This is a genomic window from Arthrobacter sp. NicSoilB4 (assembly GCF_019977335.1).
In the GTDB taxonomy this organism is placed as follows: Bacteria; Actinomycetota; Actinomycetes; order Actinomycetales; family Micrococcaceae; genus Arthrobacter.
Genome location: NZ_AP024653.1, coordinates 1,087,640 through 1,318,325, shown reverse-complemented (window position 1 = coordinate 1,318,325; position 230,686 = coordinate 1,087,640). Strand labels below are relative to the sequence as shown.

General features: G+C 68.2%; 177 protein-coding genes, 4 tRNA genes, 1 pseudogene and 2 riboswitches (2 of these 184 cut by a window edge). Of the genes and pseudogenes, 60 read left to right on the top strand and 122 right to left on the bottom strand.

The annotated features are described in order from the left end of the window. The 8 genes from LDO13_RS05855 to dxr all read right to left on the bottom strand — a co-directional run. On the bottom strand, nt 1-491 hold the 5' portion of the coding sequence (locus LDO13_RS05855; RefSeq protein ID WP_224049091.1) for a proline--tRNA ligase. Its footprint begins 1,321 nt before the window's first position; 491 of the gene's 1,812 nt are visible here — the first part of the coding sequence; the start codon lies at nt 489-491; its stop codon lies off the left edge, out of view. 524 nt (nt 492-1,015) lie between these two features. Beyond that, complete coding sequence (locus LDO13_RS05850; protein ID WP_224049687.1) at nt 1,016-1,903, bottom strand: DUF4081 domain-containing GNAT family N-acetyltransferase; 888 nt, start codon at nt 1,901-1,903, stop codon at nt 1,016-1,018. After that, nucleotides 1,866-3,032, bottom strand: a complete 1,167-nt coding sequence (ispG, locus tag LDO13_RS05845) for a flavodoxin-dependent (E)-4-hydroxy-3-methylbut-2-enyl-diphosphate synthase (RefSeq protein WP_224049090.1) — start codon at nt 3,030-3,032, stop codon at nt 1,866-1,868. Before ispG ends, LDO13_RS05850 begins: the two co-directional genes overlap by 38 nt. A 38-nt stretch (nt 3,033-3,070) precedes the next feature. Next, the gene (locus tag LDO13_RS05840; RefSeq protein WP_224049089.1) at nt 3,071-3,364 is read right to left on the bottom strand and encodes a YciI family protein; all 294 of its coding nucleotides are present in this window, start codon (nt 3,362-3,364) and stop codon (nt 3,071-3,073) included. 100 nt (nt 3,365-3,464) lie between these two features. Next, entirely contained in the window at nt 3,465-3,950 is a 486-nt protein-coding gene (locus LDO13_RS05835) for a hypothetical protein (RefSeq protein ID WP_224049088.1), read from the bottom strand. Continuing rightward, the gene (locus tag LDO13_RS05830; protein WP_346347030.1) at nt 3,926-4,714 is read right to left on the bottom strand and encodes a MarR family transcriptional regulator; all 789 of its coding nucleotides are present in this window, start codon (nt 4,712-4,714) and stop codon (nt 3,926-3,928) included. Before LDO13_RS05830 ends, LDO13_RS05835 begins: the two co-directional genes overlap by 25 nt. Before the next feature lie 227 nt (nt 4,715-4,941). Beyond that, complete coding sequence (locus LDO13_RS05825; protein ID WP_224049087.1) at nt 4,942-6,273, bottom strand: site-2 protease family protein; 1,332 nt, start codon at nt 6,271-6,273, stop codon at nt 4,942-4,944. An 18-nt stretch (nt 6,274-6,291) separates the two neighbouring features. Further along, a complete protein-coding gene (gene dxr, locus LDO13_RS05820; RefSeq protein ID WP_224049086.1) occupies nt 6,292-7,476 on the bottom strand; it encodes a 1-deoxy-D-xylulose-5-phosphate reductoisomerase in 1,185 nt (394 codons plus the stop codon). 113 nt (nt 7,477-7,589) lie between these two features. Between dxr and LDO13_RS05815 the strand changes: the two genes are divergently transcribed. Further along, the gene (locus tag LDO13_RS05815; protein ID WP_224049085.1) at nt 7,590-9,059 is read left to right on the top strand and encodes a lipase maturation factor family protein; all 1,470 of its coding nucleotides are present in this window, start codon (nt 7,590-7,592) and stop codon (nt 9,057-9,059) included. Between the two features lie 102 nt (nt 9,060-9,161). On the opposite strand, the gene LDO13_RS05810 is transcribed toward LDO13_RS05815, so the two are convergent. From LDO13_RS05810 to LDO13_RS05800, 3 genes are read right to left on the bottom strand one after another with little or no spacing between them, the layout of a single operon-like run. Then, nucleotides 9,162-10,694, bottom strand: coding sequence for a tripartite tricarboxylate transporter permease (locus LDO13_RS05810; protein WP_224049084.1), 1,533 nt, complete (start codon nt 10,692-10,694; stop codon nt 9,162-9,164). Beyond that, nucleotides 10,687-11,208: a tripartite tricarboxylate transporter TctB family protein gene (locus tag LDO13_RS05805; protein WP_224049083.1), complete on the bottom strand. Its 522-nt coding sequence runs from the start codon at nt 11,206-11,208 to the stop codon at nt 10,687-10,689. The genes LDO13_RS05810 and LDO13_RS05805 overlap by 8 nt, the downstream gene beginning before the upstream one ends. A 2-nt stretch (nt 11,209-11,210) precedes the next feature. Continuing rightward, nucleotides 11,211-12,245, bottom strand: coding sequence for a tripartite tricarboxylate transporter substrate-binding protein (locus LDO13_RS05800; protein ID WP_224049082.1), 1,035 nt, complete (start codon nt 12,243-12,245; stop codon nt 11,211-11,213). Nucleotides 12,246-12,418: 173 nt separating this feature from the next. Here LDO13_RS05800 and LDO13_RS05795 point away from each other — a divergent pair, with 173 nt between their 5' ends. Together LDO13_RS05795 and LDO13_RS05790 are read left to right on the top strand one after the other, a co-directional pair. Further along, complete coding sequence (locus tag LDO13_RS05795; RefSeq protein ID WP_224049081.1) at nt 12,419-13,999, top strand: sensor histidine kinase; 1,581 nt, start codon at nt 12,419-12,421, stop codon at nt 13,997-13,999. Next, the gene (locus tag LDO13_RS05790; RefSeq protein ID WP_224049080.1) at nt 13,996-14,730 is read left to right on the top strand and encodes a response regulator; all 735 of its coding nucleotides are present in this window, start codon (nt 13,996-13,998) and stop codon (nt 14,728-14,730) included. Before LDO13_RS05795 ends, LDO13_RS05790 begins: the two co-directional genes overlap by 4 nt. Nucleotides 14,731-15,893: 1,163 nt before the next feature. Here the strand turns inward: LDO13_RS05790 and LDO13_RS05785 are convergent. The 7 genes from LDO13_RS05785 to LDO13_RS05755 all read right to left on the bottom strand — a co-directional run bounded on the left by LDO13_RS05785 (nt 15,894) and on the right by LDO13_RS05755 (nt 24,004). Beyond that, complete coding sequence (locus LDO13_RS05785) at nt 15,894-16,727, bottom strand: CoA ester lyase (protein ID WP_224049079.1); 834 nt, start codon at nt 16,725-16,727, stop codon at nt 15,894-15,896. A 4-nt stretch (nt 16,728-16,731) separates the two neighbouring features. Further along, a complete protein-coding gene (locus LDO13_RS05780) occupies nt 16,732-17,280 on the bottom strand; it encodes a MaoC family dehydratase (RefSeq protein WP_224049078.1) in 549 nt (182 codons plus the stop codon). Further along, on the bottom strand, nt 17,277-18,038 hold the full coding sequence (locus tag LDO13_RS05775) for a CoA transferase subunit B (protein WP_224049077.1): 762 nt from the start codon (nt 18,036-18,038) through the stop codon (nt 17,277-17,279). The genes LDO13_RS05780 and LDO13_RS05775 overlap by 4 nt, the downstream gene beginning before the upstream one ends. Nucleotides 18,039-18,041: 3 nt before the next feature. Beyond that, a complete protein-coding gene (locus tag LDO13_RS05770) occupies nt 18,042-18,872 on the bottom strand; it encodes a CoA transferase subunit A (protein WP_224049076.1) in 831 nt (276 codons plus the stop codon). A 39-nt stretch (nt 18,873-18,911) separates the two neighbouring features. After that, nucleotides 18,912-20,075 carry an acyl-CoA dehydrogenase family protein gene (locus LDO13_RS05765; RefSeq protein WP_224049075.1) on the bottom strand — a complete coding sequence of 388 codons (1,164 nt, stop codon included), beginning with the start codon at nt 20,073-20,075 and terminating at the stop codon, nt 18,912-18,914. Nucleotides 20,076-20,147: 72 nt separating this feature from the next. Beyond that, the gene (locus LDO13_RS05760; RefSeq protein WP_224049074.1) at nt 20,148-22,388 is read right to left on the bottom strand and encodes a biotin carboxylase N-terminal domain-containing protein; all 2,241 of its coding nucleotides are present in this window, start codon (nt 22,386-22,388) and stop codon (nt 20,148-20,150) included. A gap of 8 nt (nt 22,389-22,396) precedes the next feature. Further along, complete coding sequence (locus LDO13_RS05755) at nt 22,397-24,004, bottom strand: carboxyl transferase domain-containing protein (RefSeq protein WP_224049073.1); 1,608 nt, start codon at nt 24,002-24,004, stop codon at nt 22,397-22,399. A gap of 175 nt (nt 24,005-24,179) precedes the next feature. Between LDO13_RS05755 and LDO13_RS05750 the strand changes: the two genes are divergently transcribed. After that, the gene (locus LDO13_RS05750) at nt 24,180-24,842 is read left to right on the top strand and encodes a TetR/AcrR family transcriptional regulator (RefSeq protein ID WP_224049072.1); all 663 of its coding nucleotides are present in this window, start codon (nt 24,180-24,182) and stop codon (nt 24,840-24,842) included. A 219-nt stretch (nt 24,843-25,061) separates the two neighbouring features. Here the strand turns inward: LDO13_RS05750 and LDO13_RS05745 are convergent, their stop codons facing one another. Genes LDO13_RS05745 through pdhA form a run of 3 tightly spaced genes read right to left on the bottom strand, consistent with a single transcriptional unit; the run spans nt 25,062 to nt 28,647 of the window. Then, nucleotides 25,062-26,462 (bottom strand): dihydrolipoamide acetyltransferase family protein, encoded by a 1,401-nt coding sequence (locus tag LDO13_RS05745; protein WP_224049071.1) that lies wholly within the window; start codon nt 26,460-26,462, stop codon nt 25,062-25,064. After that, complete coding sequence (locus LDO13_RS05740) at nt 26,459-27,469, bottom strand: alpha-ketoacid dehydrogenase subunit beta (protein ID WP_224049070.1); 1,011 nt, start codon at nt 27,467-27,469, stop codon at nt 26,459-26,461. Before LDO13_RS05740 ends, LDO13_RS05745 begins: the two co-directional genes overlap by 4 nt. Continuing rightward, nucleotides 27,469-28,647 (bottom strand): pyruvate dehydrogenase (acetyl-transferring) E1 component subunit alpha, encoded by a 1,179-nt coding sequence (pdhA, locus tag LDO13_RS05735; RefSeq protein WP_224049069.1) that lies wholly within the window; start codon nt 28,645-28,647, stop codon nt 27,469-27,471. The genes LDO13_RS05740 and pdhA overlap by 1 nt, the downstream gene beginning before the upstream one ends. Before the next feature lie 195 nt (nt 28,648-28,842). Here pdhA and LDO13_RS05730 point away from each other — a divergent pair, with 195 nt between their 5' ends. Continuing rightward, on the top strand, nt 28,843-29,316 hold the full coding sequence (locus LDO13_RS05730) for an Lrp/AsnC family transcriptional regulator (protein ID WP_224049068.1): 474 nt from the start codon (nt 28,843-28,845) through the stop codon (nt 29,314-29,316). Between the two features lie 144 nt (nt 29,317-29,460). On the opposite strand, the gene LDO13_RS05725 is transcribed toward LDO13_RS05730, so the two are convergent. Beyond that, a complete protein-coding gene (locus tag LDO13_RS05725; RefSeq protein WP_224049067.1) occupies nt 29,461-31,080 on the bottom strand; it encodes a cation acetate symporter in 1,620 nt (539 codons plus the stop codon). Then, on the bottom strand, nt 31,077-31,457 hold the full coding sequence (locus LDO13_RS05720; RefSeq protein ID WP_224049066.1) for a DUF485 domain-containing protein: 381 nt from the start codon (nt 31,455-31,457) through the stop codon (nt 31,077-31,079). Before LDO13_RS05720 ends, LDO13_RS05725 begins: the two co-directional genes overlap by 4 nt. Before the next feature lie 240 nt (nt 31,458-31,697). Here LDO13_RS05720 and LDO13_RS05715 point away from each other — a divergent pair, with 240 nt between their 5' ends. Genes LDO13_RS05715 through LDO13_RS05700 form a run of 4 tightly spaced genes read left to right on the top strand, consistent with a single transcriptional unit; the run spans nt 31,698 to nt 35,525 of the window. Continuing rightward, entirely contained in the window at nt 31,698-32,915 is a 1,218-nt protein-coding gene (locus LDO13_RS05715; RefSeq protein ID WP_224049065.1) for a histidine kinase, read from the top strand. Between the two features lie 42 nt (nt 32,916-32,957). Then, on the top strand, nt 32,958-33,677 hold the full coding sequence (locus tag LDO13_RS05710; RefSeq protein WP_224049064.1) for a LytTR family DNA-binding domain-containing protein: 720 nt from the start codon (nt 32,958-32,960) through the stop codon (nt 33,675-33,677). After that, complete coding sequence (locus tag LDO13_RS05705) at nt 33,674-34,051, top strand: hypothetical protein (protein WP_224049063.1); 378 nt, start codon at nt 33,674-33,676, stop codon at nt 34,049-34,051. The genes LDO13_RS05710 and LDO13_RS05705 overlap by 4 nt, the downstream gene beginning before the upstream one ends. Nucleotides 34,052-34,058: 7 nt before the next feature. After that, nucleotides 34,059-35,525 (top strand): cation acetate symporter, encoded by a 1,467-nt coding sequence (locus LDO13_RS05700; protein ID WP_224049062.1) that lies wholly within the window; start codon nt 34,059-34,061, stop codon nt 35,523-35,525. A 6-nt stretch (nt 35,526-35,531) separates the two neighbouring features. Here the strand turns inward: LDO13_RS05700 and LDO13_RS05695 are convergent, their stop codons facing one another. The 6 genes from LDO13_RS05695 to rpsB form a co-directional block, all read right to left on the bottom strand. Beyond that, nucleotides 35,532-36,110 carry a DivIVA domain-containing protein gene (locus LDO13_RS05695; protein WP_224049061.1) on the bottom strand — a complete coding sequence of 193 codons (579 nt, stop codon included), beginning with the start codon at nt 36,108-36,110 and terminating at the stop codon, nt 35,532-35,534. Between the two features lie 90 nt (nt 36,111-36,200). Further along, a complete protein-coding gene (locus LDO13_RS05690) occupies nt 36,201-37,121 on the bottom strand; it encodes a phosphatidate cytidylyltransferase (protein WP_224049060.1) in 921 nt (306 codons plus the stop codon). Continuing rightward, on the bottom strand, nt 37,121-37,678 hold the full coding sequence (frr, locus tag LDO13_RS05685) for a ribosome recycling factor (RefSeq protein ID WP_224049059.1): 558 nt from the start codon (nt 37,676-37,678) through the stop codon (nt 37,121-37,123). The genes LDO13_RS05690 and frr overlap by 1 nt, the downstream gene beginning before the upstream one ends. Nucleotides 37,679-37,789: 111 nt before the next feature. Further along, nucleotides 37,790-38,527, bottom strand: a complete 738-nt coding sequence (gene pyrH, locus LDO13_RS05680) for a UMP kinase (protein WP_066434642.1) — start codon at nt 38,525-38,527, stop codon at nt 37,790-37,792. Nucleotides 38,528-38,718: 191 nt separating this feature from the next. Then, nucleotides 38,719-39,555, bottom strand: a complete 837-nt coding sequence (tsf, locus tag LDO13_RS05675; protein ID WP_055798576.1) for a translation elongation factor Ts — start codon at nt 39,553-39,555, stop codon at nt 38,719-38,721. Nucleotides 39,556-39,713: 158 nt separating this feature from the next. Then, on the bottom strand, nt 39,714-40,613 hold the full coding sequence (rpsB, locus tag LDO13_RS05670) for a 30S ribosomal protein S2 (RefSeq protein WP_224049058.1): 900 nt from the start codon (nt 40,611-40,613) through the stop codon (nt 39,714-39,716). A gap of 586 nt (nt 40,614-41,199) precedes the next feature. Here rpsB and LDO13_RS05665 point away from each other — a divergent pair. Continuing rightward, the gene (locus LDO13_RS05665; RefSeq protein WP_224049057.1) at nt 41,200-41,754 is read left to right on the top strand and encodes a M23 family metallopeptidase; all 555 of its coding nucleotides are present in this window, start codon (nt 41,200-41,202) and stop codon (nt 41,752-41,754) included. A gap of 49 nt (nt 41,755-41,803) precedes the next feature. Here the strand turns inward: LDO13_RS05665 and LDO13_RS05660 are convergent, their stop codons facing one another. The 6 genes from LDO13_RS05660 to LDO13_RS05635 all read right to left on the bottom strand — a co-directional run bounded on the left by LDO13_RS05660 (nt 41,804) and on the right by LDO13_RS05635 (nt 47,226). Then, on the bottom strand, nt 41,804-42,994 hold the full coding sequence (locus tag LDO13_RS05660; RefSeq protein ID WP_224049056.1) for an acyl-CoA dehydrogenase family protein: 1,191 nt from the start codon (nt 42,992-42,994) through the stop codon (nt 41,804-41,806). A 264-nt stretch (nt 42,995-43,258) separates the two neighbouring features. Further along, nucleotides 43,259-43,332, bottom strand: a tRNA-Ile gene (locus LDO13_RS05655). Nucleotides 43,333-43,409: 77 nt separating this feature from the next. Continuing rightward, nucleotides 43,410-44,606 (bottom strand): glycosyltransferase, encoded by a 1,197-nt coding sequence (locus tag LDO13_RS05650; protein ID WP_224049055.1) that lies wholly within the window; start codon nt 44,604-44,606, stop codon nt 43,410-43,412. A gap of 79 nt (nt 44,607-44,685) precedes the next feature. Further along, complete coding sequence (locus LDO13_RS05645) at nt 44,686-45,615, bottom strand: DMT family transporter (RefSeq protein ID WP_224049054.1); 930 nt, start codon at nt 45,613-45,615, stop codon at nt 44,686-44,688. Further along, nucleotides 45,615-46,250, bottom strand: a complete 636-nt coding sequence (locus LDO13_RS05640; protein WP_224049053.1) for a CDP-alcohol phosphatidyltransferase family protein — start codon at nt 46,248-46,250, stop codon at nt 45,615-45,617. Before LDO13_RS05640 ends, LDO13_RS05645 begins: the two co-directional genes overlap by 1 nt. Nucleotides 46,251-46,305: 55 nt before the next feature. After that, a complete protein-coding gene (locus LDO13_RS05635) occupies nt 46,306-47,226 on the bottom strand; it encodes a phage holin family protein (protein WP_224049052.1) in 921 nt (306 codons plus the stop codon). A gap of 184 nt (nt 47,227-47,410) precedes the next feature. On the opposite strand from LDO13_RS05635, the gene LDO13_RS05630 reads away from it, so the two are divergent. Next, nucleotides 47,411-48,634: a multidrug effflux MFS transporter gene (locus tag LDO13_RS05630; RefSeq protein ID WP_224049051.1), complete on the top strand. Its 1,224-nt coding sequence runs from the start codon at nt 47,411-47,413 to the stop codon at nt 48,632-48,634. Nucleotides 48,635-49,655: 1,021 nt separating this feature from the next. Next, a complete protein-coding gene (locus LDO13_RS05625; RefSeq protein ID WP_346347029.1) occupies nt 49,656-50,063 on the top strand; it encodes a hypothetical protein in 408 nt (135 codons plus the stop codon). A 76-nt stretch (nt 50,064-50,139) separates the two neighbouring features. On the opposite strand, the gene LDO13_RS05620 is transcribed toward LDO13_RS05625, so the two are convergent. The 7 genes from LDO13_RS05620 to LDO13_RS05590 all read right to left on the bottom strand — a co-directional run bounded on the left by LDO13_RS05620 (nt 50,140) and on the right by LDO13_RS05590 (nt 57,944). Next, nucleotides 50,140-50,212 (bottom strand) — tRNA-Asn (locus tag LDO13_RS05620). Nucleotides 50,213-50,348: 136 nt separating this feature from the next. Continuing rightward, nucleotides 50,349-50,421 (bottom strand) — tRNA-Asn (locus LDO13_RS05615). Between the two features lie 70 nt (nt 50,422-50,491). Continuing rightward, nucleotides 50,492-52,465 (bottom strand): DNA primase, encoded by a 1,974-nt coding sequence (dnaG, locus tag LDO13_RS05610; RefSeq protein WP_224049049.1) that lies wholly within the window; start codon nt 52,463-52,465, stop codon nt 50,492-50,494. 52 nt (nt 52,466-52,517) lie between these two features. After that, entirely contained in the window at nt 52,518-53,807 is a 1,290-nt protein-coding gene (locus LDO13_RS05605) for a deoxyguanosinetriphosphate triphosphohydrolase (protein WP_224049048.1), read from the bottom strand. Next, a complete protein-coding gene (gene dusB / locus LDO13_RS05600) occupies nt 53,800-54,981 on the bottom strand; it encodes a tRNA dihydrouridine synthase DusB (RefSeq protein ID WP_224049047.1) in 1,182 nt (393 codons plus the stop codon). The genes LDO13_RS05605 and dusB overlap by 8 nt, the downstream gene beginning before the upstream one ends. 64 nt (nt 54,982-55,045) lie before the next feature. Continuing rightward, entirely contained in the window at nt 55,046-56,488 is a 1,443-nt protein-coding gene (locus LDO13_RS05595) for a YibE/F family protein (RefSeq protein ID WP_224049046.1), read from the bottom strand. Nucleotides 56,489-56,570: 82 nt separating this feature from the next. Beyond that, nucleotides 56,571-57,944: an FAD-binding oxidoreductase gene (locus LDO13_RS05590; protein ID WP_224049045.1), complete on the bottom strand. Its 1,374-nt coding sequence runs from the start codon at nt 57,942-57,944 to the stop codon at nt 56,571-56,573. 328 nt (nt 57,945-58,272) lie between these two features. On the opposite strand from LDO13_RS05590, the gene LDO13_RS05585 reads away from it, so the two are divergent. From LDO13_RS05585 to LDO13_RS05570, 4 genes are all read left to right on the top strand, one after another. Then, the gene (locus tag LDO13_RS05585; RefSeq protein WP_346347028.1) at nt 58,273-59,031 is read left to right on the top strand and encodes an alpha/beta hydrolase; all 759 of its coding nucleotides are present in this window, start codon (nt 58,273-58,275) and stop codon (nt 59,029-59,031) included. Further along, entirely contained in the window at nt 59,031-59,876 is an 846-nt protein-coding gene (locus tag LDO13_RS05580) for a DUF1295 domain-containing protein (RefSeq protein ID WP_224049044.1), read from the top strand. The genes LDO13_RS05585 and LDO13_RS05580 overlap by 1 nt, the downstream gene beginning before the upstream one ends. Before the next feature lies 1 nt (nt 59,877). Beyond that, nucleotides 59,878-60,744: a lysophospholipid acyltransferase family protein gene (locus tag LDO13_RS05575; RefSeq protein WP_224049043.1), complete on the top strand. Its 867-nt coding sequence runs from the start codon at nt 59,878-59,880 to the stop codon at nt 60,742-60,744. Nucleotides 60,745-60,886: 142 nt separating this feature from the next. Next, on the top strand, nt 60,887-62,266 hold the full coding sequence (locus LDO13_RS05570; RefSeq protein WP_346347038.1) for a TIGR00366 family protein: 1,380 nt from the start codon (nt 60,887-60,889) through the stop codon (nt 62,264-62,266). Between the two features lie 73 nt (nt 62,267-62,339). Here the strand turns inward: LDO13_RS05570 and LDO13_RS05565 are convergent, their stop codons facing one another. From LDO13_RS05565 to LDO13_RS05555, 3 genes are all read right to left on the bottom strand, one after another. Continuing rightward, nucleotides 62,340-63,347, bottom strand: coding sequence for a GNAT family N-acetyltransferase (locus LDO13_RS05565; RefSeq protein WP_224049041.1), 1,008 nt, complete (start codon nt 63,345-63,347; stop codon nt 62,340-62,342). A gap of 2 nt (nt 63,348-63,349) precedes the next feature. Further along, nucleotides 63,350-64,735, bottom strand: coding sequence for a glycine--tRNA ligase (locus tag LDO13_RS05560; RefSeq protein ID WP_224049040.1), 1,386 nt, complete (start codon nt 64,733-64,735; stop codon nt 63,350-63,352). Nucleotides 64,736-64,949: 214 nt separating this feature from the next. Beyond that, nucleotides 64,950-65,918, bottom strand: coding sequence for a DMT family transporter (locus LDO13_RS05555; RefSeq protein WP_224049039.1), 969 nt, complete (start codon nt 65,916-65,918; stop codon nt 64,950-64,952). A gap of 33 nt (nt 65,919-65,951) precedes the next feature. On the opposite strand from LDO13_RS05555, the gene LDO13_RS05550 reads away from it, so the two are divergent. Then, complete coding sequence (locus LDO13_RS05550; RefSeq protein WP_056432688.1) at nt 65,952-66,188, top strand: RNA-binding S4 domain-containing protein; 237 nt, start codon at nt 65,952-65,954, stop codon at nt 66,186-66,188. A 56-nt stretch (nt 66,189-66,244) separates the two neighbouring features. Here the strand turns inward: LDO13_RS05550 and LDO13_RS05545 are convergent, their stop codons facing one another. Further along, nucleotides 66,245-66,895, bottom strand: coding sequence for a phospholipase (locus LDO13_RS05545; RefSeq protein WP_224049038.1), 651 nt, complete (start codon nt 66,893-66,895; stop codon nt 66,245-66,247). Between the two features lie 94 nt (nt 66,896-66,989). Between LDO13_RS05545 and LDO13_RS05540 the strand changes: the two genes are divergently transcribed. The 3 genes from LDO13_RS05540 (at nt 66,990) to LDO13_RS05530 (ending at nt 69,642) form a co-directional block, all read left to right on the top strand. Next, nucleotides 66,990-67,841 carry an SGNH/GDSL hydrolase family protein gene (locus LDO13_RS05540; RefSeq protein WP_224049685.1) on the top strand — a complete coding sequence of 284 codons (852 nt, stop codon included), beginning with the start codon at nt 66,990-66,992 and terminating at the stop codon, nt 67,839-67,841. Nucleotides 67,842-67,871: 30 nt separating this feature from the next. After that, entirely contained in the window at nt 67,872-68,981 is a 1,110-nt protein-coding gene (locus tag LDO13_RS05535) for a winged helix DNA-binding domain-containing protein (RefSeq protein WP_224049037.1), read from the top strand. Between the two features lie 82 nt (nt 68,982-69,063). Beyond that, on the top strand, nt 69,064-69,642 hold the full coding sequence (locus tag LDO13_RS05530) for a hypothetical protein (protein ID WP_224049036.1): 579 nt from the start codon (nt 69,064-69,066) through the stop codon (nt 69,640-69,642). Here LDO13_RS05530 and LDO13_RS05525 read toward each other — a convergent pair. The 3 genes from LDO13_RS05525 to mmsB form a co-directional block, all read right to left on the bottom strand. Continuing rightward, complete coding sequence (locus LDO13_RS05525) at nt 69,629-70,189, bottom strand: isochorismatase family protein (RefSeq protein WP_224049035.1); 561 nt, start codon at nt 70,187-70,189, stop codon at nt 69,629-69,631. The two genes, LDO13_RS05530 and LDO13_RS05525, sit on opposite strands and share 14 nt — an antisense overlap. A gap of 142 nt (nt 70,190-70,331) precedes the next feature. Next, the gene (locus LDO13_RS05520; protein ID WP_224049034.1) at nt 70,332-71,816 is read right to left on the bottom strand and encodes a CoA-acylating methylmalonate-semialdehyde dehydrogenase; all 1,485 of its coding nucleotides are present in this window, start codon (nt 71,814-71,816) and stop codon (nt 70,332-70,334) included. 48 nt (nt 71,817-71,864) lie between these two features. After that, on the bottom strand, nt 71,865-72,764 hold the full coding sequence (gene mmsB, locus LDO13_RS05515; RefSeq protein ID WP_224049033.1) for a 3-hydroxyisobutyrate dehydrogenase: 900 nt from the start codon (nt 72,762-72,764) through the stop codon (nt 71,865-71,867). A 216-nt stretch (nt 72,765-72,980) separates the two neighbouring features. Between mmsB and LDO13_RS05510 the strand changes: the two genes are divergently transcribed. Next, a complete protein-coding gene (locus tag LDO13_RS05510) occupies nt 72,981-73,880 on the top strand; it encodes a LysR family transcriptional regulator (protein ID WP_224049684.1) in 900 nt (299 codons plus the stop codon). Between the two features lie 583 nt (nt 73,881-74,463). Here the strand turns inward: LDO13_RS05510 and LDO13_RS05500 are convergent. From LDO13_RS05500 to LDO13_RS05485, 4 genes are all read right to left on the bottom strand, one after another. Further along, nucleotides 74,464-75,846 (bottom strand): MFS transporter, encoded by a 1,383-nt coding sequence (locus LDO13_RS05500; protein ID WP_224049032.1) that lies wholly within the window; start codon nt 75,844-75,846, stop codon nt 74,464-74,466. A 161-nt stretch (nt 75,847-76,007) separates the two neighbouring features. After that, nucleotides 76,008-76,547, bottom strand: coding sequence for a DinB family protein (locus LDO13_RS05495; RefSeq protein ID WP_224049031.1), 540 nt, complete (start codon nt 76,545-76,547; stop codon nt 76,008-76,010). Between the two features lie 48 nt (nt 76,548-76,595). Beyond that, a complete protein-coding gene (locus LDO13_RS05490) occupies nt 76,596-77,774 on the bottom strand; it encodes a homoserine O-acetyltransferase (RefSeq protein ID WP_224049030.1) in 1,179 nt (392 codons plus the stop codon). Nucleotides 77,775-77,785: 11 nt separating this feature from the next. Further along, nucleotides 77,786-77,901: riboswitch (SAM riboswitch) on the bottom strand. 59 nt (nt 77,902-77,960) lie between these two features. After that, nucleotides 77,961-79,277: a bifunctional o-acetylhomoserine/o-acetylserine sulfhydrylase gene (locus LDO13_RS05485; protein ID WP_224049029.1), complete on the bottom strand. Its 1,317-nt coding sequence runs from the start codon at nt 79,275-79,277 to the stop codon at nt 77,961-77,963. Between the two features lie 63 nt (nt 79,278-79,340). Then, nucleotides 79,341-79,456: riboswitch (SAM riboswitch) on the bottom strand. A gap of 204 nt (nt 79,457-79,660) precedes the next feature. On the opposite strand from LDO13_RS05485, the gene LDO13_RS05480 reads away from it, so the two are divergent. Further along, nucleotides 79,661-80,299: a VOC family protein gene (locus LDO13_RS05480; protein ID WP_224049028.1), complete on the top strand. Its 639-nt coding sequence runs from the start codon at nt 79,661-79,663 to the stop codon at nt 80,297-80,299. A 187-nt stretch (nt 80,300-80,486) separates the two neighbouring features. On the opposite strand, the gene LDO13_RS05475 is transcribed toward LDO13_RS05480, so the two are convergent. Next, nucleotides 80,487-81,251, bottom strand: coding sequence for a type II CAAX endopeptidase family protein (locus LDO13_RS05475; protein ID WP_224049027.1), 765 nt, complete (start codon nt 81,249-81,251; stop codon nt 80,487-80,489). 77 nt (nt 81,252-81,328) lie between these two features. On the opposite strand from LDO13_RS05475, the gene LDO13_RS05470 reads away from it, so the two are divergent. After that, on the top strand, nt 81,329-82,009 hold the full coding sequence (locus tag LDO13_RS05470; RefSeq protein ID WP_224049026.1) for a histidine phosphatase family protein: 681 nt from the start codon (nt 81,329-81,331) through the stop codon (nt 82,007-82,009). 74 nt (nt 82,010-82,083) lie between these two features. Here the strand turns inward: LDO13_RS05470 and hutI are convergent, their stop codons facing one another. The 4 genes from hutI to tdh form a co-directional block, all read right to left on the bottom strand. Beyond that, entirely contained in the window at nt 82,084-83,292 is a 1,209-nt protein-coding gene (hutI, locus tag LDO13_RS05465; protein WP_224049025.1) for an imidazolonepropionase, read from the bottom strand. 11 nt (nt 83,293-83,303) lie between these two features. Next, on the bottom strand, nt 83,304-84,428 hold the full coding sequence (locus tag LDO13_RS05460) for an FAD-dependent oxidoreductase (RefSeq protein WP_224049024.1): 1,125 nt from the start codon (nt 84,426-84,428) through the stop codon (nt 83,304-83,306). Between the two features lie 63 nt (nt 84,429-84,491). Then, nucleotides 84,492-85,706 carry a glycine C-acetyltransferase gene (locus tag LDO13_RS05455; protein WP_224049023.1) on the bottom strand — a complete coding sequence of 405 codons (1,215 nt, stop codon included), beginning with the start codon at nt 85,704-85,706 and terminating at the stop codon, nt 84,492-84,494. Nucleotides 85,707-85,756: 50 nt separating this feature from the next. Next, nucleotides 85,757-86,803, bottom strand: a complete 1,047-nt coding sequence (gene tdh / locus LDO13_RS05450) for an L-threonine 3-dehydrogenase (RefSeq protein WP_224049022.1) — start codon at nt 86,801-86,803, stop codon at nt 85,757-85,759. Nucleotides 86,804-86,992: 189 nt separating this feature from the next. On the opposite strand from tdh, the gene LDO13_RS05445 reads away from it, so the two are divergent. After that, a complete protein-coding gene (locus LDO13_RS05445) occupies nt 86,993-87,898 on the top strand; it encodes a LysR family transcriptional regulator (RefSeq protein WP_224049021.1) in 906 nt (301 codons plus the stop codon). Nucleotides 87,899-87,905: 7 nt separating this feature from the next. Here the strand turns inward: LDO13_RS05445 and LDO13_RS05440 are convergent, their stop codons facing one another. The 5 genes from LDO13_RS05440 to LDO13_RS05420 all read right to left on the bottom strand — a co-directional run bounded on the left by LDO13_RS05440 (nt 87,906) and on the right by LDO13_RS05420 (nt 93,944). Next, entirely contained in the window at nt 87,906-88,349 is a 444-nt protein-coding gene (locus tag LDO13_RS05440; RefSeq protein WP_224049020.1) for a hypothetical protein, read from the bottom strand. A gap of 376 nt (nt 88,350-88,725) precedes the next feature. Continuing rightward, entirely contained in the window at nt 88,726-90,231 is a 1,506-nt protein-coding gene (gene gatB, locus LDO13_RS05435) for an Asp-tRNA(Asn)/Glu-tRNA(Gln) amidotransferase subunit GatB (RefSeq protein WP_224049019.1), read from the bottom strand. Beyond that, a complete protein-coding gene (gene gatA / locus LDO13_RS05430) occupies nt 90,231-91,814 on the bottom strand; it encodes an Asp-tRNA(Asn)/Glu-tRNA(Gln) amidotransferase subunit GatA (protein ID WP_224049018.1) in 1,584 nt (527 codons plus the stop codon). Before gatA ends, gatB begins: the two co-directional genes overlap by 1 nt. A gap of 4 nt (nt 91,815-91,818) precedes the next feature. Next, a complete protein-coding gene (gene gatC, locus LDO13_RS05425) occupies nt 91,819-92,115 on the bottom strand; it encodes an Asp-tRNA(Asn)/Glu-tRNA(Gln) amidotransferase subunit GatC (RefSeq protein WP_056432749.1) in 297 nt (98 codons plus the stop codon). 356 nt (nt 92,116-92,471) lie between these two features. Beyond that, nucleotides 92,472-93,944: a CitMHS family transporter gene (locus LDO13_RS05420; protein ID WP_224049683.1), complete on the bottom strand. Its 1,473-nt coding sequence runs from the start codon at nt 93,942-93,944 to the stop codon at nt 92,472-92,474. A gap of 159 nt (nt 93,945-94,103) precedes the next feature. Between LDO13_RS05420 and LDO13_RS05415 the strand changes: the two genes are divergently transcribed. Continuing rightward, nucleotides 94,104-95,888, top strand: coding sequence for a sensor histidine kinase (locus LDO13_RS05415; protein ID WP_224049017.1), 1,785 nt, complete (start codon nt 94,104-94,106; stop codon nt 95,886-95,888). Beyond that, nucleotides 95,881-96,552, top strand: coding sequence for a response regulator (locus tag LDO13_RS05410; RefSeq protein ID WP_224049016.1), 672 nt, complete (start codon nt 95,881-95,883; stop codon nt 96,550-96,552). Before LDO13_RS05415 ends, LDO13_RS05410 begins: the two co-directional genes overlap by 8 nt. A gap of 79 nt (nt 96,553-96,631) precedes the next feature. On the opposite strand, the gene LDO13_RS05405 is transcribed toward LDO13_RS05410, so the two are convergent. The 21 genes from LDO13_RS05405 to LDO13_RS05305 all read right to left on the bottom strand — a co-directional run bounded on the left by LDO13_RS05405 (nt 96,632) and on the right by LDO13_RS05305 (nt 135,048). Continuing rightward, nucleotides 96,632-97,015 carry a RidA family protein gene (locus LDO13_RS05405; RefSeq protein WP_224049015.1) on the bottom strand — a complete coding sequence of 128 codons (384 nt, stop codon included), beginning with the start codon at nt 97,013-97,015 and terminating at the stop codon, nt 96,632-96,634. 219 nt (nt 97,016-97,234) lie between these two features. Continuing rightward, nucleotides 97,235-97,756 carry a hypothetical protein gene (locus LDO13_RS05400; RefSeq protein WP_224049014.1) on the bottom strand — a complete coding sequence of 174 codons (522 nt, stop codon included), beginning with the start codon at nt 97,754-97,756 and terminating at the stop codon, nt 97,235-97,237. 106 nt (nt 97,757-97,862) lie between these two features. Further along, nucleotides 97,863-98,366 carry a GNAT family N-acetyltransferase gene (locus tag LDO13_RS05395; protein ID WP_224049013.1) on the bottom strand — a complete coding sequence of 168 codons (504 nt, stop codon included), beginning with the start codon at nt 98,364-98,366 and terminating at the stop codon, nt 97,863-97,865. Between the two features lie 91 nt (nt 98,367-98,457). Next, on the bottom strand, nt 98,458-99,297 hold the full coding sequence (locus LDO13_RS05390) for an inositol monophosphatase family protein (protein WP_224049012.1): 840 nt from the start codon (nt 99,295-99,297) through the stop codon (nt 98,458-98,460). Further along, nucleotides 99,294-101,600 (bottom strand): NAD-dependent DNA ligase LigA, encoded by a 2,307-nt coding sequence (gene ligA, locus LDO13_RS05385; protein WP_224049011.1) that lies wholly within the window; start codon nt 101,598-101,600, stop codon nt 99,294-99,296. The genes LDO13_RS05390 and ligA overlap by 4 nt, the downstream gene beginning before the upstream one ends. A gap of 133 nt (nt 101,601-101,733) precedes the next feature. Beyond that, nucleotides 101,734-101,997 (bottom strand): hypothetical protein, encoded by a 264-nt coding sequence (locus tag LDO13_RS05380; protein WP_056432770.1) that lies wholly within the window; start codon nt 101,995-101,997, stop codon nt 101,734-101,736. 227 nt (nt 101,998-102,224) lie between these two features. Then, nucleotides 102,225-106,670, bottom strand: coding sequence for an FtsK/SpoIIIE domain-containing protein (locus LDO13_RS05375; protein WP_224049010.1), 4,446 nt, complete (start codon nt 106,668-106,670; stop codon nt 102,225-102,227). Continuing rightward, the gene (locus tag LDO13_RS05370) at nt 106,667-107,422 is read right to left on the bottom strand and encodes a hypothetical protein (protein ID WP_224049009.1); all 756 of its coding nucleotides are present in this window, start codon (nt 107,420-107,422) and stop codon (nt 106,667-106,669) included. Before LDO13_RS05370 ends, LDO13_RS05375 begins: the two co-directional genes overlap by 4 nt. 33 nt (nt 107,423-107,455) lie before the next feature. Beyond that, on the bottom strand, nt 107,456-109,108 hold the full coding sequence (locus LDO13_RS05365) for a serine/threonine-protein kinase (RefSeq protein WP_224049008.1): 1,653 nt from the start codon (nt 109,106-109,108) through the stop codon (nt 107,456-107,458). Beyond that, nucleotides 109,105-110,919, bottom strand: a complete 1,815-nt coding sequence (locus LDO13_RS05360) for an FHA domain-containing protein (RefSeq protein WP_346347027.1) — start codon at nt 110,917-110,919, stop codon at nt 109,105-109,107. Before LDO13_RS05360 ends, LDO13_RS05365 begins: the two co-directional genes overlap by 4 nt. Further along, entirely contained in the window at nt 110,903-111,919 is a 1,017-nt protein-coding gene (locus LDO13_RS05355; protein ID WP_224049007.1) for a protein phosphatase 2C domain-containing protein, read from the bottom strand. Before LDO13_RS05355 ends, LDO13_RS05360 begins: the two co-directional genes overlap by 17 nt. Next, the gene (locus LDO13_RS05350; RefSeq protein WP_224049006.1) at nt 111,916-113,409 is read right to left on the bottom strand and encodes an RDD family protein; all 1,494 of its coding nucleotides are present in this window, start codon (nt 113,407-113,409) and stop codon (nt 111,916-111,918) included. The genes LDO13_RS05355 and LDO13_RS05350 overlap by 4 nt, the downstream gene beginning before the upstream one ends. Continuing rightward, nucleotides 113,406-115,955: a transglutaminase-like domain-containing protein gene (locus LDO13_RS05345; protein ID WP_224049005.1), complete on the bottom strand. Its 2,550-nt coding sequence runs from the start codon at nt 115,953-115,955 to the stop codon at nt 113,406-113,408. The genes LDO13_RS05350 and LDO13_RS05345 overlap by 4 nt, the downstream gene beginning before the upstream one ends. Beyond that, nucleotides 115,952-117,283 (bottom strand): DUF58 domain-containing protein, encoded by a 1,332-nt coding sequence (locus tag LDO13_RS05340; RefSeq protein WP_224049004.1) that lies wholly within the window; start codon nt 117,281-117,283, stop codon nt 115,952-115,954. Before LDO13_RS05340 ends, LDO13_RS05345 begins: the two co-directional genes overlap by 4 nt. Nucleotides 117,284-117,354: 71 nt before the next feature. Then, the gene (locus tag LDO13_RS05335) at nt 117,355-118,329 is read right to left on the bottom strand and encodes a MoxR family ATPase (protein ID WP_224049003.1); all 975 of its coding nucleotides are present in this window, start codon (nt 118,327-118,329) and stop codon (nt 117,355-117,357) included. Nucleotides 118,330-118,419: 90 nt separating this feature from the next. Next, nucleotides 118,420-124,506, bottom strand: a complete 6,087-nt coding sequence (locus LDO13_RS05330; protein WP_224049681.1) for an Ig-like domain-containing protein — start codon at nt 124,504-124,506, stop codon at nt 118,420-118,422. Nucleotides 124,507-124,726: 220 nt separating this feature from the next. After that, entirely contained in the window at nt 124,727-130,900 is a 6,174-nt protein-coding gene (locus tag LDO13_RS05325) for an Ig-like domain-containing protein (RefSeq protein ID WP_224049002.1), read from the bottom strand. A gap of 155 nt (nt 130,901-131,055) precedes the next feature. After that, nucleotides 131,056-132,429, bottom strand: a complete 1,374-nt coding sequence (locus LDO13_RS05320) for an adenylate/guanylate cyclase domain-containing protein (protein WP_224049001.1) — start codon at nt 132,427-132,429, stop codon at nt 131,056-131,058. After that, nucleotides 132,419-133,042, bottom strand: coding sequence for a PH domain-containing protein (locus LDO13_RS05315; RefSeq protein WP_224049000.1), 624 nt, complete (start codon nt 133,040-133,042; stop codon nt 132,419-132,421). The genes LDO13_RS05320 and LDO13_RS05315 overlap by 11 nt, the downstream gene beginning before the upstream one ends. Further along, on the bottom strand, nt 133,035-133,955 hold the full coding sequence (locus tag LDO13_RS05310) for a biotin--[acetyl-CoA-carboxylase] ligase (protein WP_224048999.1): 921 nt from the start codon (nt 133,953-133,955) through the stop codon (nt 133,035-133,037). The genes LDO13_RS05315 and LDO13_RS05310 overlap by 8 nt, the downstream gene beginning before the upstream one ends. 187 nt (nt 133,956-134,142) lie before the next feature. Beyond that, complete coding sequence (locus LDO13_RS05305) at nt 134,143-135,048, bottom strand: NAD(P)-dependent oxidoreductase (protein ID WP_224048998.1); 906 nt, start codon at nt 135,046-135,048, stop codon at nt 134,143-134,145. Nucleotides 135,049-135,485: 437 nt separating this feature from the next. On the opposite strand from LDO13_RS05305, the gene LDO13_RS05300 reads away from it, so the two are divergent. The 4 genes from LDO13_RS05300 (at nt 135,486) to LDO13_RS05285 (ending at nt 140,829) form a co-directional block, all read left to right on the top strand. Further along, nucleotides 135,486-137,069, top strand: a complete 1,584-nt coding sequence (locus LDO13_RS05300) for an acyl-CoA carboxylase subunit beta (protein WP_224048997.1) — start codon at nt 135,486-135,488, stop codon at nt 137,067-137,069. A 5-nt stretch (nt 137,070-137,074) separates the two neighbouring features. Beyond that, entirely contained in the window at nt 137,075-137,311 is a 237-nt protein-coding gene (locus tag LDO13_RS05295; RefSeq protein WP_224049680.1) for an acyl-CoA carboxylase subunit epsilon, read from the top strand. 53 nt (nt 137,312-137,364) lie between these two features. Then, entirely contained in the window at nt 137,365-139,056 is a 1,692-nt protein-coding gene (locus LDO13_RS05290) for a DUF885 domain-containing protein (RefSeq protein ID WP_224048996.1), read from the top strand. A gap of 303 nt (nt 139,057-139,359) precedes the next feature. Next, entirely contained in the window at nt 139,360-140,829 is a 1,470-nt protein-coding gene (locus LDO13_RS05285; protein WP_224048995.1) for a dicarboxylate/amino acid:cation symporter, read from the top strand. A gap of 97 nt (nt 140,830-140,926) precedes the next feature. On the opposite strand, the gene LDO13_RS05280 is transcribed toward LDO13_RS05285, so the two are convergent. Beyond that, nucleotides 140,927-141,496 (bottom strand): hypothetical protein, encoded by a 570-nt coding sequence (locus LDO13_RS05280; RefSeq protein ID WP_224048994.1) that lies wholly within the window; start codon nt 141,494-141,496, stop codon nt 140,927-140,929. Between the two features lie 226 nt (nt 141,497-141,722). Here LDO13_RS05280 and LDO13_RS05275 point away from each other — a divergent pair, with 226 nt between their 5' ends. From LDO13_RS05275 to LDO13_RS05265, 3 genes are all read left to right on the top strand, one after another. Next, complete coding sequence (locus tag LDO13_RS05275; RefSeq protein ID WP_224048993.1) at nt 141,723-142,115, top strand: YbjQ family protein; 393 nt, start codon at nt 141,723-141,725, stop codon at nt 142,113-142,115. A gap of 87 nt (nt 142,116-142,202) precedes the next feature. Continuing rightward, nucleotides 142,203-142,880: a TetR/AcrR family transcriptional regulator gene (locus tag LDO13_RS05270; protein ID WP_224049679.1), complete on the top strand. Its 678-nt coding sequence runs from the start codon at nt 142,203-142,205 to the stop codon at nt 142,878-142,880. Nucleotide 142,881: 1 nt separating this feature from the next. Then, nucleotides 142,882-145,425 carry an MMPL family transporter gene (locus tag LDO13_RS05265; protein ID WP_224048992.1) on the top strand — a complete coding sequence of 848 codons (2,544 nt, stop codon included), beginning with the start codon at nt 142,882-142,884 and terminating at the stop codon, nt 145,423-145,425. 86 nt (nt 145,426-145,511) lie between these two features. Here LDO13_RS05265 and LDO13_RS05260 read toward each other — a convergent pair whose 3' ends face one another. After that, nucleotides 145,512-145,772, bottom strand: a complete 261-nt coding sequence (locus LDO13_RS05260; protein ID WP_224048991.1) for a PLDc N-terminal domain-containing protein — start codon at nt 145,770-145,772, stop codon at nt 145,512-145,514. Nucleotides 145,773-145,890: 118 nt separating this feature from the next. Between LDO13_RS05260 and LDO13_RS05255 the strand changes: the two genes are divergently transcribed. The 3 genes from LDO13_RS05255 (at nt 145,891) to LDO13_RS05245 (ending at nt 149,346) form a co-directional block, all read left to right on the top strand. Next, nucleotides 145,891-146,568: a nucleoside triphosphate pyrophosphatase gene (locus LDO13_RS05255; protein ID WP_224048990.1), complete on the top strand. Its 678-nt coding sequence runs from the start codon at nt 145,891-145,893 to the stop codon at nt 146,566-146,568. A gap of 157 nt (nt 146,569-146,725) precedes the next feature. Continuing rightward, nucleotides 146,726-148,546, top strand: a complete 1,821-nt coding sequence (locus tag LDO13_RS05250; protein ID WP_224049678.1) for a biotin carboxylase N-terminal domain-containing protein — start codon at nt 146,726-146,728, stop codon at nt 148,544-148,546. 68 nt (nt 148,547-148,614) lie between these two features. Next, nucleotides 148,615-149,346, top strand: coding sequence for a glutamine amidotransferase (locus LDO13_RS05245; protein ID WP_224048989.1), 732 nt, complete (start codon nt 148,615-148,617; stop codon nt 149,344-149,346). Nucleotides 149,347-149,493: 147 nt separating this feature from the next. On the opposite strand, the gene LDO13_RS05240 is transcribed toward LDO13_RS05245, so the two are convergent. Beyond that, entirely contained in the window at nt 149,494-150,906 is a 1,413-nt protein-coding gene (locus LDO13_RS05240; RefSeq protein ID WP_224048988.1) for an MFS transporter, read from the bottom strand. Between the two features lie 336 nt (nt 150,907-151,242). Between LDO13_RS05240 and LDO13_RS05235 the strand changes: the two genes are divergently transcribed. The 3 genes from LDO13_RS05235 to LDO13_RS05225 are packed head-to-tail and all read left to right on the top strand — an operon-like array spanning nt 151,243 to nt 156,414. After that, nucleotides 151,243-152,631, top strand: a complete 1,389-nt coding sequence (locus tag LDO13_RS05235) for an MFS transporter (RefSeq protein WP_224049677.1) — start codon at nt 151,243-151,245, stop codon at nt 152,629-152,631. A gap of 1 nt (nt 152,632) precedes the next feature. Next, nucleotides 152,633-154,861: a molybdopterin oxidoreductase family protein gene (locus LDO13_RS05230; protein WP_224048987.1), complete on the top strand. Its 2,229-nt coding sequence runs from the start codon at nt 152,633-152,635 to the stop codon at nt 154,859-154,861. Further along, entirely contained in the window at nt 154,858-156,414 is a 1,557-nt protein-coding gene (locus tag LDO13_RS05225) for an FAD-dependent oxidoreductase (RefSeq protein WP_224048986.1), read from the top strand. The genes LDO13_RS05230 and LDO13_RS05225 overlap by 4 nt, the downstream gene beginning before the upstream one ends. An 18-nt stretch (nt 156,415-156,432) precedes the next feature. Here LDO13_RS05225 and LDO13_RS05220 read toward each other — a convergent pair whose 3' ends face one another. Together LDO13_RS05220 and LDO13_RS05215 are read right to left on the bottom strand one after the other, a co-directional pair. Further along, nucleotides 156,433-156,876 (bottom strand): hypothetical protein, encoded by a 444-nt coding sequence (locus tag LDO13_RS05220; RefSeq protein ID WP_224048985.1) that lies wholly within the window; start codon nt 156,874-156,876, stop codon nt 156,433-156,435. Between the two features lie 162 nt (nt 156,877-157,038). Then, nucleotides 157,039-157,605, bottom strand: a complete 567-nt coding sequence (locus tag LDO13_RS05215) for a hypothetical protein (protein ID WP_224048984.1) — start codon at nt 157,603-157,605, stop codon at nt 157,039-157,041. Nucleotides 157,606-157,879: 274 nt separating this feature from the next. On the opposite strand from LDO13_RS05215, the gene LDO13_RS05210 reads away from it, so the two are divergent. Continuing rightward, nucleotides 157,880-158,164, top strand: a complete 285-nt coding sequence (locus LDO13_RS05210) for a hypothetical protein (protein ID WP_224048983.1) — start codon at nt 157,880-157,882, stop codon at nt 158,162-158,164. Between the two features lie 148 nt (nt 158,165-158,312). On the opposite strand, the gene LDO13_RS05205 is transcribed toward LDO13_RS05210, so the two are convergent. Then, nucleotides 158,313-158,729: a hypothetical protein gene (locus tag LDO13_RS05205; protein WP_224048982.1), complete on the bottom strand. Its 417-nt coding sequence runs from the start codon at nt 158,727-158,729 to the stop codon at nt 158,313-158,315. A 435-nt stretch (nt 158,730-159,164) separates the two neighbouring features. Between LDO13_RS05205 and LDO13_RS05200 the strand changes: the two genes are divergently transcribed. Together LDO13_RS05200 and LDO13_RS05195 are read left to right on the top strand one after the other, a co-directional pair. Next, the gene (locus LDO13_RS05200; RefSeq protein WP_224048981.1) at nt 159,165-159,797 is read left to right on the top strand and encodes a hypothetical protein; all 633 of its coding nucleotides are present in this window, start codon (nt 159,165-159,167) and stop codon (nt 159,795-159,797) included. Nucleotides 159,798-159,863: 66 nt separating this feature from the next. Then, nucleotides 159,864-160,556: a hypothetical protein gene (locus LDO13_RS05195; protein WP_224048980.1), complete on the top strand. Its 693-nt coding sequence runs from the start codon at nt 159,864-159,866 to the stop codon at nt 160,554-160,556. A gap of 3 nt (nt 160,557-160,559) precedes the next feature. Here the strand turns inward: LDO13_RS05195 and LDO13_RS05190 are convergent, their stop codons facing one another. From LDO13_RS05190 to LDO13_RS05180, 3 genes are all read right to left on the bottom strand, one after another. Then, nucleotides 160,560-161,105 (bottom strand): flavodoxin domain-containing protein, encoded by a 546-nt coding sequence (locus tag LDO13_RS05190; protein ID WP_224048979.1) that lies wholly within the window; start codon nt 161,103-161,105, stop codon nt 160,560-160,562. A gap of 89 nt (nt 161,106-161,194) precedes the next feature. Next, nucleotides 161,195-161,920 carry a hypothetical protein gene (locus LDO13_RS05185; protein ID WP_224048978.1) on the bottom strand — a complete coding sequence of 242 codons (726 nt, stop codon included), beginning with the start codon at nt 161,918-161,920 and terminating at the stop codon, nt 161,195-161,197. 32 nt (nt 161,921-161,952) lie between these two features. Beyond that, nucleotides 161,953-163,368, bottom strand: coding sequence for an NAD(P)H-quinone dehydrogenase (locus LDO13_RS05180; RefSeq protein ID WP_224048977.1), 1,416 nt, complete (start codon nt 163,366-163,368; stop codon nt 161,953-161,955). 118 nt (nt 163,369-163,486) lie between these two features. On the opposite strand from LDO13_RS05180, the gene LDO13_RS05175 reads away from it, so the two are divergent. Further along, nucleotides 163,487-164,305 carry a purine-nucleoside phosphorylase gene (locus tag LDO13_RS05175; protein ID WP_224048976.1) on the top strand — a complete coding sequence of 273 codons (819 nt, stop codon included), beginning with the start codon at nt 163,487-163,489 and terminating at the stop codon, nt 164,303-164,305. Between the two features lie 30 nt (nt 164,306-164,335). On the opposite strand, the gene LDO13_RS05170 is transcribed toward LDO13_RS05175, so the two are convergent. Continuing rightward, nucleotides 164,336-164,773, bottom strand: coding sequence for an Rrf2 family transcriptional regulator (locus tag LDO13_RS05170; RefSeq protein WP_263422145.1), 438 nt, complete (start codon nt 164,771-164,773; stop codon nt 164,336-164,338). A gap of 178 nt (nt 164,774-164,951) precedes the next feature. On the opposite strand from LDO13_RS05170, the gene LDO13_RS05165 reads away from it, so the two are divergent. Further along, nucleotides 164,952-166,712 carry a phospho-sugar mutase gene (locus LDO13_RS05165; protein WP_224048975.1) on the top strand — a complete coding sequence of 587 codons (1,761 nt, stop codon included), beginning with the start codon at nt 164,952-164,954 and terminating at the stop codon, nt 166,710-166,712. 16 nt (nt 166,713-166,728) lie between these two features. Here LDO13_RS05165 and nirD read toward each other — a convergent pair whose 3' ends face one another. Continuing rightward, complete coding sequence (gene nirD / locus LDO13_RS05160) at nt 166,729-167,106, bottom strand: nitrite reductase small subunit NirD (protein WP_224048974.1); 378 nt, start codon at nt 167,104-167,106, stop codon at nt 166,729-166,731. A gap of 380 nt (nt 167,107-167,486) precedes the next feature. On the opposite strand from nirD, the gene nirB reads away from it, so the two are divergent. The 6 genes from nirB to LDO13_RS05130 all read left to right on the top strand — a co-directional run bounded on the left by nirB (nt 167,487) and on the right by LDO13_RS05130 (nt 174,394). Then, on the top strand, nt 167,487-170,060 hold the full coding sequence (nirB, locus tag LDO13_RS05155) for a nitrite reductase large subunit NirB (protein WP_263422157.1): 2,574 nt from the start codon (nt 167,487-167,489) through the stop codon (nt 170,058-170,060). A 2-nt stretch (nt 170,061-170,062) separates the two neighbouring features. Beyond that, nucleotides 170,063-171,097 (top strand): uroporphyrinogen-III C-methyltransferase, encoded by a 1,035-nt coding sequence (cobA, locus tag LDO13_RS05150; RefSeq protein WP_224048972.1) that lies wholly within the window; start codon nt 170,063-170,065, stop codon nt 171,095-171,097. Between the two features lie 68 nt (nt 171,098-171,165). Next, a complete protein-coding gene (locus LDO13_RS05145; protein ID WP_224049675.1) occupies nt 171,166-172,296 on the top strand; it encodes a uroporphyrinogen-III synthase in 1,131 nt (376 codons plus the stop codon). Nucleotides 172,297-172,444: 148 nt separating this feature from the next. Beyond that, on the top strand, nt 172,445-173,314 hold the full coding sequence (locus LDO13_RS05140; protein WP_224048971.1) for an FAD-dependent oxidoreductase: 870 nt from the start codon (nt 172,445-172,447) through the stop codon (nt 173,312-173,314). Between the two features lie 75 nt (nt 173,315-173,389). Continuing rightward, nucleotides 173,390-174,100, top strand: coding sequence for a deoxyribose-phosphate aldolase (deoC, locus tag LDO13_RS05135; protein WP_224048970.1), 711 nt, complete (start codon nt 173,390-173,392; stop codon nt 174,098-174,100). 63 nt (nt 174,101-174,163) lie between these two features. Next, nucleotides 174,164-174,394, top strand: a complete 231-nt coding sequence (locus LDO13_RS05130) for a hypothetical protein (RefSeq protein ID WP_224048969.1) — start codon at nt 174,164-174,166, stop codon at nt 174,392-174,394. 98 nt (nt 174,395-174,492) lie between these two features. On the opposite strand, the gene LDO13_RS05125 is transcribed toward LDO13_RS05130, so the two are convergent. Together LDO13_RS05125 and mfd are read right to left on the bottom strand one after the other, a co-directional pair. Further along, nucleotides 174,493-175,323: a metal-dependent hydrolase gene (locus LDO13_RS05125; RefSeq protein WP_224048968.1), complete on the bottom strand. Its 831-nt coding sequence runs from the start codon at nt 175,321-175,323 to the stop codon at nt 174,493-174,495. A gap of 6 nt (nt 175,324-175,329) precedes the next feature. After that, complete coding sequence (gene mfd, locus LDO13_RS05120; RefSeq protein WP_224048967.1) at nt 175,330-179,022, bottom strand: transcription-repair coupling factor; 3,693 nt, start codon at nt 179,020-179,022, stop codon at nt 175,330-175,332. A 230-nt stretch (nt 179,023-179,252) separates the two neighbouring features. On the opposite strand from mfd, the gene LDO13_RS05115 reads away from it, so the two are divergent. From LDO13_RS05115 to LDO13_RS05105, 3 genes are read left to right on the top strand one after another with little or no spacing between them, the layout of a single operon-like run. Continuing rightward, on the top strand, nt 179,253-180,788 hold the full coding sequence (locus tag LDO13_RS05115; RefSeq protein WP_224048966.1) for an SDR family oxidoreductase: 1,536 nt from the start codon (nt 179,253-179,255) through the stop codon (nt 180,786-180,788). 48 nt (nt 180,789-180,836) lie between these two features. After that, the gene (locus tag LDO13_RS05110; protein ID WP_224048965.1) at nt 180,837-181,334 is read left to right on the top strand and encodes a DUF2505 domain-containing protein; all 498 of its coding nucleotides are present in this window, start codon (nt 180,837-180,839) and stop codon (nt 181,332-181,334) included. Nucleotides 181,335-181,337: 3 nt separating this feature from the next. After that, on the top strand, nt 181,338-181,559 hold the full coding sequence (locus tag LDO13_RS05105; RefSeq protein WP_224048964.1) for a hypothetical protein: 222 nt from the start codon (nt 181,338-181,340) through the stop codon (nt 181,557-181,559). A 77-nt stretch (nt 181,560-181,636) separates the two neighbouring features. Here the strand turns inward: LDO13_RS05105 and sufU are convergent, their stop codons facing one another. The 11 genes from sufU to LDO13_RS05050 form a co-directional block, all read right to left on the bottom strand. After that, nucleotides 181,637-182,107, bottom strand: a complete 471-nt coding sequence (sufU, locus tag LDO13_RS05100) for a Fe-S cluster assembly sulfur transfer protein SufU (protein ID WP_224048963.1) — start codon at nt 182,105-182,107, stop codon at nt 181,637-181,639. 12 nt (nt 182,108-182,119) lie between these two features. Next, entirely contained in the window at nt 182,120-183,328 is a 1,209-nt protein-coding gene (locus LDO13_RS05095; protein WP_263422156.1) for a SufS family cysteine desulfurase, read from the bottom strand. Between the two features lie 205 nt (nt 183,329-183,533). Continuing rightward, complete coding sequence (locus LDO13_RS05090) at nt 183,534-186,227, bottom strand: LuxR C-terminal-related transcriptional regulator (RefSeq protein ID WP_224048961.1); 2,694 nt, start codon at nt 186,225-186,227, stop codon at nt 183,534-183,536. Between the two features lie 62 nt (nt 186,228-186,289). Continuing rightward, on the bottom strand, nt 186,290-189,025 hold the full coding sequence (locus LDO13_RS05085; RefSeq protein ID WP_224048960.1) for a LuxR C-terminal-related transcriptional regulator: 2,736 nt from the start codon (nt 189,023-189,025) through the stop codon (nt 186,290-186,292). Between the two features lie 889 nt (nt 189,026-189,914). Continuing rightward, the gene (locus LDO13_RS05080; protein ID WP_224048959.1) at nt 189,915-192,620 is read right to left on the bottom strand and encodes a LuxR C-terminal-related transcriptional regulator; all 2,706 of its coding nucleotides are present in this window, start codon (nt 192,618-192,620) and stop codon (nt 189,915-189,917) included. Beyond that, nucleotides 192,607-195,351: a LuxR C-terminal-related transcriptional regulator gene (locus LDO13_RS05075; RefSeq protein ID WP_224048958.1), complete on the bottom strand. Its 2,745-nt coding sequence runs from the start codon at nt 195,349-195,351 to the stop codon at nt 192,607-192,609. Before LDO13_RS05075 ends, LDO13_RS05080 begins: the two co-directional genes overlap by 14 nt. 188 nt (nt 195,352-195,539) lie before the next feature. Then, nucleotides 195,540-196,127 carry an aminoacyl-tRNA hydrolase gene (gene pth / locus LDO13_RS05070; protein WP_224048957.1) on the bottom strand — a complete coding sequence of 196 codons (588 nt, stop codon included), beginning with the start codon at nt 196,125-196,127 and terminating at the stop codon, nt 195,540-195,542. Between the two features lie 139 nt (nt 196,128-196,266). Next, nucleotides 196,267-196,875, bottom strand: a complete 609-nt coding sequence (locus LDO13_RS05065; protein WP_224048956.1) for a 50S ribosomal protein L25/general stress protein Ctc — start codon at nt 196,873-196,875, stop codon at nt 196,267-196,269. A 311-nt stretch (nt 196,876-197,186) separates the two neighbouring features. Beyond that, nucleotides 197,187-198,167, bottom strand: coding sequence for a ribose-phosphate diphosphokinase (locus LDO13_RS05060; protein ID WP_056433181.1), 981 nt, complete (start codon nt 198,165-198,167; stop codon nt 197,187-197,189). Nucleotides 198,168-198,172: 5 nt separating this feature from the next. Next, nucleotides 198,173-199,663, bottom strand: a complete 1,491-nt coding sequence (gene glmU / locus LDO13_RS05055; protein ID WP_224048955.1) for a bifunctional UDP-N-acetylglucosamine diphosphorylase/glucosamine-1-phosphate N-acetyltransferase GlmU — start codon at nt 199,661-199,663, stop codon at nt 198,173-198,175. A 222-nt stretch (nt 199,664-199,885) separates the two neighbouring features. After that, nucleotides 199,886-199,957, bottom strand: a tRNA-Gln gene (locus LDO13_RS05050). A 216-nt stretch (nt 199,958-200,173) separates the two neighbouring features. On the opposite strand from LDO13_RS05050, the gene LDO13_RS05045 reads away from it, so the two are divergent. After that, nucleotides 200,174-200,773 carry a TetR/AcrR family transcriptional regulator gene (locus LDO13_RS05045; protein WP_224049674.1) on the top strand — a complete coding sequence of 200 codons (600 nt, stop codon included), beginning with the start codon at nt 200,174-200,176 and terminating at the stop codon, nt 200,771-200,773. 456 nt (nt 200,774-201,229) lie between these two features. Here the strand turns inward: LDO13_RS05045 and LDO13_RS05040 are convergent, their stop codons facing one another. From LDO13_RS05040 to LDO13_RS05020, 5 genes are all read right to left on the bottom strand, one after another. Continuing rightward, nucleotides 201,230-203,059: an ABC-F family ATP-binding cassette domain-containing protein gene (locus LDO13_RS05040; RefSeq protein ID WP_224048954.1), complete on the bottom strand. Its 1,830-nt coding sequence runs from the start codon at nt 203,057-203,059 to the stop codon at nt 201,230-201,232. A gap of 106 nt (nt 203,060-203,165) precedes the next feature. After that, nucleotides 203,166-204,128, bottom strand: coding sequence for a 4-(cytidine 5'-diphospho)-2-C-methyl-D-erythritol kinase (locus tag LDO13_RS05035; protein ID WP_224048953.1), 963 nt, complete (start codon nt 204,126-204,128; stop codon nt 203,166-203,168). A gap of 81 nt (nt 204,129-204,209) precedes the next feature. Then, on the bottom strand, nt 204,210-205,049 hold the full coding sequence (rsmA, locus tag LDO13_RS05030; protein WP_224049673.1) for a 16S rRNA (adenine(1518)-N(6)/adenine(1519)-N(6))-dimethyltransferase RsmA: 840 nt from the start codon (nt 205,047-205,049) through the stop codon (nt 204,210-204,212). Nucleotides 205,050-205,294: 245 nt separating this feature from the next. Continuing rightward, on the bottom strand, nt 205,295-206,470 hold the full coding sequence (locus LDO13_RS05025) for a resuscitation-promoting factor (protein WP_224048952.1): 1,176 nt from the start codon (nt 206,468-206,470) through the stop codon (nt 205,295-205,297). A gap of 281 nt (nt 206,471-206,751) precedes the next feature. Then, the gene (locus LDO13_RS05020) at nt 206,752-207,639 is read right to left on the bottom strand and encodes a TatD family hydrolase (protein WP_224048951.1); all 888 of its coding nucleotides are present in this window, start codon (nt 207,637-207,639) and stop codon (nt 206,752-206,754) included. 339 nt (nt 207,640-207,978) lie between these two features. On the opposite strand from LDO13_RS05020, the gene LDO13_RS05015 reads away from it, so the two are divergent. From LDO13_RS05015 to LDO13_RS05005, 3 genes are read left to right on the top strand one after another with little or no spacing between them, the layout of a single operon-like run. Further along, nucleotides 207,979-209,136 (top strand): MoxR family ATPase, encoded by a 1,158-nt coding sequence (locus LDO13_RS05015; RefSeq protein ID WP_224048950.1) that lies wholly within the window; start codon nt 207,979-207,981, stop codon nt 209,134-209,136. A gap of 12 nt (nt 209,137-209,148) precedes the next feature. After that, complete coding sequence (locus tag LDO13_RS05010) at nt 209,149-210,657, top strand: DUF58 domain-containing protein (protein ID WP_224048949.1); 1,509 nt, start codon at nt 209,149-209,151, stop codon at nt 210,655-210,657. Beyond that, on the top strand, nt 210,654-213,188 hold the full coding sequence (locus LDO13_RS05005) for a DUF3488 and transglutaminase-like domain-containing protein (protein WP_224048948.1): 2,535 nt from the start codon (nt 210,654-210,656) through the stop codon (nt 213,186-213,188). Before LDO13_RS05010 ends, LDO13_RS05005 begins: the two co-directional genes overlap by 4 nt. Nucleotides 213,189-213,215: 27 nt before the next feature. Here LDO13_RS05005 and LDO13_RS05000 read toward each other — a convergent pair whose 3' ends face one another. Together LDO13_RS05000 and rsmI are read right to left on the bottom strand one after the other, a co-directional pair. Beyond that, complete coding sequence (locus LDO13_RS05000; RefSeq protein ID WP_224048947.1) at nt 213,216-214,715, bottom strand: NAD-dependent succinate-semialdehyde dehydrogenase; 1,500 nt, start codon at nt 214,713-214,715, stop codon at nt 213,216-213,218. 193 nt (nt 214,716-214,908) lie between these two features. Further along, nucleotides 214,909-215,730: a 16S rRNA (cytidine(1402)-2'-O)-methyltransferase gene (gene rsmI / locus LDO13_RS04995; RefSeq protein WP_224049672.1), complete on the bottom strand. Its 822-nt coding sequence runs from the start codon at nt 215,728-215,730 to the stop codon at nt 214,909-214,911. Between the two features lie 270 nt (nt 215,731-216,000). Between rsmI and LDO13_RS04990 the strand changes: the two genes are divergently transcribed. Together LDO13_RS04990 and LDO13_RS04985 are read left to right on the top strand one after the other, a co-directional pair. Continuing rightward, on the top strand, nt 216,001-217,713 hold the full coding sequence (locus LDO13_RS04990) for a phospholipid carrier-dependent glycosyltransferase (protein ID WP_224048946.1): 1,713 nt from the start codon (nt 216,001-216,003) through the stop codon (nt 217,711-217,713). Between the two features lie 58 nt (nt 217,714-217,771). After that, nucleotides 217,772-219,601: an AMP-dependent synthetase/ligase gene (locus LDO13_RS04985; RefSeq protein WP_224048945.1), complete on the top strand. Its 1,830-nt coding sequence runs from the start codon at nt 217,772-217,774 to the stop codon at nt 219,599-219,601. A gap of 428 nt (nt 219,602-220,029) precedes the next feature. On the opposite strand, the pseudogene LDO13_RS04980 reads toward LDO13_RS04985, so the two are convergent. The 5 genes and pseudogenes from LDO13_RS04980 to LDO13_RS04960 form a co-directional block, all read right to left on the bottom strand. Then, nucleotides 220,030-221,139, bottom strand: a pseudogene (locus LDO13_RS04980) (TIGR01906 family membrane protein); the annotation flags it as partial. A gap of 202 nt (nt 221,140-221,341) precedes the next feature. Further along, nucleotides 221,342-222,604 carry an Ig-like domain-containing protein gene (locus LDO13_RS04975; RefSeq protein ID WP_224048944.1) on the bottom strand — a complete coding sequence of 421 codons (1,263 nt, stop codon included), beginning with the start codon at nt 222,602-222,604 and terminating at the stop codon, nt 221,342-221,344. 237 nt (nt 222,605-222,841) lie between these two features. Further along, entirely contained in the window at nt 222,842-224,329 is a 1,488-nt protein-coding gene (gene ahcY, locus LDO13_RS04970) for an adenosylhomocysteinase (RefSeq protein ID WP_224048943.1), read from the bottom strand. Between the two features lie 114 nt (nt 224,330-224,443). Beyond that, a complete protein-coding gene (locus tag LDO13_RS04965) occupies nt 224,444-224,674 on the bottom strand; it encodes a hypothetical protein (protein WP_224048942.1) in 231 nt (76 codons plus the stop codon). Between the two features lie 80 nt (nt 224,675-224,754). Then, complete coding sequence (locus LDO13_RS04960; RefSeq protein ID WP_224048941.1) at nt 224,755-225,147, bottom strand: DUF3499 domain-containing protein; 393 nt, start codon at nt 225,145-225,147, stop codon at nt 224,755-224,757. Between the two features lie 106 nt (nt 225,148-225,253). On the opposite strand from LDO13_RS04960, the gene LDO13_RS04955 reads away from it, so the two are divergent. Further along, entirely contained in the window at nt 225,254-225,790 is a 537-nt protein-coding gene (locus LDO13_RS04955; protein WP_224048940.1) for a metallopeptidase family protein, read from the top strand. An 11-nt stretch (nt 225,791-225,801) separates the two neighbouring features. Here the strand turns inward: LDO13_RS04955 and LDO13_RS04950 are convergent, their stop codons facing one another. Continuing rightward, nucleotides 225,802-227,553: a DUF5719 family protein gene (locus LDO13_RS04950; RefSeq protein ID WP_224048939.1), complete on the bottom strand. Its 1,752-nt coding sequence runs from the start codon at nt 227,551-227,553 to the stop codon at nt 225,802-225,804. After that, nucleotides 227,540-230,686, bottom strand: partial view of a glycosyltransferase family 2 protein gene (locus tag LDO13_RS04945; protein WP_224048938.1) — the 3' portion only. Its footprint extends 183 nt past the window's final position; the window shows 3,147 of its 3,330 coding nt (coding positions 184-3,330); its start codon lies off the right edge, out of view; it ends in the stop codon at nt 227,540-227,542. The genes LDO13_RS04950 and LDO13_RS04945 overlap by 14 nt, the downstream gene beginning before the upstream one ends.

The following is a 230,686-nucleotide window of genomic DNA, read 5'->3' as shown; positions in this document are numbered from 1 at the left end:
GAGTAGGAGTCCTTCATGATGAATTCGCGGCCGCGCAGCAGGCCTGCCCGGGGACGTGCCTCGTCGCGGTACTTGTTCTGGATCTGGTAGATGCTCAGCGGCAGGTCCTTGTACGAGGAGTACAGGTCCTTGACCAGCAGGGTGAACATTTCCTCGTGCGTGGGCGCCAGCAGGTAGTCGTTACCCTTGCGGTCCTTGAGACGGAAGATGCCCTCGCCGTACTCGGTCCAGCGGTTGGTGGCTTCGTAGGGCTCCTTCGGCAGCAGCGCCGGGAAGTGCACCTCCTGGGCGCCGATGGCGGACATTTCCTCGCGGATGACCGTCTCCACCTTGCGCAGCACACTCAGCCCCAGCGGCAGCCAGGTGTAGATGCCCGGGGCGGCGCGCCTGATGTACCCGGCGCGGACCAGGAGCCTGTGGCTGGCCACCTCGGCGTCGGCGGGATCTTCACGCAGGGTGCGCAGGAACAGCTTGGAGAGTCGAAGGACCACTGGGTATCTATCCGTTTCTGGGAAGGTGCGGGGCAAAGCAGCAAAGCTGTGAATACAAGTTGTGAATACCGGCTGTGACAAAAGGCTGTGAACCAGGCGAACCGGCGTGACCGGAACAAGAGTCCACGTACTAATCTACCGTCAGCCCGGACGCAGAAGAGCCACGCCATAAACGACGGAAGCCCCTGGCCGTCTCCGGCTGGTCATCCTGTCATGACGTGGCTCTGCGGCCCCCATTACCGCCAAATCTCTGGCTGTGGACCCCTGGTGTTGCCCTAAGGGCGTCTGCTACCCCGGCTGGTACTCCCGGGGAAACACGTGCCCATGCGACACGGCTAGCTCGAACTTATGTGACACGGGGCACGAAAACAAGAGTCGGCATCCGGATATTTTTCTCATCGGCCAGTGTTACTGCTGGGGCGGGAGAATACTTCTGTCAATTGTTCGTGACCGGACAGCTGGAAGTGCCCCGGAGCCAGACGAGCACCGGAGTCAAAAAGCCCCAGGGTCAGATAGCACTGCGGTCAAAAAAGAACCGTGGCGAAGGTGCCTACCTGGCGAAAGCCCACCCGTTCGTAGGTGGCGCGCGCCCGGGCGTTGAAATTGTTCACGTAAAGGCTGGTCACCGGTGCCCGGGTCTGGGCGAGCACGACGACGGCGGCCATGTAGCCGGCGCTGAGGCCCTGGCCGCGAAGGGCCGGGTTCATCCAGACCCCCTGGACCTGCGTCACGTCCGGGGTGACCGCGCCGAGTTCGGCCTTGAACACCACGTCGCCGGCGGCGTCCAGATGGACCAGGGAATTCCCCTCGCGGATAAGGCCCTTGACCCGGCGGCTGTAGTACTCCCGGCCTCCGAGGTACGGCGAATAGCCCACTTCCTCTTCGAACATCGCGGCACACGCGGGAAGGATTTTGTCGAAATCCGCCAGCTGGCCAAAGCCCAGCCGCGGATTCGGCGCCACGGCGGGCGGCCCGGAAATCGTCATCAGCGGCTGGTCTTCGCGGATCTCATGGGCCGCCTGGCCGAACTGTTCCAGTCCGGCATACAGGGCCAGGACCGAGTCGGCGGGGCCGAAGATCGAGGCGTACCGGCGGCCCGAGCTGTGCGCCGCCAACGCCACCATGCCGGCAAGTTCCGGGTCCAGCTGCACCGGCACTAGGTTGGCGCCCGCCCAGCAGGCCCCCAGGAGGATGCCGCCGTCGAACACACCCAGGATGCTGGCGCCGCCGGCGGTGGGGGCCGCCGAACCGGCGGTCTTCAGATGGGACAGGATAAAGACATTGGCGACGGCGTCCTGCCGGGCCAGGTCCACAAGCTGGGAAGTGTCCGGTCCCCCCAGGGTCCGGACGGCGACGCCGGGAGCGGCGCCGTCCTTACGAGACGCTAACCACGGGGCTACCCTTGACAGCATCTTCGCCATCGGCCTCCCCCATCTCTTCGGCGATACGCATGGCCTCTTCGATCAGTGTCTCAACAATCTGGCTCTCGGGGACAGTCTTGATGACCTCGCCCTTCACGAAGATCTGGCCCTTGCCGTTGCCCGAGGCGACGCCCAGGTCGGCTTCGCGTGCCTCGCCCGGTCCGTTGACGACGCAGCCCATGACGGCCACACGCAGCGGGATCTCCATGCCTTCCAGCCCGGCTGTGACCTGCTCGGCGAGTGTGTAGACGTCCACCTGGGCGCGGCCGCAGGACGGGCAGGAAACGATCTCAAGCTTGCGCGGGCGCAGGTTCAGCGACTGCAGGATCTGGTTGCCGACCTTGATTTCCTCCACCGGCGGAGCGGAAAGGGACACGCGGATGGTGTCACCGATGCCGCGGGAGAGCAACGCGCCGAAGGCCGTGGCCGACTTGATGGTGCCCTGGAAGGCGGGGCCGGCCTCGGTGACGCCGAGGTGCAGCGGCCAGTCGCCCTGCTCGGCGAGCATCTCGTACGCGGCGACCATAATGACCGGGTCATTGTGCTTGACCGAGATCTTGAAGTCGTTGAAGCCGTGCTCTTCGAACAGCGAGGCTTCCCAGACGGCGGATTCCACGAGGGCTTCCGGGGTGGCCTTGCCGTACTTCTTCAGGATTCCGGGCTCCAGCGAGCCGGCGTTGATGCCGATCCGGATCGAGGTGCCATGGTCCTTCGCCGCGCGGGCGATTTCCTTGACCTGGTCATCGAACTTGCGGATGTTGCCGGGGTTCACCCGGACTGCCGCGCAGCCTGCCTCGATGGCGGCGAAGACGTACTTCGGCTGGAAGTGGATGTCCGCGATCACGGGGATCTGGGACTTCCGGGCGATGATCGGCAGCGCCTCGGCGTCGTCCGCGGAAGGGCAGGCGACGCGGACGATGTCACAGCCGGACGCCGTGAGCTCGGCGATCTGCTGCAGCGTGGCGTTGATGTCCGTGGTGGGTGTGGTGGTCATCGACTGAACACTGATCGGCGAATCGGAGCCGACGCCGACCGAGCCCACCTTGATCTGGCGGGTCTTGCGGCGCGGCGCAAGGACGGGGGGCGGTGCTGACGGCATTCCCAGGCTGACCGAGGTCACATGGACTCCTTGTATCGAGGTAGGTCTGGCGGTGTCGGTCAGGCGGCGTGGCCGGCGAGGAGGCCGGTCAGCGGGGCCCAGACCGTCGTGCGGGTGCCGGAGATGGCGCCTGCGGTGGCGAACGGATCCTGCTTGAGGACGTCGTTCAGGGCCTGCTCGTCGGCGGCCTTCAGGATGAGCAGGGCACCGGCGCCGTCACCGTAAGGGCCGCTGGCGAGCAGCGTTCCCTCCTGGGCAAGTCCTGCGGTCCATTCGCGGTGCGCGGGGCGGGTGGCGTCGCGGACCTCTGAGGATTCGGCGTCGTATACGTACTCAACAGCAAAAACAGTCATACGGATACACTATCGCCCCGGCGGCCAGGTACCCATCCGGCACCGACGAACTCCGGCCGGGGCATCCGCGCGGGCAGGTGGCTTCGGTGGCCGGGTGGAGTCAGCCCAGGAAGAACACTTTCGCCAGGGCCGCGACGCCGGCCGCCCACAGCAGGGACGTGAGGGTTCCGATGATGAACCGCTCCGCGGCAACCGGGGTCTCCTTCAGCTCGGCAAACCGGCCCAGGCCCTTGATGGCAATCACGTAGGCGATGGCGACGGGTTCGCCGGCGAGGATAGCCAGGCAGACGGCCAGCCGCTCCAGGACACCGATGATCGCGCCGCCGCGCAGGATCCGGACGCTGTTCACCGAGGCGGCCGCGGAGCCTGCTGCCAGGGCCACGGTGCCGGCGGAGGGTGTGGTTGCGGCGGGGCCAGCGGGGTCGACGGTGACGTCCGCTGCAGGATCGTTGGCCGGGTCAGTCTGGCCGGTGCCGGCGTCGGCACGGTCATCGATGGTCCGGGCGAGCCGGAAGACCAGGGCGGTGACGGGCCAGCCGACGAAGCCGGCCATGAGCAGGGTCAGGGTGATCCAGAGGGCGTCCACCGGTCTCCTTCTGTACTGTCCCGCGGGCGGGAATCCGGTTGCCGGGCCACGCCCATGTCCCGGGCCCGGCCCGCAGGCTGCTCGCCGGCGTCGCCGTTGCCGGTGATGACTCCATGGGCGAAGGACAGCAGCATTTCCGCCGCCGGCCTCGCCGCCCATTCTTCCTGCCAACCCGAGCGCAGCAGCGCACGGCTCACCGATTGTTCGGTGATTCCCAGTTCCTGGGCAGCGATTTTCTGCGTGCCGTGCGTGCCGGAGTGGCCCTGCTGCACCGAGCGCAGCACATCCACGACCTTCCATTGGGCGGCGGTCCGGTCCTGGACGAGCCGTCCGATCAGCCGCAGCACCGCCTCGGCATTGGCGCAGGCGCGGGCACCGGCTGATCTTGCGGGCGAGGGAGCAGCCTCTCCCCTGCGCAGCCCTCCGGAGACGACGGAGACCGGCACATGCGCTGACCCGGACTTTGCGTTCTCGACGGCCACGCGCGCCGCCACGAAGGCCGGCCCGGATCCTTCCCTCGCACTGGCAGGCAGCGGCAGGTCCACGGCGCCCACTCCGATTCCCACGTACCAGCGGCCGCTCCGCAGGGCGTGCAGGGCAATCTCCACGACTTCGTCCGGCCGCTCCACGACACCCTGGACCTCGTCGCCCACTGAGCGCTCGAAGCGTCCGGCCGTCGACAGGCCGGCCAACTCCGCCAGAAGCCCGGGAACACGGTCTACGTCGGCGCTGCTGCCGCGCTGGTCGATGGTCATCACGTACATAGCCCCACCTTAAGGGGCTGATCTTAGAGAATCAATCATTTTCAACTGATTCCTAAAAATAAGTCAAAATAGGCTGATCGATGTAAATCACCGTAATCCGGTTAGTCCTCCCGGGTCGACTCACGGCCCAGCCCTCCGAGATCGCCGGAAAGCTGCCAAAATCGCCGTGCAGTGTCGGCGAGCTGGCGGCTTCCGGCGATCTCGCGGTTTCGACCTGCGCCGCCGCGTCAGCCGAAGAGGTTGACCGGTTTGACGATGTCCGCGTAGATCAGCAGTGCGCCCATGCCCATCAGCAGCACCGCCACCACATAGGTGACCGGGAGCAGCTTGGCGATGTCGAAGGCGCCGGGGTCCGGGCGGCCGAAGAGCATGGCAATCCTGCGGCGCGCCCCTTCGTAAAGCGCGCCGGCAACATGGCCGCCGTCGAGCGGCAGCAGCGGAATGAGGTTGAAGACGGCCAGGGCGAAGTTAAGCCCGGCCAGGAGCCCCACCAGGGTGGCCACCCGGGACTGCATCGGGACCTGCTCCATCGCGGCGACCTCGCCCGCCACGCGCCCCACGCCGACCACGCTGATAGGTCCGTTGGGGTCGCGGGGCTCCTCGCTGAACGCTGCCTGGGCCACACCGGCAACACGGGCCGGCAGGTTCAGGACGACGCCGGTGATCTGCTTGATGTTCTCGCCCGCCATCGGCAGGACGGTCGACGCCGGCTGCGGCACGAGGGCGGTCTGCGCGCCGATGCCCAGGAAGCCGACGTCCTGGTACTGCAGGGTGCCGTCGGCGCTCTTGGCCTGCCGGCCGTCGTCGCCCACCACGGGACGCGCGGAGAGGACCGGGGTGACGGTGGTGGTGACCGGGACGCCGTCGCGCTCCACCGTGATGCTGACCTGCTTGTCCGCGGAGGCGCGGATCCAGCCGGTGAGCTGGTCCCAGCTGGTGACGGCCTTGCCGTCGAAGGAGGTGATGACGTCGTTGGGCAACAGCCCCGCGGAGGCGGCGGGCGTGAGCTTGCAGTCGGCGGAGTCCGGGTCAACGGTTTCGCCGGCCTTGACCTGGCATTTGGAGACGTCGGCGATGGTGGTGGTCTGGGTGGCAATGCCGAAGCCCATCAGCAGCACAGCCGTCAGAGCGAGGCCGATCAGCATGTTCATGGCCGGGCCGCCGAGCATCACAACGACCTTTTTCCAGACCGGCAGTTTATAGAAGACGCGGTCCGCGTCGGCGGGACCGACTTCCTCGTGCGCCAGTGAGCGGGCGTCCGAGGCGAGGGACTGGAACATGCCGGTGCTGGAGGGGCGCACGGTGCCGTCGTCCTTATTCGGCGGATACATGCCGATCATGGAGACGAAGCCGCCCAGCGGAATGGCCTTGAAGCCGTATTCGGTTTCGCCCTTTTTGCGGGACCAGAGCGTTGGCCCGAACCCGATCATGTACTTCGTGACGCGGACCTTGAAGAGCTTGGCGGGCAGCAGGTGGCCCACCTCGTGGAGGGCGATGGACACGGCGATGCCGATCGCCACAAAGACGACACCGAGGATAAAGAGGAGGACGGGGCTCATGCTTCGATCTGCTGCTTCCTAGACGCTTCTGAGGGCTAAACGTTCGTGGGTGCGGGCACGTGCCCATCTTTCAGCATCCAGCACGGACTCCACCGTCAGCCCGGAGGAACCTGTGTGTTCGCTGAGTACCGCTTCGATCGTATCGACGATGTCGGTGAACCGGATCCGCCCTTCGTGGAAAGCCATCACGGCTTCCTCGTTCGCGGCGTTGAAGACGGCCGGGTAGGTACTCCCCTGCCTGGCGGCATCCTTGGCGAGCCCGACGGCGGGGAACGCTTTGGTGTCGAGCGGCTCGAAAGTCCAGCTGGTGGCCTGGGTCCAGTCGCACGGCCGGGCCGAGCCGGGGACGCGATCCGGCCAGCCGAGGCCCAGGGCGATGGGCAGGCGCATATCGGGCGGGGATGCCTGGGCGATGGTGGAGCCGTCGATGAACTGGACCATCGAGTGGACCACGGACTGGGGGTGGACCACGACGTCGATCTTCTCCAGCGGGATGTCGAAGAGCAGGTGCGCCTCGATCACTTCGAGTCCCTTGTTGACCAAGCTGGCGGAGTTGGTGGTGACCATCAGGCCCATGTCCCAGGTGGGGTGGGCCAGGGCGTCCTGCGGGGACACATCGTGCAGTTGGTCGCGGGTCCTGCCGCGGAAAGGGCCGCCGGACGCCGTGAGGATCAGCCGGTCCACCTCCGCCGCCGAGCCGGAGCGCAGGCACTGGGCGATGGCAGAATGCTCCGAATCGACCGGGACGATCTGGCCTTCGCGGGCCGCCGCCTTGACCAGCGCGCCGCCGACAATCAGGGACTCCTTGTTGGCCAGTGCCAGGGTTGCCCCGGACTTGAGCGCCGCCAGGGTGGGGGCGAGCCCGATCGAGCCGGTGATGCCGTTGAGGACGACGTCGGCCTCGATTTCAGCGATCCGGGTGGAGGCGTCCGGGCCGGTGATGATCTCGGGGCGGTAGCCTGTCACGCCGGCCGCACCGGCGGCGTCGTCGATCAGGACCTGGAGGGCCTTCGCGTCGCCGGACGCGGTGCCTACGGCCCGGGCCTGGGTGTGGACGGCCTGCCGGGCCAGGAGTTCGAGGTTGCCGCCGCCCGCGCTGAGCGCGACGACGTCGAAAAGGTGCGGGGCGCCGTCGACGACGTCAATCGCCTGCGTGCCGATGGAACCGGTGGACCCGAGGAGGACGATCTTGCGCGGCTGCATGGTTCCAGTATCCCGCACCGCGTTCGGTGCTCGGGTTCCCATCGAGGCCGGGGTGGCGCCGTCCGGTGGCGCCGTCCGTTGACGCCCCCGACCGCAGGCGTAACGTGGGGATCGTGGAGTGGACGGCCTGGTTTGACGCGCCGGAGTACGAGTTCGCCCGGCAGGTGCTGCAGCGCGGCATCGCCGCCATTTATTTTGTGGCCTTCCTGTCCTCGTTCAACCAGTTTCCGGCCCTTCTCGGCGAGCGCGGCCTGTTGCCGGTCCCAGATTACCTGGCACGCTCCCGCCGGCTGCGCAGGCCCACCCTGTTCAGTTGGCGCTACTCGGACCGGCTGCTGGGGGCCGTCTGTGGGGCCGGCATGGCGATTGCCGCCACGATCGTCCTGGGCCTGCCTCAGCTGGGCCCGCCGTGGGTTCCGATGCTGGCGTTCCTGGCCCTGTGGCTGCTGTACATGTCGATCGTCAATGTGGGCCAGACGTTCTATGGCTTCGGCTGGGAGATGCTGTTGCTGGAGGCCGGGTTCATTGTGGCCTTCCTCGGCTCCGACCAGGCTCCCCCGCCGCGGACCATCCTGATCCTGCTGGCCTGGCTGGTGTTCCGGCTCGAGTTTGGTGCCGGCATGATCAAGATCCGCGGCGGCCGGGAGTGGCGCGACCTCACCGCCCTGTACTACCACCACGAGACCCAGCCGATGCCGGGTCCGCTCAGCCGGCAGGCGCATTTGCTGCCCAAGGCGTGGCACAGGCTGGAGGTCCTCGGCAACCATTTCGCCCAGCTGGTGGTGCCGTTCTTCCTCTTTGCCCCGCAGCCGCTGGCCAGTGCGGCGGCGGGAATCATTATTTTCACCCAGCTCTGGCTGGTGGCGAGCGGGAACTTCGCCTGGCTCAACTGGATGGCGATCCTGCTCGCCTTCGCCGCGGTCAGCGACCCCGTGGCGCATGCCGTGGTCCCGGCAATCCCGCTCGACTGGCACGCGGCGGCCGGCACGGGTGCGGGTTCCGGGACCCAGGCGCCGGTCGCGTGGCTGGTGGTGGTTCTGGTCGCCACAGTGCTCCTGGTGGTGCTCAGCTACCGCCCGGTCCAGAACCTGGTCTCCCACTACCAACTGATGAACGCGGCCTTCAACCGCTGGCAACTGGGGAACACCTATGGCGCCTTTGGCACGGTCACCAAGCAGCGGATCGAAATCGCGGTGGAGGGAACGCTCGACGCCGAGCCCGACGACACTGCGGACTGGCGGGAATACGGCTTCCGCGGCAAGCCCGGCGACGTCCGCCGCATCCCGCGCCAGTGGGCGCCGTACCACCTGCGCCTCGACTGGCTGATGTGGTTCCTGCCGCTGCGCACCGTGCACGAGGAGTGGTTCTACGCCTTCCTGGCCAGGCTGCTGGAGGCCGACCGCCGCACCCTGCGGCTGTTGCGGCATGACCCGTTCGACGGCGCCCGGCCACACTGGGTGCGGGCCCGCAGCTACCTGTACCGCTTTGCCACCCGGAAGGAGTTCCGTGCCACCGGCGAGCGCTGGGTCCGGATCCCGCTCTACGAGTCCATCCCGCCGCTGTCCCTGCCGCCGGAGGACTGAGTTCCGTGCACAGAAGGCCGGGCACAGAGCCGCCGGACGCAGAAGGCCGGAATGGTGGTCACCATTCCGGCCTTCTGCGGCGAATCGGGAGGAGCCTGCCGTCTAGACCGACAACTCGTCCTTCACCGGCGCTGCCTCCAGGGAAGCCTGCCGGCGGCGGAGCCACCAGGAGCCGACGAAGATCAGCGCCATGGAGACATAGACCACCACCGCGAACGGCGATGAGAACAGGGCCGCGGGATCGTTCTGGGACAGCTGCAGCGAGCGCCGCAGCTGCACTTCGAACATCGGCCCGAGGATCATCGCCACCACCATGGGCGCCACGGGATAGCCGTAGCGGCGCATGAAGTAGCCCAGGATGCCCACCACCAGCAGGATGCCGACGTCGGCCGCGGCGAAGTTCACCGAGAAGGCGCCCAGGGCCGCGAAGACCAGGATGCCTGCGTACAGGTAGGGCCGCGGGATCTGCAGGATCTTCACCCAGAGCCCGACCAGCGGCAGGTTGAGCACCAGCAGCATCAGGTTGCCGACATACAGCGAGGCGATCAGGGTCCACACGAGAGCGCCCTGGTTCTCGAACAGGAGCGGCCCGGGCTGGATCTGGTAGCGCTGGAACGCGGTGAGCATCATGGCCGCTGTCGCCGTCGTCGGGATTCCGAGCGTCAGCAGCGGGACCAGGACGCCGGCGGCAGCGGCGTTGTTCGCCGCTTCCGGACCCGCGACGCCTTCGATGGCCCCCTTGCCGAACTGTGCCTTGTTCGCGCCCTTGGCCAGTTTCCGTTCCGCGGCGTAAGACAGGAAGGTGGAGACGTCCGCGCCGCCTGCGGGCACCGTGCCGATCGGGAATCCGATGAAGGTGCCCCGCAGCCAGGGCTTCCAGGACCGTTTCCAGTCCTCCCTGGACAGCCAGGCGTTTTTGCCCTTGCTGACCGGGATGACCTCGACCGGCCCGTGCCGCAGCTTGGAGGCCACGTACAGGGCCTCGCCGAGGGCGAAGAGGCCCACAGCCACCAGGACCATGTCGATGCCGTCAACGAGCGTGGGGTTGTCGAAGGTGAACCGCTGCTGCGCGGTGCTGTCGTCGATGCCGATCATCCCGATGAACAGCCCCAGCGCCAGTGACGCGAGGCCGCGCAGCACGGAGGCGCCCAGCAGGGCGCCGACGGTGAGGAACGCCACCACCATAAGTGCCACGTAGTCCACGGGCCCCAGGCCCACGGCCAGTTCCGCGACGACGGGCGCCAGGAAGGACAGCAGCACGGTCGCGATGGTGCCGGCGACGAACGAGCCGATCGCCGCCGTCGCCAGTGCCGCGGCGCCCCGGCCTGCCTTGGCCATCTTGTTGCCCTCGAGCGCCGTGACGATCGAGGACGATTCGCCGGGCGTGTTGAGCAGGATGGACGTGGTGGAGCCGCCGTACATGCCGCCGTAGTAGATGCCGGCGAACACGATCAGGGCGGCCGCGGGATCCAGCGCGTAGGTGATGGGCATCAGGAGCGCGACGGTCATCGCCGGACCGATGCCGGGCAGCACGCCGACGGCGGTGCCGACGAAGACGCCGCCCAGGGCGTACAGCAGGTAGACCGGCTGAAGCGCCGTCGAGAAGCCCTCCAGGAGCAACATGAAGCTATCCATGGAAGAACGGCACCCCCTCAAGCAGCGGCCCCGGCGGCAGGGAGACGCCCAGCAGTCCGCCGAAGACGTACTGCAGCACGAGCGCCAGCACCACGGAAATTATGACCGCCTTCCAGAGCGGTTTGGCCTCAAGCGACCACGCCGCCCCGCTGAACAGCACGGCCGCGGCAACGGGCCAACCGGCCGGTTCGATCAGGAAGATGTGGAGGACCACGAAGCCCACGAGTTTCGCCAGGGCGATCCAGTCGGTCTTGGCGGTGGCGTCGAGGTCTTCGCTTTCCTCGGCCTGGCCTACCTTGCCGCGGAACACCTGGGCGACGATGCCCGTGCCGACGATCACCAGCATGGTGCACACGATGTAGGGGAAGGCCCGCGGGCCGATGCCGGTCTCCGACGGCGGGATCGGAATGGATCCCGCCGCCAGGAGGCCGGCCGCGCCCACGCTCACGAACACCAGGGCGAAGAGGATCTCCCCCGTGGGCCGCTTCGCGGGCGTGCTGACTTGGACGGACATTGTTACTTGACCAGGCCGATCTCAGTGAGAGTGGTCTTGACCTTGGCGATGTCCTCGGTGAGGAAGGTCTTGAAGCCGTCACCGGCGAGGAAGGCGTCGTCCCAGTTGTTCTTGGCCAGGGTGGCCTTCCAGGCCTCCGTGCCGTGCAGCTTGGTGACAACCTCGGTCAGCTTCGCCTTCTGCGCGTCATCGATGGACCCCGGCGCCACCACACCGCGCCAGTTGGTCAGTACGACGTCGATGCCCTGGTCTTTCAGCGGCTTGACGCCCGGCAGGGCCGGCACCTCGGACGTGCCGGAGACGGCGAGCGCCCGGACCTTGCCGGCTTTGACCTGCTCGGCGTACTCCCCAACGCCGGAGATGCCGGCCTGGACCTTGTTGCCGAGCAGGGCAGCGATCGATTCGCCGCCGCCGGAATAGCCGATGTAGTTGAGCTTGTCCGATGCGACGCCCTGGGACTTGAGGATCTGGCCGGCCAGGATGTGGTCCGCGCCGCCGGCCGAACCGCCGGTGATCGCCACGCCCTTGCCGTTGGCCTTGATGTCGTCCACGAGGTCCTGAACGGACTGGTACTTGGACGACGCGGGGACCACCAGGACCAGGGGCTCCTCGGTCAGGCGCGCAATCGGGGTGGTGTCTTCCAGCCGGGTCTTGGCGGCGTTGGTTTCCACGGCGCCCACCATGACGTAGCCCATCACCATAAGGGTGTTGGCGTCCTTTTCGGTGGCAAGCTTGGCCAGGCCGTTCGTGCCGCCGCCGCCGCCGATGTTGCTGACCTGGGCGGAGGTGACGAGTTTGTTGGACTGCAGGTCCTGCTGCATCGCACGGCCCGTCTGGTCCCAGCCGCCGCCCGGGTTGGCCGGAACAATGATGCTGAGCTTCTTGATGGGGTCGGCTGCCGCACCGCTCTGGCCTGCCGCCGCGCCGCTGGCACCGCCGGCACAGGCCGACAGGGCGAGGACGACGCCGGCCGCCCCGGCAGCGAGCGCAGCACGGCGGGTGAAGCTGGGCAGCGTGAAATTGTAGTGGGAGGTCATGGTTTCTCCTTGTTGAAATGTGACGCACGTCATCGGAATCACTTCCCAGAGACTAGGAGCGGCCCGGCGCGGGGGCCAGAATTTGGCCATAGAGGTAGTAGTGGTCATATTGGTCACGGCCCGGAGCCCGGGTTTGGGACGTGGGGGCCGGCGCCGGATGGGAAACTTGTGACATGGTTCACAGGATTCCCTTACGCTTCCAGCTGGTGGCGCTGCAGCTCGCCATTGTGCTGGCCGTCCTGACGGCAGTGGGGGCCGTGACCATCCGGATGCAGGAACAGCAGCTCAGGGACGCCTACAAGGGCAGGCTGATCGGCGTCGCCGAAAGTGTGGCCCGGCTGCCCTCGGTGGTGCATGCTTTCGGGACCCCGCAGCCGGCCCAGATCATCCAGCCCATCGCCGAGGTCATCCGGCAGGCATCGAACGTCACCTACGTGGTGGTGACGGACCGGAACGGCGTCCGGCAGTCCCATCCGAACCCGGCGGAAATCGGCAGGCCCGTTTCCACCGATCCGTCAGTACCGCTGTCCGGCGAGATCTACGTCGGCACCCAGACAGGAACCCTGGGTGAATCCTGGCGGGTCAAGGTTCCCATCTTTGACGGCGGCGGCACCGTGATCGGCTCGGCCTCGGTCGGCGTGCTCGAAACCACCCTGGCCGAGGACCTCTACGAGGACCTTCCGCAGCTGTTCGGCTGGCTCCTCGGGGCGGCGCTGCTCGGATCGCTGGGGGCGATGTACATCTCCAAGCTCGTGTGGCGCCGGATCTACAAGCTGGAGCCGGAGGAGATCGCTGCGCTCCTCGAGACCCGCGACGCGATGCTGCACGGCCTGGGCGAGGGACTGGTCGCCGTCGACGCCGACGGTAACGTGGCGCTGGTCAACGACGAGGCCCGCCGGCTGCTGGGCCTAGGCGGGGAGATCGCCGGAAAGCCAGCCAGCGAATGCCTGGAACCCGGGATCCGCCGGATGCTGACGGCCGGATCAGCCACAGAGGAGCTGGTGCTCTCCGGGGAGCGGATCCTGCTGGGCAAGGTCAACGCGGCGACGGTGGACGGCCGGGAGGTCGGCAAGGTCCTTATTCTCCGCGACCGCACCGAGCTCCATACGATCCTCCGCGACCGCGACGGCGCCCTGGACGTGACGCAGGCACTCCGGGCCCAGGCGCACGAATTCGCCAACAAGCTGCACGTCATCTCGGGCCTCCTGGAGCTGGGCGAGCAGGACAAGGCCGTCCAGTACCTGGGCCGGAGCCACAGCGACGCCGCCTTCGTCAGCCGCCCGCTCGCCGCAGGAATCACCGATCACGATGTCCGGGCGCTGCTGATTGCCAAGTCCACGGTCTGCGCCGAGCGCGGCGTCGAGCTCCTTGTCAGTCCGGATTCGGTGTGCACGCCGGACGGGACCGGGGACGTCATTACGGCCCTGGGGAACCTGGTCGATAACGCCGTGGACGCCGCCGGCTACGACAGCACCGTGGCTGTCCGGCTGGAGGAGTCTCCCGACGGCGAGCGCACCATCACGGTCGAGGACGACGGCCCCGGCGTGCCAGAGGCCGAGCGTGCGGCCGTCTTCGAGGCCGGCGTCACCACCAAACCCGCCGAAGGGATCAACAGCCGCGGCTTTGGGCTGGCGCTGGTCCAGCGGGTGGCCCTGCGCCGGGGCGGCGGGGCCGCGGTGTCGCAATCCGCGCTGGGCGGCGCCTGCTTTACGGTGGTACTCAGGACAAGAGAGGCGGAACTACAAAAACAATGAGCCCCATTCGCACCCTCATCATTGACGATGACGTGGCAGTCGCCGGGATCCACCACGGGTTCCTGCTGGCCCGCGGCGGCTTCGACGTCGTCAGCCTGGCCCACACAGGACAGCAGGGGCTCGATCTGGCGGCGGAGCTGCGGCCGGAACTGGTCCTGCTGGACATCCACCTCCCGGACATGTCCGGCCTGGACGTGCTCCAGCAACTCCGCGGCCGCCAGCAGGCCCTGGACGTCCTGGTGATCACGGCGTCGAGGGAGCTGGAGACGGTCCGGGGCGCCATGGCCGGCGGGGTGCTGCACTATCTGGTGAAGCCCTTCACCTCCCAGGCGCTCAATGAACGGCTCGACGAGTATCTGCTCCTTCGCCGGGAGCTTGCCGCGGGCGGGACTGCCGGCCCGCTGGACCAGGACAGCATCGACCGCCTCGTTGCGCCGACCCGCCGGGCCACCGCCGCGGACACCATGGCGGGGCCGGCCGGCGAGCGGCTGGCCGAGCCGTTGGCGAGGCTGCCGAAGGGGTTGTCCAGGCCCACACTGGACGCCGTAATCGACGCGCTCAAGTCCAGCCCGGAGGATGTCTCGGCGGCCGGGATGGCCGTCCAGCTCGGCTTGTCGCGGGTCAGCGCCCGGCGCTACCTCGAGTATCTGGTCATCCACGGCTTCGCCCGGCTCACCCCCCGCTACGGTGCTGCGGGGCGGCCGGAGAACAGGTACTTGTGGAAGCGCTGAGCATGCCCAGACTTTGCGGTGGACTCCGCTGAGCATGTCCACCTTTCACAGCGGACACCACGGAGCATGCCCACTAGATGCGCAGGGCTGCACTGAGCACGCCAAATCGTCACGTTTGAATCCCTCGCGGACCCCGGCTCCGAGCAATCAGGCACCCATCTGACGCAAATGGCCGCTAAACGACCCGCCATAGCGGCCATTCGTGGCGAATCGACGACGAGGTGCAGACCTCTTGGCCCCACCGCTACTACCCCACGGAGCAAGCCAGGACACCCCGCGGCACGTGCTGAGCACCAGGTGCACGCATCTGACGCAAATGGCCGCTAAACGACCTGCCATAGCGGCCATACGTGGCGAATCGACGAAGTGCAGACCTCTTGGCCCCACCATTACTACCCCGCGGAGCAGGCCGGGACGCCCAATGGCACATGCTGCGCACCAGCGTGCACCCATCTGACGCAAATGGCCGCTAAACGACCTGCCATAGCGGCCATATTTGGCGAATCGACGAAGTGCAGACCTCTTGGCCCCACCATTACTACCCCGCGGAGCAGGCCGGGACGCCCAATGGCACATGCTGTGCACCGAGGTGCACCCATCTGGCGCAAATGGCCGCTAAACGACCCGCAATAGCGGCCATACGTGGCGAAACGACGAGGTCCGGACGCCAAGACTGCGCCCTTGCCACCCCACGGAGCAAGCCAAGCCACCCAAGGGCACGTGCTGAGCACCAGGAACACCCATCTGACGCAAATGGCCGCTAAACGACCTGCCATAGCGGCCATACGTGGCGAATCGACGAAGTGCAGACCTCTTGGCCACACCGCTACTACCCCACGGAGCAAGCCAGGACACCCCGCGGCACGTGCTGAGCACCAGGTGCACGCATCTGACGCAAATGGCCGCTAAACGACCTGCCATAGCGGCCATACGTGGCGAATCGACGAGACACCCACCGCGGAACACGATCACCGGCCCGCGGAGAAACCAAGGGCGCCGGTCAATGGCACGTGCAGCGCACGAAAGTGCACCCATCTGACGCAAACGGCCGCTAAACGACCCGCCATAGCGGCCATTCGTGGCGAATCGACGAGGTTCGAACCCCGGCGCCCGGGCCGCAGCCACACTCCGAGCCGGCAAGACGTAAGCCGTAGCCTCAGAAGCTAGCGCCCGGCGCGGCGGAGCGTGGATTCGGCGTGCTTGAGGATGGGCCCGTCGATCATCTTGCCGTTGAACTGGAAGACACCAGAGCCTGCATCGGCGGCTGCGGCCAGCAGTTCGGCGGCTGCCGTGACCTCAGCCTCGGACGGCGCGTAGGCCCCGCGGACCACGGCCACCTGGTTCGGGTGGATGCACGCCTTCGAGCCAAAGCCCGAGGCTACGGCGTCGCGGGCTTCGACGGCGAGGCCGTCAAGGTCCGGGATGTTGACGTAGACCGAGTCGACGGCTTCCTTGCCGAACGCGCGGGCGGCCAGCAGCACGGTGGAGCGGGCGTGCAGCGCGACCGCACGGTAGGCGCCGTCGTCGGTCCTGCTGGAGGTGCCGCCGAGCGAGGCGAGCAGGTCCTCGGCGCCCCACATCAGCCCGACCACGTTGGGTTCGGCAGCGATGGCGGCGGCGTTCATGACCCCCAGCGCCGTCTCGCAGAGCGCAATCACGCTGTAGCCCTCAAGTTCTTTGAGCTGGGCGGCACTCTCGGCCTTGGCCAGCATGATGTGCCGGTAGGGCGTGTGCTTGAGGCAGTGCAGGTCCTTCTCGAACTCCTCCGTGCCGGCAGGGTTGATCCGGACGATCGTGCGGCTCGGGTCCAGCTCGGGGACGTCCCCCGTGGCGCCAAGCTGGGCGAGGATCGCGCCGCGGGCCCGCTGCTTGTCCGCCGGCGCGACGGCGTCCTCGAGGTCCACGATCACGGCGTCGGAGCGCTCGGCCGCCTTTTGGTAGCGCTCGGGGCGGTCGGCGGGGCAGAACAGCAGGGCGGGGCCCATCAGGAAACTCATGGATCTATTCTGCCCTTTTGTGCGCGTTCCGGGCTTCGGAATGCGCATCCCGTGTCCACATCAGGCAGCTGCGGGTGGCTAGGGCCACGACCTCGCCGTGCTGGTTCCGGCCGGTGTGCTTCATGGTCACAATCCCCTGGCCGGGGCGGGAGGACGACAGCCGCTTCCCGGTCACCACGGTCTCCGTGTACAGGGTGTCGCCGTGGTACATCGGGTGCGGGAAGGACACGTCCGTGAGCCCCAGCTGCGCGATGATGGTGCCCTGGGTCAGCTGCGGCACGGACTGCCCCACCACAGTGGCCAGCGTGAACATGGAGTTCATCAGGCGCTGGCCGAACGGCTGCTCCGCGCTCCAGGCGGCATCGAGGTGCAGGGCCTGCGTATTCATGGTCATGGTGGTGAAGATGACGTTGTCCGCTTCGGTGACGGTCCGGCCGGGCCGGTGCGCGTAGACCACGTCCTCCTCGAGCTCGTCGAAGTACAGTCCGCGCTGTTCAACGACGCGGGGTTCAATGGCGCGGGGTTCGGCCGCGTGCTGGGAATTCGTTGTCATACCGTCAGTTCCTGGTCTTCCTCGAAGAGTTCGGCTCCGGTGGCCGCGGCCACGTCCTCGGCCGTCACGTTGGGGGCGAGTTCACGCAGGACCAGCCGGGACGTGCCCCCTTCCGTCACGACGTCGATCACCGCCAGGTCCGTGATGATGCGGTCGACGCAGCCTTTGCCGGTCAGGGGCAGCGAGCACTTTTCCACGATCTTGGGCCGGCCGTTGCGGTCCACGTGCTCCATCATCACGATCACCTTCTTGGCGCCGAACACCAGGTCCATGGCGCCGCCCATGCCTTTGACCATCTTGCCCGGGATCATCCAGTTGGCCAGGTCACCGTTCCGGGCCACTTCCATCGCGCCGAGCACGGCGACATCCACGTGACCGCCGCGGATCATCCCAAAAGAGGCGGCGGAGTCGAAGAACGCGGCGCCCTTGTTGACCGTGACGGTTTCCTTGCCGGCATTGATCAGGTCCGGATCCACCGCGTCCTCGGCCGGGTAGGGTCCGACGCCGAGGATTCCGTTCTCGGAGTGCAGCACCACCTCGACGCCGGCGGGGATGTAGTTGGGAATCAGTGTGGGCATGCCGATGCCAAGGTTGACGTACTGCCCGTTCTGCAGCTCCCGCGCCACCCTCGCGGCCAGTTCGTTGCGCGTCCACCCCTTGCCCTCCACACCGGCGGGATGCCCGACGGCGGGGGGCCGGTATTCGTGGCGGACCGCTTCGGGACGGGGCGGTGCGCCCGGCAGGCTGTTGGATTCCATGGCCTAGGCTCCTGACTGGTCTGTTGCGGCGGCGGGGTCGGAAGCGTCAGTGGCGGCTGGTGTGCTGCCGGAGGCCGACGCTGCGGCCAGCGCCACCGTGCGCTTCTCGATCCGTTTCTCGGCGCCGGGTGCAAGCACCACGCGCTGGACGAAGATGCCGGGAATGTGGACGTGTTCGGGGTCCAGCTCCCCCGGCTCCACGAGTTCCTCCACCTCGGCGATCGTGATCTTCCCGGCCATGGCGCAGAGCGGGTTGAAGTTCATTGCGGTGGCGTGGAAGACGAGGTTGCCGTGGCGGTCGCCCTTCCAGGCGTGGACGAGGCCAAAGTCGGGGGTCAGCGATTCCTCCAGGACATAGTCGGCGCCATTGAAACTGCGCACCTCCTTCGCCGCTGAGGCGATCGCAATGTTGCCCTCGGCGTCGTACTTCTGCGGCAGGCCGCCGTCGGACACCTGCGTGCCGACGCCGGCAGGGGTGTAGAACGCCGGGATTCCCGCCCCGCCGGCACGCAGCTTCTCGGCCAGCGTGCCCTGCGGGGTGAGGACCACCTCGAGCTCGCCGGCGAGGTACTGCCGGGCGAACTCCTTGTTCTCCCCCACGTAGGAGCTGATGGTGCGGCGGATCCGGCCGTCCTTCAGCAGGATCCCGAGCCCCCAGTCGTCGACGCCGCAGTTGTTGCTGACGGTCTCCAGGTCCCTCGCGCCGCTCGCGTGCAGCGCATCGATCAGGGCCACCGGGATGCCGCAGAGTCCAAAGCCTCCGACGGCGAGCGAGGCGCCGTCGTGGATGTCCGCGACGGCCTCGGCGGCGCTGGCAACAACCTTGTTAATCATCGTTGTTCCTTCTCTCGACGGTTGCGGCCAGCGGGCCGGTCAGAGCCCCAGTTCGCGGGCGATCAGCATCAGCTGGACCTCCGTGGTGCCCTCGCCGACCTCAAGGATCTTGGAGTCGCGGTAGTGGCGCGCCACGGTGAATTCGTTGATGAAGCCATAGCCGCCGAACACCTGGGTGGCGTCCCGCGCGTTGTCCATGGCTGCCTCGCCTGCGACCATCTTAGCGATGGCAGCCTGGGTCTTGAACGGCTTGCCGGCGAGCATCCGGGCGGCCGCGTCGTAGTAGGCCAGCCGGGCGGTGTGGGCGCGGGCTTCCATCCGGGCGATCTTGAACGCGATGGCCTGGTACTTGCCGATGTTCTGGCCGAACGCGCTGCGCTCCTTGGCGTATTTCACCGACTGGTCCACGCAGCCCTGGGCCGCGCCGACTGCCAGCGCCGCGATCGCGATCCGGCCCTCGTCCAGGATGGAGAGGAAGTTGGCGTAGCCGCGGCCCCGGGTGCCCAGCAGGTTTTCCTCGGGGACGTGGACGTTGTCCAGCGTCAGCGGGTGCGTGTCCGAAGCGTTCCAGCCGACCTTGTTATAGGCCTTCTCCGCCTTGAAGCCGGGAGTGTTCGTGGGCACCAGGATGGTGGAGATTTCCTTCTTGATGCTGCCGTCCGGGCGTTCCTCCTGGCCGGTGACCGCGGTGACGGTGACGAGGCGGGTGATGTCGGTGCCGGAGTTAGTGATGAACTCCTTGTTGCCGTTGATGACCCATTCGCCGCCACCGAGCTTTGCGGTGGTCTTGGTGCCGCCGGCGTCGGAGCCTGCTTCCGGCTCGGTCAGGCCGAAGCCGGCGAGGGCTTTGCCGGAGGCGAGCAGAGGCAGCCACTCCTGCTTCTGGGCCTCATTGCCGAAGCGGTGGATCGGCATGGCGCCGAGGGAGACGCCGGCCTCGAGGGTGATGGCGACGGACTGGTCCACGCGGCCGAGCTGTTCCAGCGCGAGGGCCAGGGCGAAGTAGTCGCCGCCCATGCCGCCAAACTCCTCCGGGAACGGCAGTCCGAACAGGCCCATGTCAGCCATCTGCGAGACGATCTCGTAGGGGAAGCTGTGTTCCTCGTCGTGCTTGGCGGAGACCGGGGCCACCACTTCGTCGGCGAATTCGCGGACGGTGTTGCTGAGGTCCTGGTAGTCCTCGGTGAGTTCAAAATCCGGCATGGTGACTCCTTCGTCTGTGGTGCTGTCTGTGGTGCTGTCTGAGAACTGTGGTCTTGTAGCGAAGCTGTGAGGCTAGTCCGCGGCACCCATGGCGATGACGGACTCCTCGATGGTGTCCTCGGCCTTGGAGGGCTCGGTCGGGTGAACGGGGTGGATTGTGGCCAGGACCTGGTCTGCCTTCACGAGGTCGCCGGTGCCGGCGCTGATGTGGACGGTTCCGTCCAGCGGCGCCACGAGCTGGTGTTCCATCTTCATGGCTTCCACCGCGAGCAGGACCTGCCCAGCCGTGACGGCGTCCCCGTTGTTCACGGAGACGGACACCACCGTGCCCGGCATCGGTGAACGCACCGCCGGGTCCGCGGCACCCTCCTCGCGTTCGACGGCGGCCAGCACCCGGGCCAGCCGGGTCTCGCGGGTGAGCACCTCGAGGCGGCAGGACCAGCCCTCGTTGCCGAGGAAGATTTCCGACAGGACGCGGGGATCGGGAGCCATCCAGCTCTGGGCCGGAGGACCGGTGCGAACGGGGGCAAGTGCATAACTGCTGGTCTCGCCCTCGAGGGTGAGCACCGGGCGATCCCGCGCGGTGAACTGCAGGAAGGCCGTGAGCTGCGGGCCTCCGTTCACGCTCACCCTGACCTGTTCACCCGCGACCGGGCCGCTGACCTCCACTGTGGCAACGCCGCCATCGGAGGTGCCCAGGCTGATCCGCCGCGCTGCCGGGGAAGTGATCCGCCAGCCGTCGCGGCGCCGCCAGGGGTTGTCGTCACGGTCCTCCCGCGTGGATTCCTCCGCCATGGCCATGGCGTACAAGGCCGCGACCACGAGTTCGGCATCCCCCACGCGCCGGAAGCTGAAATCCGGCATCTTGCGTTCGATCAGGCCAGTGTCGAGCCGGCCCGCGCGGACGTCTCCGTCGTTGATCAGCAGCCGCAGGTACTCGACGTTGGTGTCGATCCCGAGCGCGGTGTACCCGGCGAGCGCCTCGTCGAGGGTGTCGATGGCCGCGGTGCGATCCTCCCCCCACGCGATGACCTTGGAGATCATCGGGTCGTAGCTCGAAGAGATCTCGAGGCCGTCCAGCAGGGCCGAGTCCACCCGGACCCGGCCCCGGGTTGTTTCGACCTCGTTGCGGGCCGGGGCGCTGGGCCGCTGGGCGGGTCCGGGGATCTCGTCCAGAAGGAGGACATGTCCGGTGGACGGCAGGAAGTTCTTCTCCGGGATCTCCGCGTAGACCCGTGCCTCAACGGAGTGCCCCGTGAGGACGACGTCCTCCTGCTGCACGGTGAGTTCGTCGCCGGCGGCGATCCGTACCTGCCATTCGACGAGGTCGACTCCGGTGACCATTTCGGTGACGGGGTGCTCGACCTGCAGGCGCGTGTTCATCTCCATAAAGAAGAACTCGTCCGGCGCGTTATCGGAGACCAGGAATTCCACGGTGCCGGCACCGCTGTAGTTGACGCTGCGCGCCGCGTTGCAGGCGGCCTCGCCCAGGCGGGCCCGGATCTCGGCGCCGTCGGGCAGGGATTCCAGCAGCGGGGACGGGGCTTCCTCGATGACTTTCTGGTGCCGGCGCTGCAGCGAGCACTCGCGCTCCCCCAGGTGGATGACGTTGCCGTGGTTGTCCGCGAGGACCTGGACCTCGATGTGCCGCGGGGTCAGGACGAGCCGCTCCAGGAACAGGGTGTCGTCGCCGAAGGCGCTGGCCGCGACCCGGCGGGCGGTGGCGAGCGTCGCCTCCAGCTCCTCGGGGCGTTCGACAATGTGCATGCCCTTGCCGCCGCCGCCGGCGGAAGGCTTGATCAGCAGCGGGAAGCCGACGCCGGCCGCGGCCTCGATCAGCTGCGCGTCCGTCATGCCGGGTTTGGCGATGCCCGGGACCACCGGGACGCCGTAGCTGGTGACGTGGTTCTTGGAGCGGATCTTGTCGCCCATGACGTTGAGGGATTCGACGCCGGGCCCGATAAATGTGATCCCGGTCTTTTCCAGCGCGCGGGCGAAGTCCACGTTCTCGCTGAGGAATCCGTAGCCGGGGTGCACGGCTTCGGCGCCGGTGTCGCGGCAGGCCTGGAGGATGGCCTCGATCTTGAGGTAGCTCTCGGCCGCGGCGGCGGGGCCGATCCGCACGGCGACGTCGGCTTCCCGCATGTGCCGGGCTCCGGCGTCGGCGTCGGAATAGACCGCCACCGAACGGATGCCCAGCGCCCGCAGGGTGCGGATCACACGGCACGCGATCTCGCCGCGGTTGGCGACGAGGACGGTGCCGAAGAGGGGCTTCGTGGGGGTGGAGGTATCGGGTGTGGAAGTAACAGTCACAGCGGGGCTCACATCCGGAAAAGGCCGAAGGAGGTCTCCGGCAGCGGGGTGCGGGAGACGACGTCGAGCGCCAGTCCCAGGACGGTGCGGGTGTCCGCGGGGTCGATCACGCCGTCGTCCCAGAGGCGGGCGGTGGAGTAGTAGGGGCTGCCCTGGTCCTCGTACTGCTGTTTGATCGGGGCCTTGAACGCTTCCTCGTCCGCGGCGGACCATTCCTCGCCGCGGGCCTCGTACTGGTCCCGTTTGACGGTGGCGAGCACGCTGGAGGCCTGGTTGCCGCCCATCACCGAGATCCGGGACGCCGGCCACATCCAGAGGAACCGCGGCGAGTAGGCCCGCCCGCACATGGAGTAGTTGCCGGCTCCGAAGGACCCGCCGATCACGACGGTCAGCTTGGGAACCCGGGCGGTGGCGACGGCGGTGACCATCTTGGCGCCGTTTTTGGCGATGCCGCCCTGCTCGTAGTCCTTGCCGACCATAAAGCCGGAGAGGTTCTGCAGGAAGATCAGCGGGATGCCGCGCTGGTCGCAGAGCTCGATGAAGTGGGCTCCCTTGAGAGAGGATTCGCTGAAGAGCACGCCGTTGTTGGCTACGATCCCGACGGGGTGGCCGTGCAGCTTCGCGAAGCCGGTCACCAGGGTGGTGCCGTAGTTCTTCTTGAACTCGTGGAAGCGGCTGCCGTCCACCAGCCGGGCAATGACCTCGCGGACGTCGTACTGCGCGTTGACGTCCGTGGGGACCGTGCCATAGAGCTCCGCCGGATCCGCCACAGGTTCGACGGCGGTGTCGATGTCCCAGGCGGGGGAGGCCGGCTTCGGCAGGGTGGAGACGATGTCGCGGACGATCTGAAGGGCGTGCTCGTCGTTCTCGGCCAGGTGGTCGGTGACGCCGGAGATCTTGGAATGCACGTCGCCGCCGCCGAGTTCCTCGGCCGTGACGATCTCGCCGATGGCGGCCTTCACCAGCGGCGGGCCGCCCAGGAAGATGGTGCCCTGGTTGCGGACAATCACGGTCTCGTCGCTCATCGCGGGGACGTACGCGCCGCCCGCGGTGCACGAGCCCATCACCGAGGCGATCTGCGGGATCCGGGCCGCGGACATCTTGGCCTGGTTGAAGAAGATCCGGCCGAAGTGTTCCTTGTCCGGGAAGACCTCGTCCTGCTTGGGCAGGAAGGCGCCGCCCGAGTCCACGAGGTAGATGCAGGGCAGCCGGTTCTCCAGGGCGATTTCCTGGGCACGGAGGTGCTTCTTCACCGTCATCGGGTAATAGGTTCCGCCCTTGACGGTGGCGTCATTGGAGATGACCAGGACCTGGCGGCCGTGGACCAGGCCTATCCCTGCAATCACGCCGGCGCCGGGGGAATCGTCGTTGTACATGCCGTTGGCGGCCAGCGGCGCGATCTCCAGGAACGGGCTGCCGTCATCCAGCAGCTGGTCGATGCGTTCGCGCGGCAGGAGTTTGCCGCGCGCCACATGGCGTTCCCGCGACTTTTCCGGCCCGCCCAGGGCTGCCGTTGCGAGGCGTTCCTTCAGCTCGCGGGCCAGCCCCAGCTGGGCCTCGCGGTTCGCGGCGAAGGCGGCGCTCGTGGCGTCCACCTGGCTGGCGATTGTCTCCATTGACTGCTTCCGTTCTGGGCCTTCATGCCGGGGACCTGTAGCGCGCCCGTTCCGGCCACTTCGGTTAGTACCGCATAACTGAGATTTAGGTTAGTCTCTATTAACTGTGATGTCCAACACTGGACAGTACTGTCAGGTGGAAATTACTGTCAGGTGGAAATTTGAAACGAGGGACGTGCCGGTGACCGAGTCCAGCCAGACAACCCAGGCCCCTCCGGCCCTTCCCGCTTCCACACAGCGCAGCCAGGCCAAGGAGAACCGCCGGCAGGCCCTCCTGTCCGCGGCCGCCGAACTGTTCGCCGTCGACGGCTTCAACCGCGTCTCGCTGGAGGACCTGGGCGCCGCGGCAGGCGTCAGCGGCCCGGCGGTGTACCGGCACTTTTCCGGCAAGCAGGCCGTCCTCGGGGCGCTGCTGCTCAGCGTCAGCCAGGACCTGCTCGACGGCGGCCGGCGCGTGATTGCCGATTCCGACGGCGCCGCCGTTGCGCTCCACCGGCTGGTGGAGTTCCACGTGGACTTCGCGCTCAGCAACCCCGACGTCATCCGGGTGCAGGACCAGGACTTCAGCAACCTCGCGGACGAGGACCAGGCCGAGGTCCGCACGCTGCAGAGAAACTATGTGGAGCTCTGGGTCGAGGTGCTGGCCGGCCTGCACCCCGAGACCGAGGCAGCTGAACTCCGGATGCGCGCCCAAGCCACGTTCGGCCTGATCAACTCGACCCCGCACTCGGTCCGCAGCCACGGGCGCCGGATTGCGGTCAAGCGGGCCCGGCCGTTGCTGCAGAGCATGGCGCTGGCGGCGCTGATGGCCCCGGCCGTTCCCGCCCCGCTCGGCTGACCGCCCCCTGCCAGCGCCACCTGCCTGCGCGGGATCCCCCTGCCCCGCGGCTCACGCCGTGCCGCGCTCCGGGGGCACTTCGGCGCGGCCACGCCGACATCCATGGTCCCGACGTCGAACATTCCGCCCAAAGTGCCCCCGCACGGAGAAGGGCGGCCGCAAACAAAGCTGCCGGCCGCCCCCGGTTAGGGGGCAGCCGGCAGCTGTGAGTCCGGAGTGCTAGACCATGGCGAGGGCCATGCCCGGGTCGGACAGCATGGCGCCGAGGTCCTGCAGGAAGCGTGAGCCCTGCTCGCCGTCGACCAGGCGGTGGTCGAAGGACAGGCTGAGCGTCATGACCTGGCGCAGTGCCACCTCGTCCCGGTACTCCCACGGCATCTTGCGCACGGCGCCGAGGGCCAGGATGGCGGCCTCGCCCGGGTTCAGGATGGGTGTGCCCGCATCGATGCCGAAGACGCCGATGTTGGTGATCGAGATGGTGCCCCCGGAAAGCTCGGACGGGGAGGTCTTGCCGGCGCGCGCCGTGTCCGTCAGCCCGGTCAGCGCCGTGGACAGCTCTAGCAGGGACATCCGGTCGGCGTCCTTGATGTTCGGAACGGTGAGGCCGCGTGGGGTGGCGGCCGCGATGCCCAGGTTCACGTAGTTGTACTGGACGATCTCCTGCTTGGCCTCATCCCAGCGCGTGTTGAGCGTCGGGTGGTTGCGCAGGGCGATGAGCACGGCCTTGGACACGATGGTCAGCGGCGTCAGCTTGTAGCCGGCAAACGCGCGGCTGGCCTTGAGCTTCGCCAGCAGTTCCATGGTCGGGGTGACATCGACGGTCAGGAATTCCGTGACGTGCGGCGCGGTGAAGGCGCTGGAGACCATGGCGGCGGCGGTGAACTTCCGTACGCCCTTGATCGGCGTCCGGGTTTCCCGCTCGCCCTGCGCCGGGGCCTGGGCCTGGACGGACACGCCGGCCAGGTCCCGGGGTGCCACCGGCAGGTCTCCCCCGCCGACGAAGTTGCGGACGTCGTCGCGGGTGATGAGCCCAAACTCCCCCGTGCCGGTGACGGCCGCGAGGTCGACGCCGAGATCCTTGGCCAGCTTGCGCACCGGCGGCGTGGACCGCGGGCGTTCCGCGGACTGGGTCGGGGCGGGCGGCGCCTCGACCTGCGCGACCACCGGCGCGGGCGCGGCGGCCGGGGCAGGCGTGGCCGGCTCGACGACCGGAACGTGCGCGGCGGCAGGAGCCGACGGCGCAGCGAAGCTGCGGGCGCGGCGGGCGGGCCGGCCGGAATTCTCCAGGACGGCTCCGTAGCCAACAAGGTTTGGTTCGCGCTTGGCGGGCGCGTCAACGCCATCGCCGCCGGCGGCAGCGCCGTCGTCGCCCTCTACCTCGAAGGAAACGATCGGCTTGCCGACCTCCACAACGGTGCCGGGCTGTTCGTGCAGGGCCGCGACCACACCGGCGAAAGGCGAGGGAAGCTCGACGACGGCCTTGGCCGTTTCCACCTCAGCGATGATCTGGTTGAGCGTGACGGTGTCCCCCACCGCGACCTTCCAAGCGACGATTTCCGATTCGGTGAGGCCCTCACCGAGATCCGGCAGCCTGAATTCCTTGATCATGGTGGCGCTCATCCTTCCAGTCCGCTCAGGGAGTTGGGGCGGCCCAGTGCACGGTCGACGCCGTCCAGGATCCGATCCAGACCCGGGAGGTGGTGCATTTCAAGCTTTGAGTACGGGTACGGGACGTCGAAGCCCGTGACCCGGACCGGGGCGGCCTCAAGGTGGTAGAAGCACCGTTCGGTAATGCTGGCGGCGACCTCGGCGCCGATGCCGCCGGTCTGGGAGGCTTCGTGCGTGATGACGAGCCGGCCGGTCTTCCGGACCGAGGCTTCCAGCGTCGCGAAGTCCAACGGTGCGAGTGAGCGCAGGTCGATGACCTCGACCGACACGCCCTCGTCGGCGGCGGCGAGTGCGGCGTCCTTGGCGGTCTTGACGAGCGGGCCGTAGGCCACGAGCGTCACGTCCGTGCCTTCGGTGACGACGCGGGCCTTCTCCAGGGACAGGGCGGCGCCGAGGTCAAGGGTCTCGTCCACCTCGCCCTTGTCGTGGTAGCGGCGCTTGGGTTCGAAGTACAGCACCGGATCATCCGAGGCGATGGCCTGCTGGATCATCGTGTACGCGTCCTGCGGGTTGGAGACGCTGACGACGCGCAGTCCGGACGTGTGGGTGAAGTAGGCCTCCGGCGACTCGGAGTGGTGTTCCGGGGAGCCGATGCCGCCGCCGAACGGCACGCGGATGGTGATGGGCATCTTGACGGCGCCCTGGGTGCGGTAATGCATCTTGGCGACTTGGCTGACGATCTGGTCGAACGCCGGGTAGATGAAGCCGTCAAACTGGATCTCCACCACCGGACGGTAGCCGCGGTACGCGAGTCCGACGGCGGTGCCCATGATGCCGGACTCGGCCAGCGGGGTGTCCACGACGCGGTGCTTGCCGAAGTCCTTCTGCAGGCCGTCGGTGACGCGGAAGACGCCGCCGAGGGCGCCGATGTCCTCGCCCATGAGGATCACCTTGGGATCGTTCTCGAGGGACTTGCGCAGGCCCGAATTGATGGCTCGGGCGAAGGTCATCTTCGTCATCAGCGTGCACCTTCTTCAGAAGCGGCTTCTGCGGGATCGCCGAAGGAAGCCAGGTAACGGGAATAGTGGTCCTGCTGGCGGTCCAGCGAGGAATTGGGCGTGCTGTAGACGTGCTTGAAGATGTCCATCGGCGCCGGCTCGGGCATGTTAATGGTGCCCGCCCGCAGTGCCTTCGCGACGGCGTCCGCCTTGGCGGCGACTGCGGTTTCGAGGTCCTCGGTGAGGAGCCCCTTGCGTTCCAGCAGCGACTTCAGCCGGGCGATCGGGTCCTTGGCGGCCCAGTCCTCGAGCTCGTTGGCGTCGCGGTACCGGGTGGGGTCATCCGCCGTCGTGTGCGGGCCCATGCGGTAGGTGACGGCCTCGATGAAGGTGGGGCCGCCGCCGCGTCGTGCGCGGTCGATGGCGATGCGGGTCGCGGCCATCACGGCCAGGACGTCGTTGCCGTCCACCCGCATGCTGGGGATGCCGAAGCCTGCGGCGCGGTCCGCGATCTGGATGTGCGATTGCAGCCGGACGGGCTCGGAGATGGCCCAGTGGTTGTTCTGGCAGAAGAAGACCACAGGAGACTGGAAGCTGGCGGCGAACACTAGGGCCTCGTTGACATCGCCCTCGCTCGTGGCGCCGTCGCCGAAATAGGCCACGGCGACCGAGTCGGCGCCGTCGTTCTGGATGCCCATCGCGTAGCCGGTGGCGTGCAGGGTCTGGGCGCCGATGATGATCTGCTGCGTGGCGACGTTGACCGTGTAGGGGTCCCAGCCGGCCAGGGCGTTGCCCCGCCAGGCTTTGACGATGTCCTCGGGGTTTACTCCCCGGCAGTAGGCGACGCCGTTGTCACGGTAGCTGGGGAAAACGAAATCGTCGTCACGGAGGGCCCGTGCCGAGCCGATCTGGGAGGCTTCCTGGCCCAGCAGCGGCGGCCAGAGGGCAAGTTCGCCCTGACGCTGCAGGGCGGTGGCCTCGGCGTCGATCCGGCGGATGACCACCATGTCCTCGTAGAGCGCACCGAGCTGCTCGTCACTGACGTCCTGGACCCAGGGATCGAACTCCGGATGGCTTACGCGTTCACCCCCGGGGGTGATGAGTTGGACGAGGTCCCCGCCCGTCCGCCTGTTTGATTCTGCACTGTTCCCGGGGCCCCCGGCGGAAATGCCGCCCTTGCCCGCGTCGTCGGTAAACACAGTTGTCCGCACCTTCTGACGTCGTCTGACCGTTACTCGCAGGACTCGTGATCCTGGCGCGCACCGGCCGCCCGGGCGCCGTTGCCCCGGATAGTTGTGACCCTACTCACAATGCCCATTGGGTACAACCGCCTGCGGATAAATTGAGCATTCTGCACTGCCGGGGGCCGTTGCACCGTGCTAATCTTGCGCATTATGCAACCCTTGGATGGCACCGACACGCGCCTGCTTTCGGCCATGGCACGCGACCCCAGGCGGACCGTCGTGGCGCTGGCCCAGAAGCTCGGATTGTCGCGGAATACCGTGCAGGCCCGGATGGCCCAGCTGGAGAAGAAACACGTCTTCCTGTCCTTTGAGCGCCGCATCAACCCGGCATCGCTGGGCTACCCGCTGATGGCGTTCATCTCGGTGCATGTCCAGCAGCAGAAACTCGGCCAGCTCGCCGTGGAACTGGCTGGCATTCCGGAGATTCTGGAGGGCTACGGCCTGACAGGCTCGGCGGATCTCCTGTTGCGGGTGGTAGCGCTCGACGCCGAGGACCTGTTCCGGATCAACGGCAAGATCCTGTCCTGCGACGGCGTGGACCGGACGGACACCGCCCTGGCCATGAGCGAGATGATCCCGTTCCGGATGCAGCCCCTGCTGGAGCGCGGCTCCGCCGACGTCTGACGGTTCCGCCGGCGCGCCCGCAGGGTTCACGGCGGCACCGGGAGTGGCTGCGGAACTCCGGAGCCGGGACCACACGGCAGGAGCCCCCGTGCGGGTTGCACGGGGGCTCCTGTGGTGTGAGCGGGCGGGGGTCCGCCGATGCCCTTAGTGGTTGGTGGCCTTTTCGGCGCCCACACCGGTAAGGGAACGGACTTCCATTTCGGCCTGCTTGGTGGTGTCTTCCAGCTTCTTGTCCAGTACCGTGCCCAGCCAGCCCAGGAAGAACGCGAGCGGGATGGAGACGATGCCGGGGTTGCTCAGCGGGAAGATCGCGAAGTTGGCGCCCGGGATCATGGACGTCTTGGCGCCCGAGACCACCGGCGACAGCGCAATCAGGATGATCGCCGAGCCCAGTCCGCCGTACATGCTCCAGATGGCGCCCTGGGTGGTGAAGCGGCGCCAGAACAGCGAGTACAGGATGGTGGGGAGGTTGGCCGAGGCCGCCACGGCAAAGGCCAGCGCCACGAGGAACGCGACGTTCTGTCCGTTGGCGAAGATGCCGCCGATGATCGCCAGGATGCCGATCACAACAACGGTCTTCCGCGCCACCTTGACCTCGGTGTCGGGGTCGGCCTTGCCCTTGGCCAGGACGTTGGCGTAGATGTCGTGGGCGAACGAGGCAGCTGCGGTGATGGTGAGGCCCGCGACAACCGCCAGGATGGTCGCGAAGGCCACGGCCGAGATGAAACCGAGCAGCAGCGGTCCGCCGAGGTGGAACGCGAGCAGCGGCGCGGCCGAGTTGACGCCGCCCGGGGCGGCCTTGATGGTGTCGGCGCCCACCAGTGCCGCGGCACCGTAGCCGAGCACCAGTGTGAACAGGTAGAACAGGCCGATCAGCCAGATGGACCAGACCACGGACTTGCGGGCTTCCTTGGCGGTCGGGACCGTGTAGAAGCGCATCAGCACGTGCGGCAGGGCGGCGGTGCCCAGGACCAGGGCCAGGCCAAGGGACATGAAGTCGAGCTTGGAGGTCTCGGACTTGCCGTATTGCAGTCCCGGGTTGAGGATGGCCGGGTTGCCCGCGGTTTCGACGGCGCCACCGAGCAGGGAGGAGAGGTTGAAGCCGTAGATTGCCAGGACCCAGAAGGTCATGACCGCGGCGCCGGCAATCAGCAGGATGGCCTTGATGATCTGGACCCAGGTGGTGCCCTTCATGCCGCCGATCAGGACGTACATGATCATCAGGGCGCCGACGACGATGATCACCAGCGCCTGCCCGCCCCAGTCGCTGATGCCCAGCAGCAGGGAGATCAGGCTGCCGGCGCCGGCCATCTGGGCCAGCAGGTAGAAGAAGCAAACCGCAAGGGTGGAGATGGCGGCGGCAATGCGCACGGGGCGCTGCTTGAGCCGGAAGGAGAGCACATCGGCCATGGTGAACTTGCCCGTGTTGCGCAGGAGCTCAGCGACGAGCAGCAGGGCGACGAGCCAGGCGACGAGGAAGCCGATCGAATACATAAAGCCGTCGTAGCCGTTGATGGCAATGGCCCCGGTGATGCCCAGGAACGAGGCGGCGGACAAGTAGTCGCCGGCGATGGCGGTGCCGTTCTGCGAACCGGTGAACGAACGTCCGGCCGCGTAGTAGTCGGCGGCCGTCTTGTTGTTGCGGCTGGCGCGGAACACAATCACCATGGTGACCGCCACGAACAGGGCGAAGATGCCCATGTTCAGCAGGGTGGTGTCTTTGAGGGCGGCGACGTTGACCGCGGGAACCATCAATGTTGTCATTTTGCCGATCCGCTCACTGGATTACCGTGCTTGTCGAACTCGTGGCCTTCGATTTCCTGACGGATTTCGGCGGCGATGGGGTCCAGCCTCCGGTTCGAGTAGCTGACGTACCAGCCGGTGATGGCGAACGTGGTCACGAACTGAAGCAGGCCCAGGATCAGGCCGATGTTGATGTTGCCCCAGACCTTGGTGGACATGAACTCCACCGCGTAGTCGGCCAGCAGGACATAAGCGAAGTACCAGAGCAGGAATGCAATGGCCATCGGAAAGACAAAGCTGCGGTGACGTTTGCGCAATTCCTGGAACCGCGGCGTCGACTGGACTTCCTTGAAGTCCACGGCCGCCGTAGCGTCCGTTTCTTGGGCTTCGTTACCCATCGTTCCTCCTCATTGAGACTGGCGAGTCCACACCGGCTGCCCTGGCCTGCTCCGAACAGCCCTCCGGCCAATGTGACTGCAATCACTGTCTCCTGTGATGCGGCTTACATTCCAGATCCGCCGTGCCCTGCGTCGCTCAACGGTCCCGATGCTGCGCTCAGCGGCGCCTGAAACCGTGCCTGAAAGGCAGTCGGACGCACCTGCGGCCCCGTCCGGCAGGTGCCGCGATACGCTGGGCCCATGCCCGACTCTCCCCTGTTCACCGCCGCCGCCATCGCCGTGATCGCGGCGGCGATCGCCGTCGTCGTCGCTGTGGGACTGAAGGTGCTCCGCTCCTTCCGGGAGCTTGGCACCGACGCGGAGCGGGCCACCTACAAGACGCTGCACGCGGCCTCCCGCGCCGGCCAGCACCTGCGGACCGGGCTCAATCCGGCCGGTGCCGCCAAGGCGAGCCGGCAGCTGCGCAGCCTGCTGGGCTGCGACGCCCTGGCGATCACCGACGCCTCCGGGGTGCTCGCCTGGGACGGTGCCGGCGAGGAACTCAAACCGCTGCTGATGGAGCTGTCGGCGGGAGTGCTCGACGGCGGCCACACCGCCGTGATCCCGGCCGGCGAGGTGCAGGAACTCGCGCAGGGCAAAGGCGCCGTCGCGACGCGCCCGGACGTGGAACGCGCCGCGGTGATCGCCCCGATCAAGACCGGGACCCGGGTGGTGGGCGTGGTGGCCGCCTTCGCACCGGCGGCCGGCGCCGGGCTGGTCCGGGCCACCAGCGAGGTGGCCGACTGGGTGGCGACGCAGGTGGAACTGGCCGAACTGGATGCTTCGCGCACGCTGCTGATGGAAGCCGAAGTGCGGGCGCTCCGGGCGCAGATCAGCCCGCACTTCATCTACAACTCCCTGAACGCGATCGCCTCGTTCATCAACACGGATCCGGTCCGGGCGCGCGAGCTGGTGGTGGAGTTCGCCGACTTCACCCGCTATTCCTTCCGCCGGCACGGCGACTTCACCACCCTCGCGGAGGAGCTGCGCTGCATCGACCGCTACCTGCTGCTGGAACGGGCACGGTTCGGGGACCGCGTGCAGGTGAGCCTGCGGATCGCCCCCGAGGTGCTCAGCACCGTGATCCCGTTCCTGAGCCTGCAGCCACTCGTGGAAAACGCGGTCCGGCACGGGCTGGAGGCCAAGGAGGGGCCGGGCCACATCTCCATCACGGCCAACGACTCCGGCGCCTTCGCGGAGGTGACCATCGAGGACGACGGCGTGGGCATGGATCCGGAGCAGCTGCGGGCAGTCCTCGCCGGGCACGGTGAGGGCGACCATGTGGGGCTCCGCAACGTCGATGCCCGGCTGCGGCAGGTGTACGGCGACGACAACGGGCTCGTGATCGAAACTGCGCCCGGCGAAGGCACCCTGATCACGATGCGCGTCCCCAAGTCGCAGCCCCGGCACGACGCCTGAGCCTGCGGCCGGCTGACGCGCCCGCGGCAGTAGTCTTGATCCATGATTAACGTCCTCGTCGCCGATGACGAGCTGCCCGCTGTCGAGGAACTGGCCTTCCTGCTTGGCAAGGACGACCGGATCGGCATGATCCACCGCGCGTCCTCCGGGGCCGAGGCGCTGCGCGCCCTCGAAGCGGAGAACGTCGACGCCGTTTTCCTCGACATCCACATGCCGGCGGTCTCCGGCCTGGACATCGCGCGCGTCATCTCGCGCAGCACCAAACCGCCCGCCGTCGTCTTCGTCACCGCCGACGAGGACTGCGCCCTGGAAGCCTTTGAACTGGCCGCCGTGGACTATCTGCTGAAACCCGTCCGGGCCGAGCGGCTGGCCAAGTCCGTCGGCCGGATCTGCGAGCTGCTCAAGGACGGCGCGCCGCCGCCTGAGATGATCACCGTTGACCTCGGCGGCACCACGAAAATGATCCGCCGCGAGGACGTCACCTACGTCCAGGCCCAGGGCGACTACGCCAGGCTGCACACCGCCGACGCCAGCTACCTCATCCGTGTCCCGCTGGCCGACCTCGAGCAGCAGTGGGCGGACGCCGGCTTTATCCGGATCCACCGTTCCTACCTCATCGCGCTGACCCACGTCAGCCACATGAAGCTTGCCGCCGCCCGGCCCAGTGTCACCGTGGCAGGGGCCGAACTGCCCATCAGCCGGCGGCACCTGCCGTCCGTCCGGGAGAAGCTTGAGGCGACCCGGATCCGGCCGCAGGCATGACCCGCGTCCGCGTCACCGCGCCCCGCAGTTTGCAGGCAGGCAGCAGCGCGCTGCCGGCCATCCGGTCGGCCGCCGACTCGCGCGAGGCAGCCGAGGAGTCCGACGCCGGGCAGGTGTTCGTCCGCTCACTGATCCGCTCCCAGCTGCGGCTCGGGGTGGTGGTGGCCGCCGGATTCCTGCTGATCCTGACCGCATTCCCGCTCATGCTGGGACTGGTCCCCGGCCTCGCCGAATCAACGATCATGGGCCTCCCCTTCGACTGGGTGCTGCTGGGCGCCGGAATCTATCCCGTGGTCGGCCTCAGCGCCTGGCTGTATATCCGGACGGCGTCCCGGAACGAGTCCCGCTACCGGGATCTCGTCGGGGACAAGTGATGCGCCCGTGAACCCGGCCGTCGGCATTGTGGCGTTCGCCGCCGTCTCGCTGGCCACGGCCGGCATCGGTTTCTACGGCCTGCGGATCTCGCGCACCACCGGCGACTTCTACGTGGCTTCCCGCACGGTCCGGCCCTGGTGGAACGCCTCGGCGATCGGCGGCGAGTATCTTTCGGCGGCGAGCTTCCTCGGCGTCGCCGGGCTCATCCTGCTCTCCGGCACGGACGCCTTGTGGTTTCCGGTGGGCTACACCGCCGGCTACCTGATGCTGCTGCTCTTCGTCGCCGCCCCGCTCCGCCGTTCCGGCGCCTATACGATCCCCGACTTCACCGAGGCGCGGCTCGATTCGAGGGTGGTCCGCAGCGTCACGAGCGTCGTCGTCGTGATGGTCGGCTGGCTCTACATTGTCCCGCAGCTCCACGGCGCGGCGCTGGCCATCCGGATCACTACCGGGCTGCCGGCATGGGTGGGAATGGTGGCGGTGGTCGCCGTCGTCTGCTTCACCGTGGTGGCGGGCGGCATGCGGTCCATCACGTTCGTCCAGGCGTTCCAGTACTGGCTGAAACTGACGGCGCTGGCCGTGCCCGTCCTGTTCATCTTCTTCGTGCTGGCGGATTCCGGAACCCCCGTCGCGGCAGAGGCGTCCGTGAACCCGACGGGCGCCGCACCGGCGGGGATGTACCAGAACATCTCCCTGCTGGTGGCGCTGCTGTTCGGGACGCTGGGGTTGCCGCATGTGCTGGTGCGTTTCTACACGAATCCGGACGGGCAGTCGGCCCGCCGGACCACACTGATTGTCCTCGGCCTGCTGTCGGTGTTCTACCTGTTCCCGACGGCGTACGGGCTGATCGGCCGGGTCTTCGCGCCCCACTTGGCGCAGAGCGGGCAGGCGGATGCGCTGGTGCTGCTGCTTCCCGGTGAGCTGGTGGGCGGGTTGGCCGGGGACCTGCTGTCCGCGCTGGTGGTGGCCGGGGCGTTCGCCGCATTCCTGTCGACGACCTCCGGGCTGGTGGTCTCGCTCGCCGGTGTGATCAGCCAGGACCTCTTCGGCGGCAGCGTCCAGGGCTTCCGTCGGGCGGCCGTGATCTCTGCGGTGGTCCCGCTGGGCATCGCGTCCATGACGGGTTCGCTCGCGCTGGCCGGCAGCGTGGGGATGGTGTTCGCGTTCACCGCGTCGACGATCTGCCCCGTGCTCCTGCTGGGCATCTGGTGGCGCGGGCTGACCGACGCCGGGGCGATCGCCGGCATGGTGACGGGAGCCGTGCTGTGCGGCGGAGCGATGGTCGCCGGAGCCGTGCTGGGTGCCGGCGGAACCCCGGCCTGGCTGGCGCAGCCCGCGGCCTGGACAGTTCCGGCGGCGTTTGCCGTGATGGTCCTGGTCTCCCGGGCCACCCGGGACCGGGTGCCACGGACCATCACCCGGCTCATGACCCGGCTGCATACTCCGGAACGGCCGCTGGTCACCGAGCGCTAGGCGCGATCAGTCGATGGCTGCCATGAGCTCGACGACGCGGTCCAGGAATGCGTCCACCTGGTTTTCCTCGTAGCCGTCCTTGCCGACGGCGGGACGGAAGACCGCGCGGCGGATGTTGTCCACGCTCAGCGGCTTGTCCTCTTCGAGGTAGCCGATCAGGTCGTGGCAGAGATCGTCCACGTCCGTGGTGTTGTAACTGCGCGCTTTGGCCTTGGCCGGGCGCCGGAAGCGCTGGCCGTCGGGGCGGTGCAGCCGTCCGCGGAGCAGTCCGGCGAGCCGGCCGATCTCGCGGAGCCAGGCTTCCTCGCCGCGTTCGGCGACGAGTTCGTCGCGTTCCCGCAGGGCGAGGGCATCCTCCAGCCGGTCCAGTGCCGCATCCACGTCGGCCGCGACATAGCCGCCCTTGACTGGGTCGAAGGAGACTGACCTGACGTCCGCGCTCTTGACCGGCCGGGCGGAGGAGCGCGGCGATTCGAACGACACCCGGGCGCGCTGCATGAACTGGTCGACCTGCTTGGCGTTGTAGCCATACTGGCTCCGCTGCACGCGGTCAAAGGAAGCAGGAATCTGCCGTTGAATGTCCACTGTAACTTTTGTTTCCTTCAATGCTCTTCGGCCGGACTGTCCGGTTTGCCCGGCACCATTCTAGGGGCCGGAGGGGGTTGCCGGGATGCCTTAGGCGCCGGCAAAGATCGAGTAAAGGATGAAGGCCACCGGGGATGCGAAGACGATGGAGTCCAGCCGGTCCATGACCCCGCCGTGGCCGGGCAGGATGCTGCTCATATCCTTGATCCCCAGTTCACGCTTCACCATGGATTCTGAGAGGTCTCCGGCGGTGGCCGCGGCGACCATGCCCACGGCCAGGGCCACGCCGACCCACCACGGCTTGTCCAGCAGGAAGACGGCGGCAATCACCCCGACCGCGGTGGCACCGGCGATGGAGCCGGCGAAGCCCTCCCAGCTCTTCTTGGGGCTGATCTTCGGCGCCATCGGGTGCTTGCCGAGCGAGGCGCCGACGAGGTACCCGAACGTGTCGTTGGCGACCACCAGCAGCAGGAGGGTGGCGATCTGCCACGCCCCGGAGGGAATAACGCCGTCGGGCCACAGCCCCACCGGTGTCTCCCCCGCGAACGTGTGCAGGGGCAACACGGCAAAGCTGATCAGGAACGGGATCCAGGCCAGGGTGAAGACACCGGCGAAGATGCTGCGCGCGGAACCGGCGGCGCCCTCCAGGGAACGCCAGATCAGGACCGCCACGCTGCTGAGCATCATCGCGAACAGGAGGCTTTCGGGGCCGCCGAAGTAGGCAGCCGCCGGCATCGCAACGGTGCCGGTCATCACCGGAATGATCGGCAGCCTGGTCCCCGAGGCTTCCAGGGCCCGGAAGACTTCCCAGACGCCAAAGACCGCGAAGGTGGTGACGATGAGCACGAATCCCAGCGGCAGGAACAACAGCCCGCCCAGGACAACGATGAGCATGCCGAGGCCCACTGCTATGGCGGCCGGAAGGTTCCTGCCGGCCTTGGGCGTGGGGTTCCTCCGTTGCCTCCCCCGCACCCGGACTTCCGCTCCGGGGTCCCCCTGTTCCTGCGTCATTAGACCTCGAGCAGCTCGGCTTCCTTGCGCTTGAGCATCTCGTCGATCCCGTCGACGTGGGCCTTGGTCAGGGCGTCCAGTTCCTTTTCGCCCCGGCTGCCCTCGTCCTCGCCGGCTTCGCCGTCTTTAACCAGCTTGTCCAGGGTTTCCTTGGCCTTGCGGCGGATGTTGCGGATGGACACCTTGGCGTCCTCGCCCTTGGACTTGACGATCTTGACGTATTCCTTGCGGCGCTCGGCCGTCAGGTCCGGGATGGTGATCCGGATGACGTTGCCGTCGTTGGAGGGGTTCGCGCCCACCTCGGAGTCGCTGAGGGCACGTTCGATGTCGCGCAGGACGGTCTTGTCGAACGGCGTGATGAGGATGGTGCGGGCGTCCGGGATGGCGAAGGAGGCCAGCTGCTGCAGCGGCGTGGGTGAGCCGTAGTAGTCCACCAGGACCTTGTTGTAGAGGCCCGGGTTGGCACGGCCGGTACGGATCGAGGCGAAGTCTTCCTTGGCTACTTCAACCGCCTTGTCCATCTTGTCCCCGGCTTCGAGCAAGGTTTCTTCGATCACGATCTCTCCTCAGAAATTGGTGCACCCGCCGTTGGCGGGGTGCTGTTGTGTTCCGGCTTCCAGCCGCGTGCTGCGGGGTGCGGAAATGTCCTGAAAACATCCTAGCCGTTGCTAGGGGGTGACGACGGTGCCCAGGTCCTCGCCGCGGATGGCGCGGGTGACGTTGCCCTCGCCTTCCATGCCGAACACCACCATGGTGAGGTTGTTGTCCTTGCACATGGTCATGGCCGTCTGGTCCATTACGCGGATGTCGCGGCGCAGGGCGTCATCGTAGCTGAGGCGGTGCAGCTTCTCGGCGGTGGGGTCCTTCTTCGGATCCGCGGTGTAGACGCCGTCGACGCCGCTCTTGGCCATCAGGACGACGTCGGCGTGGACCTCCATGGCGCGCTGGGCGGCCACGGTGTCGGTGGAGAAGTACGGCAGTCCGGCGCCGGCGCCGAAGATGACGACGCGGCCCTTTTCCATGTGGCGGATGGCGCGGCGCGGAATGTACGCCTCGGCGACCTGGCCCATGGTGATGGCGCTCTGCACACGGGTTTCGACGCCGGCCTGTTCCAGGAAGTCCTGGAGGGCCAGGCAGTTCATGACAGTGCCGAGCATGCCCATGTAGTCGGCGCGGGAACGGTCCATGCCGCTCTGCGACAGTTCGGCTCCGCGGAAGAAGTTTCCGCCGCCGACGACGATCGCGACTTCGACGTCGGGAACTGCCGCGGCGATCTGCTTGGCCACGCCGCGGACGGTGTCGGGGTCGACGCCCAGCTTTCCGCCGCCGAAGACCTCGCCGGAAAGCTTCAACAGGACTCGGCGCCGGCTCTTCTTTGGCTGGGCTGAAGTGGTGACGGTTTCCATGGTGCCTTCCCGTTGGTGAACTCTGAGCTAGGTTATCGTGCCGGGGACCAAAGGCCTCATTCGGCCCGGTCCCGGCGCTGCCCGGATCTTCCCCGGACTTCCCGGAGGGTGTCCCGGGTGCATGCAAAAGGGGTGGCCACCGCAGTGACCACCCCCTCAGCGTGTCTGACTAATGTCTGACTGGTGTCTGGCTAGGAACCGACGCGGAAACGCGTGAATGCGGTGCCCTTGACGCCGGCCTCTTCGAGGACCTGGGCGACAGACTTCTTGGCATCCTTGGCGAATGCCTGGTCGAGGAGAACCTCGCCCTTGTAGAAGCCCGTAACGCGGCCTTCCACAATCTTGGTCATGGCTGCTTCAGGCTTTCCTTCGGCCTTGGCAGTTTCCTCGGCGATGCGGCGCTCGGACTCGACGAGCTCGGCCGGAACATCCTCGCGGGAGAGGTAGTTCGGGGACATCGCGGCGACGTGGACGGCGACGTCGTGGGCTGCGGTGGCAGCTGCTTCGCCCTCGCCGTCAACAGCGAACAGGACGCCGACCTGGGCCGGGAGATCCTTGGAGGTCTTGTGCAGGTAGGCGTCGACCGTTGCGCCCTCGATGCGGGAGATGCGGCGGACAACAACCTTTTCGCCCAGAACCGCGCCCTCTTCGACGACGACCTCGGACAGCGGCTTGCCGTCGACCTCGGTGGCCAGCAGGGTTTCGAGATCGGCTGCGCCGGACTCGACAGCAACTGCCAGGACCTTGTCGGCGAGCTGGATGAACTTGTCAGCCTTCGCGACGAAGTCGGTCTCGCAGTTGACTTCAATCATCACGCCAACGCCGCCGTCGACCTTGGCAGCAACCAGGCCTTCTGCGGTGGAGCGGCCTTCGCGCTTGGTAGCGCCCTTGAGGCCCTTGATGCGGATGATTTCGATGGCCTTCTCGGCGTCACCGTTGGCTTCGTCAAGAGCCTTCTTGACATCCATCATGCCGGCGCCCGTGCGCTCGCGCAGAGCCTTGATATCAGCGGCAGTGTAGTTCGCCATGTGAACCCCTCTGTCTAGAAATTTTGTGTGGTGTACGGACTGACAGGACGGCAGCTCACCAGTGTGAGCGGCCATCCTGTCAGTTCCCCTTACGCGGAAAGCGTGCGGGGAGATCCGGATTTATTTGTCAGCAGAGCAGAGCAGACTGTTGGGTCTGACTACTTGGCTTCGCCGGCGGCGTCGTCGGCAGCCGGAGCTTCCTCGGCAGCGGCGGGTGCTTCTTCAGCAGCCGGAGCAGCTTCAGCAGCCGGAGCGGCTTCTGCGGCCGGAGCGGCAGCGGCCTCTTCGGTCTTGCTGCCTTCGAGGAGCTCGCGCTCCCACTCGGCCAGCGGCTCTTCCGGAGCTTCCGTGGTGCCGGTGGCGCGCTGGTTGCGGGCGATGAGGCCCTCAGCAACGGCGTCAGCAACAACGCGGGTCAGCAGGTTGACGGAGCGGATGGCGTCGTCGTTACCCGGGATCGGGAAGTCGACTTCGTCCGGATCGCAGTTGGTGTCCAGGATGGCAACAACCGGGATGTTCAGCTTCTTGGCTTCGTCGACCGCAAGGTGTTCCTTCTTGGTGTCAACGATCCACAGGGCGGAAGGCGCCTTGGTCAGGTTGCGGATACCACCGAGGTTGGTTTCCAGCTTGGTGAGCTCGCGGCGAAGGAGCAGCAGTTCCTTCTTGGTGTAAGCAGAACCGGCGACGTCGTCGAAGTCGATCTCTTCGAGTTCCTTCATGCGCTGGATGCGCTTGGAGACCGTCTGGAAGTTGGTCAGCATACCGCCGAGCCAACGCTGGTTGACGTACGGCTGGCCAACGCGGGTGGCCTGCTCGGCGATGGATTCCTGCGCCTGCTTCTTGGTGCCGACGAAGAGAACGGTGCCGCCGTGTGCAACGGTGGCCTTCACGAACTCGTAGGCACGGTCGATGTAGGACAGCGACTGCTGCAGGTCAATGATGTAGATGCCGTTGCGCTCCGTGAAGATGAAGCGCTTCATCTTCGGGTTCCAACGGCGGGTCTGGTGTCCAAAGTGGACGCCGCTGTCAAGCAGCTGGCGCATAGTTACGACGGGCATGCCGACGCTCCTTCCGGCAGGTCATTCATGAGACAGCCCACGGGCTGTCTTACCCTGCCAATAGTTGACGGTTGATTAGCAACACCCAGGCGGGCGGTGCTCCTGGCATCCACTGCACAACTCAACCGGGCCAGGGCCCGGACCGAGAGAAGCGCAGTCCTCCGCACCCTGAAGAGTTGAAGCTTCGAATGTGGAGGGCTGGATACGCGTAGTCAGCTGCCGCTCCCCCGCACCCCTGAATGAGGCGTGCCGGCTTTGATAATTACGTTGCTTATACAAAGACAGTACGTACACAAAGAGAATGATCAAGCGTGAGGGCACAGCAAACTGCTCCACCAAGTGTACTACAGGGCACGTACGGGAATGGACCGTTTCCGGGGGCTGCAGGCGGGGCCGCAGCGCTCTGGCCGGAGCCGGTTCAGGGACGATCGCGGGTGACGTTCGGCGTGACGTTCGGGGTCAAGTGGCAGGGCTTGCAGGATGGCCGGGCGGCGTGGAGGCACGGGGGCGCACGTCAACCCCGGGTCTGTCCACATAGCCCGGAGGGACGCTTACGATGATCCGTCCGCGGCCGCAGGCTGGGTGGATGAAGACTCCGGCGACCAGGGCCGCCATGGCGGCCGCCCTGCTCTTGGCACTCTCCCCCACTGCCGCGCCCGGGGGCCCGGGCGCGGCAGTTGCTTCCAGCGCCATTTCCGGCCCAACCGTGGAGGCCGGCGGGTGGAGTTGGCCGCTGAGCCCCAGACCTGCCGTCCTGCGGGCCTTTGATCCGCCGGCAGAACCGTGGCTCAGCGGCCACCGGGGTGTTGATCTTCAGGCAGCGGACGACGGCGCCCGGGTCACCTCACCGGCAGCAGGGACCGTCACCTTTGCCGGCGTCGTGGTGGATCGTCCCGTCATCACCGTGGACCACGGAAACGGATTGCGAAGCAGCTTCGAGGCGGTGCGCAGCGATCTCAAGCCGGGCACCGCCGTCGCCGAGGGAGAGGTCCTGGGGTGGATTCTGCCCGGCCACTGCACGCCGGCGCCGTGCGTCCACTGGGGCGTTCGCCGCGGCGATGAATACCTCAATCCCCTGGCCTTCGTGACGGACCTGAGGCCCTCCATCCTGCTCCCGCCCCTGGATCCGGCGCCCGGATAGAACGGAGGAAGAGGAAGAGAAGTGAAGGTGAAGGGCCGGGCGCTGCCGGCTAAACGATCGCGGAGATGCCCGTGATTGCCCGGCCGGTGACGAGGGTGTTAATCTCGTGCGTGCCTTCGTAGGAGTAGATGGCCTCGGCATCCGAGAAGATCTTGGCCATCTCAAAGTCGGTCACGATGCCGTTGCCGCCGAGGATGCTTCGGCCCAGGGCAACGCTTTCGCGCATCCGGGCCGTGGTGAAGGCCTTAGCCAGGGCGGACTGCTCGTCCTTGGCCTGGCCAAGGTCCTCCAGCTGGGAGAGCCTCACCATCATGCCCATCGAGCTGACGGCATTGCCGAGGATCTGCACGAGCTGGTCCTGCACGAGCTGGAAGGATGCGATCGGGCGTCCAAACTGGCTGCGTTCGACGGCGTAGCGGCGGGCGACGTCAAAAGCGGCGAGCTGCTGGCCGACCGCCTGCCAGGCGACGGCCAGCCGGGTGACCTTGAGGACTTTGTTCGTGTCGCGGAAGCTGTTGGCGTTCGCGAGCTTGAAGAAGTCCGGCACAACGACGTTGTCGAGGGTGATGTCGGCGTTCTGCACGGTGCGGAGCGAGATCTTGTTCTCGATCTTAGTGGCGCTGTAGCCCTCGGTCTTGGTGTCGACGAGGAAGCCCTTGACCTGGTTGTCAGCGAGATCCCGAGCGTAGATGACTACCCAGTCGGAGAACGTGGCGTTGCCGATCCAGCGCTTGGCCCCGTTGAGGATCCAGCTGCCTCCCTCGCGGCGGGCCGTCGTTCGGGTGCCGCCGGCGACGTCGGACCCGCCAAGGGGTTCGGTGAGGCCAAAGGCGCCGATTTTCTTGAGCGAGTAGATCTCGGGCAGCCACGCCTCCTGCTGTTCCTGCGAAGCGAGCGCTTCGATGGAGCCGGTGAAGAGTCCGTCGTGGACGCCCATGAAGGTGGCGATGGATGTGTCGGCCCTGGTCACTTCTGCGTGCATGATGCCCGCGAAGACATTGGAATAGCCCTGCCTCCGGACCGGGCTGACCAGATCGACCTCGGCGAGCTTGGGAATCAGGTCCATCGGGAACTCGCCGCGGTTCCAGCAGTCGACGGCAATCGGCTTGACCTCGCGGGCCAGGAAGTCGCGGACCTCCGCGAGCCGGTCCTGTTCCTTGCCGCTGAGCAGCTGCTCGAAGGCGTAGAAGTCGCCATCGGCGTAAGGGAGGTTGTTGATGTCGACGGCAGCTTTGGACATGGTGTTCCTTCACGTGTGATCAGCAGCGACCAGGATGACGCGCGCTTCGCGCCAACGGGATGTTACTCACCAGTAACATACCGCAATCCGGAGGGGCGCTGCAAGTGACGGAAGCCATACGGGAGGCCGCAATCCTGTGGGTTTCCCGGCGGGATAAGGGTCACCACGCCGGTGCCGGGAAAGAAGGAGGGAGCCGCGGCCGACGTCGAAACGTCGGCCACGGCTCCCGTAGATGCGGATCCCAGGCAGGGTTCCGCGAAAATGTAGGGCTACTCGGACTTGAACCGAGGACCTTAGGATTATGAGTCCCGCGCTCTAACCAGCTGAGCTATAGCCCCATGGGCCCGGAAACCGGCCCGGCCAGGGCCGGATGGTTTCCGGGCGAAAATCACTCTAGCAATTGTAGTGGCCCGGGTCAGACCACGAGGTCGTCGTAGCTCGCGCCCCGGTAGAGATCCTCGAAGGACTGCAGGGTGCGCTCGATGCTGTGGTTCTCCACCATCCCTCTGCTTGCCTTGCCCATCGCCGCCAGCTCAGCCGCGGGGAGCGACAGGACGCGGACCATCTTGGCCGCGAGGTCGTCGCTGTCGTTGGGTGTGAAGAGGTATCCGTTTTCGCCGTCGCGCACCAGGTGCGGCAGGGCCATGGCGTTCGCCAGCAGCACGGGCGTGGAGGCGGACATCGCTTCCAGCGTCACGAGTGACTGCAGTTCAGCCGTGCCGGGCATGCAGAACAGGTCCGCGGCGATGTACGCGCGGCGGAGTTCGGCGTCGGTCGCCAGTCCCAGGAACTTGACCCGGTCCTGGAGCCCGAGTCGCTCAACCTGGGCCTCGAGGGCCGGCCGCACCTCACCGCCGCCGACGATTTCAAGATGGACGTCCAGCTCCTTGGGCGTCTTGGCAACGGCGTCGATCAGCACGTCAACGTGCTTCTCCTCGGCGAGCCGGCCGGCAAACAGCACGTTGGGGCTGCCGTGGCGCGCCACTTCCTCACCGGGCTTGAGTTCGTACGCCGCGGAGTCGATGCCGTTGGAGAGCGGCAGCACCTGGCGAAGGAACGCGTGCTGGTGCATCGCTTTCGCCGCCAGCGGCGTCGGCGTCGTAACGACGTCGGCCTGGCCCATGACCTTGCCCATGTCCTTCCAGGAAATGCGGCCCACGATGTCCTTGAACCACTGCGGGAATGGAAGGAAGGGATTCAGGTTCTCGGGCATGAAGTGGTTGGTCGCCACGATCCGGATGCCGCGCTTGACGGCCTCATAGAGCACGTGCTCGCCGATCATGTAGTGACTCTGGATGTGCACGACGTCAGGCTGGATCCGGTCGAACAGGAGGCTGATTTCCTTCTTGATCTCCCAAGGGAACGTGATCCGGAAGTACTCGTGCGTCGGAACTGAGTGGGAGCGGATCCGGTGGACTGTGCCTTCGTCGCTGAACTCGGTGTAGCTCTTGCCCTTGTCCGGGCGGCAGGCCAGGACGTGCACATCGTGTCCGCGCGCCGTCATGCCCTTCGCCAGGCGGTAGCCGAACATCGCAGCGCCGTTGACGTGGGGCGGGTAGGTGTCCGCGGCAATCAGAATGGTCAGCGGGTGCTGATGGTCAGGCATGGTCACGTGGAGAACTCCTGGTGGTCACGGTGCGGTCAGCTGGGTCTGGAGTGGCCGGCTGGCCGTCGGCGCAGGCGTACCGGGCCTACTGCTGAAGTCTGGTCTTGTCGTGGGCCGCGCGCCCCGCAGCCTTCCGCGCGTCCTTCTTGCGCTTGGTGACTTCGGGGTGGTGCCTGGACAAGGCGATCACTCCCACGATAGCAAGCAAACCGGCCGCGCCCATCGCAATTGCCGTCACGGCATGGACATCCGGGCGCAGTTCGCCGAGGATCGTGATGCCGATCCCGATGCCCACGATCGGGTCGATCACCGTCAGCCCGGCGATCACCAGGTCCGGAGGACCACCGGAGTAGGCGTTCTGGACGAACCACGAGCCAAGGACGCCGGCGGCCACAATCGCGACCACGGAATACCACGGCACGTTCAGGACGCCGAGGCCGTTGGGATCCAGCAGGTGCTTGCCAATGATCCGGGTCAGGACAGCGACAAAGCCGAACAGGATGCCCGCGCCAAGGATATAAATGAAGGCGCTCATCCGGTGCCGGAACACCAGGGCGAGCGTCCCGAACAGCCCGACAGCGAGGGCCAGCAGCAGCACCACCGTCAGCTCGTCGGAGGCGCTGACCTGATGGTTCTCCTGAGTCACGTTGACCGCCAGGATCACGAACAAGGCCGAGCCCGTAACACAGGCAGTAATGGCCACTACCGTGGCCCGGTTGATGCTCAGCCCCTGGTCCTTGGCATTGACGATCGTGGTGATGACGAGGGCGATCGCTCCGATCGGCTGGACCACGGTCAGCGGCGCCATCACCAGGGCCACCGAATTCAGCGCCATGCCCACACAAAGGAGGAGCAGACCGAACACCCAGCGGGGATTGCGGAGCAATCGGAGCATGCCATGGTTGCTGAGCGCCAGTCCCCCGGTGTCCGCCTTGACTGCACTGCCCTGGCGCTGGGCGCCGAACGCGAGGCAGAACGCGCCAAGGACGGCCAGCAATACGGCGAACCACATCATCAGCGGGTGCCGCCGTCGACGTCGGACTTGTTGCCCTTTAGCTTTTTGCCCTTGCGGACGATGGCCCAGAAGTAGTTGTACGCGGCAATCCAATGCCCTACGAGCCCCAGTCCCAGGAAGATCCAGGCGGCAACGAAATACGCATCGGCGCCCGGGACCGGAAGTGCCGAGAGGACCAGCAGGGGTGTGCCGACCAGCAGCAGCGCCGTCCGGATCTTGCCGATTCTGCTGACAGGCAGGTCGGGGTGGCCGTGGAAATAGTAGAGCGACAGGCCGAGCAGGATGGCGTCCGGGATGAGCAGCGCGGCGAGGTACCACCACTCGACCACTCCGGCGATCACGAGCGTGACGGCGACCGCGATCAGCGACAGCCGGTCGGCGATGGGGTCCATGACGCGGCCCAGGTTGGACATTTGGTTGAACCGGCGGGCGACGTAGCCGTCCACCCAGTCGGTGCTGCCCATGATCGCCAGGACCAAGGCGGCGTAACCGTATTCCTGAACCCCAAGGACGAGCCAGACGAAAAGCGGGACGCCGAGGAACCTCACGACGGTCAGGACGTTGGGGATGGTGAAGATCCTGTCGTGGTGTATCTGTGCCTGACCAGGCCGGGCACCAGCGCCAATAAACTTCATCCAGTCCCCCTTTCCGTGGCCGGCAACGATTGGGCGTTGCAGTTCAGCGGGCTGCCTAGCCCTTGAGGAGTTTGCGCAACAGGAACACGAGTGCCGCGGCCGAGGCGGTGAGCGCGACGAGCGGCTTCCATCGCTCACTCAGCTGGCCGCCCACTCCGGCATTGTCGGCAGCCGCACTGTCGGTGGCGGCCCTGTCCATGGCGCCGGCCGACGCCGCCGGACGTTTTGCGGCGCGTGCTGCGGCGGACCGGAAACCGGCGACCTTGCCGCTGACCTGTTCCTTGCCGCCGTGCAGCTTCACCTGGGCGGCCGCCAGAAGCGCCTGGGCCTGGGTCTTGACGTCGAGTTCCTCGTTGAGTTCATCGCGGACCGAGGTGAGGTGGGTGCGGCGTTCGTCCAGCCGGCGTCGCAGTTCCGCTTCGGTGGGCGGCGGACCGAAGTCCGGCTCGGCGGCCTTCTTGGCTTCCTTCTCAGCCTTGGCCTTGGCCTCGGCCTCCGCTTTGGCGGCCTTGGCTGCCTTGTACTGCTCGGAATTCGGGTCCAGCACGGCGGGATCGAAGGCGGAGCCCTCCTTGGCGATGCCCAGGTCGTACTTGAGGCCACGGATGGTGTCCTCCGGAACCAGCGGCATGGCCTTCTTGAACTTGCCGACCCCCACCAGGCCCGCGATCGCTGCGATCAGCAGGAAGACACCGCAGACCAGCAGGGCCGCGAGCCACGCGGGCATGATCGTGGCGAGGCCCATGATGGCGGCAACGATGAGGCCAACGACCAGGAAGGCGACAAAGAGCAGGGCGACGGCGAGGATCGCGGCGGCAACGCCGACCTCGATGCCCTTGCGTTTGAGCTCGACCTTGGCGAGGGCAATCTCGTCGCTGAGCTGCCGCGGGGCCAGCTTGAAGATCAGTTTGAGGGTTTTGGGCAGCGTGGAGATGCGCAGCCCCCCGCTTGTGCCGCCGCTGTGACGTCCGCTCATCGGTCCCGCCTAACTGGTTACATCCGTGATTCCGCGTTCGCGGCCTTGCCGGTCTGCGCAGCTTCACGCACACCCCGGTGTCAAAACTACCATTCAGGCTCCGGGCAGGGGCGCGGCGGCGGGCTGTGGCGCGCCCCCTGCCGCACGCCTGATCGGCTGGGTGCGGGCCCTAGGATTGACCTCTGTGACTACACCCACCAATCCCGGCGATTCGCTGAGCCGCCGCCGCAAGCTCCTCTACATTCTGATGCTTGGCGCCCTCACCGCTCTGGGACCGTTCACGGTGGACCTGTACCTTCCGGCCTTCCCCGCCCTGGAGGAGAGCCTGGGCGTCTCCGAGGCGGCCGTGCAGCTGACGCTGACCGGCACGACGATCGGCTTTGCCTTGGGCCAGCTCGTGGTGGGTCCGCTGAGCGACAAGTTCGGACGGCGGATGCCGCTGATCCTTGCCACCGCGGTGCACATCATGGCCTCCCTTGGGGCGGCCCTGTCGACCGACATCACGGCTCTGGGCATCTTCCGGGTGCTGATGGGTATCGGCGCCGCGGGAGGCGGTGTGGTGGCCATGGCGATGGTGCGGGACCTGTTCAGTGGATTCGCGATGGTGCGGATGTTCTCGCGGATGGCCCTCGTTAACGGGCTGGCACCGATCCTCGCGCCGGTGATCGGTTCGCAGTTGCTGCTGTTCATGCCGTGGCCCGGGATCTTCTTCTTCCTTGCCGCCTACGGGACGTGCGTCCTGATTGCTGCGGTGTTCGTGGTGCGCGAGACGCTGCCCCGCGAACTCCGTGGAAAGTCCGGCATGACCGCCCGCCAGCGTTACGGCGTCCTCTTCGCGGACCGGATCTTCGTTGGGCTGCTGCTGGTGGGCGGAATGAACTTTGCCGGGCTGTTCACCTACCTGTCCGCGTCGCCGTTCCTTTTCCAGGACGTCTACGGTTTCAGCCCGCAGCAGTACGGCCTGCTCTTCGGCGTGAACTCGCTGGGCATCGTTGCAGGCGTGCAAACCAGCTCGAGGCTCATCCGGAAGGTCCCGCCGCAGTGGATCCTGGCGTGCTCCACGGCGTGGATGTTCCTGATGGCCGTGTTGATCGTGATCTTCGACCAACTGGGCTTTGGACTGTGGGGCGTGATGGTGCCGCTGTGGTTCTACATCCTCGGCGCCGGCTTCACGTTCCCCTGCGTCCAGGTGCTGGCGCTGGCCAAGCACGGCGCACAGGCCGGCACCGCGGCCTCCCTGCTGGGCGCCGCGACCTTCTTGATGGCAGGCCTCATCTCGCCGGTGGTGGGCTGGCTCGGCGTCAGTTCCGCCACTCCGATGGGCGCCGTCCAGGCCGCGTGCATCTTCCTGGCCGCGGCCGCCCTCTGGCTGGTGGTCAGGCCCCGCACCGTCCCGCCGATCCAGTAGCCCGGCACCCCCGGCCCGGGGGCCGCGGTGCATGTCCGCGACGCAGCGGCACCTGGTCCACACCCTGTAGCCCGCACCCACCCGCCGCGGGACATGTCCAGTCATAGCGCTCACGGATCGGCATATGGGGATTGTGTCCACTCGCCAACCCCAGCGCGGGGCATGTCCGCCTGCACGCCAAGGAGTGCGTAGCGCGGCAACACCGATCCGCAGACCCGGCCCAGGCGCTCCTGCGCGGATATGGGGCGGCAACACCGATCCGGAAACATGGTCCAGGCTGCGCTCCTGCCCAGTCATGGAGCGGCAACACCGAGCCACAGTCCCGTCCAAGCGCTCCTGCCCAGTTACACGCCCTGCGACCCCTCCGGGCGCGACTTAACTCCGGACTCTCGCGGGCGGATCCACGGGCGCCCAGCAGTAACTGGGAAGGAGCGTCAGGCCACGGGACCTCGGCGGGGGCTCATCTCCTTTTAGCTGGACCAGGCAGCCGGCAGCCCAACTCGCCAGGGGACATGTCCAGTCTTAGCGCTCACGGATGGGCACATGGGGACTGTGCCCACTCGCCAACCCCAGCGCGGGGCATGTCCGCCGCCCGCCGGGGAGTGCGCCGTGCGGGGACGCGAGCCGCAGACCCGGTCCAGGCACCCCTGCCACGGGGAGCGGCAACACCGAGCCGCAGACCTAGCCCTGGCGCTCCTGCCCAGTTACACGCCCTGCGAGTCCCCCGGACGTGCCGGAACCCCGGAATCTCGCGGGCGGTTCCACGGGCGCCCCACAGTAACTGGGAAGGAGCGTCAGGCCATGGGACCCCGGGGGGAATGTCCCCCTTTCGGCTTGTCCAGGCAGCGTGCAGCACACCTCCCATGGAGGGACATGTCCAGTCGCCGCGGCCAGGAGTGGGCACGTAGGCACTATGTCCATGCGCCAGCCTCAGCGCGGGGCATGTCCCCTCGGGGCGTGGCCTGCGGCAGGTGCCTACCGGCCCTGTTCCCGCCCCACCCCGGGCGATAAAGTTGTAGATGTGCCCCACTGGCAGGATCCTCCGCCCCTACCCGCCACGTGGCAGCGGTGCGACTCCGGCATTCTGCCACTGTGGTGGGATCGCTTGTGCAGTCAGACCAGCCAGCAGTCGGCGGCCCTCTTCGCGGCCGGGCTGTTCACCGAAGACCGCCGGCGCCCGATCGCCCAGTGGTACAACCCGGCCTACGATTCGGCCCTGCTGGTCGCCCCCGAGACCTCCCCCGAGTGGCCGGTGCAACGCTTCGGCATCTTCTACGCCCCGCCCGGCGGCGGCTTCACCCAGATCCACTCCGCCCCGCACGAATGGCACCCGCGCGAGCCCCGCAAGTCCCCCACCGAGTTCGAAGCCTTCCAGGGTGCCGTGGCGGAGGCCGAACGCTTTCTGCAGGTGGAGATGTACTTCGTCTGAGGACGAACCGAGACGCCGTAAGAGGGCACAAAAAAGGTCCCGCAGCCGGTTATTCACCAGCTGCGGGACCTGTCCGCTCCTCCTGCTGGACTTGAACCAGCAACCCTTCGATTAACAGTCGAATGCTCTGCCAATTGAGCTAAGGAGGAATGAAGCAGGTATGACATTAGCAAAGGTTTTGCCGCTTAGGAAATCGGCTGCGTTTCCTCCCCACCGACGCCCCGAGATACCCCCTCCGGGTATAAAAAAGTCCCCGTCCCGGTAACCCGGAACGGGGACTGCGCGCTCCTCCTGCTGGACTTGAACCAGCAACCCTTCGATTAACAGTCGAATGCTCTGCCAATTGAGCTAAGGAGGAATGAAGCGGATATAAGCCTAGCAAACACCCGGCCGGGAAGTGAAATTGAGCGGACCAACGGGCCGGACAGTCAGGCCTCCGAGCGCAGGGACCTCCGCTGCATCTCCAGCTGCATCAGTTCCCGGTTCAGCCGCTGGAACTCCTCCGGGTCGGAGGAAGCGTCCAGCCGCTGCAGCTGTCCCATCTTTTCAGCCTTGACCCTGGTGATCTGCAGTTCGAACAGGCGCGCCAGGATGTCCCGGCAGTAGCGCAGGACGCCGTCGGCGGTGCTCGCCGGCAGCGGCACGACGGCCAGCTCGGACACGAGCGGGCGCAGCGGCTCGGGAACCTCCTGCAGTAACTGCTCAACCCAGCGCACGGGGTCCCCCGTGAGCGCCAGGCCGCTGGCCCGGATGGCCTCGTGGATGGCCAGGTACGCCGGCGTCGAGAACCTCGCCTCGGAGAACCGCTGCCAGGTCTCACCCTCCAGCATCCCGGGCTGCTGCAGGGCAACCTCCAGCGCCTGCCGTTCCATCGCGGCCACGGGGTCCCGCGGGTCGGGCCGGTTGAAGGACGGCAGGACCGGCGACGGCGGCAAGGGCGCAACTCCGGGCGCGGATCCCCCGCCGGAAGGCGCGCCGTATCGTGCACCATATCCCGAGTCCTGCCCGCGGCCCGGGCTGGTGCCCTGCGCCTGGTACTGGCCGGAACCTGCACCAGCCGACGGCGGCTGGGCCGCTCGCTTGGCGGCTGCGCCCACGGCGCGGCTGACTTCCTCGACCGGCATGCCCAGCCAGCCGGACAGTTCCCTGGCGTAGGCGGGACGGATGCCGGCGTCGCGGATCTGGGCGACAACCGGGGCGGATTCCCGCAGGGCGGCGATGCGTCCCTCGACGGTGTCCAGGTTGTGCCGTTTCAGGGCGGCCCGGATGGCGAATTCGAACAAGGGACGGCGGGTGCCGATCAGGTCGCGGACGGCGGCGTCGCCCTTGGACTGACGCAGCTCGCAGGGGTCCGCACCGTTGGGCTCCACGGCAACGTACGTCTGCGCGACGAAGCGCTGGTCCTCCTCGAAGGCCCGCAGGGCCGCCTTCTGGCCGGCTGCGTCGCCGTCGAAGGTGAAAATGACCTCACCGCCGCTGCCGTCGTCCGAGAGCAGGCGGCGGGCAATCTTGATGTGCTCGGTGCCGAACGCCGTGCCGCAGGTGGCGACCGCCGTCGGGATCCCGGCGAGGTGGCAGGCCATCACGTCGGTGTAGCCCTCCACAACGACGAGCTGGCGGTCCTTGGCAATGTTGCGCTTCGCGAGGTCGATCCCGTAGAGGACCTGGGACTTCTTGTAGAGCGCGGTCTCCGGAGTGTTGAGGTACTTGGGGCCCTGGTCGTCCTCATAGAGCTTGCGGGCGCCGAAGCCGATCGTGTCCCCCGCGATGTCCCGGATGGGCCAGATCAGCCGGCCCCGGAAGCGGTCGTAGATCCCCCGGCCGCCTTCGGAGAACATGCCGGTGAGCTTGAGTTCGGGATCGGTGTAGCCCTTGCCGCGCAGGTGCTTGAGCAGGGAATCCCAGCCCTGCGGGGCGTAGCCGACGCCGAACTGGTCGGCCGCGGCGCGGTCGAAGCCGCGTTCGTGCAGGAAGTTGCGGCCCTCGGTGGCCCCCGGGGTCAGCAGCTGGGCGCGGAAGAACTCATCCGCGACCTTGTGGGCATCGAGCAGGCGCTGCCGCCGGCCGACGTCCTCACGGTTCGGGCCGGTACCGCCGTCCTCGTACCGGAGCTCGAAGCCGATCCGGGCGGCCAGTTTTTCGACGGCCTCGTGGAACGACGTGTGGTCAAGTTTCTGCACGAAGGAGATGACATCGCCGTCCTCGCCGCAGCCGAAGCAGTGGTACCTGCCCACCTGGGGTCGGACGGTGAACGAGGGCGAGCGCTCGTCGTGGAACGGGCACAGGCCTTTGTAGGAGCCCAGCCCGGCGCCCTTGAGCGTCACGTAGCCGTCGACGACTTCCTTGATGTCCGTGCGCTGGCGTACTTCGTCGATGTCTTCACGTTTGATCAGGCCGGCCACAGTGCCATCCTAGTACCCCGGTACGACGCCGAAGGGCCGGTTATGGCGCCTGTCACCACAGCGACGGCAGGCTGCCCACGAGCCGCTCGTACATGGCCAGCGCGGAACCGTCGGTCAGCGACGCGACCTGGTCGATCACGACACGCAAGCGCGCGCCGTCGTCCGCCGCGTCGCGCCAGTCGGCCGCGAACATCGGCTCCAGGTGGCGGTCGCCGGTGGCGCTCAGGGCCGTGACAAGGGCGTGCAGGACCTCGCGCTGGCGTTCGTAGATGGGCTGCCGGTGTTCGGTGGTCATCACGAACGTGGTGGCCAGGCCCTTCATCACGGCGATTTCCATCACGGTCTCGTCCGGAACGATCAGCTCCGCGTTGTAGCGGGTCAGGTTCTCCGGGCCGTAGACGGCGCGGGTGGACGCGAGCGCACTCTGGCAGAACCGGCCGATCAGCTGGCTGGTCATGTCCTTGAGTGCCGCCATCGATTTGCGACTGCCGTCGGCCTCGCGCACCCAGACGCTCGTGGCCTCCAGCCGGGCGAGGGCCGCATCAATCGCGGCGGGGTCGTTGTGCGGCAGGTACCACTGCTTGGCGTACCCGACCACCCGGGCACGGTGGTCCGGGTTGTCCATCCAGCGGAGCTGGAAGTGCCCGGCGACGATCGCGTCCTCGACGTCGTGCACAGAATAGGAGATGTCGTCGGCGAGGTCCATGACCTGAGCTTCCAGGCAGGAACGGCGCTCCGGGGCGTCCTCGCGGATCCAGTCGAAGATCGGCAGATCGTCCTCGTAGGCGCCGAATTTGCTGGTCCGCTCACCATGGATGACGGGCGCGTTCGCGGCGGACCACGGGTACTTCGCGGCGGCGTCGAGGCTCGCGCGGGTCAGGTTCAGGCCGGCCGGGCGCCCGTCCGGGGCCACAACCTTGGGCTCCAGCCGGGTGAGCAGCCGCAGCGTCTGGGCGTTGCCTTCGAAGCCGCCGATCGCGTGGGCGACCTCGTTCAGGGCCGATTCGCCGTTGTGGCCGAACGGCGGGTGGCCGAGATCGTGGCTGAGGCACGCGGTGTCCACAACATCCGGGTCGCAGCCAAGGGCGCGGCCCAGTTCGCGGCCCACCTGGGCCACCTCGAGGCTGTGGGTGAGGCGGGTCCGGACGAAGTCGTCGGTGTCCGGGGCCACAACCTGGGTTTTTGCCCCGAGCCGGCGCAGGGCCGAGGAGTGCAGCACGCGGGCGCGGTCGCGTTCGAAGTCGGAGCGGTACGTGGACTTGGCCGGTTCCTCCACCCAGCGGGCGGAGTCGCGGGCCACGTAGCCGTCCAGCACGGGTGCGGTGGTCCTGGTTTCAGCCACCGGAAACGTCCAGTTCCGCGTGGCAGATCTCGCGCGACTGCTCGGCGTCCATGTTGCGGTCCAGCAGCCAGTCCTTGGGAAGTGCGGGTTTCTTCGGCGAGCCCGCGCGGCCGCGGGGGCCCTCGGCGTCGACGCCGGGGTACGGCGAGTCGAGGTCCAGCTGGTCCAGCGTGCCGCGGAGCACCTCGAGGCTGGTCACCATCGCCAGTTTGGTCCGCAGTTCGCTGCCGACCACGTAGCCCTTGAAGTACCAGGCCATGTGCTTGCGGATCTCCCGGAGCGCCTTGCCTTCGTCGTTGCCGAAGGTCTCCACCATCAGCTCGGCATGGCGGTACACACCTTCGGCCACCTGACCCAGGCTCGGCTTGTGGCGCTCGTCGCTGCCTTCGAAGGCGGCCATGAGGTCCCCGAACAGCCAGGGGCGGCCCTGGCAGCCGCGGCCCACGACAACACCGTCGACGCCGGTCTCGCGGACCATGCGGATGGCGTCCTCGGCGGACCAGATGTCGCCGTTGCCGAGGACCGGGATGTCCGGCAGCGCCTCACGCAGCCGGGCGATCGCGGACCAGTCGGCCTGGCCGGAGTAGAACTGTGCGGCGGTGCGGCCGTGGAGGGCGACGGCGGCGACGCCGGAATCGCGGGCGATCCTGCCGGCGTCGAGGTACGTGAGGTGGTCCTCGTCAATGCCCTTGCGCATCTTGATGGTCAGCGGGACGTTGCCCTTGGAGGCCTCCTTGACCGCGGTCTGCACAATCGACGTGAACAGATCGATCTTCCAGGGCAAGGCGGACCCACCGCCGCGCCGGGTCACCTTGGGCACCGGGCAGCCGAAGTTGAGGTCGATGTGGTCCGCGCGGTCTTCCTCGACGAGCATCCGGACAGCCTGGCCGACGGTGACGGGGTCAACGCCGTAGAGCTGGACGGACCGGACTTTCTCGTCGTCGTCGTGGGAAATAATGCGCAAGGACTCCGGAGTGCGCTCCACGAGGGCACGGGACGTGACCATCTCTGCGACGTACAGGCCGCCGCCGTATTCACGGCAGAGCCTGCGGAACGCGGAGTTGGTGATGCCCGCCATGGGAGCCAGGATCACGGGGGTGTCCACCGTGAGGGGACCCAGCTTCAGGGGCGGGAGTTCCAGCTTGGGGGCGGGAGGGGTAGCTACAACAGTCACCCGTTCATTGTCTCAAATCCGGGCAAATCGGCCGGATTCGCACCGGCTATGTGGAAATCCGGTGTCAGTCGCGCGGGGCGGCGCGGCGTCCGCGGCGCCCGGCCGGCGCCGTTTCGAAGGCTTCGGCGGGCACGACGTCGTCGTCCTCCAGCCAGCGGCCCGAACCGTTCTCCGGCCTCCGGCCGGCGCCGTCCTCCGGCCAGCCGGCGGCGCCCGTGCTCCCGGAGTACCGCCGGCCGCCCGCCGGTACTTCCAGTGCCTTGACCCCGGTCGCCTTCACGACGAGTACGGCGATCAGCGTGGTGACCGGGATCGCCAGGACCAGCCCGACCGAGCCGACAAGGGTGCGGATCACTTCCTCCGAGAGCTCGGCGCTGGTCAACGCATCCCCGAGCGGCCGCTCGTAGAGCATCACGAGGATCAGCACCGGCAGGGCCGCGCCGGCATAGGCGAAGGCGATGGTGTACACGGTGGACGCGATGTGGTCCCGGCCGATCCGCATGGCGGAGGTGAACAGCTGCCGGGCGGAAGTCTCCGGGGCCAGTTCCCAGAGTTCCCACACCGCGGAGGACTGCGTGATGGTGACGTCGTTGAGCACGCCCAGGCCGGAGATGATGAGACCGCAGAGGATGATGCCGGAAATCGAGATGTTGTCCGAGATGTTCGTGAGCGTGGCGGCGTCGTGGCTGCCGACGCCGGCGAGGTTGGCCGCGTCGGTGGCCCAGGCCGCCAGCAGCGCGGTAATGGCAAGGCCGAACATCGTGCCCAGCAGCGCCGTCGAGGTCCGGGCGGAGAACCCGTGGGCGAAGTACAGCACCCCGATCATGATCACCGTGGACCCCACCAGCGCCAGCAGCAGCGGAGGCTTGCCCTCCACCAGTCCGGGCAGCATAAAGGACACCAGTACGCCGTACGCCCCCACAAGCCCGATCAGGGCGCGCAGTCCGCGCCAGCGGGCCACGGCGATCACCACGACGGCGTAGAGCACGGCAAGGAAGATGATCGGCAGGGTCCGGACGAAGTCCACGAAGACATAGGCGGGCGTGCCTTGGGCTTCGGCGCCTTGGACCTTGGAGAGGTTCAGGTAGCGGATATTGTCGCCGGCCTTCACTCCGTGGGACTTGGCGATGTCGGGGTTGATGACGACCTTGACGGGGTTCCCGCCCTTGTCCGGGTCCGTGAACGCAAAAGTGCACTGCGATCCCTGTTGCGCGGCAGCGTCCGTCCCGGCCTGTCCCTGCTGGAGCGCGTCCATGCAGCTGCCGGTGGTAACGCGCTGGATCTTGCCCGTATCGAACGTAACGCCCGGCGCGGCCGCGTAGGGGCTCGCCAGTGTGATGCCCTCTTTGCTGCCCGAGGGCCACAGCAGCGCCATCGCCACGAGCGTGAGCAGCGTCAGCGGGATCAGGATGGCGGCCAGGATGAGGTTGGCTCGCTTCCGTGCCGCGAGCGCCCGGGGCGTCGGGTCCGTGTGCCCTTGCGGTGCGTGTGAATGACCGGCGCCCATCAGCAGTTCAACCTCATGCCGAAGACTTTACGGGGTTCCGCGGCTCCGGCCGGACGCATGACATGCCGGAAACCCCGCAAGGCTACGCCGGCAGGATGTTCTGGTTCACGTGGAAGAGATTCTGCGGATCGTACTTGGCCTTGACCTCCCTCAACCGCTTGTAGTTCGGCCCGTAGTTCTCCGCGACTTTGCCCAGGTCGTCGCCGTCCATGAAGTTGATGTAACCCGCCGTCTCCGAGTACGGCTGCAGCGCGGCCGCGTACTCCCGGACCCAGGCGATGTTCGCTTCGGTGTCCCCTGGGTCCTCCCAGTGGCACGCTATGACCGGAGAGAACCTGGCGTTCCTGTTGGGGAACGCCGTGTCCGTGGCTCCCACCCGGTGCACGGCCCCGTCGATCGGGTAGATATGCACGGCGGTCTGCACCGTGGGCACCCGGCGGCCGAACTCAAGATGGGCGTTGATGGCTCCGTCGTTGAGCTCGGACAGGAAAGCCGCTTTCCAGTAGGCCAGGAGCCCCTTGGGATACATCCCGTCGAAGGCCGAGTTCAGGGCCGGATAGGGCATCGGCCCCACCATGGACCCTGCGAGCGGCGCGGCGTCGAGGAACGGTTGCCAGCGGGCCGGCCCTTCGGCCGGATCGCCCGTCCACATGCCGACCACAATGCAGACGGGCTTCCCGTGCCATTCCTCCGGAAGGAACGGGACGGGCGGCCCCTGGTGGAAGGCGAGGAACGCGCCGAACTCTTCAGGCGCTGCCGCCATGTGGTCACGATAAAATTTCGCAACCGTTTCGGCGTGCTCTGCGGGGTAGATGATGATGCCGGCGTGGACCATGTCCACTGGATGCAGCCGGAATTCCAGCGAGGTCACGACGCCGAAGTTTCCCCCGCCGCCGCGCAGCGCCCAGAAGAGATCCTCGTTCTCGGCTTCACTGGCCGTCAGGAACTTTCCCTCGGCGGTGACGACGTCGGCCGAGAGTAGGTTGTCGCAGCTGAGTCCGTACTTGCGGTCAAGGTAGCCGATGCCACCGCCGAGGGTCAGCCCCGAAACCCCGGTCGAGCCGACGATGCCGCCTGTGGTCGCGAGCCCGAAGGCATGTGTGGCGTGGTTGAAGTCCGCCCACGTTGCTCCGGCCTCGGTCCTGGCCGTTTTGCCCGCCGGATCCACCCGGACCCCGCGGGTGTGGGCAAAGTCGATGACCAGGGCGTCATCCGCCGTGCCAAAACCCGGCCCGCTGTGCCCGCCGCCGCGGACAGCCACGGCCAGGCCGTTGTCCCGGGCGAAGCTGACGCCCGCAATCACGTCTGCCACCTGGGACACACGGACCACTGCTGCCGGCCTTTTGTCGATCATGCCGTTCTGCACTGCCCGCGCCTCGTCATAGTCCGCATCGCCGGACGTGATGACCTGCCCGCGGACTTGCTCGCGCAGGCTATCGAAGTTGGTTGCATTCATTTTTGTACCGTCGATTTCGTCGTGATTTCCGACCCGGACGGTGGTTGTGCTCCCAGCCGGCATGACGCCCGGAGGCTTACGAGCACAAGGCTTACTCCTCCGCCCGGGACCCGTCAAGGGGTCCGGACAGGCACCCGGTCAGTCCGCGGCGCGGAACACTGGCACGGGCGGGGCGCCCGCCCCATCTTTCCCGGACTCTGCTCCGAATGTCCTGTGGACATGTCCCCCGCGAACCGAGGGGGAAGTGCCCGTCCCTTAGGGGAAGGCTTGAACCGCGGGCACTGCGCCCTATGGTTGGAATTGACGGATGAGATGTGGAGGACACAGCGTGGCCAGACGCAAGATGGACGACCGTGAACCTGCGGCTGCGGGAGCCGGGACGGCTGCCAGGGCCGTGTTGAATATTGCCGCGGCCACCGGGGAGACCCGGGCTGTGGCCCTGGTCCTGCACGGCGGCCGCTCGGAGAGCTACGAATCCGTCCGCGGCCGGCATCTCAGTCCTGCCCGGATGCTGCCCTTCGCCCGGGCCCTCCAGCGTGGCGGCGGAAGCGACGGTTTGGCCGTCTGGACGCTCCGGAACCGTTACCGGGGCTGGAACGGGGCTGAGATGTCCCCCGTGCAGGATGCCCGCTGGGCCCTCTCCCACATCAGCCGCGAGCATCCGGGGGTCCCCGTCTATCTCCTCGGCCATTCGATGGGCGGCCTGACCGCACTTTGCGTCGCCGACCACCCGCAGGTGGAAGCCGTCGTCGCCCTCGCGCCCTGGCTCAACGGCGAGACCCCGGTAGACCGCGTGGCCGGCCGCCGCATCCTGATTGTCCATGGCACCGACGACCGCTGGACCAGCCCCGCGAAGTCGCTCGCTTACGCACGCCGGGCCGACGGCGTCGCGGAGTCCGTGGATTACGTCGCCCTCAAGGGGGCGGGACATTTTATGTTCCGCCGGGTGGGTCTGTGGAACTCGCTCGCGAACGGCTTCATCCTGGATGCATTCACCGGCAGTTCAGGCCGAAGCGCCGATGACGGCGCCGGCGCATTCCGCAGCCTGCTTCCCGCCGCCGGCGCCAGCCTCCCGGTGGTGCTGTGATGCCGGACTTTCCGCTGAACGCCTTCCTGGCCAGCCTCCCGTGGGTGGCGGCGGGCCTCGTGCTGCTGCTGGCCGTCACCTACGCCATCGCGGTCCGCCAGAGCCGCCACTCCGTCATCGACACCGTCTGGGGCCTGGGCTTCGTGGTGGTGGCCGTCATCTCCTGGTTCCTCTCCGCCGGACACGGCGACGGCGGCCGGCGCCTGCTGCTGCTGGCGCTCGTGGCGGTCTGGGGCATCCGCCTCGGCCTCCACATCGGGCTCCGGGCCCGCGGCGGCCACGAGGATCCACGCTACGTGGACTTGCTCTCCTCCGCCCCCGGGTCCCGCAACGCCTACGCGCTGCGCAAGGTCTACCTGCCCCAGGGCGTGATCCTGTTCTTCGTCTCGCTCACGGTCCAGGTGGGGATGTTCAGCACCGGAAGCCTCGGCTGGCTGGCGTGGCTGGGCGTCGTGTCCTGGGTGGTCGGCTTCGTCTTCGAGACGGTCGGCGACTGGCAGCTGGCACAGTTCAAGTCCGACCCCTCGAGGCGCGGCACCGTGCTCGACACCGGGCTCTGGCGCTACACCCGCCACCCGAACTACTTCGGCGACGCCGCCGTCTGGACCGGAATCTTCCTCGTCGCCGCTGATTCCTGGCCGGGGGTCCTGACAGTCCTCTCCCCCGTGCTGATGGTCTGGCTGCTCGCCGGCAAGTCCGGCAAGCCGCTGACCGAAAAGGCCATGTCCGCCCGCCCAGGCTACAAGGAGTACGTCGAATCCACCTCGGGGTTCCTGCCGCTGCCGCCCCGCAAGCCCCGCAGCGGCGGACACCAGCCGGGCGCACACCGGCAGCGCGGAGGCTAGCATGCCCTGGCGCCCGCCGCCCAGCGACCGCTTCTACCGGGTCATTGTCCGCACCGGCCTGGCGCTCCGCGGGCTGTTCCGGATCAGGGTCATCGTCACCGGGCGGGAGCACCTCCCGCCGCCGAAGCCCGGCAGCGGGCCGCGGAGCGGACCAGGCAGCGATGCCCCGCACGGGACATCCCGCGGCCCGTCCCGTCGGGTCGTCCCGGGCGCCGGCGCCGTCGTCGCGATCACGCACTTCGGCTACCTCGACTTCGCGTTCGCCGAACTGCTGCTGTGGTGGCACGCCAGGGCCCAGATGCGTTTCCTGGTCACCCAGGGCGCGGCTGACCACTGGTTTGCCGGGCCCGCCATCAGCGCCGCCGGGCACGTCGTGGTCGGCTATGAGAGCGGAACACACGCCTATGACGCCGCCGTGCAGAAGCTCCGCGCGGGCGAGTACATCGCGATCCTGCCGGAAGCCGGGGTCAGCCGCAGCTTCCGGGTGCGCGAATGCAAGACCGGCGCCGTGCGGATGGCCGCCGAGGCCGGGGTGCCGGTCATCCCGGTCTCCGTCTGGGGCGCCCACCGGCTGATGACCCGCCGCCACGGCTTCTCCCCGGCCCGCGCCTGGCGCGCCCCGGTGCGGATCCACGTGGGCGTACCGGTGACCGTTGACCCGTCCCGGGATGCCGCGGCCGCCACCGAGGCGCTGCGCGAAACCCTCCAGTTGGGGATCGACGCCTGCATCGCGGACTTCCCGCTGAAACCGGCCCCGGGTGCCTGGTGGATGCCGGCGGAACTGGGCGGCGGGGCGCCCAGCGAGGAGGAACGGCAGCGGCTGGACGAGGCCGAAGGCCCGCGGCGCGCAGGCGGCCGGCGCCGATAAGCCCGGTTACCGCGATCGTCTTGACTAAACTCCATCGGGTACAAAATCGCACTCAATGGAGAGGTACTCCTCTGTGGCAAACACAGTCCTGACGAAAAGCGGAATCGGCGAAGAACGCGGTCTCGCCCGAATAGCCCAACGGATGGCGGCGTGGACCGAGAAGTGGTTCCCCGATGCCTACATCTTCGCCCTGGCCGGCGTCATCATCATCGCCCTGGCCGCCCTGGCCATAGGCGCCTCGCCCCAGTCAATCGCCGATTCCTTCGGCAACGGGTTCTGGGACCTGACCGCCTTCACGCTGCAGATGGCCATGGTGGTCCTCACCGGCTACGTCGTGGCGACCTCCCCGCCCGTGGCGAAGCTGATCAACCGGCTGGCCCTCGTTCCCGCAACCGCCCGCACCGCCGTGAGCTTCGTGGCGCTGATGTCGATGTCGGTGTCCTTCCTCAACTGGGGCCTCAGCCTGATCTTCGGCGGCCTCCTAGCCCGGGCCATTGCCCGCCGCAAGGACCTGACCGTGGACTACCGGGCCCTGGGTGCCGCAGCCTTCATGGGCCTCGGCGCCGTCTGGGCGCTCGGCCTGTCCTCCTCCGCGGCGCAGCTTCAGGCCACCGCGGCCTCGCTGCCGCCGGCCCTGCTGAAGATCACCGGCATCCTGGACTTCGGCACCACCATCTTCACCTGGCAGTCACTGCTCACCCTGGCCATCCTGATGGCGCTCACCACGGTGATCGCGCACTTCTCGGCACCCCAGGGCGGCGCCATCCGCACCGCGGCGGACCTCGGCGTCGACCTCGACGACGAACCCAGCGAACCGGAGCCGCGCTCCCGCCCGGGCGAATGGCTCGAATACAGCATGATCCTGCCGATCCTGGCCGGCCTCCTGACGCTCGGCTGGCTGGTCTCGCAGTTCCTGACCAAGCCCTTCCTGACCGTCGTGAGCAGCCTCAACGGCTACCTGCTGGTCTTCCTGATCCTTGGCCTGGTGCTGCACGGCACCCCGCGGAACTTCCTGCAGGCCGTCACCAAGGCCGTGCCGGCCACCGCCGGCATCCTGGTCCAGTTCCCGCTCTACGCCGCGATGGCCGCGATCCTGACCAAGGCCACCGGCCACGGCGGCATGACCGTCTCCGCGCACCTGGCCGAGTTCTTCACCGAAATTGGCAGCGGCGGCGGCTTCGCCGTCGTCATCGCGCTCTACACGGCCCTGCTGGGCCTGCTGGTCCCTTCCGGCGGCGGCAAGTGGCTCGTGGAAGCGCCGTATGTGATGCAGTCCGCCACCGATGTGCAGATGAACCTCGGCTGGACCGTTCAGATCTACAACATCGCCGAGGCCCTGCCGAACCTGATCAACCCGTTCTTTATGCTGCCCTTGCTGGCGGTGCTGAGGCTGCGGGCCCGCGACCTGGTGGGCTTCACGTTCCTGCAGTTCGTGTTCCACCTGCCGGTGGTGCTGCTGCTCGTCTGGCTGCTGGGGATGACGTTCGACTTCGTTCCGCCGGTGGTGCCGCCGGCCAAGTAGCCTTCAACGCAACTGACCCGCAGCTGTGGCCGTTAATCACGGCCACAGCTGCGGGTCAGGTGGGTTAAGGGACCTACGCCGGGTCGGAGACGATCAAGGTTTCCGCGCCGGCCAGCCGGGCCTTGCCGGTCTCCAGCAGGGGTTCGACAACGGCGCGCAGCGCCTCCATCGAATCGTCCAGTTCCAGCACTACGGGGTGCTGGAACGCAATCAGCGCGAGCAGGTCCCGGACAGCGGCCTGGGCCTCCTCTGCGGCGAGTTCCGGTTCGTGGCCCAGGAACACGTCCGTGGGCTGACCGGACGCGGCCGCGCCCTCCCCTGCCGGGTGGTCCCCGGCGGGGGCCAACTCGGCGTAGCTGATGACGAAGGCCTCGAGCCGGCCCTTCCTGCTGGCCGGCACGCCCTGGCCGAAGGCGCTGGCCTTCGGGGCCCGGAGCACGATGGCGCCGTGCGCCCCGCTGAGTTCATCCAGGAACAACCGCTGGACGGTGGCAATGCTGAGCTCTCCCGGGCTGTCCCAGCCGTGCACGGCCGTGTAATAGCGGCCCACGACGTCGCTGAGCTCCACGGAGCCGGTGGCCAGGTCCTCGACCTGCTCGGCGGCGGCAGCCTCGGAACCGTCGCCGAAGACGGGCAGCCTGAGCGCCCCCGGCTCCACAACGACCAGCCGGGAACGCTGGATCGGGGCAAGCCCCGCCGCCTCGGCGAAGGCCGCGCCGGGAGTGCCCGGCTCCACCTTGGTCCGGAGCCGGGAGACGCCCGACGGCGACTGGCCGGCTTCGTGCCGGAGCATGGTCAGCAGGGTGGAGCCGACGCCGGTGCGCCGGTGGTGCCGGTCGACCTCGATGTAGGCCCAGAGCCGTTCAGGGTGCAGCGAGGCCTCGTGCACCACGGCCGCCGCGACCGGGATGGCCACGCCGTCGACGACGTCCTCGGCGACGATGCAGCGCCGCCACGGCGCGTTGCCCGAGGGTGCCAGGGTGCCGCGGAACTGCCGGGCCTGTTCGGTTTCGGGCCCGCCCCAGATTTCGAGCAGCGCGAGATCGTCGCCGTCGCGCCATTCACGGTATTGGATCGCCATGGTCAGGCGCCGATCAGCCGTGCGGCCAGGTAGCCCTCCACCTTGTCCAGGGAGACGCGTTCCTGGCTCATGGTGTCGCGTTCGCGGATGGTGACGGCCTGGTCGTCGAGGGTCTCGAAGTCCACGGTGATGCAGAACGGGGTGCCGATTTCGTCCTGGCGGCGGTAGCGGCGGCCGATCGCGCCGGCGTCGTCGAACTCGATGTTCCAGCTCTTGCGAAGCTGGGCGGCAAGGTCCTTGGCCTTCGGGGACAGGTCCTCGTTGCGGCTCAGCGGCAGCACGGCCGCCTTCACCGGGGCCAGGCGCGGATCGAGCTTGAGCACGGTGCGGATGTCGACGCCGCCCTTGGCGTTGGGTGCCTCGTCCTCGGTGTACGCGTCGATCATGAAGGCCATGAAGGAACGGGTGAGGCCGGCCGCGGGTTCAATCACGTACGGCGTGTAGCGCTCGTTGGTGGCCTGGTTGAAGTAGCTCAGGTCCTGGCCGGAGGCCTTGGCGTGCGTGGACAGGTCGAAGTCCGTGCGGTTGGCGATGCCCTCGAGCTCGCCCCACTCGGAGCCGTGGAACCCGAAGCGGTATTCGATGTCCGTGGTGCCCTTGGAGTAGTGGCTGAGCTTTTCCAGCGGGTGCTCGAAGAAGCGCAGGTTGTCTTCCCTGATGCCGAGGGACGTGTACCAGGACATGCGCTCTTTCATCCAGTACTGGTGCCACTGCTCGTCGGTGCCGGGCTCGACGAAGAATTCCATCTCCATCTGCTCGAACTCGCGGGTGCGGAAAATGAAGTTGCCCGGGGTGATCTCGTTGCGGAAGGACTTGCCGATCTGGCCGATGCCGAACGGGGGCTTCTTGCGGGAGGTGGTGAGGACGTTGGAAAAGTTGACGAAGATGCCCTGCGCCGTTTCGGGGCGCAGGTAGTGCAGGCCCTCTTCGCTGGCCACCGGGCCAAGGTAGGTCTTGAGCAGCCCGGAGAATTCCTGGGGTTCGGTCCATTCGCCGCGGGTGCCGCAGTTGGCGCAGGCGATGTCCTTGAGGCCGTTCTCGGCCGGGCGGCCCTTCTTCTCCTCGTATTCTTCTTCGAGGTGGTCGGCGCGGTAGCGCTTGTGGCAGGAGAGGCACTCCACCAACGGGTCGGAGAACACGTCGACGTGGCCGGACGCCTCCCAGACCTGGCGGGGCAGGATGACCGAGGAGTCCAGGCCGACCACGTCTTCGCGGCCGCGGACCACGGACTGCCACCACTGGCGCTTGATGTTTTCCTTGAGCTCGGCGCCGAGGGGCCCGTAGTCCCAGGCAGACCGCGAGCCTCCATAGATCTCACCGGCCTGGAATACGAAACCCCGGCGCTTGGCGAGGGAAATGATCTGGTCGAGGACGGTTTTTGCTGCCATGGGAACTCCACTTTCTACAGGGCCGCTGGGTGCGGTCCGCGGTCTCAGCCCCGGAATCCCGGCTGGTTGCCGGACGGGGCACTACAAACACAAAACTTATGTACAGAACTGCACACAACAACCACGCGCCTGTGTTGACGGGCTGAATGATGGCGGTGCAGGAAGCTGCGCCTCCTAGCCTACCGGCCTGCCGGCTCCGGGTGCCGCCTCCGCGTCACCGCTTCAGGGCGCCCCTGGGCCACGGCAGGCTTGCAAGCACGATTGCGGCGAGGGTCAGCAGGGTCCCGAGCACCGTGGGCAGCGCCACCACGGTGCCGGGCGCCGGGAAGACCAGGTCCAGTCCCAGGGAGCCCAGCAGCTGCCCCGCGATCATGCCGAGTCCCGTCACCAGCACGCCCAGGCTGCGGACCAGCAGGGCTCCGACGCCGATAAAGATGCAGCCCAGCGGCCCGCCAAGGTAGTACCACCACTCCCCCGGCAGCGCGTTGCCCGGTCCGGTGACGGCGGTCTTGACCAGCCAGGCCGCCCACAGCATGACCGACCCGGCGATGAAATTCATCAGGGTCGCGGCAATGGGGGTGCCGTAGTGCATGGCGGCGGTGCCGTTCATGGCCTGCTGGAAGCTCATGAGGAAGCCTGCCAGCACGGGAAGCAGCACCGGGACCAGCAGCTCCCCCGGGCCGGGACCCGTGCCGGAGAAGCGGGGCGAAACGGCCCAGGCGACCGCTGCGACGGTCAGGATGCTGCCGATCACCCGGATCCCGGTGATGGACCTCTTGCCGGCCGGGCCGATCCCCATCCGGTCCACGAGGAGCCCGCTCAGGGTCTGCCCGGTCACCGTGGCGACTGTGAACAGTGCGACGCCCAGCAGGCCCACTGTGAAGGACTGCGCGAACACGAAGAACCCGCCGATGCAGCCGGCCAGGACATAGTAGGGCGGGAATTTGCGTTCCCGTACGGCCGGCAGGATCCGGGCCAGCCCTGCCCGCCCTTTCGGCAGCGCGAGCGAAATCACGGTCATCAGTGCCAGCCCCGTGGTGAAACTCACGACGGCGGCGGCGATCCCGTCCGCGAGCGCCGCCCCGAGGGCGCCGTTGATCCTGCCCTGGACAGGCATGAGCAGCCCCGCCGCCACCGCGAGGGGCAGCCCTGCGAGGAAGGGAAGCCGGGGAGTGTGGGTCATTGCTGTCACCTTACGTCAGGCATCATTGCTTGTATGAGCAACCCGGAAATCGAAGAGATCCCCATCCGCGACGACATGATCCGGCTCGGTCAGCTGCTGAAGCTGGCGAGCCTGGTCGAGGACGGGGTGGAGGCGGCAGAGCTGATCAAGGCCGGGCTCGTCAAGGTCAACGGTGAGATCGACGAACGCCGGGGCCGCCAGCTCCACCACGGCGACACCGTCACCGTGAACGGCCGCACCGTGCGGATCAGCACCCCCGCCGGGGCCTAGCCCCCGCGGGGAAGCGGACACGGGACGCCGGGCGGGGGCCGCCCGGCGTCGGGGGGCTACTTGGCCAGCACTCCGTGGGTGAGGAACTCGGAGACGTGCCCGATTTCCTGCTGGTTGATGCCGTGCCACATCCCGGTGTAGAGCACCTTGGTGAGCTTCACGTGCTTGCGCACCCAGCCCATGGTGAACTCGATCTTGTCCGGCGTGATCACCGGATCCTGCTGGTCACGGCCCCAGAACACCGGCACCGTCCCGTCCAGTTCGGCGTCGCGGAAGCTGGGGTCCCCGCCGGCGTCGACCGCAAACCCCGACAGCCCGACGACGGCGGCGTAGTCCGCGGGCCGCCGCCGCAGCAGGGTGGTGGCGAGCGCCATGCCCATCGAAAAGCCCAGCAGCGTCACGGACGGGTGGTCCGGCCGCACGGAGTCCAGCCAGTCCTCCACGTACGAGGCGGCATCCTTGACCGCCTCCAGGGAGTAATCGATCGACGCGGTCAGCGGGAACCAGGTGTAGCCGGCGCCGGACACCATCGGAGCCCGCACCGAGGCCACCACGAATTCCTGCGGCAGCAGGTCCGCCAGGCTCAGGAGGTCCTCTTCGTTGGCACCGTAGCCGTGCAGCAGGACCAGGAGCGGCTTGCCGGCACGCTCCTCCGCTGGCTTGGACCAGAGGACAACGGGGGCGGGGAAGGCAGCGGCGGAAGTCATGGGTCCATTCTTGCAGTTACCCGAAGGTAACAACCTACGGTGGCGTAGCTTTGCAGGAACAGTGCACGATATGAAGGTGAGCGAAACCGAAGCCATGGAGAACTCTCCAGACAACGCCGTTACCCACCCCTGGACCCGCTATGTGGCCATGGGGGATTCCTTCACGGAAGGCATCGGTGATCCCGAACCGGCGAGTCCGGGCGGCCACCGGGGCTGGGCGGACCGCGTGGCCGAGGAGCTCAGCCGCGGCCACGAGGGTTTTGCCTACGCCAACCTTGCCGTCCGGGGCCGGCTCCTGCAGCAGATCGTTGACCAGCAGCTGGCGCACTGCCTGTCCCTCCGGCCCGATCTTGTGACGCTTTCCGCTGGCGGGAACGACCTGATCCGTCCCGGCGGGGACCCCGATGCCCTGGCCGAGAAGCTGGACTCGGTGGTGCAGATCCTCAGCCTGGCCGGCGCCACTGTGGTCCTCTTCAACGGCCCCGACACCGGTTCGACCGTGCTGGGCCGGGTGCGCAGCAAGGTGGCCATCTACAACGAGAACCTCCGCACCATCGCGGCCCGCCACGACGCCATCATCGCGGACATGTGGTCCCTGCGGCAGCTGAACGATCCGCAGATGTGGGACGCGGACCGCCTGCACTTCTCGCCGCTGGGCCACCACACCATCGCGGCCATGGTCCTGGATTCCCTGAACGTCGAACACACCCTGGAGCCGCTCTCCCCCAAACCCCTGCCGCAACAAAGCTGGCGGCAGGCACGGTCCGGGGACCTGGTCTGGGCCCGCGAGTACTTCGTGCCGTGGGTGGTCCGCAGGCTCCGGCACCGGTCTTCCGGCGACGGCGTCACGGCCAAGCGTCCCCTCCCCGGGCCTGTCTTCGGTCCGGGCATGCCGCTCGGCTCGGGCGAAGGCCCTCCAGGGGCCGAAGAACCCGTCCGTTCCTGACCTCCAAAGCGCAGCGGCCGGACTGGTGTGATGGACCCCGACGACGTCGTGCGGCTGCGGCTGCGCCATCAGCGGCTGCGCGAGCCCTACGCCTCCACGACGGAGGACGCGCTGAAGCACCTGCTGGCGGTGCAGTCCCAGGAGTTCGCCTACGCCCGCTGGACCCTCGCCCAGCGCAGTCCCGGAGGCACCGCCGCCGCAGTGGAGCGGGCGGTGTCCGACGGAACCATCCTGCGCACCCACATTCTGAGGCCCACGTGGCACTTTGTGCACCGGGACGATCTGCGCTGGCTGCTGGCGCTCTCCGGGCCCCGCATTCATCAGGGCAACGCGGGGATGTACCGCCGGACTGGGCTCGATGCCGTGGAGGGCGCGAAGACCAACCGGGTGCTGGCCTCAGCCGTGGCCGGCGGCGCCCACCAGAGTCGGGAGCAACTCGCGGAAGCACTGCGGACTGCGGGCCTGGCCGCCGAGGGACTCGGGCTCGCCTACCGGATCATGTACGCCGAGGCCAGCGGCGTGCTGGTCAGCGGGATCCCGGTGCGGAGCGCGGGAGGCGCGTTGAAGCAGAGCTATGCCCTTTTCGACGAGCGGGTTCCCGCCGACCCGGCAACCCTGATGGAGAGGCCGGCCGCACTGGCCGAACTGGTCCGGCGGTACTTCGCCAGCCGCGGCCCCGCGACGGACAGGGACTGCGCGGACTGGTCCGGGCTGACCCTGGCCGATGTCCGGGCCGGGCTGCAGCTCGTGCGGGACAGCACTCCCGGGACGCTGGAAACAGTGCGGATCGACGGCGTCGACTTCCATCTTGCGACGGAGCCGGCCGTCCCGGTGGCCGTCAGTGGCCCGCCCCGGATCGATCTGATCCAGTGCTACGACGAATACGTCATGGGTTACTCGGCGTCGCGGCACTATTTGGGCGGTGAGGCGCCTTTCGCTCCGGCGGCGGGCGAACCGGCCCATCTGGTCCTGCGCGACGGCCGGCTGGCCGGCGTGTGGCGGCACCGCTTCGTCGGAGGCCGCTGCGAACTCGATATCCGGCTGCGGACCCGGACGGATCCCGAAACGGAATCCGGCATCAACCAGGCGGTGGCGTCCTACGGCCGCTTCCTGGGGCTCGCGGCCATCCGGGTCGGATGACGAAGCCGCGCTGGGCAGCCGGGCACCGCGGCCCCGGGACGGACGTTAAGCTGGACGTACACTTCCTGAGAGGCCCGGTACCGTGAACAATCTGTTCTTTTGGATCATCATTTTGTCATTCCTGATCCCGATGGCGATGCGCTACTACAAGAAGTCCATGCGTGGCCGGAACCAGAACCAGGACATGCCCGGCGGCCCGGACCAGTTCGGGCAGTTCCCCGGCGGCCAATCCGGATACGGTCCCGGCCCCTATCCGGGGCCGCAGAACAAGCAGCCGCGCGACGGCATGACGCAACGGGACTACTTCGGGGCCTTCGGCGAACTCGGCGCGCCGCAGCGGCCCATGCCGCCGGCAAACCAGCAGTACCCCGGACAGCCCTACCCAAACCAGCAGTACCCCGCCCAGCACCCCGTCCCCTATGAGGACAGCCCGGACTACCCCGGCAACCAGCCCCGGCCCATCCCGCAGCAGGACGCCCAGCAGTTCGGCGCCCCGCAGGCCAGCACTCCCCCGGCCTCCGGCCCTTCGGCGCCCCCGCCGCCGTCGGCGCCGCAGGGTTTCCGGGCGCGCAAGCTCGCCGAGCTGGACCAGAAGTACAGCAACGGCGAGCTCGCCATGGAGGACTACATGGCCCAGCGCGCGGAGATCATGAAGGGCTAGCGAAGTCGACGTCGGCCGCGTTGACCGTTCCGGCAGTCCTCCCGGGCGCCCTGTGGTACTGCCAGTACAAATTGGTGTGCGCCACCACCAGCTCCGGCGGCGGCGCGCCAAATTCGCTCAGGTCCTCGGTGGTGTGGGCGTCCGCGACCAGCGTGACATCGTAGCCACGGGTGATACCGCCGTGGAGGGTCGAACGGATGCACTCGTCGGTCTGCGCTCCGGCCAGGAAGAAGCGGCCGATGCCGCGACCGGCAAGCACGGACTCCAAGTCAGTCGCCTCGAACGCGTCGCTGTATTCCTTCGGCACGAGCGGCTCCGACTCACGCCGTACGAGCTCCGGCACATACGACCACGCGTCGCTGCCCCGCGGGAGCTCCTCGCCGCTGTGCTGGACCCAGACGACGTCGACGCCGGCGCCGCGTGCCTTCTCCACCAGGGCGGCAATGGTCGCGATGACGTCGTCGCGGCGGTAAGCATCCGCGACGACGCCAAGCTGCATGTCGACGACGAGCAACGCTGTATTTGGGCGGTTGGCGAGCGTGGTCACTATGCCTCCTGCGTCCTGGACGTTCCTGCCCGTTCACTCTAATCCCAAGAACCCAAGCAACGCGGGGTCACTTCCCGCCCATCATCCAGTCGTGAATGGGCGCGAAGTGACCCCGCGTTGCTGTTGTCGGGGAGGGCTGCGTTTAGTCGACCTGGGGGAAGCCGAGGTCGATCACCGAGGTGGACGGATCCGGCCAGCGGGTGGTGACTACCTTGCCGCGGGTGTAGAAGCGGATGCTCTCCGGGCCGTACATGTGGGTGTCGCCGAAGAGCGAGTTCTTCCAGCCGCCGAAGGAGAAGGTGCCCACCGGAACCGGGATCGGCACGTTGACGCCCACCATGCCGGCCTCGACGTCGAACTCGAACTGCCGCGCGGCGCCGCCGTCGCGGGTGAAGATCGCCGTGCCGTTGCCGAATTCGTTGTCGTTGACGAGCTGGACGGCGTCGGCGTAGCTCTCGACGCGGACCACGGACAAGACCGGGCCGAAGATCTCGTCGTCGTAGACCTTCATGCCGGGCTTGACGTGGTCAATCAGGCTGACGCCGATGAAGAAGCCCTTGGAGTCGAACTGCTGGTCCCGGCCGTCCACCAACACGGTGGCGCCTTCCTCGGCCGCCCCGGCGACGTAGGAGGCAACCTTGTCGCGGTGCTCGGCGGTGATCAGCGGGCCCATCTGCGATGCCGGGTCCGTGCCGGGGCCGATCTTGAGCGTGGCCATCCGGGTGGTGATCGCCTCGACGAGCTCGTCGGCGATGTTCCCGACGGCGACCAGCACACTGACCGCCATGCAGCGTTCGCCGGCGGAACCGTAGGCGGCCGAGACGGCGGCGTCGGCGGCCATGTTCAGGTCCGCGTCGGGCAGGACCACCATGTGGTTCTTGGCACCGCCCAGGGCCTGCACGCGCTTGCCGTGGTCGGCGGCGCGCTTGTAGATGGACTGGGCGATCGGCGTCGAGCCGACGAAGCTGACGGCCTTGACGTCGGGGTGTTCGAGCAGGACGTCGACGGCTTCCTTGTCGCCGTGCACCACGTTGAGCACACCGGCGGGCAGTCCGGCCTCGGCAAAGGCCTGCGCGATGAAGTTGGCGGAGGAGGGGTCCTTCTCGCTGGGCTTGAGGAGCACGGTGTTGCCGCAGGCCAGGGCGCTGCCGATCATCCACAGCGGCACCATGGCCGGGAAGTTGAACGGGGTGATGCAGGCGACGACGCCGACCGGCTGGCGCACCGAGTGGACGTCGACGCCGCCGGCCACCTGCTCGGAGCGCTCGCCCTTGAGCGCGTGGGACAGCCCGGTGGCGAACTCGATGTTCTCCAGGCCGCGGGTGATCTCGCCCTCGGCGTCGGAGAGGACCTTGCCGTGTTCGCTGGTCAGGAGGGCGGCCAGTTCGGGCCGGCGCTGCATGAGCAGTTCACGGACCTTGAAGAAGATGGTGGTGCGCTTGGCCAGGCTGGTGGCACGCCAGCCGGGCAGGGCGGCACGTGCGGCCTGGATGGCCTCCTCGACGCGGGCGGCGGAGGCCAGCGCAACCTCTTTCTCCTGCTCGCCGGTGGCGGGATTGAAGACGGGGCCGTAGCGCTCGGCGTCGGAAACCAGGGCGCCGTTGATGAAGTGCGGAATGCGTTCCATGGGGTGGGTCTCTTTCTAAGGAATGTGGGGGCTAGTTGGCGGCGTCGCCTAGTTGGGATCGAATGTGCCGTCGACCAGTTTGACGATTGCGGAGCAGTCGGTGCCGGACTGGCCGGCGTCGATCAGGCGCTGGAAGAGCTGCTGGACGTGCTCGCCGATTTCCAGCGGCGTGCCGGTGTCCCGGGCCGCACTGATGGCGAGTCCGATGTCCTTGTTGGCCAGCTCGGTGGTGAAGGTCGGGGCGAAGTCGTTGTTGGAGGCTGCGGTGGGGACCACGCCGGCCACCGGGTACCACGTGCGCAGCGCCCAGCTGTCGCCGGAGGAGACGGACGCGATGTCCCAGAAGACCTGCTTGTCCAGCCCGAGCCGGTCGGCCAGGACAGCGCCTTCGGCCGTGGAGGCCAGGTTGATGAAGAGCATGAGGTTGTTGCAGATCTTGGCGGCCTGGCCGGTGGTGGCCCCGCCCGTCGGGATGATGTTGCCGGCCATCGGCCTGATGTATTCGGTGGCCTCGGCCACGGCGCCGGCTTCGCCGCCGATCATGAAGGTCAGGGTGGCGGCCTTCGCGCCGCTCATGCCGCCGGACACCGGGGCGTCGACGAAGCGGAAGCCGGCGGCAGCGGCGGCGTCGTGCAGGGCCTGGGCGGAGGCGATGTCGATCGTGGAGGAATCCACCAGCAGCGTGCGTGTGTCCGCGTGGGCCAGGACGCCGTCCTCGCCGAGGTAGACGGCGCGGGCGTGCTCGCCCTTGGGAAGCATGGTGAAGACGACGTCGGCGCCGTCGACGGCGTCGGCGATGCTCCCGGCGGGCTTCACGCCGCCCGCCTCCGCGGCGGCCACGGCCTCGGCGTTGAGGTCGAAGCCGCGGACGTCGTGGCCGGCCTTGGCGAGGTTTACCGACATGGACCCGCCCATGTTCCCCAGTCCGATCCAAGCGATTACTGCCATGGCATAAGCTCCTTTGCTTTGCGTGTTCCCGCGCGTCGTTGCCGCAAGTCGTTGCTGTAAGTCTTCGCTGGCGCTGCTGTGCGCAGCGCGCGGTCCGGCTGTCACCGGGTGTTCCGTGTCCAGCATCACAAACTGTTACAGTGCAATCAAGGGGAAAAACTACAGATGGTATGTGCATGGATGCACATACCTGGATCCAGAGGAGTTCCGGTGGACTTGAGGCGGCTTCCGAGCCCGGACGATCTGCTGATCCTGCTGACCGTCGCCCGGCTGGGCAGGTTCAATGCGGTGGCTGAGACCCTCGGCACCACGCACACCACCATCTCCCGCCGGATCCTGGCCCTGGACAGGCAGCTGGGCGGGCGCACCCTGGAGCGGAGCCCGCACGGCTGGGAACTGACCGACCTTGGCAGCGAGGCGGTGGCCGCCGCCGAGGCGATCGAGGGCACGCTCGGGGCGCTCACCAACCGGATCGCGCAGTCCGAAGACGTCCTCTCCGGGCTGGTCCGGATCAGCACGCCGGACGGCTTCGGCGCCGGGTTCGTTGCGCCCGCCCTTGTGCGGCTGCAGCGGGAACACCCGCTGCTCAACGTCGAAATGCTCAGCGCCACCCGCAAAGTCAGCCAGAACCGGTCCGGCGTGGACCTCGAGGTGGTGGTGGGCAACCTGGATGTCAGCAATGCGCAGACCATCTTCCTGTCCAACTATTTCCTCCGGCTCTATGCGAGCCCGCAGTACGCCCGGGACCGCGGCCTGCCGGAGACGCTCGACGACGTCCGGCAGCACGGGTTTGTCTCGTACGTGGAGTCGGCGCTGCAGGTCGCAGAACTGGGCCACCGTTCCACCCAGCTTCCCGTCCCGCGGTCCAGCTTCCAGGCCACCAGCATCTTTGCCCAGCTGGAGGCCGTCCGTCGGGGCGCCGGGATCGGCCTGCTGCCCAACTTCCTGGTGGTGGGCGACCCCACGTTCCTGCCCGTGCTGCCGGACGACTTCCAGCGGCAGCTCCCCATCTGGGCGGTGGCACGGGCGGAGTCCCTGCGTTCGGCGCCGGTGCAGGCCGTGCTGGAGGCGGTCCGGACCGAGATTTCCGCGCGCCAGGATGTCCTGGCAGGCTGAGACGTCCTGGCAGGCTGGGCAGTCGCGGGACCCCGATCCGCAGATTCAGGAGTCGGCGAGTCCGTCGTAGGTGGACCAGAAGTCGGCCAGCGAGAGGGGTTGACCCAGGAGCAGCGCTTCAAGGTAAACCCGCCACCTGGAGTCAGCACAATCCTCACCTGCGAGAGTGGTTCGTCCGGGAACTCCCACGTCATGCCAAGAATCTGCGCCGCTTCACACTCCCGGATGCGGCTGGTGCAGGAATAGCCTGCGGCATGCTCAATCGTGATGGCGTTGCCGACGAGGAACTTCCCAGAGATCAGTTTCCCCAGCCAGCGCGGCAAAGCCTCAGGGCTGGTGAGCCCCCACCAGACGCACTCCGCAGGCACGGCCATGGACCAGTTGTGGCTCACCCGCTGGTTCGCAGCGTCGAGCGAACTGTTGATTTGTGGCATAACCGGAGCCTAGCGCAGCGCTGGATCACTGCCGCGGGAGCGGCCGGCAGCCGGGGGGGGGTTACGTCTGCAACGGCAACAGCCCGGGTCCCGCGGTGCGGGGCCCAGGCTGTTGCCGTTTATTCGTTGTTGCTGTCGGTACTGCTTGCCTACTTCTTGGAGGCGGCGAGCAGGTCCGCGGTGCCCTGGGCATCGGCGGCGTCGACGTCGTGCAGGGAGATGCCGCGCGTTTCCTTCAGGAAGTACACCGCCACCATCGTGACCACACAGGCGCCGAGCAGGTAGATGGCCACCGGAACGGAGGACTTGAACTGGCTCAGCAGGGCGACGGCGATGATCGGGGCCATCGAACCGGCCACGATCGACGTGACCTGGTAGCCCAGCGAGACTCCGGAGTAACGCATCCGGGTCGGGAACATCTCGGCCATGATGGCCGGCTGGCCGGCGTACATGAGCGAGTGGAACAGCAGGCCGATGGTGATTGCCGCGAGGATGATGATGTCGTTCTTGGTGTCCATCATCGGGAAGGCGAAGAAGCCCCACGTGCCGCCAAGGACGGCGCCGGCCATGTAGACCGGTTTGCGGCCGAGGTTGTCGGAGAGCTTGCCGACGAACGGGATCACGGCGAAGTGGATTGCGTGCGCCACGAGCAGCAGGAGCAGGATCCGCGAAGTGTCCGTCTGGACGATGACCTTCAGGTAGGTGATGGAGAACGTGACCACGAGGTAGTAGAGGATGTTCTCCGCGAAGCGCAGGCCCATCGCCGTGAACACGCCACGGGGGTAGCGGCGGAACACTTCGCCGACGCCGTAGCCCTTCTTCTCGACGGCGACTTCCTTCTGGGCCTCCAGGAAGATGGGGGCGTCAGTGACCTTGGTGCGGATGTAGTAGCCAACCAGCACGATCACAGCGGAGAGCCAGAAGGCAACGCGCCAGCCCCAGCTGAGGAAGTCGGCGGAGGACAGGGTGGCGGACAGCGTGAACAGCACACCGGTGGCGAGCAGGTTGCCCAGCGGAACGGCTGACTGCGGCCATGCGGACCAGAAACCGCGGGACTTGCTGGGGCTGTGCTCGGCCACGAGGAGGACAGCGCCGCCCCATTCGCCGCCGACGGCGAAGCCCTGGGCGAAGCGCAGGAAGACCAGGAGGGCCGGAGCCCAGTAGCCGATCTGCTGGAAGGTGGGGAGGCAGCCCATCAGGAAGGTGGAGACACCCACCAGGATGATGCTGAGCTGGAGCAGCTGCTTGCGGCCGAACTTGTCGCCGAAGTGGCCGAAGACGATGCCGCCGATCGGGCGGGCGATGAAGCCGACAGCGTAGGTCAGGAACGCGGCGATAATGCCGTCCAGCTCCGTGCCCGAATTGGGGAAGAAGATCTTGCCGAAGACGAGGGTCGCCGCGGAGGCATAGAGGAAGAACTCATACCACTCGACCACGGTGCCGGCCATGGAGGCCGTTACTACTTTTTTGAGGCCGGACGATTTGACGTCTTCCTCTTCCGGCCGCCTGGCGGCAGCGTTATGCGTACTCATTTCGACTCCTTTGGCGTCTCCGTCGACACCCTATGGACCTCTGGGCAATGGATACCTGTGATTTGTGACACGGGCATCATTCTCAACGAGTATGGACGCTCCGGCCCTGGGTCTCAACGGCCATTAGTGCAGAGCGCATCTGCAAAAATGCACAGTTGGCTTCATTCTCCGGTGCTTCCGTCCACGGATTCGCGCAGGAAATCGGCATGGCCGTTGTGCCGGGCGTATTCCTCGATCATGTGGCACACGATCCAGCGCAGGCTGGGCGCCCCGCCGTCGGGCCACGCACGCGTGGCCACCGAGTCCATCCCGCCGTCGGCGAGAGAAACGGCTACGAGCGAGCGCGAGCGCACGACGGCGTCCTGCCAGCGGGCGCGGAGGTCGCCGGCGGAGTCCCCCGCCGCCGAGTGAAACTCCCAGTCGGGTTCCGCTTTCCAGTCCACCGCGTTCCAGGGCGGCTGCCGGTCCTGCCCGTGCAACGTGTAGGAGAACCAGCTGTCCTCCACATACGCCATGTGCTTCAGGAGCCCGCCAAGGGTCAGGGTGGAGGCTGCGGCTTTCGCGCCCAGGGCCGCTGCATCGAGGCCGGCGCACTTCCACTCGAGGGTGGCCCGCTGGTAGTCGAGGAAACCCAGGAGCGTGGCGGCCTCGCCGGCGGCGACGGGAGGTTCCGGACGGCCCTGTTCATCGATGGTGGTCATGCGCCGTGAGCCTACCGGCGGATAGGCCGCAGAGGAAGCCCGGCCGGTTCAGCCGAAGAAGTACTGCCGGAGCTGGCTGTTGAGCTGGCCGATCTCGGTCAGGAAGCCGTCGTGCCCGATCGGCGCCTCGATGGTGTGCACGGCCACCTCGCCCGGCAGGGCGGCGGCGAGCGCACGGGTCTGGGCCGGGAAGTACAGCCGGTCCGAGTCGACTGCCGCCACCAGGAATTCGGCCGTTGCCGAGGCCAGGGCCTCCGTGAGGGCGCCGCGGCCGCGGCTGATGTCATGGCTCATCAGCGCTTCGGTGATGGCGATGTAGCTGTTGGCATCGAACCGGCGGACCAGCTTGTTGCCCTGGTGGTCAAGGTAGCTCTCCACCTGGTAACGCCCGCGGCCGGCCAGCGAGCCGGCTTCCAGCGGGGCCTCCGGTTCCTGGGCATTCCGGCCAAAGCGCCCATCCAGCTCCGCGGCCGAGCGGTAGGTGATGTGCGCTATCCGCCGGGCCAGCGCCAGGCCCGCTTCGGGCTGCGGGCCACCGTAGTAGTCGCCGCCGTTGTAGTTGGGGTCCTGCCGGATGGCCAGGGTCTGGGCCTGGGCGAAGGCAATCTGTTCCGCGGTGCTGCTGGCGCCCACCGAAAACACGCCGCAGCGCCTTACCCGGTCCGGGTAGCTGACGGCCCATTCCAGTGCCCGGGCGCCGCCCAGTGAACCGCCCAGCACGGCGTACCAGCTGCGGATGCCCAGGGCGTCCGCCAGCCTGGCCTCGGCCGCCGTCGTATCCCGGAGGGTGACCAGCGGGAACCGGGACCCCCAGGGCCGGCCGTCCGGCGCCGGCGTCGAGGGTCCCGTCGAGCCGTAGCAGCCGCCCAGGATGTTGATCGAGACGACGAAGTACTTGTCCGTGTCCACGGGTGCCCCGGGGCCGGCGAGCTGCTCCCACCAGCCCGGTTCCTCGCCGGCGCCGCGCGTGACGTGGGTGTCCCCCGTCAGGGCGTGTTCGATCAGTACCGCGTTGGAGCCGTCCGGGTTAAGGGTCCCCCAGGTCTCGTAGGCGAGGGTGACGTCCGGCAGCTTGGCGCCGGATTCAAGTTCCAGGTCGCCGACCCGGAGGTACTGGACCGTTCCATCCGGGACGGCGCCTTCAGGCACAGCAGAGTCAGCCGCGGGGGCGTCCGGGTGGGATGTCGTGCTTACGGGTGCACCCTGGCGGGTGGCGGCAATCGTCATGTGAGGACCTAACTTCGCGCTTGCCCACCGTCAGCTGACCGGCAGGCCAGGTCTTCACCCGGGGCACCCCGCCGCGGAAGGAGGGTTGCCGGCCAGCAAGCCGGGGCTGTCACTGGCACTCATGACCTGCACTGAGTTTACGAAATGCGGTGGCGTTGTGGCGAAGATTGTGACGCCCGTGTGACCTCAGGCGTCCTTGGCCGCCCGGAAGCCGGCCTCGAGGTCCGCGAGGATGTCGTCGATGTGCTCCAGGCCCACGGACAGCCGCACCAGGCCGGGGTTGACGCCGGCAACGGTCTGCTGTTCCGGGGAGAGCTGGCTGTGGGTGGTCGACGCCGGGTGGATGACCAGCGAGCGCACGTCGCCGATGTTCGCCACGTGGGAGTGCAGTTCGAGGGCATCGACAAAACGCTTCCCGGCCTCCGCTCCCCCGGCGATGTTGAAGGCCACGACGGCGCCCGTCCCCCGGGGACCGTACTTGCGGCCGCGCTCGTACCAGGGGCTCGACGGCAGCCCGGCATAGGCGACCGATTCGACGTCGTCCCTGGCTTCGAGCCATTCGGCGACCTTGGTGGCGTTGGCAACATGCCGCTCCACGCGCAGGCTCAGGGTCTCGATGCCCTGGGCGATGAGGAAGGCGTTGAACGGAGATACCGCCGAGCCGAGGTCGCGCAGCAACTGGACGCGCGCCTTGAGGATGTAGGAGAGGTTGGCGCCGAGGGCGCCGTCCTTGCCGAGGTCCCGGGCGTAGACCAGGCCGTTGTAGGTGGGGTCGGGAGTGTTGAAACCGGGGTAGCGCTCCGGATCCTTGCCGAAGTCGAAGTTGCCGGAATCCACGATCACGCCAGCGATCGCTGCTCCGTGGCCGCCAAGGTACTTGGTGGCGGAGTGCACCACGATGTCCGCACCCCACTCGATCGGCCGGATGAGGTATGGCGTGGAGAGGGTGTTGTCCACGATCAGCGGGACCCCGGCCTCGTGGGCCACCTGCGAGATGCCCTCGATGTCCAGGACGTCCTGGCGCGGGTTGGAGACCACTTCGCCAAAGAAGAGCTTGGTGTTGGGCTGCACGGCCTCGCGCCAGTGCGCCAGGTTGTCCGGGTCCTCCACGAAGGTCACGGAGATGCCGAACTTCTTCAGGGTGTGCGCCAGGAGGTTGTAGGTGCCGCCGTAGAGGCTGGGGCTGGCCACCACATGGTCGCCGGCCTCGGCGACGTTCAGGATCGCGAAGGTCTCCGCTGCCTGGCCCGAGCTCAGCAGCAGTGCCGCGAGCCCGCCTTCCAGGCTGGCCACGCGTTGTTCCACGGCGTCCTGGGTGGGGTTGCCGATCCGGGTGTAGATGGGAGCCAGTTCGGCCAGGGCGAAGCGGTTGGCGGCGCTTTCGGCGCTGGGGAAGACGAACGACGTCGTCTGGTAGATCGGGAGCGACCGGGCACCGGTGGCGCTGTCCGGCTCCTGGCCGGCGTGGATCTGGCGGGTTTCGAAGGACCAGGCATTGGACATCGGAGACTCCTCAACGGGACTGGGCACAGACTGCACCGGAGCTCTGGGCCCGGGGCAACTCTGGCGCCGCGCTTGCCGTCCGGCGGGTGCCGGACAGCCAGGTCTTCACCCGGGGCACCCCACCGCGATACGAGGGTTGCCGGCCAGCAAGCCGGGGCTGTGTGCTGGCACTCATGACCTGACCCCAGTCTAGGAACCGGTTCCGGGCTCTGGATAGCTTTGTGACGAAGATGAAGCCGGGCGGCCGATTCGCCCGGGCGGACCCCCTGGTTCCCCGCAATGACGCGGGAAAGCGCACTGCGGCGACTCCCCGAAAATGACATCCCATCTCGGTTAGGCACCCCTAAGCTGAGAGCCGCATCACAAAGTGCCAAGATGAGGTCATGCGCATGGATCACGTCTCTTACGCCTGTGAACAAGATGGCCTCGCTGCCACCACCGAACGAATTGCGTCTGCCCTCGGCGTCGAAGCCGTGAAGGGCGGAGTACACCCCCGATTCGGGACCCGCAACATGATCATCCCGCTCGCGGGACACAAGTACCTGGAGGTCGTGGAGGTCCTGAACCACCCGGCTTCCGACAAGGCCCCCTTCGGCCAGGCCGTCCGCGCCCGCTCCGAAGCAGGCGGCGGCTGGATGGGCTGGTGCGTCGAGGTTGACGACCTGGCCCCGTTCGAGGAGCGGCTCGGCCGCGCCGCCGTCAACGGCAACCGTAAGTTCCCGGACGGCCGCGAACTGGTCTGGAAGCAGATCGGCATCCTCGGGCTCATCGCCGATCCCCAGGTCCCGTACATGCTCAAGTGGGAGGGCGATCCGGAACTCCACCCATCGAAGGCCTACGAGAGCCAGGTCAAGATGTCCGCCCTCACGATTGCCGGCTCCGCCGAGCGCGTCACCGAATGGCTGGGTGTTCCGGTGGAAAAGCCGCTGGAAGACGTCGCCGTGAACTGGATCGCTCCCCGCGGAACACCCGGCATCCTGTCCGTCACGTTCGAGACGGCTTCCGGAGCCGTCACGATCTGACGCTTCACCGCCCCACACTTCGGCCGCTATCAGCGGGTGCCAATGATGCCACCCACCGATGGCGGCCGAAATACTTTAACGGCATACCGGCGGTCCGGCCGGCTCTGTAGAGCAACGCGGGGTCACTTCACGCCCGTCCGGAGCCTCCGGATGGGCGCCAAATGACCCCGCGTTGCCTGGTGCCTGCTCAGCCCAGGCCGATGGCCTTGCCGAAGAGGCTGAAGCCGACGAACGCCACGATGTCCAGCACCGCATGCGCGATCACCAGCGGCATCAGCCGGCGGGTTTTGGTGTAGACCACGGCGAAGATGACGCCCATGATGGCATTGCCGATGAACGGGCCAAACCCCTGGTACAGGTGGTAGCTGCCCCGCAGCATGGCGCTGGCAAAGATCGCCGCCGGCATGGCCCAGCCGAGCTTCCCGAGCCGGTCCAGCAGGTAGCCCACCACGATCACCTCCTCCACGATCCCGTGCCGGATCGCTGAGAGGACCAGCACCGGCACCGTCCACCAGTAGGCGTCCAGCGCGCTGGGGATGATCGCCGTCGTGATGCCGAGCGCCCGGCCGGCGGCGTAGAGGCCCAGCGACGGGATGCCGATCAGTGCCGCCAGGCCGAAGCCCTGCAGCAGGTCCTTGCCGGGCCGGTCGAAATTGAGGCCCAGCCGCTGGAAGGCCGTGACGCCGTGGCCAGACGGCCGGTGTTCCGTCAGGAAGTAGATCACCAGGACCACGGGCACCAGGGCGAAGATGATGTCCAGCAGCTGGTAGGTGAGGTCGAAATACTCGCGGCTGCTTTGCGAGCGGTTCAGCGTGGAAGTCCCCTCCGCGAGGGGCGCCCTGGTCATCTTGTCCAGCAGCTGTACCACCGAATATACGGCCGACTGCCCCAGGGACAACCCCAGGACAATCCACATTTCAATCCGCAGCCGGCGGCGGGAGGGAACCAACATGTTTCCATCTTGCCCGCAGTTGCCGGTAGTTGCCTGAATCCGGGCCGCCGCGCGGCCGGGCCCTATGCTTGGGGTTTATGAGTGCGCCCGGGAAAATCATCATGATCCGGCATGGCCAGTCCGCCGCCAACGCCGACACCTCTATCTACAACAGGGTGCCCGATTACCGGATTCCGCTGACCGAACTCGGCGTGGAACAGGCCCGGGCAGCCGGCGAACAGGTCCGGCGGCTGCTGGACGGCCGGCAGGCCTGCGTGTACGTCTCCCCCTACCTGCGGGCCTACCAGACCCTGGAGGCACTCAACCTCGGTCCGCTGGTCGAGCGGGTGATCGAGGAGCCGCGGCTGCGGGAGCAGGACTGGGCCAACTTCCAGATCGCCGGCGAGATCGAGGACCAGAAGGAACTCCGGAACGCCTACGGCCACTTCTTCTACCGCTTCCGGGAGGGCGAGTCCGGCTCCGATGTCTACGACCGGATCTCCTCCTTCATGGAGACCCTGTACCGGCACTGGTCGAAACCCAGCTACGCCCCGAACGCGCTGTTTGTCACCCACGGGCTCACCATGCGGCTGTTCTGCATGCGCTGGTTCCACTGGTCGGTGGAGTACTTCGAGTCCCTCAACAATCCGGACAATGCCGAGGTGCGGACCCTGCTGCGGACCGAGCTGGGCAAGTATGAGCTGGACAAGCCCTTCAGCCAGTGGGTGGAGCGCCGCGTCGACGAGACAGTCCTCGACGCCCCGCCGATGTTTTTCTGACTAACGAAACTGACTCGCAGCAGGGGCCGTTTTGAGCGTCCAAAACGGCCCCTGCTGCGAGTCAGTTGGGTGGGTCAGCGGGCACGGACCCCCGCGCGCCAGACGGCGTGGGTGAGCGGAATGCCGGGCCGGTAGGCCAGGTGCGTGGCCGAGGGCGCGTTGAGCAGGTGCAGGTCCGCGCGGTGGCCGACGGCGATCGAGCCCACGGCGCGTTCGCCGTCGGCGTCGTTCCCGGACTCCCGGCCGAGGGCCAGCGCGCCGCCGTAGGTCGCGGCGCGCACGGCCTCGTGGACGCTCAGGCGCATCTGGAGCACAGCGGTGGTGACGCAGAACGCAATCGAGCTGGTGTAGGAGGTCCCCGGGTTGCAGTTGGAGGCCAGCGCGAGCTGCACGCCGGCGTCGAGCAGCTCCCGGCCCGGTGCCAGCGGCTGGCGGGTGGACAGGTCGCAGGCCGGCAGGCACGTTGCCACCGTGCCGCGCCCGGTTCCTGATTCGGCGTTCCAGCCGGTCCAGCTGGCCGCGAGGGCGTCGACGTCGGCCGCGGACAGGTAGTTCACGTGGTCCACGCTCGCGGCCCCGAATTCGACGGCGAGCCGGACGCCGGGGCCTTCGCCGAGCTGGTTGCCGTGCACGCGCAGGCCGAGCCCGGCGTCCCGGCAGGCCTGGAGCACGCGCCGGGACTGGTCCTCGGTGAAGGCTCCCCGCTCGCAGAAGACGTCGGCCCAGCGCGCGAACGGCCGGACGGCGGCGAGCATGGGGCCGCAGACCAGGTCCGTGTACTCCTCGGCGTCCATCCCGGCGGGCACGAGGTGCGCGCCGAGGTAGGTGACCTCGTCCGCCACGGTGGAGGCGATCCGGGCGCTGCGGGCCTCGTTTTCGACGTCCAGGCCGTACCCGGTCTTGGTTTCGAGGTAGGTGGTGCCCTGCGAGACGGCCTCGGCCACCCGGCCCATGGCGAGCCGGGTGAGGTCGAAGTCGCTGGTGCTCCGGGTGGCGCCGGTGGTCACGGCGATCCCGCCGGCGCTGTAGCTCTCCCCCGCCATCCGGGCCTCGAATTCGGCGGTCCGGTCGCCGGCGAAGATCAGGTGGGTGTGTGAGTCGACCCAGCCCGGCAGCAGGGCCCGGCCACCGGCGTCGACGGCGTCGTCGGCGGCCGGCGCGTCGGACGCGGGGCCGAGCCAGGAAATCCGTTCGCCCTCGATGACCATTGCCGCATTCTTCAGGACGCGGCGCTCCGCGTCCTGGGTCATCAGCTCGGCAATGTTCGTAATGAGGGTGCTCATGAGTCCATTCTTCAGCGCCGGATGGACCAGCGTGTCGCCGCCAGCGCTTCCGCTGTCCGGGATGCCGGACCCGCTGCTGTACTGCCGCCTGCGGCAGAGCCGGCGCCCTGGCCTGCGAGGATGAGTTCCGCGGCCAGTTCGGCGATGCCGGAGGACGTCTGGAAGCCGTAGCCGCCCTGGCCGGCAAGCCAGAAGAATCCGGGGGCCTCGGCGTCGAACCCCACCACCGGGATACCGTCGGCCGCTTCCGTCCGCAGTCCCGTCCAGGCCCGGCTGACGCCGCGGATGCCGAGGGTGGTGAGGGTGTTGAGCCGGGCGGTCAGCGCCTCGACGTCGCCCGGGTGCGGCTGCGCGTCCTCGGGCCCGCTCGGTTCGTGTTCCGAGGGCGAGATGAGGACCTGTTCGCCGTCGCGCCGGAAGTAGAAGCTTTCATCCGCGGCGGCCACCATGGGGCAGCCCTGCGGGAGCGGGTGTTCGACGTCGACAATCGCCGCGGTGCGGCGGTAGGGCTGGAGTCCGAGCTTCTCGACGCCGCTGAGCACCGCGAATTCGTCCGCCCAGGCGCCGGCGGCATTGACCACGACAGCGGCCTGGATGCCCTCCTGCCCGGCGCCGAGTTCCCAGCCGGAGCCGAGCCGCTGCGCCGAGTGGACCCTCGCGCCGGTGATGATGTCCACGCCGCCCTCAACCGCCCACTCCCGGTGGTCTTCCAGCAGCAAGGACGCGTTGCAGGCGAAGGATCCGGAGTCGAGGCCGGCAGCGGAGAAGGATTCCGGTTTGAGCGCAGGGCAGAGTTTCAGGGCTTCTGCATGGCTGATCCGGTGCATGAAGCCGCTGGACTGCTGCTGGACGGCTTCCTCGTCGCCGATCAGCATGAACCGGCGCGGCGAGAGCACGGGTTCAGGCCGTGTGCCCTCCCGGATGCCGATGAGTTCCAGCGTGCGCATGGTCAGTTCCTGGACCACCGGCGGCCCGTAGCTGGGAATCAGCTGCCGGGCCGACCGGGCGGACGTGTGGTACCCCAGCGACTGCTCGGCTTCGACCAAGGCCACGCTGCATTTGCCGGCGAGGGCGGAGGCCAGGGACAGGCCGGCAATTCCGCCGCCCACGATCACGACATCGTATTTAGCTGACATGCCTCCATCCTTGCACCCGACAGGAGGTCACGTCAGCACTTTCGCACCGCGGCCGGCAGGGCGCTACGAGGCTGCGGCCACCGACTCGCGGCTGCGCACGAAGGCCTGCACGCAGGACTCGACGTCGTCGGCGCTGTGCGCGGCGGAGAGCTGGACGCGGATCCGCGCGGCGCCCTTGGGGACCACCGGGTAGCTGAACGCCGTCACGAAGACGCCGTTGTGCAGCATGGAGTCGGCCACCTTGGCGGCCATCACGGCGTCGCCGAACATCACCGGGACGATCGCGTGCTCGCCCGGGAGCAGCTCGAAGCCCTCCTCGGACATGCGGCTCCGGAAGAGTTCGGCGTTGGCGAAGAGCTTGCTGCGCAGCTCGCCGGAGTTCTCCACGAGGTCCAGGGCCTTCAGCGTGGCCGCAACGATGGCCGGGGCCAGCGAGTTGGAGAACAGGTACGGGCGGGCCTTCTGCCGGAGCATGGCGATGACTTCGCGGCGGCCGGAGACGTAGCCGCCGGACGCGCCACCGAGGGCCTTGCCGAAGGTGCCGGTGTAGATGTCCACGCGGTCCGAGACGCCGGCGTGCTCCGGGGTGCCCGCGCCGCTGGAGCCCATGAAGCCGACGGCGTGGGAATCGTCCACCATGACCATGGCGTCGTACTTTTCCGCGAGGTCGCAGATCGCCTCCAGCGGGGCGAGGAAGCCGTCCATCGAGAAGACGCCGTCCGTGACGATGATCTTGCGGCGGGCCGGGTTCTCCTGCGTGGTGGCCTCGATCAGCTTGGCTTCGAGGTCCGCCATGTCCTGGTTGGCGTAGCGGAAGCGCTGGGCCTTGCAGAGCCGGATGCCGTCGATGATCGAGGCGTGGTTGAGCGCGTCGGAGATGACGGCGTCTTCCGGGCCGAAGAGCGATTCGAACACGCCGCCGTTGGCGTCGAAGCAGCTGGAGAAGAGGATGGTGTCCTCGGTGCCGAGGAACTTGGACACGCGTTCCTCGAGGGCCAGGTGCAGATCCTGGGTGCCGCAGATGAAGCGGACACTGGCCATGCCGAAGCCGCGCTCGTCCATCGCGGCCTTGGCGGCGGCGATGATCTCCGGGTGGTCCGCGAGGCCCAGGTAGTTGTTGGCACAGAAGTTCAGCACGTCCGCGCTGGACTCGCCGATCTGGCCGGCCTTGATGTGGTTCGCCTGGGGCGAGTCAATGTGCCGCTCGGTCTTGAACAGGCCGGCGCTGCGGATCTCGTCCAGTTCGTGCTGCAGCTGGTCCTTGATGGCTGAATACATGGGTTGTGCTCCTCAGCTGGTGGGGGTCGGTGGGCCGAAACGGGGGCGGGTTAGAAGCAGGTCCAGTCGAGGACCACCTTGCCACCGACACCGGCCCGGGCAATCTCGAAGCCCTTCTCCCAGTCGGTGGCAGGAAGGGTGTCCGTCACGACGGCGGAGATGTTGGCGTGCAGTACCGGGTTGGAGGACAGCATGGCGCTCATGGCATACCAGGTCTCGAACATTTCGCGGCCGTAGATGCCTTTCATGGTCAGCATGTGCGTGACCACCTTGCCCCAGTTGATGTCGATGGACTGGCTGGGCAGGCCCAGCATCGCGATCCGGCCGCCGTGGTTCATGTTGTCGATCATCTCAGGCAGCGCCGTGGGGTGTCCCGACATTTCCATGCCGATGTCGAAGCCTTCGCGCATGCCCAGTTCGCGCTGGGCGTCCTTGACCCGCATCTTCGAGACATCGATCGCGAGGTCGACGCCGAGCTTGCGGGCGAGTTCCAGCCGCGGGGCTGATACGTCCGTGATGGCGATCTTGCGGGCGCCGGCGTGGCGGGCGACGGCGATCGCCATCAGGCCGATGGGCCCGGCGCCGGTGATCAGCACGTCCTCGCCGACGAGGGGGAAGCTGAGCGCGGTGTGGACGGCGTTGCCGAAGGGGTCGAAGATGGCGCCGAGTTCTGGGGTGACCGAGGCGTCGGTGTGGACCCAGACGTTGGTCTCGGGGATCACGACGAACTCGGCGAAGGCGCCGTCGCGCTGGACGCCGACGCTGACGGTGTTGATGCACATCTGCCTGCGGCCGGCGCGGCAGTTGCGGCAGATGCCGCAGACGATGTGGCCCTCGCCGGAGACGCGGTCGCCGATTTTGACGTCCAGGACGTCCTCGCCGATCTCGACGACCTCGCCGTAGAACTCGTGGCCGGCGATCAGCGGGGCGTTGATGATGCCCTGCGCCCAGGCGTCCCAGGACTGGATGTGCAGGTCGGTACCGCAGATGCCGGTGGTCATGACGCGGATCTTGACGTCGCCGGGGCCGGTTTCAGGCTCCGGGCGGTCGACGAGTTCGAATCCTGCGTGGGCGCCGGACTTGTAGAGAGCCTTCATGGGCCTTCCTAACTGTGTTCATCGTCAGTGTGTTCATCGTCGAGACTGCGTTCACAAGCACGTTGTGGTGCGCCGCCGCGGCAGCTCCTGTGGGTCAACTCACCCCATTAGAGCCGCTGGAAAGCGTTAGCACAACCGCATTTTTCTCAATCGACGATTTAGTTATCACTTGCGCATAGACTGGACGGCATGGAAATCCACCAGCTTGAGATGCTCCGTGAACTGGGTGCCCTCGGCAGCGTCAAGGCGGTCGCCGAAACCCTGCTGGTCACGCCGTCCGCGGTGTCGCAGCAGCTGACTGCGCTGCAGAAATCGGTGGAGGTGCCGCTGACGCGCAAGGAGGGCCGCAACCTGGTCCTGACCGAGGCCGGCCAGGTGCTCGCCGATGCCGGGGCCGCCGTCGTCAGTGCCATGGCCGACGCCCGGACGGCGATCGGGGCGTACCACGGGTCCCCGGTGGCGCCGGTGACGCTGAGCGGCTTCCACAGCGCGGGGCAGGCGCTGTTCGCGCCGCTCGCCAGGCTGCTGGACGGCCCCGGGCAGCCGCGGATCCTGCTCAGCGACGAGGACGTGGCGCAGCAGGACTTCCCGGCGCTCACGGCCCGGTATGACCTGGTGCTGGCGCACAGGATGGACCACAGCCCGCGCTGGCCCGAGGAACGCGTCGCGGTCTTTCCGCTAGCGCACGAGCCGCTGGACGTCGCGCTGCCGGCAGGGCACCGGCTGGCCGGCCAGCGGGCGGTGACGGCGGACGACGTCGTCGGCGAACCCTGGGTGACCAGCCGCACCGGGTACTCCCCCGCGGACGTGCTCTCCGCCGTCGCTGCCGTCTCCAGCCGGGAACTGAACATCGTGCACCGGATCAACGACTACTCGACGGTGGCAGCGCTCGTGGCGACCGGGAGCGTGATCGGCCTGCTCCCCCGGTACACGGCGCGGCCGGTGCTGAACCCGGACATTGTGCTGCGGCCGCTCGAAGGCATCAGCACCCGGCGGCGGATCGACGTCCTGGCCCGTCCGGAGAACCTGAAACGCACGTCGGTCATGATGGTCTGCGAAGCGCTGCAGACCATCATGACCGAACTGGTCACCTGATCCGGCCCTAGGGGGCCTGCCCCGCGGCCTTGTCCTTCCAGTGCCCGTTTCCAAGTTGCTTGCCCAATCCGTTGCCCAGCCCCCTGCCCAATCCGTTGCCCGGCCCCTGAGCGCCCGGGGCTCCGGCAACAATCTGCCCGGCGGTGATGCCGGACCCGTCCTTGACGTCTGCGATCCGCACCTGTTCCCCGGTCGTGAGGTCCGCCGCGGTAGCTGCGGTGGGCTTGAGCCGCTTTCCCGTGCTGTCTCTCGGCATGGTGCCGTCAGCGGCGGGAGGGGGCAGTTTCGCGACTTTTGTTCCGGCATTGATGGCGTAGGTCTGGCTGAAGCCGTCCTCGCTCTTGACTGTGATCGAGGCACTGCTAACGGCCTCGATAGTGCCCTGCTGCGTCAGCCGAGTCTCGAATCCGCCGTCGCCGTTTTTGACCACGCTTTCGGCATGCAGTGGCACGGCACGGTTTTTCTTGTGGGCCTGCCCCTCTGCGGGCGAACTGCCGGGTGGCTGGGCCGCCGAAGTCGTGGGGCTGGTTAGCGGCGTCGCGGACTGCGCGGTACCCGCCCAAACCGCAGCCGCCCCGGCCCCGCTGAGGGCGGCGACGATTCCGCCTGCCAATACAACACTTCGCCATCCGGTGCGCTGTTGAACCGCCATCGGTTCGCCTTCCCCCTGCGCCCGGCCTGACACCGGAACCTTGGGCACCAGCATAGGGCCGGAATGGCGGCCTGAACATGCCCCTCCGTTAACCCGACAAGCCCGCAGTTGTTGCCGTTCTGATCGAACAGAACGACAACAACTGCGAGCTTGATGGGTGGTGCCCGGCTAGGGCCTAACCTTCGACGCCGAGGCGTTCCAGGATCAGCTCCTTGACCCGGCCGGCGTCGGCCTGGCCGCGGGTGGCCTTCATAACGCCTCCGACGATCGCGCCGATCGCCTGAAGCTTGCCGGCGCGGATCTTGTCCGCGACGCCGGGCTGCGCGGCGAGTGCCGCGTCGATGGCTTCCAGGAGGGGACCGTCGTCGGAGACCACGGCGAGGCCGCGCTTCTCCACGATCTCCGCCGGAGTGCCTTCGCCGGCGAGGACGCCGTCGAGGACCTCGGTGGCCATCTTGTTGTTGATCTTGCCGCCTTCGACCATCTTGTTCAGTTCCACGATGGTGGCCGGTTCGACGCCGAGCTGGCCGGGATCGACGTCGGCGTTCTTGGCGCGTCCGACGATCTCGCCCATCCACCATTTGCGGGCCACGGTGGCGGTGGCGCCGGCGGCGATGGTTTCCTCGATCTCATCCATCACGCCGGCGTTGACGACGTCGCGGAACTCCAGGTCGGAGTAGCCCCAGTCGGCCTGCAGGCGCTTGCGGCGGGCGGCCGGCGGCTCAGGCAGCGTGGCCCGGAGCTCCTCTACCCACTCGCGGGAAGCGGTGATCGGCACCAGGTCCGGTTCCGGGAAGTAGCGGTAGTCGTCGGCGTCGGACTTGGGCCGGCCAGAGGTGGTGGACCGGGTGTCCTCGTGCCAGTGGCGGGTTTCCTGGATGACCGGCTCGCCGGATTCCAGGACGGCGGCGTGCCGCCGGATCTCGTAGTGGACGGCGTGCTCGACGGCACGCAGCGAGTTGACGTTCTTCGTCTCGGAGCGGATGCCGAAGCGTTCGCGGCCGTGCGGGCGAAGCGAGACATTGGCGTCGCAGCGCACGTTGCCGCGTTCCATCTTCGCGTCCGAAACGCCGAGGTTCTTGACGATCTCGCGGACCGCGGCCACGTAGGCCTTCGCGAGCTCCGGCGCGCGGCTGCCGGCGCCCTCGATCGGCTTGGTGACGATCTCGACCAGCGGCACGCCGGAGCGGTTGTAGTCCACGAGGGAATAGTCCGCGCCCTGGATGCGGCCGGCGGCGCCGCCCATGTGGGTCAGCTTGCCGGCGTCCTCCTCCATGTGGGCGCGTTCGATTTCGACCCGGAACACGGTGCCGTCGGAGAGCTCGATGTCGAGGTACCCGTCGTACGCGATGGGCTCGTCGTACTGGGAGGTCTGGAAGTTCTTCGGGGTGTCCGGGTAGAAGTAGTTCTTCCGGGCGAAGCGGCAGGTCTCGGCGATCTTGCAGTTCAGCGCCAGGCCGATCTTGATCGAGGACTCGATCGCGGTCTTGTTCACCACGGGCAGCACGCCGGGCATGCCGAGGTCCACCTCGTTGACGTTGGTGTTGGGCTCGTCGCCGAACACGTTCGGGGCGGAGGAGAACATCTTTGTCTTGGTGTTGAGCTCCACGTGGACCTCGAAGCCGAGGACGGGGTCGTACTTCTCCATCGCCTCTTCGAAGCTGAGGGTTGCGTCAGTCATTAGTGGGAACCTCCGTGGCTCGAAGCGGCAGCATCAGTAAGGGCGGAGCCCGTCAGCGAAGGGCCCGTCAGCGACGGGGCCTTGTCGAGCAGCGGCCCGCCCCACTGCGCCTCGAGCAGGGATTCGAGCACCGCGCCGACCCGGTACAGCCGCGCGTCCTGGCGGGCCGGGGCGAGCAGCTGGACGCCGACCGGCAGCCCGTCCTCGTCGGCCAGGCCGCCGGGCAGGGACAGCCCCGGGACGCCGGCCATGTTGGCGGGGATGGTGGCGACGTCGTTGAGGTACATCGCCAGGGGGTCGTTGAGCTTCTCGCCGAGCTTGAACGCCGTGGTCGGCGCCGTCGGGGAGATCAGCACGTCGGCCTTGGCGAACGCGGCGTCGAAGTCGCGCTGGATGAGCGTGCGCACCTTCTGGGCCGAGCCGTAGTAGGCGTCGTAGTAGCCGGCGCTCAGGGCGTAGGTGCCCAGGATGATGCGGCGCTTGACCTCGTCGCCGAAGCCGGCGGCGCGGGTGGCGCCCATGACCCGTTCAATGGTCATCGGGCCGTCCTCGGGCAGGACCCGCAGGCCGAACCGGACGCCGTCGAACTTGGCCAGGTTGGAGGAGGCCTCGGAGGGCATGATCAGGTAGTAGGCACCCAGGGCGTACTTGAAGTTGGGGCAGGAAACCTCGACGATTTCGGCCCCGGCGCCCTTGAGCAGCTCGAGGGATTCGTTGAAGCGGTTCTCGACGCCGGCCTGGTAGCCCTCGCCGTGGAGTTCCTTGATGATGCCGATCTTCATGCCGTGCACGTTGCCGACCGATGCTGCGGCCACGAGGTCCTCCAGCGGGTCCGGCAGCGACGTGGAGTCGTGGGGGTCGTGCCCGCCGATGACCTGGTGCAGCAGGGCGGAATCCAGCACGGTGCGGGAGACGGGGCCGATCTGGTCCAGCGAGGAGGCCATGGCGATCGCGCCATAGCGGGACACGCCGCCGTAGGTGGGCTTCACGCCGACGGTGCCGGTGACGGCGCCGGGCTGGCGGATCGAGCCGCCGGTGTCGGTGCCGAGGGCAAGCGGGGCTTCGAAGGCCGCCACGGCGGCAGCGGAGCCGCCGCCGGAGCCGCCGGGGATGCGGTCCAGGTCCCAAGGGTTGTGGGTGGGGCCGAAGGCGGAGTGCTCGGTGGAGGAGCCCATCGCGAATTCGTCCAGGTTGGTCTTGCCCAGGATCGGCATCTTGGCGGCGCGGAGGCGCTTGACCACGGTGGCGTCGTAGGGGCTGTGCCAGCCTTCGAGGATCTTCGAGCCGGCCGTGGTGGGCTGGCCGACGGTGACGATCAGGTCCTTGACCGCGATCGGGACGCCGGCGAGGGCGTGCAGCTCTTCGGCGGCGGCACCGCCGGCTGCGCGGATCGCGTCCACCTCGGCGGCGACGGCGAGCGCCTCTTCGGTGTTGACGTGCAGGAAGGCGTTGACCTTGCCGTCGACGGCGGCGATGCGGTCCAGGTGCGCCTGGGTGACCTCGACGGCGGTGACTTCGCGGGCGGCGAGCTTGCCGGCGAGCGCTGCGGCGGAGGAGCGGATCAGTTCGTTGTTTTCAGTCATGTTCTTAGCCCTCATCCAGGATTGCCGGGACCTTGAAGCGGCCTTCGTACGCATCGGGAGCGCCGGAGAGTGCCTGCTCGGCCGTGAAAGTGTGGCCCACAACGTCCTCGCGGAACACATTCGTCAGCGGAATCGGGTGGGACGTGGCCGGGACGTCATCACCGGCGGCTTCACTGACGGACTTCACTGAATCGACGATGACGGCGAGTTCGCCGGCCATCCGGTCCAGCTCTTCTGCACTCATCTCGATGTGCGCGAGACGCGCGAGATGCGCGACGTCGTCGCGGTTGATCGCAGCCATGGATCTCCCCTGCAAGTTCGGATTATTTTCCGTCCCAGTCTACGTGTCTGTACGCCCTGCCGCCGTCGGACGGCTGCCGCCTTACGGCGCCTCGCCTTCCGGAGCCAGGCCGGACGATCCTCCGCGTGCTCGCTCGTACACGCCGCCGCTCCCTCCCCTCGCAAGCTCGGGCAGGGAACCCGACGGCGGGGCACTCGCTTAGACGCACGCTTCCGGATGCCCGGCCTGTCGCCGATGTGCCTCCGCCACCTGTTGCTGTCCCGGCCTTCAGGGCGGTTAGACAAGAAAGCAGAGTGCGGAAAATCTTCCGCACTCTGCTTTCTTGTTGTGTCTACTTGTGGTGCTCGATGGTGTGGTTAGCCGATGCCGATGGCTCCGGTGAGGACTCCTACTCCGAGCATGACCAGGGAGATGACGGCGGTGCGCCAGAGGACCTTTTTGTGGTGGTCGCCCAGGTCCACCTTGGCGAGGGAGACCAGGAGCAGGATCGCGGGGACCAGGGGGCTCTGCAGGTGGAAGGGCTGGCCGGTGATGGAGGCGCGGGCCATGTCCACTGCGCTGACGCCGTAGTGCCCGGCGGTCTCGCTGAGCACCGGGAGGACGCCGAAGTAGAAGGCATCGTTGCTCATGAAGAACGTCATCGGAATGCTGAGGACGCCGGTGATGACGGCCATGAAGGGGCCCATGTCGGAGGGGATGATGGCGACGAGCCATTCGGACATGGCCTTGACCATGCCCGTGCCGTTGAGGACGCCGGTGAGGACGGCGGCGGCCATGACCATGCTGACGACGGCGACGATCGACGGTGCGTGGGCGATCAGCTGGGCGCCCTGGTCCTTGACCTTGGGGAAGTTGACCAGCAGCGCGACGGCGGAGCCCACCATAAAGACGAACGGCAGCGGAATGATGTTGGCGACGAGCGTGACCATGACCGCAACCGTCAGCCCGAGGTTGAACCAGAACAGCTTGGGGCGCAGCGTGGCGCGGTTGGGGTCCAGCGCGGTGTCCGCCATGGCGGAATCGCGGTCGTCGACGAGGTCCTCGGTGCGCTCCAGGACTGCTACGGATGAACTACCCGTGGAGGGGCGTCCGGCGGCAACTCCCCCGGCAGGGGTGGATGCCGTGCGGCCAAACCCGAAGCGGCCGGTGCCGCTGCCGCCGTCGGCCGAGCCGCCGTCGAACGTGTTGTCTGTGCCCCAGATTTCCGGAGCCGTGGCGCGGAGCCGGTTGCGTTCCTGCAGGCCCAGGAGCCAGGAGAAGACGAAGACCACAACGAGGCCGGCAATCAGCGAGGGGATCATCGGAACGAAGACATCGTTGACGTCGAGCTTCAGCGCGGTTGCGGCACGGGCGGTGGGGCCGCCCCACGGCAGGATGTTCATGGTGCCGTTGGCGAGGCCCGCCACGCAGGTCAGCACCACGGGGCTCATCTTGAGCCGCAGGTAGACGGGCAGCATGGCCGCGGTGGTGAGGATGAAGGTGGTGGAGCCGTCGCCGTCGAGGGACACGGCCGCTGCCAGGATGGCCGTGCCGAGGACCACCTTGGCGGGGTCGTTGCCCAGCTTACGCAGGATGAACCGGACCAGGGGGTCAAAGAGCCCGACGTCGATCATCAGGCCGAAGTAGATGATGGCGAACATCAGCAGGGCCGCGGTGGACGTCATCGACTTCATGGAGTCCATGACCATGGGGCCGATGCCCAGCCCGGCTCCGGCGAAGAGTCCGAAGACTGTGGGGACGATGATGAGCGCCAGCACGGGCGTCAGCTTCTTGGTCATGATCAGCACCATGAATACCGCGATCATGGCGAATCCTAGTAATACCAGCACGGCCGGCTCCTTCTTCATTGAATCGCACCACCCCGGTGTGATGCGTACTACAGACGTTAGAGTGGCGCGCGTCACGGCTGGGCCTTTGCCTCATTTGATTGGCATACTGCTTGTTGGACGCATTTTGCGCATTGTGCTCACACCCGAAGGAGGACCGCCGTGGCACGGTTGACCCGGCAGCGCTTAGCCCGCCGGACTCCCCTGCGTTTCTCCACCCAGACCCTGCTGCTCCAGCTCGGCGTCGTGGCGCTGGTGGTGCTCCTGACGAGTGCCGTCCACGTCTGGCTCACCTACGATCGGCTGGGCCGCGAGGCGGAGAACCAGGCCCTGACGCTGGCCCGCACCGTGGCCTCGGACCCGCAGGTGCGGGCGGAAGTCCAGCAGATCAGCGCCCTGCCCGGCACTCCCCCGGCCGCCGAACTGGTGAACGGGCCGCTGATGGCCGCCGCCGAGGGCGCCCGCACCCGCACCGGCGCCCTGTTCGTGGTCATCACCGACGAGACCGGGCTGCGCCTGGCCCACCCCGACGCCGAACGGCTGGGCGAGCGGGTCAGCACCGACCCGTCCGAGGCCCTGGCGGGCAAGGAAGTCACCACCCGGAACACCGGAACCCTCGGCCCCTCCGCCGGGGCCAAGGTCCCGGTGTTCGCCCCGGATTCGGGCACCGTGGTGGGCGAGGTCAGCGTGGGCTACTCCACCGAAACCATCGGACAGAGCCTGGCCCGGGACGTCGTTCCGATCGTCCTGACCGCCGCCGGCGCGCTGCTGGTGGGCGTTTCCGCCTCCTTCCTGCTCCGGCGCCGGCTCCAGCGGCTGACCCTTGGCCTGGAGCCGGAGGAAATCAGCACCCTGGTCCACGACCAGGTGGCGGTCCTGCAGGGTGTCGACGACGGCGTGATCGGCATCGCCGCGGACGGCAGGATCAGCGTGTTCAACGCTGCCGCGCAGCGGCTGCTGGGCCAGCCCGACCTCACCGGAACACCGTGGGCGGACGCCGCGGTGCCGGCGCAGCTGATCGCCCTGACCCGGGCCGACGCCGCGGAAGGCGACGCCGTGGAACTCCTCGCCGGAGGCCGCGTGCTCGTGGCCAGCGCCCGCAAGGCCCTGCACGGACGCGAGGACCTGGGCTGGGTGGTCATGCTGCGGGACCGGACCGAACTCCAGCAGCTGACCCGCCAGCTCGACGCCGTGGGGACCATGTCCACCGCACTCCGGGCCCAGCGGCACGAGTTCGCCAACCAGCTCCACACGATCGCCGGCTTCATGAGCATCGGCCAGCACCAGCAGGCCCGCGACTATCTTGCCCGGCTGGCAGCCACCGGGCCGCTGAAGTTCCCCGTGGACCAGGCCGAGCTGCTCCAGGACCCGTACCTGCAGGCCTTCCTCGGTGCCAAGGGCGTGGAAGCGGACGAACGCGGCGTGACCCTGCGGCTGGGCCCGGAAACCCTGGTCCGAGGCCAGGTCACCGAGCCGCAGGAGGTCACGACGGTCCTCGGCAACCTGATCGACAATGCCGTGAACGCCGCCGTCGCGGGCTCTGCGCCGGACCGCTGGGTGGAGGTGGAGGTGCTCGACGGGCCCGGCACCGGTGCCGGCGGCGGCACGCTGCATATCGTCGTCGGGGATTCCGGCGACGGGCTGCCGGCCGCTGGGGCGGGCAGTGGCGCCGATGCGGTGTTCGAGGAAGGATTCACCACCTCGGAACGCCCGGTCCGGGCGGGCGCCGGCCACGGCCTGGGGCTGGCACTGGCGCGCCAGCTGGCGCGCCGCCGCGGCGGGGACGTGCGGGTGCTGGATCCGGGCTCCCCCGGCGGCCCCGGCGCGGTGTTTATGGCGACGCTGCCCGGGACCACGGTGCCCCCTGCGGCAGCGCCGCAAGGGACTGCGCCCAACACGGCGGCGCCCAGTGAAACGAAGCCCAATGAAAGGGACATCGATGTCTGAGGACTTCCGGGTGTTGATTGTCGATGACGATTTCCACGTCGCCAAGCTGCATGCGGCCTATGTGGACTCGGTGGCCGGCTTCCTCGCGCTGCCCCCGGCCGGATCGGCGTCGCAGGCGCTGCAGGCCATCCACAGCCTGCGCCCGGACCTGGTGCTGCTGGATGTCTACCTGCCGGACGCCTCGGGCCTGGACCTGCTGCACCAGCTGGACGTGGACACGATGATCCTCAGCGCCGCCGCGGACACGGCCTCGCTCCGGCTCGCGTTCCGGCGCGGCGCGCTGGGCTACCTGCTCAAGCCGTTCACGGCCGAATCGCTGTCCCAGCTGCTGCGCTCCTATGCGCGCTATCGGCGGATCCTGGCCCAGCCGGGGAACGTCACCCAGGAGACGGTGGAGCGGGCGAAGCGCGCGCTCATCCCGGGGGATGTCATTGCCTCGGCCAAGCCCCGGTCCGCCACCGAGGCCGCCGTGCTGGAATCGCTGGAACCGGGCGAGCAGTATTCCGCGGCCGAGGTGGCCACCCGGGTGGGCGTTTCCCGGGCCACCGCCCAGCGGTACCTTTCGGCGCTGGCAGACGACGGCGCCGTCGACATCCAGCTGCGCTACGGCACCACCGGGCGGCCCGAGCACCGCTACGGTCTGCCGCCGGCAGCAGGCGGCTAAGCCCGCCTACAAGCAACGCGGGGTCACTTACGGCCCATCCGGAGCCCCGGGACGGACCGTAAGTGACCCCGCGTTGGTGTTAGCTGGCGCTCTTCTGCGCGACGAGTTCGATCTCGACCAGCATCTTGGGGTCCAGGAACGGGAGCACGTGGACCAGGGCCAGGGTGGGGCGGATCTCGCCGAAGACTTCGCCGTGGGCGCGTCCGGCTTCCTCCCACTGGCTGATGTCCGTCAGGTACAGCTTGGACTGCACCACGTCCGCGTAGCCGAAACCGGCGTCGGCGAGGACGCTGCCGAGCTTGTCCAGGATGAAGCGGGTCTGGGTGTAGAAGTCCTCGCCCACGATCCCGTCCTCGCCGCTGGCGGCGGTGGCGGAGATGTAGAGGGTGTTGTCCACCTGGACCGCCCGGGAGTAGCCGACCTTCTGTTCCCAGACGGAACCGGTGCCGAATGTCTTGCGCATGGAAGTGCCTTTCGCAGTGGGGCGTGGAGTCGGCACCACTTTAGGGCGGCAAAAGCCAGGGCCGGTAAACCGGTGGAAATCTGTCGTTCTTGCCGGGCTTACTGCGTTCCGGGGGCACATTGGCGCGGACACGCCGTCAATTACAGCGCCGGCATCGAGAATCACGCCCAATGTGCCCCCGGACGGAGACGGCACGTCAGAGAATGAGGGTTTCGACGGTCAGCTGCCGATGTCCCGGTTCTTGCGGAAGGCATTGCTGCGGGCGTGCTCCTGGACTCGGCCGAGGGCCTCGATTTGGGACCGGGCGTCATCGCCAAGGGCGGCGAACGTGGCCGGGTCGAGTCCGAGTTCGGGGGCCAGCTCCTCCAGGGTCTGCCAGCCGCCGAGCTTGGCCAGGACCGCGGCGCGCATCAGCTCGGCCTCCAGCACCATGGTCATCGGCGACCGGCGGACGATCCGGCCGTTGAGCTTGAGCCGCCCGGCGTGCTCGGCCAGCCAAGCCGCGGCCTGGCGGTGCGGCCGCTGGCGGACGCCCAGATCGTGGATGAGACCAAGGAGCATGTCCCGTTCCTTGGTGATTTCCGCGCTGACCCGGGAGAGTTCCGCGGACACCGGCGTGTCGGCGAAGGCCTCGGCCATGCGCTGGACCCGGGAGACGCCGGCGGTGGCGCCGGTCAGGTGGTCGGAGAGGTACAAGCCGAGGAGTTTACCGTCGATTGAGGCGGGGATGCGCGGTGCCATGGATCCTCCAGAATGCCGTTGCCAGGAGCGCTTCGATTGACCAAGACCCTACACGGTCACGGTATGTGCCGGCGGCTCCTGCCCTCAGGGCGGCCGGGACCGCGGGTTACAACTGCTGGCGGTAAACCAGCAGTTTGATCTCCGTGTCCGGCACTACCCAGTCGCGTTCCGGGGCCCGCTTGAAGCCGGTCTTCTGGTAGAGGCCGTGGGCGCTTTCCCAGGTCAGGCCCGTGGTCAATGCCACGGCATTGATCCCGGGCAGCGACCGGGCATGGTCCAGGATGGCCTCGACCATGGCTTTGCCGGCGCCGCTTCGCTGCACGTCCGGGTCCACCACCAGCATCCGGAACTCCAGCTCGTCGCCCTGGGCGATGTCCGCGTAGGGTTCGCCGGCCACGGCCAGGGTCACGGAACCGACGATCCGGCCCCCGCGTTCGGCCACCCAGATGGTGGCCTTCGCTGCCCGGCGGGCCACGTCCTGGATCTGCCGCATGTACGGGTGGTCGGCGCTCTCAAAGTAGCCCGCGGCCAGGTAGGCGTCCCGGGTGATGCGCGCGATGGCGTCGTAGTCGGCCGGAACTGCGGGGCGGATGAGGATCTGAGGATGCACCTGTCTATGCTACGGGCGGGCGCGGCGGTCCGGTCCCGGATCGGGCGTTTCCGTGACTGAACTATCAGAACGGCCCCGCCGGCGGGCGGACCTAGAGCGGGAACTTGCCGGAGAGCTCCAGGGTTCCGGCGCAGGTCCAGGCCGCGAGGCGTTCGTCGTCGGAGGGGCCGCCGGCCAGCGGGCTGGTCAGCCGCGGACGGCGGACCCAGCAGCCGGCTTCCTCTGCGATCAGGGCGCCCGCGGCGAAGTCGTGTTCGTTGAGGCCCCGTTCACCGTAGGCGTCATGGGTTCCGTCCGCCACGAGGCAGAGGTCCAGGGCCGCGGAGCCGAGGCGGCGGACGTCGGCGAAACCGTCCATGAGGCTGCGCAGCCCCGCGGCCTGTTCCGCCCGGACGTCCGGGTCGTAACTGAAGCCGGTGGCCAGGATCTGCCCGGTGCGCCCCGCGGCGGGTCCGAACAGCTGCGTCAGCCGGCCGTCTTCCTCGAGCCAGGCCCCGTGCCCGCGCAGGGCGTAGTACGTCCGGCCCAGGGCCGGGGCGTCGACGACGCCGGCCAGCCAGACGCCGTCGGGGTCCGCCACGGCCACGGAGGTGCCGTAGTAGACGATGTTGCGGATGAAGTTGGTGGTGCCGTCCAGTGGGTCGATGGACCAGCGGTAGCCGCTGGGCGACGCCGGGAGCACGGTGCCGCCTTCCTCGCCGGTGATGGTGTCGTCCGGCCGCGCCCCGGTGATGACGTCCCGGACGGCGGTTTCCGCGGCGAGGTCGAAAGCGGTGACCCAGTCCCCGGAGTCACCCTTGTTGCTGACGTCCAGCGTGGCCGCGGTCCGGCCGGCCAGAACCGCCGCACCGGCCGCCGCGGCCGCCCGGGCGAGTTCCAGCAGCGCGGCCGGCAGGGAGCCGGCGGACCCGCCTGGTGCGTCGGCGCTCATTCGGCCACAACTTCCTGGTGGTCCTCTTCGGCATCCTCACGCGCGCCGTCGCCGGCGTCCGGGTCGCCGGCGGCCGCCGACTCCCCCGGTTCGGCGCCGCCGCCGGCACCACCGTCGGCACTGTCCGCCGGGCCGTTTGCCAGCAGCGCGCGGAAGCCGTCCTCGTCCAGGACCGGCACGCCGAGCTGTTCGGCCTTGTCCAGCTTGGTGCCGGCATTCTCGCCGGCCACCACGTAGCTGGTGTTCTTCGAGACCGAGCCGGCGGCCTTGCCGCCGCGGATCAGGATGGCTTCTTTGGCCTCATCCCGGCTGAAGCCCTCGAGGCTGCCGGTCACCACGATGGTCAGTCCTTCCAGGGTCCGGGGCGTGGATTCGTCGCGCTCGTCCGCCATCCGGACGCCGTCGGCCGCCCAGGTGTCCACGATCTCGCGGTGCCAGTCCTCGGTGAACCATTCGGTCAGGGCCGCCGCGATCACCGGGCCGACGCCGTCGACGTGGGCGAGGTCCTCTTCGGATGCCTGCCGGATGGCGTCCATGCTGCCGAACGCGGTCGCGAGGGCGCGGGAGGCCCGCGGGCCGACGTGCCGGATGGACAGCGCCACGAGCACGCGCCACAGCGGCTGGGTCTTGGCCTTCTCCAGTTCGCGGAACAGCTTGTCGGTGGTGGCCGTGGGCTTGGACGGCGTTTTGGCGGTGCCCTTGCTGAAGAAGTACGGCACCAGCTCGAACTCGCCGGTGGCCACGCCCTTGGACCGCTTTTCGCGCCGGATGCGGACGTCGGCGAGGTCGGCGGGGGTCAGCCTGAACAGATTCGCCTCGGTGGTCAGCGGCGCCGTTGCCGGTTCGGCCGGCTGGGTCAGGGCGATGGCGGCTTCCCAGCCGAGGGCCTCGATGTCGAAGGCGCCGCGGCCGGCCAGGTGGAACACGCGTTCGCGCAGCTGCGCCGGGCAGGACCGGGAGTTGGGGCAGCGGATGTCCACGTCCCCTTCCTTGGCCGGCGCCAGGGGCGTGCCGCAGGCAGGGCATTCCGTGGGCATCACGAAGTCGCGGACCGGCGGATCCTGCTGGTCCCGGAGGGCCAGGACGGGCCCGACGATTTCCGGGATGACGTCCCCGGCCTTGCGGAGCACCACGATGTCGCCGATCTTGACGCCCTTGGCAATGACCACTTCCTGGTTGTGCAGGGTGGCCATCTCCACGGTGGAGCCGGCCACCTTGACCGGTTCCATCACGCCGTACGGGGTGACGCGGCCGGTGCGGCCCACGTTGACCGCGATGTCCAGCAGTTTGGTGTGGACCTCCTCTGGCGGGTACTTGTAGGCGACGGCCCAGCGGGGCACGCGGGAGGTGTAGCCGAGGGCCCGCTGCGTGGCGAAGTCGTCGACCTTGACCACGATGCCGTCGATCTCGTGGGTGAGGCTGTGCCGCTTGTCGCCGTAGTTCCGGATGAAAGCCAGCACGTCCTTGAGCCCGGGCAGCACCTCGAAGTACGGGCTGGTGGGCAGCCCCCAGGCGGCGAGCTGCCGGTAGGTGTCCGACTGGCTGACGGTGCTAAGCCCTTCGCGGGCGCCGATGCCGTGCACGTACATCCGCAGCGGGCGCTTCGCGGTTTCCGCCGGGTCCTTCTGGCGCAGCGAGCCGGCGGCGGCGTTGCGGGGGTTGGCCAGCGGCGCTTTGCCGGCCTCGATCAGGGCCTCGTTGAATTCAGCGAACGCCTTGGAGGGAATGAACACCTCGCCCCGGATTTCCATTTCGGCCGGGAAGCCTTCGCCGCTGAGCTGCTGCGGGATTTCCTTGATGGTGAGGACGTTGTGCGTGATGTCCTCGCCCGTGAAGCCGTCGCCGCGGGTGGCCGCCCGGACCAGCACGCCGTCGCGGTAGAGCAGGTTCACGGCCAGGCCGTCGATCTTGAGTTCGGTGAGCCAGGCCGGAGTCCCGTTCCCGAGCTTGGTGATGTTGGCTTCGGCTTTGGCGACCCAGGCCTCGAGTTCCTCGAGGGAAAAGACGTCCTCCAGGCTGTACATACGCTGCAGGTGTTCGACGGCGGCAAAGGCGGCGGACACTTCGCCGCCCACCTCCTGGGTCGGGGAATCGTTGGCCACCAGCTCCGGATGCATGGCCTCGATCGTTTCCAGCCGCCGGTAGAGCTCGTCGAACTCGGCGTCGGAGATGATGGGGGCGTCCTCCTGGTAGTACGCGAAGCGGTGCTTGCGGACCTCCTCGACGAGGACCTCGTATTCCTCGCGCACGGCCTCGGAGGGCGTTTGTGTTTCGGCTTCTGCTGCAGTGTTCCCTGTGCTCACAGACCTATCCTGCCCTAGATCGCCGTCATTGTCCGGTCAGGATTCCCGGGCGCCGGGCTGCCCAAAAAGCGGGGCTTAAGCACGCAGGGCCCGGACGCTGCTGCGTCCGGGCCCTCCACGAAAGAACGTTGGCCTAGCGGGAAGCGCTTTCCTGTTCGGTGGCGTTGCGGCTGGCCTGCTTGCCGGCCTCCTGCAGCGCCTGGGAGACCTTCGCCAGGGCGGCAACGTGCTGGCCGTTCCACTCGCTGCGGAACTTGTCGGCGTCCGGGCCCTTCCAGTCGGTGCCCTCGAGCACCTTGGTCAGCAGCGACTTCTGCTTGTCGATCTCTGACGAACCGGCCTGCAGCTTGGTCCCGAGAGTCTTGAGCTGAGCAATGTCAGCACCCCAAATAGCCATGCGTTATCTCCTAGATTCACAGAAACGGATCCGAATTCTGTCGGCGTCCCCCAAAGGCCCCCGGCTGTTCCGGAAGTCCATTGCCTAAAAGCTACCCTGCCCACAGAAAACGTGTCGATGGGCAGACCTCCCCATCCCCGCACCGTCGAACCCAACTAGCTCGCAGCAGGGGCCGTTTTGGGCGCCCAAAACGGCCCCTGCTGCGAGCTAGTTGGGAGGGGACAGGGTCAGTTCCGGTTCTCGGGCGGCAGCGCGACCTGGAGTTTGCGGACCTTGCCGCGGCCCACGATGTAGCCGCGGCCCGGGACGAAGTCCGTGCTGATCCGGCCCAGCGAGGTGCTGAGCAGGCTGTCGCCGTCGATGTCGCCGGGGTTGAGCAGCAGGCCGCGGCGGCCGGACTTGAACGGCTGGGCGAGCGACCAGGCCGAGGACCAGGTGGAGGTCTCGGATTCGCCGACCACCCACTGTTCGGCTTTGACCGACGCCGTGACGAGCCGTTCGATACCGGATTCCGCTCCCGTGTCGGTGAAGTCGGTCAGCCCCTCGATGAAGATCGCCAGCTTGCCCGGCGTGCCGGTGGAGTAGTCCACCAGCTCATCGATGGCTTCCTCGACGTCGTCGATGCCCACCACGGAGCGGTCCCACAGTTTCAGCGACGCGGCGGCGGAACGCCGGGCGCCGACATAGATCAGTTCGACGCCGGGGTTGGAGCGGCGCAGCGCGTAGGCAAGGGTCACCAGGGCCACGGTGCGGCCGGAACCGGGAGGCCCGGCCAGCAGCAGCGGGCCCTTGGCCAGGATTTCTGCCGGCTGGAGCGTCTCGTCGTCGACGCCGATCACCGGCAGGTCCGGGCTGCCGGCGGGCAGGATCTCGAGGTCCACCTGGTCCGGCAGGCGTTCGATCTGCGGGGCGCGCTCCACGCCCTGGCGCAGCATCGCCTCGCTGAGCTTGTGCACCTCGCGGGCCTGCACGGCCAGGTTTGAGTTGCCGCCGAGCACCGCGAGCTGCACTTCGAGGTTGCCCAAGAGTCCGCGGCCCGGGGGCGAGGCCTGGCCGAGGACATCCTTGGGCACGTCCATGGACAGGTAGTCGTCCTCCGAGGAGAGGCGCAGCACCAGCCGGCGCTGGATCGAGGCCAGCAGCGACGCCGGCACCGAGTTGGGCCTGTCACCGCTGACCACGAGGTGGATGCCCAGCGGCCGGCCGTCGGTGGCGAGCTGCAGGAAGATGTCCCACAGCGCCGAGAGCTTGCTGTATTCGTAGGCCTCGCGGAAGGAGGACATGCCGTCCACCAGCACGAAGATCCGCTTCTCGTCCGGCAGGTTCGCCAGCTTCCGGTATTCGACGATGGTGGACGCGCGGACTTCCGAATAGCGGGCCGCGCGGTCGTCGGCGAGGTCCCGGAGCCAGCGCAGCAGCCTGCCGACGCGTTCGACGTCGTCGCCGTTGATGATCTCGCCGACGTGCGGCAGCTCATCGAGCATTTTCAGCCCCGAGGAGCCGCAGTCGATGCCGTAGACGTTGACCGGCCCGCCGCGCGGGGTGACGGCGGCCGCGATCGCGATGCCGCGCAGGGCCGCGGACTTGCCGGAGCCGCCGGTGCCGTAGATGGCCATGTTGCCGTCCTGGTCCGGCTCGTAGAAGACGGTGGGCTGGTCCTGGTGCGCGGGGTCGTCCGCCACGCCCAGGAGCAGCCGCTCGTCGGTGCGGGGGTTCGGCAGCTTGGAGAAGTCGTAGGTGGTGGCGAGTTCGTCCAGCCAGGGTTTGCGCGGCGGCTCAATGGAGAGCACGTCGGCGGCCTTGATGATGTTGGCCGTCATCCGGGCAATGTCGTTGAGACCGGCAGCTTCTTCCTTGACCGGGTTCTCGGGCGCCGGGGCGGCCCAGGCCGGTCCGGAGCCGAAGGCCATCTCGACGATGTCGATCTGCGGCCGCTGCGGCTTCTCCGTGGTCCAGCCGCCGGCGTAGCCGGTCTGGAAGCCCTGGATCCGGCCGGGGCCGGTTTTGGCGGCGCCGCGGCCGGGAATGGAGGGGTCGAAGTATGCCGCCGTGGGCACGCCGAGGATGTCGATCGCGTCGTCCTCGTCGGCCATCCGCAGCGCCACGCGCAGGTTGGTGTTGGCGCGCAGGCTTTCCTTGATGACGCCGGCCGGGCGCTGGGTGGCAAGGATCAGGTGCAGGCCCAGGGACCGGCCGCGGGCGGCGACGTCCACCACGCCGTCGACGAACTCCGGCACCTCGGTGGCGAGGGCCGCGAACTCGTCCACGATGATGATCAGGTACGGCGGCGCATCCGGGTCCGCCTCGCGCTGGAGTTCCAGCAGGTCTTTGGCTTTCTTCCGGTTCAGCAGCCGTTCCCGGTGGTGCAGCTCGGCCCGCAGCGAGGTCAGCGCGCGGCGGACGAGGTGCGGGGAGAGATCCGTGACCAGGCCGACGGTGTGCGGCAGGTGCAGGCAGTCGGCGAACGCGGCGCCGCCCTTGTAGTCCACGAAGAGGAAGCTCACCCGGTCCGGGCTGTAGGCCGCGGCCATGCCCATCACCCAGGACTGCAGGAACTCGGACTTGCCGGCGCCCGTGGTCCCGCCGACGAGGGCGTGCGGGCCCTCGTTCTTGAGGTCGAGGTAGAGCGGTTCGATGCCTTTGGAACCCACCAGGGCCCGGAGGGTGCCGTTGTCCTTCCGGTTGGGCACGGCGGAGGCCCGGACCGAGTTGTTTTCGGTCCAGCGTTCGGCCACGGCCGCCGGGTTGTCCAGGAAGTCCTTGCCGATCAGGGTCGCGTAGGAGACGGCGCGCGGCAGGTCGGAGTCATCCTCCAGCGGCTTGCCGACGTCGACCACCGGCGTGAGCATCCGGGCCAGCTGGGCGGCGAGCCCGGCGTCGAGACTTTCGCAGCTCACCGGAAAGGTGTGCCGGCCGAGCCGGACCTGGCCGGTGGTGGTGCCGTGGTCGCCGTCGACCGCCATGAAGTCCCGGCACGCGGCCGGAAGCTGCTGCACCGAGGACGCCACCCACATCACGTGCACACCGGAGTCGGGGCCCCGCTCGAGGACCCGGGTGAGCCGGCCGCGGTCCACCGGGGCGTCATCCTCGACGACCACCAGGACGGTGGGCAGCAGCGGTGCCGAAAGATCCGCGCTGAGCGGGTCGACGCCGGGCCGCAGGGCCGGGCGCGGAGTCTGCGACGCGGCCTCGCGCTGGTCGATCAGGTCTTCCAGCCGGGAGAGCAGGGCGGAGCCGCCCGCGGGACCGGCGGCGAGATGGTCGCCGCTGAGCGGGCTGTGGCCGGAGCCGACGTGCGGGAGCCACTGCAGCCATTCCCAGCGTTCCTTCGACTGCGCCGAGGTGATGGCGGCCAGGACCACTTCGGCCGGCGAGTGCAGCCCGACCAGCTGCAGCACCATGCCGCGCGCCACATCGTCCACGAGGCCGCGGGACCCGGCGAGGCCGAAGGAGCCGGCGGAGCGCAGCTGCGAGACGACGGGCACGCCCTCGATGTCCCGGAACTGCGCCATGCACTCCTGGATTTCCGCCATGTATTCGGCTTCGGTGTCGTTGCTGTTGGGCTCCTCGAACTCGATCCGCGAGGGTGCGGTGCCCAGGCCGAAGCGCAGCCCCAGGAACCCGGTGTGCTCGGGCCGGTGGGTCCAGAGCAGCGGGCCGAGCTTGTAGATCGAGTCCACCGTGTCACTGACCGAGGGCGCTTCCTGCAGCCGGACCGACCGTTCCACATTCTGCAGCCGGGTGATGTCCGTCCGGAAGGCGGCCATGGACTCGCGGAACTGCTTGAGCTGTTCCTTGCGTTCCCGCTTGGCCTGCAGCTTCTGGTCCACGTAGTGGCCGACGATGAACAGCGGCATCATCAGCATAAAAACGACGGAGAGCACGTTCTGGGTGACGGCGAACAGGATGCCGCCCATCATCAGCGGCGCGAGCAGCATGATGTACGGGAAGGCATGGTGCTCCTGGCGCTTGGGCCCGGCGGGGAGCATCCGTTTCTGCTGCCCGAAGCGCGGCACCACGCGCGGCGAGCGGTTGAAGTCGATCAGCGGGGAGGTCGGCGCGGAACTGTGCCCGGTGCCCAGAGACACCACCGAGACGGTCGTGTCGCCCAGGGCCACGGTGTCCGAGGAGTTCAGCGTGGCGCGGGTGACCGGCAGGCCGTCCATCAGCAGCCCGTTGGCCGAGTTCGTGTCCACGATCTCGACAGTCTCGCCGACGGTGATGCGGGCGTGCCGCTTGGACGTGAGCGGGTCTGCGAGCCTGATGTCGGCGTCGCGGCCCCGGCCGATGTAGCTGGTGCCCGATGGCAGCGAGAATTCGCGTCCGACGTCGGGCCCGGACAGCACGCGCAGCGTCGCCGCCGCCGGCCCCCGGTTCGCACCCGGTGTTCCGAACTGCTCGCTGAGCTGCGTCAGCGAGACGATGGAGCCCGGCCGGAGCCCGGATTCAAGCAGGTTGTCCTTGCGGTCCAGGACGCCGCCCTTCATGCCGCCGGCGGCGAAGGCCTCCTCGATGCTGAGGGAAAGGTTCGACGGCGGCGGGGTCCCCCGCCGTGCCGGGTCGGCGGCCCAGAGCTGGGTGGCGATGTCCGCCACGGTGGCGAGCCCGTCCACGGTGACGGCCAGGTCCTTGGCCTCGGCCGGATCGCGGCGCAGCGTCAGTCGGATTCTCATGCTTCGCCGATCTTTTCGGTGCCGGGTTGGTCAGTGCTGCCCTTGGCCGTGCCGGCCTTGCCGGGAGTGCGCTGGTCGAGCAGGTACAGGTCCGCCGGTGTGACGAGGTGCGAGGTGACGGCGTGTTCCACGAGCCGCGCGCGGCGGTTGGTGGCGAGTTTTCCGCCGCCGCCCCGGAGCCCGGCGACCCCCACCTTGTCCAGTTTGTCGCACACGTTGTCGAGCTTTCGGTTGAAGCGGGTCAGTGCCCAGCCCAGGGTCCTGGCGGCGTCGGCGGAGGACGGGATGGCGCTGAAGCCGGTCCCTTCGCGGCGCAGCACGGGTTCGGCGAGGGCCACAATCAGGGCCTTCTGCGAGTCGGTGAACAGCACCGGGCCGATCGTGGTGTCGCCGCCGCTGTCCTCCTCGCGCGATTCCTGCCGGAACGCGGGGGTGCGGAGATGCACGGCGAACTCGTAGGTGGTGGGTCCGGCGGTGAAGATGACGTTGGTGTGGCTGAAGACCAGCGGAATCCGGGCCCCGGGCGAGAGCCACGCCTGCATCCCGCCGGAGGCATCGGCGATGGTCGCGGAGAGCATGCTGCCGATGTTGCTCAGCCACCAGATGCCGTCGTAGCGCGCGATCTGCAGGAACTGCCGGTGCAGGTACGGGTTGTCGTCCACCTCGAGGTCGCCCTCGCGGCCGATGCTGAAGATGTCCTCGTCCGAGGGCTCATGCCACTCGCCGCAGAAATCTATTGCCAGATCCCCCATGTGCCGTGCCTTTCTGGAAACTCGTTGGTGATGCTACTTCGGGACGCAGGCGATGGAGTCCGGGCCCAGCGGCGAGGAGGCCCCGTCGCTGCGGACGATCATCACCTGGATGCAGCTGGGTTCGGCCGGGTTCGCCGCCATTTCGGCTGCCGGCCCGGCGGTGGCCTGGTACTGCCCGTCGCCCTTGAGCGTGTGGACCCGCCACTTGTAGCTGTCCCCCGGTTTCGGCTGCGGGTTGGTCCAGGTGAAACTGACCTTCCCGGCCGGCCCGGCCACCCCGGCCAGCCCGGTGACGTCCGGGACGGTGCCGTTGTCCAGGGCATCCGCGGGCGGCTTGCTGACCTGGTCCGTCGCTTTCGGCGCCGGCTCCGGACGGGTGGTGCCCGCCACGATCCCCAGGACGACGGCGGCCACCAGGACGGTGCCGCCGACGACCGAGAGCAGCAGGTTCCTGCGGCCGTGGTCGGCCAAGTGCTCCCCGGCGCCGTCGTCCGCGCTGCCGGCTCCGTCCCTGGAGTCCCTGTCCCTGGCTGCGGCGCTGGAGCGGTTGACCGTGGCGGCGAGATCGTCGTCGGCGGCAGGACCGGCCGCAGTCCCGGGTCCGGGCGTGTCAAAGCCGGGCACCGCCGGCGGCCGCTGGATGGTTGCGTTGTTGTACGTCGTGGCGTTGTCGGCCGTGGTGCCGGTGTCCCCGGCGGGGAACCTTGCCGGGAACGTGGGGGCGTTGCCGGTGGCGTCCGGATCGATGGAGGCGACGCTGCGGACGCGGGTTTCCTCAAAGCCGTCGTCCGGGTGGTTTTCCTCGGCGCGCGGCTCCTCCAGGACTTCAAAGGGGGTCACGGAGAGGTTCAGTTCGGCCTGGATCCGCTGCAGGGCCAGGGCAAAGGCGTGCGCCGAGGAGTAGCGGGAGGAGGCGGACTTGGCCATCGCCGTCGAGAGCGCCAGTTCCAAGGATTCCGGCACGTCGGCGCGGCCCAGTCCGGGCACCGGCAGGTTGGTGATGCGCGAGATCAGCTCGCGCTGGGAGTTGTCCGCTCCCGGCAGCACAAACGGGGACCGGCCGGCCAGCAGCGTGTAGAGCGTGGCGCCGAGCGCCCAGACGTCCACCAGGACGCCGTCGACCTGGCGGCCGGTGAACTGTTCCGGCGGGGACCACGGGATGGACATGCCCGCGTCCTCGTCGGCGTCCCCGGCGAGGGTGCCGGAAATGCCGAAGTCGGTCAGGGCCGGCCGGTTGTAGTCCGTCACCAGGATGTTGGCGGGCTTGATATCCCGGTGTGCGATCCCGGCCCGGTGGGCGGTCTCGATGGCGGATGCCACCTGGATGCCGACGGCGAGGACCTCGTCCACGCTGAAGCGCTGCCGACGGTACCGGACGTCCAGGCTGGGCCGGGAGCAGTACTCCATGGCGAGGTAGGAATGCCCGGCGTCGGTGATCTCGGCTTCGAAGATGGTCACGATGTACGGATGCGAGGACAGCTGCGCCATCAGGTTCGCTTCGGACTCGAAGCGGCGGCGGGCGCCTTCGGTCTTGAGGTCCGAGAGCAGCACCTTGACGGCCACCTTGCGGCGGGGCCTGTCCTGCTCGTAGAGGTACACGTCGGAGAATCCGCCGGACCCGAGCAGGCTGATGTAGGTGAAGCCCGGGATGATCGGCGGCGGGGCTACGGGCCGTTTTGAGCTCACGGGATCTCCTCAAAGCGCAGCGAGATGCCGTCGCCGACTTCGGCGATGTCGCCGTCGAGCAGGATGGCCATCTCGCCCTGGGCCAGCCGTCGCGGGGGCTGGCCCTCACGGACAAGGACGGTGCCGTTCGTCGCCTTGAGGTCGCACAGCATGACGTGCCAGCCTTCGAGCCGGACCTCCACGTGTGAACGTGAGATGTCTCCGCTGGGACTCGCCACCTGGATGAGTTTGGGCATCACGGCGCCCTGGACGCGCGACACCGAGGGCTGGCGTCCCACAACGAGTGACTGGTCGAGGTCGATCAGCTCCCCGGTGGACAGGCGCATCCGGCCCAGCCGCGGGCGCCGGACCTGCACGCCGTCGCCCGGCAGCTGGTCCCCGCAGCGGCCACACTGGGAATAGGTGGAAGGGTTTGCGTGGCCCTGCGGGCAGACGCGGGCCAGCACCAGGGGTGCGGTGGACGGTCCTGTGTCCGGTCCTGTGGACGAGCGCTGGGCGCCTGCGGGCCGGGGCCCGGCCCCGGCCAGGTCGCCCTTCACGATCGTCTGGCCGTCGTGGTCCGCATCGGCGTCGGGCTGCGCGGCTGACAATTGCTCGACGGGCGCCTGCGGGGCCGTGGGCGGCAGCGATGCGGCCGGCGCGGGCGACGGCGCCGACGGCAGGGACGGCCGGGCTGCTGACGACGACGGCCGGTCGCCGCCGGTGTGCCAGGGCACCGAATCGATCAGTGCGGTGGGGGCCGCCGGGCGCGGTGCCGCGGGAGGTTCCGGCGCGGCACCGGGAGCTGCGTCGGTCATTGCTCCGGCTACTGTTTCGCCGCCCGTTGGCACTTCCGCTGCAGCGGCCCCGGGTGCCGGTTCGGCGCTGGCGGACTCGACTGTATCCGACTCGATTCTGCCGGAATCGACAGCGGGGTCGGCATCGGCGTCGGGGTCCTCGCGGACGGCGGCGTCTTCGATGTTGCGCATCACCGTCTGTTCCCAGAGGTGGTCGTAGTTGCTGGTCAGCTCCTGTTCGGCCGGTTCGGGGAGCGGTTCCGGCTCGGGTGATGGTTCCCGCTCAGGTTCCGGTTCGAGTTCTCCGTGCAGCGTTCCGTCGTGCTCGGCGTCATCGCCGGGGAACTCCAGTACTGTCTCGGCGGAGGCGCCGTGGTCGCTCAGTCCGGCCGCAATGTCGGCTTCGGCCGCCGCCAGAACTTCGTCCTTCAGCGCTGCCTCGGCGTCCGGGGTGAGATCCACGGCAACGGGGCCGCCGGCGGCGAGGTCAGCCGCAACGGCTGCAGCCGAGGCTGGGACCGCCGGGGCGTCCCTCTGTCCGGCAGCGCCGGTGAAGTCCATCCTCAGGCCCTGCAGCAGGACTACACCGTCGGCCAGCGGCAGGTTCGGCAGCAGGTCTGACCCGGCGCCGGATGTCCCAGCGGCTGCGGCACCGGGGACCGTCAGGCTGAATCCGCCGGCCGTCGCGAGCCGCCGTTCGGTCCAGGTGGTTACATCGCGGCCGCTCAGTTCCACGGGCCCGGCAGGCAGGTCCACGGTGAGGTCGATCTCGCCGCGCAGGAACACCTGGATGGAGCCGTTGCTGGCCACGATCGCGAACCATGGCAGCCGGGCGAGCGAACCGCCCGAGGCCGACGTCACTGCGTCGAGCACCTCGTGCACTTCGGGGCCGCCGGCGAGGAGCTCCCACAGCGAGTCAACCAGGGCCGGCGCACTGTCCGGGCGCAGCAGCACCACGGTTCCGGAGCGCACAACGCCGAGCCAGCTGCCGGGCGTGTAGCGCGCTGCGGCGGCGGGGTTACTGCTTGCCATCATCCGGGTCCTTGCCATGTTTTTCAGCTGCCGCTTCTCCAGCGGCAGGTTCTTCGGCTGCCTGCTCCAGTTCCCCGTTGGGGGCGAGGTCCAGGGCATCAGTCCGGGGCAGGGTGTCCTCGTCCTCCGCCGCGGCGGCGCTGCGCGGCGCAGTCTGGGCGGAGCCGTCGTAATCGCTGGTCACGTTGGTGGCGTCCAGCACGATGCAGGTGACGTTGTCCCGGCCGCCGCTGCGCAGGGCCGCCTGGATGAGTTCATCCACGGCCGCCTGCGGGTCCGACTGGGAGCGCAGGATGTTGGCGATGTGCTGGTCGTCGAGTTCGCCGTTGAGGCCGTCGGAACAGACCAGGATCCGGTCACCCTCCTCGATGGGCAGCAACCAGTAGTCGGCCTCCGTCTCGTCGCCGGTGCCCAGGGCGCGGGTGACAACATGCCGGCGCGGGTGCACTGCGGCCTGGGCCTGGGTGATCTGCCCGCCATCCACCAGTTCCTGTACTTCGGAGTGGTCCACGCTGACCTGGCTGAGCTTGCCCTGGCTGAGCCGGTAGGTCCGGGAGTCGCCGATATTGAGGACCAGCCAGTACGGGACGCCCATCTGCTCCACCACCACAACGCCGGAGAGCGTGGTCCCGGCGCGGGAGCCCGTGGCCTCGCGGATGCCCTCGTCAGCCATCAGCAGATATTCCTGCACGACGCCGGCGGTGGCGTCCCGCCCTCCGCTCGCCAGCTGCGGAATCCCGGCGAGCGTGCGTACGCAGATGCCGCTGGCGATCTCGCCTGCCTCATGCCCGCCCATGCCGTCGGCGACAGCGAAGACGGGATCGGAGGCAATGAAGGAATCCTCGTTCATTTCACGGCGGAGGCCGCGGTCGGTGCCGTAGCCGCAGGTGAGCCGCAGGCTGGAGGAACCGCTGGAGGAACTGCCTGAAGGGCTGCCGAGCGTCGGCACGGGGGCAGTGTCGGAGTTGGCTGGGGAGGGCTCGGCGGCCGGCTGGGAGTTCATGCCTGTCCTAGGTAGAAGGAGCGGTCACCGAAGTGCACGGTGGAACCTGGGCGGACGTGGGTGGGCTCCCCCGCCGCGAGGGCGGTACGGATACCGTCCGGGGTGGTCACAGCGCTGCCGTTGGTGGAGTTGCGGTCGGTCACCCACACTCCCCCGTTTCCGGCGAGCAGATGGAGGTGGGTCTTGGAAATCGAACGGCCCGGGTCGGTGACCGGGATCAGCTGCACGGAGTCCTCACCCGGGTGCCCGGCAGGGTTCCGGCCGATCAGCACGGTGCGGTCCAGTTCGATGTCGCGGCCGTCGTCGATCCGGATCCGGAGCATCGCCACAGTGACCGGGGCATGGCTGTCGCCGCGGACCTGCGTACGGTCGTGGTCGTCATCGGGATGCGGGCCCGGCTGGAGCGTCGCGGATCCGGCGGGCGGCGCGAATGACGCCGTCTGCCGAACCGGCTCCTGGACCAGCGGCTGCCGCACAACGGCCGGCTGCTGCACGGAATCGGGACGCTGCACGGCGTCGGGCCGCGGCAGTGCGGCAGGTTGCCGATTGGCGGCAGGGGCGGGCTGGACGGCGGCGGGTGGCTGCCACTGGTTGGGGTTCGGCGCGGCCGGAACCCCCGCTGCGGCGGCGGCCAGCGGCGAGGCGACTTGCTGGACCGGAGGGAGGTCCAGCGGCGCGAAGCTGTAAGGGCCCTCGACGCCGCCGGTGGTGACCGGGTTGCGTCCGGCCTTCACATCGAACACGAGGGTCTTGGCGGCCGTATCGTGCCAGCCGCGGAGCTGTCCGTTGCGGTCCCAGGCACTGGACAGCACCACGACGACAGCCCAGGCCGCCCCCAGGAACAGCAGCGGTCCAATCACCAGCAGGGCAACGCCGAACCATTGGAACAGCACCACGGCAGCGGCGGCGATCACGGCCAGCAGCACTCCGGCGCCGGTGATGAGGCCGCGCAGGAACACCGCTCCCCCGCCCGGAGCGAAGCCGTCAGCGTCCGTGCTGCGGATGCCCATCAGGCGGTTGCCCAGGGTCGCACCGGTCCGGCCTTCGAGCGTGGCCAGAACCATCAGGTAGACCAGCGTGATGCCCGCACCGATCCCGCCGAACAGCACCAGGGATGAGGTGTCGTACACGATGAAGCCGCCGCTTTGGCTCCGGGTGATACCGGCGAATCCGATCGCCAACAGGATGGTCAGGGCGGTGACTGGCGGGAGCCAGTCCAGCACGGCCGCTCCCAACCGCTTTCCGGCAGTTGCCGGAACCACCTCAAGCTTGCTCGGCATGGAAGGACCTCCCCCTTGTCCGCGGCCCGGAGCCGGGCCCGGCGTTACGGGGATACTACCGGGGATCAGCTGGGCGTGTGGAAGGTCCCGCACGTTGCGGGCGTTCCGCGCGGAACGGTTGCTCAGCGGCGTGCCGCAGGAGGTGCAGAAAGCCGCCCCCGGACGGAGTGGCTGCTGGCAGCGCGGGCAGCGCTCGGCGTCGTCGGTCATGGCTCGTTGCGGTTCTTCCTGGCGGTCTGGCTGGACTCGGTCGCGGCACCGGCAGCACCATCACGGTGGGCTGCGGCGGCCGGATCGGATTCCACTGTACCTGCGCGCAATTCTGATCCGGCTCGAGCGGCGCGCCTGATGCCGGGCAGCCTGGGCTTGAGGCCCCGGAGTGTGAGCGCGGTACGGCCGTCGGCGAGCAGGGAGCGCGGCGAAAAGCGGGCACGCTGCCGCCCCCAGAACCCGAGCGTCCCGGTCAGCTCCTTCAGCGAGCCGTCCACGATGTCCCAGTACTCCCGCACCTGCTCCTCGCTCGGCTGGCCGGCGCCGAAGATCGCGGCGTCGGCCCGGTTGGCGAGCAGCGTGGTAGACCCGCCGGCGGCCGGGAAGGCGTCCGCGAGCACGACGGCGGACTCCCGCCGGGTGGCACGGGCGTCCACACCGGCGCCCAGGTCCGTAGCGAAGCTGACGATTTCGCTCCAGCCGCCGCCGACGCGCTGCGCCGGTGGGCCTTCGCTGAAACGGGCCTTCCGGCGCCGGGACTTGAGCAGCGCGATCAGCAGCAGCGGCAGCGCCAGGATGCCGGTCGGGATCAGCGCAATGCCGATCGCCGCGAGGAGCGGGCCCCAGAACAGCCAGGGGTTGTTCTTCTTATCGTCGGCATCGAGGGCATCCGGCGAGGAGTCCGGCGGCAGGTCCGCCGGCTCCTGCGGCGGGGGCGGCGGCTGCAGCACCTGCGGCTTGGGCTTGGATTTGTTCTCCGGGTCCGGCGGGATGGGCACGTTGTCCTTCGGCGGGGTGGGATCGAACGACACCCAGCCCACCCGGTCGAAGGCGACTTCCACCCACGCGTGGACATCCTTGCCGGTGATCTTCACTTCGCCAGCACCGTTTTCCGGGCTCTTGGGATCCGGGTAGAACCCCATCACCACGCGGGAGGGGATGCCGAGGTGGCGCAGCATGAGCGACATCGCGACGGCGTACTGTTCGTCGTCGCCGAGCATCTGTTTGGCGGTGAGCAGGCTGCGGATGCGGTTGGCCCCGTGGCCGGAGACGCTGGGCAGCTGGCCGTCGGCGATCAGGCCGTTGCTGAAGGCGCCTTTCTTCTGGAAGTGCGCCTCGATCTGGCGCACCCGGTCGATGGCGGTGGGGGCGTCGGCAGCGAGGTCGTTCGCCTGGGACCCGACAACCGGCGGCACCTCGGCGGGAGCCGGCAGGGACAGCTTGGCGAAGTCGTACTGGGTCAGCTGCCCGTGTTCCAGCGTGGCGGGGTCGGCAACCTGGACCTGGTAGGCGTCGCCCTTGGCGAGGCCCCTGGTGGTCACGGCCGTGTCCGTCCCGGCGTTGAAGTACAGCCCTGAGGCGGCACCCGAGCCGTCCCTGTCAAAGCTGATCCCGGTGGTTTTACGGCCGCCGGGCAGGAAGTAGCCCTGGTAGTCCTCGATGGTGATGCCCAGGGTGTAGTTGTTGCTGGGCACAATCCCGGTGGAGTCGGCCAGGGTGTTGAGGGACTTGGCGTCGCCCACCTTGCTGAAGCTGCCGGAACCGTTCGGGTCCATGTTGTAGTTGGTGCCGTTGAAGGAATCCAGCGCGGCGAGCCGCACCCGGGCGTCCTTGGGCAGGCCTTTCACGACGAAGAGGTTGTCGTCCTTTTTATCCTTGACGAAGTTCCGGAAGCTCGCCAGCGGCGTCACATAGTCCTTGGGATCGAACGGCGGGACGATCGTGTTGCGCAGCACGCGGCGGTCGTCGCTGGCAGTGACCAGGGGGGAGGCGATGGCGGTGATCCCGACGGCGACGGCGATCACTGCGGCGGCGGTTCCCAGCCGGCGCAGCTTGGCCGCGCGGGCGGTGGCTTCGTCCGTCTCCAGCCGGTTGACCGAGATCTTCCGGGTGTTGCTGCGGCGGAGGGCATCGCGGCGGAAAGTGGCCCACGCGATGGCGACCACGGTGAGTGAGATGCCGCGTTCCACCGTGAGGAACCCCGCGTTCGTGCTGAAGGCGATGCCGGTGACGAACAGCACCAGCACTGGCAGCAGCGGCCAGTACGGGCTCTTGAGCCGCCAGATCAGCAGCCCGGCAGCCAGCGCGGTGAGGAGCGAGCTCAGGAACGGCACAATCAGTGTGCCGCCGGCGGTGCCCACCGGCACCCCGACGGTGAGCATGTCCTTCCAGGCGAACACGACGCCGAGCAGGAGGGTGCGCAGCGAGTCGAGGGTGGGCAGCACCCCGGCGAAGGAGGCTTCCGGAACGGCCAGGGCGGTGCCGAAGACGAGATACACGCCGAGCGTCAGCGCTGCGGTGATCAGCAGCCCCAGCCGGAAGTGCACCGAGGCCGCCGCGAGGGCCAGGCCCAGCAGGATGCCGCCGAAGCCCGCGATCAGGTAGTACGGATCGCCGCCGAAGCTGAGGCCGAAGCCAAGGACGCCGAGTCCAAGCAGCACGGTGAGGGCACCGGCGTCGAGCGCGAGGTGCCACAGCGGCTGGCCGTCGGCAAAGCCGGAACGCTTGGCTGCGTTGTAGCGGGGGCGGAGCGGTGGGGTGCTCATGCTGCCGCCTTCCTCAGCACGATGGCCAGGTCAGAGAGGTCGCCGAGGGTCAGGACGGTCAGGTCGCCAATGTTGGCCCGGGCCGGGGCGGCGCCGAGCTGGAGCCGGACGGCGAGGCTGCGGACGCCCAGCGGCACCGAAGCCGAGGCGGAGCGCAGCTGGGTGGGGGTGATGTTGCTGCCCACCACCAGGAACACCACGGAGGCGTTGGGGACGGTGTCCGCCAGGCTCCGGGCAAGGTCGACGGCGCTCTTGCGCTGGGGTGCGCCGACGATCCGCGTCATGTCATCGAGCAGGTTGCGCCCGGTTTCGCAACGCAGCGGACCTTTTTGGGTCAGCACGTCGAGGTCCCGCTGTTCGCGGATGGCCTGCCGTCCAATCGAGGCGGCCGCGGAGATGGCCAGCTCGAACTCCTCGTCGGAGGCGTATTCGTCCGTGTTGATGGACAGTGAGATGGCGAGGTGCGCGCGCCGGGTTTCCTCGAACTGGCGGACCATGAGTTTGTTGGTGCGGGCGGTGGTCTTCCAGTGGATGTGCCTGCGGTCATCTCCCGGCACGTAGTCGCGCAGGGCGTGGAAGGACACGTCGGCGCTGGACAGGTCCGTGGTGGGCATGCCCTCGAGGTCGCGGATGAATCCGGCGGCCGAGCCGGCCAGCACCGTGGTTTTCGGGTGCACGAACAGGTCTTCGGGTTCGGTCCAGAGCACCTGGCGGCGCAGCAGGTGCAGCGGGTCGGCGCGGACGGAGCGCACCGGGCCCACCACGATCACGGCGCGGCGCGCGGTGGGAATGGTGAACAGGTCCTCGTGGACCTGCTGGGGTTTCATCCGGGGCAGGTGGAACACGGCGGTTGCCGCTCCGACCGGGAGCTCCAGGTCCGCCGGCAGCAGCGGCCGGGCGGATGTGTTGGAGACGGCGATGCTGCCGACGGCGCTGTCCCCCACCGCGACCCGGGTCCGGGCCAGGTCCAGGACGACGCCGTAGGAGGAGCGCCCCAGGATGAAGCCGACGGCGAGCACGAACAGGACGAACGCGGCGATAGCGGCCGCCTTGGCTTCCTGCCAGCCGAAGGCCTGGCCGACGGTCCACAGCACGACCGAGGCTGCCAGCACGGACCAGCCCAGGACGCTCACGACGGACAGGACCGGCCACACGTAGCGAAGCCAGAGCCCGCGGAGGGCGCGCCAGGCCGGGGCGAGGGCAAGGCCCGCCGTGCTTCCGGCTTCGGTCCAGAGGGACGCCGGATGCAGCCGGGTGGGCCTGCCGTCCCGGTGGAAGGGCCGTTGCAGGCGTTCAGCAAGCCGGGTCAGCGGAGTGCTGGAGGACATATGGGTGCCTTTGTTCGTGCTGGGTGGGTGCCGGTGGTGGGGCAGCGATGCTGCCGGTACTGCCGGTGCCCTTAGGACACGGAGGCGCGCTGCTGCGGTGCGGCCACCTCGGCCAGCACCCGCTTCAGGACGGCCTCCGCGGTGGCACCGGAGAACTCGGCTTCCGGGTCCATCACCAGGCGGTGGGTCCAGACGACGGCGGCCAGGTCCTTGACGTCGTCCGGGAGCACGAAGTTGCGTCCCTGGCCGGCGGCCCAGACCTTGGCGGCACGGACCATGGCCAGGGCCCCCCGGACTGACACGCCGAGGCGCGTTTCCGGTGCGGTGCGGGTCTCCTCGCAGAGCCGGGAGATGTATTCCAGCACGGCGGTGTCCACGTGGGTGGTGGCCGCAAGGTCGGCCATGTCCGCGATCGCCTGGGTGGTGATGACGGCGGTGATTTCCTTGGAGCGGTCCTTGAGGTTGGCGCCGCCGAGCAACTTGACCGTGGAGGCGTGGTCCGGGTAGCCGATGGAGGTCTTGATCAGGAAACGGTCCAGCTGGGCCTCGGGCAGCCGGTAGGTGCCGGCCTGCTCGATCGGGTTCTGGGTGGCCATCACCATAAACGGGCGGCCGGCCTCGTAGGTGGTGCCGTCCACCGTGACGCGGGATTCCTCCATGACCTCCAGCAGCGCCGACTGGGTCTTGGGCGAGGCCCGGTTGATTTCGTCGGCGAGGACGATGTTGTTGAAGATCGGGCCCTTGTGGAATTCGAACTTCTGCGTCTTCTGGTCGTAGATGGTCACGCCGGTGACGTCGGAGGGCAGCAGGTCCGGGGTGAACTGGATGCGGTTGTTGGAGCCCTGGACCGTGGCCGCGAGGGCGCGCGCCAGCGAGGTCTTGCCGGTGCCCGGCGCGTCCTCGAAGAGGACATGCCCTTCGGCCAGCATCGCCATAAAGGTCAGGCGGATGACGTGGGACTTGCCCAGCACGGCCTGGCCGACGTTCTCGACAAGTTTTTCGAAAGTGCCGGCAAACCATTCGGCCTGTTCGGTGGTCATGGTCATGGGTGAATCCTCTTCCAGGTTCGGGTGAAACGTCTGGGCCGTTGCCCGCTTCGTCCAGCGATTAGTTTATTGGTCTTGGTCGTGCCGGTATCACCGCTTGGGCATGCCGGCCGGCGGTCCTGAGAACTCGCGGTTGGTCGTGTCACCCCTGACGTAGTTCCCGCTGGCCGGGCCGCTGGTCAGGTGGTACCAGACGCCGGTGGGGTTGTTGCTGGTCTTGGACCAGATCACGTAGTAGTCGGATTTTGTCGGGACGTTGGCCTCGAGCCAGACGCTCCTGCAGTCGACGCCGCCCGGGTCGAAGCTGCTGCTGGAGCTGTTGGGTTCCGTGCAGCTGCGCACCGGCGTAGCTTCGATGTCCCACGACGTCGGTGCCGGGGGCGGCGGCTCCGCGCCGCTGCGGGAGTTGTCGCTGCCGATCCGGCCGGGCTGGTTGGCGCTGATGGCGCGCACCCGAAGGGTGTGGGTCTCGCTGTAGCCCACGGTCTTGGAGAAGGACCGCTGCTGAGTGTCAGTCCAACCGCCGCCGTCCAGGCTGTACTCATAGCCCGTCACCGCACGCCCGTTGCCGCTTGGCTCGGTCCACGTCCAGGAAACGGTCCTGTCTCCCACCCCGCCGCTGCCGCTGCCGGTGACATTGGGCGCGAGGGCGAGCCCGTAAGGGTTCACCGAATTGGACGCCGGGCTGGCGTCGCCGGGACTGGTGCTGCGCGAAGAAACAGCCCACACCGTCACGGCGGTGGGGGTGCCGTTGGCTGCCGACACCACTCCCCCTCCGGCGGGGATATTCCCGGTACCGCCGCCCGAGGTGAGCCGGTACTTGTAAGTGATCTCGGTGGCGCTGGAGCCATTGCGCTGGGCTGGCGTCAACTGCGGGAACCTCACGTCGATCTTCCCGCCGTCGCCGCCGGTGTCAGACAGGGTTGCCGTGGGCTGCCCCACCATGTCCGGTTTGCCCACCGCCCGTACGGGTGCGGACTGCGCGCTGGTCCCCGACGTGCCGGCCTTGTTGGTGGCGGCCACGGTAAAGGTGTATCCGGCTTCGGAGTTGTCCACCGTGACGTTCTGCGAGGTACCAGCCACCTGCTGGCTCGTCACCGGAGCTCCGCCGCGCAGCGTGGTGAGCGTGTAGGACGAGATGGCGTCGCCGTTGTTGTTGGGTGCCGTCCAGCTGACCTTCAGCTGGCTCTGGCCGCCCACCGAGCCGGCCGCCGTGGCGTTCGGCGCCGCCGGGGTGACGGGCACACCGGCGGGCGTCTCGGCGGCCGAGTAGGCGCTCCATTCGGAGGGTTCCTTGGCGTCGTTCCGGGCCAGGACACGCACCTTGTACGCCACGCCGTTCTTGAGGCCCTTCCAGACGTAGCTCACCGAGGTGAGGTTCTGGATCTGGCCGTTTTGCCCGGCCGGGGCCGGGGAAATCTCCAGGTCGTAGGACTTGACCGGTGAGCCCTTGGATGCCGGAGCCACCCAGCTCACGGTCAGTTGCTTGTCGCCAAACTTCAGCGCCGGAGCGGCCGGGGTGTCCGGCTTGACGTCCGGGCGCACCTCGGCCGAAGCGGGGGACCGCTCGGATTCGCCCAAGGTGTTGCTGGCGGTGACCTGGAAGTGGTACTTGGTGTTGTTGGCCAGCCCGGTGAGGGTGCAGGAGTTGGCCGGGCAGTCCTGCCGGTAGCCGCCCTCGCCATAGACCGTGTACTTGGTGATCGCCGAGCCGCGGTCCGCCGGCGCGGTCCAGTTCAGCAGCGCAGTGCCGTCCCCCACGCTCGCGGCCTGCGGGGTGGTGGGCGCCAGGGGCTTGTCCTTGACGGTGAGCCGGATTCGCGCCGTGGCATGACGGGAAGGATCTCCGGTCTTGTCGGCCACGGTGTAGGACACCACCATGGTTCCGGAGAAGCCCTGGGCCGGCGTGACGGTCACCGAGTCCCCGTTCAACTCCGTGGTGCCCTGGCCGGTCTCGGTCACGGCGGACACGATCTTCAGGGCCGTGTCCGGGAACGGGTTGGCGTCGTTGTCCAGCACCCGCACTGTGACGGGTTTGCCGGCCGCGGCGTTGGGCTCCATGTCGTCGTTGGCCACGGGCTTGGGCCGGTTGGAGGCGGTGACGGTCAGCTGGTAGGTGGCGGTGGCTTCGAGCCCGCGGGGGTCCTTGGCCTTGACCTGGACCGCGCCGCCCGCGCCGGCGTCGGTGCCGTCCTTGGCCGAGGCCTTCAGGGTCTTCCCGTCAATGCTGGCGTCGAAACCTGCCGGGACGGCGCCCACCAGCTCGTACTTCATGTTGTCCACGTCGCCGTCGTCCGGGTCTGTGGTCAGCCTGGAAAGGTCGGTCGTGGTGGTGTCCGATTTGGGCACGTCAACCTGGCTGCCCAGCAGCACCGGCGGGTTGTTCCGGTTGGGGTCGGGAAGCACCTTGGTGCGGATGCTGAGGGTTGCCTTCAGCCCGGCGGGATCGTCCGGGCCGGAGCCGTCGGTGACCTCGAAGCTCAGTGAGCCGGGGCCCACGTAGTCCTGGCCGGCCGTGTACTTCAGCGCGGTGCCGTTGTTGGCCACGGGATCGGAGCCGTCGGCGCCGATCAGCTTGATCCGGTCCGTCTGGGTCAGGCGCGGCGAGCGTCCCTCTCGGACCTTGACCCATTCCTTGAGGTCCACAGTGACGGACTGCCCGGCGACGAGTTCGATGACCTCATCCTTGGCCAGGGTGGGGACCTGCTGCCCTACCCCCGGGACCCAGATGATGGCGGTGGATTTCTGGCCGTCCACGTCTTCCACGGTGTACGGGATGAGCTGGGGCTGCTCCGTCAGTTCCACCACCATGTTGCCCTCGGTGCCGGGCCGGGCGGTGGTGGCGTCGGTGGCGATCTTGAGGTTTTCGCCGACGCCGTCGGGGTCCTCATCGTTCTTGAGGACCGGGACGTCGACGGCGGTCTTGCCGAGCGTCTGGGCGGAGGTCACCCTGTCGTCCCGGGCGATCGGGGCCTGCAGCGGCACGTCCTTTTGCACCTTGACGGCGATGGCGGCCTGCGCCGTGGCGCCACGGTCGTCCGCCACGGCGTAGCGCACGTTGACGGTGCCCTCCTCGCCGGGTGCCAGCAGGATGATGCGGGAACTCTGCTTGCTGACGGTGGCCTGCAGCGCCGGGTCGGCCTCGATGCCGTCGCTGACAATCCGGATCGGGTCGCCGTCGGGGTCGGTGTCGTTGCCGGTGGCGTCGACTCCGATCTGGCGGCCCGGCCGGACCTTGACCTCGTCGTCGACGGGGGTGGGCTTTTGGTTGGTGTCACCGCGCGGGGCGATGCCGACGGTGACGGTGCCGGTGTTGGAGGCGCCCTGCCGGTCCACCACTTTGTAGCGGAACGTGTCCGTGCCGGCCCCGTCGCCGGCTGCCGTGAAGTCGATGAAGTTGCTGCCGACGGTGGCGGTGCCCATCGCCGGGGTGCTGTCGATGCCGGTCAGCTGGACGGAGTCGCCGTCGGGGTCGATCCCGTCGAGTTCCACCGGAATCCGGACGGTCCCGGCCGCCACCACGCGGGCTGTGAGGTTCGTGGGCTGCGGGCGGGAGTTCTCCGCGCCCTCCAGCGGCAGCACGTGGATGGTGACAGCCGCGGCGCTCTTCTGGCCTTGCGGGTCCACGGCGTTGTAGATGGCCCGGACTGTTTTGGGCTCGGCGCCGGCGATGAAGCGGAGCGTGTTTTCGGAGACGAAGCTTTTCCCGTCGGTTTCGGGGACGGGCTGCGGCAGGACGGGGTCCAGGGTGAGCTTCTCGCCCTGCGGGTGGGTGTCGTTGGCCAGCACCGGGATGGTGACGACGTCGTTGACCCGGACGTTCACCTCGTCGGGTTTGGGCTGCGGGGCCTCGACGACGGCGGGCGCCGGGACGGGGACCACGGAGACACTGCCGGTGGCCGACTGGGTGCCGTTGGACATGGTGTAGCGGAACGTAAACGGATCTTTCGTGCCGACGACGTCGGTGATCCGCAGGACGCTGTGGTCGATCACGCTGACCGAGGCGGTCGCGTTCTCCGGCAGCTGGACGGACTGCAGCACCAGCACGCCTCCGGACGGGTCCGAGTCGTTGGCCAGCGGATCCAGGAGCACGCTTCCGCCGACGGGCATCAGGGCGACGTCGTGCACGGCGACCGGGTTGCCGGCGTCTTTGCCGGATTCGACGTCCACCCGGATCAGGCCCTGGCTGCTCTGCGGGCCGTTGCTGGCGATGTATGTCAGGTAGATGGGACCGGGGGTGATGCTGCGGAAGGTGAAGGTCCCGCCGTCGGTCACGGGGCCAAGTTCCGCCGTGCCGGCCGCTTCGACCTGGGCGAGGCGCAGGGCGCCGCCGTTGGGGTCGACGTCGTTCTTGAGCGGCGCAATCACGAGGTCCTGGCCGACGACGGCGGTGACGTGGTCGGCGTTGACCACCGGCTGCAGGGCGCCGGGCGGCTGGACGTTCACGGTGACTTTGCCGGTGGTGGTGGCGCGGCCGTCCCAGACGGTCACGGTGACGGCCTTCTTGCCGGGGGCCGCGCCGGAGTCCTGGTACGTGAGCAGGCCGTCGCGGCGGACCTTGACCTGGTCCTGTTCGTTGTCGGCTTTGGCGTCCATCAGGACGAGGTCGTCGCCGTCGGGGTCGGTCCAGTCGGTGAGGATGTTCTGGCTGACGGTCTTGCCCTGCTCCACGAGCATGGTGGTGGGGTCGCCGCGTTTGAACAGCGGCGGTTTGTTCTCGTCCGGGCCGACGACGTTGAGGGTGATGCTTCCCGCGGCGGACAGGCCGCGGCCGTCTGCGGCGTTGTAGGCGAAGGTTTCGGTGCCGGGCTTCGCTTCCGGGGGGACGCTGATCTGGAAGGCAGTGCCGCCGTAGATGTTCTCGAGGCTGCCGGAGGCGGGGCCGTTGTCGCCGACGGAGGCCGTGAGGACGTCACCGTCGGGGTCCGAGTCGTTGTCGAGCACGGACAGGATGGTGGTGCGGCCCGGGCGGACGCCGACGGCGTCGGGCTTGGTTTCCGGGGGCCGGTTGGGTTTCGTGCGGTCCGGCAGGATGTTGATGGTGTTGTTGTCCGCCGATTCCTGGTCCTGGTCATTGGACTGGTTTTTGGGCGGGACCACGTCGTCCCAGTTGTTGACCAGCTGCATGTTCTGGTTCACCAGCCACACATTCCCGGAATTCACATCATTGAGGACCACCAGGTCCCGGTTCACCCGGAACACATACGACGGCGACGCACTGGCCTTCGGCACATCCACGCTCTTGTCACCGGCATCATCGGCGCACTCCCGGACATACTTGTTCGCCCCCGACCACGCCGCATGCACACACCCGCCCAACTGCACCGGAGCCGCCGGCACCCCCTGCCCGCCAAACGTCACCGTCCTCGCCGTCGAACCATCCAACGGCTGCATCAACAGCGCCTTCGGCGTCGCGACCGCCACCGCACCCGCGCCCGGACCCGAGAGCTGCAGCTTCGCATCCCGCGCCTCCGCCAACGCCAACTCACGCCCGCCCGGCAGGAACAACTTTCCCCGGCCCGCATCCAACACCACCGGCGCATCCCCCACCACCGCCAGCTGCAGATCCCCCGCACCCTTCAAACCATCCCAGATGCTCGACGCCACGTCCGTCACCGCACCCTCGGCATCCACCGCAGTGACCGTGACCTGCCCGGACTTCGGATCCGCACTGTAAATCCGGTCATCAGCACCCACCGCCGACACCGTCCCGGCCGACCCGGCCAGCACCGGCTCCGAATTCTCCGCATCAAAACCGCCCACCGTCGACGGCGACAACGCCCACACCGAACCCTTCGCCGCATCCGTCACCGCAATGACCTTCGACCCGAAACTCACCTCCGCGGAACCCGGCAGCTTCTTATCCCCACCCAAACGCATCTGCGCCGCCGACACCTGGTTCAACGTCGACCCCGCGGCATCATCCACCAACACCGTCCCGGCATCCTGCAACACATCAAACGTCGTCGACGCCGGCGTCACCGCCCCATCCAGGACCCGCGAGGGGTAGTTAAGCCGGCCCACAGCATTCTTGGATTTCGAGACCACCCACACGCCGCCGTCATTCAACTCCACCTCAGTGGTCTTAAACCCCGGATAGATGATGGCAGCGGTGACCAGCACACCGGCCGCGGCCGTGATGGCGGTGCCGGCGATGAGCTTGTTGCGCCGTTTGATGGAGCCCGAACCCGGTCGGCGCTTTGTTGAACCTGGCTTCTTGAACCCCAGCGTGGCGAGCAGACGTGTCACAGCTTCAGATTTCCTTCAGGATGGGCGTCGTGTTTCCGATGGCGGACCCGAGACAAGGCCCTCATTTCCCGCGACAGCCTACCGAACTGTCCGGAAGGGCGCGATGGGCAGGACTGCCCACCGGCCGGCGCCCCGGTGGCCGGCGCGGCTATGGTGTCGCTCCTACCGGGAAGGTGCAGTTCGGCACGCCGCTCTGCGCCGGCGGGCCAATCGACGTGTGGGTGGAATTGATCCACCGTGTCTGGTTCGGCGAGCCGCGCATGATGTAGTACCACTGCCCGTCACCGCCGTACGTGGTGCCGTGGGGCTTCCAGCACATGATGTCGAAGGTGTCGAAGTGGGACATCCACGGCCGGTCGTAGCCGCCCTTGCCGTCGCAGGTGTGGGCAACCGGATCGTAGGACGTGGGTCCGGGAAGGTCGGTGCAGCTGCGGTCCATCCCGCTGTTGAGCCGGGTGGTCCAGCGGGTCTTCTCGGCCCCGGACTGGGCGGAGGCCGAGGCGATCGGGCCGCCGGTTCCGAGGGAGTTGACGGTCTGGACCCGGATCTGGTGTGGTTCGCTGAAGCCGCCGGTGTTGATGGTCCGGCTCCCCGAGGCCGGGACGCGTTCCCAGCCGCCGTTGTCGATGCTGATCTGGGTGTAGTCGACGTCGTTCGTCGCCGTCGACGGCGAGCTCCAGCTGAAACTGAGGTTCCGCTGGTTCTCTGCGCCGTTCTGACCTGACGCCGAGGGCGTTCCGGGAGAGCCGTACGGCGTGGCGGTGGCCCCGGTGCTGGCGTCGGAGCTCGGCGCGACGCTCGAGTTGGCCGTCACCGTAATCGTGGCGGCCTGGCCATTGGGGAATCCGCCCACCTTCTGTCCGGGGCTGATGGCACCGGTCTTGCCGCTGGGGCTCGCGTAGTACGTGTAGCTGACCTCGCCGGGCTGGGAACCGTTCCGCCCGGCGGCGTCCAGTTCCCTGAAGTTGATGACCACAGCCCGGCCGGCGCCGCCGGTGTCCGCCGGCGTGGCGCTGACGCCGGAGACCTGGCCAAGCTTGCCGGTGGCGCGGCGGGGTGCCGAGGGCGCGCTGACCGCGCCCTTGCCCGCCTTGTTCTCGGCCTGGACCGTGAAGGTGTAGCCGGTTTCGGAGTTGTTCGCGGTGAAGTTGGCGGTCCGCACCGTCCCGGCGATCATCTGGGTCTGGGTGGTGCCGCCGCCGCCGCTCATCGTCACGTAGTAGTTCTTAATGGCGTCGCCATTGGTGTTGGGCTCGGTCCAGTTCACCTTCAGCTGGTTGGAGGTCCCCACGGAAGACGCCACCGACGTCGTCGGAGCCGCCGGCGCGGCCGGGACGCCCGCCGGGTTGTCCTCGGCCGAGTAGAGGCCCCACTCGGACGGGCCGAGTTCGTTGACGGCCTGGGCGCGTACCTTGTAGCGGACGCCGTTGGTCAGCCCGGGCCAGGTGTAGCTCAGGCCGGCCACACCGTTCTTCACCGCGATGCCGTTCGCGGGCGGCGGAGAGATCTCCAGGTTGTAGTTCTTGACGGCCGAGCCTTCGGTCCTGGCCGCGGGCCAGGTGATGACCATGTTCTTGTCGCCGGCCTTGACCGTGGGGGCCTCCGGCGGCGAGGGCTTCTCATCCGGCCGGATTTCGTTCGAGGCCGGGGACGCTGTGGACTCCCCCACCTCGTTGGTGGCGGTTACGGTGAACACGTACTTGACGTCGTTGGTCAGCCCGCTGAGCGTGCAGGTGGTGGTGGCGCAGTCCTGGCTGAATCCGTTGGCGCGCACCGTGTATTTGCTGATGGTGGCGCCGTTGTCCGACGGCGGAGTCCACTTGAGCACCGCGGTCCGGCTGCGCACGTCCGTGGCGGACGGCGCCGAGGGGGCGTCAGGCTTGTCGCGGACCGTGATCCGGACCCGGCCGTCGGTCTGCCGGGAGATGTCGTCGGTCTTGTCCATCACGGTGTAGCGGAGCACCATCACGCCCTTGAAGCCCGCGGCCGGAGTGACGGTGATCGAATCGCCGGCGACGGCGGGCTGTCCGGCGGCGGACCCGGTTTCCACCGTGGCGGTGACAATCCTCAGCGGGGTCTCACTGAAGGGGTTGAAGTCGTTGGCGAGCACGTTGATGGTCTCGGTCTTGCCGGCGTTGGCCTTTTCGATCACGTCCTCGTTCGCGACCGGCAGCGGGCGGTTGGAGGCCACGACGGTGGCGGTGACGCTGGCCTTGACCGGTTCGGAGCGGCCGTCGGTGACCTTGAGCGGGATGCTGCCCTTCCAGCCGGCGGCCTTGGCGGAGTCGGCGGTGACCTTCAGGGTCCCGCCGTCCAGGGTGGCCGTGAAGCCCTCGGGCAGGGTGCCGTCGAGTTCGAACTTGAGCTTCTCCTGGTCGCCGGCGTCCACGTCCTTGGCCAGGTTGCCCAGGTCCAGGCTGGCGGATTCGGCCTTGGGCACGTCCAGGGTGGCTCCGCTGAAGCTCGGCGGGCGGTTCGCGTTCGGGTCGGGAATGACCTTGGTGATGATGCTGAGGGTGGACTTGAGGCCCTGCGGATCGTCGGGGCCGGTGCCGTCGGTCACCTCGAAGGTGACGGAGCCGGGGCCCACGTAGTCCTGCAGCGCGGCGTAGCGCAGCGCGCTGCCGTTTCCGGCCACCACGTTCTGCGCGTCGGCGCCCTGCACGCGGACGTTGTCCACCTGGGTGATCCGCGGGGTGCGGCCCTCCCTGACCCGGACGTATTCGTTCAGGTCAAGGGTGACCTCCTTGCCGGCCATGACTTCGACGACGTCGGTCCTGGCGAGCGTGGGGTGCTGTTCGCCCTGGCCCGGGACCCAGATGACCGCCGTCGCGCTTTGTCCGTCGACGTCCGTCACGGTGTACGGGACCAGCTGGTCCTTGGGCGCGAGGGCCACCCGGACACTGCCGTCGCCCGCGCGGGCGTTCGGGTTGCCGTCGGGCAGGCTGATCTTGAGGTCGGCGGCGACGCCGTCCGGATCGGAATCGTTCTTCAGGACAGGGACGTCGACGGCGGACTTGCCCAGTGTCTCGGCGGGGGTGACCACGTCGTCCTTGGCCACGGGGAGCTTCAGCGCGGCGTCCGGGCTGATCCGGACCCGGATGACTGCGCTCCCCTGGGCTTTCTTGTCGTCCTGGATCTTGTAGCTGACGCTCTCGTTGCCGGCAGTGCCCGGAGCGGTAAGAAGCACTTTGCCGCCCTCGGCTGCTTCGACGCCGAGCTCTGGGCGGGCCTCGAAGCCGTTGCCGACCAGGCTGATGGGGTCGCCGTCCGGGTCCGAGTCGTTCGCGAGGGCCTCGACCGCGATTTTCCGGCCGGGCCGGACGTCCACCGCGTCGTCAATGGCGATGGGTTTCTGGTTGTTGGCTTCCTGCGGGGCGATGCCGACGATCACAGTGCCGGTGTTTTCGGCGCCGATCCGGTCCCGGACGCGGTAGGTGAAGGTGTCCGTGCCGGCGCCGTTGCCGGCCGCGGTGAATTCGAGGTAGCCGTCCTTGACCACGGCCGTGCCCATGGCGGGGGCCTTGTCCACGCCGGTCAGCTGCACTGAGTCGCCGTCGGTGTCCACGCCGTCGAGCGGCACGGGAATGCGCACTGTCATGCCGGCCACCACCCGGGCGGTGAGGTTTTTGGGTTCGGGGCGGGTGTTGCGTTCGTCGTCGCGTGCCCGGATCCGGATGCCGACCTGCTGGGAATCCGATTGTCCGGAGGCGTTGGTGACCTTGTAGATCGCGTAGACGGTCTTCGCCACATCGCCGGCGATGAAGCGCAGCGCCCCACCGGAGGTGAAGATCCGGCCGTCGGCGGCATCCGGCTGCTGGGCGAGCACCGGTTCCAGGGTGAGCTTGCCGCCGTTGGGGTCGGTGTCGTTTTCGAGCACCGGGATGGTGACGACGTCGCCGGCACGCACGGTGGCCTCATCCGGTTTTGCCTGTGGCGCCTGCAGCTTGGAGGGGGCGGGGACCACCAGGACGGCGATCTCCCCGCTAGCGGAGGATTTGCCGTTGGAGATGGTGTATTTGACGCTGAGCTGGCCCTGGGCGCGGACGTCGGTGATCCGGACGACGGAGTGGTCCAGCACGGCCGCGCTCACCGGCAGTCCGTCCGCCGCGGTCACAGACTGCACCACCAGCACGCCGCCGGAGGGATCGGAATCGTTGCCGAGGACGTCCACCAGGACGCTGCCGCCGCTGGGCAGCAGGGCCGTGTCGCGGACCGCCACCGGCGCGCCGTCGCCGTCGCCGGGGACGACGTCGACGCGCACCAACTGCTGTGCGCTGGCCGGCCCGTTGGTGACGAGGTAGGACACGTAGTGGGCGCCCTGGGCGGTGGAGTTGAACGTGAACGTCTGCTGGTCCGCGCCCATCGTGGCGGTGGAGTTGCCGTCCGGGGTGACCTGGGCGAGGCGGAGGGCGCCGCCCTGGGGGTCGGAGTCGTTCTTGAGCGGGGCGATCACCGTGTCCACCCCGGCGACGGCGACGAGGTGGTCGGCGTTGGCGATCGGGGGCAGGGCGCCGGGGGCGCGGACGTCGACGGTGACCTTGCCTTCGCTGGTGGAGCGGCCGTCCGAGACCGTGACGGTGACCGTCTTGCGGCCCGGTTCGGAGCCGGCGTCCTGGAAGCTGAGCAGGCCGTCGGGCCGGACTTTGACCTGGTCACGGGGGTCGCTGCCGGCAGCGCCGACGACGAACAAGTCGTCGCCGTCGGGGTCGATCCAGTCGGTGAGGATGTTCTGGCTGACGATCTTGCCTGCCTGGACCACGAGGGTGGTGTTGCGGTTGGGCTTCTGCCGCGGGGCAGCGTTCTCCCCCGGCGGGACGATGTTGAGCGTGACGTCGGCGGTGGCGGAGAGGCCGCGGCCGTCGTCTGCCGTGTATTTAAAGGTTTCCGAGCCGGTCTTGTCGGCCCCGACGCTGACCTGGAAGCCGGTGGCGCCGTAGATCGGAGCGAGCAGCCCCGAGGTGAGCGGGTCCGGGCTGCGGACGGTGAGGATGTCGCCGTCGGGGTCGGTGTCGTTGTCCAGCACGGGCAGGATGGTGGTCTTGCCGGCGCGCACGCCGAAGGTATCGGGTTTCGCTGCGGGCGCGCTGTTGGGTTTGGTGCGGTCCGGGAGCACTGTCTGCTGGACTTCGTCAGCGGAGTCCTTGTCGGCGTCGTCGGAGGTCTGCTGCGGCGGGATGACGTCGTCCCAGTTGTTGACCAGCTGCATGTTCTGGTTCACCAGCCACACATTCCCGGAATTCACATCATTGAGGACCACCAGGTCCCGGTTCACCCGGAACACATACGACGGCGACGCACTGGCCTTCGGCACATCCACGCTCTTGTCACCGGCATCATCGGCGCACTCCCGGACATACTTGTTCGCCCCCGACCACGCCGCATGCACACACCCGCCCAACTGCACCGGAGCCGCCGGCACCCCCTGCCCGCCAAACGTCACCGTCCTCGCCGTCGAACCATCCAACGGCTGCATCAACAGCGCCTTCGGCGTCGCGACCGCCACCGCACCCGCGCCCGGACCCGAGAGCTGCAGCTTCGCATCCCGCGCCTCCGCCAACGCCAACTCACGCCCGCCCGGCAGGAACAACTTCCCCCGGCCCGCATCCAACACCACCGGCGCATCCCCCACCACCGCCAGCTGCAGATCCCCCGCACCCTTCAAACCATCCCAGATGCTCGACGCCACGTCCGTCACCGCACCCTCGGCATCCACCGCAGTGACCGTGACCTGCCCGGACTTCGGATCCGCACTGTAAATCCGGTCATCAGCACCCACCGCCGACACCGTCCCGGCCGACCCGGCCAGCACCGGCTCCGAATTCTCCGCATCAAAACCGCCCACCGTCGACGGCGACAACGCCCACACCGAACCCTTCGCCGCATCCGTCACCGCAATGACCTTCGACCCGAAACTCACCTCCGCGGAACCCGGCAGCTTCTTATCCCCACCCAAACGCATCTGCGCCGCCGACACCTGGTTCAACGTCGACCCCGCGGCATCATCCACCAACACCGTCCCGGCATCCTGCAACACATCAAACGTCGTCGACGCCGGCGTCACCGCCCCATCCAGGACCCGCGAGGGGTAGTTCAACCGGCCCACAGCATTCTTGGACTTCGAGACCACCCACACCCCGCCGTCATTCAACTCCACCTCAGTGGTCTTAAACCCCGGATAGATGATGGCAGCGGTGACGAGGACGGCGGAGGCAACAGCGAGGCCGGTCCCGGCCAGGAAACGGCGGCGGCGGGCACTGACAGGGCGTGACGACTCCGGCCTGCGGGATTTTGACCGCAGTGCTGACAGGAAGGTCTTCATGTGTGCTGTGTCCCCCAGAAGGTCACGGCCGCCATGCAGGGGGCATCGCCCGTGGTGGTGCCGGATACTTCGACTATTGCATATTAGCCATCGATTAGAGAAACCTGGCGGCGTCAAATCCGGCAGGAACAGCATAGGCCCAGCTCAGGGTGCGGTTAGTCCAGAACCAGCCCGCGTCCGCTGCCGCGTTGGAGCTCCACCGGGTGGATTTCGCCGAAGCCGCGGACGTCCTCGGCCTGCCGCGGCAGCAGGACAAACCGTTCGTCCTGTTCCAGCGCGGCCGCGGTCATGGAGTCCACCAGGACCGTTCCCGGGTCCGCCAGCGCGGTGAGCCGCGCCGCCAGGTTGACGGTGGGGCCGTAGATGTCGCCGAGCCTGGAGAGGATGCGGCCCCACACCATGGCCACGCGCGCCTGCGGGAGGATTTCGTCGTCGGTGAAGGCCTGGCACAGGGCGAGGGAGATTTCGGCGCCGGCCGCGGGGGTCTCGGCGATGTAGAGGACTTCGTCGCCGACCGTCTTCACCAGGCGCCCGCCGCCCACCGAGATGATCTCGGCGCACTTGTTCTCGAATCGCTGGACCAGCTGGGCGAGGGTCTTTTCGTTCATCCGGCGGGACAGGCTGGTGTAGGAGACCAGGTCCGCGAAGCCGACGGCGCGTGCGAGCGGCAGCGGGGCGTCGTCCTCGTCGCCTTCGCGGCCTTCCTCGCTGGACGCCAGCCCGGCCTCGGCGCGCACGGCAAGGCGCTGGACACCGGCGTTGAGCTGGCGGCGCCAGGAGTAGAGCAGCATTTCCTCGAGCGCGTCCACGAGGGACGGCAGTTCGCCGACCAGGCGTTTGCGGGCCACGGCGTCGGTGACGCCCTGGTTCTGGACCATGTCCTCCACGAGGGCTTCGACCTGCCAGACCACCATGCGGTCCGTCATCTGGCCGATGGCGCGGGTGACGGAAATGGCAGCTTCCTCGGTGAGCTTGCCGGCGCGGACCAGGTCAACGATGGTGTTCAGCGCGGCCTGGTCGCGTTCGGTGAAGGCAACGTCCTCGTCATCGATGTTGGGAAAGCCGAGGGCCCGCCAGAGCTTCCGGGCGGAGAGCAGAGACAGTCCGGCGCCGGATGCGACTTCACGACGGCGGAGCTTGCGTTCCCCGCCGAGCAACCGCTGTTCGAGGGCTTTCAGGGCGATGCGTTCGGCGGACATGGTGCCGGTGGGCGGAGCGGCGGCGGGAGCTGGCTGTCCCGGGCTGTCGTCGGCCCCGGTGTCGGCCTCGGCGTCGGCGTCAGATGCATCGGAGTCGGAGTCGACCGAATCGGCGTCGTCGGGTTCCGCCACAGGCTGATCCGGCGCTGTTTCATCCGGCGCTGTCTCGTCCGGCACGGCGGAGGTCCCGGCCGGGCCGTCGTCCGGGGTCTCGGTTAGTGAGTCGAGGACGGCTGCTTCGAGGCTGGCGGCCTCAACGAAGGCATCCGAAACGTGCGACGGTTCGTCGGCCAGCAGTCCGGTCTCCCGGTGCACGTTCTCAGCGCTCATCTCTTCCACCTTCTCTCACATCCAATGGCCAGGGCTCTATCTGCCAGGGGCTGGCGTTGTTGTACGGCACACCCTCGACGCCCGGGATCCCGTCCCGCGGGAGTTCGTTGATGGCGTCGAGGATGAAGTTCCGGAACGTCGCGACTTCCGGAACGTCGGGGAGCACCGCGCTGTTGGGGTGCCCGGTATCCAAGGATATATTCCCGGATCGCAATACGCGTTGGAGCAACGACTGATGGATCACCACGTTACGAACGGTGGCCAGATACACCTGCTGATCGCGCCGCCGCAGCATGCCGTAACGGGCAATCAGCCGCTGGCTGGTCAGTGTGTACGTCGTGGCGTGCCAGGTCATTACCCGCGGCAGGCAGTAGCCCAGCAGCACCCAGGCCGCCAGTGCAATGCACGCCCCGATCAGCCATGGAGTCCACTCCTTGGCCTGCGGGGCGATGATCGGGGCCAGCTTGAGAGGCCCGCCCTTCACGATCCAGGCGCTGGCGTAGGCGGCGAGCGCCGGGGCCAGGATGAACAGCAGCGCCGGAACGGTCAGGGTCCGGGGCTGCGGCCGGGTCACCACAATCACTTGTTCGCCCGGGAGGAGCCCTTTACGCATAGCCGCTTTCATGGCCCGCGTTCTGGCCGGGAGGCGTCCAGGGGCGGAGGTGCACCACATCGCCGGCCGTCACCACGTGCTCGTGCCCTCCGGAGTCCACCACCAGGAGCGACCCGTAGTCATCCAGGCGGGTGGCGTGGCCGATGATCTCGTGGTCCCCCGGAAGCTGGGCACGGACCTGCTTGCCGAGCGTCGTCAGCAGGTGCTCGACGCGCTTGTGCAGCGAGGGGCCGCCGGCCATCCCGGCGGTGGGATCGCCGTCGGCGTTGCAGAAGCTGCGGTAAAGCGTTGCGAACCGGGACAGGTAGCTCTTGAGCAGCTCGGTCCGGTCCACCGACGTCGGGTGTTCCAGCAGGACGGAGGTGGCGGTGGGCACCGGGAGCTCGGCCTCGGTGAGGGTGACGTTCAGTCCGGTCCCCAGCACCACCGGCGGCACGGCGCCGCCGTGCATCGGGCCCAGCTGGGCCAGGATGCCGGCGATCTTCCGGCCCCGCACCAGGACGTCGTTGGGCCATTTGAGTTCCGCGGGGATCCCGGCAGTCTCCAGCAGCGCCTCGCGCAGGGCAAGTGCCGCGAGCAGCGACAGCCATGAGTAGCTCTGGGTGGGCAGCGGGCGCCCTTCCGCGTTGACCGGCCGCAGCACCAGCGACACGGAGACTGCACTGCCGGCGGGTGCGTCCCAGTGGCGGTCCAGGCGGCCGCGGGCAGCGCTCTGGTATTCGGCAGTGAGTACGGTGAGATCCGGATACGCGGGCGGATCCTCGGTGACACCGCGCAGCAGGTCCGCGTTGGTGGAGCCCGTGGACTCCACAACGGTGAGCCGCGGAATGCCGTTGGCTGAAAGGAACGCCTCATCGCTGAGGGCGTTCACATCGAGGGGCGGACGGTCCGGGGCTTCCTGCGCGGCTTCCATGCTTTGAATCCTACCGAGTTACGCCGCCGTCGGCTCCGGCCCTGGCCGCAGGATGTTCCCCGGCATTGGCGGCTCCCGGCCGGCGTGTCCGGCCGAACCGCGGCGGCAGGCCGGGGTCGCGCCTCAATGGTGGGGAGTTTCGGCGGCCCGTCCCGGCGCCGCCGCCGGCACGGAATCAACAGGAAACTCAGAGGAAGATGTCAGGGATCAGCCGGTCTTCCGGGGCGCCCAGGCTGTACGGGGTGAAATCCGTGACGCCGGTCGCGGCGAGGACCTGCTCGTCGGTGTAGAAGTTGCCGCTCCGGCTGCCGGCTGCCGGAATCGTGTTGCCGTTGGTCAGGACCGCATGGGCCGCGTCGGCCATGATTTCGGGGCCGCGGGCGCCCTGGACGATCTTTTCGCCGCCCGGCATGTTGCGGATGGCGGCGGTGTTGATCAGGGTGCAGGGCCACAGCGAGTTCACGCTGATGCCGTCCGCCTTCAGTTCCTCCGCCAGGCCCAGGGTGGTCAGGCTCATGCCATACTTCGCCATGGTGTACGCCAGGTGCATTCCGGCCCACTTCGGGTCCAGGTTCAGCGGCGGGGAGAGCGTCAGGATCTGTCCGGCGCCGGACTCGCGCAGGGCGGGCAGGGCAAGTTTGGAGAGCAGGAAGGTGCCGCGGACGTTGATGTCCTGCATCAGGTCGTAGCGCTTCATGTCGACGTCGTCGGTCTTGGACAGGTCGATCGCGGAGGCGTTGTTGATCACGATGTCGATCCCGCCGAAGCGTTCCACGGCGGCCGCGACCGCGCCGGCGACGTCGGCGTCGTTGCGCACATCCCCGACCAGCGGCAGGGCCTGCCCGCCGGCTGCCTCGATCTGCTCGGCGGCCGAGTAGACCGTGCCTTCCAGCTTGGCGTGCGGCTGGCCGGTTTTGGCCATCAGGACGATGTTGGCGCCGTCGCGGGCCGCACGGGTGGCGATGGCCAGGCCGATGCCGCGGCTTCCCCCGGAGATGAGGATGGTCCGGCCCTGGAGGGAACCGGCGGCCTGATAGGGCCCTGGCTGCTGGGATTGCGGGGCGGTGCCCGAAGCATCATTGCTCGAAGTCATGAGGACACTCTAGCCGATGTTACCCGCCAGTAACATAGTTGGTCGAGGGCGGATCCCGACGCTCCTGCCCAGTTACTCACCCGCCGGGTGCGGAATTGCCACCTGCATCCGCGGAAATCCGCGGGCGGAGTCCGGCGGAGTCCGGTGCCGCCCGTGGCCACTGGGCAGGAACGCGCCGGGCAGGATACCCCGGCGCCTCCCGCAGGCTGCCGGGCGGGAGGCGGCGGGAGGCGGCGGGAGGCGGCGGGAGGCGGCGGGAGGCGGCGGCCAGCGAACCTCAGGCCGAAAATTGTAGGTTTTCTACAGCGGCGCGGGCGAATACCGTCACTAGACTTGCCAACACGGCCATGTTTTTGTGTGGAATCCACTTAAGCGCCACTGCACAGGCCAGAGAGAACGTACACAGCCGTAACGAACTACAGAGCCGGAGACACTTGATGAGCCACGATCTGACCACGACCGCGGGAAAGATTGCCGACTTCCGCGACCGCCAGGCCCGTGCCGAGCAGCCCTCCGGCCCGGAAGCAATCGAGAAGCAGCACGCGCGCGGCAAGAACACCGCCCGCGAGCGCATCGACCTGCTGCTGGACGCCGGCTCCTTCGTCGAGTTCGACGCCCTCGCCGTGCACCGCTCCACCGCCTTCGGCATGGAGAAGAAGAAGCCCCTGGGCGACGGGCTGGTCTCCGGCTACGGCACGGTGGACGGCCGCCCCGTCGCCGTCTACAGCCAGGACTTCTCCGTCTATGGCGGCTCGCTGAGCCAGGTCAACGGCGAGAAGATCGTCAAGGTCCAGGAATTCGCGCTGCGCAACGGCTGCCCCGTGGTCGGCATCCTCGACGGCGGCGGTGCCCGCATCCAGGAAGGCGTGGCCTCGCTGGCCATGTTCGCGGACATCTTCCGCAACAACGTGCACGCCTCCGGAGTCGTCCCGCAGATCTCCCTGATCATGGGCCCGTCCGCAGGCGGCGCGGCCTACTCCCCCGCGCTGACCGACTATGTGGTCATGGTGGACAAGACCTCCCACATGTTCATCACCGGCCCGGACGTGATCAAGACCGTCACGGGTGAAGACGTGGACATGGAAACCCTCGGCGGCGCCCGCCAGCACAACGCCAACACCGGCACCTCCACGTACCTCGCCTCCGACGAGGCCGATGCCATCGAGTTCGTCCGCGAACTGCTGGACTTCCTGCCGTCCAACAACCTCGCCGAGGCCCCCGTGCTGGAGCACTCCCAGGAGCTGGAGCTCGACGACGACGACCTCGCCCTGGATGCCCTCATCCCGGACTCGGCCAACCAGCCCTACGACATGCGCAAGGTCATCGAGCAGATCGTGGACGACGCGCACTTCCTCGAGATGCAGTCCCTCTACGCGCCGAACGTCATCATCGGCTACGGCCGGGTGGAGGGCCACACCGTGGGCATCGTGGCCAACCAGCCGATGCAGTTCGCCGGCACCCTGGACATCGCCGCCTCGGAAAAGGCCGCCCGCTTCGTCCGGCACTGCGACGCGTTCAACGTCCCGATCATCACGCTGGTGGACGTCCCGGGCTTCCTGCCGGGCAAGGACCAGGAGTTCCAGGGCATCATCCGCCGCGGCGCGAAGCTCCTCTATGCGTACGCCGAGGCCACCGTGCCCAAGCTGACCGTCATCACCCGCAAGGCCTATGGCGGGGCGTACATCGTGATGGGCTCCAAGAAGCTCGGCGCGGACCTCAACCTGGCCTGGCCCACCGCGCAGATCGGCGTCATGGGCGCCCAGGGCGCGGTCAACATCCTGTACCGCCGCGAGCTCGCCGCCGTGGCGCAGGACGGCGGCGACGTCGAGGCCAAGCGCGCCGAGGTCATCCGGCAGTACGAGGAGGAGCTGCTCAACCCGTACCAGGCAGCCCAGCTCGGCTACGTGGATGCCGTTATTGCCCCGTCCGAGACCCGGGTGCAGATCATCAAGGGCCTGCGTGCCCTGCGGGACAAACGCGCCAGCCTGCCTGCCAAGAAGCACGGGAACATCCCGCTGTGACCGGAATCGAGCCCGTGGACCCGGCCGGGGCGGCAGCAGCCCCGGCGGAGAGCCTGCTTTCCGTCACCAAGGGCGATCCGACGCCGGAAGAGCTTGCGGCGCTGACCGCCGTCGTGCTGTCCCTGGGCAGCGGCGAAGCCGAGGCGCCGGCCAAGCCGAGCGCCCGGCAGTGGATCCGCCGCCAGCAGCTGCAGCTGGGGCCGAAGCCGGGTCCCGGCTCGTGGAAACGCAGCCGAGGCTAAGAAAAGTTCAGCAACCCTTTCATAACAGCGGCGGCCGGGCTAGTCTCTTTCGGGTGACTATCGAAACCACTGAACACACATCCGCAGCGCGCCCGCAGACCGCCATCGATGCCGTCGCCGACGCCTTCACGGACACCCTGATCCGGCTTAACCCGAGCTTCGCCACCGAACTCGGCCTGCCCGGCCACGAAACCGAATACCAGGACTTCTCCCCTGCAGGACACGAGGAATTCGCCGCCGCCGCGCGCGAGGCCCTCGCCGCCCTCGACGGGCTGGAGCCGGTGGACGACGTCGACGCCGTCACCCTGGATGCCATGCGCGAACGCCTGGGCCTCCAGCTGGAACTGCACGAATCCGGCTGGGGCCTCGGCGAGCTGAACAACATTGCCTCCCCCGCCCAGGAAATCCGGGCGATCTTCGACCTCATGCCGACGGACACCGCCGGGCAGTGGGACCACATCGCGGGACGTGCGCACAACGTCCCCGCCGCGCTGGACGGGTACATCGAGTCGCTGCGCGCCGCCAAGGAGGACGGCAAGGTGGCCGCCGCGCGGCAGGTGAAGATCGTGATCGAACAGACCACCAAGCACGCCGCGGACGACGGCTTCTTCGCGAAGCTGGCCGGCAACGCCAAGACCGCGGAAGGCCCGCTGCCCGAGGACGTAAAGTCCAGGCTCGACGCCGGTGCCGCCGCCGCGCGCGTGGCCTACTCCCGGCTGGCCGGCTTCTTGGAGTCCGAGCTGCTGCCCGTGGCCCCGGAGAAAGACGCCGTCGGCCGCGAGCGCTACTCCTTGGCCTCCCGCTCCTTCCTCGGCGCCACGGTGGACCTGGAGGAGACGTACGCCTGGGGCGTGCAGGAGCTCGACCGCCTGATCGCCGAACAGGAGCGGGTGGCAGAGGAGATCCGCCCCGGCGCAACGATCGAGGAAGCCAAGGAGATCCTGAACAACGACCCCGCACGGCAGCTCAAGGGCACCGACGCCCTCCAGGCCTGGATGCAGGAGCTCTCCGACAAGGCCGTGGCCGACCTCGCGGGCGTGCATTTCGACATCCCGGAGGTCATGAAGACGCTGGAGTGCAAGATTGCCCCGACCGACGAAGGCGGCATCTACTACACCGGGCCCTCGGATGACTACAGCCGCCCGGGCCGCATGTGGTGGTCCGTGCCGCCGGGCGAGGACACCTTCACCACCTGGGCCGAGACCACCACCGTCTACCACGAGGGCGTTCCCGGCCACCACCTGCAGGTCGCGACGGCCACGTACCGCCGCGAACTGCTCAACAAGTGGCGCCGGAACGTCTGCTGGACGTCCGGGCACGGCGAAGGCTGGGCGCTCTACGCCGAGAAGCTCATGCAGGAACTTGGGTACCTCAAGGACCCGGGCGACCACATGGGCATGCTCGACATGCAGCGCATGCGTGCGGCCCGCGTGGTGTTCGACATTGGCGTGCACCTGGAGTTGGAGGTGCCCGAGCGTTGGGGGTCGGGCACCTGGACTCCGGAGAAGGGGTACGGGTTCCTGAAGCAGAACCTGGCCATCAGCGAGGGGCAGCTCAACTTCGAGTTCACCCGCTACCTCGGCTGGCCGGGCCAGGCGCCGTCGTACAAGGTGGGCCAGCGGCTCTGGGAGCAGATCCGCGCCGAGCTCGAATCCCGGCCGGGCTTCGAGCTCAAGGCCTTCCACACAAAGGCGTTGAACATCGGTTCGGTGGGCCTCGACACCCTCAAGCGCGCGCTGGAGTAGGGCCGGGACCCGGGAGCAGCCATCCTCGGCGTGCTCGCTCGTACACCCCACCGTCCCCCTAACCTCGCAAGCTCGGTCAGGGAACCCGGACGGTGGGGCACTTGCTTAGACGCACGCTGCCGGATGCCTGCCTCCCGGGCCCTGCGGGGAGACAATCGCCACACCGGGGCCGGGAATAACTTCACAAACGGGTGGGATTCCCCCGTTGTTCCGGGAATCCGGCCGCCGGAGCCCTGAGCGGGCCGCGTAATATTTCTCAACATCCGTTCGTCGTGATAGGCGGTGCGGTCCTAGCGTGATCCGGTGACCACTCAGACAAGCACCCCCGCCCCCGCCGGGAAGACCGGCTTCCAGCTGCCCAAATGGGCCGGCTCGTTCGGCTTCCAGATCATCGCCGCCCTGATCGTGGGCCTGGGCCTTGGCCTGCTGGCCAAGTACACGGGCAGCACCAAGGCGAACCCCAACGCCCTCGGCGCCACCCTGCAGACCATCGGCTCGAGCTACGTCTCGCTGCTGCAGACCGCCGTCGTGCCCCTCATCTTCACCGCCGTTGTCAGCTCCATCTCCAACCTGCGCGCCGTCTCCAACGCCGCCCGGCTGGCGTGGAACACGCTGCTCTGGTTCGCCATCACCGCGCTGATCTCCGTGCTGATCGGCATCGGCCTGGGCGTCTTGCTGCAGCCCGGGGCAAACACGGGTATCACCGGCCAGGGCGAGGCGCCGTCGAAGGTCGGCAGCTGGTGGGCGTTCCTGACGGGCCTGTTCCCGAAGAACTTCCTGGGCCTCGGCGCCAGCACCACCGTGACCGAGGGCGTCGCCACCACCTCGGTGAGCTTTAATGTCCTGCAGATCCTGGTGATCGCGGTCGCCGTCGGCATTGCGGCGCTGAAGGTGGGCAAGGCGGCCGAGCCGTTCCTGAACCTCAACGCCTCCGCCCTCGCCGTGATCCAGAAGGTCCTCTGGTGGATCATCCGGATCGCCCCGATCGGCACCGTCGGCCTGATCGGCAACGCCGTGGCGATCTACGGCTGGGACACCATCGGTTCCCTCGGCAAGTTCACGTTTGCCATCTACGTGGGCCTGGCCCTCGTGCTGTTCGTGGTCTACCCGGTCCTGGTCCGCACGCATGGACTGTCCGTCAAGCAGTACTTCTCCGGCGTCTGGCCGGCAGTGCAGCTTGCCTTTGTGTCCCGCTCCTCGGTGGGCACCCTCCCGCTGACCCAGCGCGTGACCGAACGCAGCCTGGGCGTCCCCCGCGCCTACGCCTCCTTCGCCGTGCCGCTGGGCTCCACCACCAAGATGGACGGCTGCGCCGCGATCTACCCGGCCATCTCGGCGATCTTCGTGGCCCAGTTCTTCGGCATCCAGCTCGACTTCACCCAGTACCTGCTGATCGCCCTCGTCTCCGTGCTGGGCTCCGCCGCGACCGCGGGCACCACCGGCGCCGTCGTGATGCTGACCCTGACGCTCTCCACGCTGGGACTGCCGCTGGCCGGCGTCGGGCTCCTGCTGGCGATCGACCCGATCCTGGACATGGGCCGCACCGCCGTCAACGTGGCCGGGCAGGCACTGGTTCCGACCATCGTGGCCAAGCGCCAGGGCATCCTGGACGAGTCGCTGTACAACGCACCGCGCAACGGTGACCCGTTCAGCGACGAAGCCGACGGCTCAGTCGACAACACGGTCGACGGCGCCGCCGTCGTCGACCCCTCCGCTGCCGCTGCTCCCGCAGCGTCGCCGGAAGGCCGCGAGTTGGCCGACGCCAAGGCGTAACCGCCCGCCCCAGCCACCACTCCAAGAAGTCCCCGGGAATCTCCCGGGGACTTCTTTTTGCGTCAAGCCGCGTCAGGGACGGCTACCGGGCGGGGTCCTAGTGCCCGCCGCCCCCGATCACGCCCTTCTCGACAGCCTTGGTGACAGCGTCCGCCTCGGCCTGTGTCAGCGTGCCGTCGGTGACGGCCTTGTCCAGCCTGGTCTTCAGCGCCGCAGCGCGGTCAGCCTGGGCCGCGGTCCGAAGCTCCTCGAGGGCCGCGGTGACCTTGGATTCCTCGATCCCCAGCGATTCCGCCAGCGACTTGGCCAAGGCTGCGTCCCGCGCGGCGCGGTCCGGCTTGGTGCCTTCGGCCGGCGGTGTGGTCGGCTTGTTGGCTTCGCGGAAGGCCTGCAGGGCCTCGGTCACCTTGGCCTCATCCACGCCGAGCTTGGCGGCCAGTTCGGCGGCCTGGGCGGCTCCGCGGTCCCCGCCCCGGCCGTGCCCGTGGCCATCGCGCATGCCCTGGCCGTCGGTGGTTCCGGGCGTTGCCTCTGCCGAGGTGCTGGAGCTGGGGGTGGGGGTGGGAGTAGTGGTGGCGGCGGAGGCCATCCCGGTGACTCCAAGGCCGGCGCCGAGGGCCAAAGCCCCGGCCGAAATGGCGAGCGTCATTCTCTTCGTGCGTGACATGTGCTGTCTCCTGGTTCGGCCGTGTGGCCACGGCTGGTAGCGGTGTTTGTCTCGTTCAAGACGTAGCTCAAGTCTGCGCAGGCCGGTTCTGCAGGAGCTGTTCGGAACCTTTCATCTTGCTGTGAAGGTTCGGGGGCGTCCCGGGGCTGGGATTTGGGCGGACTTTCCCCGGATTTGTTCGCAGGTTTGCGGGGCCGGACGGCCCGGGACTGGGTACGCTCAGGTCATGCTGATCGTAACCTCCAATGACATCCCCGGCCACAGGATCGACGCCGTTTTCGGCGAGGTGATGGGTCTGACCGTCCGCGCCCGGGATATCGGCGGCCAGGTGATGGCAAGCTTCCGCTCGATCGGCGGCGGGGAACTGCCGGAGATGACGCGAATGGTCTCAGAGAGCAGGCAGGAGGTCATGGCCCGGATGGTCCAGGAGGCGGAGCAGCGCGGGGCCAACGCCATCGTGGCCATGCGCTTCGACAACTCGCAGCTGGCGGCCACATGGACCGAGGTGTGCGCCTACGGCACCGCAGTCTTCGCCATCCCCATCCCGGAGGGTGAACCCGGCGCCACCGGGCAGTCCATCTACCTCACAAAATCAGCGGGCGGGAAAAAGTTGCCCTGAGTGCAAATATGCACGTAGTGTAATAGCGTGCCCGCTTCCCCGTCCTCCCGCGCAGCCGCGCCCCCGGAACCGCCCGAACCACCGCCGGTGCCGTCGCGCCGCGAACTGAACAAAGCGGCCACGCGCCAGGCCATCACCGACGCCGCCCTGGCGCTGCTTAAGTCCCAGGGCCCCGGTAACTTCACGGTCGAGGACATCGCCGACGCCGCCGGCATCTCCCGCCGCACGTTCTTCAACTACTTCAGCAGCACCGAGGCGGCCATTGCCGCCGTCACCTTCGGCTTCCTGGACAAAGCGCTCCAGCAGTTCCGGCTGCGCCCGGCCGGGGAACCCTTCCTGGAATCGGCCCGGGCAGCCCTCGTGGAACTCGCAGACCCGATGACAGTGGCCCCGCTGGCCGAGCTGTACAGCCTGGGCCAGGCCAATCCGCAGCTCAGCCGGTCCGAGCTGGAAGCCTGGGACCACTGCACAGCGCAGATCATCACCGCGGCCCGCGAGCGTTCCGGCGGGGCCGCCGGCGTCGAACTCGACGAACTGTACCTCCGCGCCCTGGCCGGCTCCGTCATCTCCTGCGGCAAAGCCGCCATGGACGTCTGGTTCGCCCGGTGCGGCGGATCCCTCACCCCGGACTCCCTGTCCAGCCTGCGCCAGCTCCTGATCGATTCCATGAGCCTGCTGGGCTCCGGGTTCGCCCGCCCCGACAGCGCCACCCAGGCCACCCAGGCCGATACCTCCACCGCCACCCCTTCCCCAGATCGGCACTGACATGGCCCTATTGCTCTACCGTCTCGGCAAGTTCTCCTACCGCCACCGCTGGCTCGTCGTCTCGCTGTGGCTCGCAGTGATGGTGGCCGTGGGCGGCGCGGCAGCCGCCTTCCACGGCACGCTGTCCAACAACTTCCAGATCCCGGGAACCGAAACCCAGCAGATGGCAGACAAGCTCAAGAAGGAGCTGCCCTCTTCGTCGGGTGGCTCCGCGAGCGTTGTCTTCGAAGCCAACGGCGCCCAGTTCAGCCAGGCGGGCAAGGACGCCGTGTCCGCAGCGCTCAACGAGCTCAAGACCCTTCCGGACGTCCAGGGCACAGTGGACCCGTTCGCCACCCAGGCGCAGCTCGACAAGGCCGCCGCGGACCTCGCGGCCGGCAAGGCGCAGTCCGCTGCCGGCAAGGCCCGGCTGGAGACGTCCGCCACCGAGCTGGCCGCCGGAAAGGCCCAGCTCGAAGCCGCAGAACAGCAGATGGCCGCGGCCGGCATGCCGGCCGTGGCCATCGAGGCACGGCTCGGCCAGCAGAAGGCTGCCCTCGCCGAAGGTCAGGCAAAGCTCGACGCCGGCACGGCGGAACTGGCGGCCGGCGAGGCCAAGCTGGCCCTGGGCGCACGCCAACTGGAGGCCTCCGAGGGCCTCCGCTTCGTCTCCGAGGACGGCAAGGCCGCGATTGCACAGGTCCAGTTCAAGACCTCGATCAACGGGCTCAACCCCGAGGTCCGCCAGCAGGTCCAGGACATCGTCGGCGAGGTCTCCGCTGCCGACGTGACCGCACTGCCCAGCAAGGAAATCAGCGAGGACATCTCCGAGCTCTTCGGCACGGCCGAGATCATCGGCATCGCCGTGGCGGCCCTGGTGCTCATCATCATGCTCGGCACCCTGATCGCCGCCGGCCTTCCGCTGCTGATGGCACTTGTCGGCGTCGCCGTCGGCGTCGGTGCCACGTTCGCCCTGAGCGGCGCCGTGAACATGAGCTCCATTTCCCCGATGCTCGCGCTGATGCTTGGCCTGGCGGTCGGGATCGACTACTCCCTGTTCATCGTCAACCGGCACCGCAGCCAGCTCCTCGCCGGGATGGAGGCCGAGGAGTCCGTGGCGCTGGCCACCGGAACCTCCGGCAACGCCGTGCTCTTCGCCGGCCTGACCGTTATCATCGCCCTGGCGGCCCTCGTCGTCCCGGGGCTTCCGTTCCTGGCCGTCATGGGCCTCTCGGCCGCCGGGACCGTGGCCGTCGCCGTCGTCGTCGCCCTGACCCTGACGCCTGCCGTTCTCTCCCTCGTGGGGCGGAAGCTGATCTCCAAGCGGGCCTGGGCCAAGGCGGACAAGCACAATGCCGCGCCGGGCCACGAAACCGAGGACCGCGCCAGGGACGAATACCGCAGCAGCCACGGCTGGGGCGGCATCGTCACCAACCACCCGTGGCTGGCCCTGCTGGCCGGCGTCGTACTGCTGGGTGTCGTGGCGCTGCCCGCCAGCCAGCTGAGGCTTGCCCTGCCGGACGCCAGTTCCGAGCCGGTCGCCTCGCAGGCTTTCAAGGCCTACGACGTCACCAAGCGGAGCTTCGGCGAGGGCATGACCGGCCCGATCATCGTGGTGGGCGACTTCCCCGCAGGGCTCAGCGAAGCCGAGGCGCAGGCCAAGCAGTTCGACGTCGCCGACATCCTGCGCGGGACGGACAATGTCAGCGCCGCCGTGCCGCTGGCCCTGAGCGAGGACCGCCGCACCGCGGTGTTCCAGGTCATCCCCACCGAGGGCCCGGCCAGCGCGAGCACCGTCCGGGTGGTCTCCGAGCTCCGCGCCGAAAAAGGCCAGATCAAGGACTCCACCGGCGTCAGCATCGGACTGACCGGACAGACCGCCGGCAACGTCGACGTGTCCACCAAACTCGGTGATGCCCTGCCGCCATACCTGGCCATTGTGGTGGGGCTCTCGCTGATCCTGCTGCTGCTCGTGTTCCGCTCCATCTGGGTGCCGCTGCTCGCCACCGGCGGATTCCTGCTCTCGCTCGCCGCCGCCTTCGGCGCCGTCGTCGCGGTCTACCAGTGGGGCTGGCTCGGGCCCGTGTTCGGCGTCGAGAACCCGGGCGCCGTGCTCAGCTTTCTGCCGATCATCCTGATCGGCGTGCTGTTCGGCCTGGCCATGGACTACCAGGTGTTCATCGCGTCCGGCATGCGCGAGTCCTACATGCACGGCGAATCAGCCAAGCATGCGGTCCGCTCCGGCTTCAGCCACGCCGCCGCCGTGGTCACGGCGGCCGCGATCATCATGGTCAGCGTGTTCTCGGGCTTCATCTTCTCGCACCTGAACATGGTCCGCCCGCTGGGCTTCGCCATGGCCTTCGGTGTGCTGATCGACGCCTTCGTGGTCCGCATGACGATCGTCCCGGCCGTGATGTACCTGCTGGGCGAAAAGGCCTGGTGGCTGCCGCGCTGGCTGGACCGCATCCTGCCGGACGTCGACGTGGAGGGCGCCAAGCTCCGCCAGCCGGCCACAACGGCGGCGGACGTCGCCGAGCCCGAGCCCGAGGAAGTCGCCGCGCGCTGACCGGCACGGCCCAAAGCAACGCGGGGTCACTTTACCGCCCATTAATCTCCTCCGGATGGGCCGTAAGTGACCCCGCGTTGCTCTATCTAATCCTTCGGCATGGACGCGGTTCCGCTCGGGGACGGCCCCTTGCGTCCAATCAGGAACCACAGCACCGGCCCCAGCACCGGCAGCGCAAGAACGATGAGGGCCCAGACTACGGTGCCGCCGGACGTATAGGCCCTGTTCCGGGCGATGCTGATCAGCGCACCAACGAACAATACGACGCCGGCAATGAGGAAGACCCCCAGAATGCTCCAGTCCGGCACCAACGGTTCAGCCGTCTCGGTCGCCCTGGTCAGCATCATCTTTCCCCCAAAATTGTGCGGTTTAACGGATGCTGTAGACCCTACCGCCAGCAGTCCTGCACCTGGCAGGACCCCGCCGCCCGGCTGGCGGTGGAACGCCGTGAACTAGGCTGGAGCGGTGACCCGCCTCATTCTTGCCTCCCAGTCCCCCGCCCGCACCAAGCTGCTCACCGACGCCGGCATCCGGCACGAGGTCCTCGTCTCGGATGTGGACGAGGAGGCCGTCCAGGCCCGCTACGGCGTGACGGACCCGCACGACACCGCCCTGCTCCTGGCCCGGGCCAAGGCCGAGGCCGTCGCCTCACTGCCCGCGGCCGAAGGCGCCCTGGTGATCGGCTGCGATTCCGTCTTTGAGTTCGACGGCGAGGCACACGGGAAGCCGTACACGGCCGACGTCGCCAGGGAGCGCATGCTCCGGATGAGCGGCAGCAAGGGGGTGCTGCACACCGGCCACTGGCTGGTTGACTGCCGGGACACCGAGGAGTCCGAGGAGTCCGGTGGCGCCGGCTCCGGTGCCACCCTCGGGCACGTCACCTCCGCCGAGGTCCACTTCATGGAGATGGCCCCCGAAGAGATCGAGGCCTACATCGCCACCGGCGAGCCGCTGCAGTGCGCCGGCTCCTTCACGATCGACGGCTACGGCGGGGCCTTCATCCGCAAGGTCGACGGCGACCCGCACGCCGTCGTCGGGCTGTCCATTTCCACCCTCCGCGGGCTGCTGGGCCAGGCGCAGGTGGGCATTACCGAACTGTGGACCACGGGGGCCGCCGATCCCGCGCTGCTCCGGGCTGAGTGAGCTAATTCGCAGGCCTTTGTTGCAACCCTACAAAGGTTGGGCGCTTTACGCGCGGAATCCGCAAGTAATATCGGCGGAACCCACAAAACCGCGCTAGGCTCCCTGAAGGAAAGAAGGAGACGCCTTGTCAGCAAATTCGGAGCAGTCCGCAAATCCCGTGCAGCGATCAGCCAATGAGGGCACCGCCGCAGTCACCCATCCGCTGAGCAAGGTGCTGATCGCCAACCGCGGCGAAATTGCGGTACGCATCATCCGCGCCGCGCGCGATGAAGGCATCGCCTCCGTGGCGGTCTACGCGGATCCGGACCGCGACGCCCTGCACGTGAAGCTCGCCGACGAGGCCTACGCCCTGGGCGGCAACACCGCCGCCGAGTCCTACCTCGTAATGGACAAGCTGATCGAGGTGGCCCGCCGCTCCGGCGCCGACGCCATCCACCCCGGTTACGGTTTCCTGGCCGAGAACGCCGAGTTCGCCGCCAAGGTGATCGACGCCGGCATCACCTGGATCGGGCCCTCCCCCGCCGCGATTTCCGCACTGGGCGACAAGGTCCAGGCCCGCCACATCGCCGAAAAGGTCGGAGCCCCGCAGGTCCCCGGTACGGCCGACCCGGTGGAGTCCGCCGAGGAAATCCTCGAGTTCGTGGACAAGTTCGGCCTGCCGGTCGCCATCAAGGCGGCCTTCGGCGGCGGCGGCCGCGGCATCAAGGTGGCCCGCACCCGCGAGGAAATCCCCGAACTGTTCGAATCCGCCGTGCGCGAGGCCGTCGCAGCGTTCGGCCGCGGCGAGTGCTTCATCGAACGCTTCCTGGACGCCCCCCGGCACGTCGAGACCCAGTGCCTCGCCGACGCCCACGGCAACGTCGTGGTGGTGTCCACCCGCGACTGCTCGCTCCAGCGCCGCAACCAGAAGCTCGTCGAAGAGGCACCGGCCCCGTTCCTCACCGAGGAGCAGAACCGCCGGCTCTACGAATCCTCCAAGGCCATCCTCAAGGAAGCCGGCTACCTCGGCGCCGGCACCTGCGAATTCCTCGTGGGCCAGGACGGCACCATCTCCTTCCTCGAGGTCAACACCCGCCTCCAGGTGGAGCACTGCGTTTCCGAGGAAGTCACCGGAATCGACCTCGTCCGCGAGCAGTTCCGGCTGGCCCGCGGCGAGGAACTCGGCTACGGGGACCCCGAGGTCCGCGGCCACTCCATCGAATTCCGCATCACCGGCGAGGACCCGGGCCGCAACTTCATGCCGGCGCCGGGCACCATCACCCGCCTGTTGAACCCCACCGGCCCCGGCGTGCGGATCGACTCCGGTGTGGAGCAGGGCGACGTCATCAGCGGCAACTTCGACTCGATGCTCTCCAAGCTGATCGTCACCGGCGCCACCCGCGCCCAGGCCCTGCAGCGCTCCAGGCGCGCCCTCGAGGAAATGGTGGTCGAGGGTATCCCCACCGTCATCCCGTTCGACCTCGCCGTCGTCACCAACCCCGACTTCGCTCCTGCCGAGGGCCCGTTCAAGGTCCACACCCGCTGGATCGAGACGGCCTTCGTCAACGATATCCCCGCCTGGACGCCGACCGGCGCCGATGCTGAATCGCCCGACGCCGGCGAACGCCAGCGCGTCGTCGTCGAGGTCGGCGGCAAGCGCCTTGAGGTCGTCCTCCCGGCGTCGCTGGGTACCGGTGGCGGCTCTGGCGGCGCCAAGCCGGCGAAGGCCAAGAAGCGTTCGCGCAGCGGCGGCGCCGTGGCGGCGGCGAGCGGCAACGCCCTGACGTCCCCCATGCAGGGCACCATCGTGAAGGTGGCCGTCGGTGAGGGTGACCTGGTCGCCGAAGGCGACCTCGTCGTTGTGCTCGAAGCCATGAAGATGGAGCAGCCGCTCACCGCGCACCGTGCCGGCATCGTGATCGGGCTGACCGCCGCCGCCGGCGAGACCGTCTCCGCCGGGGCCATCATCGCCGTCATTGAGGACGCTGCCGCCGAGTAGCTGCCCAAACGGCGGGACGCGGGGCGCGCCTCTGGCGCCCCTGAGTCCCGCCCGTGCAGACTTGGTCTGTGAAACCATTCCTGCTCCTCGCCTCCCGCGCCGAGGACGCCGCCGCCGAGGACGAATACGGGGCCTACCTCCGCTACGGCGGGCTGGAACCCTCGCAGCTGCGGCGCATTCGGATGGAAGCCGGTCCGCTGCCGGAGCTGGAGCTCTCCGACTACTCCGGCGTGATTGTGGGCGGGAGCCCGTTCACGTCCAGCGACCCGGCAGGGCAGAAGAGCGACGTCCAGCACCGGGTGGAGCGTGAGCTCGCGGCCCTGCTCGATCCGATCGTGGCCCAGGACTTCCCCTTCCTCGGCGCCTGCTACGGGGTCGGGACCTTGGGCCGGCACCAGGGTGCCGTGATCGACCGGACCTACGGCGAGGGCCTGGGCGGCGTGACCATCAAGCTGACAGCCGAGGGTCTGGCGGATCCCCTGCTGCGGGGTCTGCCGGAGAGCTTCACAGCCTTCACCGGCCACAAGGAAGCCTGCTCCGCCCTCCCCTCCCATGCGGTGCTGCTGGCCAGCTCGGCCGCCTGCCCCGTGCACATGTTCCGGATCAAGAACAACCTGTACGCCACCCAGTTCCACCCCGAGCTGGATGCGGAAGGGCTTGTCACCAGGATCGACATCTACCGCCACGCCGGCTACTTCCCGCCCGAATCGGCCGAAATGCTGATGGACGACGCCCGGACGTTTACCGCGACGGAGCCGATGAAGATCCTGCGGAACTTCGTGGAGCGCTACGCGCGCTAGCCCGGGCCAGCCTCCCGGCGACGCTCCTGCCCAGTTACTGTCCCGAAACCTCAGGCCGACACGGAAATGCCCGGCGTGTTCCGCGAACACGCCGGGCATTTCTGTCAGTAACCGGGCAGGAGCGTCAGCCCCGCCAGGGAACGGGCGTCAGGCCACGTTGTTGGTGTACTCCAGGTCGCGGGTTTCCTTGCTGACGAACAGCGCGATCAGCGTCAGCACCGCCATTGACGCGAGGTAGACACCGACAAGCATGGGGCTGCCCTTGCCGATTTCCCAGAGCCAGACGGCGATGAACGGGGCAACCGCCGCGCCGAGGATGCTGGAGAAGTTGTAGCTGATGGCCGAGCCGGTGTACCGGACGTTCGTCGGGAACAGCTCCGGCAGCAGCGCACCCATGGGCCCGAAGGTCAGCCCCATCAGGGAGAAACCGAGGATCAGCAGGGCCATCGTGCCGACGAACCCGGCGCTGAACAGCGGGACGAAGAGCAGGCCGAAGGCGATGATGCCGAGGGTCACGGCGATCAGCATCTTGCGGCGGCCGTACTTCTCGGCCAGCGGCCCGGAGACCAGGGTGAAGATACCGAAGAACACGACGCCGGCAATCAGCATCCAGAGGAAGTCGTTGCGGGTGTAGCCCAGGCCGGGGACGAACGCGGCGGCTGCGGCCTCGGTCATCGGCTTTCCGGCCTTCTCCGCTGCGGCCTTGGCGGCGTCCAGGCTGGAGGCCCGGGTGCCGTAGGTCAGCGTGAAGGTGGTCATCAGGTAGAACAGCACGTACGTGGCGAGCATGATGAACGTGCCCAGGATCAGCTGGCGCCAGCTGGTCTTGAAGACCCGCGCCAGCGGCAGCTTGGCAACCTCATTGGATTCGATGACCTTGGTGAAGGCCGGGGTCTCGATCAGCTTGAGCCGGACGTAGAGGCCGATGATGACCATGACCGCGCTCAGCAGGAACGGCACCCGCCAGCCCCATGCCATGAAGGCCTCCGGCGACAGGGCGTAGCTGAACACCAGGAAGATCACGTTGGCGATGATGAAGCCGATCGGCGCACCCAACTGCGGGAACGTGCCGTAGATGGCGCGCTTGTTGGCCGGAGCGTTCTCCGTGGCCAGCAGGGCCGCGCCGCTCCATTCGCCGCCGAGGGCCAGGCCCTGGGCAAAGCGCATAACGACCAGCAGCGCCGGGGCCCAGAACTCCCAGCCCGGGACGAGCGCCGTCGGGAGGCAGCCGATGAGGAAGGTGGCGATACCCATGGTCAGCAGCGACGCCACCAGGGTGCCCTTGCGGCCGAACTTGTCCCCGAAGTGACCGAAGATGATCGACCCGAGCGGGCGGGCGATGAACGCAACGCCAAACACTGCGAAAGAGCTCAGCAGCTGGGTGGTTTCGTTCTGTCCGGGGAAGAACAGACGGGGGAAAACGAGCACAGCGGCGGTGGCGTACACGTAGAAGTCATAGAACTCAACGGTGGTGCCGACCAGGCTGGCAACGATAACGCGGCCGCGCGAGTTCACCTGTTTGGCGGACCCATGCTCCGTGGATGTAGCAGTGGATGACATGTAGTAGCGCTTTCATGAAGACCGGACTGGTGCTGCTTAACGCCGCCCGGATAAGGATACGTATGCTTACATAATAGTTCCGGGCGTCCAGTCAATGGACAAATGTTCCACTATTTGGACATTGAGAGTTGTCTCACGTGGTGGTCCTCACACTATGCCCCCTTTCGGCCCCTCACCCCGTCACAAACGCGCCGATAGGCAAACGTCACAGCACGTTAACAAAGGGCGTCGGTCCCGGAAACGCGGCTTCCCTACCTTGGAAGGACAACACCCCCCAAGGAGGTCCCCGTGACTGCTGAACGCACCGCAGATGCCCCAACCGGCATTGCCCCCGGTATTTCCCCCGCCGCAAACGCCGGCACCACCCTCGGCGGTCCCGCCCTTGAATACCGCCCCGGCCGCTGGATCGCCAACTGGGATGCCGAGAACAAGGACCAGTGGGAGACCCAGGGCCGCACCATCGCCCGCCGCAACCTGAACTGGTCCATCTTCGCCGAGTTCCTGGGCTTCGTGGTCTGGCAGCTGTGGTCGATCGTGGTGGTCCAGCTTCCAGCGGCCGGCTTCACCTTCACCACTTCGGAAATCTTCTGGCTGATCTCCATGCCCAGCCTGGTGGGCGCCACCCTCCGCATCCCGTACACGTTTATGGTCCCCCGCTTCGGCGGCCGCAACTGGACCATCGTCTCGGCCCTGCTGCTGCTCATCCCCTCGATCGGGCTGGCCATGTGCGTCTCCAACCCGGAGACCCCCTTCGGCGTCATGCTGTTCGTGGCGGCCCTGGCCGGCTTCGGCGGCGGCAACTTCGCCAGCTCCATGGCCAACATCACCTTCTTCTACCCCGCCCGCGAAAAGGGCTGGGCGCTGGGCCTGAACGCCGCCGGCGGAAACCTCGGTGCCGCCGTCGCGCAGCTCGCCGTCCCGATTGCCATCACGCTGCTGGCCGCCGGCACCGTTAATCTGCCCATGGCCGGCTGGATGTGGGTCCCGCTCATCCTGGTCGCTGCCTTCGGCGCCTGGAAGTACATGGACAACCTCACCAGCGCCAAGGGCGACGTCGCGGGTTCGCTCGCCGCGCTCAAGGAACCGCACCTGTGGATCATGGCGCTGCTGTACATCGGCACCTTCGGCTCGTTCATCGGCTTCGCCGGTGTCTTCCCGAAGCTCATCAAGGACTACTTCCCGGCGTTCTCCTCCATCGGAGTCGGCACCGTGGCCCTGTCCCTGGCGTTCCTGGGCCCGCTGGTCGGCTCGCTGGCCCGCCCCTACGGCGGACGCATGGCGGACCGCATGGGCGGCGCCCGGATGACCGTCGCCGCGTTCGCCGCGATGGCCGTCATCACCCTGACGATGATCTGGACCCTGCCGCTGAAGAACTTCTGGCTGTTCCTGGGCCTGTTCCTGCTGCTCTTCACCGCCAGCGGCTTCGGAAACGGCGCAACCTACCGGATGATCCCCATCATCTTCGCCACCTCCAGCCGGGCCGCCAAGTCGGGCGCCAGCACTGTGACCACCCAGCGGCTCGCGTCCTCGGCCCTCGGCCTGATCTCGGCCATCGGAGCCTACGGCGGGTTCGTCATCCCGCAGGTCCTCAACGCCTCCAACACCGCCAGCGGCTCGTACACGCCGGCGTTCTACGGCTTCGTCGGAGCCTACGTCCTGATGCTGGCCGTCTGCTGGTTCTGCTACATCCGCAACGCCAACCGAAACGCGATGGGACACGTCTAACATGACCAACGGCGCCGCCACGCACTGCCCCTACTGCGCCCTGCAGTGCGCCATGACGCTCACCACCCCAGCGGCTCTGACCCCGGCTTCGCGGCCGGGGTCAGACCCCGTGCCGGGGCAGCCGCCTGCCGAAGCACCCCTCCTCGACGTGTCCGGCCGTGACTTCCCCACCAACCGCGGCGGGCTCTGCCGCAAGGGCTGGACGTCGGCGTCACTGCTGAACCACCCCGGCCGCGTCACCGCGCCGCTGCTCAAGGGAGCCGACGGCGTCCACCGCCCCATCGGCTGGGACGAAGCCCTGGCGCTCGTCACCACGGCGGTGAAGGACACCCGCGCCCGGTACGGGGCAGACGCCGTCGGAGTCTTCGGCGGCGGCGGGCTGACCAATGAGAAGGCCTACCAGCTGGGCAAGTTCGCCCGGCTGGCACTGGGCACTTCGCGGATCGACTACAACGGCCGGTTCTGCATGTCCTCGGCCGCCGCGGCCGGGATGCGCGCGTTCGGGCTGGACCGCGGCCTGCCTTTCCCGCTGGCGGACCTCGATTCCGCCAGCACCATCCTGATGCTCGGCTCCAACGTCGCCGAGACCATGCCGCCGTTCGTCCAGCACCTGCAGGGCGCCCGCGACGCCGGCGGCCTGATTGTGGTGGATCCGCGCCGCTCTGCCACCGCGGCCTTTACGTCCGACGGCGGTGGCCTGCACCTGCAGCCGCTGCCCGGCACCGACCTCGCCCTGCTGCTGGGCATCTCCCACGTGGTGATCCACGAGGGCCTGGCCGACGCCGGCTACATTGCGGCCCGCACCGCCGGGTACGACGCCGTGGTCCGCAGCATCGCCTCTTACTGGCCCGAACGCGTGCAGTCCCTGACCGGCGTCCCGGCCGACCTGGTCCGCGACACCGCCCGCCGGCTGGCCGAGGGATCCCGCCAGGGCGGCAGCTACATCCTCACGGGCCGCGGCGTGGAACAGCACGTCGACGGCACGGACACCGCCACCGCCGCCATCAACCTTGCCCTGCTGCTGGGCCTCCCCGGCTCTGCCCGCAGCGGCTACGGCACGCTCACCGGCCAGGGCAACGGCCAGGGCGGCCGGGAACACGGCCAGAAAGCGGACCAGCTCCCCGGCTACCGCAAGATCACCGATCCCGCCGCCCGCGCCCACATGGCCGCCGTGTGGGGCGTGCCGGAGACGCTGATCCCCGGCCCCGGCCTCCCCGCCGTCCAGCTACTGAAGTCCCTCGGACAGCCCGACGGCGTCCGCTGCCTCTTCGTGCACGGCGCCAATGTGGCGGTTTCCGCGCCGGATGCCAACGCTGTGATCGCCGGCCTCCGCAGCCTGGACTTCCTGGTGGTCTGCGATTTCTTCCTCTCCGAGACCGCCGCCGAAGCGGACCTGGTCCTGCCGGTCACCCAGTGGGCCGAGGAGGAAGGCACCCTGACCAACCTTGAGGGCCGGGTGCTCCGGCGCCGCCGCGCCCTCGCTCCCCCGCCCGGGGTACGCAGCGAGTTGTGGATCATGACCCGGCTGGCCCAGGCCCTGGAGGCGCCGTCCACCTTCAGCGAGAATCCGGAGACCGTCTTCGAGGAACTCCGGCTTGCCTCCGAGGGCGGCCTGGCCGACTACTCCGGGATCGACTACGCCATGCTGGACCGCGGCGAGGCGGCCTACTGGCCCTACCCCGCCGGCAGCACCGGGACGCCGCGGCTGTTCCTCGACGCCTTTGCCCACGCGGACGGGCGGGCCGTGTTCACCCCGGTGACGCCGCGCCGTCGTGCTTCCGCTTCCGCCGGCCCTGCGGACGCTGCGGACCGGGCCGGCAAGCCGATGACCCTGATCACCGGGCGGCTGATGGAGCACTACCAGTCCGGGGCGCAGACGCGGCGGGTCGCCGCCCTGGCCGAGGCCCAGCCGGAAGCGAGGCTGCAGATCCATCCGGCGGCCGCCGCCGCGCAGGGCATCGCCGAGGGTGATTTTGTCTCGATTTCCAACGGGCGCGGCGAGGTGTCCTGCCGCGCCGAGCTGAGCACGGACATCCGGCCCGAAACGGTGTTCCTGCCGTTCCACTTCCCGGAACTGGAGAGCGCCAACCGCCTCACCGAGGCGGCCACGGATCCGATCTCCGGGATGCCGGAGTTCAAGTTCAGCCACGTCTGGGTCCGGCCCGGTGCCGGCAATCCCCGCGCCAATGAACTGCCGGCCAGTGAACTGCAGAAGGAAGGTGCGTCATGACTGAGCGCATTGTTGTTGTGGGCTTCGGGCCGGTGGCCGCGCGGCTGGTCGATGAGCTGCTGCCGGCGGTCCGTGGCGGACTGGCGCACCTGACGGTGGTCGGCGAGGAGGCAGAGGCAGCGTACAACCGCGTGCTCGTGGCCGATCTCGGCGTCGGCCGGACCACGGCCTCCGCGCTGGCACTCTCCGATGCCGCCGCGCTGATTGCCGACGGCGTCGACGTCCGGCTGGGCGTCCGGGTCCGTCGGGTGGACCGCGCACGGCAGCAGCTGGTCCTCAGCGACGGCACGTCCCCCGGCTACGACCGGCTGGTCTTCGCCACGGGCTCGCGACCGGTCATCCCCAACCTCACCGGGCTCAACCCGGACCCGGCCGCGCCCGTGCTCCCGGCCGGCGTGACCGCGCTCCGGGACCTGCGCGACGCCTCGGTGCTGCAGGCGGCGGTGGCCGGCGGCAAACGCGTGGTGGTCCTGGGCGGCGGCGTGCTGGGCCTGGAAACAGCCCTCGCCGCGGCCGAGGAAGGCGCCACGGTCACCGTGGTGCACAACGGTCCCCATCCCCTGGGCCGCAACATCGACCGCGGCGGCGGCGCGGTGCTGGCCGCTTCGCTGCGGAACTGCGGGGTGCGGATGGCGGGCAACGCCCGCTCCACCGGCGTGGAACACAACGCGCCCGACGGCGGCTTCTCGGCGCTGCTGCTCGATGACGGCTCCGCGATCGACGGCGACCTGCTGGTGCTCTCGTGCGGCGTCCGGCCGCGGACCGAACTGGCCGAAGGCTGTGGCCTCTCCACCGGCGCCGGGATCCTGGTGGATCACAAGCTGCGGGCGCACCACGAGCCGCACATCTTTGCGATCGGCGACTGCGCCGAGGTCCGCTGCCCGGATCCCGAATGCGTCGAGTGCCGCACCGCCCGGGGTCCGTCCGGGCTGGTGGGCCCGGGCTGGCGGCAGGCGGAATGGCTCGCGGAATACCTGACGCTGCTGGCGGCCGAGTCTCCGGAGGCCGGGCTGCTGCCGCCCCTGGCGGCGGAACTCCCGGGCGTGATTGTGCTGAAGGCCCGGGGCATGAACATGGCCGTGGCCGGCGATGTTTCCGCAGATCCGTGGGACGAGGAAGTACTGACCGCTGGTGCCGTGAATGGCCGGGCCAGGCTGCAGATCGCCCAGTGGGCCGATCCCGAGCACGGCCGCTACGTCAAGATGACCACCCGCGCCGGGGTGCTGGAGGGCTTGGTGGCGGTCGGTATGCCGCGCACCGCGGCGGAGCTGGTGCAGCTCTTCGAGCGCGGCGCGGAGTTGCCGGCGGACCGGTCCCTGTTGTTGCGCCTCGACGGACCGGACCAGGTTGCGGCCCCCGGCGGCGGGAACCCGGAGCGAACCGTGTGCCGGTGCGCCGGGGTGAGCGGGACCAAGATCGCCGCTGCCGTGACCGACGGCTGCGGGACGGTGGCCGAGGTCTCAGGCGCCACCCGCGCCGGGACGGGCTGCGGCGGCTGCCATGACGACATCAAGGGGCTCATCGAAAAACACTTTCAGGGGGCGGTTGCCTGACACCGGTTCGACGGGGTCCTAGCCCCAGTCGCCTCTGCCGCCGTCTCCTCCTGCGCCGAATCCCGCGGCCCACCGGTGGAATCCGCTTTCGCTGTAGGGGCCGAGGCGCCCGATCCTGGGGGCCATGGCGCCGAACAGCAGCACTCCGGCGGCTTCCGGGTCGCCGCCGGATGCGGCAAAGAGTGCCCGACGCCGGTGGCCGACGATCCAGATGGTTCCAAGGAACAGGGAGAAGGACAGCCCCATTCCGCCAGCAAATGCGGCCGTCGTCGCGGGCTCGGAGCCATCCACGGTGAAGCCGTTGAACAGCATCACGCCGAACAGCAGTCCCAACGGGATGGCAAAGAACAGCCGGCGCACCAGCGCCCAGCGGAGACGGGAAACGGGAACCGGGAGTTTCGTTGCGGCTGTCGTTCCGGCGGGCGGAACGGCCCCGGCGGCGCGGTGATCTGAAAAGTGCACGTTTCTTCCCCCAAGAAGTGAGACGGCAGTGAGTCTGATCGAATCCTAGGCGACTTCGGCCGCGTCGAAGGCCTTTCCGTGCTGCCGGGTTTTCCGGGCCCGGCCGAGACTCCGACGCAAAAGGCCCCGGAGCCGTTGGGCTCCGGGGCCTTGCAGGTCCGGCTATTTGTTCTTGTTGGCCTTGCCGGGGTTCTCGGCCTTCGGGGCCGGAGCCGCCTTGACGGACGCCGCTGCGCCGTAGGACGGCGTTGCGGGAGTGGCCGCATGGGCGCTGCGGTGTTCTGCCGCATTGGCCTGGCCGGCGGCGCGCTTGGCGGCGGCGTTCTCGTGTGCCCAGGCGGAGTTGCCCGGCGCCACGGGAGCAACCGGGGCCGGATCCGCCGGTGCAGGTTCCTCAGGAGCCGGCTCGACCGGTGCCGGGTCCTCCGGCGCAGGCTCAACGGGTGCGGGCTCCTCCGGTGCAGGTTCGACCGGTGCCGGCTCCTCCGGCGCGGGCTCAATCGGAGCCGGCTCTTCCGGCGCAGGCTCAACGGGTGCAGGCTCCACGGGTGCAGGCTCGATCGGATCGACCGTCTCGGCCGGGGCCTCGGACACCACGGAGACGGGCTCGCTGGCTTCCACAGTGGCGGCCATTGCTGCACCGCCGCCGCCGACCGCGACGACTGAGGCTACGGCTACAGCCTTGGTGGTGGTGCCCAGGGCACCGATAAGGGAGAAAATTCCTGCCATGAGAGGCCTTTCGGGAAAGGGGGGACGTGCGTCTATCCGGAGGCCGTCCTAGACAGCCAGCCGGGCGCTACGTTACGGGAGGGACATGCCCTGCGCGGGGCCGGTGGGTCGATCCTGCGGAATTGCTGATCAGAAACTGCCCCGGAGGACGCAAGGACCCGGGCCCAATCGATCCGGGGGCGGTAGGCCATACGTGCGGCGTGGTCCCCGGCACCAGCGCGGTCTATGGTCGATGCACCCTTTTTTGCACCCCCGTGCCCTCACAATGGAGGCCATGGATGACGATGAATTGAATACAGCGCTGAGAGCCTACAGCGAAGCCTGGCGCCGGTACGTTTCCAGCCCCGCAAGCCTTGGTGTCGAGCCGGTACTCCCCGCAAGGGCGCGAGCGGCCGTCAATAAACTGCGCGCTGAAGCGGTTCGCGTGCCCGACCCGGGTGGACCGCTGAGCAACTATAGCGACGCGCTGACTGCTTGGGCGGCGGCCAACCATCCCAGAATCGATTCGAACGAAGTGTCTAGACACATCGTGGACAAACTAATCTTCGATCACCGGTAAGCCACGTTTTCCTCGAACGCCCCAGTTTGCTGCAAAATGTTGCGCTGTTTGACGTGGCCAACGTACCCAGCACGATCGAATACGCCTCTAGGGCTATTCCGACGCGTCGCCTGGAAGCGGGACTGCGGCCCGGCAGGGCAGACCCGCTCTAGCCGAGGTTCCCCAACCGGGTCCTCAACCGGGCGAAGACGTCCTCCGACGTGGCCGGCGCCTGAAGCTCCGCCCACTCCTCGGCTTCCCTGAAATCGCGGTCCCATGCGGCCTTGTCCTGGGCTACGGCCCACTTGCGGGTCCCGTCCCACTTCCGCCAGATCTCCGGCGTGTCGGGGGCCTTGGGCTTCGCCTGCGGCGTCGCCCGTACCTCTACGGGCTTTGGCGCCGGCTTTGGCTCCAGCAGCGCCCTCTTCCTCTCGGCGACCACGGCACGCCTGATCAGGATGATAAGCGCCGCCAGGACGAGCGCGGCCACGATGTACTGCCAAAAAGCGACCACCAGCAGGACGATTACGATCACGACGCCGCCCATCCCGGGGCCCCCTGAATAGGTCTTTCTCGATGAAGCCACTGGCCCCTCCGACTCAACGATGTGTTATGGAGCCAGTGTCTCACCTTCACCCCGTCGCCCGGTAGGGCCCTAGCCTCTGATCGACTGAACGAACTCGTAGTCCAGATCGTCCGCACGCCGTCTTGCCCGTGACGAGCAGGAACTGCGCCGGTGTGCCGGTCCGTCCAACTAGCCAAGGGAGCACTTGCGGTGCTCCTCATGAAGACGGCCTTAGACCAACTAACATCGGCAGAAGACACCGTTGAGGATTGTGCTGTGGCGAACGTCAACGGCTGAGGTGATACCGGCTGGCGCCGGGGCGGGCAGCGATCGGCAGCCCGGACATGTGCGCAATAAGAATCTCCCCACCGGCCGGGCGGGTCCTTCTCCCCTTGCCACCTCCCCGTGACCGGCGTGTACTGAACCTAGGTTCCGTTCATCCGCAGGAGGCACCCCATGAACGTTCCCATCATCCTGGCCCTTGGCGCGATCGTTGTGGTCGCCGTCGTTATGCTTTTGACGCGGGAAAAAGCCCCGCAGCAGCGGGCCGCTGCGCTGCAGCGCGCCGGGGCCGCCGTTATGGCCGTGTTCACGGTGCTCGGGGGCACCTTTATCGTCGGCTATGCACTGCAGGATCCGGGTGGCACTACCGGGTTGCTCATCACCGCCGCGTGGGTGGTGCCGATGCTGATCCTCGCCGTCGCTGCCTGGTTCTGGCCGGCCCCCACCGCTCCCCTGCTGCTCGCCCTCACGGCGTCCTTCATCGCGGCGTGCGTGTGGCTCGCTTTTGACCCCGCCGCCCTGCGCGCCTTCATCAGCGAGAACGGACCGGTGATCGCCGTCAGCGTCGTCGCCCTGTCCTTCCCGGCCGCCGTGCTCGGGCTGAAACGCGCCGCGCTGGCCGGCTGGATGCTGGTGGCCCTGGGCGCGCTGCCCCTCCTGATCACGGTCATTGGAAGGTCGGGTCCGGTCGCGTCCCTCGCCGCGGCAAGCGTGGTTCCCCTGATCGCGGGAATCAGCTACCTGGTCTCCGCCCGGATGGCGAGTGGAAGGACCTCCCCGGGGCATGGACGCGCAGCGGCGGCATAGGAACGCCCGGACATCTGCGCGTCACAGGAATCGGGTCCGGAGCGGATGGCGGGTAGCATCGGGCCCATGAGCGCCGACGACGACGACATCACCGAAGAGCTGTTGGCCGACGCCGGAAAGCTGACCGGGCTGAGCCTCGAGCTGCTGGGCCTCGACCCGCACCCGGATGACATGACTCCGGAGCAGCGGCTGCAGTTCGACACGGAAGACCTCGACGAAATGGCGGCCGTTTCCCCGGAAGACCGTCAAAAAGCGGTAAGCCAGACGCGCCTCCTGGCAGGTCTTCTCTGGAACTCGTCGAGCATCCTCATCGACCAGCTCTTCCGTGATCTGGGGACGCTGGGCGACCTCGAAGAGGTCACCGAATCCGACGTCGCCGGGACCTCGGTTCTGTCCTCGCTGCCGCCGCAGTTCGCCGCCAGCTACGACGCAAAATTCACCCAAAAGTTCATCGTGGTCGCCTCCGACGTGACGGCATCCCTGGCCCGGGGCTGGACTGCCCCCGGCTGCCTCGCGGCCGAACTCGCCGTCCGCTGCCTGCTCGACCAGGCGGAAATCACCGAGGAAATCTACGAACTGGACCTCCCGGAGGACTGGCGGGCCCAGGTTGAGGAAGTCCTGCTCGAGGACGCGGACAGCCAGGCGCTGTACTCGGACAACCTCGACGTCCTTGAGGACGACGCCGACCGGCTCGGCTTCGAGCACTGGTTCAAACCCCTCGCGCCCGGCGACACGGTGCCGCCGTACGCCTGTTTCTGAGCCCTACGCCCGACCCGATGGGGCCGCCAGCCGCGCCAGGAATCCCTCGGTGAAACGCTGGACGCCGTCCCATTCGGTGTAGACGTAGTCCCGGGTGGTGTCGGTGTCCGGCGAGCCCTTGTCGCTGGCGATCTTCTTCATGACGTGCTTCTTGATGAAGCCGTAGTGCGTGTACAGCAGGGCACCGGCGAACAGCCCGACATGCGCCGGCCGCCACCCCGTCTCCTCCTCGAACTTCGCCACATACCCCTCGGCGCTCTCCTCGTCGCCGTGGGCGGCCAGGCTGACCGACACCAGGGCGGACTGGAGGCGCTCGAGTTCTGCACGGTTCTTCTTTACGAAGTCCTTGACGTGCCCCTCGTGTTTGCCCATGTGCACGGACGCCGCGACGATGACGCCGTCGTAGCCCGGCGGAAGGGTGTCCCCGGAGCGTTTGAGGTCCGCCGTGTCCGCCTGGTGTCCGTGAGCCCGGATCAGCTCGGCAATGTAGTCCGCGATCTGGGCTGTCTGCCCTTCAACGGTGCCGTATGGAATGTAGATGTTGGCCATAGTCCAGTGTGTCCGTGCGACGAGCCGAGGAAGTAGGGCCGAACGTCACCGTCGTCTCGAAAGCGCACCGCGCCCTGACCTGCCGCGGCTCAGTGCCCCTCGGCGAGGTGTGTGGCGGGGTCGAAGGGCTCGAATACTGACGAGCCGATCATGAAGATGCCGCGCTGCGGGATCCAGAAGTCCCCGAGCCTGTCCTGGACGGGCAGCGCCGAGGCCTGCCCCAGGCTGTGCCAGTGCAGGTTCGCTGTGCTCTCGCGGACAAACCACATCCGCCGCGGGCGCGCACCAAAGGTCTGGCCGTTGGGCACCCTGCCCGTCAGCCCGATGTGCCCGGCACCCAGCACCGGGCCGGCGGCAGCCCCCATGGCGCGCAGGAACGTCCGGTTGCGCCACAGCCGTTCCGGGACCGACCCTGCCACGGCCGACATGAGCCGGGTGACCGGCGTTGCGGCCAGTGTCACGTCCCAGCTCAGGTCCACCCCGTCCCCGACCTCCACGGTTAAGGAGTAGTCGTCCCGCCAACGGATGGAGATCCCGCCCGTCGACGCCGATCCGAGCGCGCTGCCGAAGTAGCGGGGACAGGAGGACCCGGGGGCGGTGGTGCTGTGCATCGTCCAGACGCCGGCAGGGTCGCGGATCCAGACCGAGGTGTAGCCCGGCCCCACGGAGGAGGCTGGAAAATGCCGCAGGGCCAGGATGTGGCCAGAGCTGAACGGCACGCCCATCACGCCGTAGCCGGCAAACCGTTCTTCCGGGCCGGAAGGCAGCGCAGGGTTCCGTTCCACCGACTCAACCAGGGTGCGGGGACTCTGCATGGCTCCGGCCTCCGTTGTGCTGCCTATGTTTGCTACATGTGGACGTGCAGGCGCCGGGCAGCCTCGGAGATCGAACCGCTCAGCGACGGGTAAACGGTGAAGGTACTGGCGACGTCGTCGACGTGCAGCTTCTGGGTGACCGCCAGGGAGATCGCGAAGATCAGCTCGGAGGCGTTCGGACCCACCACCACGCCGCCGATCACGGTGCCGGAGCCCTTGCGGGCGAAGATCTTGATAAAGCCGTCCCGGTGGTTGCGCATTTTGGCGCGGGCGTTGCTGCGCAGCGAGAGCTTCACGACGTCGGCCTGGTACTTGCCGGAATCGATCTCGGCCTCGGAGACGCCTACGTTCGCGATCTCGGGCGAGGTGAAGATGTTGGACGCGACCTGGTGCAGCTTCAGCGGGGTGACACTGTCGCCCAGGAAGTGGGCGATCGCGATCCGGCCCTGCATGGCGGCCACGGATGCGAGCGCCAGCACCCCGGTGCAGTCGCCGGCGGCGTAGATGTTCGGCGCGGTGGTGCGGGAGACGCCGTCGACCTTAATGTGCCCGCTCTCGGTGAGCGCCACGCCGGCCTCCTCGAGGCCGATCCCGGCGGTGTTGGGGATGGAGCCGACGGCGACCAGGCAGTGGCTCCCGGTGACCTGGGAGCCGTCGCCGAGCGTGACGATGACGCCGTCGTCGGTGCGCTCCACGGTCTCGGCGCGGGCACGGGAGAGAACCTTGACGCCGCGGCGTTCGAAGACGCCCTCGAGGACCTCGGCGGCGTCGGTGTCCGAGCCGGGCAGCACCCGGTCGCGGCTGGAAATCAGGGTGACCTTGGAACCGAGGCCGTTGTAGGCGGAGGCGAATTCCGCGCCGGTCACGCCGGAGCCGACGACGATCAGGTCCTCGGGGAGCTCGTCCATGTCGTAGATCTGCGCCCAGTTGAGGATCCGGACGCCGTCCGGGCGGGCGGTGGGCAGCTCGCGCGGGTGGGCGCCGACAGCCAGCAGGATCGCGTCCGCCTCGATGATTTCGATGCCGTCCGCCGTGAGGACCTCAATGGTGTGGTTGTCCAGCATCCTGCCGGAGCCGAGCAGGATCCGTACGTCCTGGTTCTCCAGGCCCTTCTGGATGTCGGCGGACTGCTGCCGGGCCAGCCGCAGCAGGCGGTCGTTGATGTGCTTGAGGTCCGCGCGCATCGTCGGTGTGCAGTCGCCGCCGTCGAGGTCGAACTTGACGCCGAGCTCGCCGGCCTCGCCGACGCGGGTCATCAGGTCCGCCGTCGCGATCAGGGTCTTGGACGGCACGACGTCGGTCAGTACCGCGGAGCCGCCGAGCCCCGCCCGTTCGATGATGGTGACCTTCGCGCCCAGTGAGGCGGCGACCATGGCGGCTTCGTAGCCGCCGGGCCCTCCGCCCAGGATTGCGATGCGGGGTGAGCTGAAATCGGGATGCGTAGTCACAATCGTCCATTGTCCACCATCCGGACCGGCACCACCAAGAATCCGGGCCCGCACCACAGCCGACCCCGCACGCACGCCGTTGCTGGGCAGCACGCCGCCGGCAGGATAACTTGTACCGGTGAGTACAACAGAATTCCTGAACACTGATCCCTTCGACGCCGCCCGCGCCGCTGCCGACTACATCGCCGAGGAGACAGGCGTCGACGCGCACGACGTCGCCCTGGTGCTCGGCTCGGGCTGGGGCGACGCCGCCGAACTGATCGGCGAGACCACGGCGACCCTCTCCGCGGATGAAGTCCCCGGCTTCTCCTCCCCCTCGGTGGTGGGCCACGTCGGCACCATCCGCTCCGTGCTGACCAAGGAGGGCAAACGCGCCCTGGTCCTTGGCGCACGCACCCACTACTACGAGGGCAAGGGGGTCCGCGCCGTCGTCCACGGCGTGCGCACCGCCGCGGCGGCCGGCTGCAAGACCCTGGTCCTGACCAACGGCTGCGGCGGCCTCAACGAGGATTGGACGCCCGGCACCCCCGTGCTGATCAGCGACCACATCAACCTCACCGCCACCTCACCGCTCGAAGGCGCCACCTTCGTGGACCTCACCGACCTGTACTCCTCGCGGATCCGCGGCCTGGCCCGCGAAGTTGATCCCTCGCTGGACGAAGGTGTCTACGCGCAGTTCACTGGCCCGCACTACGAAACCCCTGCCGAGGTGCAGTACGCCAAGCGGATCGGCGCGGACCTGGTGGGCATGTCCACCGCGCTCGAGGCCATCGCCGGCCGCCACGCGGGCATGGAGGTCTTCGGCATTTCGCTCGTGACCAACCTCGCCGCCGGCATCAGCCCGGTGCCGCTGAGCCATGAGGAAGTCCTCGAAGCCGGCCAGGCCGCGGGCGCGCGCATTTCCAGGCTGCTCGCGGAGATCATCGCTAAGCTCTAGGGCCTTTGCCGTGAAAACCTGGCTCCGGCCTTAGCTCCCCGGCGGCGCGAGATAGCGCACGGCTTTCTCCTTGTCCTGCGGGAAGCGCCGTTCCATCGAGTCCGCGATCCCGGCAATGGTCTGCCGGGCCAGTGCCTGCCGCCAGGCGAGTTCCGCCTGGCGCATGGTCTGGGAGATCAGGCAGGTCCGGACGAAGTTCACCTGCGAGTCGGCATCCGGGACGTTGCCCTGGATGCCTTCGCAGCGGAACACGGGGTCGGGGCCCTCAAGGGCCAGGACAATATCAAGAACCGTCACATTTTCCGGCCTGCGCGCCAGATGGAACCCGCCGCGCGGGCCGGAGACGGAGCCGAGGATCCCGGCGCGGACCAGAGCCTGGAGCTGTTTGTTGAGATATGCCCCAGGGAGCTTGTAGTACTCCGCCAGCCGGGCACTGTTGACTGCCTCTCCGGCCGGTGTCCACGCCATATTGACGCAACTGTGCACGGCCCACTCCACCCCACGGCCCATCTTCATATTCCAGACGCTACGTGTCCGGAAAAATCGCTGTCAAGGGCTGGCGTGCAGACGGCTGTGATCTATCTGTAAGGCGCGCACTCGCTTGTCGGGGGAGGCATCCGCGGCGAATGGCGCTAGTTTGGTTCCTATGACGTCTTCTGATGCCGAACTCACCCGCCTGCTGAGCGAAGCCCGCACCTGGGCCGCCCAGGACCCGGATCCCGCCACCGCTGCCGCCCTGACCGAACTGGTCCGGCTCGCCGGAGACGGCACCGCCGCGGCCCGCCAGGAGCTCGCCGACAGCTTCAGCGGGACCCTGCAGTTCGGCACGGCAGGCCTGCGGGCACCCCTCGGCCCCGGCCCGAACCGGATGAACCGTGTGGTGGTGCGCCGCGCCGCCGCCGGGTTCACAGCCTTCCTGACTGACGCCGTCGCGCAGGCCGCCCCCCGCACCCGGCCGCGCGCCGTCGTCGGCTACGACGCCCGCTACAACTCCGACATCTTCGCGGAAGAGACCGCGGCGATCCTCACCGCCGCCGGCGTCGAGACGTTCCTGATGCCGTCCGCCCTGCCCACCCCGCTGCTCGCCTATGCCGTGCGGGCGCTGGAGTGCGACGGCGGCGTCATGGTCACGGCCAGCCACAACCCGCCGCAGGACAACGGCTACAAGGTCTACCTGGGCCGGCATGCCGTCGAGGAGAGCGGACGCGGGGCGCAGATCGTGGCGCCGTACGACGCCCTGATCGCCGCGAGGATCGACGCGGTCGGTGAGCTCTCCGGCATCGCCCTGGCCACTGCGGGGTGGACTGTCCTGGACCCGTCCATCGCTGCCGACTACGAGGCGGCCGTCGCGGCGCTGGCCGCACCGGAGCATTTCCCGGCCCGCGACCTCAAGATCGTCCTGACCCCCATGCACGGTGTGGGCGGCGAGACCGCCGTTGCGGTGCTGCACGCGGCCGGTTTTGCCGACGTCACCCTGGTGAGCGAGCAGGCCGAACCGGACCCCGACTTCCCCACGGTGAATTTCCCGAACCCCGAGGAACCCGGCGCTCTGGACCTGGCCCTCGAAACCGCCGCCCGGGTGGACGCGGACATCGTGATCGCCAATGACCCCGACGCCGACCGCGCCGCGGTTGCCGCGAAGGATCCGGACACCGGCGCCTGGCGCATGCTGCGCGGCGACGAGGTGGGTGCCCTGCTCGGTGCGCACGTCGTGGCGCGACTGGCCGCCGGCGGAGGCCGCGGCAGTGGCGGCGGGGAAACCGCCGCAGGAGTGTTCGCGAATTCGATCGTGTCCTCGCGGCTGCTCGCGCGGATCGCGGCGGCTGCGGGCTACACCCATGAGGAAACCCTCACCGGCTTCAAGTGGATTGCCCGTGTTCCCGGGCTGCTGTACGGCTATGAGGAGGCGCTGGGCTACTGCGTCGCGCCCTCCCTGGTCCGCGACAAGGACGGGATCTCCGCGGCCGTGCTGATCGCGGAGTTGGCGGCAGCGGCGAAAGCCGACGGCAAGTCCATCTTCGACACCCTCGACGAGCTGTACCTCGTGCACGGACTGCACGCGAGCGACCAGCTGAGCATCCGGGTCGCGGACTTGGGCCTGCTGGACGCCATGATGAACCGGCTGCGCGTCAGCCCGCCGGAATCCTTTGGCGGCTCCGCCGTTGAAACCGCCACTGACCTCGCCGAGGGCAGCGCACAGCTCCCGCCCACCGACGGCCTGCTGTACCTCACGAAGGACCTCAGCCGCATCATCATCCGCCCCAGCGGGACCGAGCCCAAGCTCAAGTGCTACCTGGAGGTCATCCGCAACGTCGAGTCGGCCGCCGAACTGCCCGCGGCGCGGCTTGAGGCACGCGCGGCGCTCGACGGCGTCCTGGCGGACGTCCGCGAGGCGCTGGGGCTGTAACTCCCGGGTTCAGCTACTAGAGCTCGACCTCAATGTACCCGCCCACAATCCGGGTACCGAAGGTTTGGAGCCGGAGTTCCGGAGTGCCCAGGCACTCCCCCGTGCCCAGGTCATAGACCTCTTTGTGCAGCGGCGAGGCGACCGTCGGGCGCTGGCCGCGGGACCCGGTGATGCCGCGGGCCATCACGTGCGCCCCGGTGGCCGGGTCCTCCTGGGCGACGGCGTAAACCTCACCGGACACCGTGCGGAACAAGGCCACCTGGCGGCCGGCGATCAGCGCGGCCTCGCCCCAGGCCGGTTCCAGGTCCTCCACGGCGCACACGCGGTGCCAGCCGGTCCCATAGCTGGGGTGTTCAACAAAGCTCCGTGCTGCGCTCTCAAGTACGGCAGTCATTTCGGCCCCTTTCTGATCCATCTCTAGCGGGCTCAGGCGCTCCTGCGGCCACATATCCAAGCTAGGCCCGGGGTGTTTCGTCGGCATGCAGTGAATGTGTCCGGCGGGTAAAAGAGACCTCACACGGCCGGAAATGCGTTCGTGATGCAGAAGTTAAGATCACGAAACAAAAGGGAAACTGAAGCGAAACTGCGCCTGCCTAGTCTGGAGGGACACTTCGATTGAGAAGGTCGCAGAGCACCGACTGCGGCCCATGCGAAAGGCCCACAGTGACCGGACAGACTTCAAGCCCCCAGAACCAGGGCGCAGAGCGCGCACCTTCACGGCGCCGCATCGTGGTTGCCGGAGGCGGCCCTGCGGCCCACCGTTTCGCCGATGCCATGCACGCCCGGGGCCTGGACGGCTGGCACGTCACCGTCCTCACCGAGGAAGCCCACCTCCCCTACGACCGCGTCGCATTGAGCAAAGCCCTCACCGACTCCGACGTCGACCTCACCCTCGGCACCGCCTCAATGTGGGACCACGCGGCGCTCTCGCTGCAGACCGGCGAGCGCGTCACCGGCATCGACACCGCGGGCAAGACTGTCACCACCGCCGCCGGCACCCTCTACCCGTATGACGAACTTGTGGTCGCCACGGGCTCCGACGCCGCCCGCCTGCCGATCCCGGGATCCGAGCTCACCCATGTGTACCGCACGCTGGAAGATGTCTGGGCCATCAACAAGGCGATCACGGAACTGACGGAGAAGCTGGGCCGCAAGGTCACCGCCGTCACCATCGGCGGCGGGCTGCTGGGACTTGAATCCGCGGCCGGCACCGAGCAGCTCGGCGCCACCCCTGTTGTCATCAACGGCTCCCCCTGGCTCATGAACACCCAGCTGGACGAGGGCGCCGGGCAGGCCCTCGGCCGTCTCATCGAGGCCAAGGGCTTCACCGTCCACGGCGGCGTGTTCCCCTCCGAGGTCCTCTCCGACGACGACGGCCAGGTCACCGGGGTGCTGATGGCCGACGGCCGCATCATCGATGCCGACCTGGTGATCGTCGCTATCGGCGTGAAGCCCCGCGACGAGCTGTTCCGCGCCGCGGATGGCCCGGATGGGCAAAAGGGAGTGCAGCAGTTCCAGCTCGGCCCGCGCGGCGGCGTCGTCATCTCCGACGACTGCTCCACGGAGGTTCCCGGCATCTGGGCGATCGGCGAGGTCGCCAACTTCGGCGGCATGTGCCTGGGCCTGGTGGCCCCCGCCAACACCATGGCGGAGATCGTCGCGGACCGGCTGCACGGCGGCGACGCGACCTTCCCGGGCTTCGACACCGCCACCAAACTCAAGCTCTCCGGCGTCGACGTCGCCAGCTTCGGAGACGCCTTCGCCCGGACCGAGCACGCACTGGAAATCGTCTACGCCGACCCGGCCCGCGGCGTCTACCAGAAGATCGTCACCACGGACGACGCCAAAACCCTCCTCGGCGGCATCTTCGTCGGCGACGCGACCCCGTACACGTCCCTGCGCCCCATGCTGGGCCGCGAACTCGCCGCCGAACCCGGCGCCTACCTCACCGCTGCCGGGGGCGGCGAGGCCCCGGAAACGGAACTGCCGGACGATGCCATCCTGTGCTCCTGCAACAACGTGGCCGCCGGATCTATCCGCGACGCCGTCAACGGCTGCGGCGCCTGCGACGGAAACGCCCCGGTCCAGGAGCTCGGCGAGCTCAAGGGCTGCACGCGCGCCGGAACCAGCTGCGGATCCTGCGTGCCGATGCTCAAGAAGCTGCTGGAAACCGAGCTGACCAAGTCCGGCGTCGAGGTCTCCAAGGCGCTCTGCGAGCACATCGAGCTGTCCCGCCAGGAACTTTTCGAAACCATCCGCGTCCTGGAACTGGCCTCCTTCGAGGAGGTCATGGCCAAGTACGGCACCGGTTCCGGCTGCGACATCTGCAAGCCGACCATCGCCAACATCCTGGCCAGCCAGAACAGCGCCTACGTCCTGGACGCCGGCCGCGGCACCCTGCAGGACACCAACGACCGCGCCCTGGCCAACATGCAAAAGGATGGCACCTACTCGGTGGTCCCCCGCATCGCCGGCGGTGAGATCACCCCGAAGAAGCTCGGCGTCATCGCCGCCGTCGCCGAGCAGTACGGCCTCTACACCAAGATCACCGGCGGCCAGCGGATCGACATGTTCGGCGCCCGGCTGGAGCAGCTCCCGGAAATCTGGAAACTGCTGGTGGACGCCGGATTCGAATCCGGCCAGGCCTACGGCAAGAGCCTGCGCACGGTGAAGTCCTGCGTCGGCTCCACGTGGTGCCGCTTCGGCGTCCAGGATTCGGTGGCCATGGCCATCCAGCTGGAACTGCGCTACCGCGGCCTCCGCAGCCCGCACAAACTGAAGATGGGTGTCTCCGGCTGTGCCCGCGAATGCGCCGAGGCCCGCGGCAAGGATGTCGGCGTGATCGCCACCGCGGACGGTTGGAACCTGTACGTCGGCGGCAACGGCGGCGCCACCCCGGCGCATGCCCAGCTGCTGGCCAAGGACCTCGACGACGAGACGCTGCTCAAGTACATCGACCGCTACTTCATGTACTACATCCGCACGGCCGACCGCCTGCAGCGCACCGCGCGGTGGCAGGAGGAGCTCGACGGCGGCATCAAACACGTCGAGGACGTGGTGGTGCACGATACCCTCGGCATCGCCGCGGACCTCGAGGCCGCCATGGCCAAGCATGTGGACACGTACGTCGACGAATGGGCCGACACGCTGAAGGATCCTGAGCGCCTGCGCCGGTTCCGCTCCTTCGTCAACGCCCCGGACCAGAAGGACGACTCCATCTCCTTCGTCCCGGACGAGCGCGGCCAGATGCGCCCCGCCACGGCGGAAGAGAAAGGGAAGGTCCTGATCGGTTCTTCCATCCCGGTCCGCGCCGCCACCCCGGAACTGCTCGACAAGAACGAGGTATAGCCATGCAGCTCAGCATTGATCTCACCGGACGCGAAGTCCTCGTCACCGGCTCGGACGCCGCCTCCCGCCAGGCGGTCCGCCGCTACCGGGCCGCCGGCGCCGTCGTCTCCCGGCTGAGCAGCCCCGGCGGTTCCCGCCACGACGGTCCCCTGCCGGAGCGCCCCTTCCTGGTCGCCGCCGTCGACGACGGCCAGCCCGGCTGGGACGCGCTGCTGGAGCGCTGCCGCGAAACCGGCATTCCGGTCGCTGTGGAACCCGCCGCCGGCCCTGCCGGCCACGTCACACTGGTCGGCGGCGGTCCGGGGACCACCGAACTGCTGACCGTCGCCGCGGTCAAGGCCCTGCGGGACGCCGACGTCGTCTTCTACGACCGGCTCGCCCCGTACCAGGAACTGCCGGCCATGAGCACGGCCGAGCTGGTGGACGTGGGCAAGCGCCCCGGCCACCACCCGGTCAGCCAGTCCGGCATCGAGGAGCTGATGGTCGAAGCCGCTTTGGCAGGCAAGAACGTGGTGCGGCTAAAGGGCGGCGACCCGTACGTCTTCGGCCGCGGCGGCGAGGAAGTGGCCTCCTGCGTGCAGGCCGGCGTTCCGGTCCGGGTGATCTCCGGCGTCACCAGCGCCATCTCCGTCCCCGCCGCAGCCGGGATCCCGGTCACGCACCGCGAGGTCAGCCACATGTTCACCGTGGTCTCCGGCCACGCCCCGCTGACCGAGAAGGAACACATGCACCTGGCCGGGCTGGGCGGAACGATCGTGGTGCTGATGGGCATCGGCACCCTGCACCAGCTCGCCGCCGGCCTGCGCCGTGCCGGGATGCGCGCGGACATGCCGATGGCCGTCGTCGAGCGCGGCTACCGCCCCGGCCAGCGGACCACCATCGCCGAACTGGGCACCATCACGACGGCGGCCGCCGAGTGCAGCAACCCGGCCGTGCTGGTGATCGGCGACGTCGTCCGCGTGGCCGAGGCCAACCGGGGCTGCGCCGAGGCGGAAGCCGACCTCGACCGCCTGGCCGCTTCCCTGATGGGGGCGTGAGAACGGTGAGCGCGCTCAACGCCGCCGCCCCGGCCGGGCTGCCCGGCACCGGCACCGTGCCGGGAAGTGTGGTGGAGACTGTCGCCGAGACCGTTGCCGAGACCGCGGAGCTGCCGCTGGAGGGCTTCCGGATTGGCGTCACCTCGCACCGCCGCTCCCAGGACCTGATCGAGGCCCTGGAACGGCGCGGCGCCGAGGTGCTGCATGCGCCGGCGCTGAAGATCGCCCCCGTGCAGGAGGACCTGAGCCTGATCGAGGACACGCGCGCCATCATCGAGGCACGGCCGGACCTTTGCATCGCCACCACGGCCTACGGCATGCGGCGCTGGTGCGAGGCGGCGGACACCTTCGGGATCGGCGAGCAGCTGCTGGAAACCCTCGGCGCCACCCGGATGTTCGTCCGTGGGCCCAAGGCCCGCGGTGCCGTCCGCGCGGCGGGACTGGCCGACGTCGGGATCAGCAGCGACGAAACCACCGCCACCCTGGTGGACATGCTCCTCGCCGAGGGGGTGCGCGGCAAGACCGTCGCCGTGCAACTGCACGGCTACACCGATGTCCGCCAGCTCGAACGGCTCCGGATGTCCGGGGCCACGGTCCTGACCGTCACCCCGTACCGCTGGGTCAAGCCCGACGGCGCGGACCGGCTGCCGCGGCTGATCGAGGCCGCCTGCAGCGGGAACCTGGACGTGCTGACGTTCACGAGCGCCCCTGCAGTGGACGCGATGTGGAGCACCGCGCACGAGATGGGACTGTACAAGCAGCTGGTGGACAGCCTCAAGACCACCGTGGCCACCGCCGTCGTCGGCCCCATCACGGCGCAGCCGCTTATCGACGCCGGCCTGCAGCCGCTCGTCCCGGACCGGTTCCGGATGGGTGCCCTGATCCGGCTCGTCGTGGAGCATCTCGCCCTGAACCACGTCCGCCGCCTGGACACAGCCTCGGGCCGGGTGGAACTCCGCGGCCGTTCGCTGCGGATCGACGGCGGCGCCGTGGAACTGGCTCCCGCCCCCTTGCTGCTGCTGCGGGCGCTGCTGGGCGCCGGCGGCGCCGTACTGTCCCGCGAGTCACTGTCCGAGCTGCTCGAACTCCGTGGTTCGGTCCACGCCCTCGACATGACCGTCAGCAGGCTGCGCTCGGCCCTGCCGGACGGCCGGCTCGTGGAAACCGTGGTGAAGCGCGGCTACCGGATCCGGGTGTGACCCACGCCATTACTGGCGGGTAAACATTGGCGAACGGGCGGCGAAAATCCTGCAACACCGGGGAAACACGCCGGAAAGATCGCCCGCCTACGCTGGGGTCATCAAGCAGTCAGGCCACACCAACGGCCACCAGCGAAAGGGCCTCACCATGTCCGCCATCTCCACCGCTTCCGCCGATTCCGCCGAGTCCCAGGCCCGGCCCCGGATCGTCATCGCCGGGGCCGGCCCGGCCGCACAGGCACTGGTCCGTCAGCTCACGCAAACCCCTTTCGCCGGCGCCATCACAGTGCTCAGCAACCGGGATGACGCGCCCGACGAGCTCCTGGAACTCGCTGCCCTCGAGCAGGTCTCCGTCCGCTTCGGCCAGCCTGCCAGCTACATCGACCCGGACAGCCGCTATGTGACCACGTCGGACGGCCTGGAGTTCAGCTACGACCAGCTGGTCATCGCGACCGGGTCCTCCCCCGCCGGCGCCCCACTGGCAGGGGAAGGCCGGTGCCTGAACTATGCGACCATCGACGACGCCGCCCGGCTGGGCGAGGCGGTCAAGGATGTCACCCGGGTCCTCGGCCGTCGTCCGCTGGGCATCCTCGTCGGCACCGGAACGTCCGCCGGCCAGGCCGAGGCCGTGCTGCGCGCCCGCGGTGTCCGTCCGATCCGAACGACGCAGCGGCCAGCCGCCGTCGTTCCCACCCTCGCTGGCTCCCCCCTCGCGGCCGCCGGCGTTGTCTTCGAGGACGGTTCCAGCATGGCCGGGGACCTCGTGGTCCTGGCCGAGGAACCCCTGGCCCGGGACGCCCTCGCGGTCAGCGCGGGGCTGAAGACAGCGCGCCAGGGCGGAATCGTCATCGACCGGAACTTCCGCACCTCGGTCCCGGGCATCTGGGCCATCGGCGATGCCGCGGTGTTCGACGGCGTCCGGCTGGGACTGCTCGTGGCCGCCTCTTCCGCGGCCTCCGTCTGCGCTTCCCAGCTGCTCCAGGCCGGCCTGGCCGAAACCCTCGCGGACGCTGCCTGACCCCTGGGCCCGTGCCCTCCGGCGGCGGGCCCGTTGTGGCAAGATGGACACCTGAGAAGCCACGAAGGGACCCCCATGAGCAACGAAGCCGCCGCCACTGCCGCAGGCACCACCCCCGCAAACATTGCCTCCTTTATTGACCACACCTTGCTCAAGCCGGAAGCCAGCGAGGCCGAGGTTCTCAAGGTGTGCGCCGAGGCCGCCGAGTACGGGTTCAAGTCCGTGTGCGTGAACCCGGTCTGGGTCAAGACGGTCAAGAAAGCACTCAAGGGCTCCGGGGTGCTGACGTGCTCCGTCGTCGGCTTCCCGCTGGGCGCCACTCCGAGCGACGTCAAGGCCTTCGAGGCCCGCGGCGCCGTGCTGGACGGCGCGGAGGAAGTCGACATGGTGATCAACATCGCCGCAGCCCGCGCCAACGACAAGGGCGCCTTGGTCGATGACATCACGGCTGTCGCAGACGCCGTCCACGAAGGCGGCGCCATCCTGAAAGTCATCATCGAAACGGCACTGCTGGATGACGCCCAGAAGGTACTGGCCTGCGAGGCCGCGGTGGAGGCGGGCGCAGATTTCGTCAAGACCTCCACGGGCTTCAACGGCGGCGGTGCCACGGCCGACGACGTCGCGCTGATGCGCCGCACCGTGGGCCCGGACCTGGGCGTCAAAGCCTCGGGCGGCGTGCGTTCGCTGGCCGACGCACAGGCTATGATTGCTGCAGGTGCAACACGTATTGGCGCCAGCTCCGGCATCGCGATCGTCAAGGGTGAACAGGGTTCCTCCGCGTACTGACTGCAATCCGATAACAGCCGCAGCCGCCACAGTTTTGAGCCCCACGGGGCCGAGGAGGAACGAATGTCCAGCAAGACCACCACCGCCACGACGCCGCAGAACGAGAACAGCCTCGGCTCCAGCATCATCCTGTTCGCCCTGATGATGGTCCTCTTCCTGGCGTCCATCTACTCGCTGGGCTTCCTGACGCTGGGCAACCCGTGGCCGATGGCCGTCTGCCTCGTGCTGTTCGCCCTGGCCTTCTGGATTCCGCAGACCATCACCGGCCGCTCGGATTCCGCAGGCGAATTCTAAGCGCCACTGCCTTAAAGAGCTGAAGCCCCGGATTTCCGGGGCTTCAGCCATTTAACCGCGGATGCCGGCTGCCGAGCCCTCTCCGTCACGGCCGCGCCCTATGTGGCGGCGAGCAGGCCGAACAGGCTGTTGACCAGCCCCGTCCCGAAGGCGACGGCGGCCGGCCAGTGCACCTTGGCCAGCGCCAGCGCGGCGCCGAACATGCCGATCATGGCGTAGGCGCTGACCGGGATCAGCACGAACCATTCCCGCCGCGACCCTGCGCGGCCCAGCAGCGGGATCGAGAACGCCCCGTTGGCTTTCCAGACATTCCTGAGCAGCGGCAGTTTCCGCAGGAGCTTCGGCGGCTTGATCACGACCGGCCAGAGCAGCGGAACTCCCCCGGTGGTGATCATGTCCCCGACGATGTGGACCAGCACGCCGGTCAGCATCGAGACGGGCAGCCACGTCCATTGGTGCGGCGCGAACCAGGTCACCAGCCCGGCCATGGCGAGGGCAAAGATCCAGTTGCTGATCCAGCCGTACTTCGGGAAGAGTTTCAGGGCCTTGGCGGCAATGTTGATCATGAACATGCACAGCAGCCCGGCGCCGACCGACAGCAGCCCCCACTCGGTCTGCAGCTGGAACTGCCCCGCCAGCGCCGCGAGCAGCACAAAGAACGCGGCACCAAGCAGGGAATGCGTACCCTGCCGGTGCCCGCCGGAGGCGTTTTCGATCCCGACGGCGATCACGTTCGACAGCGGCGGCAACGAGTGCGCCACGGTGCTGGAGCGGTGGTCCCAGTCGCAGACCAGCGCCGTTCCCGCCGTCGCCATCCCGCCGATCACGATCCCGGTGGCGTCCAGCGGGTACCAGCCCAGCGAGTACGGCCCGGTCGAGGCAACAGCCACCCACGCCGCGGCTCCCGACGCGGCGTGGTGTCCTCCCATCACCCTTTAGCCCGCTGTCGGTGAGACAGGCACAGCGGCGTCGGAGAAGATGTTGCGGATGACGCCGTTGGCCCATTCGAGGATCTCGGCATCCTGCAGGTCCCGGCCGCCGATCCGGGCGGTCTTGGGCTTCGGGATGAGCACCGCGTCCAGGGCGGGCTTGGACTGCGCGCCGGGGTACATCCGGGTGAGCCGCATGAGCTTGGACTCCGGCAGCTGCGCCGGGGAGAACTTGATGAAGTTGCCCTGCAGGGCGACGTCGCTGAGCCCGGCTTCGCGGGCGCCCACCCGGAAGCGGGCGACGTCGATCAGGTTCTTCGCGGGCAGCGGCAGTTCGCCGTAGCGGTCCACGAGTTCGGCAAGTACCTCGTCGATGGCCTCGTAGGTGATGGAGGCGGCGAGCTTGCGGTACGCCTCGAGGCGCAGCCGCTCGCCGGGCACGTAGTCGTGCGGCAAGTGGGCGTTGACCGGCAGCTCGATCTTCATCTCGGCGGCCTTCTCTTCTGTCTCGCCCCGGAAGTCGGCCACTGCCTCGCCGACCAGGCGGATGTAAAGGTCGAAGCCCACGCCCTGGATGTGGCCGGACTGCTCCCCGCCCAGCAGGTTTCCTGCGCCGCGGATCTCCAGGTCCTTCATCGCCAGCTGCATGCCGGCGCCGAGCTCGTTGTGGGTGGCCACGGCCTTGAGCCGTTCCAGCGCCACCTCGCCCAGCGGTTTTTCGGAGGGGTACAGGAAGTAGGCGTAGGCGCGTTCGCGGCCGCGGCCCACCCGCCCGCGCAGCTGGTGCAGCTGGGAGAGCCCGTACTTGTCCGCCCCGTCCACGATCAGCGTGTTGGCGTTGGAGATGTCCAGACCCGTCTCGATGATGGTGGTGCAGACGAGCACGTCGAAGCGCTTTTCCCAGAAGTCCACGATGATTTGTTCGAGCCGGCTCTCGGACATCTGCCCGTGCGCCACTTCCACCCGGGCCTCCGGGACGAGCTCACGGATCTTCGCGGCGGTGCGGTCGATGGTCGAGACCCGGTTGTGCACGAAGAACACCTGTCCTTCGCGCATGAGCTCGCGGCGGATCGCGGCGGAAGTCTGTTTGTCCGAGTACGGGCCGACGTAGGTCAGCACCGGATGCCGCTCCTCCGGCGGGGTGGCCAGGGTGGAGGTCTCCCGGATGCCGGTCAGAGACATCTCCAGGGTCCGGGGAATCGGGGTGGCGCTCATGGCCAGGACGTCGACGTTGGTGCGCATCTTCTTGAGCGCTTCCTTGTGTTCGACGCCGAAGCGCTGCTCCTCGTCCACGATCACGAGGCCGAGGTCCTTGAATGCGAAGTCCTTGGACAGCAGCCGGTGGGTGCCGATCACCACGTCCACGGAACCGGCCTTGACCCCTTCGGCTGTCTCCTTGGCCTCCTTGGTGGCCTGGAAGCGGGACAGCGGCTTAACCACCAGCGGGAAGCCGGAGAACCGTTCGGTGAAGGTTTCGTAGTGCTGCTGGGCGAGCAGGGTGGTCGGCACCAGCACGGCGACCTGCTTGCCGTCCTGCACGGCTTTGAAGGCCGCCCGGACCGCGATCTCGGTCTTGCCGTAGCCCACGTCGCCGGAGATCAGCCGGTCCATCGGGATCTCCCGCTCCATGTCGGCCTTGACCTCATTGATGGTGGTCAGCTGGTCAGGGGTCTCCACATACGGGAACGCTTCCTCGAGCTCGCGCTGCCAAGGCGTGTCGGGGCCGAAGGCGTAGCCCCGGGAGGCCATCCGGGCCGAGTAGAGCCGGATCAGCTCGCCGGCGATTTCCTTGACCGCCTTGCGGGCCTTGGACTTGGTGCTCGCCCAGTCCGCGCCGCCCATCTTGCTCAGCGCCGGGGTGTCCCCGCCGACGTAGCGGGTGACCTGGTCCAGCTGGTCGGTGGGGACAAAGAGCCGGTCCCCGGGGGCGCCGCGCTTGGACGGCGCGTATTCCAGCACGAGGTATTCGCGTACCCCGTCGCCCCCTCCGGCGACCCTTCGCTGGATCAGTTCCACGAACCGGCCGATGCCGTGCTGTTCGTGCACCACGGAGTCGCCGGCCACGAGCTGCAGCGGGTCCACGGCGTTCCGCCGCTTGGACGGCATCCGGCGCATGTCCTTCGTGGACCCGGCGGAGGTGCGGCCCAGCAGGTCGGCCTCGGTCAGGAGCGCAAGTTTGAGCGGTTCCAGGACAAAACCGCGTCCGACGGCGGCCGTGGTCACCTCGATCAGCCCGGCCTGGGGTTCGTCGTCGAGGGAGTCGACCCGGGCGCACGGGATGTCGTTGTCGTGGAAGAGCTCGGCGAGGCGCTGGGCCGGGCCGGGACCTTCGGTGACGACGACGATCCGCCACTGTTCGCGCACGTGGGAGCCGATGAAGTCCATCATTTCGGCGACGTCGCCCTGGTAGCCGCGGGGTTCACGGGCGTGCAGGTTGAGGACGTCGACGTCGGGCAGCAGTTCCTCGTCGGTGGCCAGCGACGTGATGGACCACCAGGAGACCTCGTGCTCCAGGGCTGCGGAGCGGGTCTCCGTGAGCGAGCGGAAGCTGGCGGAGTGCAGGGCAGCAGACGCCGCCGAGCTCAGGTCCAGCGGGGCCGTGCCGCCGTCGGACGCCGTGGACCAGGCGGCCTCGAGGAATTCCTCGTTGGTGGCGGCGAGGTCGTGGGCACGGGTCCGGACCTTCTCGGGTTCGATCACGACCGCCATCGACCCGGCCGGGAACTGGTCCAGGAACGGCACCATGGCGTCCACGAGCACGGGGGCCAGGGACTCCATGCCTTCCACGGTGATGCCGCCGGCGATCTTTTCCAGCATGTCCGCGGCGGCGGGCAGCTGTGATTTCAGCGTGGCGGCGCGGGACATGACGGAGGGTGTGATCAGGATTTCGCGGCACGGCGGGGCGTGCAGTTCGGTGGGGTGGTGCACGCCGGGGGCGGTCAGCGAGCGCTGGTCCGCGACGGCGAACCAGCGCATCTGTTCCACCTCATCACCAAAGAACTCGACCCGGATGGGGTGGTCCTCGGTGGGCGGGAAGACATCGAGCATCCCGCCGCGGACGGCGAATTCGCCGCGCCGGGTGACCATGTCCACGCGGGCGTAGGCGGCGTCGGCGAGGCTCCTCACGACGCTGCTGAAGGGGGCGTCCTGGCCGACCTTCAGCGTGACAGGAACCAGCTCGCCCAGGCCCGCCACGATCGGCTGCACGACGGCCCGGACCGGGGCCACAACGACACGCAGGGCGCCGCCGGCGGACATTTCGGGGTGCGCGAGGCGGCGCAGCACGGACAGCCGCCGGCCGACAGTGTCCGAGCGTGGTGAAAGCCGTTCGTGCGGGAGCGTTTCCCAGCTGGGGAACTCGGCGACGGCGTCGGCCGGCAGGAAAGCGCGCAGCGCCTCCGTCAGGTCCTCGGCTTCACGGCCGGTGGCGGTGATGGCCAGGACCACGGGCGCCGAAGCACTGCCGCTGGCTCCCACGGTGTTGGCAGCTGCGTTGTCCGCTGTGTTTTCTGCTAGCGCAGACAGCCCGTCCGCCATCTCCGCGAGCAGCGCCGAGCGCAGCCCCGCGGGTGCGCTGATCTGGTAGTCCTCGCTGCGGGCTGCGAAACCGCGGGCGGCTTCGGCGCGGACGCGGGCGTAGTTCCGGTCTTCGGCAAGGACACGGCGCAAACCGGTGAGAGAGGGGCCGTTGAGGCTCATGGGCTGAAGCTCCTGAAGGGATCACGGGGATGCAGGCAACACGAATAGCCGGAATTCGCGAGAATCCCGGGCACTCCAAGCCTACCGCGCAGCCCGGACACGGGTCCGCACGGGATCGTTTGCGGGCACTCCGGCCGCGGGCCCGCCAGCCCCGGGGCTAGGCTGGCAGGATACGCGGCCGTCCGAACGGCCTGGCGCTCCGAATGCCTCATAGACGATAAGGAGTCACCATGACCGGCACCCCAGAATCCCCGCACACCACACGCCGCCAGAGGGTCAGGCCGAAGACTGTGCTCGTCACCGGTGCAACCGGTTACATCGGCGGCCGGCTGGTCCCCCGGCTGCTGGAGGCAGGACACACCGTCAAGGTCCTGGTCCGGACGCCGGCCAAGATCGCCGGCGTGCCGTGGCTCGAGGATGTCGAGGTCGTCCAGAGCAGCCTCGACGACGGCGACGCGCTGCGCGCGGCCCTGGACGGCGTCGACGTTCTCTACTATCTGGTCCATTCCATGGCGGCCGGATCGGGCTTCGAGTCCAAGGAAAAGGCGATGGCCGGGACCGCGGCGCGGGCCGCAGCCGACGCCGGCGTGGACAGGATCGTGTACCTGGGCGGCCTGCACCCCGCCAATGCCGAACTCTCCACCCACATGAGGTCCCGCGAAGCCGTGGGCAGGGTCTTCCTCGATAGCCCGGTCGACGCCATCGTTTTCCAGGCCGGCGTCGTGATCGGCTCCGGTTCGGCGTCGTTCGAGATGATCCGGCACCTGTCCGAGACGCTGCCCCTGATGCCCGCCCCCAGCTGGGTGCGCAACAAGATCGAGGCAATTGCGGTCCGGGACGTGCTGCATTACCTCGTCGGGGCCGCGGCGCTCGAAGGCCCGATCAACCGCACCTTCGACATCGGCTGCCGCCAGGTCCTCAGCTACGCGGGCATGATGCAGGAATACGCCGCGGAGGCCGGCCTCCCGCACCGGGTGGTCCTGGCGCTCCCCGTTCCCGCGCCCAAGCTCGCGGGCATGTGGGTCGCGTTGACCACCCCGATTCCGCTGTCCATGTCCCTGCCGCTCGTGGAGTCCCTCCAGCACGATGCCGTGTCCCGGGAACACGACATCGACGCGTACATCCCGCCGCCGGAAGGGGGACTCACCCCTTACCGGAGGGCAGTGGCCCTCGCCCTGGGCAAGGAGCGCGACGGCCAGGTGGAAACCACGTGGTCCAGTGCGGGCGCCGACGCCGATCCGCTTCCGTCGGATCCCGAGTGGGCCGGGCACCGGGTGTTCCTCGACGAACGCAGCTACTCCAGCGACGTGGACCCCAAGCACGTCTGGACCATCATCGAAGGGATCGGCGGGCAGAACGGCTGGTATTCCATGCCGCTGGCCTGGCGCGTCCGCGGCCTGCTGGACAAGGTCACCGGCGGGGCCGGCCTGCTGCGCGGCCGGCGGCACCCGCACCTGCTGGCCGAAGGCGAAGTCGTGGACTGGTGGCGGGCGGAGCGGATCGACCGCGGCCGTCTACTCCGGCTGCGCGCCGAAATGCGGGCGCCGGGCCGGGCCTGGCTGGAGCTGTCGGTGGAGCCGGAGGGGACCGGCAGCCGGTACCGCCAGCGGGCGATCTTCTTCCCAAAGGGTCTCAGCGGGCGCCTCTACTGGCTGGCGGTGCTGCCGTTCCACAGCCTGATCTTCCCTGCCATGTCGCGGAATATCACGGCCGCGGCGAAGGCCCTCCAGGACCAGGAATCGGAGCCGGCCGGGCATACCGCGTAGGATGTTTGGAGCCCGAAACGACCAGTTCCACCCATGGAGGACCCCCCAATGGCATTGAGTGCATCCACCACCCTTCCGCACAGCGTTGACCGCGTCACCGCAGTTTTCGTGAACGAGGACTTCCTGCGCCACACGAGTGAACTCGTCGGTGGCACCCTGGAATCCTTCGCCGTCGACGGCGACACCGCCGGCGCCTTCAGCACCACCACCGTGCGGACCATCCCGACCACCCGGATGCCGGAGATTGCGCGGAAGTTCGTCGGCGAGAGCCTCAAGGTGACGCAGCTGGAGAAGTGGGACGCCCCAGCAGCGGACGGCTCGCGGCTGAGCAACATCACCCTGAAGGTCTCCGGCGCGCCGCTGGACGTCAACGCCGTCCAGCGCCTCGTCTCCGACGGCGGCAGCACCCGGATCGAACTTGAGGGCAACGTCACGTCCTCCGTGCCGTTCCTGGGCGGCAAGATTGCCGAGGCGGCCGAGCCGATGGTGGGCAAGGCCCTGAACATCCAGTCCACGCAGGCGCAGGCCTGGCTCGAAAGCCACTAGCACATGGAGCTGCCGGCAATCCTGGCCGTCGTCCTGATAGTGGCCGGCGTCTGGTCCCTGGCGGTCTGGCCGCAGTTCCTGCGCCGGGTCAGGAATGATCCGAGGTCCCGCGACGCGAACGGCAAAGCCACCCGCTTCCTCACCGTCCATGTCGTCCTGGTCAGCATCTCCATGCTGCTTGGGGCGGCGACGGCGGCCATCGGGATTGCGGGACTGTTGGCCTAGCCGGGATCAGACCCGGACGCATGCCTTCCGCCGCACCGGCCGGAGCCCGAACAGGGCTCCGGCCGGTTCCGGTTTGGCTAGGGTGTTGGGGAGCCGGGTGCCAGCGCCTGGGCGAGGGCGTCTTCGGCGGCCACCCAGGAAATCATGGCGCACTTAACCCGGGCGGCGTATTTCGAAACGCCTTCAAAGGCTGATGCGTCACCGAGGATTTCGGGATCAGCGGCGAGCTTCCCCCGGGACCTCAGGACTTCGCGGAAATTGTCGATCACCTCGGTGAGATTGCCGACGTCCATCCCCTCGGCCAGGTCGGCAAGCACCGAGGCGGAAGCCATGGAAATCGAACAACCTTCCCCGTCCCAGCGCAACTGGGAGACCTTTCCCCCGGAAACTGCCACCCGGACCGTGATCTCATCCCCGCAGACAGGATTAAGCTGGTGGGACTGCCCGGACGATGCCCCTGCCGGTACCGGCGTCTCCGCCAGTCCGCTGCCGGTACGAAGTTTGGCGTGTTCCAGAATGATCTGCTGGTACAGCTGTTCAAGGCTCATGCGCTAAAGTCCTCAGGCTCCAAAGTAGGCTCGGACCTCGGCGACTGCCGCAAGGAACGCGTCCACCTCGGACGTTGTGTTGTACAGGTAGGTGCTGGCCCGGGTACTGGCGGTCAGGCCCAGGCGGCGGTGCAGCGGCTGCGCGCAGTGGTGGCCAACCCGGACTGCGATGCCTTTGCTGTCCAGGAACTGTCCGACGTCGTGTGCGTGCACGCCTGCAACGTCGAAGGACGCCAGTCCGATCCGTTCCTGTCCCGGGGCCGGGCCGAGGACCCGCACGCCGGGAATGGACGCCAGTCCTTCGACCAAGCGCTGCCCGAGCAACGATTCCCAGGCGTGGACACGGTCCATCCCCGTCTCGGTGAGGTAGTTCGCCGCGGCCGCGAGTGCGATGGCCTGGGAGACTTTCTGGGTGCCGGCTTCGAACCGCTGCGGCGCAGGCAGGAACGCTGCCCGCTCCATGGTCACCGTGGTGATCATCGATCCGCCGGTGAGGAACGGCGGCAGCGCGTTCAACAATTCGGACCGGCCATACAACACGCCGATGCCGGTGGGCCCCAGCATCTTGTGTCCGGAGAGGACCGCGAAGTCGACGCCGAGGTCCTGTACGTCCAGCGGAAGGTGCGGCGCGGACTGGCAGGCGTCCAGCACCGTTAGGGCCCCTGCCTCGCGGGCCATCGCCACAAGCTTTTTGACCGGGTTGATCGTGCCCAGCACATTGGAGGCGTGGCTGAAGGCGAGGACCCTGGTGGCCGGGCCGATGATGCCGTCGGCAGCTTCGAGGTCCAGCACGCCTGCGTCGTCGACGGGGATGAAGCGAAGGGTCGCGCCCGTCCGCTCAGCCAGCTGCTGCCACGGTATGAGGTTTGCGTGGTGCTCCATCTCGGTGACCACAATCTCGTCCCCGGAGCCCAGGGCGAACCGTGCCGCCGGCGCAGACGCGCCAGGCAGGGACGAGTTCAGGAACGCGTAACTGAGCAGGTTCAGGCCCTCGGTGGCGTTGGAGGTCCAGATGATCTCATCGGCCGCCGCGCCCAGGAAGGCAGCAAGGGTTTCACGGGCGTTCTCGAAGGAGTCCGTAGCCTCGACCGCCAGCAGGTGGGCACCGCGGTGGACGGCGGCGTTTCGCTGCTCGTAAAACTCCTGCTCGGCTTCAATGACGCTGAGCGGGTTCTGCGAGGTCGCCCCGGAGTCCAGGTAGATCAGGGGGTGCCCGCCCATGGACCGCGAGAGGACAGGGAAGTCATTGCGGATCCGCTGCACCTCTTCGTCGGTAAGTGCAGGCGTGAGCAGGGCCTGGGACTCTGACGTGGGCACGAAAGCCACGCTGGCCTCCTCGGATCGGGTCAAGTGGACTACTATCCATCATCCCACGGAACGGCACCACGGATTCTGCAGCCGGCACACAGGGTCACCGCAGAGGACTTCAGGGCCGGTGGGAATCGCCCCCGGTGTCGATGAGATCGACCCGCCGGCTGACGCCCAGTTTGGCGAAGACACGGTAGAGGTGCCCTTCCACGGTCCGCTGGGACACACAGAGCTGGCTGGCGATCTCTGCATTCGTGGCCCCGCCGGACACCAGGTCCAGGATTTCGGTTTCCCTGGCAGTGAGCTCCGCATCCTGCTCGGGACGGACGAGGTCAATATGGGCCGCCATCCCGGCAGCGGTCATCCGGTTCTGGATCTTGCGCTGGACGGACAGCAGTTTTCGCTTGTCTGTGGTTTCGGCCAGGCAACGTTCCGCTTGCTGAGCGGCTTCGAGGGCAAGCAGCACATAGCCGCCACGCAGCGCTTTGTCGCTGATCCGGACCAGTTCGGTGTCGTCGGCATTCAGCACGGCGAGCGCATAGTCGTGCAGCATTCCGGCCTCCCGCCCCTCCACCGCGAGGCTGCTGACTGCCAGTCCGTCCGCGGCCTGGGTGTCACCGCGGCGCACGGCGAGGCGCCTGATGTCGGTCTCAATGCCCCGCAACCCTTGGCGTTTGGCCTCCGATGCGAGGCCCGCGAGCCTCTTGCTGACGTCGCCGGCCCCGCCGGGCGCTCCTCCGGCGGCCGTTGAGTATGCCTCGGCGAGCAGCGGAACGGCACCCGGCCCGCGGTACCGGGAGAGCCGGAACGCAGTCGCATGTTCCTCCGCCTCACGGGTATGGCCCACGATGGAGGCTGCGTATGCCGCCACGGAATGCGCAAACGGCAGCAGTTCCCAGGGATCGGCGATCGTGAGTTCCTCGACGCCGAGAATGAGTTCGGCACTGCCCTCGGGCATGCGTCCCTGGCGGACGCGGGCGAGCCCCCTCATCAAGTGCAGGATGCCGCCGCTGAGCAGCAGCCTCGAAGGGTAGCTGGCCTCGTACTCATCGAGGGCTGCGGCGAGCGCCTCCCACTCCCCCGCCCAGTTCAAGCTCAGGCTGTAGCGCACCAGGAGGTCTTCGTACACGAGCGGCATGGCCATCCCGGCGCTTTGCGCCCCCCGCCAGGCATCCCTGGCGAGCCCCACACCCTCCACCATCCTGCCCTTGGCACAGAGCAGCTCGGCGAGCAGCGATTCAGCCGGGATCTTGATTTCGGGCCGCTCGCTGGCGGCCACGACCAGTTGGCTGAGCCCGCCCTCACGGTCCTCCTGGCCACTCGGCAGCTGGCTGGCGGCCAACCCGGCCGCCACGGCAATCGGAGCCATATCCAACCACGATGGCCCCACCGCTGCATCACGCTGGAAAGCCCCCCGGCTGCCGCGCAACTGGCCGGCGTCGGGTGTTCCGGGCGGAGCACCGGCACGGGCCGGGGCAGCGCCGGTCAACGGCGACTTTGCCCGCCCCCGCAGGCGGGCGGACAAGAGCGCCGCCAGATAGCGGGAGGATTCGTTGGGAATGTGTTCCACGAGCTGGAGAAATTTGGCGGACTGCTCGCCGTCGCCCAGCAAGTACCGCGCATAGGCCATGTGCAACCGGGCCTCGGGGATCACCGCGACATCGGAAACTGCCTCCGCGGTCCTCAGGGCGGTCTGCGCATCGAGCGCGACGTTGGCGGAGCAGGCCGCCTTGAGGAGCTGCTCCGCCGGAACGGCAGCCCCGCAGTCCAGTGCCCACCGGATCCGGTTCAGGAAGGCTTCCGGTTGCACAGAGGCTCCCGGCGGCAGTGACACGAAGCTGGCACGCAATCCGGCGCTTCTGCCCGCCGGGACCCAGCGGCGGATGATCTCGCCGATCAGAGGACTCGCGGGTCGGACCGTCCGGTCGGCGCCCCGTGAGACGTTGATGATGCCGGCTCTCTCCAGCGCATCCACAGCCTTCGGGCCGCCGAATCCCAGCAGCTGGCCGAGCGACAGCGGACCCGCGAGTGCCACAATGGCGGCCGCTGTCCTTTCCTCGGGCGACATCGACCGCAGTTCGTGGCCGATCAGGTCAGCGACCGGGATATCGGACAAACCGGGACGAAAGAGAAGGAACCAGACTCCATGCCGCAGTCCCAGCGCACCGGTGTTCCGCGCGTGTTCAATCAGGGACAGCAGCATGAACGGGTTTCCGGCGGAAGCCTCTGCCAGCATCGCCGTGGCCCAGGGCGAGACATCGGCGCGGAGCACTTGCTCGCAAAGCTGGTGCACCTCGGCCCTGGTGAGAGGCTCCAGGTCGAACTTCGCGACGATCCCGTCATCCCAGAGGGCCAGGAATTCTTCGGGGATCAGCAGCCCCGGCCGGCAGGTGGCGAGGACGTTGGCAGCACCGGTGGCCACGGCCTGCGCAACCAGCTGCGTCGTTCCGCGGTCCAGGCACTGGGCGTCGTCGATCACGAAGAGCGGTTTGCTGGACTCCGACTTGATGCTGTCGGTGACGGCCTTGACGACGGCGGAGAACGAGTCCAGATCGTGTGCGGGCAGCTGGCCGAGGTAGGGCGCCAGGGCGCCGAAAGGGACAGCCGACAGCGCCGGCGTTGCTGCGAGTCGGATCACGGCGGTGTGCGGCCGGAGTTCCCGGATGACTGCCCTGGAAACTGCGGTCTTCCCCGTTCCCGGGTTTCCGACAATCAGGGCGCCGGACGTACCGCCGTCGCGCAGGCATCTGAGAATGTCCTTGACGACGCCGGACCGGCCAACCAGTGTGGCGGACTCAGTCAGGCTTTCCACCAGCGGCCCTCCCTGCGGTGTGGCGGTTCCCGGCCCGCCCGGAGGATGGGGGGCCGGGTTGGTCAGCCGAGTCGGGCGTGTTCCACTGGTCCCGAGATGACATCTTTGAGTTCCGACCTGCTCGCGACATGCAGTTTCGCGTACACCTGATACAGATGTCCCTCAACCGTGCGGACAGAAACGTGCATCTCGTCGGCAATCTTCCGGTTGGAGGTACCCGCGGCTGCCCTCACAGCCACCTCGGATTCCCGGGCTGTAAGCGTCGACGTGAGCAGGGAAAGCACACCGTTTCTCGGGTTGCCGAAGCGGTCCTCGAGGGACTGCTGCGTGCGCTGGGCCATCCGCAGGGAGATTCGGTTCCCCGCGTCGTTGGCGCAACTGACAGCTTTCCTGGTCACATCCCTGGCGAAGATTGCATGGCCGGCTGCATCGGCGTCCTTGGAGGTCGCCAGCAACTCCTCGCTGTCGGATTCCTTCAACCCTTCCGCGAGCCGGGAGCACAGGCCGGCGAAGTGCCCGGTGACCTGTTCGGCTAGGCCGCTGAGTTTCTGGCTTGCCTGACGGTCCCCCAGCCGGGCCACGGCCGAGAGGAACTGGAGCCCGGTCGCAAACGCGGAAGCTTCGGTGTCACTGTCCGCCTCCAGCTTCAGCGCGCGCAGGGCCTCGGTCTTCTGGCCGATTTCCGCTTTGGCGGACAGCTCGAAGAACCGCGTGATCCGGTTCACCAGCCACGACGCCCGTGGCTGCGGCTCCTCGACGTCCACCAACAGGGCCCCGGCTTTTTCCTCATCCCCCTGAAGTGCGTAGGCATAGGCACAGGCTGCGGTTGCGAGTCCGGCGACAGCATCCTGATCCTGCACCCTCAATTGCCAGACCCCGCTCTGCAGGCGCTGAACCGCCCCGGACAGATGACCGCGGTGGAGGTCGACGATCCCCTGTCCGATCTCGAACATACCGCCCAGCCTGGCCTGCTCGTCCCAGGCTTCCGATGTGCCGGCAATGAACTCTGCGGCCTCCCGGAACTTTGCCGACAACAGAAGAAGCAGCAGAAACCGTCCCCTGATGTCGCGGATCGAGCTGTCGGACAGATCCAGGAAGCCGGCGGCAAGGATGACCTGCCGGCCCAGCGCCACAGCTCCGAGGACGTCCCCGGTGACTGCTTTCGCCTCGCACAACAGGCTGGCCGCCATGATCTTGGCTTCGCTGCCCAGGTCTGTGGAATCCACATCCCGGAACATTTGCAGGACATCGTCGTACCGGCCTTCGAAGGCGGCCAGTCCGACATAGGCCAGGCGTACCCGCTCGGCCACCGACCCCGGCCCCGTCCCGGCGTCTCCGGACACCGTCAGGCGCAGCTCGATCTCCTGCAGCCGGGCCAGCGCACTTGCCGCCGCGGCGGGGTTGCGCCTGTCCAGCTCAGCCCACAGGAGGTGCAGCGAGGCCCATTCATCCAGGGCCAGACCGTCACCGGCCCGTTGTTCGACGTCAGTCAGAATGCGGCGGGCTGCTTCGTCATTGTGCATCGAGATAAATGCCCGGGCAGATTCGACGGCCACGTCCGCCAGCTTTTCCCGACCGGCAATTTCCCGGGCAAACCGCAGGGCGGACTGCGGATCGGATGCCTTGTTCGCGAGGCGTGCAGCGGCCAGGGCCAGATGGGGATCCACTTCTTCTCCGCAGTCCAATGCCCATGCCACAGCGGTGGATCCGGTGTATTCGTCGAGGTCCAGGTCCTGCAGCACGGCACCCAGCCGGCGGCGAAGCTCGGCACTGCGCCCGGGCGGCACCACGCTGGAGACGATGCCCGCAATGACCGGGTTGGCGATGCTCACCATGGGTGGGTGGTCATGGCTGACGCGGATCAGGGCGCGTTCCTGGAGGGTGTCGATATCCTGCGCCTTCGACACGTTCATCAGGGTCTGCAGGGGAAGCGCTCCGGCGAGCGACAAGAGCTCAAATACGTCGCGCTGGCCCGGGCTGAGCCGGTTCAGGCGGGCTTTGAGCACATCCCGGATCTCACCGGCCAAGGCAACCGGCCTGTCCCCAAGAACCCAGGAATCCTCGTGCCGGACAATGATTCCCAACTTGATCTGCTCCCTGGCCAATGAGTGCAGGAAGAGGGCGTTGCCGCCGCTGGCGTTCCAGAGGGCGCGTGCCGCGGTGTGGGAGAAATGTCCGCCGTACTCCTGCGCGAGGCTGTCCTCCGTCTCGCTGAAATCGAAGGGGCCAAGATCCACGCGGCGCAGCAGGTCATCTTTCCAGAGGCCCATGATGTCGCTGCCCAGATTGGGGAGGTCAACGCAAGCTGCGAGCAGCAGGACGTGCCCGCCGGCGCAGAGCTGGGCCACCATCATCGTGGAGAGCTCATCAAGGTCATGGGCGTTGTCGACAAAGAGCACGACGCTGCGGCCCTGGGCTCGGGTGTGGAGCAACTGCGTCAAGCCGCGCAACACCATCAGCGGGTGCTCAAGGTGGGAGGCATCGAGTTCGTTGAGAAGCACGCTCAGGGCGCCGTATGGGAGCTTGGAGGAAATGGAACTGCCCCGGACCTGGACCACCAGGAAATCGTCACCGAGCTGTTCCAGTGCCCGCTGGGCGATGAAGGACTTTCCAGCCCCGTGTTCCCCGACTATTACCGCCCCGCAGCCGGTTCCCGAGGTCAGCGCGGATACTACGTCCGCGACGGTCTTGTGCCGTGTGTAATGCTTCTGGTGCCACCCTTTCCCCGGGCGTTGGGCGGCTGAAATCACATCTGTTCTGCCGCTGCCCGCAGGCAGGCCGGCTTCTTGCTGAAACATGAGAGAGACCTTCGCAATCAAAGTATTGACTACTGATAGGTCCAACTTATTGACGTGGCGAAATTTCGGGATGCGTATGTGCTACTCGATTCCCAGCCCGGTGCTGGGACCTGGGCTACGCAGGTGTACTCATAATTTGCCGGCCGTCGGGGCTCCAAAACCAAGTAGTCGGAACCGCGCCGCTGGCCCGATGGCAGAACGCAACTTCACGCAGGCGTATTGCTGCAGGTCAGGGGCCGGCAGCCGGCCGTTTCCCCGGATTTTGCTACGAGACTTTTTGCTGCGAATCGGCGTTAACACAGTCTTGGCACGGCCGCCCGGCCTGCGGGCGGCCGAGCCAGGACTGGGACCGATAAAAGTTTAGGGAGCCGACGGCGGCTGGGGGGAGGAACCTCGGTCTCAGAAGGTTCCGACGCCGTCGGCTCCGTCAAAGGGGTTCACGCACTCGGCGGAACCATTTGGGGAGACCATTGGAAAAAACTAATGTCTATTGCACCAGAGCGGACGATCGTTCCCGACGCAGGCGATCCTGGCAGCTTCATCGGAGGGCCTGGGCCGCTTCCGCAATGATGGCTCCACGTTCAAAGTCCTTAGTCGGGTGCTTCCGTCGGGTGGTTCCTGGTGCTGACTACAATCTAGCGAACGGGACGGCACCGGCGCACCGGTAGTCCGTACTCGAATTAGCGACGGGTTCCGAACGAACCGCAATTGATGGTACTTGCCACAACAGCCGGCTCCCGACTCTTGCGGGGTCCGGCTACGTGCTCCCGATACGCGCGTAGCCCGGAGCCTACTTGCCGGCGTCCCGGAGCTACGCACGCCGGAGCCGGCGCTGGGGGTGATGCCTCCACGGTGCGGGCAATGGCGGACCGGAAGACAGCCCGGACAGCTAGGAAGGGGACACTCCCGGCAGCTGGTCCCGGCCCTTGACGTTGAGCTTTGCATAGCTGCGGTACAGGTGGCCTTCGACCGTCCGGATGGATACCTGCAACTCGGCGGCAATCTGACGGTCGCTGAGGCCGCGCACCGCCAGGGCCACGATGTCTCGCTCACGACGCGTCAGCAGGCCAAGGGCGTCGGCTTCGGCTTCCTGTTCCTGGCCTGCAACACTGTCTGCCCGGTCCAGGCACCGCTTCCGCTGGGACATTGCCATGCGCTCCCGCAGCGTGTCGCCGGCCGCCCGGTAGCCGTTCGCAGCGGAATCATAAGCAAGGGCGGCGAAGCCCCACAGCTCGGCGTCTTCGCAGCTCTTGCCCGCCTCAAGATGGTCCGTGGCCACATCCGTGCTGATCGCAGCCGCGTAGTGACAGATCGCGGCGGCCCGGGGGCCCTCCAACTCCGGCTGTAGTTCAAGCAGCCGGGACGCTGCATCCCGGTCCCCCAAGGCGAGGCAGAAGGCAAGCGAGTCGAACTCCAGGCCCGGCGTGGAACCGTCGCCTTGAGGCCGGCCCAACGCCCGGAGTTCTTCAAGCGCTCCCGGGTAATTGCCGAGGCGGGCCTTTCCGTACGTGACGGCCATTTGCGAGAGCATGCGCAAGTACCGTGACACCGCCGGTGCCGCGGCCTCGTAGTCGGCGAGGAAGACCGCTGCCTTGTCCTTGGCCCCGACGTCGGCGGCGGCGGCAAAGGCCATCGAGGAGGTCAGGGCGAAGAGCTGCTGCGGATCCGCGAGCCGCAGTGACTCCAGCGCTGCGCCAAGGGCGTTCAGTGCCTGCGCGGCCTTGCCCTGGTACAGCAGGATGATGCCGTGTGCGGCGTGGACTCCCCCGCCGAAAGAGATTCGGTTCGGTCCGGGGCCGGCGGCTACTCCAGCCAGGAGGGTTTCGGCCGCTTTCCAGTCGCCGCCGTGGATCACCGCCGCTGCCGCCCGCGCCACGAGGAACTCCGCTAGGAAGTACAGTTCGTCGTGTCCGGATCCGGCTGATTCCAGTGCCTCGGACACCTTGGCAAACGCCTGGACGGCTTTCCCCTGCACGAGAAGCCGTTCCGATTCCAGGGCAAGCCTGAATGCCGCCTCAAGGGTGTTGGCCGGCGGGCCGGCCAACACTCCGGTCTCCGGGTCCGCACTTTCCGGATACTCGCCGGCCAGCGCGAATACCATCGCATGCATGGTGGCGTACCGCTCCCTTGTGGCCGAGAGGATTCCCTCGGCGTCCTCCGGATTCTCCCTGGCCAGCCGCTCGCCCGCCTCGAGGAGGGCTCCGGCGCGGTCCATGATGTCGGCGGGGCTGTGGCCCAGCGCGGCCTGCACGGCGGCCCACATCAGGGTTCCCGTGAGCAGGACGGCCACGCTCAGCCCCTTGGCGAAGTCGGCTTCGAGGCTATCCCGTGCGGCCGCATAGTCGGAGGTGTTGAAGAAAGTCCGTGCCGTCACCGACCGTGCCGCCACCTGAAGCTCAGGGTCCTTGACCAGTGCGGCTGCCTTGCGGGCCAAATCGTCCTCGTAGAGCCGGCTGGCCAATACGGCTGCCCGCAGAAGCTGCCTGTCGTCGACCTCAACGCCGCATTCCATCGACCAGCTCACCTGGCGGAGCAGGCCTTCTGCCGACGTGGGCTCGCTGTCCATGAGCCGCAGGAGGCTCTGCCGGAGCTGGAGGCTGCGTGCCGGGGAAATGAGGTTGCGGAGCGTGTCGCCATAGATCGAATGCCACAGCCGCAGTTGCGGGTGCGGTGCCGGCGTGACCCGGATCAGCTCGTGTTCGATGAGGACGGCAACCGGGTCCTCGCCCACGGTGGATTCGATCAGCTCGCGGGACACCGGCTCTGCCAGGGCCACGAGGTTCAGGGCCTGGCGCTCTTCCGGCGAGCGCCGAAGCAGCTGCCGGCGCACGACGTCGGTCAAGCGGTCCCCGTGGCTGTTAAGGGGGCGCGCGAGCAGCCAGACCCCGTTGCGTTGCAGCAGCGTGCCGTCGTTCTTCGCATCGTCGATCAGCCCGCTGAGCAGCAGCGGGTTGCCCTCGGAGGCTTCCCAGAGGATTTCGGTGACGTTCGGCAGGACCTGGGATCCCAGCGCCCGTTCCAGGATGTCGGCCGTCTGCCCCTGGGTCAGGGGGCGGAGGTCGATGCGTTCGGCGATACCTTCAAACCACAGCTGCAGCAGTGGTTCCGGCAAGCCCGGGCGGGTCGCCGACGCGACGAGCAGCTTCGCCCACCCGGCAGCGGCCAGTTCCACCAGGATCCCCGCGGTCGCTTCGTCAAGGTCATGGGCGTCGTCCACGACCAGCAGCAGGGGCTTCTGGGAGGCGCGGCGCTCCTCCTCCAGCCGTGACCAGAAGGTCCTGAGCACCGCCAGTTGGGAGGTAGCCTCCTGTACGGGCAGCCCCACAATGAAAGGACCCAGCACGCCGTACGGGACGTTCGTCAGGGAGGGGCTGCCATGGATGCGGACGGGCGTCATCGTTGACTGCAGTTCGGTCACGACGGCGTCCAGGAGCGTGGATTTGCCGATGCCGCTGTCCCCGAGCAGCAGGACTGCAACGTGGGTGCTCCCCTGGAGTGCCTCGACTGCCGAGTCCAGGTCCTCCGCCCGCCCGGTCAGGGGGTTGGATCGTACCGCCTCCCTTGGGACGGTTGCACGGTTCCTAGATGAGTCCAAGCAGATCACTTCGCGAAGAAACGCCGAGCTTGGTGAACACCTGGTACAGGTGTCCCTCCACTGTTCTCACCGAGATGCCGATGGCCAGGGCAATGTCCTTGTTGGAGACCCCGTTGCCTGCGAGGGTGGCGATCTGGCGCTCCCGGTCTGTGAGCAGCGGACCCTTGTTCCTTGGCATGATGGGAAGGGCCGGCACGGAGTCCGCGAGGCTTTCAAGGATGGCGTGGGCGGCGCTTGCCTTCCCGCTCAGACCCGCAGCCTTAGCGAAGTCGAAGGCGAGCGCGGCGCATCTGGCTTGGACGGCGTCGAGTTCCATTGCGGCGGCCTGGCCCGCGGCCTCCAGCATGATGGCGGCGTCCTTCTTGCGGCTGCCCACGGCGATGATCCGGGACAACTCCGCGAGTGGTCCCTGCCGCAGGGCCGCGATCTCTTCCATGAACTGGAAGTCCTTGGTGGTGCCGTTGACCGTCGCGCCAAGCATAAAGATGCCGGCCAGGGTGTACCGGCCGCACCGGTAGTGTTCCTCGGCCGAGCGCACCAGCCGGTCCTTCGCCTCCGGATCGCCCAGCCAGCGCGAAGCCATGTCCATGCAGAACTCAGCGGAACTTCGGATCGCGAAGCGGGCGGCACCGTCCGCTGACCGCGCCCGGTCCAGGTAAACGGTGGCCTGCACGGAATTCCCGGTCTGGGCGTAGGCGAAGGCCGTGGCCGCGTAGGCCTGCCGCAACGAGTGCAGGCTGGCCCGGACTTCGAGCTGCGCTATCGCGGCCAGGAGCGGGTCGAGGGCCATGTAGCCGCGGCCCGCGTAGACGTAGGCGAGTCCGACGGCCAGATCAGTGGGCGCGCTGCCGGAATGCAGCCCGTGGCCGGCCCGGCCGCTGGCGTCCTTGAGCATGTCGATGCTCTGGCGCCAGTGTCCGGAGAGCAGAAGCACGTTGAAGGACCTCCACGCGAAGTTCTCGCGGATCCGCGGGACGTTGGACCACTCCCCGAGCTGGCCGCCGATCTCGCGCAGCAGCTTGCGGGCCTCGACTTCCTTGCCCGTCATGCAGAGGGCTTCCATCAAGATGATTGCCGACCTCAGCCGGTGCACCGGGTTGATGTCGTCGACCGCCGACGACGCAGCCGCTCTGAGCCTGTCCATCATGGGCTCATAGTCACCGACGAAGGAGAGGTAGTTGAATTCGCTGAGGTCAAGGGACAGACCGGCCCGGGTCAGCTCCTGCGTTGTCGCTGCCGGCTGGTTCTCACCGATTTCGTGGAGCCGCAGCCGGCCCTGCCGGATCAGTTCGGGCACCTGTCCGGTCCGGTCCTCGAGCCATGACATGCAGTCCACCTTGGCGGCTACCAGCTCAGCGAAAGCCTCCGCGCCGAGGGCGCTGATCTGGGCCTCCGAGACATCGTCAAGGGCCGACATGGCCTGCAGCGGCAGCCCCAGTTGAAGGTAGGCGGCGGATTTCTGCAGCTGCCCCTCCGGCCATTCGGGGTCCTCCGGGCTCAGGCTGCCGGCGCATTTGAGCGCAAACTTCGGGTCGAAGAGTTTCACGGCGGCGCCGGCCGCGGCCACGGCGTGGGCGGGTGCCAGGGGCGCGTCGCAGTCATGGGTCCACGCCGCGTAGGCCAGCAGGTCTTCCACGGTCAGCTCATTCAGCTCATCCTGCTGGTGCCCCGGGACCTTGTCCCGCAGCTCCAGCCTGCGCTCCACACTGAGCCAGTTGCGGACGATGTCGCCCAGATAACGGTCCCCCAGCGTCACGAGGTGCCGGCCCGTCCGGTCGACGACTATCTGGCCGGCGTCTTCCATGTCTGCGATGACTCCGGGACTGTACATCCGCGCGAGCCTGGCCAGGGGCAGGGTCCGGGCGCAGGAGAGCACCTCGATAAGCTCCCGGGCCACAGGTGTTTCGCGGGCATACCGGGCCCGCACGATATCTTCCAGTGCCGTGCGCCCGTCAAGGACCACCTCATCCACCAAGGTCCAGACAGATCCGGAGAGCACAAGGTTGCCCCGTTCGATCTGCTCGGAGACCACCGCCTGCAGCAGTGTCGGGCTGCCGCCAACAAGCTGGTGCAGCTGGCTCGCCAGTGCGCTGGAAACTCTGTGTCCGAGCGCTGCCTTGAGAACCTCCAGGGTTTCGACTTCGGTGAGGTTGGCGAGCCGCACCTCGGCCAGCTGGCCGGAAGTGATGAGCCAGTAGAAGTCCGGCGGAAGGTCCGTTGTGCGCTGGGCGGTAGCGACGAGCCGCGCCGTCCGGGTCTGCAGCAGATTGAGCAGCACGCCGGTGCTCAGTTCGTCCAGGGCTCCCGCGTTGTCCAGAAGGATGACGCACTTTCGTCCGGCGGCGTCGTCACGGATCAGGGAAGTGATGCCGTGCAGGATGGCCGTCGGCGAGCCAAGGGAACTTTGGGGCAGGCGGGCGAGCGTGAACGCGAGGCAGCCATACGGGGTTGCCGAGCCCGGTCCTGAGCTGCGGAGCTGAAGCGTGTAGACGTCAGGACCGAAGCCTGCGATCGCGGTGCGTCCTACCTGGGTTTTGCCCACACCGCGGTCACCGGTGATCACCACACCCATCCGGTCCTCGGCGAGCAGGGCATTGCGAACCCGGTCGGCGTCGGCATTGCGCGCCAGACCCGACCACCTGTGCCGGTCCAACGGACCGGCTGCAGGTTCCTCCACGGCGGGTGCCAATGTAGTGGAAACATTCCCCCAGCCCAGCGATTCCCTCGACATCTAGATTCCTTCGTACCGCTTTGCGGACAGCAAACCTGAGACCGTCCGCCTAGAAGTAGCGTATCCCTATCCCCCGATATGAGAGTAGAGCGATCATAACGGCATTTCGGAAACCTTGGAAGCAATTCGGGTGTAGACGACGCCGCGTTTCGCCCGGCGCCGCAGCGAAGGTTCCCCGCGCGTACCGGCTAGGGCGTCTTCGCGGGGTGGAACTGCTGCTGGGCCGCCACGAGGCCGTCACGGACCAGGGCTTCCACGGCGTCTGCCGCAGCACCGATCAGGAACGGCAGTTCCTTCTTCTCGGCGCCGGAAAAGTCCCTGAGGACAAAGTCTGCGGTGTCCATCCTGCCCGGCGGACGGCCGACGCCGACCCGGACCCGCAGGTAGTCCTTGGTGGCGAGGGCTTTGGAGATGTCCCGCAGCCCGTTATGGCCCCCTTCGCCCCCGCCGAGCTTCAGCTTCACCGTGTCAAAGGGAATGTCGATCTCGTCGTGCACGGCGATGACGTGGCCTGGTTCGATGCCGTAGAAAGCCGCCAGCGCCGCGACCGGGCCGCCGGAGACGTTCATGTAACTCAGCGGCTTGGCCAGCACCACCCGCGGGCCTCCGATGCCGAGCCGGCCCTCCAGGACCTGGGCCCGGGACTTGTGGGACTTGAAGCCGCTCCCGATCCGGGCAGCGAGTTCATCGAGGACCATCTGCCCGATGTTGTGCCGGTTGTGGGCGTACTCCGCTCCCGGGTTGCCAAGGCCTGCGATCAGCCAGGTGTCAGTCATGGGTCAATCCTAGGGTGGTCAGGTTCGGTGGCAGGAGCTCGGCCCGCGCCGGGCCGGTCTGCGCCCGGCACCGGGGGTTAAGACGGCTGTGGCCGGGCCCCGCAGGGGTCCGGCCACAGCAGAAATCGGGCTGCCGGAATTACTCGGCTGCTGCGGTTTCCTCGGCAGCGGGGGCCGCTTCCCCAGCGGTCTCTTCGCCCTCTTCGACGATTTCGACGGCCTCGGAGATGTTGACAACGAGCGCCTCGGGGTCAGCCAGCAGGGTGGAGCCCTTCGGGAGGACCAGGTCGGAGGCGTGGATGTGCTCGCCGGCGGTGCGGCCTTCGATGCTGACCTCGATGGCGGTCGGCAGGTGGGTAGCCTCGGCCTCAAGGGAAACAGTGGTCATTTCCAGGTTGTGGACATTGCCCGGAGCCAGTTCGCCACTGAGGTGGACGGGGATGTCAACGGTGACCTTCTCGCCGGTGCGGACGGTCAGCAGGTCGAGGTGCTCGATGATCTGCTTGATCGGGTTGCGCTGGATGTCCTTGACGAGGGCCAGGTGCTGCTCGCCGTTGATGTCCAGGGTCAGCAGGGCGTTGGCGGTGCGGACAGCCAGGGTGGTGGCCTTCGCCGGCAGGGTGATGTGGATCGGCTCGGCGCCGTGGCCGTAGATGACAGCCGGGATCAGGTTGGCCATGCGGGCGCGGCGGGCGAAGCCTTTGCCGAATTCGGTGCGGACTTCTGCTGCGAGCTTCTGCTCAGACATGGATATCTCCTCGTTGGATTTCAAGCTGTGGGACTAAAGGTGTTCAGCAAGGGCGGAGGTCTGTTTGCGACCTTCAACGCCGGGTGGCCGTATGGCCGCCCTTCCGAAGGGAGATTCAGACCCAGTCGATAACGGAGACCAGCAGTCCGGTTTCCGATGATTTCCGCTTGAAAGCGGAAAAACGGAAAACCGGCGCTCTCCCTCGCCAAGGTTTCGGTTCAAGGTTACCAGTGCGGGGCCGCAATTCTGAAAACGGTCCCGCACCGGCGGATGCTGAGCAGGCTCAAGCCTGCTCACCGCTCAATCGAGGGCTACGCGTTGCCGTCGAACAGGCTGGTGACCGAGCCGTCGTCGAACACTTCGCGGATGGCGCGGGCGATCAGCGGCGCGATGGACAGTACGGTGAGCTGCGGGAAGCGCTTGCTGGCGTCGATCGGCAGGGTGTTGGTGACCACCACTTCGCGGGCGCCGGACTCTGAGAGGCGCTGGGCCGCAGGATCGGAGAAGACGGCGTGGGTTGCCGCGATGATGACATCCTTGGCGCCGGCGTTCTTAAGCACCTGGACCGCGCCGGAAATCGTTCCGCCGGTGTCGATCATGTCGTCGATCAGCACACAGGTGCGGCCTTCGATCTGGCCCACGACGGTCTTGGAGACTGCCTGGTTCGGGACGGTGAGGTCGCGGCTCTTGTGGACGAAGGCCAGCGGCGCCCCGCCAAGGCGCTCGGCCCACTGCTCGGCAACGCGGACACGGCCGGTGTCCGGGGAAACCACTGTGATGTCGTCGGCGCCGACGCGGGTGCGGATGTAGTCCGCGAGCAGCGGGATGGCCATGAGGTGGTCCACGGGCCCGTCGAAGAAGCCCTGGATCTGCGAGGTGTGCAGGTCAACGCTCATGATCCGGTCCGCGCCGGCGGTTTTGTACAGGTCCGCGACGAGGCGCGCGGAGATTGGCTCGCGGCCGCGGCCCTTCTTGTCCTGCCGGGCGTACGGGTAGAACGGCGAGACCACGGTGATGCGCTTGGCCGAGGCCCGTTTGAGCGAATCGATCATGATGAGCTGTTCCATCAGCCAGTTGTTCAGCGGGGCGGGGTGCGCCTGGATGACGAAGGCGTCGGTGCCGCGCACGCTCTCCCCTGCCCGGACGTAGATCTCGCCGTTGGCGAAGTCGTAGGCATCCAGGGGCAGGAGCTCGGTACCGAGTTCCTTGGCGATTTCCCTCGCCAGCTCAGGATGCGCGCGCCCAGCGGCAAGCACCAGCTTCTTCTCGCCGCGTGCCGTAATTTCGCTCATTATTGCTAGCCCTCTTCTGTAGATGCCGGAGTACTGGAGGAAGTCGTGGTGGCGCCGGACGCCTCGGCCAGGGACGCGGAGATCGAGCCCGGGCGGTTCGCCAGGACCCAGCCCTCGGCGTTCTGTTGCTTGGCCAGGGACAGGACCAGGGCGCCGGGCGGCACGTCGCGGCGGATGACTGCCCCGGCGCCGCTGTAGGCGCCATCGCCGACCCGGACGGGAGCTACGAAGACGGTGTTGGAGCCGGTGCGCACGCCGGAGCCGATGACCGTGCGGTGCTTCTTCTCGCCGTCGTAGTTGGCGGTGATGTTGCCGCAGCCGATGTTGGTGTCTTCGCCGATCTCGGCGTCTCCGGCATAGCCCAGATGGGACAGCTTGGAACCGCGGCCAATGGTGACGTTTTTGGTCTCGTAGAACGCGCCGATCTTGCCGGTCTCGCCGAGGACCGTGCCGGGGCGCAGGTAGGTGAACGGGCCGACGCTCGCCTTGGCGCCGATCGTGGAGCCGGAACCGTGGGTGCGGATCACTTTGGCGCCCTCCCCCACCTGGACGTCGGTGAGGGTCGAGTCGGGCCCGACGACGGCGTCGCGCGCCACCGTGGTGGTGCCGTGCAGCTGGGTGTTGGGCAGCAGCCGCACGTCCTCGTCGAGGGTGACAGTGGCGTCGATCCAGGTGGTGGACGGGTCGACGACGGTGACACCGGCACGCATCCAGGCCTCGACGGTGCGCCGGTTGAGTTCGGCACCGAGGGCGGAGAGCTGGACCCGGTCATTTGCGCCTTCGACCTGCCAGCGGTCTTCGGTGACGACGGCGGCGACGCGGCCCCCGGCGGCACGGGCCAGGCCCAGCACGTCGGTGAGGTACTTTTCGCCCTGGGCGTTGTCGGTGGTGACGTGGGCCAGCGCGTCGCGCAGCACGGCGGCGTCGAAGGCGTAGATGCCGGAGTTGATCTCCCGGATTTCGCGTTCGGCGTCCGTGGCGTCCTTGTGCTCCCGGATGCCGGTGACCGTTCCGTCCGCGGCGCGGAGAATGCGGCCGTAACCGGTCGCGTCATCCAAGACGGCGGTGAGGACGGTGACGGCGTTGCCCGCGGCCTCGTGGCTGGCGACGAGTTCGCCGAGCAGCTGGCCAGTGAGCAGCGGCACGTCGCCGTAGGTGACAACAACCGTTCCGCTGAGCTGCGCCTGGGGGTGGAGCGCGTCGAGCGCCTCGAGGGCGGCTTCGACGGCCCGGCCGGTGCCCGGCACTTCGTCCTGATCGACAATCAGGGCGGCAGGATCGACAGCGGCGATGTGGGCGGCCACGAGGTCGCGTTCATGCCGGACGACGAGGGCCAGCTCCTGCGGCCGGATGGCGCGGGCCGCGTGCAGCGCGTGGCCGACGAGGGAGCGTCCGCCGATCTCGTGGAGGATCTTGGGGGTACGGGACTTCATCCGGGTACCGGCACCTGCAGCTAGGACGATTACGGCGGCTGGGCCGGTATTCTCGGGGCTCACGTACGGGCTCTCCTTGCTCAGTGGCTTAGCTCATGCCGCTGCTCGGTGGATCTGGGTGGCCGGCGGATGAGGCTTGGTGGTGCACCACGGTTGCCGGATTCGCGCGGCCCGGGCGGACCGGAGTCCGGTCGCGGCGCCACATTCATCCTACTGGACTCACACCGGACCGCGCCCGCCGGGTGCCGTTAGCGGCCCCGCGACGCGAACAGGGACGCGCAACAGTTCCGCCCATAGGACTCGAACCTATACTCCACGGCTCCAAAGGCCGGGGTGCTGCCATTACACCAGGGCGGACCATGCCAAGGCGCTGAGCCTGTGGCACGAGAATCAATTCTGCCATACTGCGTTGCCGCCCAGTGTTGCCGTGGCGTGCGGGGCGCGGCTGCGCCGCTCCCGGTGGATGATCTGGGGCATGATGGAGCTGTGAGCAACAGCGCAGGGGTATCCGGAGGGGCGGAGGGCCGCAGCGGCAGGCCTGTCCGGTCCGCCGACTACGTACCCCGGATCCGGATGACGGGTCCCCAGCGCCGCAGCCAGCTGATCGGAATCGGGCGCGGACTGTTTGCCCTCCGCGGGCTGGACGGCACCACCATCGAGGAGATTGCCGCCGCCGCCGGCGTCTCCAAACCGGTGATCTATGAGCACTTCGGTTCCAAGGAAGGCCTGTACACCCAGGTCGTCGAATATGAGTTCCGGATCCTGCTGGGCTCCATCACCGACGCGCTGTCCGAGGAAGCCAAACCCCGCGTCCTGGTCGAGCGGGCCGCCCTGGCGCTGCTGAGCTACATCGAGGACCGCACCGAAGGTTTCCGCATCCTCATGCGCGACGCCCCGCCGACCCAGCCCGAGGGGGCGTTCTCCACCCTGCTCTCGCACGTCACGGCGCGCGTGGAGTACATCCTGGCCGACGAGTTCGCCCGCCGCGGCTTTACGTCGGCCGACGGGGCCATGTACGCGCAGATGCTGGTGGGAATGGTGGCCATGACGGGCCAGTGGTGGCAGGACAGCCGGACCCCGGACAAACGCGAAGTAGCCGCGCACCTGGTGAACCTCGCCTGGAACGGCCTCACCGGCCTGCAAAAAGACCCCGGACTCCGCAGCGACGACTGAACCGGGCCGCACGTCCCCATCTGGTCACCTTCGCGGCGCAGGAGTCCTTTGCCGTCGCTTAGCGCGTAAGTCCCTTCCCAACACTCGCAAGCTCGCGTCGGGGCCCGCGGGACAACGCTTACGGCGCAAAAGGGCCCCTGCGGTCGCTGGGCGACCTTCGGAGCCCGACGCGCCGCGATGCGCGACTGCGCGAAGACCTCCCGCACCGCTATTGCCGAGAGGTCCGTTCGGGGGACGCCAACAAGCGCAATTGCCGAAGGTTCCGTTTGCGAACTGTGCCACAACTATGAGGTGACGGTGCTCGCCGGAGGCGGTCCTTCCGAAAGGAGCGCATCGCGGCGCATCGGGACGCGGAGGTCGCCCAGCGACCGGAGCGTCCCCTTTGCGTCGTGTCTAAGCGACGAGGAAGGGCCGGCTCCGGCACCCAAGCCGGCCAACCGGCGAAGACTGGACAGCCTATTCGCCGAGGACTTCCAGGGCTCCCAGCCATTCGAGTTCAAGGGCTTCGCGTTCGACGGCGAGGTCCTTGAGCTGCTTGTTGAGCCCGGCGAGCCGGCCGACGGCGGAGGGGTCGGCGGCCGCTGCGGTCATCTGGGCGTGGATCTTGTCTTCCTGCTGCTTGAGCTTGCCCAGCTGGCGGTCGATCCGGTTCTTGGCCTTGCGGGCGTCCCGCTTCTCGGCTTCGGAGGGGCCGGCGACGGCGGGGGCGGAACTGCCACTGGCGGACGTGACGGGGTTGCCGCCGCCGGTGATCGTGGAGCCAGCCATCGCCGCTTCGCGCAGTTCCAGGTACTGGTCCACGCCGCGTGGCAGGGCCCGGATCTTGCCGTCGCCCAGGAGCGCCATCTGGTGGTCCGTGACGCGTTCGAGCAGGTAGCGGTCGTGGCTGACGACCACCAGTGTGCCGGGCCAGCCGTCGAGCACGTCCTCGACGGCGGCCAGGGTGTCGGTGTCGAGGTCGTTGGTGGGCTCGTCGAGCATCAGCACGTTGGGCTCCCCCACGAGCAGGCGCAGGAGCTGGAGGCGCCGGCGTTCGCCACCGGAGAGGTCCTTGACCGGGGTCCACTGCTTCTCGTTGGTGAAGCCGAGCTGCTCCACGAGCTGGCCGGCGGTGAATTCCTTGCCGCCGACGTTGAACGAGCGCTTTTCCCGCTCGATCACTTCGATCACGCGCAGGTCCGAGACGTCGTCGAGCTCCTTGACCTCCTGGGTCAGGACCGCGGTGACCACGGTCTTGCCGCGCTTCACTTTTCCGGAACTGGGCTGGATTTCGCCGTTGAGGAGCTTGAGCAGGGTGGTTTTGCCGGCGCCGTTGACGCCCACGAGGCCCAGCCGCTCGCCGGGTGCAAGCCGCAGGGTGATGTTGTCGAACAGCTTCTGCCCGGCGTCGCCGCCGAGGAAGTCCAGGGAGACGTTTTCGAGGTCCAGGACGTCCTTGCCAAGCCGGGCGGTGGCCATCTTGCTCAGTGCGGTCGAGTCGCGCGGCTCCGGGACATCGGCGATCAGGGCGTTGGCGGCCTCGATCCGGAACTTGGGCTTGGCTGTGCGGGCGGGGGCGCCGCGGCGCAGCCACGCGAGCTCCTTCTTCACGAGTTGCTGGCGCTTGCCTTCCACCACGGAGGCGGAGCGGTCCCGCTCGGCGCGGGCCAGCACGTAGGCGGCGTAGCCGCCGTCGAACGGGTCCATGATGCCGTCGTGGATTTCCCACGTCTTGTTGCAGACTTCGTCGAGGAACCAGCGGTCGTGGGTGACCACGAGGAAGGCGCCCTGGTTCGCCCGCCAGCGGGTCTTCAGGTGCCGGGACAGCCACGCGACGCCTTCGACGTCGAGGTGGTTGGTGGGCTCGTCGAGCATGATGACGTCGTGGTCCTCGATCAGCAGCTTGGCCAGCGCCACCCGCCGCTTCTGCCCGCCGGAGAGCGCGTGGACGTTGGCGTGCCAGTCGACGTCGGACACCAGGCCGCCCATGACCTCCCGGATCTGGGGGTTGCGGGCCCATTCGTAGTCGGCCTGGTCACCGACGATCGCGGCACCGACGGTAAGGTCGCCGTCGAGCACGTCGCTCTGGTCCAGATAGCCGATGTTGACCTCGCTGCGCTTGGTCACTCTGCCGGAGTCCGGCGTGGAGCGCATCGCCAGCAGCCGCATGAGGGTCGACTTACCGTCGCCGTTGCGGCCCACCATCCCGATCCGGTCGCCCTCTTCAAGGCCGAGGGTGATGCCATCGAGGACGGTACGGGTTGCATACGAGACCGTGAGGTTCTCGCCGCCGAGCAGGTGTGCCACTGGGAACTGCTTTCCTAGAGAAAAATGACAAGCGAAATATTGAGCAAAAGTTGGTCAGGCCGGATCGGCCCGAGGCAAATACGTCGTGCGGATGACGACAAACGTATTAAAGGAGCGTATCGGAGATGATGCGTGCCCCGTGAACCGGACCGTGCACCGCCATGGCGTCTAGGCCGTGGTGCCGGAGGTCGTCGGCCAGCCCCTCAGCCGCCCCGGGGCTGTGTGCCAGCAGCGCGACCGTCGGTCCGGAACCGGAGACAATTCCAGCGATCGCCCCCAGGGATTCACCGAGCCCGAGGGTGTCCCGGAGGCCGGGCGCCAGCTCGATGGAGGCGCGCTGGAGATCGTTGACCAGCACCCGGCTCAGGGCGTCGGCGTCGCCGCTGCGGAGGGCCTGGAGGATCATCGGGTCCACGCCGGTGGGCTCGTCGGCCAGCGTCCCTTCGGCCGCTCGCAGCCTGTCCAGGGTCCGGTAGACCTCCGGGGTTGGCAGGCCGAAGTCAGCGGTCACCAGGACCCAGTCGGTCTGGGCCTTGACGAGGGCAGGCGAGAGCTCGTCGCCCAGGCCCAGCCCGACGGCCGTTCCGCCGAGCAGGGAGAACGGCACGTCGGCGCCCAGTTCCGCGGCCAGGTGGGCGAGTTCGTCGCGGGAAAGCCCGCTGTTCCAGAGCGCGTCACAGGCGAGCAACGTGGCTGCCGCGTCGGCTGAGCCGCCTCCCATGCCGCCGGCGACGGGGACCCGCTTCGTAATTTCGAGGTGCACACCGGTGGAGTGCTCGGAGACGTCGGTCATGATGGCGGCGGCCTTGTAGGCCAGGTTGCGCTCGTCAAGGGGAATGTCGACGCCGTCGAGGTCAAGGGTGCTTGCCGGGCTGATGCCGACCGTTATTTCGCCCGTGTCCGTGCTCGTGGCGGCGACCTCTTCGTAGAGGGAGACGGCGAGGTAGACGCTGGCCACCGAGTGATAGCCGTCCGGCCGCAGGGGGCCCACATCCAGTGAGACGTTAACTTTGCCGGGAGCCTTGACCCGGACAGTCCTCGCGGCAAAGCGCCCTCTCACTGCGTTCATGGCTCCACGCTATGGCATGGCGGGGTCAGGCTCCAAGCACAGCCCCCGGCCGGGTTTACCGTCCGGGGATCGCCGCCATGCTCACTGAACGGGAAGTTCGCGTGCTTCTGCGATCCGCGAAAACCCCGCAATGTCGATCACTTCGCCCCGCGCGGTGGGATCGACGCCAGCGGCCCGAAGGCAGCGCTCGGCCTCCGCCGCGCTGCCGGCCCAACCGGCCAGTGCGGCGCGAAGGGTCTTGCGGCGCTGGGCGAAGGCGGCGTCGATGACGGCGAACACCTGCTCCCGGGTGGCGGTGGTGACGGGTGGTTCCCGGCGGGTGAACGCCACGAGGCCCGAGTGGATCTTGGGCGCGGGCCAGAAAACGTTCATGCCGATGACGCCGGCCTTGCGCATGCTGCTGTACCAGGCCGCCTTGACCGAGGGCACGCCGTAGGTTTTGGACCCGGGCCCGGCCGCGAGCCTGTCTGCCACCTCGTCCTGGACCATGACCAGGCCGTGGCGGAGGCTCGGGAAGTGCTGCAGCAGGTGCAGGACCACCGGGACGGCGACGTTGTACGGGAGATTCGCCACGAGCGCCGTCGGCTCCACGGGGAGTTCGGTGACGCGCATGGCGTCGGCGAGGACAAGGTGGAAATTCCCGGCGGCCTCCGGCCGCCACTGGGCGACGGTGGCGGGGAGCTTGCCGGCCAGGACCGGATCGATTTCGACGGCTACGACGGAACGGGCGGCGTCCAGCAGGCCCAGGGTGAGCGACCCCAGCCCCGGCCCCACCTCCAGGACGGTCTCGTCCGGGTGGATGTCGGCGGCAGCGACGATCCTGCGGATCGTGTTGCCGTCAATGACAAAGTTCTGGCCGAGGGTCTTGGTGGGCCGGACCCCGATCTCCTCGGCCAGCCGGCGGATGTCCGAGGCCCCCATCAGCGGTGCGGGTGCGCTTGCTGGCGTGCCGCCGGGGGCAGTGATCGGCGTACTGCCTGGCGCGGAGGGGGTCGGTTCAGTCACCTAGGTATCCTATCCCGTTGACCGGCCCGGGCATGGCGAAGGCCGGGCCCGGAAGAACCGGACCCGGCCTGTGCCGGGCGTCCGCAGCCGTGGTCAACTGCTGCGGACACCGTCGAGCGTCAATCCCCCTCAGGCGGAGCCCGGGGGTCTGGTGTGGCGCCTTAGCGTGAGGCTGCCCAACCGCAGCCCCACGGCTGCAGGCCGCGCTGCGCGTAGACCCGGTTGGCGATGTCGATCTGCTGGGCCTTGGTGGCCCCGGCAGCGTTCGGCGCGTACGCGCCGCCACCGGAACCGAGCCAGGTCCGGACGTCGAACTGAAGACCGCCGTAGTAGCCGTTGCCGGAGTTGATGGACCAGTTGCCGCCGGACTCGCACTGCGCGATCTTGTCCCACATGGCTTCGTTCATCATGGCGGGGGCTGCGGCGCCGGTGTTCGTGGCGGCCTCGGCCGCGGGCTTGGGTTTGGTGCCGACAGTGACTTTCTCGGTAACCGGCTGGGTGCTGACGGACTGGGCAACCAGGGTGCGGGAGGCTTCGCGTCCGTCAACGAGGACCAGCTTGAAACTCTTGTTCATACTCCCGGCCACTCCGCGCTGGGTCACCTTCTTTTCGCCCTTGATCATCGCGGCGTCTTCCGTGGTGAGGGTTTCGAACGGGACGGCCTCGGTCGCGTCTGCCGTCTTGCTGAGGTCGACGCGGGAAACTTTGATCACCATGTCATTGACAACCGGTGCATTGCCCGGCTGCGAGACGCGGTCGCTGGCGCCCAGCGTGATGCCGGCGTCGGCGAGCAGCTGGGAGACGTCGGCGGCCGTCGTTGTGGTCTTGGCGGCCTTGCCGTCAGCGACGATGCTCACGGTCTTCGGCGTCGAGATGGAAACGAAGGAACCGGACACGGCGAGCTGCGCGTCCTTCGGCACGGACAGTTCAGAGGTGCTGGCGACGCCGAGTTCCGTCACGAGGCCCTCGACCGTGGGCGAGGTGGTGTTGATGGTCCGTTCCGCACCGTCCAGGCTGACCTTGACGGCCTTGGCGAGGTTGACGTTGATGACGGAACCGTCCTGGACATGGGAGTCCGTTGCGGGCGTGACCCTGTCGGAGGCCTGGAGTTCAAGGTTGGCACCCTTTACCACCTGGCCGACAGTGCCGCCGAATGTCTGGACGGAACTCACTTTGCCGTCAACGTTGAGGGTGACTGTCTTGTTGTTGCCTACGAAGGCGACAAGTCCCAGCACGAGCGCCACGAGAACGACGAGCTGGGTGCCGACCTTGACCAAGCTGAACTTGCCATCCGATGTAAAGAACTTGACCACGATTGCCCGTATCTTTTGGACCATCCGGGCACGGGGAAAAGCGCACAGATTCATCCGCCGCGAACAGCCCTGGGGCGGCACCGCAGGGGTGCGTTGTGTCCGCGGCAGCTGTGTGCACTGCCACACTCACAAACGAGAGCGCGCCCATGGTTCGTTGGCCACGATGCGCGCCCTGCAGGAGTGAAATTATCCGAAGGCCTTCCCCGACCCCGGCTAATAGTTGTCCACTGTAACCGGAGCGTTATAAAGCAACCAACAAATTGGGCATACCGGGTATCTATGTTTCGGTGTTTACTTTCGTCACATCAGTCCCAGGAACCGTAGGCCTGCACGGTATTTCCGGCGATCCGCGCACACAGTTCCGAGAGTTCCCATCCAGTCAATTCGGCCATGGCCCGGACCGTGTAGGGAACCATGTAGCTCGCGTTCGGCCGGCCCCGGTGAGGGTGCGGCGTGAGGAACGGTGCGTCGGTTTCAACAAGGATCCGCTCCGGCTCCGCGATGGCCAGGGCGGCGCGCAGGTTGGCAGCGTTCTTGAACGTCAGCGTTCCGGCGAAAGACATGTACCAGCCCTCGCTGTTGCAGATCCGGGCCAGCTCGTCCCCGCCGGAAAAACAGTGGAACACCACCCGCTCCGGGGCGCCTTCCTCCCGCAGAACCTGGACGACGTCGTCGTGGGCGTCACGGTCGTGGATTTGCAGCGTCAGCCCGAGTCGCTTGGCAATATCGATGTGCCGGCGGAAGGAATAGCGCTGGTGGGCCAGCCCCTCCCCCTCCGTGCGGAAGAAATCCAGCCCGGTCTCGCCGATGGCCCGGATTCGCGGGTGTGCCGCGAGGGCCTCGATCTCGGCCAGGGCCTCGTCCAGTTCTCCCCGGGCGGCGTACTCCGGGGCGTCATTGGGGTGCAGGGCGACGGCGCCCAGGAGCCGCGAATCCAGCTCCACGGCCTGCACCGTAAACCTGGACGATTCAAGGTCGCATCCCACCTGCACGGCGCCCCGGACCCCGACGGCCTCGGCGGCATCCAGTGAATCGCCGATGCTGACCTTCAGGCCATCCGTCGGGAAATCCAGATGCGTGTGGTTGTCAATGACCGGAACCGGAAGGGGTTCAGGCGCCGGCGGGTATCCCGGCCTGCCGGTGCCGTCACTGCCGGGCGCACGGAACGGGACGGGAGTCAGGGGATTGCTCATGTTTCTACCCTATCGGCGGTCCTTCGGCCGGATGAACCCGGCCCGCACGGGGAGTTAACCTGCCCGCGCTAATTCCCGCGCCGTTTCCCGCGCCAATTCCCTGGTGGGGGCCGGCAGATATTTCACCGGAACTCTCTGTCAGGCCCGGCAGTTGTGTTAGTACTCTGTTATAAAGACTGGCTATTGCAACGGACAAAAAACATTGGTCAGAGAACAGACGGCTAGGAAACAGACGGCTAGGAAACAGACGGTCAGGAACACAGGCAACCACCCGACGAGTGGCCCGGCATGCTCCATGCCGATCCGTCCCGGGAAACCACCAGGGCTGAAAGGCTACCGATGGACTACCCCCGCATCTCCCTAGACGAAGCCCTCCCCGAGGGCCCGGGCATCAGGGAAGACCCTGCCGTGACTGGACGCCCAGGTGCCCGGCGACCTGCCCAGCCCCCTGTAGCCATGGATGCGGAGGCTTTCAGCTCCGCCAGCGAGCGCATCCTGACCGCAATCAACACCGTGATCGATGGCAAGGCGGAAGCGGCCAAACTGGCCCTGACAGTGTTGCTGGCCCAGGGCCATCTTCTCCTTGAAGACGTCCCGGGCGTCGGCAAGACCCTGCTGGCGAAGACGCTGGCGCGCACGATCGACTGTTCAGTGAGCCGCATCCAGTTCACCCCCGATCTGCTCCCGTCCGATGTCACGGGCGTGTCCATCTACAACCAAGCCTCCCGGTCCTTCGAGTTCCGGCCCGGGGCGGTGTTCGCGAACATCGTCATCGGAGACGAAATCAACCGCGCCTCGGCCAAGACGCAGTCTGCCCTGCTGGAATGCATGGAGGAGCACCAGGTCACCGTTGACGGCAAGTCCTACAAGCTCGACGAGCCCTTTATGGTGGTGGCCACGCAGAACCCGATCGAAATGGAAGGAACCTACCCGCTCCCGGAGGCGCAGCGGGACCGCTTCATGGCACGGATCTCCATGGGTTACCCGGACAAGGAGGCCGAGATGGAAATGCTGGAAACCCACCAGTCGACGTCCCCGCTGACAAAGGTCACCGCCGTCGTCACTGCCGGCGAGGTCGCGTCCATGATCGCCACGGTGCGGCAGGTCTACGTCTCCCAGTCGATCAAGGAATACACCGTGTCCCTGGGCCGCGCGACGAGGGAGAGCGGGATGCTCCGGCTTGGCGCCAGCCCCCGGTCCATGCTCCAGCTGCTGCGTGCGGCCAAGGCCACCGCGGCTCTGGAGGGCCGGGACTTTGTGCTGCCGGACGACGTCGTCAGCGTCGCCGAATCCGTCCTCGCCCACCGGATCATTTTGGACCGTAAGGCCGCGAGCTCCGGCGAAACGGCCCAGAGCGTCATCCGTGCCGTCCTGGCGAAGCTCCCGGTCAGCCCGGAAATGGCTGCGGCCGGGCCCGCGTCCGCCGGCCGCGGCGCCCGCGGCAAGGCTGACTCCGTGGCTGACGCCCCGGCTGCCACGTTGCCGAACCGCCGCTAGGGTGGCCCTGCCGTGGCACTGATTGACCGGTTCCCGAGGCACATCTTCACGACCCGCGGCTGGGGCCTGCTGGGTGCGGGCGCGGTTTTCCTGCTCGCGGCCCAGGTGATGGGGCGCCGTGACCTGCTGGCGCTGGCCATCCTGCTGTTCGTCCTGCCGGTGCTCTCGCTGGCCGGAACCCGGGTGCTCAAGCCGAACTTCCAGGTCTTCCGGGAGTTCAGCCCCGCCAGCGTCGAAACGGCGGCCACGACGACGGTCCGGCTGGCCGTCGCCCGGACCGGAATCGGCTCCGGCCACGCCCTCATGGAGGAGCGCCTGCCCGCCCGGTTCGGGGAGTCCCCGGTATTCCGGTTCCCGGCGAGGTCGGCCGCGGGCGGGACCAGCCGGTACGAATACCATTTGCGTTCCGGCAAACGCGGCCAGTTCGTGATCGGGCCGGTCACCGCCGAGTTCAGCGACCCCTTCGGGCTGTCCCTGCACCGCCACGCCATCGACGACGGCGACATCCTCACCGTGACGCCCGCCGCCGTCGAACTTCCCGTCACCGGGCTGGCCGGCGCCCGAGGGCACGACGGCGTCACCGCCACGCGCGTCCGGGCCAACCCGAGCGACGACGACGTCATGACCCGGGAATACCGGCATGGGGATCCGATGCGCCGCGTGCATTGGGCAGCGACGGCACGGCACGGGGAGCTGATGGTCCGCCAGGAGGAGTCCGTCACGACTCCGGAGGCGACCATCATCCTGGACCAGCGGCTCACGGCCTTCACCCGCGGCGCGTTCTCTGCCGGCTCGAATGCACGTGCCCTCCACCCGTTCGCCGCCGGACCGCGCGCGACGGATCACCGCGGAACCGAGCAGCATGGCGCCGGAGTCCCGGACGGCCACGAGCTGATCACCAGCGACACGTTCGAGTGGGCCGTGACGGCCGCGATGTCCGTCGGCGCCCATCTGGCCGAGCGGAACTACGCTCTGCGTTTCCTCGACGCCGCCGGCGAGCCCGCGTTCCAGCACTCGCCCTCAGCCCCCGAGCCGGAGGCGGAAGAGTATATCGGCGCGTCCGGGCTGCAGTCCGTCGCCGAGAGCCTGGCAGCGATCCAGCTGACCGGGCACCACCACCGCAGGGACGCCCGGGATTCAGGCTCCCCGTTGGCGCGCGGACGCCACCCCTTGGGGGCGGAGGCCGGTCCGCAGCCGTTCGACGACCGGCTTATGGACAAGCTTGCCGCCCACCGGATGCGGGGGCCGGTGCTGGCGATCCTGGGCAACCTCACGCCGGCCGAGGCCCGCGCGTTGTCCCCGGCCGCCGGCTTTGCCGCGAACGCGTTTGCACTGGTCATCACGGAGCGTGGCCGGGAACTCGACGCTGTGCTCGAAACCCTCCGGCTCGGCGGCTGGCGGGCGGTCGCTGTGACCCCCTCGACATCCTTGCCCGAGGCGTGGACGGCCTTCGACCAGGGCGGGGCCGAGGCGATGGCAGCGGCTACCGATGTGCGGCGCGGATCGGGGGTCCGGCAATGACACTGGCACCAGAACGCAGCGCGGGCGTGCACTCCGGCCAGTCCGGGGCATCAGCGGGCGGCCCGCTGGGGCCGGGTTCCTTCCCGGGGACCAGACGGACCCGGACGAAGGTCGGCGCGCAGCCCTGGCTCATGGCCCTCGCCGTGGCAGTCGCCGTCGGTGGTGCGGCGCTGAGCCTGAACGGCGTGCTGCGGGGATGGGCCTGGTATTCCCCCGTCCTCTCGACGGTCCTCACGGTGGCCTTCACCATGGCCGGCCTCCGCGCGCTCCGGTGGCGCAGCGTGTTCGTGATGGCCGGTGCCCTGGCGGCGCTCACGCTGATCCTGACGTTCACCTTCTTCCGCCCGCACAGCATCCTTGGCTTCGTTCCCTCCGGCGCCACCATGACCCAGCTCGGGCGGCACTTGCGCCGGGCCAGTGAGACCGTGCTCGGCGAAAGCGCGCCGGTGGCCCCGAATGCCGGGATCGTCCTGCTGGTCTGCGCCGCCCTCGGGCTGCTGGTCATCCTGATCGATGCCCTCGCGTATCCCCTGGCCCTGCCGGCGACGAGCGGCCTCGGGATCCTCGCCATCCTGATCGTTCCCGCGATGATCAAGCCGCAGAGCGTCGGCGCGTTGGGCTTCGCCGCCGCTGCCGCCGGCTACCTCCTGATCCTCGGCTGCAGCCACTGGTTCGCGCCCGACCCACGGACCGGCGCCGACACCGCGCGGAACCCGGGCCAGTTCCGGCGCGGGGCCCTGACAGGCGCCGTGGCGCTGACGGTCACCCTGCTGCTCCAGCTGGCGATCCCGGGGTTCGACCAGGGGACGTTTCCGCAAGGCTCGCGGCTGAATCCCTTCGGCAGCGCCACGGGGCTCAACCCGATGATCAGCCTCGGCAACAGCCTGCGCAGCCCCACGGGCGACGGCCGCATCACCTTTGCCACCAACGCGCCCAGCACGCCGTACCTGCGCTCCGTGACCGTGGACAGTTTCAACGGCGACAACTGGGCCCCGGATGACCGCGACGACACCCGCCGGATGGGTACGGGGCGGATGGACCCGGGCTTCGAGTCCATCGCCACGGAGGTCCGCGTGGTCACCGCGGTCAACACCGGCCAATTCACCAGCCCCTACCTGCCGGCCCCCTACGCCCCGGAGGCAGTCAACGGACTCAGCGGCCGCTGGAGCTGGGATCCGGCCACACTGAGCATCAAGGGGGTCGACGCCAACACCCGCGACCAGCAGTACGTGGTGCTCTCAGTCGTCCCGCAGCTCACCCCGGACCTGCTGGCCCAGGCCACGGGCCCGGCGCAGGGCGTCCCCGAGCAGTTCATCCGGGTGCCAGAGAACGTCCCCGAGATCGTGCGCACCACCGCCGAGGCCGTGACCGCGGGAAGCGCCACTGCGTACGCAAAGGCCATGGCCATCCAGCGGTACCTGCGCTCGGTCGATTTCACGTACTCCCTGCAGTCCCCGGTGCAAGGGGGTTATGACGGCAACGGGCTGTCCGTGCTGGCGGACTTCCTGAACCAAAAGAGCGGATATTGCATCCATTTCGCTTCAGCCATGGCCGTGATGGCCAGGCTGGAAGGTATCCCGAGCCGCATCGCCGTCGGTTATGCCCCCGGGCGGTCCACCGGCGCCACAGTCACTATCGGCGGCCAGGGTGCCCTGCCGGAATATGAGGTCGATGCCCGTGACGCCCATGCGTGGCCGGAACTGTACTTCCAGGGGTTGGGCTGGGTCCCCTTCGAGCCGACTCCGTCGCGTGGAGTGGTTCCGTCCTACGCCACGGAAGCGCAGGCGCCCAGCGGCGCCAGCACGAACGAAAACAACGATGGCCTCCTCCCGGGCAACACTCCAAACCCCACGCCGCTGCCCACCGTGGCCCCGCTGCCGCTCCCTGGCGCTGCCACCCAGGCGGACCCGGCGGCCCTGATATTGCCCGTCCTGTCTACCGCCGGGGCACTGCTGTTCCTCGGCCTGCTGCTGGCGTCCCCGCACATGGCGCGGAGGGCCCGCCGACGCCGCCGGCTGAACGGTACCCGGGAAGACGGCGCGGCAGCCTTGCAGGCCTGGGCAGAACTGCGCGATCTCGCCATGGATTACGGCGTTGCGCCGCAAACCAGTGAGACTCCCCGCCATTTCTCCGAAAGGCTGCGCTCCGCGGGGGTTCTCGGAGAGCCTGCCGGCATGGACGCGGACAGCCACCAGGCCGTCAGGTCCCTCACGCTGGACTTCGAACGCCGGCAATACGGACGCCCGCCGTCCGGACCCGGTGCCGCCAGCGGTGACACCAGCGACCCGGAAACTTCAGGCGCCCGCCGGATCGCAGCGGTCCGCGCTGCACTGCGCGACCATGCCAGTCCGCTCGCGCGGTTCCGTGCGGAGTGGCTCCCGCCCTCCATCATGGCCGCCTGGCGGCGGGCCGCCACGGCGCCGTTCCGCGCCGCCCGCCGCACAGCACAACGCACCCGGCGCGGCCTGGCGCGGGCCTGGTCAAGGACCCGCGGGGCGGTGCACCGGGTGCGCTGGCTGCGCCGGAGTTGAGAGGCTTTCCGGCAGCCGGAATTGGTCCTAGCCGGCGTACGGGTCGGCGATGCCGATGTACTGGGTGTAGAGGTATTCCTCGATGCCCTCGAGGCCGCCTTCGCGGCCCAGGCCGGACTGCTTGACCCCGCCGAACGGTGCCGCGGCGTTTGAGACCACGCCGGCGTTCAGGCCCAGCATGCCGGTCTCGAGGCGTTCACCCATCCGGATGCCGCGGTTCAGGTCCCGCGTGAAGACGTAGGCCACCAGGCCGTACTCGGTGTTGTTCGCGAGCCGGATGGCCTCGTCCTCGGTGTCGAAGGTAATGATCGGCGCGACGGGCCCGAAGATCTCCTCGGACAGGATCCGGGTGCCCTCGGTGACGCCCTTGAGGATCGTGGGCTGGTAGAAGTAGCCCGGGCCCTCGACCGCGGCACCGCCGATCACGGCCACGGCGCCGGAGTTCACGGCATCGGAGACGAGCTCGTGGACCTTGTCCCGGCTCTTGGCATCGATCAGCGGGCCGACCTTGGACTCCGCCTCGGTGCCCCGGGCCGTGGTCATGCCCGCCATCTTCGCGGCGAACTTCTCCGCGAACTCATCCGCGACGGACTCGTGCACGATGAACCGGTTGGCCGCGGTGCACGCCTCGCCCATGTTCCGCAGCTTCGCCAGCATCGCCCCCGCGACGGCGGCGTCGACGTCGGCGTCCTCGAACACCACGAACGGGGCGTTCCCGCCAAGCTCCATCGAGGTCCGCAGCACCGTCTCGGACGCGTCCGCCAGCAGCCGCCGGCCGACCTCGGTGGAACCGGTGAAGGAAAGCTTGCGGAGCCGGGAGTCCTTGATCAGCGGACCCGTGGTCGCACCGGCGGTGGACGTCGGGATCACGTTGAGCACCCCGGCGGGCAGCCCGGCCTCCAGCATCACGGCCGCGAACAGCTGCGAGGTCAACGGGGTCAGGTTCGCGGACTTCAGCACCATGGTGCAGCCCGCCGCGACCGCCGGGGCGACCTTGCGCGTGGCCATGGCCAGCGGGAAGTTCCACGGCGTGATGAGCAGGCACGGGCCCACCGGCTTTTTCGTCACGAGCAGCCGGGACTTCCCGTCCGGGGACACCGAATACCGGCCGAAGGCGCGCACGGCCTCCTCGGAGAACCAGCGCAGGAACTCCGCGCCGTAGGTGACCTCGCCGCGGGCCTCGGCCAGCGGCTTGCCCATCTCCAGCGTCATCAGCAGCGCGAAGTCCTCGGCGCGTTCAGTGACGAGCTCGAAGGCCCGGCGCAGGATCTCGCCGCGCTCCCGCGGGGGAACCTTCGCCCAGGAATCCTGCGCGGCGGCCGCGGCATCCAGTGCCGCCGCCCCGTCCTCCGGCCCGGCGTCGGCGAGGCTGAGCAGGACCTTGCCGGTTGAGGGATCCTCCACGTCGAAGGTCTTCCCGGACGCGGCCGGACGCCACTGGCCATCTATGAGCAGGCCAGTGGGAACAGAGGCCAGCAGGGCGCTCTCGCGCTCCGCGGTAACAATGGGCTGGGCAGTTACAGTCACGGTTGACTCCCTCGTCAGCGGTTTGGGGTGAATGGGATGGGATTCAGCACTGTCCGAATGACCCTTCAGATGCGCTGGATTTACTGCCACGGTACTGCCGGATTCTCCGGGCTGTCTACGCATCCCCGCACTACGTCGCAAGGGGTTCGCTGTGCAGCTGCACAGCGGGCGTTCCGGCCGCGGGCCGGCCCGGCTACCGGGCTGCGAGCACAGCGGAGTAGAGTTCCCGTTTGCTGACCCGGGCATCCTCCGCCACGGCCGCAACGGCCTCCTTGAGCCGGATTCCCTGTGCAATTAGCGCATTGACGTCCGCCACGTGGTCTTCCGGCTTGCCCGCCTCCCGTTCCGGGGCGCCGCCCACGACAACGGCGATCTCGCCGCGCACCTCGTTGGATTCGGCCCATTCGAGCAGTTCGCGGAGGGTGCCGCGGATGACCTCTTCGTAGGTCTTCGTCAGTTCCCGGCAGACGGCGGCACGCCGGTCCGCGCCGAACCGTTCACGCAGCGCACGCAGCATCGGTTCCAGCCGGTGCGGCGCCTCGAAGAAGACCATGGTGCGGCGTTCGGCGTCGAGATCCGCGAGGCGTGAAGACCGTTCGCCGGCTTTCCGGGGCAGGAACCCCTCGAAGCAGAAGCGGTCGGTCGGCAGGCCGGAGAGCGCGAGGGCCGTCAGTACCGCCGACGGTCCGGGGGCCGCGGTGACCGTCAGCCCGGCGGCCACCGCGCCCTCGACCAGGCGGAAGCCGGGGTCGGACACGGACGGCATGCCGGCGTCGGTGACCATAACAAGGGTCTTGCCGGCGCGCACCTGGTCCAGCAGTTCGCCGGTCTTGGCCGCCTCGTTGTGCTCGTGGTAGCTGATGATCCGGCCCGCCACGGTGACGCCCAGGTTCTGCACCAGGCGGTGCAGCCGCCGGGTGTCCTCGGCGGCGACGATGTCCGCCGTCGTCAGCAGCTCGATCAGCCGGTAGGTGGCGTCGCCGACGTTGCCGATCGGGGTCGCCGCCAGCACAATCCGCCCCGGACCGCCGCTTTGGGCCGCCGGCTCCGCGCCCGGGCTTTCGTCGGGACCGGGACCATCCTCGACGACGTCCGCCGGGCCCAGGTCGTCGCCGGAAAGATTCGGGGAGGTGCTGAGTTTAGGGTCCACATGACCAGCCTACTGCCGGCACCGGAGGCGGGCGGACGGCCCGGGGTGACGAACCGGGCCGGTGAGGCGCTGAGGCGCGCAGCCGCAGGGCTCACCCGGCGGAGACGGCCAACGGCCACAGCCGCAAAAGGTAGCATGGGCATCGTGACGCAGACCCCCACCCGGCCTGCCGAGGCCGGTTCCACCGGATCGGCGCCCCCAGCCAGCAGCCACGGACGCAACCTGGAGGGGCACCGCTGGGTGAGCCGCCCGGCGGAAGCATTCACCCCCGAGGCCCTGAAAGAGCGCCTGATCGGCAACATCAGGAGCTGGCGGGACTATCCGCCGTCGCTCCGGCTGTGGTTCTGGCTCATACCGGTCATCACCGCTGCCCTCGGCGGAGTCCTGCGCTTCGTCCGGCTCGATTCGCCCCGCAACCTGGTCTTCGACGAGACCTACTACGTCAAGGACGGCTACTCGTTCCTCGTCAGCGGCTACGAGCGGGCGTGGCCGGACAAGGCCAATGACGCCTTCATCGCCGGCAACCCCAGCGTGCTGCTGCCTGGCCCCGAGTATGTCGTCCACCCGCCGGTCGGGAAGTGGATGATCGCCGCCGGCATGCGGCTCTTCGGCCCGGACAATCCCTTCGGCTGGCGGTTCGGGGCGGCCCTGACAGGCACACTGTCCATTTTCCTGCTCGCCTTGATTGCCCAGAAGCTCTTCCGCTCGCTGACTCTGGGGGCGGTGGCCGGGGTGCTGCTGGCCGTGGACGGCCACCATCTGGTGATGTCCAGGACCTCCCTGCTGGACATCTTCCTGATGTTCTGGGTCCTTGCCGCGTTTGGCGCCCTCCTGATGGACCGGGACGACGGCCGCCGCCGGCTTGCCGCGCGGCTCGGCCGGCAGGCCGCAGCCTCCCCGGACGGACGGCCCGGCCTGCTCCAGCTGGCGTCCGGCCCTTGGCTGGGCATCCGCTGGTGGCGGCTCGCGGCCGGGGTGTGCCTAGGGCTGGCTGTCGGCACGAAATGGTCCGCATTGTTCTTCCTGGCCGGTTTCGGGCTGCTGACGGTCTTCTGGGACCTGAGCGCGCGCCGGATCGCCGGAATCCATGGCTGGATCAGCGGCGGGATCCTCAAGGACGGGATTCCCGCGTTCGTCAGCATCGTCCCGGTGGCCGCCCTGGTGTACGCCGCCAGCTGGACCGGCTGGTTCCGGTCCTCGGACGCGTATTTCCGGAAATGGGCCGAGACGGTTCCCTCGGCGGAATGGGGCTGGCTGCCGAACGCCGTCAGGTCCCTCGCGCATTACCATCTGGAAGCCTACAAGTTCCACCAAGGGCTCAGCTCGGACCACCCGTACGAGGCGAGCGCGTGGAGCTGGCTCGTGCTTGGCCGGCCCACTTCGTTCTTCTACGAATCCCCCAAACAAGGCAGTCCGGGGTGCGATACGGCCAGCTGCACGACGGCGATACTGTCCGTCGGCAACCCGGTGATCTGGTGGGCCGCCGCCGTCTGCCTCGGCGTGCTGCTCTTCTGGTGGGCCGGGCGGCGCGACTGGCGTGCGGGCGCTGTCCTGGCGGCCGTGGCTGCCGGCTACGTGCCCTGGTTCCTGTACCCGGAACGCACCATGTTCTTCTTTTACGCGGTGTCCTTCGAACCCTTCCTGATACTGGCCCTCGTCTACTGCCTGGGCCTCGTCCTGGGGCAGCGTACTGACCCGCCGTGGCGGCGGCGTTCCGGGCTCTTCCTCGTGACGCTCTTTGTGGTCACGGCCGTGGTCGTCTCTGCGTTCTTCTATCCGGTGTGGACCGCCGAGACCATTACCTACCAGGATTGGCGGTTCCGGATGTGGATGCCGTCCTGGATCTAGGGCAGGATTGCAGGGAGCGTCCGCCAGCACGAGACGGGCCCGGAATGGAGAAACGGCTGTGAGAGAAGCAAGTACCGGACTGCTCGTCGAGCTGGACCCGGGCAGCAACGTAACGGACCTGCTCCTGGAGCAGCACGCCAAGGATCCGGTGCACGCCCTCTACTCCCGCAAAGGACCGGCCGGCTGGGCCGATGTCACCGCACAGCAGTTCCTGGACCAGGTCCGGGCACTCGCCAAGGGCCTGATTGCCGGCGGCATCACCCCGGGGGAAACCGTGGCGGTCATGTCGGCCACCCGGTACGAATGGACCGTGGTTGACTTTGCCATCTGGTTCGCCGGCGGCGTCACCGTTCCCATCTATGAAACGTCCTCGGCCAGCCAGATCGAATGGATCCTGCACGACTCTGGAGCGCGGCGCATCCTCGCGCAGGACGAGACGAAGGCCAGCCTCGTCCAAGGGGTCCTGGACAGCTCCGGCCTGCTTGGCGACACCATTCTCCCCGTCGTGCGGATGGACTACGACGGCGACGCCCCCAACCTTGCCAGTCTGGCCGCGGCCGGCACCGGAGTCGGCGACGCCGAGCTGGAACGACACCGGTCCGCGGCCGGGCTTGCCGACGTTGCCTCGCTCGTCTACACGTCCGGCACCACCGGCCGGCCCAAGGGCTGCGAAATCACTCACGGGAACTTCGCCCTGGTCGCGAGGAACATGGTGCTGTTCCTGCCGGAGATCCTGCTGCAGCCCCGCACCCGGACCCTGATGTTCCTCCCCCTCGCCCACGTCCTCGCCCGCGCCGTCCAGGTGATCTGCCTGAGCGCCGGGACAACCGTGGGCCACACCGCCACCGCAAAGGAACTACTGGAGGACCTGGCCGGCTTCAAGCCGACCTTCCTGCTCGTCGTGCCCCGCATCTTCGAGAAGGTCTATGCCGGTGCCGCCCACAAGGCGGCCCTCGCCGGAAAGGAACGCCTGTTCGAATCGGCCGCCGCCGTCGCGATCGCCTACTCGAAGGCCCTCGACGCTGCCGCGCGCGGCGACGGCGCCGGCCCCGGGCTGGTGACCCGCGCCAAGCACGCCCTCTTCGACCGGCTGCTGTACCCGAAGCTGCGCCAGGCTTTCGGCGGCCAGCTTCACTACACCGTCTCCGGGGCCAGCCCGCTCAGCCCCCACGATGCGCACTTCTTCCGCGGCGCCGGCATCCCCGTCCTCGAAGGCTACGGCCTGACCGAAACCACGGCACCGTGCACAGCCAACACGCCGACGCGGACCAAGGTGGGCACTGTCGGCATCCCGGTGCCCGGAACCACTATCCGGGTCGCTGAGGACGGCGAGATCCTGGTCAAAGGCATCGGCGTCTTCAAGGGGTACCACAACAACGCCGCAGCCAATGCGGAGGCGTTCGTGGACGGGTTCTTCCGCACCGGCGACCTCGGGTCCCTTGACGGTGACGGCTTCCTGACCATCACCGGCCGGAAGAAGGACTTGCTGGTCACCGCCGGCGGCAAGAACGTCGCCCCGGGACCGCTTGAGGAAAAGATCCGCGAACACGAACTGGTCCTGCAGGCCGTGGTGGTCGGGGACGGCAGGCCCTTCGTGTCCGCCCTGATCAACCTGGACCCGGAAGGCCTGGAAAACTGGTGCGCGATGCACAAGGTGCCCGCGATGAGCCCCGCCGAAGCCAAAGGCAACGATCTGGTCCGCGTTGCCCTGCAGCGCGCCGTGGACGAGGCCAACGCCCTCGTCTCCCAGGCCGAGTCCATCCGCAGCTTCGTAGTGCTGGACGCCGACTTCACCGAGGAATCAGGGCACCTGACCCCCTCGCTGAAACTCAAGCGCGCCGCCGTCGTGCGTGACTTCGCAGCCCAGATCAACCGGCTTTACGGCTGACCCCCGCAGCACAGGACACAAAACAGGGATACGAAGAAGCGGACGGCACCTTGGTGCCGTCCGCTTCGTTCTGCCTGCCGGTCCCCGGGTTCCGGTGCCTAGACGGTGCTGGAGTGTCCCCGCATCGGGGTGTCGCGCGTCCCGTGGTCTCCGGCGCCTGAATCGCTTCCCCCGGACGTGGCTGTTCCGGAGGACGCGGTCCCGGGGCGGACCGGGGCAGCATGCGGGGCGGTACTTTCATCAGCCGTTTCGTCAGGGGCGGACGCGCCGGACGCCTCGGACGAGTCGGCGCCGCCGTCGGTTGATTCGCCGGACTTCCCGGTCCTGTCCCGCCGGAAGCGGGACCGCTTGGCGGGAACGGCGTCCGAGGCGTCGGCCTCAGCGGGCCCGTCTCCGGCCGGATCCTCTTCCACGGCGCCCTTCTTCGGCAGCCCGCGGCGCTTGCGCGTCGGCCAGGTGAGGATGAGCGTGACGAGTGAGGCGATCAGCACCAGGCCGGCGACAACGATCCCGCCATCAACCCAGAACTGGCCCGGGAAGAGCCTGATGAGGGTGTCCTGCAGCGAGAACGTCCACGTGCCGCTCGCGAAGAAGACGCTGTGGAACTGGGCGAAGAACTGTTCCCAGCCAAGCGCGGCCAGCACGCCGAGGCTGATGATGATGACGAGGGTGACGATGGACCCCGCGAACAGGCCGCGCCGGACTCCCCCGGTGCTGCGGCGCCGCAAGTAGATCACGGCGATCAGGCTCAGGAGCATCAGCAGGGCGCCGGCGCCGAAGGCGGACAGGATGACGAGCTTGACGTCGGCCATGTGGCTGACTTCGCCGTCCCCGAACAGTTTGTCACCGCTTCGGTTGACGAGTTCGCCAAGGTAGCGCGGTCCTGCCCAGTTGCTGAGATAGTCCACGGCGTACGAGCCGTAGGTCATGCGGTCATCGCTGCTGAAGCCGTAGCCGTCGCCCGGGAACCCCGGACGGTTGTATTCCACCCAGAGGAACAGCGGACTGGCAACGGCCCGGACGGCCAGCACCAGCAGGATGACCGGGAAGCACACGGCCAGCAGGACCTGCATCACGCGCGGGGCCACCGGCTTGGCATTCGCCGCGTGTTCACGTTCGGCGTTCCGGCGTTGAACTTCCTCCTCCGGCGGGCGGACCTGCAGCGCGGAGGTGGGCAACGGCTCACTGAAGTGCGCTCCATTGCCCTTGGGGGCCGGCTCGACGGCGGCTTCCGCGGCCTTCCGGTCCGCGCGGCTGCCGGCTTGGCGCCAGGCCGGCGTCGCTGTGGACGGTGTTGTTGTGGACGGTGTTGTTGTGGACGGTGTCCCTGTGGCCGGCGCTCCCTCAGCCTCCGGACCGGCACCGGCGCTGGTTCCGGCTGCGCCGGCATCCGTTCCTGCGGCGTTGGCGGAAGCCGCGGCGGAGCGGTTGTCCGCGGGGCTCGGCTTCATCCATTCGAACGCGGGTTCGTCAGCGTCGTCGGCCGGATCCAGGTGCGGATCTTGTCGATTCGGAGGGGTGGGACTTGAGTCAGTCACTGCAGCTTCGCTTCCGTAGGCGTCCGCGCCGCCGGCCGGGGCCCGGCGACGCTACATATCTGCTTCCGAGCCTACCGCCACAGCCTCGCCGCGGACGAGGTGCCACCCCGTGGAGGACGGGGATTCAGCGGTCCGGCTGGGGTGAAACCGGCCATCCGCCTCTCGGGGCAGCGTGGCAGGTTTCGGGCTTCGTCGTTTGCGGTCAGCGCTTGGCGTACTGCGCCCAGGGGATGTTCCAGTCGCCGAAGCCTTCGAGCGGCTCCACGGCCGGGGCTCCGGTGTTGAGGGTCTGGACGACGTCACCGGTCTTCATGTTGTTGAAGAACCAGGCGGCATCGGCCGGGAGCAGCCCGACGCAGCCGTGCGAGACGTTGAACTTGCCCACTGCACCCCACGCCGATTCCAGGGCCTGGTGGACGTAGACGCCGGAGCTGGTAAGTCGGTTGGCGTATTCCACCGTCAGGGGCGGGTAGTAGCCCTTGTCGCCTGGCTTCAACCCGATGCTGCCGGCGTTGAACTTGGAGTTGCGTTCCTGTTCCATGATGACGGCGAAACCCGTTGGTGAGAGCCACTCGTCGTCGCCCAGGGTGACCGGCGCGGTCTTGACCAGTTGGCCGTCGAAGTACACCTTCATGGTCTTGGTGATGTCGTCAACGACGGCGAGCCGTTGCGGCCCTACCTTGAAGGAGACCTTGGTGTCTGAGTTGCCGACCATCTTGTTGCCGAAGTCGACGCCGAAGAGCTTCAGGTCCACGGTGATTTCACTGTTGGCGGCCCAGAATGCTTCGGGCCGGATCCGGACACGGCGGTCCGAATACCAGCGCCAGGCCACCGGCTGGCCGGAGGATGCCGTGACGGTGACGGCCTTTTCCATGGCCTCCTTGTTCAGCACGGGCTCGCTGAAGACGATTTCGATGGGCTGCCCGGAGCCTACGGTGGTGCCGTTCAGCGGGTACACCGCGGCGTCGGCCTCGTTGGCCTTGGCCACGGTGGCGAAGGTCTGTGCCTTCTTCGTTTCGCGTCCGGCCTGGTCCACGATGGTGAAGCTGTACTTGTATTTCGTGTCGAATTCCAGCGGATCCTCGGCGGTCCAGGTGGAGCCGTCCGGGCTCGTGGTACCGGGAACGGGGTCGCCTCCGGCGACAGGTACCAGCACCACGTCCTTCACAATGCCGTTGACTGCCTTGACCGAGGGCGGGGCGGCCGGGTTGACGCCCTTGGCGCCGTCGGTGGGGGTTACCCCGAGCTCCACGAGCTTCACGACGGGAGCGGCGAGGCCGGACACGTTCCGCATCGGCGTCGAGGCTTCCGAGGGCATGTCGGCATGGGCCCAGCCGGGAGAGGTGGCGACGCCGATACCGCCCGCCCCGACGGCTGCGCAAATGGCAAGGACGGCCAGCATTTTCCCGGTGTTGCGGGGACGGTGTCCCGGCTGCCGGCGTCGACGCCCGCTGTCTTCTGTCATGGCCACTTCCTGTGTTCCCCACTGCTTTTGCGTACTAGCCCACATCAGAGCTCACGATTCTCCCTATGCCAGCATAAGCGAAGCAACACGGCGGGCAGGCCCTGCCTGCACCACGATCAGGTCACAAATGGAGCCCCGGACACACGGTCCGGGGCTCCATCCAGGCGAAACGGCGAACGGTAACCGCATAAGGAAACGGCGCACGGACGCGGCGGCCGCCGCCGCGCCGCACGGCTCCTAGTAGCGGTAGTGGTCCGGCTTGTACGGGCCGGACACCTCGAGGTCCAGGTACTCGGCCTGCTCCTTCGACAGCTCGGTCAGTTCGACGCCGAGGGCGTCCAGGTGCAGCCGGGCGACCTTCTCGTCAAGGATCTTCGGCAGCACGTAGACCTGCTTGTCGTACTCCCGCTCCCCCTCCGGCTGGTCGCGCTTGGTGAAGAGCTCGATCTGCGCGATCGTCTGGTTGGCGAAGGAGTTGCTCATCACGAAGGACGGGTGTCCGGTCGCATTGCCAAGGTTCAGCAGGCGCCCTTCGGACAGCACGATGATGGAACGGCTGTCCTCGCCCTTGGCCGCGTCCGCCTCGAAGACCCACTCGTGGACCTGGGGCTTGATCTCGACCTTTTTGATGCCCGGGGTCCGGGCCAGTCCGGCCATGTCGATCTCGTTGTCGAAGTGGCCGATGTTGCCGACGATCGCCTTGTCACGCATCCCGGCCATGTGCTCGGCCATGATGACGTCCTTGTTGCCCGTCGTGGTGATGAAGATGTGGCCCTCGCTGAGGACGGATTCCAGCTTCGCGACCTGGTAGCCGTCCATGGCTGCCTGGAGCGCACAGATGGGGTCGATTTCGGTGACGATGACGCGTGAGCCCTGGCCGCGGAAAGCCTCCGCCGCACCCTTGCCGACGTCGCCGTAACCGCAGACGACGGCGACCTTGCCGCCCATCAGGACGTCGGTGGCGCGGTTGATGCCGTCCGGCAGGGAGTGCCGGATGCCGTACTTGTTGTCGAACTTGCTCTTGGTGACGGAGTCGTTGACGTTGATGGCCGGGAAGAGCAGCTTGCCCTGCTCAGCGAGCTGGTAGAGGCGGTGCACGCCGGTGGTGGTCTCCTCGGTCACGCCGAGCAGTCGCGAGCCGATCCGGGTCCACTTCTGCGCGTCGGCCTGCAGAGAGGCGCGGAGCACTTCAAGGAAGACGCGGCCTTCCTCGGACTCGTCCTCCGCGGCGGCCGGAACAGCGCCGAGCGCCTCGAATTCGACGCCCTTGTGGACCAGCATGGTGGCGTCTCCGCCGTCGTCGAGGATCATGTTGGGGCCCAGGTCCGGGTTGCTGTCCGCGCCCGGCCAGGTCAGGATCTGCTCGGCCGTCCACCAGTATTCCTCCAGCGTCTCGCCCTTCCAGGCGAACACCGGAACGCCCTGGGGGTCCTCGACTGTTCCGTTGCCGACCACGACGGCGGCTGCAGCTTCGTCCTGGGTGGAGAAGATGTTGCAGGAGGCCCAGCGGACCTCGGCCCCAAGGGCGGTGAGGGTCTCAATCAGCACGGCGGTCTGCACGGTCATGTGAAGCGAGCCCGCGATGCGGGCGCCCTTGAGCGGCTGGCTGGCGCCGAACTCCTCGCGCAGGGACATCAGGCCGGGCATCTCGTGCTCGGCGAGGCGAATCTGGTGGCGGCCTGCCTCGGCCAGGGAGATGTCGGCAATCTTGTAATCGAGAGTCATGTGTTTCCTTCGTTGTGGCCGGCGGGCCGGTCCGGAACCTGGCTGCCTGGGAACGTGTTTATCGGTGGCTGGGAAGTACTTCGGTGCCGAAAGGCCCAGCGATGGGCCGGCGGCCTAGCCTGCGGCGGGCCGGCCGGCGTCGTGCTGGAACGCGGGCGCGACGGCGGCGGCAGGGAGGAGTTCCGGCGGCAGCAGCAGCGGGATGCCGTCCTCGATCGCGTATCGCAGCTTCTCACCGGAGGCGCCGGCCGCCGTGGTCACCAGTTCCTCGCCCTCCTGCAGCAGGGCAGAACCGGTCACGGGGCATCGCAGGACAGACAACAATTCGGGACTGATCTTCGGCATGGTGAACGCTCCTGATGGGCGCCGCAGCAGGCGCCGGTGGCTTACGGATTTTCAGTACCCAGCCTACCGCCAGTTTCGGCTCAGGAAGGCTCGCGCAGGACGCGCAGGTGCCCCCGGCGGGTGCCCTCGGCCGGGGCCGGGGCTTCGAGGGCAGCGTGGACACCGCGCTGGCCGGGGCCGGATTCCGGCGCGGCCGGCCGGGAGGCCGCCGCCTCGCGGACAGCGTTGGCGAGGGCCAGGAGGTCATCGGGGCCGGGACCTGCAGGGGTGGCGGGCATCGCCAGCCTCAGGACTTCCCAGCCTCGCGGGACGGTCAGCGATCCGGCGTGCTGTTCACACAGGTCGTAACAGTGCGGTTCGGCGTAGGTTGCCAGGGGCCCCAGAACTGCGGTGGAATCGGCGTAGACGTACGTCAAAGTGGCCACCGCCGAATTGCGGCAGGCTGACCTTGAACAGAGACGAATTGCACCCACGACATCACAGACTACTCCCCCCGGCCCCCGGACGCCGCCCGACGCGCTGACGGCGGGTCGGGCGGGCCATATCGCGTAAACCATTCACCGGGTTTAGAGTCGAGATATGCAGTCATCGCACCACGATCCGGGATTTACGGTCCGTTTGGCTGAAACCGACGCCGGACGCCACGACGCCGGTTCCGCAACATCCGGCACCGGGCGCACGGCAACGCCCAGGGGCTTCCGGCAGCGGCGGAGGAACCGGCACGGCCGCGGGCTCCGCGGCGAGATCATGCTGCCCACGCTGCCGGGCTACCGCACCCGTTCGGACCGTTTCGACGACTTCGTCCTGGACTCGGCCGAGCGGCTGCACGACATTTGGGGCAAGCCGCTGGACGGCGTTCGCTTCGCCGTCGACGAGATTCCGCCCGGGCTCGAGCAGCTCGTGGCGGACCGCGCCCCCGCTCCGATGGGTGCCTACTCCCCCGCGACGCAGGACGAGGGGCCCGTGATCACCCTTTACCGCCGGGTGGTGGAGCAGGCCTGTGGCACCCGCGAGGAGCTCCAGGACCTGGTCCATGACGTCGTGGTGGAGTACACGGCGGAGATGCTTGGTGTGCCGCCCGAATCACTGGATCCGGTCTACCGCAGGCGCTATTAGGACCCGGCCGGTCAGTAGCCGAGCGTGACCGGGACCTGCTCCTGGCCCGTTGCCCCGGGCGCAATCGCGACGGTGGAGATGTCCTGCCTGCCTTCCTGTTGCAGCAGGACGGCCCCGAAGGCGGCATCTCCCGCGGCCGACACGATGTACCCGACGATCGGTGAACCTCCGTCGTCGGCGGGGACTTTGATGGATGCTGTGGTGCCGCCGGCAATGTCGGCGGCCGCGGCCGCGCGGACCTTTCCGTCCGCCGTCACCGGCGTGTAGGAGATTGTCGCCCTGCCCTCGGGGGCGCCGAAGACGAGGTAGCGGTCGCCCGTGCCTGGCACGGGCACGACGTGTTGGCTTCCCAGCCTCGTCGAGGCCGGTGACCAGGCGAAGTCGGAGGCATCTTCGGCGTCCAGTCCCCGGGTGACGCGGGCAGCCGCGGTGAAGGAGACGTCGGAACTGACGGCCACGGTGTAGGACCCCGCCGGCACTCCGGACAGCGGGACCTCGGTGACGGCTCCGGCTTTGGCCGTGACCACTCCGCCGCCGGGCAAGGCCTTTTGGCCGTCCCGCCCGAACAGCTTGATCGCCACGACAGCGTCGGCGGACCCCGGAACGGTGATCTGCAGGGCAGGTCCGGCATCGCCGAAGCCGGGTTTCCCCGTGAGGTCCGCCAGCCCGGACGGATCCTGGATGTCGACGCCGGAGATCACCTGGCGGATGGCAGGTGCACCGGCGGGGGTGATGAACTCGACTCCGCCGGGTGTGAGCCCGCGCAGCACGCTCTGCTGGATGACCGCGGCCACCGGCCCGCCCGCGCTGCGGACGCGGACGCTGAGCCGCTCCTGTCCCGGCGCGAGCCCGGCGAGGACGACGGAGCGGGTGGTGCCCGGGGCCACGAGGAGTCCGCGGCTGCCCGGGGCCTGGATCTGGGCCTTGGCTCCGAAGAGGTCCAGGCTGACCGTGGCCGGGCTGCCGGACGTGTTGGTGAGGTTCAGCACGGCCGTCCGGCCGAGCGCGGTGTTCGCGCCGATGAGCCAGAGATCGTTGGCGGGCTGCTGGCACGCCGCGGCCGCCGAACCGCGGAGGTCCCCGTCCTCGGCGGCGTAGCGCATGACCGCTCCGGCGGAAGCCTGCCGGTCGGCCTGTGAATCAGCGCTCAGGACACTGACGCCGTCGACGCCCCGCTGGGAGACCACGCCGGCCAGCGGGACGGGGGTGCCGTTCGCAGGCCTGGTAGCGGCTGGCGAAGGGCTTCCGGACGCGGGTGCGGCTTTGGCGAGTTCCACCAGGGTGCTGCCCGCGAGCGAGGCGAGGCGGCTGCCGGGGAGGAGCCCGGCACTGGAGCCCAGCACGACGGCATTTACGTCGCTCTTGGCGGTCGCGGACTCCGGGCTGAACTGCGGATCGGTGCCCACGGGGGCTCCCTCGAGCAGCTGCGCCGGTCCGGGGCAGACGCCGATGCTGCTGCCCGCGGGGACCGCCGCCAGGGGGGCCGCGACCGGGCGGCTGCTGCCGGGACCTTGGGTCGAGAGCGCCGTGGCGGAAACGAGTCCCCCTCCGGCGGCGACGAGGACGACGGCCGAAAGGACCCCGCCCAGCCGCCCGGCGTGCGGCAACGCCTTCCAGCGCGACAGCAGCGGCGCGGCTGCGCGTCGCTCGGGCCGGCCGGACCGCTCCGCCGGTGGCTCGGCGGAGTTGCCGGCAGTGTCGGGCGTCCCGGCGTCGTCGGGGGTTTCTGGGGTGTTTGTCGCGGGGGTGTCATCCCTGGGCATGATGATGTTCCTTACGCAGGGAGCCTTCGTCCCTGGAGAGGCCGGTGTTCGGCCGGCGGGCAGGCATGGGAATGGCAAGCAGGGCGGTCAGGCCGATGATGACGGCCTGGGCCACGCCCGCCCAGACGGCCCAGGGCGCCTCATAGCGGAGGCTGAACTGCCCGCCCTGCGCCGGCAGGGTGAAGGCCTGCGCCCAGCCGGACGTGGTGGCGGTGAGGCGGCGGCCGTCGATCCAGGCGCTCCAGCCGGGATCGGCGCGTTCGGCCAGGACCACGAGCCTGCCCTCAGGCCCGGCGGGAACCGCAGCGTCGGCGGACACCGCCTCGGACGGGACCAGCCCGACGGTGGCTCCCGCGCCGTCGACGATCCGCACGCGGTGGGCGACGTCGGCGGCCTGGATCACCGGCTGGTTCAGGGGGCTGATGCGCCAAAGCCAGCCGACGTCGGTCTTGCCGACGGCGACGAGCCCGGGGACGGCGTCCATGCGGCTCGCGGTCAGCTGGGCCGCGGTGTCGGCGGCGCGCAGCACCACAAAGCCGACGCCGAGCTGCTCGAGCTCTTCGCGCGGATCGACGCCCTGGCCTGCCACGATGGTCGCCACGACGTTGCGGAGCGAAGCCGCGACGGCGTCGTCGTCACGGACCGTCTCCTGCCCCGGCTCCCCCATGATCGGCCGGGCTGAGGCGATCGTGGACAGGGCGTCCAGCGTGGTCCCGGCGCCGCGCATCAGCGTGGCGTCAAAGGTTCCGTTTTCGCCGGTGGAGATCAGGAGGGTGCGGGATTGTTCCGGCCCCTCGCCGCGGTCTATGGCCGTGGCCGGGAGGGTCCGGGACTCGGCCGGCTGCACGAGTCTCGGACTGCCGAGCGCGCCTGTGCCGGGCGCGGCGGACGGTTCCGCGGCCGGAGCGGCCGGCGTCAGGACGTTCTGCGCTGCCCACACTGTGAGGCCGGCGACAGGTCCGGCCAGCAGGAGGACCATGGCCGTGACGGCGGTGGTGCGGAGCAGGATCTTGCGGCCCGTCGTGGCGGCGGCGGCACGGTCGGCGGAGTCCAGCAGGCCCGCCGCGCCAATCAGCGCCGCCCCCAGGATGGCGAAGGCCGCGGCCGATACAGCCGGTCCGGTGAAGGCAGTCACCATGACATCGGCGCTGGCTCCGGTGGCTACCTGGCCGCTGAGCCACCCGCCGGCGAGAAGCAGGAGGGCTGCCGCCCAGAGTGCTCGGGCAATCCGCGGCGGCCGGCCCGGGAGGAACAGCGCGGCGGCGGCCAGGAACAGGGCGGGCAGTCCGATCAGCAGCGCCAGCAGGAGCGCCCACGGCACGGCGGAGTCCGGGCCGAACACCGGGAGGCCGGCGAGCCCGCCACCTGCGGCAAAGCGCAACGGCTGGCCCAGGGCCTGCTGCCAGAGCGGTGCGGCGTCAAAGGCAAGCGGCTGGCCGGGGTCTGCGAGCACGGCGCGGGGACGTTCCAGAGTGGAGACCAGGAACGGCACGAACAAGGCCAGGCTGGGCAGCAGCGCCCACCACACGGTCCGGCCGCGGCGGCCCAGAAGTGTGCCGCAGAGTGCGACGAGGACGACGGCGGGCAGCAGCAGCGAGGGGGCCGCTGCGGTGACGACAGCCAGCGCCAGGCCTGCCGCCGCGGCGGCCGTCCAGGACGGCGTGCCGTTGATCCCGGGCTTGGCCGGGGGCGACTCGGTGAAGCGCCGCTCCCCAGGGGCCGGAACGGCGTAGCGGCCTCGCCCGGCAGCGGTGCCGGTGGCCCGCAGCAGGGCGAGGACCAGCAGCGGCATCATCACGTGGACGAGCAGGGCTCCGACACGGCCCTGGTTGAGTGCCACCAGAAGCGCCGGGGCGCCCGCCCAGACGAGGGCGGCGGCCAGGCGCAGCCGCCGGCGCTGCGTCAGGGCGCCGGCGGCGAACCAGGCGCCGAGGGCGGAAAGCGGCATGGCCAGCATCAGCAGCCAGCCGAGCGCGCTGTTGGCGTTGCCGGCGCCGAGGACGCCGAGAACCCACAGCACGTAGCCAAAGGGGTCGCCGTGGCCGGGAAGTCCTGCGCTGAGGGTGATCCACCAGCCGGAGGCGTGGTTCCAGATCTCGCCCAGCCGCGGCGAAACAGGAATCAGCGCGCCGCCGGAGACTGCCTCGGCCCGGAACAGGCTCAGCAGGCCGACCAGGGACGCCGCCGTCGTGACCAGGACGGCCAGCAGCGCGCCGTTGCCCACCCAGCCCCGCTCGGATGTTGTGAGGGCCGCGAAGTCGTCGACCGAGTCGCCGGTTGGTTGCTCGGCCAGCGGGTCGTTAGCGGCAGGGCCATCCCCGGAATCATCCGCACCGAGGGCTTCCATCAGGGATCGGCGGTGGGCCCAGACCTCGCGCCGCGGAGTCTGCAGCCCTTTGATGACGGAACGCCGGACGCGGCGGGTCCGGGCAGCGTTGCGCCGGCCCCGGATTACTGCCGCGGGTCGACCGAGGGCGCCGAACGTGGCCAGGAGCTGCGAGAAGCCGTGGCCCGGGTCTTTGACGGCAATGCTCAGGACCAGCTTGAAGAGACTCCCGATCAGTGCGCCGGCCGCGTGCAGCGGCACCTTCCACGCGGCGGCGTGCTTGAGCCGCAAGTGCACCTGGGCCTTGCGGGCCGCCGTCGCGTTGCCGAGGGCGTTCGGACGGTGCGAGACGTGGTGCATCCGGGCGCTGGGGACGACGACCACCCGGTGTCCGGCCAGCCGGTTCCGCCAGCAGAAGTCGACATCGTCGCCGGTGCCCGGCAGGGCGGGGTCGAAGCCGCGGAGGTCCTCCCAGACGTCGCGGCGGACCAGCATACCCGCGGAGTTGACGGCAAAGGTGTCGCTGCGGCCGTCGTACTGCCCCTGGTCGAGTTCGTCGGCGTCGATGAGGGTCAGCCGTTCCGCCCAGCGGCTCGTGGAGAGCCCAACGTCGATCAGCCGGCGCTCGGAGTGCCAGTCCAGCTGCTTGCAGCCGGCCACGGTGACGGACGGCGCGCGTTCCACGGCATGAAGAAGCTCGGCAAGGGCTTCGGGGGCGGGAGCCGCGTCGTCGTGGAGCAGCCAGATCCATTCGGCGGCAACTCGTCCGGGGGCCAATGCGCTGAGTCCGGCCTGCACCGCGGCGCC

Bases quoted from the DNA above. Each gene is read 5' to 3' on its own strand.
- LDO13_RS05850 (WP_224049687.1), bottom strand. From the start codon at position 1,903: ATGCTGTCAAGGGTAGCCCCGTGGTTAGCGTCTCGTAAGGACGGCGCC.
- LDO13_RS05840 (WP_224049089.1), bottom strand. From the start codon at position 3,364: ATGACTGTTTTTGCTGTTGAGTACGTATACGACGCCGAATCCTCAGAG.
- LDO13_RS05830 (WP_346347030.1), bottom strand. From the start codon at position 4,714: ATGTACGTGATGACCATCGACCAGCGCGGCAGCAGCGCCGACGTAGAC.
- LDO13_RS05825 (WP_224049087.1), bottom strand. From the start codon at position 6,273: ATGAGCCCCGTCCTCCTCTTTATCCTCGGTGTCGTCTTTGTGGCGATC.
- dxr (WP_224049086.1), bottom strand. From the start codon at position 7,476: ATGCAGCCGCGCAAGATCGTCCTCCTCGGGTCCACCGGTTCCATCGGC.
- LDO13_RS05810 (WP_224049084.1), bottom strand. From the start codon at position 10,694: ATGGATAGCTTCATGTTGCTCCTGGAGGGCTTCTCGACGGCGCTTCAG.
- LDO13_RS05805 (WP_224049083.1), bottom strand. From the start codon at position 11,208: ATGTCCGTCCAAGTCAGCACGCCCGCGAAGCGGCCCACGGGGGAGATC.
- LDO13_RS05800 (WP_224049082.1), bottom strand. From the start codon at position 12,245: ATGACCTCCCACTACAATTTCACGCTGCCCAGCTTCACCCGCCGTGCT.
- LDO13_RS05795 (WP_224049081.1), top strand. From the start codon at position 12,419: ATGGTTCACAGGATTCCCTTACGCTTCCAGCTGGTGGCGCTGCAGCTC.
- LDO13_RS05790 (WP_224049080.1), top strand. From the start codon at position 13,996: ATGAGCCCCATTCGCACCCTCATCATTGACGATGACGTGGCAGTCGCC.
- LDO13_RS05785 (WP_224049079.1), bottom strand. From the start codon at position 16,727: ATGAGTTTCCTGATGGGCCCCGCCCTGCTGTTCTGCCCCGCCGACCGC.
- LDO13_RS05780 (WP_224049078.1), bottom strand. From the start codon at position 17,280: ATGACAACGAATTCCCAGCACGCGGCCGAACCCCGCGCCATTGAACCC.
- LDO13_RS05775 (WP_224049077.1), bottom strand. From the start codon at position 18,038: ATGGAATCCAACAGCCTGCCGGGCGCACCGCCCCGTCCCGAAGCGGTC.
- LDO13_RS05770 (WP_224049076.1), bottom strand. From the start codon at position 18,872: ATGATTAACAAGGTTGTTGCCAGCGCCGCCGAGGCCGTCGCGGACATC.
- LDO13_RS05765 (WP_224049075.1), bottom strand. From the start codon at position 20,075: ATGCCGGATTTTGAACTCACCGAGGACTACCAGGACCTCAGCAACACC.
- LDO13_RS05755 (WP_224049073.1), bottom strand. From the start codon at position 24,004: ATGGAGACAATCGCCAGCCAGGTGGACGCCACGAGCGCCGCCTTCGCC.
- LDO13_RS05745 (WP_224049071.1), bottom strand. From the start codon at position 26,462: ATGAGCGCCACCATGATCAAGGAATTCAGGCTGCCGGATCTCGGTGAG.
- LDO13_RS05740 (WP_224049070.1), bottom strand. From the start codon at position 27,469: ATGACGAAGATGACCTTCGCCCGAGCCATCAATTCGGGCCTGCGCAAG.
- LDO13_RS05730 (WP_224049068.1), top strand. From the start codon at position 28,843: ATGCAACCCTTGGATGGCACCGACACGCGCCTGCTTTCGGCCATGGCA.
- LDO13_RS05725 (WP_224049067.1), bottom strand. From the start codon at position 31,080: ATGACAACATTGATGGTTCCCGCGGTCAACGTCGCCGCCCTCAAAGAC.
- LDO13_RS05720 (WP_224049066.1), bottom strand. From the start codon at position 31,457: ATGGGTAACGAAGCCCAAGAAACGGACGCTACGGCGGCCGTGGACTTC.
- LDO13_RS05715 (WP_224049065.1), top strand. From the start codon at position 31,698: ATGCCCGACTCTCCCCTGTTCACCGCCGCCGCCATCGCCGTGATCGCG.
- LDO13_RS05710 (WP_224049064.1), top strand. From the start codon at position 32,958: ATGATTAACGTCCTCGTCGCCGATGACGAGCTGCCCGCTGTCGAGGAA.
- LDO13_RS05705 (WP_224049063.1), top strand. From the start codon at position 33,674: ATGACCCGCGTCCGCGTCACCGCGCCCCGCAGTTTGCAGGCAGGCAGC.
- LDO13_RS05690 (WP_224049060.1), bottom strand. From the start codon at position 37,121: ATGACGCAGGAACAGGGGGACCCCGGAGCGGAAGTCCGGGTGCGGGGG.
- pyrH (WP_066434642.1), bottom strand. From the start codon at position 38,527: ATGGAAACCGTCACCACTTCAGCCCAGCCAAAGAAGAGCCGGCGCCGA.
- tsf (WP_055798576.1), bottom strand. From the start codon at position 39,555: ATGGCGAACTACACTGCCGCTGATATCAAGGCTCTGCGCGAGCGCACG.
- rpsB (WP_224049058.1), bottom strand. From the start codon at position 40,613: ATGCCCGTCGTAACTATGCGCCAGCTGCTTGACAGCGGCGTCCACTTT.
- LDO13_RS05665 (WP_224049057.1), top strand. From the start codon at position 41,200: ATGAAGACTCCGGCGACCAGGGCCGCCATGGCGGCCGCCCTGCTCTTG.
- LDO13_RS05660 (WP_224049056.1), bottom strand. From the start codon at position 42,994: ATGTCCAAAGCTGCCGTCGACATCAACAACCTCCCTTACGCCGATGGC.
- LDO13_RS05645 (WP_224049054.1), bottom strand. From the start codon at position 45,615: ATGATGTGGTTCGCCGTATTGCTGGCCGTCCTTGGCGCGTTCTGCCTC.
- LDO13_RS05640 (WP_224049053.1), bottom strand. From the start codon at position 46,250: ATGAAGTTTATTGGCGCTGGTGCCCGGCCTGGTCAGGCACAGATACAC.
- LDO13_RS05635 (WP_224049052.1), bottom strand. From the start codon at position 47,226: ATGAGCGGACGTCACAGCGGCGGCACAAGCGGGGGGCTGCGCATCTCC.
- LDO13_RS05595 (WP_224049046.1), bottom strand. From the start codon at position 56,488: ATGGGCGCCGGTCATTCACACGCACCGCAAGGGCACACGGACCCGACG.
- LDO13_RS05590 (WP_224049045.1), bottom strand. From the start codon at position 57,944: ATGAATGCAACCAACTTCGATAGCCTGCGCGAGCAAGTCCGCGGGCAG.
- LDO13_RS05580 (WP_224049044.1), top strand. From the start codon at position 59,031: ATGCCGGACTTTCCGCTGAACGCCTTCCTGGCCAGCCTCCCGTGGGTG.
- LDO13_RS05575 (WP_224049043.1), top strand. From the start codon at position 59,878: ATGCCCTGGCGCCCGCCGCCCAGCGACCGCTTCTACCGGGTCATTGTC.
- LDO13_RS05570 (WP_346347038.1), top strand. From the start codon at position 60,887: ATGGCGGCGTGGACCGAGAAGTGGTTCCCCGATGCCTACATCTTCGCC.
- LDO13_RS05565 (WP_224049041.1), bottom strand. From the start codon at position 63,347: ATGGCGATCCAATACCGTGAATGGCGCGACGGCGACGATCTCGCGCTG.
- LDO13_RS05560 (WP_224049040.1), bottom strand. From the start codon at position 64,735: ATGGCAGCAAAAACCGTCCTCGACCAGATCATTTCCCTCGCCAAGCGC.
- LDO13_RS05555 (WP_224049039.1), bottom strand. From the start codon at position 65,918: ATGACCCACACTCCCCGGCTTCCCTTCCTCGCAGGGCTGCCCCTCGCG.
- LDO13_RS05550 (WP_056432688.1), top strand. From the start codon at position 65,952: ATGAGCAACCCGGAAATCGAAGAGATCCCCATCCGCGACGACATGATC.
- LDO13_RS05545 (WP_224049038.1), bottom strand. From the start codon at position 66,895: ATGACTTCCGCCGCTGCCTTCCCCGCCCCCGTTGTCCTCTGGTCCAAG.
- LDO13_RS05540 (WP_224049685.1), top strand. From the start codon at position 66,990: ATGGAGAACTCTCCAGACAACGCCGTTACCCACCCCTGGACCCGCTAT.
- LDO13_RS05535 (WP_224049037.1), top strand. From the start codon at position 67,872: ATGGACCCCGACGACGTCGTGCGGCTGCGGCTGCGCCATCAGCGGCTG.
- LDO13_RS05520 (WP_224049034.1), bottom strand. From the start codon at position 71,816: ATGGAACGCATTCCGCACTTCATCAACGGCGCCCTGGTTTCCGACGCC.
- mmsB (WP_224049033.1), bottom strand. From the start codon at position 72,764: ATGGCAGTAATCGCTTGGATCGGACTGGGGAACATGGGCGGGTCCATG.
- LDO13_RS05500 (WP_224049032.1), bottom strand. From the start codon at position 75,846: ATGAGTACGCATAACGCTGCCGCCAGGCGGCCGGAAGAGGAAGACGTC.
- LDO13_RS05495 (WP_224049031.1), bottom strand. From the start codon at position 76,547: ATGACCACCATCGATGAACAGGGCCGTCCGGAACCTCCCGTCGCCGCC.
- LDO13_RS05490 (WP_224049030.1), bottom strand. From the start codon at position 77,774: ATGACGATTGCCGCCACCCGCCAGGGTGCACCCGTAAGCACGACATCC.
- LDO13_RS05485 (WP_224049029.1), bottom strand. From the start codon at position 79,277: ATGTCCAATGCCTGGTCCTTCGAAACCCGCCAGATCCACGCCGGCCAG.
- LDO13_RS05480 (WP_224049028.1), top strand. From the start codon at position 79,661: ATGCGCATGGATCACGTCTCTTACGCCTGTGAACAAGATGGCCTCGCT.
- LDO13_RS05475 (WP_224049027.1), bottom strand. From the start codon at position 81,251: ATGTTGGTTCCCTCCCGCCGCCGGCTGCGGATTGAAATGTGGATTGTC.
- LDO13_RS05470 (WP_224049026.1), top strand. From the start codon at position 81,329: ATGAGTGCGCCCGGGAAAATCATCATGATCCGGCATGGCCAGTCCGCC.
- hutI (WP_224049025.1), bottom strand. From the start codon at position 83,292: ATGAGCACCCTCATTACGAACATTGCCGAGCTGATGACCCAGGACGCG.
- LDO13_RS05460 (WP_224049024.1), bottom strand. From the start codon at position 84,428: ATGTCAGCTAAATACGATGTCGTGATCGTGGGCGGCGGAATTGCCGGC.
- LDO13_RS05455 (WP_224049023.1), bottom strand. From the start codon at position 85,706: ATGTATTCAGCCATCAAGGACCAGCTGCAGCACGAACTGGACGAGATC.
- tdh (WP_224049022.1), bottom strand. From the start codon at position 86,803: ATGAAGGCTCTCTACAAGTCCGGCGCCCACGCAGGATTCGAACTCGTC.
- LDO13_RS05445 (WP_224049021.1), top strand. From the start codon at position 86,993: ATGGAAATCCACCAGCTTGAGATGCTCCGTGAACTGGGTGCCCTCGGC.
- gatB (WP_224049019.1), bottom strand. From the start codon at position 90,231: ATGACTGACGCAACCCTCAGCTTCGAAGAGGCGATGGAGAAGTACGAC.
- gatA (WP_224049018.1), bottom strand. From the start codon at position 91,814: ATGACTGAAAACAACGAACTGATCCGCTCCTCCGCCGCAGCGCTCGCC.
- gatC (WP_056432749.1), bottom strand. From the start codon at position 92,115: ATGGCTGCGATCAACCGCGACGACGTCGCGCATCTCGCGCGTCTCGCG.
- LDO13_RS05410 (WP_224049016.1), top strand. From the start codon at position 95,881: ATGTCTGAGGACTTCCGGGTGTTGATTGTCGATGACGATTTCCACGTC.
- LDO13_RS05405 (WP_224049015.1), bottom strand. From the start codon at position 97,015: ATGCGCAAGACATTCGGCACCGGTTCCGTCTGGGAACAGAAGGTCGGC.
- LDO13_RS05400 (WP_224049014.1), bottom strand. From the start codon at position 97,756: ATGGCACCGCGCATCCCCGCCTCAATCGACGGTAAACTCCTCGGCTTG.
- LDO13_RS05390 (WP_224049012.1), bottom strand. From the start codon at position 99,297: ATGAGCGCCGACGCACCAGGCGGGTCCGCCGGCTCCCTGCCGGCCGCG.
- LDO13_RS05380 (WP_056432770.1), bottom strand. From the start codon at position 101,997: ATGGCTATTTGGGGTGCTGACATTGCTCAGCTCAAGACTCTCGGGACC.
- LDO13_RS05375 (WP_224049010.1), bottom strand. From the start codon at position 106,670: ATGAGAATCCGACTGACGCTGCGCCGCGATCCGGCCGAGGCCAAGGAC.
- LDO13_RS05370 (WP_224049009.1), bottom strand. From the start codon at position 107,422: ATGGGGGATCTGGCAATAGATTTCTGCGGCGAGTGGCATGAGCCCTCG.
- LDO13_RS05360 (WP_346347027.1), bottom strand. From the start codon at position 110,919: ATGATGGCAAGCAGTAACCCCGCCGCCGCAGCGCGCTACACGCCCGGC.
- LDO13_RS05355 (WP_224049007.1), bottom strand. From the start codon at position 111,919: ATGAACTCCCAGCCGGCCGCCGAGCCCTCCCCAGCCAACTCCGACACT.
- LDO13_RS05350 (WP_224049006.1), bottom strand. From the start codon at position 113,409: ATGACCGACGACGCCGAGCGCTGCCCGCGCTGCCAGCAGCCACTCCGT.
- LDO13_RS05345 (WP_224049005.1), bottom strand. From the start codon at position 115,955: ATGAGCACCCCACCGCTCCGCCCCCGCTACAACGCAGCCAAGCGTTCC.
- LDO13_RS05340 (WP_224049004.1), bottom strand. From the start codon at position 117,283: ATGTCCTCCAGCACTCCGCTGACCCGGCTTGCTGAACGCCTGCAACGG.
- LDO13_RS05335 (WP_224049003.1), bottom strand. From the start codon at position 118,329: ATGACCATGACCACCGAACAGGCCGAATGGTTTGCCGGCACTTTCGAA.
- LDO13_RS05325 (WP_224049002.1), bottom strand. From the start codon at position 130,900: ATGAAGACCTTCCTGTCAGCACTGCGGTCAAAATCCCGCAGGCCGGAG.
- LDO13_RS05320 (WP_224049001.1), bottom strand. From the start codon at position 132,429: ATGAGCGCTGAGAACGTGCACCGGGAGACCGGACTGCTGGCCGACGAA.
- LDO13_RS05315 (WP_224049000.1), bottom strand. From the start codon at position 133,042: ATGCGTAAAGGGCTCCTCCCGGGCGAACAAGTGATTGTGGTGACCCGG.
- LDO13_RS05310 (WP_224048999.1), bottom strand. From the start codon at position 133,955: ATGGAAGCCGCGCAGGAAGCCCCGGACCGTCCGCCCCTCGATGTGAAC.
- LDO13_RS05305 (WP_224048998.1), bottom strand. From the start codon at position 135,048: ATGACTTCGAGCAATGATGCTTCGGGCACCGCCCCGCAATCCCAGCAG.
- LDO13_RS05300 (WP_224048997.1), top strand. From the start codon at position 135,486: ATGAGCCACGATCTGACCACGACCGCGGGAAAGATTGCCGACTTCCGC.
- LDO13_RS05280 (WP_224048994.1), bottom strand. From the start codon at position 141,496: ATGTCACGCACGAAGAGAATGACGCTCGCCATTTCGGCCGGGGCTTTG.
- LDO13_RS05275 (WP_224048993.1), top strand. From the start codon at position 141,723: ATGCTGATCGTAACCTCCAATGACATCCCCGGCCACAGGATCGACGCC.
- LDO13_RS05265 (WP_224048992.1), top strand. From the start codon at position 142,882: ATGGCCCTATTGCTCTACCGTCTCGGCAAGTTCTCCTACCGCCACCGC.
- LDO13_RS05260 (WP_224048991.1), bottom strand. From the start codon at position 145,772: ATGATGCTGACCAGGGCGACCGAGACGGCTGAACCGTTGGTGCCGGAC.
- LDO13_RS05240 (WP_224048988.1), bottom strand. From the start codon at position 150,906: ATGTCATCCACTGCTACATCCACGGAGCATGGGTCCGCCAAACAGGTG.
- LDO13_RS05230 (WP_224048987.1), top strand. From the start codon at position 152,633: ATGACCAACGGCGCCGCCACGCACTGCCCCTACTGCGCCCTGCAGTGC.
- LDO13_RS05225 (WP_224048986.1), top strand. From the start codon at position 154,858: ATGACTGAGCGCATTGTTGTTGTGGGCTTCGGGCCGGTGGCCGCGCGG.
- LDO13_RS05215 (WP_224048984.1), bottom strand. From the start codon at position 157,605: ATGGCAGGAATTTTCTCCCTTATCGGTGCCCTGGGCACCACCACCAAG.
- LDO13_RS05210 (WP_224048983.1), top strand. From the start codon at position 157,880: ATGGATGACGATGAATTGAATACAGCGCTGAGAGCCTACAGCGAAGCC.
- LDO13_RS05200 (WP_224048981.1), top strand. From the start codon at position 159,165: ATGAACGTTCCCATCATCCTGGCCCTTGGCGCGATCGTTGTGGTCGCC.
- LDO13_RS05195 (WP_224048980.1), top strand. From the start codon at position 159,864: ATGAGCGCCGACGACGACGACATCACCGAAGAGCTGTTGGCCGACGCC.
- LDO13_RS05190 (WP_224048979.1), bottom strand. From the start codon at position 161,105: ATGGCCAACATCTACATTCCATACGGCACCGTTGAAGGGCAGACAGCC.
- LDO13_RS05185 (WP_224048978.1), bottom strand. From the start codon at position 161,920: ATGCAGAGTCCCCGCACCCTGGTTGAGTCGGTGGAACGGAACCCTGCG.
- LDO13_RS05170 (WP_263422145.1), bottom strand. From the start codon at position 164,773: ATGGCGTGGACACCGGCCGGAGAGGCAGTCAACAGTGCCCGGCTGGCG.
- LDO13_RS05165 (WP_224048975.1), top strand. From the start codon at position 164,952: ATGACGTCTTCTGATGCCGAACTCACCCGCCTGCTGAGCGAAGCCCGC.
- nirD (WP_224048974.1), bottom strand. From the start codon at position 167,106: ATGACTGCCGTACTTGAGAGCGCAGCACGGAGCTTTGTTGAACACCCC.
- nirB (WP_263422157.1), top strand. From the start codon at position 167,487: ATGCACGCCCGGGGCCTGGACGGCTGGCACGTCACCGTCCTCACCGAG.
- cobA (WP_224048972.1), top strand. From the start codon at position 170,063: ATGCAGCTCAGCATTGATCTCACCGGACGCGAAGTCCTCGTCACCGGC.
- LDO13_RS05140 (WP_224048971.1), top strand. From the start codon at position 172,445: ATGTCCGCCATCTCCACCGCTTCCGCCGATTCCGCCGAGTCCCAGGCC.
- deoC (WP_224048970.1), top strand. From the start codon at position 173,390: ATGAGCAACGAAGCCGCCGCCACTGCCGCAGGCACCACCCCCGCAAAC.
- LDO13_RS05130 (WP_224048969.1), top strand. From the start codon at position 174,164: ATGTCCAGCAAGACCACCACCGCCACGACGCCGCAGAACGAGAACAGC.
- LDO13_RS05125 (WP_224048968.1), bottom strand. From the start codon at position 175,323: ATGGGAGGACACCACGCCGCGTCGGGAGCCGCGGCGTGGGTGGCTGTT.
- mfd (WP_224048967.1), bottom strand. From the start codon at position 179,022: ATGAGCCTCAACGGCCCCTCTCTCACCGGTTTGCGCCGTGTCCTTGCC.
- LDO13_RS05115 (WP_224048966.1), top strand. From the start codon at position 179,253: ATGACCGGCACCCCAGAATCCCCGCACACCACACGCCGCCAGAGGGTC.
- LDO13_RS05110 (WP_224048965.1), top strand. From the start codon at position 180,837: ATGGCATTGAGTGCATCCACCACCCTTCCGCACAGCGTTGACCGCGTC.
- LDO13_RS05105 (WP_224048964.1), top strand. From the start codon at position 181,338: ATGGAGCTGCCGGCAATCCTGGCCGTCGTCCTGATAGTGGCCGGCGTC.
- sufU (WP_224048963.1), bottom strand. From the start codon at position 182,107: ATGAGCCTTGAACAGCTGTACCAGCAGATCATTCTGGAACACGCCAAA.
- LDO13_RS05095 (WP_263422156.1), bottom strand. From the start codon at position 183,328: ATGGGCGGGCACCCCCTGATCTACCTGGACTCCGGGGCGACCTCGCAG.
- LDO13_RS05085 (WP_224048960.1), bottom strand. From the start codon at position 189,025: ATGTTTCAGCAAGAAGCCGGCCTGCCTGCGGGCAGCGGCAGAACAGAT.
- LDO13_RS05075 (WP_224048958.1), bottom strand. From the start codon at position 195,351: ATGTCGAGGGAATCGCTGGGCTGGGGGAATGTTTCCACTACATTGGCA.
- pth (WP_224048957.1), bottom strand. From the start codon at position 196,127: ATGACTGACACCTGGCTGATCGCAGGCCTTGGCAACCCGGGAGCGGAG.
- LDO13_RS05065 (WP_224048956.1), bottom strand. From the start codon at position 196,875: ATGTCTGAGCAGAAGCTCGCAGCAGAAGTCCGCACCGAATTCGGCAAA.
- LDO13_RS05060 (WP_056433181.1), bottom strand. From the start codon at position 198,167: ATGAGCGAAATTACGGCACGCGGCGAGAAGAAGCTGGTGCTTGCCGCT.
- LDO13_RS05045 (WP_224049674.1), top strand. From the start codon at position 200,174: ATGACGGGTCCCCAGCGCCGCAGCCAGCTGATCGGAATCGGGCGCGGA.
- LDO13_RS05035 (WP_224048953.1), bottom strand. From the start codon at position 204,128: ATGAACGCAGTGAGAGGGCGCTTTGCCGCGAGGACTGTCCGGGTCAAG.
- rsmA (WP_224049673.1), bottom strand. From the start codon at position 205,049: ATGGGGGCCTCGGACATCCGCCGGCTGGCCGAGGAGATCGGGGTCCGG.
- LDO13_RS05025 (WP_224048952.1), bottom strand. From the start codon at position 206,470: ATGGTCCAAAAGATACGGGCAATCGTGGTCAAGTTCTTTACATCGGAT.
- LDO13_RS05020 (WP_224048951.1), bottom strand. From the start codon at position 207,639: ATGAGCAATCCCCTGACTCCCGTCCCGTTCCGTGCGCCCGGCAGTGAC.
- LDO13_RS05015 (WP_224048950.1), top strand. From the start codon at position 207,979: ATGGACTACCCCCGCATCTCCCTAGACGAAGCCCTCCCCGAGGGCCCG.
- LDO13_RS05005 (WP_224048948.1), top strand. From the start codon at position 210,654: ATGACACTGGCACCAGAACGCAGCGCGGGCGTGCACTCCGGCCAGTCC.
- LDO13_RS04990 (WP_224048946.1), top strand. From the start codon at position 216,001: ATGGGCATCGTGACGCAGACCCCCACCCGGCCTGCCGAGGCCGGTTCC.
- LDO13_RS04975 (WP_224048944.1), bottom strand. From the start codon at position 222,604: ATGACAGAAGACAGCGGGCGTCGACGCCGGCAGCCGGGACACCGTCCC.
- ahcY (WP_224048943.1), bottom strand. From the start codon at position 224,329: ATGACTCTCGATTACAAGATTGCCGACATCTCCCTGGCCGAGGCAGGC.
- LDO13_RS04965 (WP_224048942.1), bottom strand. From the start codon at position 224,674: ATGCCGAAGATCAGTCCCGAATTGTTGTCTGTCCTGCGATGCCCCGTG.
- LDO13_RS04955 (WP_224048940.1), top strand. From the start codon at position 225,254: ATGCAGTCATCGCACCACGATCCGGGATTTACGGTCCGTTTGGCTGAA.
- LDO13_RS04950 (WP_224048939.1), bottom strand. From the start codon at position 227,553: ATGCCCAGGGATGACACCCCCGCGACAAACACCCCAGAAACCCCCGAC.